Consider the following 230,686-nt stretch of genomic DNA (forward strand, 5'->3'; position numbering starts at 1 on the left):
CTCCTACAGTTGATTGGTGTCTGGCGCGAAACCAGCGATCACCCTCAATCCCTTGTAGGAGCTGGCTTGCCAGCGAAAGCGGTCTGTCAGGCAACGTCGATGTTGAATGGGCCGGCCTCTTCGCTGGCAAGCCAGCTCCTACAGTTGATTGGTGTCTGGCGCGAAACCAGCGATCACCCTCAATCCCTTGTAGGAGCTGGCTTGCCAGCGAAGGCGGTCTGTCAGGCAGCATCGATGTTGAATGGGCCGGCCTCTTCGCTGGCAAGCCAGCTCCTACAGAGGCTACATCGCCTAGCTGCGGGCAAACGCCACGGCCTTCTGGAATTGCTCGTCCGTCGGGCGTACACCGGTGTAGAGCACAAACTGCTCCAGTGCCTGGATCGCGATCACTTCCAGGCCGGTGATGACCCGCTTGCCTTCGGCACGAGCACGCACGATCAGCGGTGTTTCCGAGGGAATCGCCACCACATCGAACACAGTTTCCGCTTTTTCGATCACGTCCGCCTCAAAGGCCAGTTGATCGGCCTCCGGTCCTCCCGTCATGCCAATCGGGGTGACGTTGACCAGCATCTGCGGGCGACGATTCCCCAGCTCTGCCTGCCACTCATACCCCAACGACTGCGCCAGCGCCTGGCCGGCGCGCTCGTTGCGGGCCACGATCAGGCCGTTTTCATACCCGCCATCGCGCAAGGCGCTCGCCACGGCCTTGGCCATCCCGCCGCTGCCGCGCAAGGCAAAGGTCGAGTCCTTGGGCACCTGGTGTTTTTCCAGCAACTGGGCCACGGCGATGTAATCGGTGTTGTAGGCCTTGAGATGACCGTCGGTGTTGACGATGGTGTTGATCGATTGAATGGCGGCGGCCGACGCGTCGAGTTCATCCACCAGGGCAATACAGGCTTCCTTGAACGGCATCGACACGCCACAGCCACGAATCCGCAGGGCACGAATGCCGGCAACGGCACCCGGCAGGTCCTGGCTGGCAAAGGCCTTGTAGTAAAAATTCAGGCCCAGCTGTTCATACAGATGATTATGAAAACGCAGACCAAAGTTCCCGGGGCGTCCTGAAAGGGACATGCACAGCTGGGTGTCTTTGTTGGGGTTCATCTGCATGGGGAAGCTCCTTCAAGTGCACTTTTCGGATGGACGGGATTAGCCCCCCATCGGGTTCTGATCGATCATATAAGCCTGATTACATGGACTTACACAGACCGGTAAGAAAGTCGGTACCGACCTTACACAAAATTTACCTAACGGCCGTGCTGATTCTCGAAAAAAGCTGTCTTAGAAGTATCCCCGCGACAATCCCTGGGTCTATTGCAGACACAGGCGCCGGGCTGAAGAACCGAGGAACTATCATGATCCGTAAAGTCCCCACAGTAGCCTTGCTGATCGGCGCCCTCGCTATCGCAGGACAGGCGCAAGCCCATGGTGGTGGTAATTACTGGCAGGGCCCGGCGGTGTTTGGCGCGATCGTCGGTACTGCCATTGTCGGCTCGGCCCTGATCAACGCCAACCGCCCGGTTTATGTCGCACCGCAACCGGTCTACTACCAGCCCGCGCCGGTTTATTACGCACCACCGCCTCCGGTTTACTACCAGCCGGCCCCGGTCTACGTGCAGCAACCGATCTACTACCGCCCGGCTCCGGTGTACTACGGACCACCCCATGGTTACTACGGCCCGCCTCGCGGCTACTACGGCCATCACTACGGCCGCTGGTAACGGACTCATCAGGCCCCGCTGAAACAGCGGGGCTTTTTTATCCCTTTTTTCGGTGCAGGTCTGGATAAATCTCGCCAAGGTCGCTATCGGGACAATGCCCGTGGTGGAAACGGGCAAGATGGACTCGACCCGTTTTCTGCCGTGCGGCAAAAAACGGTCATATTTTTGTCATGACAGTTGCGCAAGCTCGGCTCTGTCCGTCGATAACAGGTTGATAACAACAAGGACGACCACATGCCAACGCAAAACCCGCACCGCATCGTCGGTCTGTGCACCTCCAGCAAGGTCTACAACGCACTGACCGAACTCAAGCACCTTGAAGGCCATCGCAGCGCCAAGTTTCTCTCGCTGCTGACGCAAAGCCTGGTGCGCAAGGGCCTGCTCAACGAGCAGGAAGTGGTTCATATGCTCGATCAGGTGGTCAGCTGACCGACCAACGGTCGTTTGCCCCCGCTGGCATCAATGACCACTATCGAAAGCGTTGATTACCCCTCATGGCACACGGACCTTAAAGTAGCTCCACAGATTGATGGAGGTACTTGTCATGTCCAAGGTTCAGATCATGTCCGTTATCGGCAGCGCGGTTCCCCCACAGCTCAGGGAGCTGGGCATGCTCGCCTGCTGGTACCTCGTGCAGGACGGCGTGCCAATCAGCGGCCCGCTCACTTCGCTGCCCGCCGCCCAGGCATTGTCGCAACGCATCGGCACCGGCCAGTCCGGCAGGCTCAGCGCCTAAGGCAGCTGCACCCGCGGTTTGGTTTCAATGAAAATGGCCCAGCTCGACATGAACAGGGCCGTGATCAACGGGCCGATGACAAAGCCGTTCAGGCCGAAAATCGCCAGGCCGCCGAGGGTCGAAATCAGGATCATGTAGTCCGGCATCCTGGTGTCCTTGCCCACCAGAATCGGTCGAAGCACGTTATCCACCAGGCCGATCACGAAGACCCCGAACAATCCCAGCACCACGCCCTGCCAGATCGCCCCGGTGAGCAGGAAAAACACCGCCACTGGCGCCCAGACTATTCCCGCCCCCACCGCCGGCAGCAGGGACAGAAACGCCATCAACACCGCCCAGAGCAATACGCTGGGGATGTCCAGAAACCAGAAAATCAGACCGCCCAGTGCGCCTTGCGTGATAGCCACCAGCAGGTTGCCCTTCACCGTGGCCCGCACCACACGATTGAACTTGAGCTGCAAACGACGTTTCTGCTGTTCCTGCAACGGCACCGCCAGACGCACCTTGCGTGCCAGTTCTGCACCGTCGCGCAGGAAGAAAAACAGCAGGTACAGCATGATGAAAAAACTGACGACGAACTCGAAGGTACCCTGGCCAAAAATGAAGGCCTGCGCCGCCAGCTCCTGACCGCCGGTCATCGCGCTTTTGACGATTTTCTCTCGCAGCCCGTTCAACTCGCCCATGCCGAAGCGATCCAGCAGATGCTGGAAATACGGCGGCAGGCTGTGCTTGAACTGCGACACGTACCCGGCAATATCGAGTTCGCCGCTCTCGACGCTTTTGTAGAGTGCCGCGCCCTCCTGAACCAGCAAGGCGCTGATGATGATCACCGGCAGAATCGCAATCACCAGGCAAATGCTCAATGTGCACAGCGACGTGAGGTTGCGTTGCCAGCCGAACTTCTCTTGCAGCCGGCGCTGCAGTGGCGCAAAGACGATGCCGAGGATCACCGCCCAGAACACCGCGCCGTAAAACGGCAGCAAGATCCAGATGAACGCAGCGCTCACCAGCACCAGCAAAACCGTCAGTGATTTGTCTTGTAGGGGCGTTTCGTTCATGACCGATCCGTGCCAGAGAGGACGAAAAACTTCCGCCCTGATATTTAGTCCACTACGGCTCGCGCGAGTGCCATCGGTTTGTTGAACAAGCATAGATCCAGGTCAATAAACCCTCGCCACCGAACGTTTACCCTGCGCGGCTTTTGCGACCGACTCCGCCATGAACCTCTCCGCGCCAGAACTGCTCGCCCCCGCCGGCACCCTGAAAAACATGCGTTACGCCTTCGCCTACGGCGCCGATGCCGTGTACGCCGGTCAGCCGCGCTACAGCCTGCGGGTGCGCAACAACGAATTCGACCACACCAACCTGGCCCTCGGCATTCGCGAGGCTCAGGCTCAGGGCAAGCGCTTTTACGTGGTGGTGAACATCGCGCCGCACAACGCCAAGCTCAAGACCTTCCTCAAGGACCTTGAACCGGTGATCGCCATGGCCCCGGATGCGCTGATCATGTCCGACCCCGGCCTGATCATGCTGGTGCGTCGACACTACCCGCAGATGCCGGTCCACCTTTCGGTGCAGGCCAATACGGTGAACTGGGCGAGCGTCGAGTTCTGGCAGCAGCAAGGCCTGAGCCGGATCATCCTGTCGCGGGAGCTGTCGCTGGAAGAAATCGCCGAGATCCGCGAACAGGTGCCGGCCATGGAGCTAGAGGTGTTCGTGCACGGCGCGTTGTGCATGGCCTATTCCGGGCGCTGCCTGCTGTCGGGCTACATGAACCGGCGCGATGCCAATCAGGGCAGTTGCACCAATGCCTGTCGCTGGAAATATTCAGCGCAACCGGCCACCGAAAATCAGCTCGGCGAGATCGTCCAGACATTCGATCCCGAACCGACCCTGGGCATCGGCGCGCCTACCAACCAGGTGTTCCTGTTGCAGGAAGCCGATCGTCCCGGCGAACAGATGCCCGCCTTCGAAGACGAGCACGGCACTTACATCATGAACGCCAAGGACCTGCGCGCCGTGCAGCACGTCGAACGCCTGACGCACATGGGCGTGCACTCCCTGAAAATCGAAGGCCGGACCAAATCGCACTTTTATTGCGCGCGCACCACCCAAGTGTATCGCCGGGCCATCGACGACGCGGTGGCGGGCCGGGCCTTCGACCGCGGCCTGATGACCGACCTGGAATCCCTCGCCCAGCGCGGCTACACCGAAGGTTTTCTGCGCCGGCATGTGCATGACGAGTACCAGAACTACCAGAACGGCAGCTCGGTGTCGGAGCGCCAGCGGTTTGTCGGTGAACTGACGGGCCAGCGCCGGGATCGACTGGCCGAGGTCAAGGTGAAGAACCGCTTCGGCCTGGGCGACCACATGGAACTGATGACGCCCAAGGGCAACTTCCACTTCGATCTGCATCAGTTGCAAAACGCTAAAGGTGAAGCGATCGACGAAGCGCCGGGCGATGGGCATACGGTGTATTTGCCGATACCGGATGCGGTGGATCTGGAGTTTGGGTTGTTGATGCGGGATGTGGGTGCGGCCTGAACTTCAAATCCGCACAAAACACCTGTACAAGCGAGCCTGCTCGCGAAAGCGGTGTAACAGACGACATTGATATTGAATGTCATGGCCTCTTCGCGAACAAGCTCGCTCCCACAAGGGACCGAGTCACCTTGCAGAATCTCATGCACAAGGACTCAACATGCTTGCCCTGCCATGGATCGACCTGGCCCTCCTCTCCCTCGGCTACGGCCTCGCTTTAATCTACGGCCAACTCGGTTGGCTGGCCGCGATCTCCGTCGCGTTGTTGCTGTTCGCCGGTTTCGCAGTCCGCCAGCAAAAACTCCCCGTCGCTCGCTACCTCGGTCACGGCTTGTTCATCTTCATGGCCCTGGCGCTGGCAATGCATTGGCTCCCCGGTTTCTACAATGGTCGCGGCATCGATCCTCAGCGACTCACCGACGATGGCGTGCCATTTTCCATGTACCTGAATCAGGACAAACCCCTGATTGGCTTCTGGCTATTACTGGTCTGCCCGTGGATTGTCGGCCGGCGTTCGTTGCGCCTTTCCATCTATGCCACCGCTATCGCGCTGCCCCTGAGCGCCGCGCTGGCCCTGGGTGGCGCGCTCTTGCTGGGTGTCATCAGTTGGGCACCGAAATGGCCGGACCACGCATGGCTGTGGGTGCTTAATAATCTGCTGCTGGTGACGCTGGTGGAGGAAGCGCTGTTTCGCGGCTACATCCAGGGCAGTCTGAGCCGGTGCTTCAAAGACCTGCCCTACGGCGAAAACCTGGCCCTTCTACTGGCATCGCTATTGTTCGGCCTGGCGCATGTGGGCGCAGGCTGGCAGTGGGTGTTGCTGGCGAGCCTGGCGGGGATCGGTTATGGCTTGGCCTACCGTTTCGGCGGGTTGGGTGCAGCCATTGCCACCCACTTCGGTTTGAATCTGCTGCACTTCGGATTGTTCACTTATCCAATGTTGGCCGGGTAGCAACCCATCGACTAAAAACACTAACCGGACCAGGTGCCATCAACTGCTTCGGGCGCTGATTTTCGCATCTGCAATCGCCCTCCCGATAACTGCGCGTCGACGTTATAAATCATTCAAATGCCGACGAGATTTTGGCACCACCATTGACAACACCCAATAAACACTGAACGAAACCGTTTTTTTTACGCTTGACCAGTCCGCTTTTACAGTTATATTTCGTCAGGCACTGCTCGGGAACCAATCGCCTTGACTACTGTCTTGCGCTGCGTTTAACCTCCCGCCCCACGAATGGAAGCGAACCGTTCTACACGACGGCGTCCTCTGAAAATGAATTCTGGCAACGCGTTTATCGCGCCGTTGTACTGTGCGGTAAATCATGCTGAAGCCTCGCTCTTCCCTCCAAATCAAAAAATCCGTCATTTTTGCCCTGGTGCTGCGTGAAGCGCGTTCGCGTTTTGGCGACCGGCGCATGGGCGCGAGCTGGACACTGATTGAACCGATTGCCCACCTGTTGATTCTGAGCGTAGCGTTCACCCTGATTCGCGGCAGCACCGTCGCCGGCATCGATTTCCCGGTGTTCGTCCTTGTCGGACTTGCACCATTCCTGCTGTTTCGCAACACCGCTTTGCGCTTGATGAACAGCCCCAAGGAAAACCGCTCACTGTTTGCCTACAAACAGATCAAGCCGCTGGATACCTACATCGCCCGGGTTCTGGTGGAGTTCAGCATTTCCGCGAGCGCATACGCCATCCTGGTCTTCGGTTTTGCATGGTACGGCTTCGACATGTCCATCAAATCCCCCATCGAGTGGATGCTGACCATCCTTCTGGGCGTCCTGTTCTCCTTTGGCCTGGGCATGTTGCTGTCACTGATTGCCCACGCCATGCCCAGCAGCACCCTCTTTCTGCGGATGATGTTCTTCCCGCTGTACTTCCTCTCGGGCGTACTGATTCCCGCCGCCTACCTGCCTCACGCCATGCTGCCACTGCTGCTGCTCAATCCATTCCTGCACCTGCTGGAACTGATCCGTGCCGAAATCTTCCCGCACTACGTTCCGGTCGATGGTGTGTCGGCGCACTACGTCATCGCGTTCACCCTGGTCTTGCTGTTCGTCTCCCTTGGTACTTACCGGGTTCGTCGACTGCATTTGATCTCTACCAAGAACGGCTAACCGCAGGCTTCCCGTGTTCGAGCTCAGAAATATCACCAAGTCTTACCTGACCCCCAAAGGTCGCCGGCACGTTTTCCGCGACCTGTCACTGCAGATTCCGCCAGGCAAAAACATCGGCCTGATCGGTCGTAACGGCTCGGGCAAATCGACCCTGATGCGCCTGTTGGGCGGTGCCGACGTACCGGACTCCGGCACGGTGGTCACCAACAAGAGCATTTCCTGGCCAGTGGGTTTGTCCGGTGGCCTCCACGGCACCATGACCGGGCGCGAAAACATCAAGTTCGTCAGCCGGGTATACGGCGCGGAAGGCGACGCCATGCGCCAGAAAGTCCGCTACGTCGAAGACTTCGCGGAAATCGGCAGCTGGATCGACGAGCCCGTCAAAACCTACTCCTCCGGCATGCGCTCGCGCCTGGCCTTCGGCCTGAGCATGGCCTTCGACTTCGACTACTACCTGATCGACGAAGTGATGTCGGTAGGTGACGCGCACTTCAAGCGCAAGTGCGCGGACGTGTTCGAAACTCGCCTGCAGAAATCCAAGGTGGTGCTGGTATCCCACAGCATGCCCGAAATCAAAAAGCTCTGTGACGTCGTGCTGCTGGTGCGCGATGGCGGGGTGCAGATCTATGACGATGTCGATGAAGGCATCAAGGCCTACAACACCTGATCGCCTGACCGTGGCGTGACAGTTTCATTTCAAGGATGCGTGAGCATATGAGCAGTACGGGTAAATTCAAGGGCTGGCGCCTGACTCTGGGGCTGATCGTGCTGCCAATGGTACTGGCCGCCGTTTACTACAGCTTTTTCGCCGTGGATCGCTATGTCAGCTCCGCGCAAGTGGTTGTACGCCAGGACGGCAACAACCCGGCGGCGCAAATGCCTGGCCTGAGCATGCTGCTCAGCGGTGCCAACCCGGCTTCCCGCGAAGAAACCCTTTACCTGCGCGAATACATTGTGTCGATGGACATGATGCAACTGCTGGAAGATCGCCTGCACTGGGTCGAGCAATACAGCAAGCAACGCAGCGACCCGTTCTTCTGGCTGGCCAGCGACACCGAACGCGAAGACCTGCTCGAGTACTACCAGCGCATGGTCTCGGCTCATTACGACGAAACCACCGGCCTGCTGAAAGTTGAAGTGCAAGCCTTCAGCCCGGAGCTGGCCGAACAAATGGTCAAGACCATTCTGGAAGCCAGCGAACACTTCGTGAACGAAGTTTCCCACAGCATCGCCCGCGAGCAGATGCGCTTCGCCCAGGGCGAGCTGGAAGGCGCGAAAAAGAACTACACCAAACGCAAGGAAGAGCTGCTGAGCTTCCAGAACCGCAACAAGGTACTGGACGGTAAAAGCTCGGCTCAAGGCCGCGCAAGCATCATCGACACCCTCGAAGGCGAGCACTCCAAAGAGCGCGCCGTACTCACGCAAATGAGCTACAAGCTTCGCCCGGACTCACCTCAGGTCAAGCAACAGCAGCAACGCGTCAGTGCCATTCGTGAACAACTGGCTGCCGAGAAACGCTTGTTGGTTTCCGCTCCCGATGGCGACCAATTGAACGTCGTCGCTTCGCGCTTCCAGCAATTGACCCTGGACGCCGGCATCGCCGAAGAGACCTACAAGACCGCCGTTGCCGCGCTGGACAACGCCCGTATCGAAGCCAGCAAGAAGATTCGCACTCTGGTCACCGTGGTCAGCCCGAACACACCACAAATGGCCCTGTATCCGGAGCGCTGGTACAACCTGGCAACCATCTTACTGGCCCTGCTTCTGCTCTACGGCATTACCCGCTTCCTAATTGCATCGATCGAGGATCATCGTGATTAAATCCATTTCCGGCCTGCCCCTTCGCCCCCTGAACTTGAACATGCGAAACAGCGCTGTTGCGGGTTTGATGCTGGTGACCCTCACTTTGTCTGGTTGCAGCGGCGTCATGTCCGGCGCCGGCCCTTACAAAGGCGATATCGAAAGCAAAAACCAAAATACTGCGTATGACCTGGTGGACATCAACGCCAACACCATCGCACCGTTTATGCGTCCAGCCGCCAAACCGGTCAAAGCCACAATCACCACTCCCCTGGCGCAAAGCGTGCGCCTGATGAGCGGTGACGTGATCAACGTGCTGATCACCGACAACGCTCCAGAAGGCAGTGGCCTGTTCGCCCCGCTTTCTACGGGCGGTACCCAACTCAAAGTGCGCATCGACGACAAGGGAATGATCTCCCTGCCGTACGTTGGCCATCAGTTCGTTGCCGGCATGACCCTGATCCAGGTCGAAGACATGATTCGCCAGAAGCTCAAAGGCGTGACCACTGACGTTCAGGCACACGTTGATCTGGTTGGTGATCTGTCTGGCTCGGTGCTGGTGGCGGGTGCGGTAAAAGCGCCTGGACGCTTCTCCACCCTGCAAGGTCCGCTGACACTGCTTGATGCCGTCAACCAGGCTGGCGGTCCGGTGATGGAACCGCATTTGGTTAATGTCACTGTTCGCAATGGTGCTCAAGCCAATACCTTCAACTACGAAGATATCCTTGCCGGTAACAACTTCGTGCTGAAGCCAAATTCCGAAGTGGTTCTGGACCGCGCACGCCAACGCTTTGTGGCGATGGGTGCCGTGGGCGAGCCAGGCTTGCACGACCTGCCCTCTCAAAACGCCAGCTTGCTGGATGCTCTGGGTTCCGTGGGCGGCTTGAAAGAGGCAAATGCGAATCCACAGGGTGTATTCGTGTTCCGGATGGGTGAGGCCACTCCTGCACAAGCCGCCAAACCGATCGTCATGCGCATTGACATGCGTGACCCGGCCGCCATTTTTTATGCCCGGCAAGTCATGCTCAAGCCAGACGATACGATCTATGTAACCAACGCCGCTGTGTACGAATGGCAAAAAATTATTGGGCCAATCGTTCAGACCCTTGTATTGGGTCGGGCCGCGGGTGTGAGCCCAAACTAAACAAAAGCGCCTGAACGGCCTCATGACCGCCGCCTTAGACCCTGTCATGACGGCGTGCCAAATCGATATTTATCAAGCGTGGAGTGTTTGTTGGGCCAGTGAGTTTTGTACAGCGCTAACAAGTTGAAAGACAGGGGCGTTACATACTGATCTTTATATACGCTGACTCAAGGATTGCCCGGTAAGAAACACTCCAGCAGATTTCAAGGAAATTGAATGAACGTCCTTTTCTACCTGGAGCCCGCCATCGAGCTGGGTAACCCTGAGTTTCGCTACGCCACGCTTCGCAGCTCCATCGTTGCGCAGGTCACGGCGCTTCGCGGCGCTGGCGTGAACACACACTGCATCGTTAGCCAAGTCATTGCTGAACGAGCGCTACGCGATGGCCATGTCGAAGCGCTTGGCTCGCTGTCAACGATTGACCCGCTTACCTGGACCGAGGGCGAAAATACGCTTGAGCGCTCGCTCCGCCATCAAGCCAAAGCCTACAAAGAGGGTGAGCACACTCGCCTCGCAAATTTGCTGAAAGCAGATCTGCCGGCCGGATTCGAGCCGGACATCATTCTTGTTTGGGAAGCCCCCATGTCCTGCCTCGGGGAAATCTTCCCAAAGGCACGCATCATTTATCAGATGCCTGGCTTCTTCTCGCGCGCCCCGTTTGCCAACCTTGTCGCGTTTGACACCGGCCTGCTGGGCGACAGCACAGTCCCTGCCAACCCATCTGTCAGCGCAGCAGAAATATCCGCTCTCGAAGCCTTGAGGGACCATGAAGCTCGTTTTCTGAGCTCGATTGCTCCGACTCAAGTTTCAATCAACGACTTGAAACAACGCTTTCGCAGCGTGGTGCTGTTGCCGTTGCAGATCGACGGTTACTTCATGATCGACTCTGTATTGGGGCGACGTAGCCAGTTCGATGTACTGGTAGACATCATGAGCCGCATGCCAGCCAATCAGGCCCTGGTAGTGACAAATTACTGGTCCGGCCAGACGCGAAGCGCGGTCCTGACTGCACAGAACATCAGTTACCTGCGCTCACGCTTCCCAAACTTCGCTTACTTCGAAAACTTCGACAAAATCCCGTCGGTTTCGCAGTTACTGGTTCCGGAAATGGACGGGGTTATTACGATCTCGTCCTCTCTCGGCTATCAGGCAGCGTTCTGGCAAAAACCTTTGCTGACACTTGGCGCCAGTCACATATCCCCATTCGCCACCACCAACGACTGGGATGAATTCTTCGCCCAGGTCACCGCGGGTGAGCCGATAGTTCGTGACGACCTGATCGTCTCAGCAATTGGCACCAAGCACCTGCCGGCACAAATGCTTGCCGAAGATGGCAAAGGTTATGCTGGCTGGCTGGCAGAAGTCGCCTCTCGCCCCGTCGGTGACTTCCCGCACTGGACCGATAAAGAGCCTGTCGCAGAAGCACTGATGGAACTGCGGCGCGAGTCCGAATACCTCAAGCAGCTTGGCTACTTCAATTTGGTACGTGAAGAGTCGTCGATGGATCACTGCCGAGAGCTTTCACAGCAGATTCTTCGGCACCCGATTATTTCATTCGACGTATTCGACACACTGCTGTACCGCCCCTTCAAGTCTCCTTCCGACATGTTTGAATTCATGTCCGAAGAAGTTCGACAGATTTGCAATCTTCCGTCGCTTGATTTCCGTGCCGCAAGACGCGCAGCGGAAAAAGCCGCTTTCGAAGAAGCGATCGCACGTGGAGATGGCGAAACCCATATCGATGAGATCTATCAGGCATTCGCAGAACAAACCGGTGTAGGTCAAGAACTGGCCGAGCGCGTTAAACAGCTGGAAATGCAGATGGAAATGGACATCCTTTATCCAAGGTTGTCAGGGTTCAAGGCATTCAATGAAGCCCGCAGCCTGGGCAAACGCATCATCATCATTTCCGACATGTATCTGCCCCGTGACTTCCTCGAAGCCATCCTCAAAAAGAATGGTTACGAAGGTTATGACCGCTTTTACGTATCGTCTGAAGCCCGCGTAAAGAAACACAATGGACGACTGTTCGACCACGTCCTTGAAGATCTGAATGTTGATCCGAAAACGATTCTCCACGTTGGGGATAACGTCGCGGCTGACGTAGTGCGCGCCAAAGAGCGCGGCATCAAACCGTTTCATTTGGTCAAAGCTTCGGAGGTGTTCGCAGAATGCGACAGCTTCAAAAATCCTTGGTCCCGTGACGAAGAACGCCATTCTCTCGACTGGAAAATGATACTGGCTGTCGCGGGCAACCGATTCCATGACAACCCTTACTTGCCACATCGACGCGGCACCCTGTTCTGCGGCGACCCTTGGCGCCTGGGTTACTACGGTCAAGGCTCGATGCTTTTGGGTTATACAAAGTGGCTGATGGAAAAAGCCATTCGTGACGGAGTCAAACGTCTCTACTTCCTGTCTCGCGACGGCTTGATCATGAAGGAAGCCTATGACCGTATCGCCCAGAACTATCCCGATGCGCCAAGCAGCCACTACCTGCTCTGCTCGCGCAGAGCCGTGAATCTGGCCAAGGTACGTGATGAACATGGCGTCATGGATCTGCTACAAGTAGATTTTGCACGCACTAGCATCCAGCACCTGCTCTCGTCTCGCTTTGGTGTATACCCAGCCAACGTCCCGATGGACATTCTCTCAAAACACAACCTTACACTTGAGACGATTGTCACTAACAAGCATCAGGAAATGCTCAAGCCGTTTTTCCTGGATCTGCTTCCACTAATCGTCAGTGCAGCAAAAAAGGAACGGACAAACTACCTTGAGTACCTTGAAGGCACAGGCCTGCTGGATGACGGTGAGGTTGCCCTGGTTGACATCGGGTATGCCGGCACCATGCAGGAATCCCTGTACCTGCTGACTGATCGCCAAAAGCTGTTTGGCGGTTACTACTTGATGACCTTCCGTCAGGCGCTGAAACGCGTAGATGCCTATGGAATGCCGATCAGAGGCTATCTGGGTGAATTCGTGGACCGCCACGACACCCACCATCCGTTCTGCCGTAACATCCCGCTCTACGAGACACTGTTCAGCAGCGTGGATACCTCATTTGTTCGCATGGATCGTGACTGGAAAGGTCGACTGACCCCCATCTTCATGGAACGCTTTGCGGCAGAAGCAAAACGCGAAGAAGTGGTTCATAGAATCCACAAGGGCGCCCTGAGCTTTATTGAGGAAGCAGCCAGCATTTTTGGCAGCCACTTGAAGAATCTGGATATCGAACCTGTCAAATCACTTCGGGTGCTCGAGAAATTCTTCAGTGAACCGCATCCAGTTGACGCCCAGATGTTCGCAGGCCTGGTTTTTGAAGATGCTTACGGCGGTGCCGGCCTGAAAACGATATTGCCAATAGACGGCAACCCGGAAGCGAACTGCGTCTGGAAAGTGGGTGCTGCGGTTTTGCAACGTGCCAATAGTGATCAAAAGGCAACCGGCACGACAGCGCCCCCCAAAGCTACGTCGCCAAAATCTGCCGTGCAAACCAAGAGGTTCAACCGCATTGAACAACGACTGGTTCGCTGGGTAGTTAGAAAAACCTCGAACGATAGAAAGTTCCAAAAGTTCGAACTGACCCCGGCAAAATTCTTCAGCGACTCTAAAAGCCCACATGTTCGATTGCTGGGGCGCCTGTATCTGATCAGGGCCGCCAACCAGTAAAAAAAGCCCGGTACGTCGGTCACTGCAAGCAACCATGCAATGACTGACGTGCCGAGCCCATTCAATCGCAGGAAAGCAAACCGCGATCAATTTTTCGGAATTACTCCCTCAGAAAACTCATCAGTCAAATCACGAAAAATATAACCGGGTTATTTTCCCTGTAACAACAACCACAATTAAGGTTCGAGTGGCGTCTTTTTCAAGCGACGATCCCAAACGACACTTTCCCTCATAAGGCGTGCAGGCGCGCCGGCGTAAATCGAGTTTGTTCTTGTAAGGCGCTTACTGACGTAGGACCTTGCTCCAATCACGCAACCTTCCGGAATGTTAGCGCCCTTGCCAAGAGTCGCGCCCTCACCAATCCACACATGGCGTCCCAGTACAACGTCTTGTGCCTCATTCAAACGCTCCCCCCCATGCAGATCGTAAATAGGGTGTTCATCAGAGGTGCGGACGAATATTCCGCTTGAGAACATACAATCCTCCCCGATCAATATACTTTTACCTTCCATGGCAAACAGATGTGCGCCAACGAACGTCGTCCCCGCCCCAATCACCAGTTTTGACTCGGCTTGGCGCATATGTATAGCGCCTCGCAAATTGCATCCCTTGCCTATTTCAACAACGTTATGGGCACCAGAAAAAAGAATATTCATATTGCGAACCACTGTATTTTCAGCTATTCGCAGAACGTGATTATTGCCTTCAATCTGGATTCTGGCTGTAGGCTCAATTCGCACAGAGGGGTGAATTTCAATGACGTTGTTCTCGCCATTATTGATAACGCTTGGATGTTCGGGTAGCACTTAGACCTCGCAATAGGTAAAAATGGCGTAATTTCTATTTTTCACAATTCTTTGCGGCTCTAGCACCAAGGCATTTTTAAAAACGCCGTTTATCAGCACTACCCATCAGTAACAGGCACTCCATTGCTACCACTTGCAGCCACCTGAAACGATCGATCAATCAAAAATCTCCACAACCCCCACCACCTCATCACTCCCCTCTGCCGTCACCGGCAACGCCCGAATCTTGTGATCCTGCATATAGGCTTCTGCCTCACACAACTGCGCCGTGGCTTTCACGGTATGCGGTTTGGCGGTCATGAAGCTGGCGACGCTTTCGTTGATCACGCCCGGGTTATTCAGCAGCGCCCGGCGCAGGTCGCCGTCGGTGACGATGCCGACCAGTTTGTCGCTGTCCATGACCAGGGCGAGGCCCAGGCGGCTGGAGGTCATGACCAGCAGGCAGTCGTGGAACGAAGTGTCGCGACTGACTTTGGGGATGTTGGTGTGCATCACGTCACTGACGCGGGTGAGCAGTTTGCGGCCGAGGCTGCCGCCGGGATGGTAGCGGGCGAAGTCCATTGGTTTGAAGTCGAGTGCGGCAATCAGGGCCACCGCGAGGGCATCGCCCATTGCCATGGTGGCCAGGGTGGAGGTGGTTGGCGCCAGGTTGTTCGGGCACACCTCGCGCTCGACCGAGATGTCGAGCCAGATATCGGCGTGCTTGGCCAGCGTGGATTGACCATTGCCGGTCATGGCGATGATCTTGTTGCCGAAGGACTTCAGGCTCGGAATCAGCTTGATGACTTCTTCGGTTTCGCCGCTGTAGGAAATCAGGATCAACACGTCGATTGGCTTGAGCATGCCCAGGTCGCCGTGGAAGGCTTCAGCCGGGTGCAGGAACAGGCTCGGGGTGCCGGTGGAGGCGAAGGTAGCGACCATTTTCTGACCGATCAAGCCCGATTTCCCCATACCGCAGACCGCTGCGCGGCCTTTGCAACCGAGAATCAGTTCAACGGCACGCTGGAATTCGCCGTCCAGGCGTTCTGCCAGTTGGCTGATGGCTTGCGCCTGGGCGCTGAGCGCTTCTTTGGCAATTGGAAGGTGATTCATGGGAAATCGATCGATCCTTGATTTAAGTGGCGCGTATGTTAACGACTCAATAGCCTGACGGAAACTAACGTTCTATCAACCCAGGAAAAATAGTCACTTTTCTGTGTCACCGAGACCTCGAACATGGCAGTTGCCGGTTGGAAATTTTTAATGTCGCCCCCTTTTGATCGACTGTCACAGAGGATACGCAAGGACTCCTCGCCTTTCAGGTGCCAATAGTCATACCGCACTACTCAGCGCCGGCAGTGCCCCCTCCCCTGAGCAACACCCAATGTTTGTAGGCAATCTCCCACTTTTATCGTTATAAATTGTCGGCTTTGTATTATCATCCGCCCCCACTTATCGAAGAGCGTTGCCTGAGACGCTTTGGATTTTTTGCGCGTCTCGCAAGCGAGTGCGTCACCTACGGACATCTGCTGTTTTTTATGGACAAAAACCTCCTGAATCGACCGTGCTTGCTGGTGCTTTCTAAAGGCGCCCAGCAAGTTGCCACGCTTCCCGCCCTGTTGCCCGACTATCGATTACTGCCTGGTTCGACTCGTGACGTCACTCAGGCCGATGTGTTGCTGGCGTGGGGTCGCAAGCCAAGCGCCCTGTTTGCCCAACGGGAAGCACAAAAAGCCGGTCTGCCTGTGCTGTCGGTAGAGGATGGTTTTTTGCGTTCGGTGGGCCTTGGCGCGGATGAGCCGCCGCTGTCGCTGATCGTCGATGACCTGGGCATTTATTACGATGCCGATAATCCGTCGCGCCTGGAAGTATTGATCCCGACATCCTTGAGTGAATCTCAGACTCTCCGCGCCCGGGCTTTGCAGGCGAGCTGGCGGGAAGAGCGCGTTTCCAAGTACAACAGCGCCCGCATCGAACAATGCCATTTACCGCAACCTTGCGTTTTGGTCGCTGACCAGACCAAGGGCGATGCCTCACTTCAGGGCGCCGGCGAGGCTGATTTTGAGCGCATGCTCCAGGCTGCACTCGATGAGCATCCTCAGAGCATTGTCGTGGTGAAGGTCCACCCCGATGTCGCGGCAGGCCGCAAGCAAGGCCACTTTGATCTTGAAGCGCTGAGCAAACGGCCGCGCGTCCATGTGATCAGCCGTAATGTTCATCCTGCCGAGTTACTGAGCGAAGTTCAGGCCGTGTATGTGATGACCTCGCAACTGGGCTTCGATGCACTGTTGTGGGACGTGCCGGTGCGCACCTTTGGCATGCCGTTCTATGCCGGCTGGGATTTGACCGTGGATGCCCTGCCCGCCCCCGAGCGGCGCCAGCCGGTCAGTCTTGAGCAATTGGTGCATGCGGCGCTGGTGGAGTACCCGCGTTATGTCGACCCGGAGACGGGCGCGCCGTGCCAACCCGAGACCGTGCTGGCGTGGCTGGGGTTGCAGCGACGGATGCGCAGTCGCTTGCCGCAGGACTTGCAGATGGTTGGTTTCAGCAAGTGGAAACGGCCGTTGGTGCTGGACTTTTTCAATGGTTCATCCACCCGATTTTCCGCACCTTCCAGACGTTCGAAGCCCCCTGCAATGGTGGTGAGTTGGGGTTGCCAGCACGACTCGGCGTTGGCGCAACAGAACACTGCCAACCACCTGGGCCGCGTCGAAGATGGCTTCCTCCGTTCTGTCGGCCTGGGCGCGAAGAAAACCCGGCCGCTGTCCTGGGTGTTCGACGACCTGGGCATCTACTACGACGCCACGCGTCCTTCGCGTCTGGAACAGCTCTTGCAGAACCAGTCGTGCCCGCCTGAGTTGTTGCGGCGGGCCGCGGCGCTGCGCGAAGCGATCTGCGCCGCCGGAGTGACCAAATACAACTTGCCCGGTGCCGCGTGGAAACGTCCGCCGGGTGTCGAGCAAGTGATTCTGGTGCCGGGGCAAGTGGAGTCCGACGCCTCGATCCGTTACGGCGCACACCGCATGCGGCGCAATCTTGATTTGCTCAAGGCAGTGCGCGCCCGCCACCCGATGGCATGGCTGTTGTACAAGCCGCACCCTGAAGTGCTGGCCGGCACACGCGAGGCTGGCGAGGACGAAGAACACACCCGTCAATGGTGCAACCAGGTGGTGGGCGATGTGCCCTTCCACGAGCTGTTGTCCGAGGTCGATGAGGTGCATGTGCTGACCTCGCAATCGGGCTTCGAAGCCTTGTTGCGCGGCGTGCCGGTGACCACTTACGGCCAGCCGTTTTATGCCGGCTGGGGCTTGACCCACGATCAGGACCTCAGCCCGCAGGTCCAGGCGCGTCGCACCCGGCGCCTGAGCCTGGACGAACTGGTGGCCGCGACCCTGATTCGCTACCCGACTTATGTCAGCCGCATTACCCGAAGATTCACCACCCCCGAACGTACGTTGATCGAGATTCAGAACTGGGATGAAGTACCTGCGCAAGGAAGAACGCCAACATGGCGAGAGATGATTCAGCGTTTGCTCCTTACCGTCTTGAGACCGTCGCCAAGGAAATTTTAGTTCCCATGCAGCGCTCCAGACGCCTGGTATCGGTGAAACCACGCAACTCGTTCCTGTTTTTGCAGGGCGTCAGTTCGCCGTTTTTCGCGCGCCTGGTGCGAGCGCTGCGGGCCGAGGGACAACGGGTCAAGTCCATCAACTTCAATATGGGCGACACCCTGTACGGCAGCGGCGCGCGCGTGTTTTGTTCGGCGCGCCCCGAGCAGTTGAAAGACTTCTACAGCCAGTGTTTCAGCGCCGACCAGATTACCGATGTGGTGCTCTTCGGTGACTGCCGCCCCGTGCATCAACCGGCGGTGGAACTGGCCAGGTCTCTGGGGATTCGCGTACACGTGTTCGAAGAGGGTTACTTCCGCCCGTACTGGATCACCCTTGAGCGCAATGGCGTGAACAATCACTCGCTACTGCCCCGCGATCCGCAGTGGTATCGGGAAGTGGGCAAGTACATCCCGCGCTATCACAACGGCAATTCATTCCGCCTGTCCTTTGCCTCCAGGGCCTTCCATGATGTGATGTATCACGTCGGCGGTGCACTGAACAAAGTGGTGTTCCCCCACTATAAAACCCACGCCCCGTTCAACGCGGCCGTGGAGTATGCCGGCTACATTCGCCAGGGCCTGCGCCTGGTCAGTGCCAGGGGCCGTGACTCCGAAGTCATCAGTGAAGTGGCGCGCAACCGTCACCGAACCTTCCTGTTGCCGCTGCAACTCGACAGTGATGCGCAGATCCGCGACCACTCGCCCTTCAAGCATATGAAGGATGTGTTGAAACACGTATTGGGCTCGTTTGCCCGCCATGCCGGCAGCGATGCGCGGCTGGTGGTCAAGAACCACCCGCTGACGCCGGGCATCGTCAACTACCACCGCATCACCCGGCGGATTGCCGACAAATTCGGCATTGCCGATCGCGTGGATTTCCTCGAAAGCGGCCACATGCCGACACTGCTGTCGCATGTCGCTGGCGTAGTCACGGTCAATAGCACCGTGGGTGGTTCGTCACTGATGCACAGCGTGCCGACCATTGCCCTCAGCGACCCGATCTACAACCTCAAGGGCCTGACCCACCAGGGCGGTCTCGATGAGTTCTGGGACAACCCGGAGCCTCCCGACTCCACCCTGTTTCAGCGCTTTCGCAGCACGGTCATTCACACCACGCAAGTCAACGGCGGCTTTTACACCCGCTGCGGCATCGACATGGCGGTGAACAATTCCCTGGAAGTGCTGATGGCCAAAACCTCGAAAATCGAACAGTACCTATGACCTCGCAACAGTCTCCACGCTGCATTCTCATCACCGGTGCCACAGGCGGCATCGGTGGCGCGCTGGCACCCGCCTACGCGAAACCGGGGGTTACGCTGATCCTGCAGGGCCGACGCCTGGACCGCCTGGAAGAAATGGCCGCCCAGTGCCGCGCCGCTGGCGCTCGCGTACTGCTGCAACCGCTGGATGTTCAGGATCTGCAGGCCTTGCGCAGCTGGATCGGCGAGATCAGTGTCACCGAGCAACCGGACCTGATCATTGTCGGTGCCGGGGTCAATACGTCCACCGGCGACAACGGCGAAGACGAAGTCTGGGAGCTGTCCCAGGCGCTGATCGAAATCAACGTGCTGGCCGCCCTTGCCACGGTGCAGGCCGCATTGCCGGCCATGCGTGCCCGCAAGTCCGGGCAGATCGCCCTGTTCAGCTCGCTGGCCGGTTGGCGCGGATTGCCGGCCACACCGAGTTACAGCGCCAGCAAGGCAGCGATCAAGGCTTATGGCGAAGCCATGCGCGACCTGGTGGCAACCGATGGTGTGAAGATCAACGTGATCATGCCGGGCTACGTCGAATCGAAAATGTGCTTTGAAATGCCTGGGCCAAAACCGCTGCTCTGGACCCCGGACAAGGCCGCGCGACGGATTCAGCGCGGGCTGGCGGCGAACCAGGCGCGCATCAGCTTTCCGTTCCCGCTGAACCTTGGGTGCTGGGCTCTGGGGGTCATCCCGCCACGACTGTCGTCGATCATTTTGCGGTGGCTGGATTACGGTGCCTGATTTTTTGAATAACGTTTTTTGCTCGGTTGTAGTGCCTGGTTTTCTCCTGTCTTGCGCAATCGAAATGCTCCTGGTGCCGCGTACCGGCTGGTCCCGTCCGCTTCGCAGCTGGCTGTTGCATGGCGGTGCCTGGGCATTCGCCGTTGGCTTGCTGTACCTGATCAGCGGTCGCGCGTATTTCAGTGCGGTCAACGTGCTGGCGCTGTGGCTGCTGATCGTGCTGGTGAGCAACGCCAAATACCATTCGCTGCGCGAGCCATTTGTCTGCGCCGATTTCGAATACTTCAGCGACGCCGTACGCTTTCCACGCCTGTATTTGCCGTTCTTCGGCATTGGCAAAGCCATCGGCCTGGCCCTTCTGTTTATCGCCTACCTGGCGTGCGGGTTATATTTCGAACCGGTGGGCAGCAATGCTCGCGTCGTGGCTGCGAGCACGTTGCTGGGCAGTTTGGTACTGCTGATGCTCGGCAGCTTGAAGCCTCTGCGCCCGACGTTCGACGCCAGCCTCGACCTCGGTCGCTGGGGTTTGGCGGCCAGTTTGTGGACGTACTTTTTCGCGGCCCGGCGCCCGGTGGACCTCAATCGACTGAACTCGGCGTTTACCGATGAGCTGCCACGCCCGGCGTCCGACACCGTGCTGCCGGACCTGGTATCGGTACAAAGCGAATCGTTCTTCGATGCGCGCAGACTATGGCCCGGCATCCGTGCGCAGGTGCTCAGCCACTTCGACACCTTGCGGGCCGAGGCGCTGGCCCAGGGTCGTCTGCAAGTCGCCGCGTGGGGCGCCAACACGGTCCGCAGCGAGTTTGCCTTCCTCACCGGGATCAAGGTCGACCAACTGGGCGTCCATCGATTCAACCCTTATCGCCACCTGGCGCGACAAGGCGTTGCGAGCATCGCCAAGGCGCTCAAACGCCAGGGTTATCGTACGGTCTGCGTGCATCCCTATGTCGGCAGTTTTTATGGTCGGGACAAGGTGTTGCCTGCACTGGGCTTCGACGAATTCATCGACGTTCGCAGTTTCACCGAACAGCAAAAGGCCGGCCCGTTCATCGGTGACTGCGCGGTGGCGGACAAGATCAGCGCGTTGCTTGATGATCCGTCCCGTACCCAGCCGTTGTTTATTCATGCCATCACCATGGAAAACCACGGCCCGCTGCACCTGGAAAATGTCGAAGCCGGCGACCTGCCGCAGTGGTTCGACCGGCCGCTACCAGAAAGCCTGCGTGATCTGGCCCCGTACGTGCGCCACTTGAGCAATGCCGATCGCATGCTCGGTCAGCTGCGCGAACATTTTCTGACCCGCAGCACACCAACCGGGCTGTGCTTTTTCGGTGACCATGTGCCGATCCTGCCTGACGTCTATGGCGCCCTGGAGGCACCGAATGGCGATACCGAGTACTTCATCTGGTCCAATACTTCGCCGCGTGCCAATACCTGCGCAGACCTCGGAGTCGAGCATCTGGCCAAGGCCTTTATCGACCATCTGGCCCCTACTGCCGATGACTGAAACCCGGGGTGAACCGGTGCAGGTGGTTCTCGCGTCCAGCCTTGCGCAGCGCGACCCTGCGGTTGCGCGCTGGATCACCGCGGGGCGCGGCTCGTTGGCGTTCATCCTCGGCGATGAAGACTGCCGCCATCGCCTGCTCGCGCAGTCGATCAACTGGGACCGCGTCCTGCTGGCCTATCACGACAGCGCACCGGTGGGCTACGCCTCGTTCAAACACCAACGCCGCGGACCATTTTCACCGGGCATCCGGCCATTCGTTCGCGAGTTCGGGCGACTGGGCGGCTCGCTGCGTTATGGCCTGTTCGTGATCAGCGAGTGTCGCGAGTGGTACTACGGTTTTTATCTGTACGGCTTGCATGTGCGCAAAACCGCACGGCGCCAGGGGGTGGCCAGTGCCTTGCTGCAGGTCGCCTTTGATCAGGCACTCAGCCTTGGCCATACCAAAATCGAGCTGGAAGTGCAGGTGAAGAACCTTGCGGCCAGGGCGTTCTATGCCCGCCACGCCTTCATGCCGATACACACCTTTCCAACGAACTGGCTGAGCCGCGTGATGCCCTTCCCGACGGTCATCAACCTGCGCCGCAGACTATCGCCCCATCCATGAGCAGCCCGCAAATGAATCGATCCGTACCCCTTGAATCGCTGGTGGATGGTCCCGGTCGGGTGGGCATCATGTCGCAGTGGGTGATGTGGAAAGTCCATCATCTGGAGGAGTTTCTCGACCCCGAAGGTCAGCCTCATTGGCTGTGGCGACGCAGCCGGCAGCGCCCCGCAGGCTTGAAGGCGATTGCCGGAATTGGCTACAAAAGTTCCTCTGACCATGCCCGGGTCTTGTGCAAGCGCTGGGGCATTCCCTACGTCGCACTGGAGGATGGCTTCCTGCGTTCATCTTCGCTGGGCGTCGAAGGCGATACGCCGATGTCGATGGTGGTCGACCCCATTGGCATTCACTACCTGGCCGATCGCCCGTCACGGCTGGAGAACATCCTGCAAACCCCGCAGACCCTGAGCTCTTCGGAGCAGGCGACCGCACGGGAGCTGATTGCCCTGATGCGCAGCAGTGGCATCGGCAAATACAACAACGCACCGGACCTGAGCGACGACGACCCGCTGGGCCGTGACAAGTCGCTGATTCTGGTGGTCGACCAGACTTATGGCGACTTCTCCATCCCCGGCGGCGGGCTGTGCGAAGCCGACTTTATCCGCATGCTCGACGAAGCCCTGGCGCAACACCCCGAGGCGGACGTGCGGGTGCGGATTCACCCGGACTGCATCAACGGCCACAAAAAAAGTTGCCTGCTTGACGCCGCTCTTGCCCGGGGCGTGACGCTGGAAAGTCGCCATGTGTCCTGGGCCTCGCTGGCGCGCCGGGCGCAGCGGGTCTATGTAGGTACCAGTCAGGCCGGGCTCGAGGCCTTGATTCAAGGCATCCCGGTCACCTGCTTCGGCTTGCCGTTCTACGCCGGCTGGGGCCTGACCGATGATCGCCAGGCAATCCCCCGTCGCCAGGCCCGACCGAACCTTGAGCAGTTGGTGGCGGCGGCGTACATCCGCTATTGCCGCTACGTCGACCCGCTGACCGATCAGCGTTGCGATGTCATGACTGTGGCCCGTCAACTGGCCCGGCAAAAACACCAGGACAGCCAGTTCGCGGGGACATTGACCTTGCTGGGTGTGCCACACCGACAGCGGCCGGCGATCCGGACCCTGCTCAAAAGCCGATGGGGCCGGTTGACGTTCGTCAGCGATAGTGCCGAGCTGATGCAATCCGTAGTCGGCGAAACCGGCAAGCTGTTGGTGTGGCGAGCCAGCGAACCCGGCGATCTGCAATCCCGTGCCGAGGCCCACAGCGTGCCGCTATGGCGCATCAGCCCGGGCATGCTGCAATCACCGGGTGGCGATGAGCAACCACTGGTTCAGATTCGCGGCCTGCCGTGCAGCCCCCATCAAGCCCGGGAGTACAACTCCCATCCTGAAGCCGGCCTGTTCGACAGCTGCGCACGTTATCGACAAATTCACCGCTACCTCAGACGCATGTTCTGATCCCTTGCCGGCGAAGGCGTTTTTGATGGCGCTGCATGCCCCACGGCCGTTTTCGCTGGCAAGCCAGCTCCTACAAAAACGCGTACACACCGTCATTTTTTGTGTCCACACATTTCCTGTAGGAGCCGGCTTGCCGGCGAAGGCGGTAGTCCTGTCACATCCGGCCCCAAACCTATACGACGTAAATTCATCTGCGCACTAGCCTTACCCTTTCCGACCGACAAAGGAGGGCAACGGATTGCCCACTCGTCTACACGCCAGCCACCTGCGCACAGGGCGCCACTCTCAATCCGGGCAGATCTACCTGCTCACCACAGTCACCCATCTGCGTGAGCCGCTCTTCAGTGACTGGCGTGTGGGGCGTTTGGTGGTGGATCAATTTCGTCAGGCCCAGACAGAGGAACGGGCCAACTCCCTTGCCTGGGTAGTGATGCCCGACCACTTTCACTGGTTGCTCGAGCTCAGGAACAGCACGTTGCCAGGGTTGATGCTCGCCACCAAATCCCGCAGCGCGAGAGCAGTGAATGCCTGTCTGGCACGCAAGGGGCAGCTGTGGCAGAAAGGTTTCCACGACCGAGCGATTCGTCGCGAAGAAGATTTGCAGGCAGTAGCCCGCTACATCGTTGCCAACCCATTACGCGCAGGGTTGGTCAAACGGGTGCATGACTACTCACTGTGGGATGCCATCTGGCTGTAGGAGCCGGCTTACTGGCGCAGGTGCTTTCGGCCGTTGCATCGATCTTTCGGCTGCTCGGCTTATAGCTTTTGAAGTTCCTGCGCAACAATGGCAACGGTTTCGGCGATTTGCTCCCGGGTGTGCAGGCACGACACGAAAAAGCGTACACGAGCCGATTTTTCGGGCACCGCCGGATGAAGAATGGGTTGGGCGTTGATACCTCGACGGGACAGCGCGCTGGACAACTGGGTAGCCTTGAGCGAACTGCCGGTGATGATCGGCACCACTGCCAGACCGGTGCTTGTGCCGGTATCCAGGCCGGCGTCCCTGGCCAACTCGAGGAATTGCCTGCCGCGCGCCTGCAAGGTTGTGACGCGCTCGCCATCCTCAGGTAGACAACGCAATGCCGCCAACGCTGCCGCAGCCACCGGTGCCGGCATGCCGACGCTGTAGAGAAAACCCGGCGCCAGGAACTTGAGATGCTCTACCAGCGCTGACTCACCGGCGATATAGCCACCACAACTGGCCAGGCTTTTGCTCAAGGTGCCCATCCAGATATCCACGTCACTGCCGGCCAGACCGAAATGTTCACGGATGCCCTTGCCGGTCTGTCCCATTACGCCCAGTGAATGCGCTTCATCGACCATCAGCAACACTTGGTGTTTCTTCCTGAGTTCGACGAAGCGCGGCAAATCCGGGAAGTCGCCATCCATACTGTAGATGCCTTCGAGCACCACCAACACGCGCTCGAAATGCTGACGCTGATCGCTCAACACCCGGTCAACCGCTTCCCAGTCGTTGTGGGCAAAGACGAGACGCCGGGCGCCGGACAATTGAATCCCCTGGAGAACGCTGTTATGGATCAGTTCGTCATGCAGGATCAAATCCCGCGGACCGAATAGATAACCAATGGTGGTCACGTTCGTCGCATGGCCGCTGACGAAAGTAATAGCGTCGTCCACCTCATAGAGCCGGGCCAGTTCCTGCTCCAGCTCGCGATGGATCGGACGATCACCCGACACCGGACGGCTGGCGGAAACTGACGTTCCATAGCGATCAATGGCCGCTTTGGCGGCTTCAGCGACCACCGGATGCCCCGAGTAGCCCAGGTAGTTGTAGCTGGCGAAGTTCACGTAGCGGTTACCGCCCATGACAGTTTCCGCACCCGCCAAACCTTCGTGCAACTTGAAAAACGGATTGGCCAGGCCGAAGCGCGCAGCCCCGTCGAGCATGATGCGCAAATGCTGATAGCCAGGGTGCTGATCAAATCGGCAAAACTGCTCAAAGCCCTCGCGCGGGGCGCCTTTGACGCCCTCTAGTGAAGGGCTTGGAGCGCAATCGCCGATCTTGCGCAGTCGCCGTTCCAGGGCCTGTTGAATCAACTTGTCCTTCATCGAAGTGGCAAGCCCGGGCGTGGTTTTATTGGTCATGGTCCGGATCAATTAATCAAACGTGAAGGTTTCAAATCCTGGGTGCTCAACGGCGCAATGTCGTCGCGGGAAATGTCGACCCCGTGACGGGCGAGCGTATCGCTCGTCAGCGTCTGCCCGTTATGTTCGGTATCCGGTTGCACATCGCAATCCTGATTGCCTCGCAGGAGTTCAAGGATTCGAACAGTGATTTTGCCGATGCTTGACGCTTCGCTCAGCTCCATTACCGGCAGACGCACCCCGAATCGCTCCTCGACTGCCACCACCAGTTCGACACTCATCAGCGAGTCCAGCCCCAACTCTTGAAGCGGTCGCGTGGCGTCCAGTTTGCTGGTTGGTAACCGCAGGATTTCGCTGATTTCCTGTTTAAGCATTTCACCGAACAGTTCGATCAGCTCGCAGTCGTCCATTTCGGTCAACAGCCGCTGGATATCGTCGACATCGCTTTCTTCGTCCTGCTCACCACCGTGCAATCTGGCCAGCTCATTGAATTTGGGCGAGCCGGCTGCCGGCAGGAATCGCGACAGTGCTTTCCAGTCCAGCTCAAGTACGCCCAGCCCCGAACGCCGCTGCAACAGCAACCGCTCCAGAGTTTCCAGTGCCGCTTGCGACTGCAGGGCAGCACCGCCCATGCGGCTTTGCAGGGCATCTTTGATGTCCTGGTTGCGCGCCAGGAAACCCGCATCATCGATGGCTCCCCAGAGTACGCTGGTTGCCGGCAGCCCCTGCGCCAGGCGATGACGCGCCAACGCTTCGAGCCAATGGTTGGCGGCGACGTAGTTGGCCTGCCCCGGGTTGCCGAACAAGGTCGTTGCCGAGGAAAACAGCACGAAGAAGTCCAACGGCAAATGGGCCGTCAATTCATGCAGGTATTGCGCGCCTTTGGCCTTGGGTTCAAGCACCCGTTGCAACTGCTCCTGGCTGAGGTTGCGGATCAGCCCATCATCAAACACGGTGGCCGCATGCACGATGCCCCGCAACGGTGCCTTGGAGGCTTCGATGCTCGCCAGCACGCTGCGCAATTGAGCGCTATCGGTGATATCGCAAGCCAGCGCCTGCACCTCGATACCTTGCTCGCGCCACGCCGCCAGCGCCGGCTGCGCTTCTTCGGTAGCAGCACCGCGACGACCGAGCAGCACCAGGTGACGCGCGCCCTTCTCCACCAGCCATTGCGCAGTACGCAGACCGAAACCGCTGAGCCCGCCCGTCACCAGGTAGGTGCCGTCGGCGGCCAGTTGCAAGGCCTGAACCTGCGCCACCGGCGCGTGGAAAACCTGCTGGATCGGTGTGCGGTAGGTGACGACGATCTTGCCGATCTGCCTGGCCTGCTGCATGTAGCGGAATGCTTCGACGACTTCATTGGCATCGAAGGCGCGATAAGGCAGCGGACTCAAAATGCCGTCGCGGAACAATGCCATCATTTCGCCAAACAGCCGACGGGTCAGCTGCGGACGTTCGCTCATGAGCTGGTCGGCATCGATGCCAAAGTAGCTGATGTTGTTGCGGAACGGCCGCAGGCCGATCTTGGTGTTCTGGTAAAAGTCGCGCTTGCCCAGTTCGAGGAAGCGACCAAACGGCTTGAGTACTCGCAGGTTGCGATTGATGGCCTCACCCGCCAGGGAGTTGAGTACTACGTCCACGCCGCGGCCATCGGTAATGGCCAGGATGTCATCGGCAAACGCCAGCGAACGCGAGTCGAAGATATGCTCGACGCCCAACAGGCGCAGGAAATCGCGCTTCTCGTCGCTACCCGCCGTGGCGTAGATTTCGGCGCCGCACCATTTTGCAATCTGGATCGCGGCAATGCCGACGCCGCCCGCTGCACCGTGAATCAGGATTTTCTCTCCCGGTTCAAGCCGCGCCAGGTGATGCACGGCGTAATACACGGTGAAGAAAGTACTCGGAATGGTCGCCGCCGCTTCAAACGACATGCCTTCAGGAATGCGCGCCACAGCATTGGCGTTGGTGATCAGGCGATTGGCGAAGCTCGACGGACCAAAACCGACGACACGGTCGCCCGGCTGGAAATCACCCTCGACCATCGCCCCTTTACCGCGCACCACACCGGCAAACTCGAAGCCCAGCGTCGGGCCCGAGAAGCCATTTTCGATCGCTTCATCAGACAGCAGACCCAACGCGAACATAACATCGCGGAAGTTCAAACCCGTGGCCTGAACCTCGATATCCAGTTCATCGTCTGCCGGCACCAGCGGCGCTCGTGCTTCCCAGCGCAAATTGCGCAGCTGCCCCGGCAAATCGAAGCCGAGCCTGATCTGCGTCGGCGCATCCAGCAGCGCACTGCCTGGCAACTCATCGGGCTGGATTCGCAGCCGTGCGACATACCGATCGCCCGCCGCGCTGATCGCCAGTTCGGTTTCTTCATCCGCATTGAGCAGTGCCGGCACCAGGGCCTCGACGCCAGCGCCAATCGCCAGATCGAGCAGACGAACTCGACAACCGACTGCTTCGTTCGTCAACGTCCGACCGAAGCCCCACAAGGCAGCATCGGCAATGCCTTGCACAGTCGTATCCAGGCGGGTGCCTTGCGGTAACAAATGGATGGCGGCGCCGGAGGTCAGCAACCAGCAATCCGCAGCGACGCCGGCCGATTCACAGGCTTGCGTGATGGCAGCGGCGTGCATGCAGCGGTCAGCCTGGGCATCAAGCCCTTGGGGTGCGAACAGGCCGGCCAGCATTACCACGTGTTGAGGCACCGCTGGACGTTCACGTAACTGTTGCGCCAGATCCGATGCCGAGCCAGGCGCGAGCAGCGCGGCCTCTTGACCTTGCTCGCGCAACATCGAGGCGAGTGCCCGGGCAAACGGTGCTTCAGGACCTTGCCCATCGGCTACCAGCAACCAGCTCTGGCGCGGATACTCACGTGCAACCGCGAGGGTCTTCGCGGAATTTTCGGCGGCTACCAACAGATAGCAGCCAGACGCCGAGTCCGGAATGAACTCCAGCGGCTCGGACACCTTCAGGCCATGACGCCGCAATTCCTGTTGCCAGAATCCCGGGGGCTGTTGCACCGCTAACGCCTGTTGCCCCTGTCGGGCCAGCCACCAGGAAGGTTCGGCGCCAAATGTGAAGTCCGCCCAACGCGCAGGGTGTTGCGCCAACAGAAGCACTTCACCGTTGGCACACAGCCTTGCAGCGCCATGGTGCAAGCCTTGACTGACGGCTTCCAGCGGTGCCAGGTCGGTGGCGACAAGGACCAGATCGAAGTCGTTCGCCGGCACCCGAGCGATTTTTTCCGACGCCTCCAGACTCAGTATCTGAAGCTCCGGGAGCTCAGCCTGGAGCATCGACGCGATTTCAATGTTCTGCGCAGAGTACTGATAATCGACCCGGTCAAAATCCAGGCCGACACACAAGTCTGCCGCCAGTGGTACCCCCTCGAAACCGAGTTCGAGAATACGCAGGCGCTGCCCGTCAGGCAGAGCGCTCAACCGTTGGGTGATATGTTCTCGCAGACCGCCCAGCAACGCTTGGTGACCGGACGCGCCGAGCACCAGGCGGGTCAATGCGGCGGGCGTGGTTTCCCGTGGCAGCAGTTGCGCAATCTTCACCTGACCGCTGATCAGCTCCAGCAGATGCATGCCGATCCGGCCGACCGAATGAATGATCTGGAAGTGTTCGGGATAGCTGCTGAACAGTTCCTGCCAGATGTCTTGCGCACTCGCTCGCTCGCCTTGATCGGCAAGCTGCCAGCCGCCATTGCCCGCCGCAACCAGGCTGCCATCCTCCAGCGCTTGCTCAAGAAGATGGTCAAGATAACCTCCAGCTTCCCAAGTGGAGCGCTGCTGCAGCGTCAGCTCACCGCCCAGCTTCTCGATGGCTTCCAGCACGAAACTGCCACACAGACCGTCGAGCAAAGGGTCGATTTCATCGGCATAACGGAGCAATCCGGGATCATCCGCGATAGCGCAAAGGTGCTGCTGCAGCTGCGCCTCCAACCGTGAGTCCGCCAATGGCAATGCGCGTTCATTCGCAGGATAGGGTTTGGCAACCCCGACAAAGTCCACCAGTTTGATGTCGCCACTGCGATCCTTGTGCAGCCGAACCCCACGAAAACGGGCGTCCTTGATGCAGATGACCGCGCGACCATGGACGTCGTACAACGTGAAGTCCGCCAACAGGGAATGCGCTGAACGTCGTACCAGAGTGACCTGGGCCAGACAAGGCGGCAGGCTGCCAGCAGCGAAGGCGATACGCCCGAGTTTCACCGGGATAAAGGCCAGGTCTTTGCGGCTGTCGGCCTCCTGGTCCAACAGTTGGGTGATCAACTGGAAGGCACTGTCCAGCAGTGCCGGGTGCACATTCAACGTTGCGAGTTCATCCTCGATCGGGGCCGGGACCGTCAACCGCGCCAACACCTGGTTGCCGTCGATCCAGCCTGCCTCGACGGCTTGATAAGCCGGGCCATAATTGAGACCAACCGCACGGGTCAGCGCCAGGTGCCCGGACGAGGTGAAATCAGGAGCGCGCGCTGGAACGACTGGAGCGGTGCTGGCCAGCAACCCGCCGCGCGCTTCACCCACAAGCCTGGCAACCACATGCTGCACCCACGGCTCAGCCTGGGCAGTGCTGCGCGACACGATGGAAAGGGCACCGTCGGTAGTGTCGATCATCACACGGACCTTTTTGCTGAAATCCGAGTGAAGCAAGAGCGGGCTGTGAATTTCCAGCTCTTCGATTTCCACATACTCACCGGGTTGATACTGCAATGCTGCAGCGAGTGCGACTTCGGTGAAACCCGCGCCCGGGAACAACACCGAGTCGCCCACCATGTGGTCGCCCAGTGACGGGAACAGTTGCGTATCCAGGCGATTGTCCCAGGTGAACTCATGCTCCGGCAGCAGATAACCCAACAGCGGATGGACGCGCTCTCGGCTCAGGTGGCCGGAAGACTCGGGCGTGTCTGCGTGCCAGTGACGTTCGCGCTGCCAGGCGTAATTGGGTAATTGCACGAAACGGCCGGAGTGAGGAAACAGGCATTGCAGATCGATGTCGACACCGGCAATCAGTACCTTCGCCAGCGTACGATCAATCATCTGCGGGTTTTCTTCACCACGCAGCACCGTCGGGATCACAACCCCTTCCAGTTCCTGGCTGGCCATCGCATCGGCCACATAGGCACGCAGGATCGGGTGCGGGCCGACCTCCACGAATACGTTGTAGCCCTGCTCGGCGAGCGCCTCACTGGCGGACTTGAACAGCACCGGATAACGAATGTTTTTCCACCAGTACCCGGCGTCCAGATGTTCACCGGCCAGCACGTCGCCGGTCACGGTCGAATACATTGGAATACTGGCGTGACCCGGGACGATGTCGCTCAACACGTCGATGACTTGATCGGCGATCACATCCATGGCCGGCGAGTGGAACGCATAATCGAGACCCAGGCGGCGAACGAATACCTGACGCTCGGTCAGCGCGTGTTCCAGGGTTTCTAGCGCAGCCACCTGGCCGGCGACGGTCGCCCCCTTGAAACTGTTCTCGCCGGCGACGACCAACTCGCTGTCCAGGTCGAGCGTCTTCAACAGGCTCGCAGTGTCCGCCCCCGACAACCCTACCGCCGACATGTTGCCGCAGCCCTTGGTCAAGCCTTGCAGGCGACTGCGATGGTAGATCACACGGGTGGCGTCGTTCAGCGTCAGTGCTCCGCATGCCCAGGCGGCAGCGACTTCACCCACGCTGTGGCCGATGACGGCCACCGGTACTACGCCTTTTTCGGCCAGCATGCGGGTGACACCCACTTGCAATGCAAACAACGCCGGTTGCGCAAATTCAGTCAACTGATAGCGGTCATCACCCAGCTCGACCGCCAGTTCGGCGATCAACGAATAGCCGGATAGCGCATGGAAAATCGCGTCTACCTCGGCAACCGCCTGATGGAAAACCGGATCGGCCAGCAACGACTTGCCCATGCCCTGCCACTGCGATCCATTACCGGAGAAGACGAACACGGGCCCTTTTGCCTGATCCAGGACACGGCCACTTTCCAGTACCGCCGACAACGCCGGAACGCCCGGTTCCGTGACGAAATCCAGTAGGGTCTGAGCGCTGCGTTGAGCATCCGCACCGAACACCACCACCCGTTGCGGGAGCAACTCGCGGCGAAACATCGACTGGTAGGCCACGTCGTAAAGGTTTGCCGCGTCCGGCCCGGACAAAAATTGCGCCAGCTGTTCGGACTGGGCCGCCAAGGCTGCGTTGTCCTTGGCAGAAACAATCAACGGCACTGACTGCCCCATCTGGCGCGGGGCCTGCGGCGCCTGTGGCGGACTTTCCAGGATGACGTGGGCGTTGGCCCCGCCGAAACCGAAAGAGTTGACACCGACCACCAGTTTTCCGCTGGGTTTGAGCGCTTGGGTTTCAGTGACCACACTCAGGTTGAGGTCAGCGAAAGGAATGTTCGGATTGAGCTTCTTGATGCCGATGGTGGCGGGCACCTTGCGTTCGATCACGCAGTACAGCGCCTTCATCAAACCGGCGACACCCGAGGCTGCCTCAAGGTGCCCGATATTGCTTTTGATCGAACCGATCAGCAGTGGCTGATCCGCCGGGCGCTGCTGCCCCAGCGCCTCACCGATAGCCCGGCTCTCGATAGGATCGCCGACTGGCGTGCCCGTACCGTGAGCTTCCAGGTAATCAATGTCTGTCGCACTGATGCCAGCACTGTCGTAGGCCTGCTTCATCAGGGCTATCTGCGCATCCGCGCTCGGGACGGTCAAACTCGACTTTCGCCCATCGGTATTAGCCGCACTGCCGGCAACGACCGCGAGGATCTGGTTTGCGTCCTCGATCGCCTTGTCGTAATCCTTCAGATAGAAAAGCCCCGCGCCTTCAGAACGGACATAGCCATCTGCAGACTCATCGAACACGTGACATTGCCCAGTGCGCGACAACATTGAAGCCTTGGAAAAGATCAAGAAGCCAAAAGGGTGAAGATGCAGGCTGACACCACCGGTAATCGCCTGTTCGATATCGCCGTTCTGAATGGCCTGGCAAGCCTGGTGAAAGGCCATCAGGGAAGAAGAGCACGCCGTGTCGATGGCCATGCTCGGGCCTTGAAGGTCATAAAAAAAAGATAGCCGGTTGGCCGCGATACTGAAGGTATTACCGGTGGCGGTTGCCGCATCAATCGTCGACATGTCATGCGTCAGACGATAGCCGTAGTCGACACTGGCGATCCCCAGGTAGACACCGCAATCGCTGCCACGCAGGCTCGACGGTTTGACACCGGCGTTCTCGAACACTTCCCAGCCAAGCTCCAGCAATAATCGCTGCTGAGGGTCCATGACCGCCGCTTCACGAGGAGAAATATTGAAGAATCCAGCATCGAAAGTAGAAATATCGCCCAGGGAACCGGAAGCAAACGTGTACGACGTTGCTGGGTTTGCCTTGTCCGGGTGCAGGAACTCGTCCTTGGACCAGCGAGAAAAATCCGCTTGGGTAATAAAGCTCTGCCGGTCCAGTAGGTGCGGCCAAAAAGTTGCAGAAGTAGAGCCTGGAAAACGGAACGACGTCCCTATGATTGCAACTTTCTTACGCATTGCTACTTGCCCTATTCATCCCCAGCCCTTTTCCAAAAGCTGAACAACAATCAAATTCCATTAATGTAAATGCAGGAAACCCGGCGACACCCTGGATGTTATGTACCGCTTGCTACCTGACCAAAAATAACGTCACGCGCAAAATAGCCGCGAATCATACGCGCCGGGTCCATTAAGGGAAACCTGAAAAGTTCAACCGCTGGGCAGGTCAATCCTTTCAACGCAGGGCGAATTTGAGACACACGTCAGGCTATTAAAAAAACATTCAATAAACCCGCGACGCAGCCGACAACTCTTGAAAGCCTTGCGGATTGAAAAAGCCATGCGTAACAACCAACCCACTACACAACGCGAACGGACCTTTCCGGCTCAGCAACGGTTGATTTCCACCACCGATGCCAAGGGCATGATCACCTACTGTAACGACGCTTTCGTCGAAATCAGCGGGTTTTCCCGAGAGGAGCTGATCCGTGCACCGCACAACCTGGTCCGTCACCCCGACGTCCCGGCCGCGGTGTTCGCGCACATGTGGGGCACACTGAAACAAGGCTTGCCATGGATGGGCATTGTCAAGAATCGCTGCAAGAGCGGTGATCATTACTGGGTGAACGCCTATGTGACACCGATCTTCGAAGGCAATCAGGTGATCGGTTACGAGTCGGTGCGGGTCAAGCCCTCTGCCGAACAGATCCGACGCGCCGAAGCGCTCTACCAACGCATCAACCAGGGCAAGCCGGCCGTTCCCTCCTCGGATAAATGGTTGCCGATCCTGCAGGACTGGCTGCCGTTCATTCTGGTCAGCCAATTGAGCTTCATGATCGGTGCATCGCTGAACTCCCATTGGGGGTTTGCCCTGGCAGCAGGACTCTCGGTACCACTGGGCCTGATGGGCCTTCAGTGGCAGCAGCGTGGCCTCAAGCGCTTGCTGCGCCTGGCCGAGCAGACCACCTCCGATCCGTTGATCGCACAGATGTACACCGACAGTCGCGGCGCCCAGGCGCGTCTGGAAATGTCCATACTCAGTCAGGAAGCACGCCTGAAAACCTGCCTGACGCGTTTGCAGGACACGGCCGAACACCTGACCGATCAGGCCAGGCAATCCGATGCCCTGGCGCACAACAGCTCCAGCGGCCTGGAACGTCAACGGGTCGAGACCGAACAGGTGGCCACCGCGGTCAACCAGATGGCCGCTACCACCCAGGAAGTCGCCAGCCACGTACAACGCACCGCGGATGCCACCCAGGAAGCCAATCGCCTGACCGGTCGTGGTCGTGACATCGCCGGGGAGACCCGCGAAGCCATCCAGCGCCTGTCGGTGGTGGTCGGTGAAACCGGCGTGACCGTGACCCAACTGGCCAAGGACAGCAACGAAATCGGAGGTGTGGTCGACGTGATCAAAGGCATCGCCGACCAGACCAACCTGCTGGCCCTGAACGCTGCCATCGAAGCGGCCCGTGCCGGCGAGATGGGTCGCGGTTTTGCGGTGGTGGCCGACGAAGTCCGTCAACTGGCGCAACGCACCAGCGAATCCACCGGGCAGATTCATGCGCTGATCGCCAAGCTCCAGCAAACCGCCAGTACTGCCGTGCAGACCATGGAAGCCGGGCATCGTCAGGCGGAAGAAGGCGTGGCGCGGGTACTGGAAGCGGACCAGGCACTGGTGGGGATCAGCGAAGCGGTGGCCAACATCACCGACATGACCACCCAGATCGCTGCCGCGACCGAAGAGCAAAGTGCCGTGGCCGAAGAAATCAGCCGCAACATCAGCAACATTTCGGAACTGGCGGACCAGACTTCGGAACAAGCGCAGAACTCGGCGTTGCTGAGTGAAGAGCTGACCAAGACCGCCAATACTCAATATTCGTTGGTGGAGCGGTTTAACCGGTAACCTCAAAATCAAAAGATCGCAGGCTGCGCCAGCTCCTACATTCGAACGGCGTACACCCCGTAGGAGCTGCCGAAGGCTGCGATCTTTTGATCTTGCTTCTCACAAAAACTCAGCAACCTTTCTGGCTGTCTCGTCCAGATGTTGCTCATGCGTAAACCCCGAAGCCTTCAACGGCTTTAGATCATGATCCCCCGCCACCAGCCAGAACACCTCGATACTCGGCGATAGCGCATAACCCTCGACCACCTCACGATTGCCCAGCGCATCGCGCTCGCCCTGGACGATCAAGGTCCGTGTCTTCAGCCCCGCCAGATGCTCAACCCGTGGTTTCTCCGGCTTACCCACCGCATAGAACGGATAGCCCAGGCACACCAGCGCATCCACCCCCAACTCATCGGCCAGCAGACTGGCCATCCGCCCGCCCATGGACTTGCCGCCGATGGCCAGCGGCCCAGTGACATGGCGTCGCACCTGGGCATACACCTCGCGCCAGCATTCCAGCAGTTTCGGCGCCGGGTTCGGCGGGCGTTTACCGCCGTCGATGCGCCGCTGCGCCATGTACGGAAACTCGAAGCGCAACACGTTGACGCCTTGAGCGGCGAGGCGTGCAGCCATGTCGCTCATCCAGTCGCTGTCCATCGGTGCGCCGGCGCCATGGGCAAGGATCAGCGTCGCCGCAGCCTTGCCAGCGGCGGCATTCCACAACCATCCATGATCCCGCACGCACTGCGCCCATTGATCCCCGTCAATACCGGCCTTGTGCCCTTTGTCCATGCTTGCCTCGCTTTTAGTCTGCCTATAACTCCGGCCGAAGGGTGCGCAGCCAAGCGCTGCGTGCTCTCACTTCGGCTGAACCGTGGATGGGGAACCATGAACACTTCTATCAGTACCGCCTACAACTACAAGGTGGTCCGCCAATTCGCCATTATGACGGTGGTGTGGGGCATCGTCGGCATGGGGCTCGGGGTTTTTCTCGCTGCCCAGTTGGTCTGGCCCGAACTCAACTTCAATCTGCCGTGGACCAGCTTCGGCCGCTTGCGCCCCCTGCACACCAACGCGGTGATCTTCGCCTTTGGCGGCTGCGCCTTGTTCGCCAGTTCGTTGTACTCCGTACAACGGACGTGCCAAACACGCTTATTTGCTCCCGCAGTTGCCGCATTCTGTTTCTGGGGCTGGCAGCTTGTGATCCTGCTGGCGGCCATCAGCCTGCCGATGGGCTACACCAGCTCCAAGGAATACGCCGAGCTGGAATGGCCGATCGACATCCTGATCACCATCGTCTGGGTCGCCTACGCCATCGTGTTCTTCGGCACGATCATGCAGCGCAAGACCAAACACATTTATGTCGGTAACTGGTTCTTCGGTGCGTTCATCATCACCGTGGCGATTCTGCACATCGTCAACAACATGGAATTGCCGGTCAGCTTCACCAAGTCCTACTCGCTGTACTCCGGCGCTACCGATGCGATGGTGCAATGGTGGTATGGACACAACGCCGTAGGCTTTTTCCTCACCGCCGGTTTCCTCGGGATGATGTACTACTTTGTGCCGAAACAGGCCGAGCGTCCGGTGTATTCCTATCGCTTGTCGATCGTGCACTTCTGGGCGCTGATCACCTTGTACATCTGGGCGGGCCCACACCACCTGCACTACACCGCGCTGCCGGACTGGGCGCAGTCGCTGGGCATGGTGATGTCGCTGATCCTGCTAGCGCCGAGCTGGGGCGGGATGATCAACGGCATGATGACCCTGTCGGGCGCTTGGCATAAGTTGCGCAGCGACCCGATCCTGCGCTTCCTTGTGGTGTCGCTGGCGTTCTACGGTATGTCGACCTTCGAAGGGCCGATGATGGCGATCAAGACGGTCAACGCCCTCTCCCACTACACCGACTGGACCATCGGCCACGTACACGCAGGCGCCTTGGGCTGGGTGGCGATGATCTCCATCGGCGCGCTGTACCACATGATCCCGAAAGTCTTCGGCCGCGAGCAGATGCACAGCATCGGCCTGATCAACGCGCACTTCTGGCTCGCCACCATCGGCACCGTTCTGTACATCGCCTCGATGTGGGTCAACGGCATCGCCCAGGGCCTGATGTGGCGTGCGGTGAACGAGGATGGCACGCTGACTTACTCCTTCGTCGAAACCCTGGTGGCCAGCCACCCTGGCTTCGTCGTGCGGCTGGTGGGTGGCGCGATCTTCCTCAGCGGCATGTTCCTGATGGCCTACAACACCTGGCGCACCGTGCGGGCCTCTCAGCCTGCCGCCGTCGCCGCTGCCGCGCAGATGGCCTGAGGAGTCCGCCATGAAACACGAAACTATCGAGAAAAACGTCGGCCTGTTGCTGCTGCTGATGATCCTGGCCGTGAGCATCGGTGGCCTGACCCAGATCGTCCCGCTGTTCTTCCAGGACGTGACCAACAAACCGGTGGAAGGCATGAAGCCCTACACCGCGCTGCAACTGGAAGGTCGCGACATCTATATCCGTGAAGGCTGCGTCGGCTGCCACTCGCAGATGATCCGTCCGTTCCGCGCCGAGACCGAACGCTACGGCCACTATTCGGTGGCCGGTGAAAGCGTCTGGGACCACCCGTTCCTGTGGGGCTCGAAACGCACCGGCCCGGACCTGGCCCGGGTCGGTGCGCGCTACTCGGATGACTGGCACCGCGCGCACTTGTACAACCCGCGCAACGTCGTGCCGGAGTCGAAGATGCCAGCCTACCCGTGGCTGGTGGCCAATCAGCTCGACAGCAGCCACACCGAAACCAAGATCAAGGCCATGCGCACCCTGGGCGTGCCGTACACCGACGAAGACATTACCGGCGCCGTCGCTTCGCTCAAGGGCAAGAGCGAAATGGATGCGCTGGTCGCCTACCTGCAAGTGCTCGGCACTGCGATCAAGAGCAAGAGGTGAGCCATGCCCATGTCTTTTATAGAGATCGAATTGAGCACTGGAATGATCCGCGGCCTTGGCACCGTCGTGGTGTTCGTGGCCTTTGTCGGCCTGACGCTGTGGGTATTCAACGGCAAGCGCGGCCCGGAATTCGCCGAAGCGCGCCTGCTGCCGTTCGCCGACGAACCACAACCCGACATCACTGAAGAACCTGTCACAAGGAGTACCCGGCCATGACCACCTTCTGGAGTACGTGGATCTGCGTACTGACCATCGGCAGCCTGATCGGCCTGACCTGGCTGTTGATCGGCACCCGCAAGGGTGAAACCAAGGGCAGTGTCGACCAGACCATGGGCCACAGCTTCGACGGCATCGAGGAGTACGACAACCCGTTGCCGCAATGGTGGTTCATGCTGTTCGCCGGCACCTTGGTATTCGCCGTCGGCTACCTGATCCTCTATCCGGGCCTGGGCAACTGGAAAGGCGTCCTCCCCGGCTACGAAAACGGCTGGACCGGGGTGCACGAATGGGAAAAGGAGATGGCCAAGGCTGACGGGAAGTTCGGGCCGATCTTCGCGAAGTTTGCGGCAATGCCCGTGGAAGAAGTGGCCAAGGACCCACAGGCATTGAAAATGGGCGGCCGCCTGTTTGCCTCCAACTGCTCGGTGTGCCACGGCTCGGATGCCAAGGGTGCGTTCGGCTTCCCCAACCTGACCGACAGCGACTGGCGCTGGGGCGGCAATGCAGAAACCATCAAGACCACCATCATGGGTGGCCGGATGGCGATGATGCCGGCCTGGGGTGAAGTCCTGGGTGAGGAAGGTGTGAAAAACGTCGCCGCGTATGTGCGCCATGGCCTGGCCAAGCTGCCATTGCCTGCCGACAGCAAAGCCGACCTGCAGGCCGGACAGCAAGCGTTCAGCACCACCTGCGTGGCTTGCCATGGGGCAAACGGCCAGGGCACTGAAGCCATGGGCGCGCCGAACCTGACGCACCCGGCCGGCTTCATTTACGGGACGAGCCTGACACAACTTGAGCAGACGATTCGGCATGGCCGCCAGGGCCATATGCCGGCGCAGAACGAACTGCTGGGCAGCGATAAGGTGCAATTGCTGGCCGCGTATGTGTACAGCCTGTCCCACAGTTTGAATACCGAGCGCTTACAGGCTGAAGACAACCGCGAATAAATCCCGACCGCTCTGCTGCCGCATTCTCGCGGATGCGGCAGTTCCCTGCCCCTTTGCGACGCATTGTCGCACCCTCTGTGACTCTTTCTTTCGGATCCCAGGATTCGGGTCTAAGCTTCCCCCGATGCGGACTGGCCGGTGCCGGTTCCAGGTCGACCCTGAACGATGTGTTCGACGAATCTGCCCGATGACAGGCCGCAAAGGCTGGTAGATACCGGCTGTCGCACCAATTGCCTTCGGTCAGCCAAACGTTGCGTTTGAACACACCCCGTTACATCCGACCTGACCCCCTCGCCTGATCAGTCCGCCGGGATGTTTTGCCCGCGGGCAATTTTGTCCTTACGCGGCGCATGGAAAGGCCGCAGAATCAGCTTTTGAAAGCATTGACCCAGGTCATGGCGCGTTGCAATGACCCCTTGCTTTCTCCATACTTGCGGCCGATTTTTAATCCTAATAAAACACCCAAACCGTGGAACCTTAGAATGAGCACAGCAATCAGTCCGACTGCTTATAACTATAAGGTAGTCCGCCAGTTCGCCATCATGACGGTGGTCTGGGGGATCCTTGGCATGGGGCTCGGTGTCTTCATTGCCTCGCAACTGGTCTGGCCGGAGTTGAACTTCGGTCTGCCATGGACGAGCTTTGGACGCCTGCGCCCATTGCACACCAACCTGGTGATTTTCGCCTTCGGTGGATGTGCACTGTTTGCCACTTCTTATTACGTCGTGCAGCGAACCTGCCAAACGCGACTGATTTCCGACAGCCTCGCCGCCTTCACCTTCTGGGGATGGCAAGCGGTGATCGTCGGCGCGATCATTACCTTGCCGATGGGTTTCACCACCACCAAGGAATATGCGGAGCTGGAATGGCCCCTGGCTATTCTGCTGGCCATTGTCTGGGTCACCTACGGTCTGGTGTTCTTCGGCACCATCGTCAAGCGCAAGACCAAGCACATCTATGTGGGTAACTGGTTCTACGGCGCGTTCATCGTCGTGACAGCGATGCTGCATATCGTCAACCACATGTCGCTGCCGGTCAGCCTGTTCAAGTCCTACTCGGCCTACTCGGGCGCGACGGACGCGATGATCCAGTGGTGGTACGGCCACAACGCCGTGGGCTTCTTCCTGACCACCGGCTTCCTGGGCATGATGTACTACTTCGTGCCGAAACAGGCCGAGCGTCCGATCTACTCCTATCGTTTGTCGATCGTGCACTTCTGGGCACTGATCACCCTGTACATCTGGGCCGGTCCCCACCACCTGCACTACACCGCGCTGCCGGACTGGGCTCAGTCCCTGGGCATGGCGATGTCGATCATCCTGCTCGCGCCGAGCTGGGGCGGCATGATCAACGGCATGATGACCCTGTCGGGCGCCTGGCATAAGCTGCGCACCGACCCGATCCTGCGCTTCCTGGTCGTCTCCCTGGCGTTCTACGGCATGTCGACCTTCGAAGGCCCGATGATGGCCATCAAGACCGTCAACTCGCTGTCGCACTACACCGACTGGACCATCGGCCACGTACACGCAGGCGCCTTGGGCTGGGTTGCGATGATCTCGATCGGCGCCATCTACCACATGATCCCGAAACTGTTCGGTCGTGCGCAGATGCACAGCACCGGCCTGATCAACACCCACTTCTGGCTCGCGACCATCGGTACCGTGCTCTACATCGCCTCGATGTGGGTCAACGGCATCACCCAGGGCCTAATGTGGCGTGCAATCAACGACGACGGCACCCTTACCTACTCGTTCGTCGAAGCGCTGCAAGCCAGCCACCCGGGCTTCATCGTCCGTGCCCTGGGCGGTGCGTTCTTCGCCACCGGCATGTTGTTCATGGCCTACAACGTATTCCGTACCGTACGCGCCTCGAACCCGGCTGAAGCCAAAGCCGCCGAACAGATTGCCGTAGTTGGAGCTCACTGATGAAGCATGAAGCAGTCGAGAAGAATATTGGCCTGCTGGCCTTCTTCATGGTCATCGCCGTCAGCATCGGCGGCCTGACCCAGATCGTTCCGCTGTTTTTCCAGGATGTCACCAACAAGCCGGTCGAGGGCATGAAGCCCCGCACCGCCCTGGAACTGGAAGGCCGGGACGTTTATATCGCCAACGGTTGTGTCGGCTGCCACTCGCAGATGATCCGTCCGTTCCGTGCCGAAACCGAACGCTACGGCCACTACTCGGTCGCCGGTGAAAGCGTCTGGGACCACCCGTTCCTGTGGGGTTCCAAGCGTACCGGTCCGGACCTGGCCCGTGTCGGCGGCCGTTACTCCGATGACTGGCAGCGTGCGCACTTGTACAACCCGCGCAACGTAGTGCCCGAGTCGAAAATGCCGGCCTACCCGTTCCTCGTGGAAAACAAGCTCGACGGCAAAGATACCGCAAAAAAAATGGAAGTCTTGCGCACGCTCGGCGTCCCTTACACCGACGAAGACATCGCCGGCGCCAAGGATGCTGTGAAGGGCAAAACCGAAATGGACGCGCTGGTGGCCTATCTGCAAGGCCTGGGCACCATCATCAAAAGCAAACGGTGAATTAGATGGATATCGGGATGATTCGTGGCCTGGGCACCGTTGTCGTGATGGTGGCCTTCATCGGACTGGCACTGTGGGTGTTCAGTCCCAAGCGCAAGTCGGAGTTTGAAGACGCGACCTTGCTGCCTTTCGCGGATGATCCCGAAGCCATCAAGCACGTCGAGCAAGCTTCTAGGAGTAACAAAGAATGACTACATTCTGGAGTCTGTACGTCACAGTCCTCAGTCTCGGTACGATCTTTTCCCTGACCTGGCTGCTGCTGTCGACCCGCAAGGGCCAGCGCGCAGAGCAGACGGACGAGACAGTCGGGCACTCCTTCGACGGGATCGAGGAGTACGACAACCCGCTGCCGAAATGGTGGTTCATGCTGTTCGTGGGCACCATCATCTTCGCACTGGGCTACCTGGCGCTGTATCCGGGCCTGGGTAACTGGAAAGGCCTGCTGCCGGGTTACGGCTACCTCGACAACGAGAAGCAGACCCCGTTCGCCAACGGCCAGACCGGCTGGACCGGCGTTCACGAGTGGGAAAAGGAAATGGCCAAGTCGGACGCCAGGTTCGGTCCGATCTTCGCCAAGTTCGCTGCCATGCCAATCGAAGAAGTGGCCAAGGACCCGCAAGCCCTGAAGATGGGTGGCCGCCTGTTCGCCTCCAACTGCTCGGTTTGCCACGGTTCCGACGCCAAGGGCGCCTATGGTTTCCCGAACCTGACCGACGCCGACTGGCGCTGGGGCGGCGAGCCGCAAACCATCAAGACCACCATCATGGGCGGTCGTCACGCCGTGATGCCTGCATGGGCTGAAGTGATCGGCGAGCAAGGCGTGGCCGACGTGGCCGCGTTTGTCCTGACCAACCTCGATGGCCGCAAGCTGCCGGAAGGCACCAAGGCCGACCCGGTTGCCGGGCAGAAACTGTTCGCCACCAACTGCGTGGCGTGCCACGGTCCGGAAGGCAAAGGCACGCCAGCGATGGGCGCACCCAACCTGACTCACCCGGCAGCGTTCATCTACGGTTCGAGCTTCGCTCAACTGCAACAGACCATCCGTTACGGCCGTCAGGGCCAGATGCCTGCGCAAGAACAGCTGCAAGGCAACGACAAGGTTCACCTGCTGGCCGCTTACGTCTACAGCCTGTCTCACGGTGAGAAGGCAGCGGACGCCGAGTAAGGCAAACGCTTGAAGCAACAAAAAAAAAACGGCCCCGCCAATGTGAATTGGCGGGGCCGTTTTGTTTTTTCAGCGCTGATCTCTAGCGTACGGCGACCAATGGTAATGCCCTATGCCCTCTCTGAGGTTGTGGGGCGACACGCATAGTAGTAACGTTTCTACAAAGCAGCTTCAGGAGGGCCAACCATGATGGTCATCACCACAATTTCCAGCCGCGAATTCAACCAGGACACAAGTGGTGCCAAAAAAGCCACTCGCCAGGGGCCTGTTTTCATCACCGACCGAGGCAAACCGGCCCATGTACTGCTAAGCATTGAGGACTACCAAAAACTGACCGGCACCCACGCCGACATCGCCGAACTGCTGGTCATGCCAGAAGCAGCCGATATCGAATTCGAAACCGAGCGTGCCGTGATCAAACATCGCCCTGTGGATCTGTCCTGATGTTTCTACTCGACACCAACGTAATTTCCGAACTACGCAAACCCCAGGCTGATGCGAACGTCGTTGCGTGGGCCAAAAGTGTCATCGCTCCACGCATGTTCATTTCGGCTATTACCTTGAAGGAGCTGGAAACAGGCGTTCTACGAATGGAGCGTCGGAATCCCGCCCAAGGGAAAGTCTTGCGCACTTGGTTGAAGCATCACGTTATGCCAGCCTTCGACGCCCGAATCCTTCCGGTCGATGCCGCCGTAGCGATTCGCTGCGCCAGTCTGCATATCCCCGACAGAGCCAATGAAAGCGATGCCTTGATTGCGGCCACGGCGCTGGTTCATGGTTTGACGGTGGTCACACGCAATGTCGCAGACTTTCAGTCCAGCGGTGTACAACTGATCAACCCATGGGTCGAATGACCGGCGACATGCGTAAAACCGCCCATAATTCCCAAGTCAATTGATTCAAGTCATTACACCATCAAATGAATTTACCAAACGTGACCAAAGGTCGCACCCGCAGGCTAGAGCGACAGGCGTATCATTGAGCCACTGCAACACCCCTTTTTGACCGCGGTCGGCACGTACTGACCGAGGCACTCTTCCACTGCCGTGGGATGCAATGATGAGCAACCAGATTCCGGTACACGACGTCACTCCACCTGCCAAGAACGCGAACAACAGCGTCGACCTCTACGCCTCCAGAGAAAAAATCTACACCCGCGCCTTCACCGGCTTGTTCCGCAATCTGCGGATGACCGGCGGTGCCATGTTGTTTTTGCTGTATTTCGGCACGGTGTGGCTGAACTGGGGCGGTCATCAGGCCGTCTGGTGGAACCTGCCGGAGCGCAAGTTCTTCATTTTCGGCGCCACCTTCTGGCCCCAGGACTTCATTCTGCTGTCCGGCATGTTGATCATCGCCGCGTTCGGCCTGTTTTTCATCACCGTGTACGCCGGCCGGGTCTGGTGCGGCTATACCTGCCCGCAAAGCGTCTGGACCTGGATTTTCATGTGGTGCGAAAAAGTCACCGAAGGTGACCGCAACCAACGCATCAAGCTCGACAAGGCGCCGATGAGCACCAACAAGTTCCTGCGCAAACTCAGCAAGCACACCCTGTGGCTGCTGATCGGCTTCGTCACCGGCATGACCTTCGTCGGCTACTTCTCGCCGATCCGCGAACTGGTGTTCGACTTCTTCACCGGCCAGGCGGATGGCTGGTCGTACTTCTGGGTCGGCTTCTTCACCCTCGCCACTTACGGCAACGCTGGCTGGCTGCGTGAACAGGTGTGCATCTACATGTGCCCGTACGCGCGCTTCCAGAGCGTGATGTTCGACAAGGACACCCTGATCGTTTCCTACGATCCGCGCCGTGGCGAAAGCCGTGGCCCGCGTAAAAAAGGCATCGACTACAAGGCTCAGGGCCTGGGTGACTGCATCGACTGCACCATGTGCGTCCAGGTCTGTCCGACCGGTATCGACATCCGTGACGGCCTGCAAATCGAATGCATCGGTTGCGCCGCCTGCATCGATGCCTGCGACGCCATCATGGACAAGATGGAATACCCGCGCGGGCTGATCAGCTACACCACCGAGCACAACCTGTCCGGGCAGAAAACCCATAAACTGCGCCCGCGCCTGATCGGCTATGCCGTGGTGCTGCTGGCGATGATCAGCTTGCTGGCGACGGCATTCTTCATGCGTGCGCTGGTGGGTTTCGATGTCAGCAAGGACCGCGTGCTGTACCGCGAGAACGCCGAAGGCCGGATCGAAAACGTCTACAGCCTGAAAATCATGAACAAGGACCAGCGCGACCATATCTACGTGCTCGAAGCCTCTGGCCTGCCGGATCTCAAATTGCAGGGCCGGCGCGAGATCAAGGTCGCGGCCGGCGAGATCGTCAGCCAGCCTGCCGAGCTGTCCGTCGCGCCGGAAAAACTGCCGTCGAGCACCAACGAGGTGAAATTCATCCTCAAGGATGCCGATGACGACAGCGTCCACATCGAAGCCAAGAGCCGGTTCATCGGCCCACAAAATCGTTGAGAGAACTGAACATGCCCGCAGCAACTGCCGCAAGCCCCTGGTACAAGCACCTCTGGCCGTGGATCATCATCGGGATCCTGGCCTGCTCGGTGGCCCTGACCTTGTCCATGGTGACCATCGCGGTGAACAACCCGGACAACCTGGTCAACGACAACTACTACGAGGCTGGCAAAGGCATCAACCGCTCCCTCGACCGTGAGCTGCTGGCCCAGACCCTGAAAATGCGCGCCAGCGTTCATCTCGATGGCGTGACCGGCGAGGTTGACCTGCGCCTGAGCGGCGAGAGCCAGCCCAAGACCCTGGAGCTGAACCTGATCTCGCCGACCCAGCCGGAAAAGGATCGCAAGATCATCCTGACCCGCAGCGAAACCGAACAGGGCCGCTACATCGGCCAGTTGAGCGACAAGATCGAAGGCCGGCGCTTTATCGAGTTGCTCGGCACCCAGGACGACCACATCTGGCGCATGTTCGAAGAGGAACCGGTCAGCCATGACAAGGATCTGCTGCTAGGCGACGAACCCCTGCAAGGTGCCGAAGACCTGAAGAAATAATGTTTGCGCTTCGCGCTTCGCTGGCAAGCCAGCTCCTACAGGATCACACGAATCTGCGTAGGAGCTGGCTTGCCAGCGAAGAGGCCCATCCAGACACCATAGATTGCCCATGACCACCCCACTCCCCTGCTACCACTGCGCCCTGCCCGTCCCGGCCGGCAGCCGCTTCATCGCCGTCGTGCTCGGGGAGTCCCGCGAATTCTGCTGCCCGGGTTGCCTGGCCGTGGCCGAAGCCATCGTCGCCGGCGGTCTGGAAAGCTATTACCAACACCGCAGCGAAGCCTCGGCCAACCCCGAAGCCCTGCCGGTGCAACTGGTGGATGAACTGGCGCTGTACGACCGCGCCGATGTGCAGCAGCCCTTCGTTCGCCACGACGGCGACCTCGCCGAAACCACACTATTGATGGAAGGCATCAGTTGCGCCGCCTGCGGCTGGCTGATCGAAAAACACCTGCGCACTTTGCCTGCCGTAGCCGAGGCGCGCCTGAACCTGTCCAACCATCGCCTGCACGTACGCTGGGCCGATGGGCAATTACCCCTGAGCCAGGTCCTCGGTGAACTGCGTCAGATCGGTTACGCCGCACACCCGTATCAGGCCGACCGCGCCAGCGAACAACTGGCCAGCGAAAACCGCCTGGCCCTGCGCCAGCTCGGGGTGGCCGGGCTGCTGTGGTTCCAGGCGATGATGGCAACCATGGCCACCTGGCCTGAATTCAACATCGATCTCAGCCCCGAACTGCACACCATCCTGCGCTGGGTCGCACTGTTCCTTACCACCCCGATCGTGTTCTACAGCTGCGCGCCGTTCTTCAAAGGCGCCATGCGCGATCTGCGTACCCGCCACCTGACCATGGACGTTTCGGTGTCGCTGGCCATCGGCAGCGCCTACATTGCCGGGGTCTGGACGTCCATCACCGGGGTCGGCGAACTGTATTTCGATGCCGTCGGCATGTTTGCCCTGTTCCTGCTGGCCGGGCGTTATCTGGAACGACGCGCCCGCGAACGCACCGCCGCCGCCACCGCGCAGCTGGTGAATCTATTGCCCGCCTCGTGCCTGCGATTGACACCTGACGGCCAGAGCGAACGCATTCTGCTCAGTGAACTGCGTATTGGCGATCAGGTGCTGGTTCATCCGGGCGCCATTCTTCCGGCTGACGGCAAGATCCTCGACGGCCAGTCGAGTGTCGACGAGTCGTTGCTGACCGGCGAGTACCTGCCGCAACCCCGCACCCTCGGCGACGCGGTCACCGCCGGCACAATGAACGTCGAAGGCGCACTGACCGTCGAGGTCCAGGCCCTGGGCCAGGACACTCGCCTCTCAGCCATCGTTCGCCTGCTCGATCGTGCCCAGGCCGAAAAACCGCGCCTGGCGGAAATCGCCGACCGCGCCGCGCAATGGTTCCTGCTGTTGTCGCTGATCGCCGCCGCCGCGATTGGCCTGCTGTGGTGGGAGCTGGACTCATCGCGGGCCTTCTGGATCGTGCTGGCGATGCTCGTGGCGACCTGCCCGTGCGCCTTGTCACTGGCGACGCCCACCGCTCTCACCGCCGCCACCGGCACCTTGCACAAACTTGGCCTGCTATTGACGCGTGGCCATGTGCTCGAAGGCCTGAACCAGATCGACACGGTGATTTTCGACAAGACCGGCACCCTCACCGAAGGGCGCCTGGCGCTGCGCTCAATCCGCCCTCTCGGCACGCTCGACAGCGATCGATGCCTGAGCCTCGCCGCCGCCCTGGAAAATCGCTCCGAACACCCGATCGCCCGTGCTTTCGGACGCGCGCCGATGGCTGCCGAAGAAGTCCACAGCACACCGGGCCTCGGCCTGGAGGGGCTGGTTGAAGAGCGACGCCTGCGCATCGGCCAACCTCGCTTCGTCTGCGAACTCAGCGGCGCCATGGTGCCGTCGATGCCCGAAGAGGCTGGCCAATGGCTGCTACTCGGCGACAGCCAGGGGCCGCTGGCCTGGCTCGTCCTCGATGATCGCTTGCGTGCCGATGCGCCCGCGCTGTTGGCCGCGTGCAAGGCGCGTGGCTGGCGCACGCTGTTGTTGTCCGGCGATAGCTCACCGATGGTCGCCAGCGTGGCGGCGGAACTGGGTATCGACGAAGCCCGTGGCGGCTTGCGTCCGGACGATAAACTGCAAGTCCTGCAACAACTGCACAAAGAAGGACGCAAGGTGTTGATGCTGGGTGACGGGGTCAATGACGTGCCGGTGCTGGCGGCTGCGGATATCAGCGTCGCCATGGGCTCGGCCACCGATCTGGCAAAAACCAGTGCCGATGCCGTGCTGCTGTCCAACCGCCTCGACGCGCTGGTGCAAGCCTTCAGCCTGGCGCGGCGCACCCGTCGGGTCATTATCGAGAACCTGTTGTGGGCCGGGCTGTACAATGGCCTCATGTTGCCCTTCGCCGCCCTCGGCTGGATCACTCCGGTCTGGGCGGCGGTGGGCATGTCGATCAGTTCGTTGACCGTGGTGTTGAACGCGCTGCGCCTGACTCGCATGCCGAGCGCGCCCGCCCACTGCGCCACGCCAGAAACCCGCCCGCTGCCGGCCTGAGCCGTGTGGGCATGGAGTCCAGATGCCAGCTCTTTACGTGATGATTCCCGCTGCGCTGCTGATCGTGGCCATCGCCGTCTATATCTTCTTCTGGGCAGTGGACAGCGGTCAGTACGACGACCTCGACAGCCCGGCCCACAGCATCCTGTTCGACGACCAGGACCCGAACCACACTGCTGCCGTGGATGAGGCCAGCGGCCAACCGGCCAAGCCGCAAGACAAGGCCCCGCCCCATGCTTGAATTGGCGCCACTGCTGGTGTCTGCGGTGATCCTCGGTTTGCTCGGCGGCGGCCATTGCCTGGGCATGTGCGGCGGCTTGATGGGCGCGCTGACCCTGGCAATTCCCAAGGAACAACGCAGCCGCCGCTTTCGCCTGCTGCTGGCCTACAACCTGGGACGGATTCTGAGCTATGCCTGCGCCGGACTGCTGATCGGCCTGGCCGGATGGGCCGTGGCCAGCAGCCCGGCTGCGATGTTCCTGCGTATCCTCGCCGGCTTGCTGCTGATTGCCATGGGCCTGTACCTGGCCGGCTGGTGGAGCGGCCTGACCCGTATCGAAAGCCTCGGTCGCGGCTTGTGGCGGCATATCCAGCCAGTCGCCAACCGGTTGCTGCCTGTGTCGAGCGTTCCGCGTGCGCTGCTGTTGGGCGCGCTCTGGGGCTGGCTGCCGTGCGGTCTGGTCTACAGCACCTTGCTATGGTCGGCCAGCCAGGGCAACGCGCTGGACAGCGCATTGTTGATGCTCGCGTTCGGGCTCGGCACCTGGCCGGTGCTGCTGGCGACAGGCCTCGCCGCCGAAAGGGTGACAGCACTGTTGCGCAAGCGTAGCGTGCGCATGGCGGGTGGATTGCTGGTGATGTTGTTCGGCATCTGGACGCTGCCGGGGCCGCATCAGCATTGGTTGATGGGGCATTAAAAGCAAAAGATCGCAGCCTTCGGCAGCTCCTACAGGGATCGCGTACATCTGTATGAGCTGCCGAAGGCTCGGGCCGCGTTCGGACGATCTTTTGATCTTGATGTAAATCAAGATGCCCCACCCCGCCCTCGCATAAAGTGGCTGACACTGCCAGCCTATCCGGGGGAATGCCCGCATGATGCTCGACGCCATTCGTTGGGACACCGATCTGATCCGCCGTTATGACCTGGCGGGACCACGCTATACCTCGTACCCGACCGCCGTGCAATTCAACAGCCAGGTCGGCACCTTTGACCTGCTTCATGCTCTGCGCGACAGCCGCAAGGCTCAACGCCCCTTGTCGCTGTACGTGCACGTGCCGTTCTGCGCGAACATTTGCTATTACTGCGCCTGCAACAAGGTCATCACCAAGGATCGCGGCCGGGCGCAGCCGTATTTGCAGCGCCTGGAACAGGAAATCCAGTTGATCGCCTGCCACCTCGACCCCACGCAGAAAGTCGAGCAACTGCACTTCGGCGGCGGCACGCCCACCTTTCTCAGCCACGACGAACTGCGCCAGTTGATGGCGCATTTGCGCAAACACTTCCATTTGCTGGACGACGACTCCGGCGACTACGGCATCGAGATCGACCCCCGTGAAGCCGACTGGTCGACCATGGGCCTGCTGCGCGAACTGGGTTTCAATCGGGTCAGCATCGGCCTGCAAGACCTCGACCCGGCGGTTCAGCGAGCGGTCAATCGCCTGCAAAGCCTGGAAGAAACCCGCGCGGTGATCGATGCGGCCCGCACCTTGCAGTTTCGTTCGATCAATATCGACCTGATCTACGGCCTGCCGAGACAGACGCCGGAGAATTTCGCCCGCACCGTCGAAGAGGTCATCCACCTGCAACCGGACCGGTTATCGGTGTTCAACTACGCCCACCTGCCGGAACGCTTCATGCCGCAGCGGCGCATCAACAGCAATGAGCTGCCGACACCCGCGCAGAAACTGGAAATGCTGCAGCGCACCATCGAGCAACTGATCACGGCCGGCTACCGCTACATCGGCATGGACCACTTCGCCCTGCCCGACGATGAGCTGGCGATTGCCCAGGAAGAATCGACCCTGCAACGCAATTTCCAGGGCTACACCACCCACGGTCATTGTGACTTGATCGGCCTCGGCGTGTCGGCAATCAGCCAGATCGGTGACCTGTACTGCCAGAACAGCAGCGACCTGACCGAGTATCAGAACGTTCTTGCCACATCGCAACTGGCCACCAGCCGCGGCCTGCTGTGCAATGCCGATGACCGGCTGCGGCGCGCGGTGATTCAGCAATTGATCTGCAATTTCAGTCTCGAATTCACTGACATCGAACAGGCCTTCAACATCGACTTTCAAGGCTATTTCGGCGATCTCTGGCCCCAGTTGCAAGACATGGCCAAAGACGGGTTGATCGAACTCGATCGCGACAGGATCACCATCCTGCCCGCCGGGCGACTGTTGGTGCGCTCGGTGTGCATGGTCTTTGACGCATACCTGGAACAACACGGCCGGCAACGGTTCTCACGGGTGATCTAGAGCGCTGCGACAAAAGTGCCACAGGCTGGCCCCAATGTCCTCGGGTGAGTTACCCTTACGTCTTATGTGTGAATTCCCACAAGGATTGAAGAAATGTCCGAGCCAGTAAAACTGCGCGCTCATAATCAAGCCCATTGCAAGGATTGCAGCCTGGCCCCTCTTTGCCTGCCACTTTCGCTGAATCTGGAAGACATGGATGCGCTGGACGAAATCGTCAAACGTGGCCGGCCGCTGAAAAAAGGCGAATTTCTGTTCCGTCAGGGCGATACCTTCGATTCTGTCTACGCAGTCCGTTCCGGCGCCCTCAAGACCTTCAGCCTGAGTGACACCGGTGAAGAACAGCTCACCGGTTTCCACCTGCCCAGCGAACTGGTCGGCTTGTCGGGCATGGACACCGAAAAGCACCCGGTGTCGGCACAAGCCCTGGAAACCACCTCGGTGTGTGAAATTCCTTTCGAACGCCTCGACGAACTGGCCCTGCAATTGCCGCAGTTGCGCCGTCAGTTGATGCGGGTGATGAGTCGCGAAATCCGTGACGACCAGCAGATGATGCTGCTGTTGTCGAAAAAGACCGCCGACGAACGCATCGCCACCTTCCTGGTCAACCTCTCGGCACGTTTCCGCGCCCGGGGTTTTTCCGCCAATCAATTCCGCCTGAGCATGTCGCGCAACGAGATCGGCAACTACCTGGGCCTGGCGGTGGAAACCGTGTCCCGGGTCTTTACCCGCTTCCAGCAAAACGAACTGATTGCGGCAGAAGGCAAGGAAATCCGGATTATCGACCCGATCCAGCTTTGCGCCCTGGCCGGTGGCTCGCTGGAAGGCTGAAACAAAACGTTGCGGCTGCGCGAAACGGTTCAGCCGCCGTTATACTGCGTCGTTTGCAGCCCTGCCAGGATTCTTCGACTATGGCCTTCGACTCCTTCGACATCAAATCCCTCATCCGCCCTGTCATCGACTTCCCGAAACCGGGTGTGATCTTTCGCGACATCACCCCGCTGTTCCAGTCGCCCACGGCCCTGCGCCTGGTGATGGACAGCTTCGCCCACCGTTACGTCGAGGCTGACTTCACCCACGTCGGCGCAATGGACGCCCGTGGCTTCCTGATCGGTTCGGTACTGGCCTATCAGTTGAACAAGCCGCTGGTGCTGTTCCGCAAGCAAGGCAAACTGCCGGCCGATGTGCTGGCCGAGGGCTATGCGACCGAATACGGCGAAGCCTTCCTGGAAGTGCACGCCGACAGCCTGTGCGAGGGGGATTCGGTGGTGATGTTCGATGACCTGATCGCGACCGGCGGCACCCTGATTGCCGCCGCCAACCTGATCCGCCGCATGGGCGCCCGGGTGCATGAAGCAGCGGCGATTATCGATCTGCCGGAACTGGGTGGCTCGCAACGCCTGGAAGACATGGGCATTCCTACGTTCTGCCTGACGCAGTTTGCGTTGACTGATAAGTAACAAAGGCCAAAAGATCGCAGCCTTCGGCAGCTCCTACATTGGGATGGCTTTGATCCTGTAGGAGCTGCCGAAGGCTGCGATCTTTTGCATTACAGCCCCATCTGCTTGCTGATGATCTCGTTCATCACTTCCCGCGTCCCGCCGCCAATCGACAGAATCCGGTTGTCGCGATACAGCCGCTCCACCAGACTCTCACGCATATAACCCAGCCCACCGAGTATCTGCACCGCATCGGAGACGATCCGGTCTGCCGTATCCGTCGCAAAGTTCTTGGCCATGGAAACCTCCTTGATCACGCTCTGCCCTGCCGCCATTTTCGCGGCTTGGCGATAAGTGAACTCACGGGACACCTCCAGCGCGGTCGCCATCTCGGCGAGGCGATGCTTGATCACCTGAAACTTGCCGATCGGTTTGCCAAAGGCTTCGCGCTGGCGCGCCCATTTCAGGCTCTCCTCCAGCGCCAGTTGTGCGGTCATGTTGGCCATCAATGCCAGGGCCAGACGCTCGCTCTGGAAATTGCCCATGATGCAGGCAAAGCCCATGTTCTGGGTGCCGATCAGATTTCCTGCGGGCACCTGGCAATCATCGAAGAACAGTTCGGCCGTGTCTGACGCCCACCAGCCCATTTTCTTCAGCTGCCGCCCTACGGTGAAACCGGGCGTGCCCTTCTCGATCAGTAACAGGCTGATGCCGGCGAAACCTGGCTCGCCCGTTCGCACCGCGACGGTATAGAAGTCCGCGCGCACACCGCTGGTGATAAAGGTCTTGCTGCCACTGACCCGGTAGAAATCGCCGTCGCGCACGGCACGGGTTTGCAGGTTGGCGACGTCGGAGCCGCCGCCGGGCTCGGTAATGGCCAGGGCGCTGATCTTCTCTCCCGACAGCACCTGCGGCAGCACACGATCACGCACTTCGGGCCGGGCCCACTTGAGAATGGGCGGCAAGCCGATATCCAGCGAGCCCAGGCCGGCAACCAGCCCGCCTGAGCCGCAGCGCATCAACTCTTCGCTGGCGGCCACCTTGGCGAACAGATCCCCTTCGTGGCTGCCTCCGTAAGCTTCGGGGTAACCGATGCCGAGAATCCCCGCTGCGCCGGCCTTGAGGTAGAGCTCACGAGGAAAGCTTTCGGCTTCTTCCCACTGCTCGATATCGGGAAGAATCTCGCGCTCGACGAAACGTCTGACGCTGTCACGGACCAATTGGTGGCTGGGGTCGAAGTATTCCTGAAAGGCAGACGTCGGCGAGCTCCACTGAAGGGGTCAGTGAAGTTAACCGAGCGCTTGCTTGGTTTACAAGAGACAGATAGAAGATCAAAAGATCGCAGCCTGCGGCAGCTCCTACAGGGGATCGGTGTCTTTCTGTAGGAGCTGCCGCAGGCTGCGATCTTTTCGGCTTGATGCGATTACAACGAAATCGGCTTACGCCCCGCAAACGAATGCGCCAGCGTGCCGCCATCCACCAGCTCCAGTTCGCCACCCAGCGGCACGCCATGGGCGATGCGCGAGGCGATCAGGCCTTTGTTGCTGAGCAATTGGGCGATGTAGTGCGCGGTGGCTTCACCTTCCACGGTCGGGTTGGTGGCCAGGATGACTTCGGTGAACGTGCCGGCCTCTTCGATCCGCGCCATCAATTGCGGAATGCCGATGGCTTCCGGCCCCAGGCCGTCGAGCGGCGACAGATGCCCCTTGAGCACGAAATAGCGCCCGCGGAAACCGGTCTGCTCCACGGCATAGACGTCCATCGGGCCTTCCACCACGCAGAGCAAGGTGTCGTCGCGACGGGTATCGGCGCATTGCGGGCAGAGATCATCTTCGGTCAGCGTACGGCACAAGCGGCAGTGACCGACCCCTTCCATGGCCTGGCTCAGGGCCAGCGCCAGTCGTGAGCCGCCGCTGCGGTCACGCTCGAGCAACTGCAATGCCATGCGCTGGGCGGTTTTCTGACCCACGCCGGGCAGAATTCGCAGGGCGTCGATCAGTTGGCGAATCAAAGGGCTGAAGCTCATGGTGGAAAAGTCCGACAAAACAACGAGACGCGGTTTATACCCGCGCCTCGGTTGAGCGTCAAATTGCAGCGTCAATTACTCAGTCACGGGCAACCCGAACCACCAACTTGCCGAAGTTGCGCCCTTCCAGCATGCCGATGAACGCGTCGGGAGCCTGCTCCAGGCCATCGACCACGTCTTCGCGGAACTTCACCTTGCCATCGCGTACCCACGGCGCCATGGCACTGAGGAATTCCGGCTGGCGATCACCATAGTCATCGAACACGATGAAGCCCTGGATACGCACCCGCTTGGTCAACAGGGTGCGTTGCAACAGTGGCAGGCGATCCGGCCCGCTCGGCGCTTCATAGGCGTTATAGGAGGCAATCAGGCCGCAGAGTGGAATCCGCGCCTTGGGATTGAGCAATGGCACCACGGCGTCGAATACCTTGCCGCCGACGTTTTCATAATAAATGTCGATGCCCTTGGGACAGGCCTGAGCCAGCTCGTCAGCAAAATCCGGACTCCTGTGGTCGATGCAGGCGTCGAAGCCCAACTCGTCGACCACATAACGGCACTTGTCCGCGCCACCCGCCACGCCGACCACGCGCAAGCCCTTGATCTTCGCCACCTGGCCGACCACCGAACCCACTGCCCCGGATGCCGCTGCAACCACCAGGGTCTCGCCGGCCTTGGGCTGGCCGATATCCATCAGCCCCATATACGCAGTCATGCCCGGCATCCCCAGCACCCCGAGGGCCATCGAAGGACTGGGCAGGCCGTTGGGCACCGGGATGATGCTGCGCCCGTCATTGATGCTGTGGCTTTGCCAACCGGTGGCACCGACCACCAGATCACCCTCCTGAAACTTCGGATTGAGCGAGCGCTCGACCCGGCTGACAGCGCCGCCGGTCATGACTTCGCCAATTTCCACCGGTGCGGCGTAGGAAGGTGCGTCACTCATGCGTCCGCGCATGTAGGGATCGAGCGACAGGAAAACGGTCTTGAGCAGCACCTGGCCGTCGGCCAGGTCCGGCAGCGCCACCCGCTCCATGCGGAAGTTTTCCGGCGTTGGCGCGCCTATCGGGCGTGAAGCCAGGACAATGCGCTGATTGAGGGTCATGGGGTCGGACATGGCAGCGTCTCCTGTGATCGATGGGGTTCAGTGATATAGGGAGCAGACCTTTGTGGCGGTATGGCGTTCGATGTTTATTCAGTTGCACCGAGGCGACTTCTTCGCGGGCAAGTCGGATCGCGATGGCGGCATGCCTGTCACCACAGACCCAATGGCCAGAAACAAAAATGCCAGGCGCGATGCCTGGCATTTTTGTAACTCATCTGTCGCCTGAAGGCGAATCAGAATGGCAGTTTCATGCCCGGTGGCAGTTGCATGCCGGCAGTCATGCTGCCCATTTTGTCCTGGCTGTTGGCTTCGATCTTGCGCACGGCATCGTTGACTGCGGATGCGATGACCGCTTCCAGCATTTCCTTGTCGTCTTCGCTCATGCCTTCAACCAGGCTTGGATCGATGGTCACGCTCTTGACGTCATGACGACCGGTCATCACCACGGTGACCATATCGCCACCGGCCTTACCGGTGACTTCGGCGTTGGCCAGTTCTTCCTGCATCTTGGCCATTTTTTCCTGCATCTGCTGCGCCTGCTTCATCAGGCCGGCCATGCCACCTTTCATCATGGTAATCACCTCAAAAGTACTTGGATTAAAACAGCGCCCGGCCCATGCGGCCGGGCGCCTTCAGTTATTAGCCCTGAGTGACCAAGGCGTCGACAGGTTCAATAGTATCGTTACGGACGACCGCACCGAACTGCTGCATCATTTGCTGGATGAACGGATCACCGTGGATCGATTCCTCTGCCTCGCGCTGACGGTTGGCGCGGCGGCGCGAAGCCGCTTGTGCCGGGGTTTCCTGCTCGGGCTTGATCAGCTCGATGCTCAGGGTCAGCGTGCGCTGGTGATACTGGTTAAGCGCATCGTTCAAGCGCCGCTGCTGAGTGGCGTTGAACAAGGCACTGTGGGCCGGGTCCAGGTGCATCAGCCAATTGTCGCCATCCACCGCGATCAGCGTGCAGTTGGCGGCGATGCTGCCGGTCATGCCGGAGATCGGCAATTTCGGAAACAGCTGCAGCCATTGCAGGGCCAGACCGGTGGCAGGCATTGCCGCGGGCTCAGGCTCGGGCTCCGGAGCCGGGTCGGCGGCATGCTCGCTGGCCAGCTCGTCGAGGTAACTGTAGGCCGAATCCATGTCCGGCTCGATGTAATCCTCGTCCAGCGGCGGCTCGTCATCCAGGTCCATGCCTGGCGTCGCGGCATCGACGTCGGCCACCGAAGGTTCCGGGATCGGCGCGGCGGCCCACTCCGGGGCGTCCGGCACCACGCTGTCCGGCGCCGGCAACGGCATCGGCGGTAATTCGGGTTGTTCGCTGGCGGTTTCCAGCACCGGCTCCACCGCCGGCTGCTGAACGGGCACGGGCTCGACCGGGTCGTTCCACGGCAGGTCGACAACTTCTTCGACCACGACCGCTTCAACCATAGGCACAGGCGCAGGTTCTGGCACAACGACCGGCGCTACCGGTTCCGGTGCAGGCGCTGGAGCCGCCACTGACGCAGCCGCTATCGGTGCAACGGCCGCAGCAACTACCGGCGCAACTACCGGCGCGGCAGCCACTGAGTTTGCGGAATCAACTGTGGCCTGGCTGATCCCCACTGGCTTTAGCGGTTGCCTCGGGGCATCCGCGGTGTCTGCGGGCCGGAACGCCAGCATCCGCAGCAGCACCATTTCAAAACCGCCCCGGGGATCCGGCGCCAGCGGCAGGTCGCGGCGGCCGATCAGGCCCATCTGGTAGTAGAACTGCACGTCTTCAGCCGGCAACGCCTGGGCCAGCGCCAGCACGCGATCACGGTCGCCGTGACCGTTATCGACGCCTTCCGGCAAGGCCTGGGCGATGGCAACGCGGTGCAGCACATTGAGAATTTCCGAAAGCACGCCGTTCCAGTCCGGGCCTTGCTCGGCCAGGTGGCGGACAGCTTCGAGCAACGCCTTGGCATCACCTTCGATCAGCGCATGCAGGACGTCGTAGACCTGCCCGTGATCGAGGGTCCCGAGCATCGCCCGCACGTCGGCGGCCATGACCTTGCCCTCACCGAAGGCAATCGCCTGGTCGGTCAGGCTCATGGCATCACGCATCGACCCATCGGCGGCGCGGCCCAGCAGCCACAGCGCATCGTCTTCGAACGGCACGTTCTCGACACCCAGCACGTGGGTCAAGTGCTCGACCACGCGTTCCGGCGTCATGTTCTTCAGGGAGAACTGCAGGCACCGCGACAGAATCGTTGCAGGAAGTTTCTGCGGGTCGGTGGTGGCCAGGATGAACTTGACGTAGGGTGGTGGCTCCTCGAGGGTTTTGAGCAGCGCGTTAAAGGAATGACTGGAGAGCATGTGCACTTCGTCGATCAGGTAGACCTTGAAGCGCCCACGGCTCGGGGCGTACTGCACGTTGTCGAGCAACTCGCGGGTGTCTTCGACCTTGGTACGGCTCGCGGCGTCGATCTCGATCAGGTCGACAAAGCGGCCTTCGTCGATCTCGCGGCACACCGAGCATTCGCCACAGGGGGTCGAAGTGATACCTGTTTCGCAGTTAAGGCATTTGGCAATGATCCGCGCGATGGTGGTCTTGCCGACCCCCCGGGTACCGGTAAACAGGTACGCGTGGTGCAGCCGCTGGCTGTCCAAGGCATTGATCAGAGCCTTGAGCACATGGGTCTGGCCGACCATTTCGCGGAACGAGCGCGGACGCCATTTACGTGCAAGAACCTGATAACTCATCGAAAACCGTCGCAGCGAAGGAAGCAGAAGCGGCTAATGCTAGCGGAGCAAGGCACAAATTGCATCCGGTGCGCTCGTGTATTCTGGCCAAGCTGCCCATCGGGGACATTTAACGGAGTGTTTATGCGGCTGGCCTTGGGGGTATTGCTGTTGATCAGTCTGGACGGCATGGCCGCGCAAACGCCACTACGCTTCGTGATACCCGACAGCTGGACCATGCCCATGGTGCAACTTGAACAGGACAAACCGACCCAGGGCATCCTGTATGACATGATGCTCAGCCTCGCGACCCAGGTCGGCGTACCGGCCGAATTCCATGTATTGCCCCGCGGGCGGGTGCAAAACGCCATGGAGCAAGGCGAGATCGATGTCCGCTGTTATGCCGCGCAATCATGGCTGCCTCATCAGTCCGGCGACTACCTCTGGAGCATCCCGCTCTTTACCCAGCCCGACCTGTTGATCACACAGAATGCGCGCCCCACCGCTGTGAACCCGGCGGATTTACCAGATCAGTCCATCGGCACCGTGCTGGCCTACAGCTACCCGACCCTGCAACCGCTGTTCGACACCGATCAGCTGCATCGCGACGACGCACGCAATCAGGAACTGGTGCTGGAAAAACTCCTCGCCGGCCGCAACCGCTATGCCGTCAGCAATCAATGGAGCCTTGACTGGTTCAATCAGCGCCTGCTGCCGGACCAACAACTGCACAGCGTGGCAGTACTGCAGGAGCAGAATCTCGGCTGCTACGTGCGCAACGACCCGCAAGTGCCGGTGCAGCGCATTTTACGCACCCTGGTGCGGATGAAGATGTCCGGGGAGATCGATGCGATAGTTCGGCTGTATATCGGTGGCGAGCCTGCAGCTGACGATAAATCGGAAACGACAAAAAACTGCCCCGGACAAGATCCTGGCAGCTAGCAAAAGTCTGTTTTCAGATAAATAACGCGAGAGAACACTCGCGTGGCGTTAAGGTGGTAACCCTACCAGCCACACCCCGGCACACAATGTCACCGCTGCGGCTGCTCCCTTCCAGGCCTGACCGGGTTCACGGCTGATCGTTGCGGGGGGACCGATAGGGTCACCATAACGACGCTCACCTGTCGGCGAGCCGCGCCATTGTACCTATCTGAGACGAAGTTACAACCGTTCGGGGATATTAAAAAACATGAGCTGCTTCAAGGACATGCGCTGGCCTTAAAAGATCGCAGCCTGCGGCAGCTCCTACATGGATCGGCGTACACCTGTAGGAGCTGCCGCAGGCTGCGATCTTTTGATCCTATTGCGCCAACACCTCATCCGCCCGGCCGCCCTCCTGCTGAATCACCAGATGAATAAAGTGCAGCTTGGCAATGACGGCGGGCGGCAGGACAAACGGGTAGAAATCCGGCTGCCCCATGCTGCGCGATAGCTCGTTGAGCATGCCGGCCAGTTCGATCCACGCATTGACGAACGACAGAAATGCCGCGCCATCGGGATGCTGCGGATCATAGAGGGTATCCAACGGAAACGGCTGATAGTCGAAGTCCATGTCCCGGGCGCTCATGCCCAAGCCCAGCGCGGTGTCCACCGCATCCATCATGTGCAGGTAATGCGCCCAGGTTTCGGCCCAGTCTTCCCACGGGTGCATGGTGGCGTAGGCGCTGACGTAGTGCTGCTGCCAGTCAAGCGGCGCGCTCTGCTGATAATGTCGCTCAAGGGCTTCGGCATAGCTGGCGCGCTCATCGCCGAACAATCCGCGAAAAGACTCAAGCCACTGGCTATTGGCGATCAATCGACCCCAGTAGTAATGCCCGACTTCATGACGAAAATGCCCGAGCAAGGTGCGATAGGGTTCGTGCATTTGCACCCGCACCTGCTCGCGGTGCGCGTCGTCGGCTTCCTTGATATCGAGGGTGATCAGGCCATTGGCGTGTCCGGTGGTCGGCGGTTTGCCTTCGAGGTCCACGCCGATGAAATCGAAGGCGAGGCCAGTCTCTTCATCGACGGTTTTGGGAATCACCTGCAACCCCAGGCTGAGCAGTTGCGCGACCAGACGCCGCTTGGCGGTTTCCACCTTGCGCCAGCGCTCGTGGTTGTCGGCTATCGACAGATCAGGAATGGTGCGATTGAGGCTGCAGGCAATGCACAAGACGTCATGGTCATTGGCTGGCAGCAACCAATTGCAGGCTGCCGGGGAGTCGAGGTTGGCGCAGCGTCGAAACAGGCCCGCCTCGGGATCGACATCAAGCTGCCAGGTGTCCGTTTGTACACCCGGTTGCAGCGCAGACAGGCGACTCTGCTCCGGCTGATAACCCAACGCCGCCGAACAGGCCAGGCACTGGCTGTTGCGAAAGAACAGCGACTGCCCGCAACGACAGGACCAGACCTTGCTGTTGCGCGAATTTTCGGCCATGAACGGCGCGGCGATGCGCGAGCTGAGCTGCTCGAAGAAAGGGTACATGGTGATCTCTCCCTGGGGCTTGCAGAGACTAGATCATTCCCGAGAGATGATCGTTCCCATGCTTTTTGTTGGAAAAATCAAAAGATCGCAGCCTGCGGCAGCTCCTACAGAGAAATGCGTTCTCCTGTAGGAGCTGCCGCAGGCTGCGATCTTGGGCGTCAAACCTGAATACCGTGACCTTTCAAGAATGCCACAAACGCCTCTTCATCCAGCACCTTCAGCCCCAACTCATTAGCCTTGGCCAACTTCGACCCGGCGCCAGGACCTGCGACCACGCAATGGGTCTTGGCCGACACCGAGCCCGCTACCTTGGCGCCCAGGCTTTCAAGTTTGTCCTTGGCCACATCGCGACTCATCAGCTCAAGCGAACCGGTCAGCACCCAGGTCTGACCGGCCAGCGGCAAGCCTTCGACGACCTTCTTCTCGCTCTGCCAGTGCATGCCGAAATCGGCCAGTTGCTTCTCGGCCGCTTCGGCCAATTGGCGATTTTCTTCGACCGCAAAAAACTCGCGTACCGAATTGGCCTGCTTCTCCGGCAGAGCCTGGCGCATATCCAGCCAATCTGCACCGATCACCGCCTGCAGCGAGCCGAATTTGTCCGCCAGTTTCTGCGCCCCGCCCGGCCCTACTGACGGAATATGCAGCTTGTCGAGGAAACCGCCCAGCGTGGTGCTCGCCGAAAACTCGGCGCCCAACTCGCCCTGATCCTGAATCTGCAAACCGTGCTTGAGCAGTTCAGCGATCACCTGCTGGTTATGCGCGTCCTCGAAGAAGCTGTGGATCTCGTACGCGACTTCCAGCCCGACATCCGGCAAGTACGTCAGCACCTGCGGCAAGGCCTGTTGCACCCGCTCCAGCGAACCCAGGGAGCGGGCCAGAACCTTGGCCGTCTCTTCGCCGACATCGGGAATCCCGAGGGCGTAGATGAACCGCGCCAGGCCGGGTTTCTTGCTGTCTTCGATGGCGCCGAGCAGGTTCTTGCTCGACAGCTCGGCAAAGCCTTCCAGGTCTACGATCTGCTCGAAGGCCAGGGCGTACAGATCGGCCGGCGAACTCACCAGGCCTTCGTCGACCAGTTGCTCGACGCTCTTCTCACCCAGGCCTTCGATGTCCATGGCACGACGGGAAACGAAGTGAATGATGGCCTGCTTGAGTTGCGCGCCGCAGGCCAGACGACCGACGCAGCGATACACCGCGCCTTCGCTGACCGTCTCGCGGCCCTTGCTGCGCTTGATCAATTGCGTGCGTTCGACATGGGAGCCGCACACCGGGCACTGCTCGGGAATCTGCACCGGCCGGGCGTTTTCCGGACGACGCTCCATGACCACTTGCACCACCTGCGGAATCACGTCACCGGCGCGACGGATGATCACCGTGTCGCCGATCATCAGGCCCAGACGCGCGACTTCGTCCATGTTGTGCAACGTGGCGTTGGCCACCGTGACACCCGCGACCTTGACCGGTTTCAAGCGCGCCACCGGCGTCACCGCCCCGGTGCGACCGACCTGGAATTCCACATCGAGCAGCTCAGTGAGTTCTTCCATTGCCGGGAATTTGTGAGCGATGGCCCAACGCGGCTCACGGGCGCGAAAACCCAGTTCGCGCTGGGAGGCAATGCTGTTGACCTTGAACACCACGCCGTCGATTTCATACGGCAGTGCGCTGCGTCGCTCACCGATATCGCGGTAGTAATCCAGGCATTCAGCGATGCCGTTGGCCAGCTTCAGTTCGTGGCTGACCGGCATACCCCAGGCTTGCAATTGCTTGAGGTTGCCGATGTGGGAATCGGCGATATCGGCAGACACCTGGCCGATACCGTAGCAGCAGAATTCCAATGGGCGATTGGCGGTAATCTTCGAATCCAGCTGGCGCAAACTGCCCGCCGCTGCGTTGCGCGGGTTGGCGAAGGTCTTGCCGTCGACTTCCAGTTGCGTGGCGTTGAGCCGTTCGAAACCGGCCTTGGACATGAACACTTCGCCGCGCACTTCCAGGGTCGCCGGCCAACCGGTGCCGTGCAGCTTGAGCGGGATATTGCGCACGGTGCGCACGTTGACGCTGATGTCTTCGCCAGTGGTGCCATCGCCGCGGGTGGCGCCGCGCACCAGTACGCCGTCCTGATACAGCAGGCTGACGGCCAGGCCATCGAGCTTGGGTTCGCAACTGTACTCGACTGTCGCGCCGCCACCGAACAGGTCGCCCGCTGGCAAATCCAGGCCCTCGGTCACGCGGCGATCGAACTCGCGCATGTCGGTTTCTTCGAAGGCGTTGCCGAGGCTGAGCATCGGCACTTCATGTCGCACCTGGGTAAACGCCGACAGCGCCGCGCTGCCCACTCGCTGGGTTGGCGAATCGCTGGTGATCAGTTCGGGATTGGCCGCTTCCAGCGCCTTGAGCTCGTTGAACAAGCGGTCGTATTCGGCGTCCGGAATGCTCGGCTCGTCGAGCACGTGGTAGCGATAGTTGTGCTGATCCAGCTCAGCGCGCAGCTCTAAAATGCGGTTCTTGGCGGCGGTCATGGGTGTTCTCTCATAAAGCAAAAGAGCAGCCGAGGCTGCTCCTATTTAATCTAATCAGGTTCAAGAGATCGCAGCCTCGTTTCACTCGACAGCTCCTACACAGCTCCTACGGCAAATCGCAATCCTGTAGGAGCTGTCGAGTGAAACGAGGCTGCGATCTGTTGCTTTTATCGTTTCTGGGTCAGGGCACGGCGCTCGAATTCGACGATGCGCTGACGGTAGTGTTCGATCGTCTGGGCGGTCAGTACGCTGCGCTGGTCGTCCTTCAGTTCGCCGTTGAGCTCCTGGGACAATTTGCGCGCCGCTGCCACCATCACATCGAAGGCTTGCTTCGGATGACGCGGGCCTGGCAGACCCAGGAAGAAGCTCACCGCCGGGGTGCTGAAGTGGTCGATGTCGTCCAGGTCGAATACGCCCGGTTTGACCGCGTTAGCCATGGAAAACAGCACCTCGCCGTTGCCCGCCATGCTTTCGTGACGATGGAAAATATCCATCTCGCCGAAACGCAGGCCACTCTCCAGAATGTTCTGCAACAGCGCCGGGCCCTTGAAGCCGGCAGCGTCGCGGCAGATCACGCTGATCACCAGCACTTCTTCAGCTTGCGGTTGTTCTTTGCCGTTGACCGAAGGCGAAGCCTTGGTGTCATCCGGGAAGTCGTCGTCACGGCTGCTGAAGCTCGGGCCGCCGTCCAGATCCAGGCTGAGGTTCATGTCGCCCTGGGAAGGCTCGCTGTGGCCACGCTTGCCGCGCTTGGAGCCCGACTCGCGAGGCTCGCGGGCCGGCATGCTCACCGACGGCAGATCCTGCTCGTCCAGTTGCGGCTCTTTATGCGTGTCCAGCACGCGCGGCGGGCCCAGCAGCTCGGCGCTGGCGCTGCTGTCCTCGTCCGGCAGATTGGACAGACTTCGATCAAGACGGAACTTCAGTTTTCCCTTGCCGCCGCGCATACGGCGCCAGCCATCGAAAAGAATACCGGCAATGACAATAATGCCGATGACGATCAGCCACTCGCGCAGACCGATTTCCATGTAATCCCGTGCCTCTATGAAAAATGCTGAAAAATAAGGGGTTTACAACCTGCAAACCGCTTTAAAACGTGGCGCCAACTCTATGTTCTGACAGGCGTTTTGCCCACGTATACGAAAAATTGACATTAAACTAGCACGACCAAAGGTAACTTTACACCGTCTACCACGTTGGCTAGCGCGAATATGTCGATTGGCCAGCAAGTCGAAGCCAGCAAAAGAGTCCTACAAACCGTAAACACCCTTTCCTGAAACCCCGACTCAGGCATCCACCATTGCCATCGCCTCCTCGACATCCACGGCCACCAGACGTGAACAACCGGGTTCGTGCATCGTCACACCCATCAGTTGTTCGGCCATTTCCATGGCGATCTTGTTGTGGGTGATATAGATGAACTGCACTGTCTGTGACATCTCTTTTACCAACCGCGCGTAGCGTCCAACGTTAGCGTCATCCAGTGGCGCGTCAACCTCATCGAGCATGCAGAACGGCGCCGGGTTCAACTTGAAGATCGCAAAAACCAGGGCCAATGCGGTCAGGGCTTTTTCGCCGCCGGAGAGCAAATGGATGGTGCTGTTCTTCTTTCCTGGCGGCTGCGCCATGATTGTTACCCCTGTATCGAGTAGATCTTCGCCCGTCAGTTCCAAATACGCGCGGCCTCCACCGAAAACTTTTGGGAAAAGCGCCTGTAAACCGCCATTGATCTGATCAAAGGTATCCTTGAAACGGTTACGGGTTTCCTTGTCGATCTTGCGAATCACGTTCTCAAGGGTATCGAGCGCTTCCACCAGATCGTCGTTCTGGGCATCCAGATAACGTTTACGTTCCGATTGCTGCTGGTACTCATCGATGGCCGCCAGGTTGATCGCGCCCAGACGCTGGATCCTCGCAGCGATGCGCTCGAGTTCTTCCTCGGCATCCTTCTCGCTGGCCTCGGCAGTCAAAGTCGCGAGTACGCCGTGGAGATCGTAGCCGTCTTCCAGCAATTGGTCCTGCAAGGTCTTGCGGCGCACGCTCAGGGCTTGCCATTCCATGCGCTGGGTTTCGAGCTGACTGCGAATCAACTGGGATTGTTGTTCGGCCTGGCTGCGGCGTTTCTCGGCGTCGCGCAGTTCGCGGTCGGCGTCTTCGAGGGCGATCTGCGCGGTCTTGAGTTCTTCGTCGACGGTCATGCGCTTGTCGAGCAACTCCTCGAGTTTCAGGCGCAGTTCTTCCAGTGGCGCTTCGCCCTCCTCCAGATTGAGGCTCAGTTGCTCGCGTTTTTCGGTCAGCCGCTCGGACTGCATCTCCAGACGCTCCAGCGCCTGGCGCGTGGAATCGTGCTGGGCCTTGAGCGAGCCCAGACGCACCGCCAACTGATGGGCGTGATCCTTGTGCTGCCGGGCTTCCTGGCGCACCCGGTCCAGGCGTTCGCGCAGGCTGTCGCGCTGGGCCAGCAGCAACTCACGCTGCTCGGTGTCCAGCGCCATGCTGTCGAGGGCTTCCTGCAATTGCAGGCGCGCTTCACCGATGTTCTCGTGTTCCAGGGCCCGCTGCTCGTCCAGCTCGGTGAGCTCTTCGTCGAGGCGGGTACGCCGCAGGGTCAACTGTTCGGCCTTGGCCTTGCCGGCGGAAAGTTGAGCCTTCAATTCACCTTGCTGACGGGCTTCGTCCTGCAGCAAACGGCGCAAATGTTCGCGACCGTTTTCCTGCTGACGCTGCTGCGCCCTGAGATTTTGCAGTTGGGTTTCCAAGGTTTCGACCGCGGCTTCGCGCTCCTCACGCTCAAGACCCAATTGCTGGATTTCCTGACCGCGAGCGAGCACGCCGCTTTCGGCTTCACTGGCCCGACGCACCCGCAGAAAATGCCGACCGACCCAGTAACCGTCACGGCTGATCAGGCTCTGCCCGGCGGCCAGTTGACCGCGCAAGGCCAAGGCCTGTTCGAGGCTGTCGACCGGCTTGACCTGCCCCAGCCACGGCGACAGATCGATCTGCGCCTCGACCTTGTCCAGCAAGCTGCCCGGAACTCGCATGCCATCGCTGGCCGGGCTGAGCAAACGCAAATCGCCTTGGGCGAACCCGGACAGATCGAAATCGTTGAAATCGTCCACCAGCACCGCTTGCAGGTCGGCACCAAGCACGGTTTCCACCGCCAGCTCCCAACCGGCTTCAACTTTCAGGCCCTCGGCCAGGCGCGGGCGATCGGCCAGATGTTGGTCGCGAAGCCATTCGGCGGTGCCGGTGCCCGGATCGAGCGCGGCTTGCTGCAAGGCTTCGAGTGAAGCCAGTCGACCGTTGAGCCGCTGCAAATCGCCCTGGGCCTGCTGTTGCGCCGTCAGAGCCAGCTGCAGCTCCTGACGCAATTGTTCAAGCTTTTCGACCTGAGCTTCTTCGCTGGTCTGCAAATCCTCAAGGGTCGCTTCGGATTCGGCGAGCTGCTCGCTGAGTTCCATGATCGCCGCGTCTTCCGGGTCCGCCGAGAGCAAGGCGCGTTCTTCGCCAAGACGCTTCTGGCGATCGGCCAGGCGCTCCAGGCTGGTTTCCAGCTGCTGGATCCGCGACTGCTGCACTTCGGCCTGACGACGCGGCTCGGCGGCGGTGAGATTGAACGTATCCCACTGCTCCTGCCAGCCATGCATGGTGGTCTCGGATTCTTCCAGCGCGGCAGCGGCCTCTTCGGCGGCGGCGCTGGTGACTTCCTGCTCCGGGGTGAGCATGTCCAGCTCTTCGCCGAGGGTCAGCAGCAGCGTGCGGTCGTGGCCCAGGTGAGATTCGGTTTCCAGGCGCGCGCGCTCGGCTTCTTTCAGGTCGTCCTGCAACTGGCGCAAACGCTGCTGACCGTGCTGGATGCTCTGCTCGACCCGGGCGATGTCGCCACCGACCGAGTAGAAGCGCCCCTGCACCAGGTTGAAGCGTTCCGACAGGTCGTGGTGGCCGTCACGCAGGCGCTCGATGCTTGCGTCGGCATTGCGCTGTTCGGCCACCAGGGCTTCGAAAGAAACTTCCTGGTTGCCGATGATCGCTTCACGCTGGCCGACCTGATCGTTCAGCGCCTGCCAGCGCAGGGCCGATAATTGGGCCTTGAGCTGACGTTCCTCGCCCTTGTATTCCTGATACTTCTTCGCCGCCTCGGCCTGGCGGTGCAAGCGTTCGAGTTGACGCTCAAGCTCTTCGCGCAGGTCGGTCAGGCGCTCCAGGTTTTCGTGGGTGCGGCGAATGCGGTTTTCCGTCTCGCGCCGGCGCTCCTTGTACTTGGAGATGCCCGCGGCTTCTTCGATGAAGTTACGCAGGTCTTCGGGCTTGGACTCGATCAGCTTGGAGATCATCCCCTGCTCGATGATCGAGTAGCTGCGCGGGCCAAGACCGGTGCCGAGGAAGATGTCGGTGATGTCGCGGCGCCGGCATTTGGTGCCGTTGAGGTAATAGGTGGTCTGGCTGTCGCGGGTCACTTTGCGGCGAATGGAAATTTCCGCATAGGCGGCGTACTCACCGAGCAATGTGCCGTCGGAGTTATCGAACACCAGTTCGATGCTCGCCTGGCTCACCGGTTTGCGGCTGGTCGAGCCGTTGAAGATGACGTCGGTCATCGACTCGCCGCGCAGGTTCTTCGCCGAACTCTCGCCCATCACCCAGCGCACGGCGTCGATGATGTTCGATTTGCCGCAGCCATTGGGCCCGACCACCGCCGCCATGTTACTGGGGAAGTTCACCGTGGTCGGGTCGACGAAGGACTTGAACCCCGCCAGTTTGATGCACTTGAGCCGCACGCTCAGGCGTCCGTCAGGGCAGAAACCACCAGATCGCAACTGCGCTGGGCGTAAGCCGTCAGCACTTCGCGGATCTGCGGAAAGTCACGGGCCAGCACGGCAGCGAGCAAGCGTTCGAACAGCTCGAGGAATTCGCTCATCGACGCTTTGCGCTGGTCCAGCGCGAGGAAATACGCACGGCTCATGGCCGGCTGCAGATTCTCGACTGTCTCCTGCAAGTACGGGTTGTTGGCGAACGGATACGCGGCGCGCATCACATTGAAGCTGTCGTCGACGAAGGTGCGGATGTCCTGACGCTCGTAGCTGGCAGTCAGGCGCTGCTGGATCTGCACGAACGGCGCCATGTCGGCCTGGATTTTCCAGCCACTGGCCACCGAGTTACCGAGCAGGATGTAGAGCTCGCTCATCAATGTGCACAGGCTCTGCACCTTGTGCGGCGTGAGTTCGGTAACGTGGGCGCCACGTCGCGGCAGGATCGCGATCAGGTGCCGACGTTCGAGGATCAGCAAGGCCTCGCGAACCGAACCACGGCTGACATTGAGGGCCAGCGTGACTTTCTGTTCCTGGATGCGCTCCCCGGGCTTCATTTCGCCGCGAATGATACGTTCGGCGAGGTGGTGAGCGATTTGCTCGGCGAGGCTGTCCGGCGCCTTGAACGTCATGGTTGTCCTTCAAACTCTTCGATCTGTACAAGCGGCGCAGTGTAGCGCAATTGCTGCATCAGGGCGGAGTGCCCGCCCGGTGGTTTTTGGCACGATTCAAGCAAAAAAGCAGGCTATCGAACCAACGACAATAATTAAGGAACAGGTGGTTAATCGACAAATTGCAATTTCCTGACCTTTAAGTCAGAAATTCATTGACCGAAAAGTCAGACCTGCTAAATTCAGTTCCTATCGGTTAACAACAATAATGAGTCTGCGAGGCCTTCCGTGATCCAGTTTTTACTAAACCAGGAACTCCGTAGCGAGCACGCCCTGGACCCGAACCTGACCGTGCTCAATTATCTGCGCGACCATGTGGGCAAACCCGGCACCAAAGAAGGCTGCGCCAGCGGTGACTGCGGCGCCTGCACCGTAGTAGTCGGCGAATTGCAGACGGATGACAACGGCCGCGAACACATTCGCTATCGCAGCCTCAACTCGTGCCTGACGTTCGTTTCGTCCCTGCACGGCAAACAGCTCATCAGCGTTGAAGACCTCAAGCACAAAGGTGAACTGCACAGCGTGCAGAAAGCCATGGTCGAGTGCCACGGCTCGCAATGCGGCTTCTGCACCCCAGGCTTCGTGATGTCGCTGTTTGCCCTGCAAAAGAACAGCGATGCGCCGGATCATGCCAAGGCCCACGAAGCACTGGCCGGCAATCTGTGCCGCTGCACCGGCTACCGGCCGATCCTGGAAGCCGCCGAGCAGTCCTGCTGCGGCAAGCAGCCGGACCAGTTCGACATCCGTGAGGCCGACACCATCGCACGCCTGAAAGCCATTGCCCCGACCGATATCGGCGAACTCAACAGCGGCGACAAACGCTGCCTGGTGCCGCTGACCGTGGCCGACCTGGCCGACCTCTACGACGCTTATCCACAGGCCCGCCTGCTGGCCGGCGGTACCGACCTGGCGCTGGAAGTCACGCAGTTCCACCGCACCCTGCCGGTGATGATCTACGTTGGCAACGTCGCCGAGATGAAGCGCATCGAACGTTTTGACGATCGCCTGGAAATCGGCGCCGCCACCGCCCTTTCCGATTGCTACGAGGCCTTGAACGCCGAGTACCCGGACTTCGGTGAATTGCTGCACCGCTTCGCGTCGTTGCAGATTCGCAACCAGGGCACCCTGGGCGGCAACATCGGCAACGCTTCGCCGATTGGTGACTCGCCGCCCCTGCTGATCGCCCTCGGCGCGCAAATCGTGCTGTGCAAAGGCGAAACCCGCCGCACCCTGGCGCTGGAAGATTACTTCATCGATTACCGCGTCACTGCGCGTCAGGAAAGCGAGTTCATCGAGAAGATCATCGTGCCGCGTGCCAGCGCCGAAAAACTGTTCCGTGCCTACAAGATCTCCAAGCGTCTGGACGATGACATTTCGGCAGTGTGCGCCGCCTTCAACATTCGCCTGGAAAACGGCGTGGTGGCCGAAGCCCGCGTCGCCTTTGGTGGCATGGCGGCTATCCCGAAACGCGCCGCCGCCTGCGAAGCCGCGCTGCTCGGTGCGCCATTCAACAACGCTACAGTTGAACGCGCCTGCGCCGCCCTGGGCGAAGATTTCACGCCGCTCTCGGACTTCCGCGCCAGCAAGGAATATCGCCTGCTCAGCGCGCAGAACCTGCTGCGCAAATACTTCATCGAACTGCAAACACCGCACATCGAGACTCGGGTGACCGCTTATGTCTAATCATCACGCCGTAGAGAAGACCCAAGCCGAATTGGCTGAACTGTTCGCCAAGGACCTGACCACCGGTGTCGGCCGCAGCGTCAAGCACGACAGCGCCGCCAAGCATGTGGCTGGCGAAGCGCAGTACATCGACGATCGCCTGGAGTTTCCGAACCAGTTGCACGTTTATGCGCGCATGTCGGACCGCGCCCACGCCCGGATCATCAGTATCGACACCGCCCCCTGCTACGCCTTCGAAGGCGTGCGCATCGCCATCACCCACGAAGACGTGCCAGGCCTGAAGGACATCGGTCCGTTGCTGCCGGGCGATCCTCTGCTGGCCATCGACACCGTGCAATTCGTCGGTCAACCGGTGATCGCCGTGGCAGCGAAAGACCTGGAAACCGCGCGCAAGGCGGCCATGGCCGCGATCATCGAATACGAAGACCTGGAACCTGTGCTGGACGTGGTCGAAGCCCTGCGCAAACGCCACTTCGTACTCGACAGCCATACCCACAAACGCGGCGATTCAGCCACGGCGCTGGCCACCGCCGAGCACCGCATCCAGGGCACCTTGCACATCGGCGGCCAGGAACACTTCTACCTGGAAACCCAGATCTCTTCGGTGATGCCCACCGAAGACGGTGGCATGATCGTCTACTGCTCCACGCAAAACCCCACCGAAGTGCAGAAACTGGTGGCCGAAGTGCTGGACGTGTCGATGAACAAGATCGTCGTCGACATGCGCCGCATGGGTGGTGGTTTCGGCGGCAAGGAAACCCAGGCGGCGAGCCCGGCGTGCCTGTGCGCGGTGATTGCTCACCTCACCGGCCAGCCGACCAAGATGCGCCTGCCGCGCGTCGAAGACATGCTGATGACCGGCAAGCGTCACCCGTTCTATGTCGAGTACGACGTCGGCTTCGACAGCACCGGTCGCCTGCACGGCATCAACCTGGAACTGGCCGGCAACTGCGGTTGCTCGCCTGACCTGTCGGCGTCGATCGTCGACCGGGCGATGTTCCACTCGGACAACTCGTATTACCTGGGCGATGCGACCATCAACGGTCACCGTTGCAAGACCAACACCGCGTCGAACACCGCCTACCGTGGCTTCGGCGGCCCGCAAGGCATGGTCGCCATCGAAGAAGTGATGGACGCCATCGCCCGGCACCTGGCCCTTGATCCGTTGGCAGTGCGCAAGGCCAACTACTACGGCAAGACCGAGCGCAACGTCACCCATTACTACCAGACCGTCGAGCACAACATGCTCGAAGAGATGACCGCGGAACTTGAAGAAAGCAGCCAGTACGCGGAGCGTCGCGAAGCGATCCGTCGCTACAACGCCAACAGCCCGATCCTGAAAAAAGGCCTGGCGCTGACCCCGGTGAAATTCGGTATTTCCTTCACCGCGAGTTTCCTCAACCAGGCAGGTGCCTTGGTGCACGTCTACACCGACGGCAGCATCCACCTCAACCATGGCGGCACCGAAATGGGCCAGGGCCTGAACACCAAGGTCGCGCAGGTCGTGGCCGAAGTGTTCCAGGTGGAAATGGACCGCGTACAGATCACCGCGACCAACACCGACAAGGTGCCGAACACCTCGCCGACCGCCGCTTCCAGTGGTGCCGACCTGAACGGCAAGGCTGCACAGAACGCGGCTGAAACCATCAAGAAACGCCTGGTGGAATTCGCCGCGCGCCAATACAAGGTCAGCGAAGAAGACGTGGTATTCCACAACGGCCACGTGCGGGTCCGCGATCACATCCTGACCTTCGAAGCACTGATTCAGCAGGCGTATTTCGCCCAGGTGTCGCTGTCGAGCACCGGTTTCTACAAGACCCCGAAAATCTACTACGACCGCAGCCAGGCCCGTGGCCGTCCGTTCTACTACTTCGCCTTCGGCGCGGCGTGCTGCGAGGTGCTGGTCGATACCTTGACCGGCGAATACAAGATGCTGCGCACCGATATCCTCCACGACGTCGGCGCCTCGCTTAACCCGGCCATCGACATTGGTCAGGTCGAGGGCGGTTTCATCCAGGGCATGGGCTGGCTGACCATGGAAGAGCTGGTGTGGAACAACAAGGGCAAGCTGATGACCAACGGCCCGGCCAGCTACAAGATCCCGGCCGTGGCGGACATGCCGCTGGACCTGCGCGTCAAGCTGGTGGAAAACCGCAAGAACCCGGAAGACACAGTGTTCCATTCCAAGGCCGTGGGCGAGCCGCCGTTCATGCTCGGCATTGCCTCCTGGTGTGCGATCAAGGACGCCGTGGCGAGCCTGGGCGATTACACGCATCAACCGAAAATCGACGCACCGGCGACTCCGGAGCGGGTGTTGTGGGGTTGTGAGCAGATGCGCCAGCTGAAGTCGGCGAAGGCTGTCGAGGCTGAGACCGAGTTGGCTTCGCTCTAAGGACCGCGTCGCCTGCTTCGCTGGCAAGCCAGCTCCTACAAGGATCGCATATCACCTGTAGGAGCTGGCTTGCCAGCGAAGAGGCCCGAACAGACAACAGAGATGTTGAGGTGTTTATGTATAACTGGATCGACGCCCTCGCCGACCTGCAAAACCGGGGTGAGCCCTGCGTGCTGGTGACCATCATCGAAGAGCTCGGCTCGACGCCGCGCAACGCTGGCTCGAAGATGGTCATCAGCGCGAACCAGAGCTTCGACACCATCGGTGGCGGGCACCTGGAATACAAGGCCATGAAGATCGCCCGCGAGATGCTCGCCAGTGGCAAGCAGGACACGCATCTGGAGCGCTTCAGCCTCGGTGCCAGCCTCGGCCAGTGCTGCGGTGGTGCAACCGTTTTGCTGTTCGAACCGATGGGGCAGGTTCAAGCGCAGATCGCCGTGTTCGGTGCTGGCCACGTCGGCCGCGCCCTCGTTCCGCTGCTGGCCAGTCTGCCTTGCCGGGTGCGCTGGATCGACTCGCGGGAGGAGGAATTCCCCGAGCATATCCCCCACGGTGTGCGCAAGATCGTCAGCGAAGAACCGGTGGATGAAATCGATGACCTGCCCGCCGGCAGCTACTGCATCGTGATGACCCACAACCATCAACTCGACCTCGAACTGACCGCTGCGATCCTCAAGCGCAACGACTTCGCCTACTTCGGCCTGATCGGTTCGAAGACCAAACGGGTGAAGTTCGAACATCGCCTGCGCGACCGCGGTTTCGACAACAGCGTCGTGCAACGCATGCGCTGCCCGATGGGCATCGGCGAAGTCAAAGGCAAGTTGCCTGTGGAAATCGCCATCTCCATCGCCGGTGAAATCATCGCCACCTATAACGCGAACTTCGGGCAGCACACCGCCAGCGCCGGATCGATTGCCAAACTGCTGCCTGCGTCACGCCGCAGCCAAGCCTCCAATTGAGAATCCCCATGCCACTGACTCGCAAAGCTTACCGCGCCGCCATCCTGCACAGCATCGCCGACCCCGCCATCGTTGGTATCGAAGCCTCCTACGAGTATTTCGAAGACGGCTTGCTGGTTGTGGATAACGGGCAGATCAGCGCCCTCGGCCACGCCAGCGAATTGCTGCCGACCCTGCCGGCTGACGTCGAAATCACCCACTATCAGGACGCACTGATCACTCCCGGCTTCATCGACACCCATATCCACCTGCCGCAAACCGGCATGGTCGGCGCCTACGGCGAGCAATTGCTGGACTGGCTCAACACCTACACCTTCCCGTGCGAAAGCCAGTTCGCCAACAAGGCCCATGCCGATGAAGTCGCGGACATTTTCATCAAGGAACTGCTGCGCAACGGCACCACCACTGCGCTGGTATTCGGAAGCGTGCACCCGCAATCGGTGAACTCGTTCTTCGAAGCCGCCGAGCAACTGGACCTGCGGATGATCGCCGGCAAGGTGATGATGGACCGCAACGCCCCGGACTACCTGACCGACACCGCCGAATCCAGCTACGTCGAAAGCAAGGCGCTGATCGAGCGCTGGCACGGCAAGGGTCGCCTGCACTATGCAGTGACGCCACGCTTCGCACCGACCAGCACCCCGGAACAGCTGACCCTGGCCGGCCAGTTGCTGACCGAGTACCCGGATCTGTACATGCAGACCCACATCAGCGAAAACCTCAAGGAAATCGAGTGGGTCAAGGCGCTGTTCCCGGAGCGCAAGGGTTACCTGGACGTCTACGACCACTACCGGTTGCTCGGCGAGCGCTCGGTGTTCGCCCACGGCGTGCACCTGTGCGATGACGAATGCGCGCGACTGGCGGAGACCGGTTCGGCCATCTCGTTCTGCCCGACCTCGAACTTCTTCCTCGGCAGCGGCCTGTTCAACCTGCCGATGGCCGAGAAGCACAACCTCAATGTCGGCATCGGCACCGATGTCGGCGGCGGCACCAGTTTCTCGCTGCTGCAAACCCTCAACGAAGCCTACAAGGTCATGCAACTGCAAGGTGCACGCCTGAGTCCGTTCAAGTCGCTGTACCTGGCCACCCTCGGCGGCGCTCGTGCGCTGCGCCTGGAAGACAAGATCGGCAACCTGCAACCGGGCACCGACGCCGACTTCCTCGTGCTGGACTACAACGCCACACCGCTGCTGGGCTATCGCCTGAAGCAGGCCAATAACATCGCCGAGACGTTGTTTGTGTTGATGACTCTGGGGGATGACCGGACTGTTCAGCAGACCTATGCGGCGGGGAACCTGGTGCATCAGCGCTAAGGTTTTTCCGGGCATAAAAAATCCCCTGCACTCTACGGTCCGGGGGATTTTTGTTGCCGGGCAGAAAGATCAAAAGATCGCAGCCTGCGGCAGCTCCTACAGGGAACGCGCCCCTCTGTAGGAGCTGCCGCAGGCTGCGATCTTTTAAAGCTTGGCGGTCGACCGCCCAGGCTTCTTGGTCTGCAGCAAATGCGAGAACACCGCATGCAGATCATCCGAAGCACTTTCTTCGTCGAGGTTGAGCTTGCTGTCGATGTGATCCATGTGATGCATCATCAGGTTGACCGCCAGTTCAGCGTCGCGCTTTTCGATGGCGTCGATCAGCTGGGTGTGCTCGTCGTAGGAGCAGTGAGAACGGTTGCCGCTTTCGTACTGGGCGATGATCAGCGACGTCTGGGACACCAGGCTGCGCTGGAAACTGATCAGCGGCGCGTTTTTCGCCGCTTCTGCCAGTTTCAGGTGGAATTCGCCCGACAGGCGGATGCCGGCACCACGGTCGCCACGGGAAAAGCTGTCGCGTTCGTCATTGACCATCTGGCGCAATTCGGCAATCTGCTCGGCGGTGGCGTGTTGCACCGCCAGCTCAGTGATCGCGCGCTCGACCAGACGCCGGGCCATGAACACCTGGCGCGCCTCTTCGACACTCGGACTGGCGACCACGGCGCCGCGATTCGGACGCAGCAGCACCACGCCCTCATGGGCCAGGCGCGACAAAGCGCGGCGAATGATGGTGCGGCTGACCCCGAAAATTTCCCCCAGCGCTTCTTCGCTCAACTTGGTGCCGGGCGCCAGGCGCTGTTCGAGGATGGCCTCGAAGATATGCGCGTAGACAATATCGTCCTGGGTACCGCTACGGCCGGCTTTGCCTGCTCGCGGTTGTTTCTTTAGGGGTTGCAACTGTTCGTTCATGGGCACTCGAGTCGGAAGAACTGCGGCGAATTGACGGTGACTGTATTACGGCACGGTGGGTCGCTGGCAAGTATCGCGTAAATAACATAGCGATTGTACACAATGGACGGTGGCAACACGACTGTACGGCTGAATGTTGCTTCGGCTGTATCGCAACGCCTGGTTACTTTTGAGTTTAGGCTTAAACCCGAAATCCGTGGGTTGAACAGATCCATTGTAGGAGCCGGCTTGCCGACGAAGGCGTCCTCGGGCTTTGTGCAAACCTTGAGGACGCCTTCGCTGGCAAGCCAGCTCCTACAGGGGCGAGCAGGATTTCGGATATTTTCATCCTTATAAGGAACACCACCGTCATGAACGACGCCACGCACGCGCAGCTCCGCCCTTTGGCCGACACCTCGCCCTCGGCCATCGTCGCTGGCTTCATCGCCATGATGACCGGTTACACCAGTTCCCTGGTGCTGATGTTCCAGGCCGGGCAAGCCGCAGGGCTAAGCAGCGGGCAGATTTCTTCGTGGATCTGGGCCATCTCGATCGGCATGGCGGTGTGCTCGATTGGCCTGTCCCTGCGCTATCGCACGCCGATCACCATTGCCTGGTCGACCCCCGGCGCCGCGCTGCTGATCACCAGCCTGGGCGGCGTGAGCTACGGCGAAGCCATCGGCGCCTACATCACCTGCGCGGTGCTGGTGACAATTTGCGGGCTGACCGGCAGCTTCGAACGGCTGATGAAAAAGATTCCCGCATCCCTGGCCGCCGCCCTGCTGGCGGGGATCCTGTTCAAGATCGGCAGCGAGATTTTCGTCGCAGCGCAAAACCGCACCGCCCTGGTACTGGGGATGTTTGTCACTTATCTGGTGGTCAAGCGCCTGTCGCCACGCTATGCGGTGTTGGCTGCATTGCTGATCGGCACGGCATTGTCGGGCTTCATGGGGCTGCTGGACTTCAGCGGTTTCCACCTGGAAGTGGCCACGCCGGTCTGGACCACGCCGCACTTCTCCCTGGCCGCGACCATCAGCATCGGCATCCCGCTGTTTGTCGTCGCCATGACCTCACAAAACATGCCCGGCATCGCCGTATTGCGCGCCGATGGTTACACGGTGCCCGCTTCGCCGCTGATCACCACCACCGGCATCGCCAGTTTGCTGCTGGCACCGTTCGGTTCCCACGGGATCAATCTGGCGGCGATCAGCGCGGCGATCTGCACCGGACCGCACGCCCATGAGGATCGCCACAAACGCTACACCGCAGCAGTCTGGTGCGGGGTTTTCTACGGGATCGCCGGGGTGTTCGGCGCGACGCTCGCAGCATTGTTTGCCGCGCTGCCCAAGGAACTGGTGCTGTCGATTGCGGCGCTGGCGTTGTTCGGCTCGATCATCAACGGCTTGAGCATCGCCATGAGCGAAGTGAAGGAACGTGAAGCAGCGCTGATCACCTTCATGGTCACGGCATCGGGGCTGACGCTGTTTTCCATCGGTTCGGCGTTCTGGGGGATTGTCGCGGGGGGTTTGACGTTGGTTATTCTGAATTGGCGCAAGGCCTGAAAAAGCAAAAGATCGCAGCCTTCGGCAGCTCCTACACAAGCATATGCGTACATCTGTAGGAGCTGTCGAGTGAAACGAGGCTGCGACCTTTCAATCTTCGCAAAAAAAACGGCGACCCTTGGGTCGCCGTTTTTTTAGAACATCAAGCTACCGGATTGATCGGCTTTTCCGGGTACCAGACGTCCAGCAGCGGGCTGACTTCAACGCTGGTCAGCTCGGTGCGGCCTTTGAGCCAGGCTTCAACGGCAGCGCGCTGTTCAGCGCTGACCGAGCCACGCTTCTGCAGGCAAACCAGACCGTAGTCGTCGCCGCCAACATAACCCAGACCGTTGGCTTCCATGGCTTCTTTGAGGAACGCATCGAGGAAAGCATCAATGGCTTCATCAGCCAAATCTTCTTTGAAATCCAGGTTCAGTTCGAAACCCAGCTCTTGAAATTCATCGACGCACAGTTTTTTGCGCAGACGCTGGGAACGGTTAGTCGCCATTGGAACAATCCTCTTAAGTAATAACGGGCGGCACTTTAGCAGTTTAAGCCGCCGATTGCCTGACTCTCTGGGCCACCACGCCTACCGTCGGTAAAAAAATAGCCGATCCAAATGCCCACGCACGGCCCAAGTGGTGACACCTTGGGGCATAATGCCGACACTTTCATGACCATTGAGGGAATTTATCTCCATGCCCTCACCTTATTTCCCCTCGGCTGTAGGGTTTTATTTCAGATGATCAAATCTTTGCGTCCATTGCTGTTGGCCGGTTTTCTTCTCCCACTGGCCCTCTCCGTTTCCGCCGCTCCAATCAATACCGCGTTGTCGCCCAACGTTGAAAAAGCCCTGAAAGCCAGCAAGTTGCAGGACAACGCCCTGTCGCTGGTGATGATCCCGCTCACCGGTCCCGGCACCCCGACGGTGTTCAATGCCGACGTGTCGGTCAACCCGGCGTCGACCATGAAACTTGTCACCACCTACGCGGCCCTGGAAATGCTCGGCCCGAACCACCAGTGGAAAACCGAGTTCTACACCGACGGCACCTTGAGTGGCGGCATTCTCAACGGCAACCTCTACCTCAAGGGTGGCGGCGATCCGAAGTTGAACATGGAAAAACTCTGGCTGCTGATGCGCGACCTGCGTGCCAACGGCGTGACCCAGGTCACCGGCGACCTGGTGCTGGATAAAACCTTCTTCGTACAACCGCAACTGCCGGAGTTCAATGACGACGGTAACGACGAGAACAAGCCGTTCCTGGTCAAACCTGACTCGCTGCTGGTCAACCTCAAGGCGCTGCGCTTTGTCGCACGCAATGATTCGGGCAAGGTGCTGGTCTCGGTTGAACCGCCGATTGCAACCATCCGCATCGACAACCAGGTCAAGGCCCTCAATTCCAAGCAATGCACTGGTGGCGTGCGTTACAACCCGGTGGCACAGACCGATGGCAGCGTGACCGTGACGGTCGGTGGCCAACTGGGTGAAGGCTGCAGCTCGCAGACCTACCTGTCGCTGCTCGACCACGCGACCTACACCGCTGGCGCCGTCCGCGCAATCTGGAAGGAACTGGGTGGCAGTATTCAGGGCAAGGATGTGCTGGCGCCTACACCGAAAGACGCCAAGGTCCTGGCCCGGGCGTTCTCGCCGGACCTGGCGGAAATCATCCGCGACATCAACAAGTACAGTAACAACACCATGGCCCAGCAGTTGTTCCTGAGCCTCGGTCAACGCTTCCGTACCGATGCCGATGGTGACGACGCCAAGGCCGCCCAGCGTGTCGTGCGTCAGTGGCTGGCGAAAAAGGGCATCACCGCGCCGCACCTGGTGATGGAGAACGGCTCCGGCCTGTCCCGTGCCGAGCGCGTCAGCGCCCGGGAAATGGCCTCGATGCTCGAAGCTGCGTGGCACAGCCCGTATGCCGCCGAGTACATCAGTTCGATGCCGATTGCCGGCACCGACGGCACCATGCGCAAACGCCTGAAGACCACTGCCATGCGCGGTGAAGCCCACGTCAAGACCGGCACCCTGAACACTGTGCGGGCGATTGCCGGTTTCAGTCGCGACGTCAACGGCAACACCTGGGCGGTGGTGGCGATCCTCAACGACAAGGCCCCGTTCGGCGCCTCTTCGGTGCTAGATCAGGTGCTGCTGGACCTGTACCGCCAACCGAAAATGCCGCAGACGGCTTCGGTGTTGTAGAGCATCACGAACCTGTAGGAGCTGCGATGCGGCGTTCCGACTTGCCAGCGAATGCGGCCGTTCAGTCAACATGAATGTTGAATGACAAATCGTCTTCGCTGGCAAGCCAGCTCCTACAGGGATTGCGTGCACCCTCTAGTTCATTTCCTCTTCTACTCGATCCCTTCCCGCCTGCTTCGCCGCATACACCCCCGAATCCGCGCGCAACAGCAAGGCATCGGCGCCCTCCCCGACCCGCCAACTGGCAATCCCGAAACTGGCGGTGACCGTACCGACACCTTCAATGGGTGAACTGCGCAAGCCTTGCCACAATTGCAGGGCCAACACGTAGGCATGTTCGCCGCTGATATCCGGGCACAGCACCATGAACTCCTCACCGCCCAGGCGGCAGAACACATCGGTGCGACGCAGCCGGTGACCGATCCGCTCGCACACTGCCTGCAACACCCGATCACCGATGGCATGGCCATGCAGGTCATTGATGCGCTTGAAATGGTCGATATCGAGCATGATCACCGACAGATCCCCACCGCCGCGCTCCACCCGGGCCATTTCGGTGGTCAAGCGCTCCTGGAAATAGCGCCGGTTGTGGATACCGGTCAGCGAATCGGTGACCGACAACGCGCGCAACTCTTCCTCCACCCGCTTCATATCGGAAATGTCCGAGACGTAGCCGTGCCACAGCACGCCGCCACCGGGCAGCTCCTCCGGCGTGGCCTCGCCACGCACCCAACGCAGACCCCGTTGCGGCAATTGCACGCGGTATTCCTCGCGCCACGGGCTGAGGGTGTCGGCCGAGGCGCGAATCGAGGCGCGGACCCGTGTGGTGTCCTGGGGGTGAATCCGGGTGAAAATCGCCTCGGCATTTTGCAGCAGCACGTCAGGTTCCAGCTCGTAGATCTCGCGAATGCCGTCGCTGGCGTAGATCACGCTGAATCGCCCGTCGAACTCCATCTTGAACTGGTAGATGCCACCGGGCACGTGGGCGCTGAGTTTCTTCAACAACAGGTCCCGCGCCGCGAGTGCCTCGTGGACCCGTTTGCGTTCGGTGATGTCGATGCACACCGCCAGGTGCCCGACCCACAGGCCTTGTTCGTCGAGCACTGGCGTGGCGAGCATGTTGACCATCAAATGGCTGCCATCGCCGCGCACCAGCGTCCACTCTCGCGCCTCGTGGTTGCCCTCCACCTCGCCTTCGACCAGCATCGCGTGGCAGGTTGGAACCGGCTTGCCATAGCGTGCGCTCAACTCCGCCGAACGAGCGACCAGTTCCCGGGGCAGGTGCAGGTTTTCCAGGGTCATGTGCCCCACCACCTCGGCGCTGGTATAGCCGAGCATCTGCTCGGCACCGGCGTTGAAGGTGCTAATGACGCCACGCAGGTCGGTGGCGATGATCGCAACCTGGGTAGCGGCATCCAGCACGCCACGCAACTGACCATGGGTACGACGCAGCTCCTGTTCTCGATCCCGCAGCTCCCGGGTGCGTTGCTCGACCAGTTTCAGCGCCCGTTGCCGCTGACTGACCAGCACATACAGCAAGGCACTGAGCAACACGCTGAGCAAACCACCTAACACCACCAGACTGGTCACGGAGGAATGGTTGGCCTGCAAGAACGCGTCGCTGGGCTGGATATCGACTTGATAGTCATGGTCGGCCATGCGCAACAGGCGCGTGGCGGACAACTCGCTGATAGCCGGCGGGTTGGCCGACTCGAACAGCACCTCGTGCTGCTCGTCGGTCGACAAATCGAGGATGCGCACCGAGAGATAGTCACGGCTCGCTTCCGGCAGTCCGTCCGCCAGCAACTGGCGCATGCTGATCACTGCCATGACATAACCGTAGGGTTTCGTGGCTTTGTGTTCCTGACTGTTATGTTGCGTGACCGGCGCGACCAGCAGCACGCCTCGCGCATAAGCCGGCTCGATACTCACCAGTTGCATCGGTTGCGACACCGCCATGCCACCACGCTGATCGGCCCGATCGAGCGTGGCACGCCGCAACGGCTGGGCCAGCAAGTCGTAACCGAGGGGAGAACCGAGTCTGCTTTGCGTCTGGCTATACAGGACCGCTACGTACTCATCTCGCTCGCCGGCCAGTTGCAATTGGCCGTCGGCGTTGAGCTCTCTCAGAGTGAAGCTGCTCAAGCCTTCGTCACGCACTCGCCCCTCAAACGCCGACCGCTCGTCACGAGTGATCCGTTCGGCATAGGAATAAGCCTGGGTTCGCAGGAGCAAAGGTTGGGTGTAGCCGTCGAATTCCGCTCGGGACACCGAATCGGAATTGGCGAAAAACCGGCGCAGGCCGTCGAGGCGCTGCTCCTGATCTTCGAAACGCTCTTCGATACGGCTGTAACGTTCACTGGCCAGCAGTTGGAAACGTTGCCGCAATTGATGGTGAAACAGATTAAGTGTCGACCACGCCAGCAACCCGGTGAGCACCCCGCCGACCAGCAATACCAGCAGCGCGACCAACCAGGCCGACGCATCTTCGCTGATAAAACCCAGGATCTTGGGGCGCACGGCGTGCAACGACATAAAACACAACTCAAAACGCCAGGTGCGGGAAAGCCCTTTGGCCTAGAGTTGAGTTATAGCTATTAGCCACTAATTTGACCAGCACTGATGGGATCCTGTAGGAGCAGCCGGTCGACGCTCGAGTGCTCGCGATGGTAGCAAGAGTACCGCGTGACTCCAGAAGGCACGCGTTATCGTCATCGACCATCGCGAGCAGAGCTCGCTCCTACAGTGAATCAACACAGCTATTTAGCGAGCCATGATTTTCCAGGCGCGATGGATCTTGGCATTGCGGGAAAAATCCGGATCGATGGTCTGGGCAGTGATTTCCTCGACCGCATAACGCTCGCCGAGATTGGCTTCCAGTTCAAACTTGCGGAAGTTGTTGGAGAAGTACAACACGCCGCCGGGCGCCAGTCGCGCCATGGCCAGGTCGATCAGTTGCACCTGGTCGCGCTGCACGTCGAAGACACCTTCCATGCGCTTGGAGTTGGAGAACGTCGGCGGATCGATGAAGATCAGGTCGTACTCGTCACGACTGGCTTCGAGCCACGCCATCACATCGCCCTGCTCCAGGCGGTTCTTGTCGGAAAAACCGTTCAGCGACAGGTTGCGCCGCGCCCAGTCCAGATAGGTTTTCGACAGGTCGACACTGGTGGTGCTGCGCGCGCCGCCCTTGGCCGCATGCACACTGGCCGTCGCGGTGTAGCAGAACAGATTGAGGAAGCGTTTGCCCGCCGCCTCTTTCTGGATACGCATGCGCATCGGCCGATGGTCGAGGAACAGACCGGTGTCGAGGTAGTCGGTGAGGTTCACCAGCAGCTTCACGCCGCCTTCATTGACCTCGACGAACTTGCCCTGCGCCGCCTGGCGCTCGTACTGCCTGGTGCCGCTCTGACGCTCGCGGCGTTTTACCACCACGCGGCTCTTGTCGATGTTCAACGCCTGCGGGATGGCTGCCAGGGCATCGAACATGCGCCCCGAGGCCTTTTCCGGATCGATGGATTTCGGCGCGGCGTACTCCTGGACGTGGACCCAATCCTGATACAGGTCGATGGCCATGGAGTATTCCGGCATGTCGGCATCGTACACGCGGTAGCAGTCGATGCCTTCACGCTTGACCCACTTGCCCAGGGTCTTGAGGTTCTTTTGCAGGCGGTTGGCGAACATCTGCCCGCCTTCGCTCAGGCGCGGCTGCTCGATCACCGGAGCCGGTGCCGGCGTCGGTTTGATCGGGTTGCCGTTTTTGTTGAACTTGCGTTCTTGCGGTTCGTTCGGCGCCTGATCGTAAGCAGCTTGCTCACGCTCGACCTGGCGCTGTTCCGGAGTACGACGCTCGCCGGTGACGAACTGATCCGGCAGCACCTTGATCAGCAGCAGCTTGCACGGCAAGGCGCCGTTCCAGAACGAATACTGCTTGTGGCTGCGGATCCCCATGCGCTTGCCCAGGTCCGGCGCACCGGTGAACACCGCCGCCTCCCAGTTCAGGCAGGCCTGACGCAGGCGCTCGCCGAGGTTCTGGTAGAGGTAGAGCAGGCTCGCTTCGTCACCCAGACGCTCGCCGTATGGAGGGTTGCAGATCACCAGGCCTTTCTGGTTCTGGTCCGGGCGCGGCTCGAAAGTCGCGACCTCACCCTGGTAGATTTTGATCCACTCGCTCAGGCCGGCACGCTCGACGTTGTTACGACCCGGTTGGATCAGCCGTGGATCGGCTTCATAGCCGCGAATCCACAATGGTGTTTTGGCCAGGCCGGCCGCTGCACGTTCGGAAGCTTCTTCGTGCAGTTTTTTCCACAGCGCCGGGACGTGACCGAGCCAGGCGGTGAAGCCCCACTGCTCGCGACGCAGGTTCGGCGCGATGTCGGCGGCGATCATCGCCGCTTCCACCAGGAAGGTACCGACACCGCACATCGGGTCGGCCAGCGCGCCGCCTTCGGCCGCGATACGTGGCCAGCCGGAACGAATCAGGATGGCGGCCGCGAGGTTTTCCTTCAGCGGTGCCGCGCCTTGCTGCAGGCGATAGCCGCGCTGGTGCAGGCTGTGACCGGACAGGTCAAGGGACAGAATGGCTTCGCCACGGTCCAGGCGCAGGTGAATGCGCAGGTCCGGGTTGAGCTTGTCGATGGACGGACGGTCGCCTTGCGGAGTACGCAGCTTGTCGACGATGGCGTCCTTGACCTTCAACGCACCGAAGTGAGTGTTGTCGATGCCCGAGCCATGACCGCTGAATTCGACGGCCAGGGTGCCGTCATTGAGCATGTGGTCTTGCCACTCGATGTCCAGCACGCCGTGGTACAGGTCTTCGGCGTCCTTCATCGGAAAACGCTTGAGCACCAGCAGCACGCGGTTGGCCAGGCGCGACCACAGGCACAGGCGATAAGCGGTTTCCATGGTGGCCATGCCGCGCACGGCAGAGGTGTGCTCCCGCGCTTCCTCAAGGCCAAGCCCGACGGCTTCCTCGATGAGCAGGCCTTCAAGGCCTTTTGGGCAAGTGAGGAAGAGTTCGAAACGATCGGACATGGGAATTCCAGAACCTTTAGCTGAGTGACCGGGCAACGCATTGCCGGTCCGGTTTTCAATCAGGCGCTTTTCTCGAAGAGCGCCCGCGTGGCACGAAGGTGTGCCGTTCCACCCCTGCTGCCCGGGTTAAATGAGCTTAGATGCAAGGACAGATAAAAAAGTTGATGCAACAAAATGTCATAAATCGACCCTTCGTCGAATAGTGCTTCCCGGCAACGGGAGCCATTCTCACTAAAGGATTAAGCCCATCATCCAGCGCAGGGCCGATCATACCGGGGTTTGGCCAATAAATACGCTACAAACGCTCTGTTACTTATGGCGTTAGCACATGAACAGTTACGTCCTTATGACAAAACGATCATTCCCTCGATGTGACGCATTGGTTAGAACTCAATACAGGTTGGCGCTGCAATGACGCCAACACCTTGGCTCGTCACGCCGGCAACGAGCCCCCAACGGCAGAGTTTTCTGCCAGACCTCAATTGAGGTCGACGCGATAAATACAGTCAACAAGTGAGGGCAACACCCTATGAGAAGACTTAAGCGTGATCCGTTGGAAAGAGCATTTTTGCGCGGATATCAATATGGCGTTGGTGGTAAATCCCGTGAGCTTTGCCCCTTTACTCTACCGTCGGTACGTCAAGCCTGGATCAACGGCTGGCGAGAAGGACGCGGCGACAACTGGGACGGTATGACCGGCACTGCGGGAATCCACAAACTCAACGAACTTCACGCCGTCGGCTAATTACAGGGCACAACACTCCGACACGACAATCTGATTTTGTACCGAGTTAACCATGCGCGTCCCATCCGGACGGCGGGCTCCGGCCCAAGGGCTCCTTTAAAGGAGCCCTTTTTTATGCCTGCCAGAAACACCGCCACAAAAAAGCCCTTCAAGTAGCCCTCAGCGCAGGGCCGCGATGGCGTCTACCGACTCACGAATCAGCGCCGGGCCTTTGTAGATGAAGCCCGAGTAGATCTGCACCAGGCTCGCGCCTGCGGTGATTTTTTCTGCGGCGTGCTTGCCTTCGGTAATGCCGCCGGCAGCGATGATCGGCAGCCGACCACCCAGTTCCGATGCCAGCACTGTCACGGTGTGGGTGCTCTTGTCGCGAACCGGTGCGCCGGACAAACCACCGCCTTCGTCACCATGCTCCAAGCCTTCGACGCCTACGCGGCTCAGGGTGGTGTTAGTCGCAATGACGGCATCCATTCCGGTTTCGATCAGCGCTTGCGCAACCTGTGCGGTTTCTTCGTCGCTCATGTCCGGCGCGATCTTGATCGCCAGCGGTACATGTTTGCCATGACGCAATGCCAGTTCCGCGCGGCGCTCGGCCAGATCGGCCAGCAACTGCTTGAGCGAGTCGCCGAATTGCAGGCTGCGCAGGCCCGGCGTGTTCGGCGAACTGACGTTGACCGTCACATAGCTGGCGTGGGCGTAAACCTTGTCCAGGCAGATCAGGTAGTCGTCCACGGCACGCTCGACCGGCGTATCGAAGTTCTTGCCAATGTTGATGCCCAGCACGCCCTTGTACTTGGCCGCTGCCACGCGAGCCAGCAAGTGATCGACGCCGAGGTTGTTGAAACCCATGCGATTGATGATCGCCTCGGCTTCCGGCAAACGGAACAGGCGTGGCTTCGGGTTGCCCGGCTGCGGACGCGGCGTGATGGTGCCGATTTCGACAAAACCGAAACCCAGTTGGGCGAAACCATCGATGGCCGCACCGTTCTTGTCCAGACCGGCGGCCAGTCCCACCGGATTCGGGAAGTCCAGGCCCATGACATTCACCGGCATCTTCGCCGGGGCCTTGCACAGCAAGCCGTTGAGCCCAAGACGCCCGCCCGCGCCGATCAGGTCCAGGGACAGATCGTGGGAGGTTTCCGGGGAGAGTTTGAACAACAGCTGACGGGCCAGGGTGTACATGGGCGGATTTGACTCGATTGGCGGCGAATTGAGGCGGCGATTATAGCCGGGCAACGGGGTGGCAAGCGAGGCGCGTAATCAAATCAACAGATAATGGCATATGCCTTGCACCACTCTGGGCACCAGCACCCATGCCAACGACCGAATGTGTGCAAAGACAATGGCGTCGTCCCCGGCCTGCTCACGCAAGAACTCGGGACGACGTTTTTTTTGCAAGGTGAACACGCGATGAACGAAACGTCAGCCGACCCTCTGGCCTGGGTCAATGGCAGCGATGCCCCGGAAAAAACCGAAATCAATCTCGGCTTCATGGCCCTGAGCGACTGCGCCTCGGTGGTGGTCGCCGCCACCCAGGGCTTCGCCCAACCCCACGGCTTGACCCTGAACCTCAAGCGTCAGTCGTCCTGGGCCAACCTGCGGGACAAACTGGTCAGCGGTGAACTCGATGCCGCCCACAGCCTCTACGGTCTGATTTATGCCGTACACCTGGGCATCGGTGGCGTGGCCGCGACCGACATGGCTGTGTTGATGGGCCTGAATCAGAACGGCCAGAGCATCAACCTGTCCCGCGGCTTGCAGGCGCTTGGAGTGACCAGTCCTGAAGCACTGGATCGGCACGTGCACCAAACTCGCTCAAAACTCACCTTCGCCCAGACGTTTCCAACCGGCACCCACGCCATGTGGTTGTATTACTGGCTCGCCAGCCAGGGCATTCACCCATTGCAGGATGTCGACAGCGTGGTGGTGCCGCCACCGCAAATGGTCGCGCACCTGCGAGCCGGGCGTATCGACGGGTTCTGCGTCGGCGAACCCTGGTCCGCCAGCGCCGTGCAACAGGACCTCGGCTTCACCCTGGCCACGACCCAGACCCTCTGGCCCGATCATCCGGAAAAAGTCCTCGGCTGCACCCGCGCGTTCGTCGAGCAATACCCCAATACTGCCCGGGCGTTGGTGATGGCGGTTCTGGAGGCCAGCCGTTTCATCGAAGAAAGCACCGAGAATCGCCGCAGTACCGCACAATTGCTCAGTGCCGATCAGTACCTTGACGCGCCACTGGACTGTATCGAACCGCGCCTGCTGGGCGAATACGCCGACGGCCTTGGCCATCGCTGGCAAGACCCGCACGCACTGCGCTTGCACGGGGATGGCGAGGTCAACCTGCCGTACCTGTCCGACGGCATGTGGTTCATGACCCAGTTCCGCCGCTGGGGCTTGTTGCGCGATGACCCGGACTATCTCGCTGTGGCCCGGCAGGTCCAGCAACTGGACCTCTACCGTGAGGCCGCCAGTGCCGTCGGCGTCGCCTCACCAGCTGAGGAAATGCGCAGCAGCCAGTTGATCGACGGCAAGATCTGGGACGGCTCGGACCCGGCCGGTTATGCCCGCAGTTTCAAACTGCACGCCATGAGCGACAGCTCCCATCGATCCGCCAGCCGCTGACAGGAGACCACGAACATGCTGCGTATCCTGCTGATCAACGACACCGCCAAGAAAGTCGGACGCCTGAAGGCCGCCTTGACCGAAGCCGGATTTGAAGTGATCGATGAATCCGGCCTGACCATCGACCTGCCCGAACGCGTCGAAACGGTGCGTCCGGATGTGATTCTGATCGATACCGAGTCACCGGGTCGCGATGTCATGGAACAAGTGGTGCTGGTGACTCGCGACCAGCCACGACCGATAGTGATGTTCACCGACGAACACGACCCCGGTGTGATGCGACAGGCGATCAAGTCCGGAGTCAGTGCCTACATCGTCGAAGGCATTCACGCACAACGCCTGCAGCCGATTCTCGATGTGGCCATGGCACGCTTCGAAAGCGATCAGGCCTTGCGTGCCCAGTTGCAAGCCCGCGACCAGCAACTGGCCGAGCGCAAGCGCATCGAACTGGCCAAGGGGCTGCTGATGAAAATGAAGGACTGCAACGAGGAAGAAGCCTACACGCTGATGCGCCGCCAGGCGATGAGCCGACAGCAGAAGCTGATTCAAGTGGCGGAGCAGATTATTGCCATGAGCGAATTATTGGGTTGAACAACAAAAGATCGCAGCCTTCGGCAGCTCCTACAGGGGAATGTGTGCACCCCGTAGGAGCTGCCGAAGGCTCGGGCCGCGTTCGGACGATCTTTTTTGCTTTACGCACATTTCCGATATGGCACAGATCTGGCTAGGTAATCACCACAGGTAACCAACGGCGGTTGCCCCACCTACGACAAAGACGTCGCGCACCTCATTTGCCCCTGGCGAATCGGGTGGCGGCGTTTTTTCGTTTTGGCCCCACAGCACGGGGCCGGTGGTGCGGCCGTATCGGCGCCCCACCTGCAAGCTCATGACTCCTTTCGAGACTCTTCACAGCTGAGGTGCGCAATGAATTCAAGCTTCTGGAAATCCGGCCATACACCCACATTGTTCGCAGCCTTCCTCTATTTCGACCTGAGTTTCATGGTCTGGTACCTGCTCGGTCCTTTGGCGGTACAGATCGCTGCCGACCTGCACCTGACGACGCAGCAACGGGGACTGGTGGTTGCCACGCCGATTCTGGCCGGGGCTGTATTGCGCTTTGCGATGGGCCTGCTGGCTGATCGCCTGTCGCCAAAAACCGCCGGGATAATCGGCCAGGTGATCGTCATCTGCGCCCTGTTCGTCGCCTGGAAAGTCGGCATTCACAGTTACGAGCAAGCGCTGTTGCTGGGCCTGTTCCTCGGCATGGCCGGTGCGTCCTTCGCCGTCGCCCTGCCGCTGGCCTCGCAATGGTATCCGCCCCAGCACCAAGGCAAAGCCATGGGCATCGCCGGTGCCGGCAACTCGGGCACTGTGCTCGCCGCACTGATTGCCCCGGTACTGGCCGCCATGTTTGGCTGGAGCAACGTGTTCGGCTTCGCCCTGATCCCGCTGATCCTGACCTTGATCGTCTTCGCCTGGCTGGCCAAAAATGCACCCGAGCGCCCGAAAGCCAAGTCTGTGTCTGACTATTTCAAGGCCCTGGGTGACCGCGACAGCTGGTGGTTCATGTTTTTCTACAGCGTGACCTTCGGTGGTTTTATCGGTCTGGCCAGTGCCCTGCCCGGCTACTTCAACGACCAATACGGCCTGAGCCCGGTGACCGCCGGCTACTACACTGCTGCATGTGTGTTCGGTGGCAGCCTGATGCGTCCTCTGGGCGGCGCGCTGGCGGATCGCTTTGGCGGGATTCGTACCTTGCTGGCGATGTACACCGTGGCGGCGATCTGCATTGCGACAGTGGGTTTCAATCTGCCGAGCTCCTACGCCGCACTGGCGCTTTTCGTCTGCACCATGCTCGGTCTGGGCGCAGGCAATGGCGCGGTATTCCAGTTGGTGCCCCAGCGTTTTCGCCGGGAAATCGGCGTGATGACCGGCCTGATCGGCATGGCCGGCGGCATCGGTGGCTTCGCACTGGCCGCCGGCATGGGCGCAATCAAACAAAGCACCGGCAGCTATCAACTGGCCTTGTGGTTGTTCGCAAGCCTCGGTGTACTTGCCTGGTTCGGTCTGCACGGTGTGAAACGTCGCTGGAGAACCACTTGGGGTTCGGCCGCCGTCACCGCAGCACGGGTGTGAGGACTGAATGAGCCTGCAACTGAGCTTCGCCGAACACAGCGCCATCGGCCCCCGCGAGGAGAACCAGGACGCTCTGCGCCTGGTCACTCCGGCCCCGGCGCTGGCGGCGAGCAAGGGTTACCTGTTCGCCATCGCCGACGGCGTCAGCCAATGCGCCGATGGCGGTCTCGCGGCCCGTTCGACCTTGCAGGCCCTGGCGCTGGACTACTACGCCACCCCGGAAACCTGGGGCGTCGCCCAGGCATTGGACCGTCTGTTACTGGCGCAAAATCGCTGGTTGCAGGCGAACGGTGGCGGGCAACCGCTGCTGACCACTGTCAGTGCCTTGGTGATGCGTGGCCGGCGTTTCACCCTGGCGCATGTCGGCGATTGCCGGGTTTATCGCTGGCACGCCGACACGCTGCAACGGGTGAGTGAGGATCACGTCTGGGACCAGCCGGGCATGCAGCATGTGCTCAAACGGGCCTTGGGACTGGATCAACACCTGGTGCTGGACTTTCTCGATGGCGAACTACGGCTGAATGAGAGTTTCGTGCTGCTCAGCGACGGCATCTGGGCCGTGCTGGGCGACACCGCCATTGCGGGCATTTTGCGCGATCAACCTGACCTGAACAGTGCCGCGCAGACCCTGGTCAGCGCTGCGCATCTGGCCGGCAGCCAGGACAACGCCAGCGCCCTGCTGGTGCGGGTCGATGCCCTCGGTGAAACCAGCATTGGCGATGCACTGATTCATCTGCAGCAATGGCCACTCCCGCCCGCGCTGAAGCCAGGCCAGCCTTTCGAAGGCTGGCAGGTCGAAGGGATCCTCGGCCAGAGCCAGCAATCGCTGCTCTACCGGGTGCGCGACGCACAACAACAGCCCTGGCTGCTGAAAACCTTGCCCAGTGCGCTACGTGACGATCACCAGGCCGGGCAGGCGTTGTTGTCGGAGGAATGGTTTCTCAAGCGTGTGGCCGGGCGGCATTTTCCTGAAGTCCATGCCGCCAGTCAGCGTCAGCATTTGTACTACGTGATGCGGGAATATTCCGGGTCGACCTTGGCTGAGCTGCATGAGCGTGTCGCAACGCTGCCATTGGCTCAATGGCTGGACCTGGCCGAACGCCTGCTGCGAGCTATCGGCATCTTGCATCGACGGCAAATTCTGCATCGCGATATCAAACCGGAGAACCTGCTGCTAGGGGACGACGGCGAGTTGCGCCTGCTGGATTTCGGCCTCGCCTATTGTCCCGGGCTGTCCGAAGATCAAGCTTGCGCCCTGCCCGGAACGCCCAGCTATATCGCGCCGGAAGCCTTTCGAGGTGACCCTCCTACACCACAACAGGATTTGTATGCAGTCGGCGTGACCTTGTATTACCTGCTGACCGGGCATTATCCCTACGGCGAAATCGAAGCGTTTCAACGCCCTCGATTTGGTGTGCCTGTCAGCGCCAGTCGCTACCGGCCCGACCTGCCGGAATGGATCGCGCAAAGCCTGGAGCGCGCAGTGGCGGCGGCTCCGGATCAGCGCTTTGAAACAGCGGAAGAATGGTTGTTGCTACTGGAACAGGGAGAACGACGCAGTTTGAGCGTGCGCCCCAGACCGTTGCTGGAGCGCGAACCGCTGAAAGTCTGGCGGACGTTGGCGCTGGTGTCGTTGCTGGTGAATCTGGTGCTGTTGTTTTTGCTGTTTCATGGTTGAGCTGTTTATTGACCCCAAAAGATCAAAAGATCGCAGCCTGCACCAGCTCTTACGGGTGGCCCACGATCCCCTGTAGGAGCTGGCGCAGCCTGCGATCTTTTGATCTTTCTGCTTCAAAACCGGGCATAGCGCATTGAACCGGTGCACGCAAACACCCTCCTTCCACGGTGAGAGCCCATAAATTCGGCATTTGGGCGACTTGGCACAACCGCTGCATTACCTTTTCCAACATACATAAAGCCCAGCCTTCAACGTAGAAAGCTGCGCTGCCCGAGAGAACGGGACAAGGACAAAGGCGTCCTCGCTAGTTAACTGGCGAGACGCCTTTTTTTGTTTGCGCAAAATTTTGTCGAGCAAGGCCTGAATGCCCTGATGAGGCAGGCCCGAGCTCCCCGGAGAACCTGATGAAAAAACTAAAACTGGTGATGATCGGCAACGGCATGGCCGGGGTTCGCACCCTGGAAGAACTGCTCAAGCTGAGTAATGAGCTGTACGACATCACGGTCTTCGGCGCCGAACCCCATACCAACTACAACCGCATCCTGCTGTCGCCCGTACTGGCCGGCGAACAGACCTTCGAAGAGATCGTGCTCAACGACCTGGACTGGTACCTGGAAAACAACATCAAGCTGCTGCTCAACCGCAAGGTGGTGGAGATCGACCGGGTCAAGCGCCGGGTCATTGCCGAAGACGGCAGCGAAGCCGAATACGATCGCCTGCTCATCGCCACCGGCTCGACACCTTTCATCCTGCCCATTCCCGGCAACACCCTTGAGGGCGTGATCGGCTACCGCGACATCGCCGACACCCAGGCCATGATCGACACCGCGAAAACCCACCGCCACGCCGTAGTGATCGGTGGCGGCCTGCTCGGCCTGGAGGCTGCCAACGGCCTGATGCTGCGGGGCATGCACGTGACCGTGGTGCATATCGGTGAGTGGTTGCTGGAGCGGCAGCTGGACAAGACCAGCGGCCAACTGCTGCAAACCGCCCTGGAGTCTCGCGGCCTGCATTTCCGTCTGTGCGAGCAGACCCAGGCCCTGCACGACGCGGGCAATGGCCGGGTCGGTTCGGTGCAATTCAAGAACGGCGACATCATCCCCGCTGACCTGGTAGTGATGGCCGCCGGCATTCGCCCCAATACCGAACTGGCGGAGAAATCCGGCATTCCGTGCAGCCGCGGGATTCTGGTCAACGACACCCTGCAAACCTACGACCCACGGATCTATGCCATCGGCGAGTGTGCCAGCCACCGCGGCATCGCCTATGGTTTGGTGGCGCCGCTGTTCGAACAGGCCAAAGTCTGCGCCAACCACCTGGCCCAACTGGGTTTTGCCACCTACAAGGGTTCGGTGACCTCGACCAAATTGAAGGTTACCGGTATCGACCTGTTCTCCGCCGGCGACTTCATGGGCGGTGAAGGCACCGAGACCATCACCCTCTCGGACCCGATTGGCGGCGTCTACAAGAAACTGGTGATCAAGGATGACGTGCTGGTCGGCGCCTGTCTGTACGGCGATACGGCGGATGGCGGCTGGTATTTCCGGCAGATCCGCGAGAATCACGCCATCGACGAGATCCGCGATCACTTGATGTTCGGTGAAAATGCACTGGGCGACGTAGGACATCAGGGCCAGGACAAAGCCATGAGCATGGCCGACACGGCCGAAGTCTGCGGCTGCAACGGTGTGTGCAAAGGCACCATCGTCAAGGCCATTCAGGAACATGGGCTATTCAGTGTCGACGACGTCAAGAAACACACCAAGGCTGCCAGCTCCTGCGGTTCCTGCGCCGGCCTCGTCGAACAGATCCTGATCAACACCGTGGGCGGCGCCGCGGACGTCAAACCAAAAAGCGAAAAGGCCATCTGCGGCTGCAGCGACCTCAATCACGGGCAAATCCGCCAGGCCATCCGCGAGCAGCACCTGCTGACCATCGCCGGCACCATGAGCTACCTGAACTGGCGCACACCCAACGGCTGCGCCACCTGCCGGCCGGCGCTCAACTACTACCTGATTTCCACCTGGCCAGGGGAAGCCAGGGACGACCCGCAATCGCGCCTGATCAACGAAAGGGCTCACGCCAACATTCAGAAAGACGGCACTTACTCTGTAGTCCCGAGGATGTGGGGCGGTGTGACCAATCCTTCGGAACTGCGGCGCATTGCCGATGTTGCCGACAAGTACAACGTGCCGATGGTCAAAGTCACCGGTGGTCAGCGCATCGACTTGCTAGGCATCCGCAAGCAAGACCTGCCGGGGGTATGGAAAGACCTGGACATGCCGTCCGGCCACGCCTACGGCAAATCCATCCGCACGGTGAAAACCTGCGTCGGCAGCGAGTTCTGCCGCTTTGGCACCCAGAACTCAACACAGTTGGGTATCGAACTGGAACATGACCTGTTCAACATGTGGTCACCGCACAAGGTGAAACTGGCTGTCTCCGGTTGCCCGCGCAACTGCTCGGAAGCCGGCATCAAGGATGTGGGAATTATCGGCGTGGACTCCGGCTGGGAGATGTACATCGGTGGCAACGGCGGGATCAAGACCGAAGTCGCGGAATTCTTCGTCAAACTGAAAACCGCTGAAGAAGTCCGCGAATACAACGGTGCGTTCCTGCAGCTCTATCGCGAAGAAGCCTTCTACCTCGAACGCACCGTGCACTACCTGCAACGGGTCGGCATGGAACACATCAAGAAAGCCGTGCTGGAAGATCCGGAGCGTCGCAAAGCGCTCAACGATCGCCTGCAATTCTCCCTGTCGTTCGAACAGGACCCGTGGAAGGAGCGCCTGGAACAGCCCCTGCTGAAAAAAGAATTCGACGTCATCCCCGTGAAAAACCTGGAGGTGCTGGCATGAACTGGCTGGATATCTGCGCACTGGAAGAGATCAATGCCCTGGGCTCGCGGATCATCGCCGGGCCAAAGGGAGACATCGCAATTTTTCGTACCAGCGACGACGAAGTGTTCGCCCTCGACGACCGCTGCCCGCACAAGGGCGGCCCGTTGTCCCAAGGTCTGGTCTACGGCAAGCGGGTGGCCTGCCCGTTGCACAACTGGCAAATCGACCTGGAAAGCGGCGAAGCCCTGGCCCCGGACATCGGCTGTACCCATCACCATCTCGCCCGGGTGGAAAACGGCCGGGTGATGCTGGCCCTGCGGGATGCAGGCTGATGGACCGCCAGATCACTGCATCCACCTGCTGTTACTGCGGGGTCGGCTGTGGCGTGCTGATCGAACACGACGGCGAGCGCATCCTCGGCGTCAGCGGCGACCCGGCGCACCCGGCCAATTTCGGCAAACTGTGCAGCAAGGGCTCGACCCTGCACCTGACCGGCGACGAGACCGCGCGGGCGCTGTACCCCGAACTGCGCCTCGGCAAAGGCCTGGCCCGCCACCGCACCGACTGGGATACCGCCCTCGATCACGCCGCCAGCGTTTTTGCCGCGACCATTGCCGAACATGGCCCGGACAGCGTGGCGTTTTACATTTCCGGGCAACTGTTGACCGAGGACTACTACGCCTTCAACAAGCTGGCACGTGCCCTGGTGGGTACCAACAACATCGACAGCAATTCGCGGCTGTGCATGTCCTCGGCGGTGGTCGGCTACAAGCGCAGCCTGGGTGCCGACGCCCCGCCCTGCAGCTACGAAGACCTGGAGCTGAGCGATTGCGTGATGATCGTCGGCAGCAACATGGCCTACGCCCATCCGGTGCTGTTCCGTCGGCTGGAAGAGGCCAAAGTCCGCCGGCCGCAGATGAAGGTCATCGTCATTGACCCACGTCGTACAGACACCTGCGATCTGGCTGATCTGCACCTGCCGATCTTGCCGGGCACCGATGTCGCTTTATTCCATGGGATTTTGCATTTGCTGCTGTGGGAAGACTGGATCGATCGTGACTTCATCAAGGACCATACCGAAGGCTTGCCCGAGCTGAAGAAACTGGTGCGCGATTACACACCGCAGATGGTGTCGCAGCTGTGCGGAATCAGCGTTGAGCAACTGCAGCAATGCACTGAATGGGTCGGTACTTCACCGTCTTTCCTGTCGTTGTGGTGCATGGGGTTGAACCAGTCCACCGCTGGCAGCGCGAAAAACAGTGCACTGATCAATCTGCACCTGGCCACCGGGCAAATTGGTCGCCCGGGTGCAGGACCTTTCTCGTTGACCGGTCAGCCGAATGCCATGGGTGGGCGGGAAACCGGTAGCCTGTCTAACCTGCTGCCGGGTCATCGTGACGCAGCCAACCCTGAGCACCGTGCCGACGTGGCCGCTTACTGGGGCGTTGATCAACTGCCCGAAAACCCGGGGCTGACTGCCATCGAGTTGTTTGAGCAGGTGGGCAACGGAAAGATCAAAGCCTTGTGGATCGCCTGCACCAACCCCGCGCAATCTCTACCCGATCAGACTGCCGTGCGCGCGGCACTGCAAGCCTGCCCATTCGTGGTCTTGCAGGAGGCCTTTCGCACCACTGAAACCGCCAGGTTTGCCGACCTGTTGTTGCCCGCCGCCAGTTGGGGCGAAAAGGACGGTACGGTGACCAACTCCGAACGGCGTATTTCCCACGTCCGCCGCGCGATCGCCGCACCAGGTGAAGCGCGTCCGGACTGGGCGATCACGGTGGATTTCGCACAGCGCCTGGAGAAACATCTGCGTCCGGAAGCGACCAGCCTGTTTGCCTTTGAAACCCCGGCACAGGTCTTCGACGAATACAAACAGCTGACGCGTGGCCGGGATCTGGATTTGTCCGGGATCAGCCACGGGTTGATCGACAAAATCGGCCCGCAACAATGGCCCTTTCCTACGGGGTCCAGCGCAGGCACCGCCCGCCTCTATCTCGACGGCACTTTCCCGACTTCCAGCGGACGCGCGCAGTTCGTGGCCGATCCCTATCGCGCCGCCAAGGAACAACGTGAGGCGCGTTTCCCGCTAACGCTGATCACCGGTCGTCTGCGCGATCAATGGCACGGCATGAGCCGCACCGGCACCGCCGCGCAGTTGTTCGGTCATGTCAGTGAAGCCGTATTGAGCCTGCACCCGGATGAGCTGCGCCGGCATCGCCTGCAAACCGGCGATTTGATCAGCCTGAAAAGCCGCCGCGGCGCGGTGATCTTGCCGGTCGCCAGTGACGATAGCGTGCGTCCGGGCCAAGCCTTCTTGCCGATGCATTTTGGTGACCGTTTCCTCAAGGGGGGCGTGAACAGCCTCACCCTGCCCGCCTTCGACCCGTTGTCGAAACAACCGGAACTCAAACACAGCGGCGTGCGCCTGGAACCGGTGCATTTACCTTGGCACCTTTTTGCGCTGATAGAGGGCGATGTCCAACAACACTTTGAGACTCTGCGCCCCCTCTGCGAGGCGTTTTCCTACGTCAGCCTCAGTTTGACCGGTCGTGAGCGCCCTGCGCTGCTTATACGCGCTGCCAGCGCCACGGCGCCAGATCCGCAACTGCTGCGCGATATCGATCAATGCCTGGGGCTAAACGATGGACCGGTCCTGGCCTACGACGATCCACGACGCTCCATCGGTAAGCGGGTGCGGATCGAGAACGGCCGGATCACAGCGATCCGCTTGGCGGGTGAAACCCTCGCCCGGCACTGGCTGCAAAACCTCTGGCTCGAAGGTCGCTCCGATGAACAACTACGGCGCTGGCTGCTCGCGCCACTGAGTGCCCCACCGGGCCAGGTTGACGCCGAAGCGATCGGCAACAAAACCCTGTGCAACTGCAAAAACGTCAGCCAAAACGCGGTCTGCGCTGGCATCCGCCGCGGCCTGGACTTGCCGGGTTTGAAACAAGAATTGGGTTGCGGCACGCAATGCGGCTCCTGCGTCCCGGAAATCAAGCGTTTGCTGGCCGCCACCGCGCAGCCGCAAGCCGCCATCTCGTGAGGAAAACACTATGAGCGCAAAAGTCTGGCTGGTGGGTGCAGGTCCCGGTGATCCTGAATTACTGACCCTCAAAGCTGTTCGGGCGTTGAGAGAAGCGGATGTAGTGCTGATCGACGATCTGGTCAACGACGTGGTGCTGGAGCACTGTCCCGGCGCGCGGATAATTCCGGTGGGCAAGCGCGGCGGCTGTCGTTCAACGCCGCAAGCCTTTATCCATCGCCTGATGTTGCGTTATGCCCGTCAGGGCAAATGCGTGGTGCGCCTCAAGGGTGGCGACCCGTGCATCTTCGGGCGTGGCGGTGAAGAAGCGCAGTGGTTGCGTGAGCGTGGTGTCGAGGTTGAACTGGTCAATGGCATCACCGCCGGCCTGGCGGGCGCGACGCAATGCGATATTCCATTGACCCTGCGCGGCGTGGCACGAGGGGTGACTCTGGTGACCGCCCACACTCAGGATGACAGCAGCCTGAACTGGCAAGCGCTGGCCCAAGGCGGCACGACACTGGTGATCTACATGGGGGTGGCGAAGCTCAGCGAGATCCGTGAGCAACTGCTGGCCGGGGCAATGGCGGCAGATACGCCGGTGGCAATGATTGAAAATGCATCGTTGCCGCATCAACGGGAATGTCGAAGCAGCCTGATGGCAATGGAGGAAGATGCCTGTGCTTTCGAGTTGAAAAGCCCGGCAATCCTGGTGATTGGCGCAGTCGCAGCCAACGCCATCTCCTCCTGTGGGAGCGAGCCTGCTCGCGAAGAGGTTCTGTCCGTCGACATCAATGTTGGATATCAACGCGCCTGACGCGTCCCTCCTCACTAAATCGCAGACAAAGAAAAGCCCGGCCTAAGCCGGGCTTTTCTCAGAGCTGCGAGCTAATTACTTAGCGTGAGCTTCAACCTGCGCTTCTACGCGACGGTTAACAGCGCGACCAGCTTCAGTTTTGTTGTCAGCAACCGGGCGGGATTCGCCGTAGCCAACGGACTGAATGCGGGACGACTCAACACCGTACTGGTTGGTCAGAACTTGCTTAACGGCGTTTGCACGACGCTCGGACAGTTTCTGGTTGTAAGCGTCAGGACCGACGTTATCGGTGTGACCTTCAACAGTAGTGGTGGTGGATGGGTACTGCTTCATGAAGTCAGCCAGGTTCTTGATGTCGCCGTAGCTGTTTGGCTTGACTGCCGACTTGTTGAAGTCGAACTTCACGTCCAGCTCTACACGAACGACTTCAGCAACAGCTGGGCAGCCATCAGCGTCAACAGTAACGTTGGCTGGGGTGTCCGGGCACTTGTCAACGTTGTCGCAAACGCCATCGTTGTCGCTGTCGGAGCAGACTTCTGGAGCTGGAACCGGAGCAGCAGCAGGCTTGTTGCCGCCACCGAAGTTCACGCCCAGACCTACGGACGGGATGTAGTCCCAACGGCCGTTGTCCAGCTTGTAGTCAGCTTCTACGCCAGCACGAGCGTAAACGTTTTCAACGAAGTAGTACTTAACGCCAGCGCCAGCAGTCAGGAAAGTCGACTGGTCACGACCGGTGTGGCCGTCAGCGGCTACGTTGGTCATGCTGCCGTGCTTGACACCACCTTGAACGTAAGGACGCAGAGCGTCGCCAGCGTTGTTGAAGTGGTATTGAGCGTTCAGACCAAACTGGTCGCCTTCGATTTTCTGGTTGCCGGTGTTGTTGTTCGAACGGGTGTAGTCATCGTTGTTGTAGGTGAAGTTCAACGATACGTCGTCGGTCAAGAAGTAACCGATGGAGGCGCCAGGAGTGTAGCCGTCTTCAACGTTGTTAACGCTGTCGTTGTACTTCTTCCCGTAGTTGAGCTCGCCTTCAACTGCGCCTTGGCCTTGTGCCAGTGCGCCGAACGAAGTAGCGGCAATAAGAGTACCAATGGCCAAGCCCAAGGTGTTTTTCAGTTTCATCCGTTAAATCCCCATCTGGTGATTGTGAAGCAGTCCCGCAAACTGGGGGACAACTCGGCGGCAAGTCTAACAGAACTTGCCTACACGTAAGAGATATTTGCGCTGAACTAAGTTTCAGCAATGCCTGCAAATTTCTCACGCAATTTATCTAGAGCGCGCTTGTACCGCATTTTTGTTGCACTCAAACCCATGTGCATGATGTCTGCGATCTCCTGAAACTCCAGCTCTGCGACAAATCGTAGCACCAGAATTTCGCGGTCAATCGGGTTCACATACACCAACCAGCGATCGAGTCCACCCTTTTCCTCAGGTTTCGGCGCCTTTTCTTCGGACGCTTCCTCAAGGGGGTCAAGACTCAATGCGTCCATCAAGCGACGCTTTCGCCGTTCCTTTCGATACTGTGTGATGCACTCGTTGTACGTGATGCTATATAGCCACGTCTTGAACTTCGATTTACCTTCGAAGTTCTTCAGGCCATACAGCACCTTCAACATGACCTCCTGACAGACATCGTCTGCGTCGCGATCGTTCCCGAGATATCGTGCACACACGTTAAATAATGTTCGTTGGTAACGCCGCATCAGCTCTTCATAGGCGCGTGTTACGTGAAACAGTTCGGTATGCGAGCGCGCGACCAACTCCTCATCAGAGAGCTCGCGGGGGTCGTAGCGCATGGATAACGATTGGGTTTTATTCAAAACAAGTCGGGCCGACAGTCAGGTCAATGTCCGCCGCAGCCAGCATCAGCAGGCATTTTGCGGCGGCATACATTAGCAGGGTTTGCCGGGTTAGTGGCTACTCACATGCTGCTCAAGGAGGATCCGATTGGAAAGAGAGACTAGCTCACCCTCATCGGTCAGCAATGTGGTTTTAACCGTGCCGATCTCTTCGATCTGGCCTTCGACCTCGCCAACACGTACTTGTTGCCCAACCTGGTACAGCTCGCGCACGTAGATTCCCGCAAGAATCTGGCCGGCAATTTCCCGGCTTCCCAACCCCATGGCCAGCGCTACCGCCAGACCAACGGTTATCAACACGATCACGATCACATGGTTCAGCAGGTCAGTCTTGACCTCCAGCTGGCTGATCGCAACCGAAATACTGATGATGATCACCAGGCCCTGGGCAATTCGACCAAGCCCTGAAGCATAGTCCAGGCCCACGCCTTCTGCCGCTCCACGCACCAACCCGTTGGCCAGTTGCGCCAGCAAAACACCTACCAGCAACACCAGCGCCGCGCCGAAAACCTTCGGCAGATACAACGCTAGCATATCCAGCGTAGCTGAAACCCGCTCAAGCCCAAGTGATTCTGCGGCAGAAACCAGAAAAATAAGCAGAATGAACCAATAGACGATCTTGCCGATCAGGGTCGAGATAGGAACTTGCAGTCCAGCGCGGGACAGCAGCTTGGTCAGGCCAGTGCCGCCCATCAAGCGGTCAAGGCCCAGTTTGGCGAGCAACTTGGAGAGCAGGGTGTCCAGCAGTTTGGCCACGACAAAACCCAACAGCAGCACAACCAGTGCGCCGAACAGGTTCGGAATGAAGTTCGCAACCTTGGTCCACAACGCAGTCATTGCAGTGACGAGGCTCTGAGTCCAGAGATCAAGTTCCATATTCAATCAGCCTTATCAGCAGTGCGAGCAGCAGGTTTACGAAGACGGGATACCGGCGCGACATGGGCCGATCCGTTATTCAGGGCGATCATCAGTGCGGGCAACCAGCGCCCCAGCAGACTGAACAAATCACCGGCGCCAACCTGGCGGTTGGCGGTTTTCAGCACACGCCCCAGGCACGCATCGTCGTCCCGCGTGGACGGTGAGGCCTTGAGCATGTCGCGTAAAGACTGTTCAAACGGATCGTGCATACGCACCTCTCGTGATGTCTGTGGGAGACGCGGTCAGTTTTGCTCGGGTCACATGGTTTCCCTCAGACCCAGCACAAACGTCGGAATAACCACCACTGCCCCAGCGCCACCGAGACCATCATCAGGCAGGCGATCAGAAAGCCATAAGGGCTGGCAGAGAATGGAATGCCACCGACGTTGATCCCCAAAAGCCCGGTCAGAAAACTCATTGGCAAAAAGATCCCGGTGATGACGCCAAAGCGATACATCGTGCGATTCATGCGCACGCTCAACCGACGGTCTTCAGCTTCCAGGACCAGCCCCACCCGCTCCCGGGTCAATTCCAGCTCTTCGAGGTAGCGGGTCAGGCTGTTGTTCAATTCGTTCCAGTAATCACCATCGTCCTCGACGAACCAGGGCAACTTGATCCGCGTCAATTGCCCGAAAATATCCCGCTGCGGAGCGAGAAAACGCTTCAACGCGGCGGCCCGGCGACGGATCTGCAATACAGCACCGTGCTCCGGCGCATACCGTTCGTCGGAATCTAGCTTTTCTTCTTCCTCATCGACCACCTCCGAGAGGTCACTGACCAGATCCTGCACCTTGTTGGTGAGGTACTGCGCCATGTACAGGATGAGTTCGGAGGCTGTTTTCGGCCCTTTGCCGTCGGCCAGTTGCACCAACAGTTCTTCAGTGGCGCGCAACGGACGCAAACGCAGGGAAATGACGCGCTGTGCAGAACCGAAGATCCGCACCGACACCATGTCTTCGGGCTCGGCACCGGGGTTCAGATTGACCCCGCGCAAAAATAGCAGCAGTTCGCTGTCTGAAAGCTGTAAAAGTCGCGGACGGGTGTTTTCTTCGAGTAACAGGTCACAGCTGAATTCGCTTAGACCGCTGGATTTGCGCAACCAGGTCCGGGTTTGCGGATGACTGCGATCCCAATGCAGCCACAGGCTTTCATGGGCCTGCAGCTGCAAGTCATCGAGTTCAGTCCGGGCAATCGAACGCGCGCCGCCTCTACCGTCCAGCACCAGGGCATGCACCAGCCCCCATTGCGCGTTTTCTTCCTCGAACATCCGCACTCCTTTGGTTGGCTCAACGTTTTATTCAGGCATCTTCAGCGGGCTTGGCGAGACGATCACGCCATTGTTGTCCGCATAAATGTATTCGCCTGGACGGAACGTCACACCGGCAAACGTCACCACAACGTTGAGATCGCCGAGCCCGCGCCTGTCGGATTTCCTCGGGTGGCTGGCGAGGGCCTGAACGCCCAGATCGGTCTGCGCGACGATATCGACGTCGCGGATGCAACCGTAGATTACCAGCCCTTCCCAACCGTTTTTCGCGGCTTTCTCGGCCAGCATGTCCCCCAGCAACGCATGACGCAGGGAACCGCCACCGTCTACCACCAGCACTTTGCCATTCCCCTTGAGCTCGACCTGCTCCTTGACCCGCGAGTTGTCTTCGAAGCACTTGATGGTCACGATTTCGCCACCGAAGGAATCACGGCCGCCGAAATTGCTGAACATCGGTTCCAGCACCTGCACCAGTTCCGGATAGGCGTCGCACAGGTCAGGCGTGAGGTAATGGATCATCGAGAAACTCCTGTAAAGAGGAAGACAGCACGAACATCAGTGATGACTCAGCCACGGAAAGTGACCGGAACAGCTCAATGCGTCATATCTTAGCCGCAAGCCGATCAGAGCGAAATGCCCTTGTTAGAGCGTCAGGCTCAAACCGCCGCGGCCAAATCCCGTTGATCTCCCAACAACGGTGCCTGCTGATCCGCCAGCCAGCGGGTCACCAACGGCCAGACTTCGGCCTGGGCGGGTTTGCTGACGAGCATTTCAACATGGCCGAAATTGTCGGCGAAACCTTGGTCTCGACCCAGGTTGATAAATTGCTTGTGCTCCGAACCGAATTGCTCGAACAGTTTGCGGCACGCCCACGCAGGATCCTGATGATCACCCGCTGCGCTCACGGCGAGCACCGGCAACTTGACCTCGGCCAAACCCGCCCACCAGTTTTTCTCGGCATCGCCAAAACGCCCGAACAGGCCAAACCAACGCATGCTTTCCAGGGCCAGGCCGATCGGCTCGTCCTCCGGGCCGCGCTTGAGCCTTGAGCCGGACAACTGGGCGAAACGCTTGAGAATGAAGCGGCTGCCCCACTCCACCGGTGGAATCTTCAAGGGCCAGTAAGTGCGGCTGACCTGGGTGCCAAAAAACGCCGCCGAGGCCACGACCGACTCACCGATGTACTCGCCACCCAGCGCCGCCGCCAGGGTAATACCGCCCAGTGAGTGACCGATCCAGTGCGGGGCCTGCCCGCTCTGCTCGCGCACGAACGCGCCGATGGCCGGCAGATCATAGCGAGCGTAGTCGGCGACTCGGTTCTTGCGGTAGTCGTGGTTACGTTGGGACAGGCCGTGACCGCGCATTTCCGGAATCCACACGTCGAACCCCAATCGAGCCAGATAAGCGCCCAACCCCAGGCCCTTGGGAGAAAACCAGAACCGGCGATTGGAAAAGCTGCCGTGCAGCAGGATCACCGGCACGCCACGGGAGGACGATTCATCGGCCATGCCAAGACGCGTCACAGCCAGTTCGACGGTGAAGTCGGGGCTGTTACCGGGTTTCAAACGATAGACATCTTCGCTCAAATCGCCGCGCCGTTCGGCGCTGATCAGAGCGACAGGAAATAGGTTGCTGCTGCTTTGCATAATCTCTTGCACAAAAAAGGGCGGCATCCAGATGGAGCCCGCCCTGCTTGAATCTCAAAAAGACCGCTCCCTGTAGGAGCGAGCCTTGCTCGCGAAGAACTTCAGGACACCACGTTTATCCAGGATAAACGCGTTATCGTTGACGTCCATCGTCGGAACGCCGCCCGAAGCAAGCTCGCTCCTACAGAGAGAGCGGCCCGTTTACACCGGATCAAGCCTGCGCCTGACCCTCAGCCAGGAAGAACCAGGTTTCCAGTACGGAGTCCGGGTTCAACGAAACGCTTTCAATGCCCTGTTCCATCAGCCACTTGGCCAGGTCCGGGTGGTCCGAAGGGCCCTGACCGCAGATGCCGATGTACTTGCCGGCCTTGTTGCACGCGGCAATGGCGTTGGCCAGCAACTTCTTGACTGCCGGATTACGCTCATCGAACAGATGCGCAATGATCCCGGAGTCACGGTCCAGGCCCAGGGTCAACTGGGTCAGGTCGTTGGAGCCGATGGAGAAACCGTCGAAGAACTCGAGGAATTCTTCCGCCAGGATGGCGTTGGACGGCAGTTCGCACATCATGATCACGCGCAGGCCGTTTTCGCCACGGGCCAGGCCGTTTTCCGCCAGCAGATCGACCACCTGGCTCGCTTCGCCCAAGGTACGGACGAATGGCACCATGATTTCGACGTTGGTCAGGCCCATCTCGTTGCGCACACGCTTCAGAGCGCGGCACTCGAGCTCGAAGCAGTCGCGGAACGATTCGCTGATGTAACGCGAAGCGCCGCGGAAGCCCAGCATCGGGTTCTCTTCTTCCGGCTCGTAGAGTTTGCCGCCGATCAGGTTGGCGTATTCGTTGGACTTGAAGTCCGACAGGCGCACGATGACTTTCTTCGGCCAGAACGCAGCTGCCAGGGTGCTGATGCCTTCGACCAGTTTTTCGACGTAGAAGCCGACCGGGTCGTTGTAGCCGGCAATGCGCTTGTCGACGCTTTCCTTGATGTCCAGCGGCAGGCCGTCGTAGTTCAGCAGTGCTTTAGGGTGCACGCCGATCATGCGGTTGATGATGAACTCCAGGCGGGCCAGACCCACACCGGCGTTCGGCAGCTGCGCGAAGTCGAAGGCGCGGTCCGGGTTGCCGACGTTCATCATGATCTTGAACGGCAGCTCCGGCATGGCGTCCACGGAGTTCTTCTTGATGTCGAAGCCCAGTTCGCCTTCGAAGATGAAACCGGTGTCGCCTTCAGCACAGGAAACGGTCACGCCCTGGCCGTCTTTCAACAGCTGGGTAGCGTTGCCGCAACCCACTACTGCCGGGATACCCAGCTCACGGGCGATGATCGCCGCGTGGCAAGTACGGCCGCCACGGTTGGTGACGATGGCGCTGGCGCGTTTCATGACCGGCTCCCAGTCCGGGTCGGTCATGTCGGAAACCAGTACGTCGCCTGGCTGGACCTTGTCCATCTCGGACACGTCCTTGATGATGCGGACCTTGCCGGCGCCGATGCGCTGGCCGATGGCGCGGCCTTCCACCAGCACGGTGCCGGTCTCTTTCAACAGGTAACGTTCCATGACGTTGGCCTGGGTGCGGCTCTTCACGGTTTCCGGACGGGCCTGCACGATGTACAGCTTGCCGTCGTCACCGTCCTTGGCCCACTCGATGTCCATCGGGCACTTGTAGTGCTTCTCGATGATCATCGCCTGCTTGGCCAACTCGCTGACTTCGGCGTCGGTCAGGCAGAAGCGGGCGCGATCGGCCTTGTCCACGTCGACGGTCTTCACCGAACGACCGGCCTTGGCCTCGTCGCCGTAGATCATCTTGATGGCCTTGCTGCCCAGGTTGCGGCGCAGGATGGCCGGACGACCAGCCGCCAGTGTGCCCTTGTGGACGTAGAACTCATCCGGGTTCACCGCGCCTTGTACGACGGTTTCACCCAGGCCGTAGGCGCCGGTGATGAACACCACGTCACGGAAGCCCGATTCGGTATCGAGGGTGAACATCACGCCGGCGGTGCCGGTTTCGGAACGGACCATGCGCTGCACGCCAGCGGACAGGGCAACCAGCTTGTGGTCGAAGCCTTGGTGCACGCGATAGGAAATGGCGCGGTCGTTGAACAGCGAAGCGAACACCTCTTTGGCGGCGCGGATGACGTTTTCCACACCACGGATGTTCAGGAAGGTTTCCTGCTGGCCGGCGAAGGAAGCGTCCGGCAAGTCTTCGGCGGTGGCTGAAGAACGCACGGCCACGGCCATGTCAGGGTTGCCGGCGGACAGCGTAGCGAACGCGGTACGAATTTCGGCATTCAGTTTTTCAGGGAATTCGGCTTCCATGATCCACTGGCGGATCTGGGCACCGGTTTTGGCCAGGGCATTCACGTCATCGACGTCCAGGGCATCGAGGGCGTCGTGAATCTGCTGGTTCAGGCCGCTCAGCTCCAGAAAATCACGATAAGCCTGAGCGGTCGTGGCGAAGCCACCGGGCACCGATACACCGGCGCCTGCCAGATTGCTGATCATCTCGCCGAGGGATGCGTTCTTGCCCCCCACATGCTCTACATCATGGACGCCGAGCTTATCGAGGGAAACTACGTACTCTACCAAGGTGATCTCTCCACTAACTGTGTTGGAAAAGCTCAGAAACCGGCTGCTTAAATGAGCATTTACCGGCTATATGGCCTGGACCTGGAAAATAAGTGAGAATGCGGGCCATTGGCGGCCGGCAAATCGCGCCTATCATATCCAAGATTCGTCACTAGCTTAAGGCCCAAGGTGCAAATGAAACGATCTGCTTTCTTTATCTCCGATGGTACCGGCATTACCGCCGAAGCCCTCGGCCAAAGCCTTCTGGCGCAGTTCGAAAACATTACCTTCAGCAAAGTCACGCGTCCGTACATCGACAACGTGGACAAAGCGCGGGCCATGGTACAACAAATCAACAAAGCCGCCGAAACAGACGGCTTCCGTCCGATTATCTTCGACACCATCGTCAATCAGGACATTCGTGAGATTCTCGCAACCTCGAATGGTTTCATGATCGACATTTTCTCGACGTTCCTGGCACCGCTTGAACAGGAACTGACCGAGCATTCTTCCTACACCGTGGGCAAATCCCATTCCATCGGCTCGAACACCAATTATATGGAACGCATCGAGGCGGTGAATTTCGCCCTCGACAACGACGACGGCGCCCGCACGCACTATTACGACAAGGCCGACCTGATACTAGTGGGCGTGTCGCGATGTGGTAAGACGCCGACGTGCCTGTACATGGCCATGCAATTCGGTATCCGCGCAGCCAACTACCCGCTGACCGAAGACGACATGGAACGCCTGCAACTGCCAAACGCCCTGCGCGCCCACCAGCACAAGCTGTTCGGCCTGACCATCGACCCAGACCGCCTCACCGCGATCCGCAACGAGCGCAAGCCCAACAGCCGCTATTCGAGCTACGCCCAGTGCGAGTTCGAAGTGCGCGAGGTCGAGAACCTGTTCCGCCGCGCAAACATCCCGCACATCAACTCCACGCATTTTTCGGTGGAAGAAATATCTGCGAAAATTCTGGTGGAGAAAGGTGTGGAGCGGCGGTTCAAGTAAACCTTTATTGCCTGTTCCGGCCTCATCGCGAGCAGGCTCACTCCTACAGGGGATCTGCGGTGAACACAAATCAACTGTAGGAGCGAGCCGGCTCCGGGCGGCGTTCCGACGATTGAACGATAACGCGGTCTTTCAGGTAACAAACAAATCCACGAACCGGTTCACCGCTGTCGCCTCAAGTTTCTGCTGATCCTTGCACAGCGCAAAAATCTCTTCGCTGCGCTGAGCGGTGAATCGTGTCAGCAAGTTCGCCCTGAATTTCTCCTCCAGCAACGGGATACCTTCAACCCGGCGCCGACGATGCCCGATCGGGTATTCCACCACCACATTCTCAGTGTTCGAACCATCCTTGAAGAACACCTGCACCGCATTGGCAATCGAGCGTTTATCCGCCTCCAGGTATTCACGGGTGTAACGCGGCTCTTCGACGATGACCATTTTCTCGCGAAGCACATCGATGATTGGATGCGCCTTGTGGAAATCGTCCTCGTAGTGCTCCGCCACCAGATTGCCGAAGGCCAGCGGCACGGCGGTCATGTACTGGATGCAGTGATCGCGGTCGGCGGCGTTTGCCAATGGACCGACTTTGGAAATGATGCGAATCGCCGATTCATGGGTGGTGATGACGATCCTGTCGATTTCGTGCAGGCGATTACGCACTTGCGGATGCAAGGTCACCGCCGCTTCGCAGGCCGTTTGCGCATGGAACTCGGCGGGAAAACTGATCTTGAACAGCACGTGTTCCATTACATAACTGCCGTACGGCCGCGAGAAACTGAACCCGCGCCTGTCTTCTGGCTTGAGTGCCAGATCGCTATTGGTGTGGCTGAACAGTACGTCGTAAAAACCCCACTGCTTGGCACTCAATACGCCGGGGATGCCCATCTCGCCGCGCATCGCAATGTCCGCCAGGCGCACGCCACGACTGGACGCATCGCCCGCAGCCCAGGACTTGCGCGAGCCGGCATTCGGCGCATGCCGGTACGTGCGCAAGGCCTGACCGTCGGCAAAGGCGTGGGACAACGCCGACAACAACTGTTCGCGATTGGCGCCCATCAGCTTGGCCGCAACCGCGGTCGAGGCGACTTTCACCAGAATCACGTGATCGAGGCCGACGCGGTTGAACGAATTCTCAAGGGCGATCACCCCTTGAATCTCGTGGGCCATGATCATCGATTCAAGCACCGTGCGAACGGTCAGCGGCGCCTCGCCATTGGCCAGGCGCTTTTGCGACAGGTGGTCGGCCACCGCGAGAATACCGCCGAGGTTATCCGACGGATGTCCCCACTCGGCGGCGAGCCAGGTGTCGTTGTAGTCGAGCCAGCGCACGATGCAGCCGATGTCCCACGCCGCCTTCACCGGATCGAGCCGGTAACTGGTGCCCGGCACGCGGGCGCCGAACGGCACGACGGTGCCTTCGACCACAGGCCCCAGGTGCTTGGTGCACTCCGGGAAACGCAGGGCCAGCAAGCCGCACCCCAAGGTATCGATCAGGCAGTTACGCGCGGTATCCAGCGCCTCTTCAGACTCGATCTTGAAGTTGAGAATGTAATCGGCAATGTCCTGCAGGACCTTGTCGTAGTCCGGACGGTTGTTCAGGTCGACGTTGGCACTCATGTTCGATTCACTCTATGAAGTGGGTCGTTGATGGGACCTCGGTTCAGGGCAGCTCCTACGGGGTTTGTGTCAGAACGAGTCGCCTGGCACGCGAACGAAACCTTCCATCAACACCCGCGCACTGCGGCTCATGATTGCCTTGTTCACGGTCCATTCGCCATTGACCTGACTGGCCTCGGCGCCGACACGCAGGGTGCCGGACGGATGGCCGAAGCGCACCGCATTGCGTTCGATACCGCCTGCAGCGAGGTTCACCAAAGTGCCGGAAATCGCTGCAGCCGTACCGATCGCCACTGCCGCCGTGCCCATCATCGCGTGGTGCAACTTGCCCATGGACAATGCACGCACCAGCAGGTCGACATCCCCCGCCGCTATCGCCTTGCCGCTTGATGCCACGTAGTCCGCAGGCTTGGCCACGAAGGCCACCTTCGGCGTGTGCTGCCGCTTGGCCGCTTCGTCGATGTTCGAAATCAGACCCATGCGTAGCGCGCCGTAGGCACGGATGGTTTCGAACATCAGCAAGGCTTTCGGATCGCCATTGATCGCGCCCTGCAACTCGGTGCCTTTGTAGCCGATGTCTTCGGCATTGATAAAAATTGTCGGGATGCCGGCGTTGATCATGGTCGCCTTGAAGGTACCGACACCGGGTACTTCCAGGTCATCCACGAGGTTGCCGGTAGGGAACATCGAACCGCCGCCACCCTCTTCGTCCGCCGCAGGATCGAGGAACTCGATCTGCACTTCGGCTGCCGGGAAGGTCACGCCGTCGAGCTCGAAATCACCGGTTTCCTGCACTTCACCATTGGTGATCGGTACGTGAGCGATGATGGTCTTGCCGATGTTGGCCTGCCACACGCGAACCACCACCACGCCGTTGTGCGGGATGCGGCTGGCGTCCACCAGGCCATTGCTGACGGCAAACGAACCGACCGCCGCCGACAGGTTGCCGCAGTTGCCGCTCCAGTCCACGAACGGCTTGTCGATCGACACCTGACCGAACAGGTAGTCGACATCGTGATCGGCTTTGATGCTTTTCGACAGGATCACGGTTTTGCTGGTGCTGGAAGTCGCGCCGCCCATACCGTCGATTTGCTTGTCGTACGGGTCGGGGCTGCCGATTATGCGCAGCAGCAAAGCGTCGCGGGCCGGGCCTGGGACCTGTGCCGCTTCAGGCAAATCCTTCAGGCTGAAAAACACGCCTTTGCTGGTGCCGCCGCGCATGTAGGTGGCGGGAATTTTGATCTGCGGTGCATGAGCCATGGTGCTCGTTACTCCTAATCTGAAAGCAGACACGGGACTTGAAGTCCCGTGTCGGTACAGCCTGTTTTAGACGGCGACCGCCGATTCTTCGAGGAAGTCCTGGGCGAAGCGTTGCAACACACCGCCAGCCTCGTAGATCGACACTTCTTCGGCGGTATCGAGGCGGCAGGTCACCGGCACATCGACGCGTTCGCCGTTCTTGCGATGGATCACCAGCGTCAGCTCGGCACGTGGCGTGCGCTCGCCAATCACGTCGTAGGTTTCGCTGCCGTCGATGCCCAGGGTATGACGGTTGGTGCCCGCTTTGAATTCCAGCGGCAACACGCCCATGCCCACCAGGTTGGTGCGGTGAATGCGTTCGAAACCTTCGGCGGCAATCGCTTCCACACCCGCCAGGCGCACGCCCTTGGCCGCCCAGTCGCGGGACGAACCCTGGCCGTAATCTTGACCTGCGATGATGATCAGCGGCTGCTTGCGATCCATGTAGGTTTCGATGGCTTCCCACATGCGCATCACTTTGCCTTCCGGCTCGACACGGGCCAGCGAACCCTGCTTGACCTTGCCGTTTTCCTGAACCATTTCGTTGAACAGTTTCGGGTTGGCGAAGGTTGCGCGCTGCGCAGTCAGGTGGTCACCACGGTGAGTCGCGTAAGAGTTGAAGTCCTCTTCCGGCAGGCCCATTTTCGCCAGGTATTCGCCGGCGGCGCTGTCGAGCATGATGGCGTTGGACGGCGAAAGGTGATCGGTGGTGATGTTGTCCGGCAGCACCGCCAGCGGACGCATGCCCTTGAGCGGACGTGCCCCGGCCAATGCACCTTCCCAGTACGGCGGACGGCGAATGTAGGTGCTCATCTCGCGCCAGTCGTACAGCGGTGCGACTTTCGGACCGGTGTCTTCGTGGATGGCGAACATCGGGATGTAGACCTGACGGAACTGCTCAGGTTTCACCGAGGCCTTCACCACCGAGTCGATTTCTTCGTCGCTCGGCCAGATGTCTTTCAGGCGGATTTCCTTGCCATCCACCACGCCCAGCACATCTTTTTCGATGTCGAAACGGATGGTACCGGCGATGGCGTAAGCAACGACCAATGGCGGCGACGCGAGGAACGCCTGCTTGGCGTACGGGTGAATCCGGCCGTCAAAGTTGCGGTTACCGGACAACACGGCAGTGGCGTACAGGTCGCGGTCGATGATCTCTTGCTGGATCACCGGATCCAGCGCGCCGGACATGCCGTTGCAGGTGGTGCAGGCGAAGGCCACGACGCCGAATCCGAGCTGCTCCAGCTCATCGGTCAAACCGGCCTCGTCGAGGTACAGCGCGACGGTTTTCGAACCCGGTGCCAAGGACGATTTGACCCACGGCTTGCGGGTCAGGCCGAGCTTGTTGGCGTTGCGCGCCAGCAGGCCGGCGGCGATCACGTTGCGCGGGTTGCTGGTGTTGGTGCAACTGGTGATGGCGGCAATGATCACCGCGCCATCCGGCATCTGGCCAGGTACGTCTTCCCACTGACCGGCGATGCCTTTGGCTGCCAGATCCGAAACCGCGACACGGGCGTGCGGGTTGCTCGGGCCAGCCATGTTGCGCACAACCGAAGACAGGTCGAACGTCAGGCCGCGCTCGTACTGCGCGCCTTTCAGGCTGTCAGCCCACAGGCCGGTCTGCTTGGCGTAGTTCTCGACCAACTGCACCTGCTCGTCTTCACGGCCCGTGAGCTTTAGGTAGTCGATGGTCTGCTGGTCGATGTAGAACATCGCCGCGGTGGCGCCGTATTCCGGGGCCATGTTGGAGATGGTCGCGCGGTCGCCGAGGGTCAGCTTTGACGCGCCTTCGCCGAAGAACTCCAGCCACGCACCGACCACTTTTTGCTGGCGCAGGAACTCGGTCAACGCCAGCACCATGTCGGTGGCGGTGATGCCCGGTTGCAGCTTGCCGGTCAGTTCGACGCCGACGCTTTCCGGCAGGCGCATCCAGGAGGCGCGGCCGAGCATCACGCTCTCTGCTTCCAGGCCGCCAACGCCGATGGCGATCACACCCAGCGCATCGACGTGCGGGGTGTGGCTGTCGGTGCCGACACAGGTGTCGGGGAAGGCCACACCGTCGCGCACCTGGATCACCGGGGACATTTTCTCCAGGTTGATCTGGTGCATGATGCCGTTGCCCGGCGGGATCACGTCGACGTTCTTGAACGCCTTTTTGGTCCAGTTGATGAAGTGGAAACGGTCTTCGTTGCGACGGTCTTCGATGGCGCGGTTCTTCTCGAACGCCTGCGGATCGAAGCCACCACGCTCGACGGCCAGGGAGTGGTCGACGATCAGTTGCGTCGGCACCACCGGGTTGACTTGCGCAGGGTCGCCGCCTTGCAGGGCGATGGCATCACGCAGGCCGGCGAGGTCGACCAAAGCGGTCTGGCCGAGGATGTCGTGGCACACCACGCGGGCCGGGAACCACGGGAAGTCGAGATCGCGCTTGCGTTCGATGAATTGCTTCAGGGATTCGGTGAGCATGGCCGGGTCGCAGCGACGCACAAGGTTTTCCGCCAGCACACGGGAGGTGTACGGCAGGGTGTCGTAGGCGCCAGGCTGGATCGCCTCGACCGCTGCGCGGACATCGAAGTAATCCAGTTTGCTGCCGGGCAGCGGTTTACGGAATTGAGTGTTCATCGTCAGGACTCGGTCACGGTAGTTACAAAAGGTGGGCCTGGCACCGGTACTCAAGTGGTACCGAACCTCTGTAGGAGCTGGCTTGCCAGCGAATGCGGTGGATCAGTCAACGAACATGTTGAATGACAGATCGTCTTCGCTGGCAAGCCAGCTCCTACAGGGTTACCGGTTCATTCAATACCGGTGCCTGCTCTCACCATTCAGCGTTGTTCGATTGGTACGAACTTGCGCTGTTCAACGCCGGTGTACTCGGCGCTTGGACGGATGATGCGGTTGTTGGCACGTTGTTCGTACACGTGGGCAGCCCAGCCGGTCAGGCGCGAGCAGACGAAGATCGGTGTGAACAACTTGGTCGGAATGCCCATGAAGTGGTACGCCGAGGCATGGTAGAAGTCGGCGTTCGGGAACAGTTTCTTCTGCTCCCACATGGTCTTGTCGATGGCTTCGGAAACCGGGAACAACACTTTGTCATCCACTTCGTCAGCGAGTTTTTTCGACCAGCCCTTGATCACCTCGTTGCGCGGATCGTTGTCCTTATAGATCGCGTGGCCGAAGCCCATGATCTTGTCCTTGCGCTCGAGCATGCCAAGGGTGCCCTTGATCGCGTCTTCCGGCGACGAGAAGCGCTCGATCATTTCCATCGCCGCTTCGTTGGCGCCACCGTGCAGCGGGCCGCGCAGCGAGCCGATGGCCGCGGTGATGCACGAATACAGGTCGGACAGGGTCGACGCGCAAACACGTGCGGTGAAGGTCGAGGCGTTGAACTCGTGCTCCGCGTAAAGGATCAGCGAAACGTTCATCACCTTGACGTGCAGCTCGCTCGGCTTCTTGCCGTGCAGCAGGTGCAGGAAGTGGCCGCCGATGGACTGTTCGTCGCTCACGCAATCGATGCGCTTGCCTTCGTGGCTGAAGCGATACCAGTAGGTCATGATCGCCGGGAACGCGGCCAGCAGGCGGTCGGTCTTGTCGTGCTGCTCGGAGAAGTTGTTCTCCGGCTCCAGGTTGCCCAGGAACGAGCAGCCAGTGCGCATCACGTCCATCGGGTGGGCGTCGGCGGGGATGCGTTCCAGCACTTCTTTCAGCGCTTGCGGCAAGTCACGCAGCTTGCTCAGCTTGGTGACGTAGGCTGCAAGTTGCGCTTTGCTCGGCAGTTCGCCGTACAGCAGCAGATAGGCAACTTCTTCGAACTGTGCGTCAGCCGCCAGTTCACGTACGTCATAACCACGATAGGTCAGACCGGCACCCGACTGGCCCACGGTGGACAGTGCGGTTTGCCCGGCTACCTGGCCACGGAGCCCGGCGCCACTGAGTACTTTTGCTTCGGCCATTGCTGTCTCCAATTTTTCTTGAATTTGTCAGGGAGTTCTTCGACTTACTTTTTCGCGGCGAACAACGCATCGAGCTTCTGCTCGAAGGTGTGGTAGTCGATGCGATCGTAAAGCTCCATGCGGGTCTGCATGGTGTCGATGACGTTTTGTTGAGTGCCGTCGCGACGGATCGCGGTGTAGACGTTTTCTGCAGCCTTGTTCATGGCGCGGAACGCCGACAGCGGGTACAGCACCAGCGATACGTCGGCAGCGGCCAGTTGCTCGGTGGTGTACAGCGGCGTCGCGCCGAATTCGGTGATGTTGGCCAGGATCGGCGCTTTCACGCGGTTGGCGAACAGCTTGTACATGTCCAGCTCGGTGATGGCTTCCGGGAACACCATGTCGGCGCCGGCCTCGATGCACGCAGCAGCGCGATCCAGGGCAGACTCCAGACCTTCCACCGCCAGGGCGTCGGTACGGGCCATGATCACGAAGCTGTCATCGGTACGCGCATCGACGGCGGCCTTGATGCGGTCGACCATTTCCTGTTGGGTCACAATCTCTTTATTCGGACGGTGACCACAGCGCTTGGCGCCAACCTGGTCTTCGATGTGAATCGCCGCCGCGCCGAACTTGATCATCGACTTGACGGTGCGAGCGACGTTGAACGCCGAGGAACCGAAACCGGTGTCCACATCCACCAGCAATGGCAGGTCGCAAACATCGGTGATACGGCGCACGTCGGTCAGCACGTCATCCAGACCGGTGATGCCCAGGTCAGGCACGCCGAGGGAGCCGGCAGCCACCCCGCCACCCGACAGGTAGATCGCCTTGAAACCGGCGCGTTTGGCCAGCAGCGCGTGGTTGGCGTTGATCGCGCCGACCACTTGCAATGGATGCTCGCTGGCGACCGCATCGCGGAAACGCTGGCCTGGAGTGCTCTTGTTCAAACTCATGACTCACCTCGTTTGGCTGTCGGGTTAGCGCCGTCCTGGTAATGACGGGCGATGTTGCGTTTGGAGGCGCCGATGTGACGGCGCATCAACAACTCGGCCAGTTCACCGTCACGGTCGGCAATGGCATCGAGAATTCGGTGGTGCTCGGCAAACGCCTGGTGCGGGCGATTGGGCGTGGTGGAAAACTGGATGCGGTACATGCGCACCAGTTGATACAGCTCGCCGCAGAGCATTTGGGTCAGCGTGCGGTTGCCGCTGCCCTGGATGATTCGGTAGTGGAAGTCGAAATCGCCTTCCTGCTGGTAGTAGCCTCTCCCTGCCTGAAACGCCTCATCGCGCTCGTGGGTTTCCAGGACCCGACGCAGTTCGTCGATTTCCTCGAGGCTCATGCGCTCGGCGGCCAGGCGACAGGCCATGCCTTCCAGGGATTCGCGGATTTCGTATAGCTCAATCAGTTCGGCGTGGTTGAGCGACACCACCCGGGCGCCGACATGCGGCACGCGAACCAGCAGGCGCTGGCCTTCCAGACGGTGGATGGCCTCGCGCAACGGGCCACGGCTGATGCCGTAGGTGCGCGCCAACTCCGGCTCGGAGATTTTGCTGCCCGGCGCAATCTCGCCTTTGACGATAGCCGCCTGAATGCGTCGGAAGACGTTCTCGGACAGGGTCTCCGTATCGTCTTGCGTTGAAACGGGGGGATCGAGTTGATCCAGCATATTGTCGACACCTTGTGAGCCAATGCCGCAAAAACTAACGAATACAGGCGACACAGTCAAAGGTTAAATCGATATTGTCGACAATCTTCTGATAACCGGCTGCACCATAACGAAGCAATCCCTCTGTTTATAGCCACCGGCCAGCGCTGGCGCCATCAAACTACCGTGCTAGAATGCCGCCCGCATTTGTTTGTCACATCTGCACTGCCTGTCATAAAAACCTGACAGGCATACGAGGGAGCTTGCGCAGCGATGCCAGGGCCTTGAATCAAGTCGGACCGCTGCGCACCAGGATTTATGAGACTCAAGCCCTTCCCTGCCTTCCTTTATTTCCTTTGTCTGCCTGGTTTCGCAATGGCCGGGGAAAAGACCGTGTATGGCCTTAATGAGTACGCATCGCTCAATGGCATTGACCTGGAAGTGGCGGCCAAACTCGACACCGGGGCAAAAACCGCTTCCCTGAGCGCGCGGGATATCAAACGTTTCAAACGCAACGGCGAGTCATGGGTGCGCTTTTACCTGGCCATCGACGCCGCCCATTCGCACCCGATCGAACGCCCGCTGGCCCGTGTCAGCAAGATCAAGCGCCGGGCCGGCGACTACGACCCCGAAGAGGGCAAGAAGTACACCGCCCGCCCGGTGATCGAACTGGACATCTGCATGGGCTCGGCCCTGCGTAGCATCGAAGTGAACCTGACCGACCGCAGCGCTTTCCAATATCCGCTACTGATTGGCTCCGAAGCCCTCAAACGCTTCGATGCACTGGTTGACCCCAGCCTTAAATATGCTGCCGGCAAACCTGCCTGCACCACCGACGCTCATACCGCCGAGTAATTTCAATGCGCTCTCTTACCCTTCATCTGAAACTGCTGATCGCCATCCTGGTGGCGCTGGGCATTTCAGTTACGGCCTATCAGATCTTCGTGCTGGGCATCCCGGTGACCGAAGACGCCACCGACGACCTGTGGAACATCGACGCCAAGGTCGAGTTCGTCGCCAGTGCCAAGGATCCGGTCAAGATCCAGATGTTCGTGCCACCGCTGAGCCGCGACTTCGTCAGCCTCAACGAGAGTTTCATCTCCAATAACTACGGCGTGGCCGTGAACCGGGTCGACGGCAACCGCAAGGTCACCTGGTCGGCGCGCCGGGCCAAAGGCAATCAGACGCTGTATTACCGCCTGGTGCTGACCAAGCGTTATTCCGGTGAGAAAGCCAAGATCAAAGGCCCGACCTTTCGCGACAGCATGACCATCGAAGGCCCGGAAAAAATCGCCGCCGAAGCCCTGCTTGCTCCGATTCGCCAGCACTCGGCCGACGTCGAAACCTTCGTCGGCGAAGCCATCAAGCGGGTCAACAACCTCAACGACGACAACGTGAAGCTGTTACTGGCCGGTGATCCGTCCACCGCGCACAAGGCGAAAATCGTCGAGTTGCTGCTGTCCGTCGCCCACGTGCCGATCGAGAAGGTCCACACCATCCGCCTGGTGGCCGATCAGCCGCAAATCCCGGAACTGTGGCTGCGCAGTTTCAACGGCACCGACTGGCTGTACTTCAACCCGGAAACCGGTGAACAGGGCCTGCCGACCGACCGCCTGCTGTGGTGGACCGGCGACGAAAACCTGATCACCGTCGATGGTGGCAAGAAAGCCAACGTGACCTTCAGCCTGAACAACAGCGAAATGAATGCCATTCGCCTGGCCAAGCTGACCGACGAAAACACCGACGCCAACTTCCTCGAATACTCGTTGTACGGCCTGCCGCTGCAAACCCAGCAGACCTTCATGATCATGGTGATGATCCCGATTGGCGTGCTGGTAATCCTGATCCTGCGCAACCTGGTCGGCATCCAGACCCTGGGCACCTTCACCCCGGTGCTGATCGCCCTGGCCTTCCGCGAAACCCAGCTCGGCTTCGGCATCATGCTGTTTACCATCATCACGGCGCTGGGGCTTTCGCTACGGTCCTACCTCGAACACCTGAAGCTGCAAATGCTGCCGAGGCTGTCGGTGGTGCTGACCTTTGTGGTGGTGTTGATCGCGGCCATCAGCCTGTTCAGCCATAAACTCGGCCTGGAGCGCGGCTTGTCGGTGGCGCTGTTCCCGATGGTGATCCTGACCATGACCATCGAACGCCTGTCGATCACCTGGGAAGAACGCGGCGGCGGCCATGCCATGAAAGTGGCCATCGGCACGCTGTTCGCCGCGTCCCTGGCGCACCTGATCATGACCGTGCCGGAACTGGTGTACTTCGTGTTCACCTTCCCGGCGATCCTGCTGATCCTGGTGGGCTTCATGCTGGCCATGGGGCGTTATCGCGGTTATCGCCTCACCGAACTGGTGCGTTTCAAGGCCTTCCTGAAAAAGGCTGACGCCTGATGTTTGGCTTCTGGAAGACCTGGAAGGCCCTGGAAGCCCAGGGCATCATGGGGATCAATCGGCGCAACGCAGACTACGTGCTCAAGTACAACAAGCGCAGCCTGTACCCGATCGTCGATGACAAGATCATCACCAAGGAGCGCGCCATCGCCGCTGGCATCCATGTGCCCGAGCTGTATGGCGTAATCTCCACCGAGAAGGAAATCGACAATCTCGAAGAGATCATCGGCGCACGCAGCGACTTCGTGATCAAACCGGCCCAGGGCGCTGGCGGCGACGGCATCCTGGTCATCGCCGACCGCTTTGAAGGCCGCTATCGCTCGGTGTCCGGCCGGATCATCAGCCATGAAGAAATCGAGCATCAGATTTCCAGCATCCTGACCGGCCTGTACTCCCTGGGCGGTCACCGCGACCGGGCCCTGATCGAATACCGCGTGATTCCGGACCAGATCTTCAAGAGCATCAGTTACGAAGGCGTGCCGGACATTCGCATCATTGTTTTGATGGGTTACCCGGTGATGGCCATGTTGCGCTTGCCGACCCGCCAGTCCAACGGCAAGGCCAACCTGCACCAGGGCGCCATCGGCGTCGGTGTGGATCTGGCCACCGGCCTGACCCTGCGCGGCACCTGGCTGAACAACATCATCAACAAACACCCGGACACCACCAATGCAGTGGATGGCGTGCAACTGCCCTACTGGGACGGTTTCATGAAACTCGCCGCCGGCTGTTATGAATTGTGCGGGTTGGGCTACATCGGAGTCGACATGGTCCTGGACCAGGAAAAAGGCCCGTTGATTCTTGAACTCAACGCCCGGCCTGGGCTGAATATTCAGATTGCCAATGACTGCGGGCTGACGTTGCGTACTCATGCGGTGGAAGCACGAATGGAAGACCTCAAGGCTCGTGGCGTGACCGAATCGGTCAAAGAGCGTGTGGCGTTTGTACAGGAGATGTTTGGGCACATTCCTGCGGTCGAGGGTTGATCTTTTGTGGCGAAGGAGCAAGCTCCCTCGCCACAGAATGTAATTTCAGTCGCTTCCGATGTGCCTCTTTCCGACATCCCTCTAGGACCAAATCCTACAGAGGTCTACAATCGCCACCCCGCCTCAATGGCTGATCTTCCCCGCCCATGCTGACCTGTTCCGTACACCCGCTGCCCTATCGCGCCAACCCCGCCCAATACTTCGCGGCGATTCGCCATGCCCCCGGCGCCGTGCTGCTCGACAGCGGCCGCCCCAGTGCTGACCGCGGTCGCTATGACCTGCTCAGCGCCTGGCCACTGGAACAACTGACGGTATCGCCCGACGAAAGTGGCGATGCCTTCCTGCAACGCCTGCGCGATAACCTGACACGCCTGGGCGAAGCGACTCTGCCGGTACCTTATGAGTTGCCGTTTGCCGGTGGATTGATCGGCTACCTGAGTTACGACTTCGGCCGGCATCTGGAGCGCCTGCCGAGCCAGGCACAGGACGACCTGCAACTGCCTGACGCGCGTTTCGGCCTGTACGGCTGGGCATTGGTCAGCGATCACCTTTCGCTGACCAGTCAATTGGTGTTCCACCCGACACTGCCCACCGGCGAACGCCAGCGCCTGATCGATCTGTTCAGCCAGCCTGCACCGGAAGTGGTCGCGCCCTTCAAACTGCTCACCCCGATGACTGCCGACTTGAGCGCTGACCAGTATCAACAGGCAATCGAGCGCATCCAGCAATACATTCAGGCCGGCGACTGTTATCAGGTCAACTTCGCCCAGCGTTTTCGTGCGCCCTGCCAAGGTGATCCCTGGACCGCTTACTGCGCTCTGCGCGCAGCGTGCCCGACGCCTTTTTCCGGTTTCCAGAGCTTGCCTGACGGCGATGCCGTACTCAGCCTGTCGCCGGAACGCTTCGTCAAAGTCAGCCAGCGCCATGTGGAAACCCGCCCGATCAAGGGCACTCGACCTCGGGGCCTGACGCCTGAGCAAGACGCCGCGAACGCCACCGAACTGCTGGCCAGCCCCAAGGATCGCGCGGAAAACCTGATGATCGTCGACCTGCTGCGCAATGACCTCGGCCGGACCTGCCGCACCGGTTCGGTTCGGGTACCGGAACTGTTCAGCCTGGAAAGCTATCCGAACGTGCATCACCTGGTCAGCAGTGTCACCGGTGAACTGGCGGATGACCGCGATGCCCTGAACCTGATTGCTGGCAGCTTCCCGGGGGGCTCGATTACCGGCGCGCCAAAGATTCGCGCCATGCAGATCATCGATGAGCTGGAACCGACCCGACGCGGACTGTATTGCGGCTCATTGGTCTACCTGGACGTGCGTGGCGAAATGGACAGCTCCATCGCCATCCGCAGCTTGCTGGTCAAGGACGGGCAGGTGTGTTGCTGGGGCGGCGGCGGGATTGTCGCGGATTCGGAGTGGCAGGCTGAGTATCAGGAATCGATTACCAAGGTGAAGGTGTTGCTCGAAACCTTGCAAAACCTCTGACACCCTCCGCAGTAGGAGCTGTCGAGTGAAACGAGGCTGCGATCTTTTGATCTTGTTTTTTAAGATCAAGATCAAAAGATCGCAGCCTGCGGCAGCTCCTACAGGGATCGGGTTTACAGGCTCAACGTCCGGTTCGAAGCCTTGATGAACTCCTGCTTCAGCTCTTCAAACGTGTGCACCGCCGGGAACTGCGGGAACTGCGCAATCACGTTTTCCGGCGCATGGAACAGAATCCCGGCATCGGCCTCGCCCAGCATCGTGGTGTCGTTGTAGGAATCCCCCGCTGCGATCACCCGGTAGTAGAGGCTCTTGAAGGCCAGGACCGACTGACGCTTGGGATCTTTCTGACGCAACTGGTAGCCAGTGACGCGCCCGCTGTCGTCGGTAATCAGACGATGGCAGAGCAAGGTCGGGAAGCCCAGTTGGCGCATCAGTGGCTGGGAGAACTCATAGAAGGTGTCCGACAGGATCACTACCTGGAAGCGCTCGCGCAGCCAGTCGACGAACTCGATGGCGCCATCCAGTGGCTTGAGCGTGGCGATCACTTCCTGAATGTCGGAAAGTTTCAGGCCGTGCTCGTCGAGAATCCGCAGGCGCTGCTTCATCAGCACGTCGTAGTCGGGAATGTCCCGGGTGGTGGCCCTGAGGGACTCGATCCCGGTTTTTTCGGCGAAGGCGATCCAGATTTCCGGGACCAGCACACCTTCAAGATCCAGACAGGCAATTTCCACAAGACACTCCCATTTGTATTGATTATTGAGTCGAGCGAGCATAAAGCCTGCCGAACTCTAGCGACTCGGGCCTGCCTGCGCAACGCAGAGGATACCCCGGCCCGTGCAGCTTTTTGTTACCATCGATCCCATATAGAGCGCCCAGCGCCACCGACCTGTAGGAAGCCGCCCTGATGAGCCCAACGTTCGACGTCGTGGAACTCGCCACGACCTATGCCAACAAATCCGCCCAGGACATCCTGAAGCTCGCTTTTGCCGAGTTCGGCGATGACCTGTGGATATCTTTCAGCGGTGCCGAGGACGTGGTGCTGGTGGACATGGCCTGGAAGCTGAACAAGAACGTCAAAGTGTTCAGTCTCGACACCGGCCGCCTGCACCCCGAGACCTACCGCTTCATCGATCAGGTGCGCGAGCACTACAAGATCGACATCGAGCTGGTGTCGCCGGACCACACCAAACTCGAACCCTTCGTGAAGGAAAAAGGCCTGTTCAGCTTCTACAAGGACGGCCATGGCGAATGCTGCGGTATCCGCAAGATCGAACCGCTGCGCCGCAAGCTGTCCGGCGTGAAAGCCTGGGCCACCGGCCAGCGCCGGGACCAGAGCCCCGGCACCCGCAGCGCCGTCGCAGTGATGGAAATCGACACCGCGTTCTCCACCCCGGAACGCACCTTGTACAAGTTCAACCCGCTGGCGCAAATGACCAGTGAAGAGATCTGGGGCTACATCCGCATGCTGGAACTGCCGTACAACAGCCTGCACGAACGCGGTTTCATCAGCATCGGCTGCGAACCCTGCACCCGCCCGGTACTGCCGAACCAGCATGAGCGTGAAGGCCGCTGGTGGTGGGAAGAAGCGACGCAGAAGGAATGCGGGTTGCATGCGGGGAATATCATCAGCAAGGGGTAGGAGCGAGCTTGCTCGCGATGGTCGTCAACGAAAACGCTGTAAACCTGATTCCCCCGCGACGCTCTCGAGTTTTTCGCGAGCAAGCTCGCTCCTACAGAGTCAATGTGCCACAACACACAATGTGTACACACGAATGTCACCATAAGTGCCATTTGTGTGTGCACTTTTAGTTTCAGCGCCCCAAAAAGTTACATCTCCTTTCTCATCATCTCGCCCACATCCTCCCTCTCCAAAAATAAATACCTGTTCAATCGGTCAATTTAAATTTTCTATTTTTCAGTCAGTTATTCGTTTTCGATAACAAAACGAAATGAGCACTGGTTTTTATAGAATCGCAACTGGCACAAATCTGGCTTAAGTGCATACATGTTTTGTATACAATCAAATCAAAACATACACACACTTTAGATCCGCAAGCCTGAAGCGCCCTATCCCGTACAGGCTGCAGATGCCCCGTAACCAATGATATTCGCCACCCGCGACGAAGATTTGTCGAGCCAACGCTCATGCACAGTCATCGCGGCGTCGAGCATCAGGAGCCTGCCGGAATGCGTACTAGTCTCTCCAATAACAACATCGCGCTGGATCTACCCTCTTCCCATTCCACCCACACCGCCGACAACCAGGCGCATCACGCCCCCGTGGTGCTCAGCCCCCGACTGCACAACAAGGACCTGGCACCGACCAAGTCCGAAGGCCGGCGCTGGGGCCGCTACAGCATCTTTGCCCTATGGACCAACGACGTTCACAACATTGCCAACTACTCGTTTGCCATCGGTCTGTACGCTTTGGGTCTGGGTGGCTGGCAGATCCTGCTGTCCCTGGGTATCGGCGCGGCGCTGGTTTACTTCTTCATGAACCTGTCTGGCTACATGGGCCAGAAAACCGGGGTGCCGTTTCCGGTCATCAGCCGGATCAGTTTCGGCATTCATGGTGCGCAGATTCCTGCATTGATCCGCGCCGTGATCGCCATCGCCTGGTTCGGTATTCAGACGTACCTTGCGTCCGTGGTGTTTCGCGTGCTGTTGACGGCGGTCCATCCAGGGTTCGCCGACTACGACCACGACTCGATCCTCGGCCTGTCGACCCTGGGCTGGGTGTGTTTCGTCGCGATCTGGTTCGTGCAACTGGCGATCCTTGCTTATGGCATGGAGATGGTGCGGCGCTACGAGGCGTTTGCCGGTCCGGTGATTCTGCTGACCGTCGCCGCACTCGCCGCGTGGATGTACACCCAGGCCGATGCGACGATTGCCTGGTCGATCCGCGAGCCGCTGACTGGCGGTGAGATGTGGCGCAACATCTTTGCCGGTGGCGCACTGTGGCTGGCGATCTACGGCACCTTGATCCTCAACTTCTGCGACTTCGCCCGCTCTTCGCCGTGCCGCAAGACCATCAAGGTCGGAAATTTCTGGGGCTTGCCGGTGAATATCCTGGTGTTCGCCAGCATCACGGTCCTGCTGTGCGGCGCGCAATTTCAGATCAATGGCCGGATTATCGAAAGCCCGACCGAAATCATCGCCTCGATCCCCAACACCTTCTTCCTGGTGCTCGGCTGCCTGGCGTTCCTGATCGTCACCGTGGCGGTGAACATCATGGCCAACTTCGTCGCCCCGGCGTTCGTACTCAGCAACCTGGCGCCCAAGTACCTGACCTTCCGCCGCGCCGGGCTGATCAGCGCGACCATCGCCGTGCTGATCCTGCCGTGGAACCTCTACAACAGTCCGCTGGTGATCGTGTATTTCCTGTCCGGCCTCGGTGCCCTGCTCGGCCCGTTGTACGGGGTGATCATGGTCGACTACTGGCTGGTACGCAAAGGCCAGGTCAACGTGCCGCAGTTGTACAGCGAAGACCCGAACGGCGCGTATTACTACAGCCGCGGGGTCAATTTGCGCGCCGTGGCGGCGTTCATTCCCGCTGCCCTGATCGCCATCGTCCTGGCCCTGGTGCCAGGGTTCCACAGCGTATCGCCGTTCTCCTGGCTGATTGGTGCCGGCATCGCCGGGATGCTCTACCTGATCATCGCCAAGCGCCAACCGCACTACGCCGATGTCAGCGGCGAAGCCATCGCCGTCGACAACGTCAGCCACTGATCCTGTCGCGGCCCGGCGTGGTCGGGCCGCAGAACCAACTGCAATAAGGACTTTCAATGCGCATTCTCGTGGTCAACGTCAACACCACCGAATCCATCACCCAGGCCATCGCCCGTTCGGCGCAAGCCGTCGCGTCGCCCGGCACGGAAATCGTCGGCCTCACCCCGCACTTCGGCGCCGACTCCATCGAAGGCAATTTCGAAAGCTACCTGGCGGCCATCGCGGTCATGGATCGGGTGATGTCCTACGACCAGCCATTCGACGCCGTGATCCAGGCCGGCTATGGCGAGCACGGCCGTGAAGGCTTGCAGGAACTGCTCAATGTGCCGGTGGTGGACATCACTGATGCCGCCGCCAGCACGGCGATGTTTCTCGGACACGCCTATTCCGTGGTCACCACCCTCGATCGCACCGTGCCGCTGATCGAAGATCGCCTCAAGCTCTCCGGCCTCTGGGACCGTTGCGCCTCGGTACGGGCCAGTGGTTTGGCAGTGCTGGAACTGGAACACGAACCGCAACGCGCACTGGAGGCCATCGTGCATCAGGCCGAACTGGCGGTGACCCAGGACAAGGCCGAAGTGATTTGCCTGGGCTGCGGCGGCATGGCCGGGCTGGACGAGCAGATTCGCCGGCGTACCGGGGTACCGGTGGTGGATGGCGTGACGGCGGCGGTGACCATTGCCGAATCGTTGGTGCGCCTGGGGCTGTCGACATCGAAGGTGCGGACGTATGCGACGCCGCGGCCGAAAAACATCATTGGCTGGCCGGGGCGGTTTGCCCGGTAGACCGCGTTATCGTTCTTCGCGAGCAGGCTCGCTCCTACACTGGATCTGCGGCGCTCATGGATCCCCTGTGGGAGCGAGCCTGCTCGCGAATGCAGCACCTCGGTCCTGAGCCTGACTCAAACAGCACTAAACCTCTGTCCCAACCCCCGTTCGGCAAATTGCTCAATGATGAAATCGACAAACGCCCGGGTTTTGCCGGGCAGCAGCTTGTGTTCGGCGTAATAGATGGAGGTGTAACCGTCATCGATGTACCAGTCCGGCAACACCCGCTGCAACCTGCCCGACTCCAGATAACCCGAGGCAAACGGCATGCTCACCAGCGCAATGCCCAAACCCTGCGCAGCCGTGGCGCAGGCGGCCTCGGAATCGCTCATGGTCATCCGCGCCTTGAGCGTCAACGGGCTGTGTTGCTGATTGCGATGGGTCAACTGCCAGGAGCGTACCCGTCCGGTCTGCGGCGAGCGGATAAGAATCCCGTCATGGTGCTTGAGGTCATCCGGCTCGCTGATCGCCGCATGTGTCTCCAGGTAGTCCATCGTAGCCACCAACACCCGATGCGCGGGACTCAGCCGGCGTGCCACCACGCCCTGGGGCAATTCGAAGCCACCGCCGATTGCCGCGTCGAAACCTTGCCCGATCAGATCGACCTGGCGGTTGTCGAAGTGCCAGTCCGGGTTGATCGCCGGGAATCGCCGCAGAAACTCACCGAGCATCGGCACAATGTACAGGCAGCCAAATACCGTCCCCATGCTGACTTTCAAGGTGCCGGCCGGCTGCCCTCCGGCACTGGCGAGATTGGCCACGGCATTCTGGATGGTGTGCAGGCTGCCGCTGACTTCGCCGAGAAACAACTGGCCGGCCTCCGTCAGCGTCAGGCTGCGAGTGCTGCGCTGAAACAATCTGACGCCCAGCCGCGCTTCGAGCTTGGCGACGCTCTTGCCTACCGCCGCCGGTGTCAGGCTCAGACGCCGCGCGGCCTCGGCGAAGCTGCCGACCTCAGCGCTGCGCACAAAGCATTCGATACTGCTGAAGGTTTCCATAGGCGCCACTATAAACTTTTGGTTTACACAGACTATCGCGATTATGGTCTACACAGCATGGAATCCTGAATCGATACTAGCCTCCATCAACCGGGACATCTCGCCTCGGGACTTGGAGATCGACATGACTACTCAGAACCTCAGCGGCAAAGTGGCATTGATTCAAGGTGGTTCCCGCGGCATTGGCGCAGCCATCGTCAAGCGCCTGGCTGCTGAAGGCGCAACCGTTGCCTTCACCTATGTCAGCTCCACGGCAAAAGCTGAAGAACTGCAAGACAGCATCACCGCCAAAGGCGGCAAGGCCCTGGCCATCAAGGCCGACAGCGCCGACGCCGACGCCATTCGCGGCGCCGTGTCCGCCACGGTAGACGCTTTCGGTCGCCTGGATATCCTGGTCAACAATGCCGGCGTACTGGCCGTCGCACCGCTGGCCGAGTTCAAACTCGAAGACTTCGACCAGACCCTGGCCATCAACGTGCGCAGCGTGTTCATCGCCACCCAGGCCGCCGCCAAATACATGACCGAAGGCGGACGCATCATCAACATCGGCAGCACCAACGCCGACCGCATGCCCTTCGCCGGTGGCGGCCCATACGCCATGAGCAAGTCGGCACTGGTCGGCCTGACCAAAGGCCTGGCCCGTGATCTCGGCCCGCAAGGCATCACCATCAATAACGTGCAACCGGGTCCGGTCGACACCGACATGAACCCGGCCCACGGTGACTTTGCGCAAAGCCTGATCCCGCTGATGGCCGTGGGCCGTTACGGCAAGGCCGAAGAGATCGCCAGTTTCGTCGCCTATCTTGTCAGCCCTGAAGCCGGCTACATCACAGGGGCCAGCCTGACCATCGACGGTGGCTTTGGCGCCTGACATTTGTCAGTCCTGGGGGAGCGAGCCTGCTCGCTCCCAGATTTTCAGTCGTCAGGTCCACTCAAGCGCCGGTAAACCACAAGCGCCCGGCTCGAACGCCTTCAACGTACGAAGAATGCCATCGGCGTGTGCATACCTGGCGTCGGCCATTGCCGCATCCGGAATTGCAATCGCCGTCATCCCCGCTGCTTTCGCCGCCGTAACACCAAAGGGCGAATCCTCGAACACCAGGCAATCTTCGGGTGCAACGCCCAGACGCCGCGCCGCCGTCAGGAAAATATCCGGTGCCGGTTTGGCGGCACCCACCTCGGGGTCATCGGCGGTGACGATGAAGTCGAACAAGGCGAACCAGTCGCGGTGCAGGGTGGTTTTCTGGCCGAACGACTGGCTCGAAGAACTGGTGCCCACGGCAATGGGTATGTTGTTGGCCTTCAGATGCCGTACCAGCTCCTGTGCGCCAGGCATTGCCTGCGCTGTAGGAAAACGCTCGCGCATCAGCGGTTCGCGAATTATCAGGAACTCTTCGGCGGTAATCGGCAGGTCCAGCGCTTCAACCACATAGCACGCCAGATCACCTGCACCGCGGCCGATAATGTTCTGTTTGATGCTCCAGTCGAACGTCCGCCCGTAACGCGCGGCAATGATGGACGTGACTTCGGTGTAGATGCCCTCTGTATCCAGCAACAAGCCGTCCATATCGAAAATCACGGCCTTGATCGGGCCGAATGTTTTCAGTGGTGCATTCATCGCATCTGATCCGTTTTCCAGGGCATCCCGGGCGGCGCAGGTGAAGCCCGCCCACGAATGGATTAAAGGATTCAGCAGCATAGCGAGCGCTGCTGTCTCAGAGCAACGATGAAATCCCGATCCACGCCGAATGGCTCTCGTGATTTAGCGATTCGCCCTACATCAAACGCCAACTTTCCCGACTTCTTTCCTTGAAGATCCTCCGCAGAGTCTCACGTCCTACATTCCGCCAAGCGAAAGTCTGCAGATGTTCGATCCCCAAAAGGTATTGGCATGTCCCGCCAGCGGTCCACTGACACAGGTGCACAGGTTCGCCACCAGTATCGACACAATCGAGTGCATCGCCACCCACAACTGCCCGGTGTCGATGGTCACCGGCGAAGTATTGCTGACCTTCACGGACAGCACCCTCGACGGGATCTTGCCGTTCGACTTCAACCGCATCTATCGCACCAGTGCCGTCGAACTCGACACCGGCCTCGGTTTTGGCTGGAGCCATTCGCTGTCCCAGCACCTGGAACTCCACGACGAGCGGGTGCTGTGGATCGACCCCGAAAACCACCGTACGCCATTTCCACGGCCAACGGCGACGCGCCCGGTGATCCACAACAGCCTGTCGCGGGCGGCGATTTACCTCGGCGAGGAGCCGGACGAACTGATCCTCGCCCTGGCCGGCGACCGCGCGCGGTTCTACCACTTTCATGGCGGCCGGCTCAGCGCGATCAGCGACGCCTACGGCAACCACGTGACGGTGCAGCGGGACCGCTTTGACCGGATCCAACGCCTGGACAACGGCGCCGATCGCGCCTTGTTGCTGCGTTACGATGTCAAGCACCTGGTGGCCGTCGACTATCAGGTGTTTCAGCGCAGCGGCCCCAAGGCGTCCATCTGGCGCACCGAACAGACACTGGTCAGCTACCGCTACGACGCCCGCCAGCGTCTGATCGAGGCGACCAACGCCGCGAGTGAAAGCGAGCGCTATGACTACGACGATCAGCACGTCATCCTGCAACGGCAACTGGCTGGCGGCGCGAGTTTCTTCTGGGCGTGGGAACGCTCCGGCAAGGCGGCCCGCTGCATTCATCACTGGGCCTCGTTTGCGCAGATGGAGGCGCGTTACGTCTGGGACGATCAAGGCGGCGTGACGGTGAACAACGCCGACGGTAGCGAAGAGGTTTACGTTCATGACGACCGTGCACGGTTGCTACACCACGTCGGGCTGGATGGCGGTGAGCAGCACAAGGCCTACGACGATCAGGGCCGTCTGATCGCCGAACAGGACGCCCTCGGCGCTGTCACCGAATACCATTATGACGAGGTCGGCCGGCTGATCGCGCTGCTTGCGCCGGATGAGGCGCTCACGTCCTACGAGTATCGCAACGGTTTCCTGCATACCCGCACCTGCGGTCAGGCGGCTTGGAGCTACCAGCGCAATGCCCAGGGCGACATCACTGCCGTCACCGATCCCGACGGGCAGATCACCCGCTATTTCTACGACTCGCAGGGGCGCTTGCTGACGATCCGTTTCCCCGATCAGAGCGGTCACCGGTTTGTCTGGAACGCCTTGGGACAATTGCTGGAAGAGACCCTGCCGGACGGTGCTCAGCGCACTTTTTCCTACAATGCGTTGGGGCGGCGGATTACCCGACAGGACGAACACGGTGCCGTCACCGGTTACGAATGGGACGCCGTGGGTCGACTGACCCGGACCACGCGGCCCTCCGGTGCCCGCCGTGCCTATCGCTACAACGCCTATGGCCAGGTCACCGCCGACACCGACGAACTGGGACGGGTAACCCGTTACGAATACGCCGACGACCTGCGCCTGGTCAGCCGTCGAATCAACGCCGACGGCAGAGCGCTGAAATACCGCTACGACCATGCGCAATTGTTGCTCACCGAGATCGAAAACGAGGTTGGCGACACTTACCGGCTGGATTACACCCCAGGCGGATTGATCCGACAGGAAACCGGCTTTGATGGCCGTCGTACCGCCTACAGCTACGACCTCAATGGCCAATTGCTGAAGAAAACCGAGTTTGGCGACGACAGTTCGCTGCTGGTTACCGGTTATCAACGTGACAGCGCTGGGCGGTTACTGGTCAAAACCTTGCCCGATGGGGTCAAGGTCGAGTACCGCTATGACAACCTCGGGCGACTGGTCCGCGTCGATGACGGCCAGGACCATCCGCTGGCGTTCGAATACGACCGCCAGGACCGGCTGATCTCCGAGCGTCAGGGCTGGGGCACCCTGAGTTACGGCTATGATGCCTGCGGTCGGCTCAAGCGCCTGCGCCTGCCGGACGCCTGTGTCCTCGTCTACCACCACGCCAAGGGGGGCGACCTCACGGCCATTGACCTCAACGGCACGCGCCTGACCAACCATCGCTTTGTCGGCGGGCGCGAACAACAACGCCAACAGGGCCTGCTCCTCAGCGATTACGCCTACGACGAGCAAGGCCGTTTGCAGGCCCATGCCGTCGGCCAAAAGCACCGACCGCTATTTCGCCGCAAGTATGCCTACAGCATCAAAGGCAACCTCCTGCAGATTACCGACAGCCGCCACGGTTCACGCCGCTACCAATACGATGCGCTCGACCGCCTGACCGGCGTACACCACACCCGCGACCAGTTCGCGGAGAATTTCACCCATGACCCGGCCGGCAACCTGCTGATCCACGACCGCCCCGGCCCGTGTGTGCTTCAGGGCAACTGTTTGCGTCGCCGTTTCGACAGCCACTACGACTACGACGCCTTCGGCAACCTGATCCGCGAACGCCGCGGTATGCCGACCCAGGTCACCGAATACACCTACGACAGCCAGCACCGCCTGATCGGCGTCAGCTCCCCGGACGGTAAACGTGTCAGCTACTGCTACGACGCGTTCGGCCGGCGCATCGGCAAAACCGTCGACGGCCAGACCACGCAATTCTTCTGGCAAGGCGACCAACTCATCGCCGAAAGCGGTCCCCGACACTACCGCAGCTACGTCTACGAGCCCGGCAGCTTCCGCCCGCTGGCGCTGCTCGACGGCAAAGGCCGGGTAGACGCCTGCCCGCTCTACTACCAACTCGACCACCTCGGCACCCCGCAGGAACTGACCAGCTACGGCGGCGTCATCGTCTGGTCGGCCAAATACACCGCCCACGGCAAACTGCGCGAACTGAGTCACGGCGACGGCGAGCGACTCGAACAGCCGCTACGGTTTCAGGGGCAATACTTCGATGCTGAGAGTGGCCTGCACTACAACCGGCATCGCTACTACCATCCGGACATCGGTCGTTATATGACGCCGAATCCGCTCAAGTTGGCCGCAGGGTTGAACCCGTATCGGTACACCCGGAACCCGACTGGGTGGGTTGATCCGTTGGGGTCGAAGGGGAACTGTCCACTGGCGAACAAGGCCGGGGGCTCGGCGACAAATGGGGTGGGTGGGGCAAAGGTTGATGAGGGTGGACCCAATGCGCCCCCTCCAAAACCTCCAAACCGATACTTGCATCACGCAGACTCAGGCCACGACATATCGAGGACTGGGCGATGGGCGCATTCGATCAGCTAGACAACCGGTCAATCCGGCAACACGACTCGATCAATCTTCGTCCTCTTCCTCATCTTCCAACTCAATATTCCCCACATCGCCCAAATCATCAGCATCGTTAAGCGGCACCGTCGCATCATCCATCAGCGATCCCGGATCTTCATTGCCGGGATCGTTGATGGATGGCAGTCCGCTCGGACCCTCTTCTTCCTTGCCTTCGTTTTTCGCAGTCATGGGATGCCTCGCTCAACTAGTGATGCTTTTTGTGGTGCTTGTTCGCGTGTTTATAACCGTTACCGGAATGGGAGTGACCGCTGTCACTCCCCAGATTATTGCCAACCGCACCGCCAGCTGCACCGCCCAGGCCTGCACCGATGGCCGATCCGGTCGAACCGCCAAGACTGTTGCCGACCACCGATCCACCCGCCGCTCCCAAACCACCGCCTACCGCCGCCTCGGTGCGACTGTGCTTGGGCGCGGCAATGGCACTGCCAGCCGCTCCGCCGACACCTGCACCAATCGCTGCGCCCGTACTGCCTCCCACCTGGCCACCGACCACATTGCCCAGCACCCCACCAAGACCACCGCCCACCGCGGCATCTCCATTACCTCCCGCCAGCGCCACCTGAGAGACCAGCAATCCGAAAACAATCGCAGGCACCATCAATAGTCGAGCACTCAGGCTTCCGTTTTTTTTGCCGTTGGTTTTCGGGTTCATGGCACGCCTCGCATTCATCCAGGGTATGGAAGATTTGAGCTGCTGCGGCGTGAAACGTTCATAAATGAAAAAGCCCGGCATCAAGCCGGGCTCTTTTCAAACCTGAATCAGGATCAGTGGCGCTTGTGACCATTGGCCAGGTTGCTGCCTACGCCGCCGCCCAATGCACCGCCCAGGCCCGCACCGATGGTGGCACCGGACTTGCCGCCAAGGCTGTTACCGATCACCGAACCACCGGCCGCGCCGACACCGCCGCCGATTGCAGCGCTGGTGCGATGACCTTTTTTGGCGGCAACTGCGCTGCCCGCCGCGCCAGCGACGCCCGCACCAATCGCTGCACCAGTGCTGCCGCCCATCTTCTGGCCGACCACGTTACCCAACGCGCCGCCCAAGCCACCGCCCAGCGCGGCAGTGCCGTCACCAGCCATTGCACCTTGAGCAACCAGAAGCCCCAGAACCAGAGCAGGCAGTGTTAAACGCATGACAAAAACCTCAAAAAATAGGGGTAAACAAAAAGGGGGCGAGATTGAATGCTTTTGCGCGGATAAAGTCCAGCACGCCGGTCCAACTTCGCGATTGGCGACGGTTGGACAGCATTTCTGGAAAAGGTTTTATGACGGACAAAAAAAAGCCCGCTGGGGAAACGGGCCAGGTGTTGCTTTCTAACGGATGAGTCGAGACTACGGAGACTGCTGTGAAAAGTTTGTGAAAGATCACCACTTTAAAATACTTGTCATAAAACCCTTTCAGACATTAAAAACCCCGTTCAATGACGGGGTCTGCCTAACATTCGGTTACTTCCTGACCGGTGCTGTCACCTTGGGTAAGAATTTGCCCTTCAGTACCCGGCACGCCCTGGTCTTGATCTTGTCGACCTCTGTCTGGTCCTCGCCGAAGCTGGCCACATACTGGGTCTGGCCACACCGCACGGAATTGTTGATCGGAAACTCTGCGCCATCGTCCTCGATATACGGATCAGCCATCTCTTCACCCCTTGTCAAAAAGCGGGATCGACACCGGCAAGCCCTTTTGCCGAAAAATATCGACCGCCAAGGTTTTTGAGACTAGCCGGTCACTAATGGACCTGCCGTTCTTATTTCCCCGTGAGCGACGAATGGCTTCTCACCTTTCACCCCAACTTGACCGCAGTCCCGGTCACGAACACCACGACCATCCCGCCTTTGCCGGCCGGCATACTGATCTCATAATCAAGCCCGACCACCGCGTCCGCCTGAAGCGCCTGCGCCCGCTCCTTGATTTCATCGGTGGCCTGAATGCGTGCTTCTTTCAACGCTCGCTCCAGTGTCTGGGAGCGTCCGCCGAAAAAGTCGCGCATCCCGGCAAATACGTCTCGAACAACGTTGATCCCTTGCACCGACTCGGCGCTGACGATGTCCAGGTAGGCGGTAATTTGTCGGCCTTCAATGGAGTGGGTTGTGGTGGTGATCATGGGTGTTCCTTGCTGTTCAGAAATTCAGCCAGCGCATCAAACGCCGAAATAGCGCTCGTAGACAACTTTCCCGCGAGGGATTGCTCCCAGGTCATGGGTGCCCTGGCGCCAAGCGGGACGAAACTGATCCCGTCGATATCTTTGCGTAGTGCTATCTCCAGAGGAACCGGAGCCCCCAGGCCGCGTGAAACGTTGATCGTCGGCATCAGTTGCCGAAAGTTCGAAACACTCCAGCGCATTGCCGGGAACTGGAAATAGCTGCCGTCTTCAAAACGCACAGTGCGATCAGCGGGGGGTGGCGAACCGACCATCCAACCGAGTTTGGCAGGGTCACTGGCTTCAGCGTCGGGAAAAGTTGCAGGGGCGGATGCGAGGGCCATTGATGACATGGCAACAATCGACACAGCCGCGATGAGCTTGGCTGCGTCGCGAAAACTGGCGTGAGGATGGAGCATGATATCGATTCCGTTCGAAGAGTTTGAGCAGTCTACAGCCGGATCGGCTTATTCACTGCTTAAGCATGCGCCTCGCGATCAAGAACATCAGCAACCCACTGATTGATACTTTTGTGGGCTAACTGAGCTTTCACAGCAACCGTCGCGTGAAGGGCTGGGGCCAGGCGCAGACTGAGATGGCCTGAATAGGGTTTCTGTGGGGTGCGGCCGAGTTTGGCGCAAGTCTCCAGATAATCGGTGACGGCCGCTTCAAATGCGGTGCGAAGTTCTTTGACTGACTCGCCGTGAAACCCGACAACATCCTTGATGCCCGCAATGTGGCCGACAAACAGACCGTCTTCATCGCTGTATTCGATCCGGGCTGAGTAGCCGTTGTAGTTCATTACGTTCACGGGGTAACTCCTGCTTGTTCAAGAAAAGCCCGGGTGTCACGCACCTGATAGGGCTTGGCTTCTTTGTCGGGGTGCGGCCGGTGGAAGGTGGCAACCACTGCGTTCAGTTCAAAACGTACCCGCGATCCATTACCTTCGATGGTTATGGCCCCTGCAGCGCTGAACAAGGATTCGATGCGGGACCACTCCATGGTGGCCGGGGGTGGGTCTTGAAAATATGTCTTTGAGGGTGCTGAGTTGTTTATTATTCATGGTATTAAATCATGATACCGCACGAGATTTAGCAACCGCGAATGACATCGCTGATGCGTGGGAGCAGCCTCTAACACGTGCGTAAAAAAACGCCGCTTATCCAGATCAGGAAAGCGGCGTTTTTGTGTGGAAGGGTTTGTTTTGCACGGCAAGCAGGATATCGGGGTGACTCTCGCCGGGCTTGTAGGCAATTTCCGAGAGTTGCGTAAAGCGTTACGCTTGCTGCGTTTTTAGCTGGTCCCTCCCCCCCACGCTAACCTATGTGGCGATCACAGAAGCGCACCCTGTTTGCTCAGCGTTGCTTAGCCAACTTAGGAGCAGGTGCACAGAGTGTTGGATTAACGCCCAGAGACATCAGCAATCAGCCCAGACCCCAGAACCTGTGGTGTTCAAATGACGAAAACGCTATCCGCAGGCGGGTCTTGAGGAATTGAACGCCCCTGCCTCGAAGTGGCCAGCCTCGCAAGCTCAGCACTCAAAAGATGAAGAAAGTTCGTACGCTGACCACCCAGCGCGTGCCGCGTGAGGCGACGCATTGGAGTGGCAGTGGTCAGAGTAGGATAAGATGCCTGCAAATCAGGCTCGCTGTGAGTAGCCCCACATGACAGATAACAGTCGGAACACCACCCGTCTGATCAAGAAGTACCCGAATCGCCGTCTGTATGACACGCACACCAGCAGTCATTTGACCCTTGCGGATATTCGTCAATTGGTCATCGATAAAATCCCCTTCGAGGTGGTCGACGCCAAGACTGGCGAGGATCTGACCCGAAGTATTTTGCTGCAGGTCATTCTGGAAGCCGAAAGTGGTGGTGAGCCGATCTTCTCCATTGAGATGCTCATGGGGATTATCCAGTTCTACGGTCCTTACCAGGGCGTCCTCGGCAGCTACCTGGACAAAAGCATCCAGACGGTCATCGACATCCAGACCCAGACCGGCGCTCAGTCCTCTGAAGCCTGGGGTGAGTTCATGCATCAGCAAGCACCGGTCATGCAGGATTTGATGCGCCAGTACGTCGACCAGTCAAAAGCCCTCTACCTGAACACTCAGAACCTCTTTGGCCTGTTCGGCGGCACACCGTCAGGCAAGCCAGGCGCGGGTGGCGGGTCGAAAAAAAATGGCGATGGGGAATAAACCCATCGCCATCGGTGTAACCGTTCTAACTTGACTTACTTGTTACCGCTTGTTGCCTTGCCAGTCTCTGGCGCGGTTTTCCCGGCTGCGGCAGTCGCTGCTGTTGCTGCAGTCGCTGCCTCGAAACCGCTCTGGGCAACGTCAGTAGCCTGTTTTACGGCTTTCTGTGCGCTTTCAAAAACGGTGCCAGCATTGGCCAGCGACGACTTGAACGCTGCCACAACAGGCTCGGAGCCAGCCGGTGCATTCTTGCTGATCACTTCAACGAACTCTTGCACCTGCTTGGTGCCCGCCTCGACCTGACGCGTGGTCAGTTGGGCGATTTCCGACTGGGTGCCAACAATCAGCGCGTGTACTTGACGATTGAACTCAGCCAGGCGTTCGGCTTGCACATTTGGCTGGGTGAAAGAAGCCTGGAGCTCAGCGAACCCTTGTGGATCACGGACTGCCAGCAGTTTGCGCAAACCGTCGAACTGCTCCTCGGTGGAGGCCTGCAGAGTCTTGATCTGCAATTGGGTGAGCTGTTCAACGCTGGCGAAGATTTTGCCGCTGATTTGCTGCAGGAGGTCTAGGTTGGCTTTCTGAGCGTCTTGCAATTTTTCCGAGTTAAAAAAAGTCATGCTTGAATCTCCTGATTCTGAAAGGCCGACATGAGCCTGAGGACGCGATAGCGATCCTGCCGATCATCGCGTTAGCCTTGATATTGCAGTGCACAAATTCGTTTGGCAATGTTTTTTTGTGCACCGCACAATAATCTTTCACCTCCCGCCACTATTCGCTATAGACTCCTGAAAGGCGAACGGCCAGCCAAGCTCTTTAATGATGAGATGCAGGCGAGCTGCTTCTCATGCATAAAGCCAGGAGATCACCATGGGCCAGGAAGATATTATTGCATCGCAATATGACAGACTCTCCTCTCAACGCGGTCTGTTCGAACACCTGAGTCATCTGCAGCGCCTCAATACCCTGAACGTCCTTGATGCTTTGCGCCAGCGCCAGGAAAAAACCCTCATGCCTCTGAAGCGGGGCCAACTCAGACAACCCACGCCCGCTGACTGGCAGGAATACTTCACCGACCTCGCTCAACGCAGCCTGCTGTTCTGGGACACCCTGCGCCAGCGCGGCGACAATACACTGGCCCATGAACGCGCCGGGTATCCGCTGCTGCTCAAGTTCGATCATGAAACCCTGATCGCAGGCGCCGATCTCCCGCGCCCGGTCAACTATTCACTGCTGCAAATCCTCCCCGGGCCAGAGCAAAAAATCGACAGCAACGGCCAGCCGGTGATCATCATTGACCCACGCGGCGGCCACGGCTCGGGAATCGGCGGTTTCAAACAGGATTCGGTATTAGGCGAAAGCCTCAGAGCCGGCCACCCCACCTATTTCATTTCTTTCAGTCACTCGCCACAGCCTGGGCAAACCCTGGCCGATATTGTCGAAGCCCAGGCCCGGTTCATCGAAGTCGTCAGTGCCCTTCACCCGGCCAACAGCAAGCCGATCATCATCGGCAACTGCCAGGCCGGTTGGGCCTTGATGGGATTGGCGGCAACACGGCCGGAACTGCCAGGGTTGATCATTATCAATGGTGCCCCCTTGTCGTACTGGGCCGGTGTCAATGGACGCAATCCGATGCGCTATACCGGTGGCCTGCTGGGTGGCGGCTGGATGGCTCGCCTGGGCAGCGACTTGGGCAATGGCCGTTTTGACGGTACCTGGCTGGTCAGCAATTTCGAAAACCTGGACCCGGCCAACACCTATTGGGGCAAGTACTACCAGTTGTTCAGCCAGGTCGACAGCGAGGCTGCACGCTTCCTCGACTTCGAACGCTGGTGGGGCAGCCCGACCCTGCTCAATGGCGAAGAAATCGAGATGATTGTCGATGACCTTTTCATCGGCAACCAGTTGTCCGGCGGTCTCGGCCGCAAGAGCTCCGGCATTGACCTGAAACGGATCGAAGTACCGGTGGTGGTGTTCTGCTCCTACGGAGACAACATCACCCCTCCACAGCAGGCATTGAACTGGATCGCCGATGTCTATCCCAGCGATCTCGCTTTGCATGACGCAGGACGTACCATCGTCTACCTGCGGCACGCCAGCATCGGCCATTTGGGCATTTTTGTTTCCGGCAAGGTGGCGCAACGTGAACACCGTGGGTTGCTCGGTGCGGTCGAAGCCATCAATGCGCTGCCGGCAGGGCTATACGAAATGCTGATCGACGATCTGCCGGCCGCCTCAGGCAGCGGTGACGTGCAATACCGAGTGCGTTTCGAATCAAGGCGAATCGCCGATATCCATGATGACGTCGAGCCGACTCGTGATGACGATCGCGAATTCTCTCTGGTGGAGCGTGCGTCTGAAATCAACAGCACGCTTTACGACGGGTTCATACGCCCGTGGCTACGTCAGATAGTCAACGAGCCGGTTGCCGAACTGATGCGCAGGACGCATCCCTTCCACCAACAGCAAGTGCTATGGAGCAGCCTGAATCCGGCGCTGTGGTGGTTGGCCGGGACCGCCTCCCAAGTCAGCAGTGATCGTCGTCCTGCACGCAAAGATAACCCGTTGCTGGCCTGGCAGGAGCTGCTCTCCAACCAGACGCAAGACGCCCTGAATGCTTATCGCGATATCCGCGATGCCACCCAGGAGCTGTGTTTCTATGGCATTTACGGCGCACTGAGTGTCCTCACCAGCAACAAGCCTGTGCGAAATCTCCAGGCACATGCTGATCAGCAAGACCAAGCCCTGATCGAACGCCTGCAGGATGCACTGCCCCATGGGGGCCCGCTGGAAGCGTTGGTGCGGATTCTGTTTTTGCTGGGCCGCGACAGCGACAAGGCGGGCAAGGAAAGCATTGAAAAACTGATCCAGCAGGTGCATCTGCTGGTCCAGGACTACAGCAATGAGCCTGCAGCCCTGCGCGAAGCCATCCGGTTGCAGAACCTGCTGGTTTTTGCCCACCCACAAGAAAGCTTACGCAGCCTGCCCTTGCTACTCCCGGACACCAAGGCACGCCAACAGGTCCTCGCAGCCGTTGGGCAATTGATGCCCGAACTGCTGACAATTACTGGAGCTGAACGGGAATTCTGGCGTGAACTGCACGCGCTACTCGAAGTCCCCCTGCCGGGCTTCAGCCTGACCCAACCGCCCAGTGAAACAGATGTCATTCAGCAGGCGCCCCCTCTGGAGCCATCCCCGTTTGTGGCAGTGCTGCCGTCGGAGATCACACCGGCGCCCGCCCCCGTCATCGTAGCTAAAGCCCCAAAACGCAAAGCGAGCAAAAGGACAAAAGGTCCAAAGCCTCAATGAACGCCTCAATGCGCCTTCACAAGGGACTAGCGGTGCATCCGTTTGGCGAAGCCTGCGATCTTTTGATCTCTGCGAAAACCGACGGGGTTCATGAGTCTAACCGGCGCGAGTTCCTCGAGCATAAGCAACGACTCGTCGGTTCGATACTGACCGGGGGTCATACCGAACCAGCGGGTGCATGCCTTATGGAAGCTGCTGTGATCATGAAAGCCGAGCAGGTAAGTCACATGCTTCATGTTGAAATGAGAATGGCGCAAATAGAAGTCGGCCAACTGCCGGCGCACATCGTTCAGGACATCCTTGAATTGTGTGCCGTCCTTCTCAAGGCCTCGTTGGAGCGTTCGCTTGCTGATGCTCAGTGCCGCAGCAATCGATTCCATATCACATTGGCCTTGCCCCTGGCTCAAGCGCTCGTTAATCAGCGCGCGAACCCTGCCAACAATAGAGTAGCCGGACAACAGGTCCAATTGAGCCTCGGCAAAACTGTCATGGAGTATGGCCAACGCCTCGTTGGCCATACTCAAAGGACTCAGAAGCTCCTGGCCATCGAACAAGATGCTGTCATAAGCCGCCCCGAAACGCAGCGGACAGCCAAACAACCGTCGATGCTCGGAGGTATCTTCAGGTTCGGGATAAGTGAACTCCACACTCAACGGTTGCAGCGACTTGCCACCCGCCAGCCAACGGCAGAAACCCAGCAGCGACGCCAAACCTGCATCCGTATATTGCCGGGGTTTGACCGAGCCAGGTTGTTGATGCTCGAGGCTGGCCAGTCGGTAATGCTGCTGCTCCGGGACAAAGAAAAGGCTTAATCCGGTGCCAATCAGCGGGCTGAAACGAACCAGACGTTCAAGCGCCCTTTTCAGATTCGAACTGGACATCATCGTGTAGCCCACGATCTGAAAACTGCTGGGATGGAATTCCCCGTAGGCTTTCAAACCGATATTCAGATCATCCGAAGCCTGAGCAGCCAGGTCCCAAAGACGATAGATAACGCTTCGCTCGCAGAATGCTCCTGGTTTATTCACGAACTCGACATCCAGTCCCGCCTCTTGGCACAGACCGGCAAGGTCCAGTCCTTGGGCCAAAAACGTATTTGCCAGCATGCTGGCATAACCTGAACTCATTCTATACATGGCGTCCTCAGTGACCAATGGAACCGAACGTCCTGTCCAGAGCCGATACTGACATGCGTTGAACATATTTCAACTACGTTGCAGGAATATTAACCATCCATTCAGTTTCAAACATTGACCCCAGTATAGGTACTCCTCACTTTTTGCCAGCGAGCACCTCCCCGCGTGGCACCAATGGACATGAAAACGTCACCTTCAAACACTTCCGCACGGCCCGTCGATATCGAACAATCCTCTCTCCTGCAGCGCAAAAAAAAAGGAAGTAGAAATATGGAGTCGCGTAGTCGTATTGCTGTGGTAACGGGTGGTATGGGCGGCATTGGTACGGCAATTTGCCAGCGTCTGTACAAGGAAGGATTCAAGGTAATCGTCGGCTGCAGCTCTGATTCCAGCCGCAAGGACGACTGGATTGCCAGTCAGCTGGCGGCGGGTTATCAGTTTGAGTGCATCTATGGCGACGTCACCGATTGGGAGACGACCCGCAAGTCTTTCGAGATGGCTCGTGAACAATTCGGCCCGATCGATGTGCTGGTCAACAATGCCGGCATCACTCGCGACGCCTCTTTTCGCAAGCTCACCCCGGAAGACTGGAACAGCGTGATCGGGACCAACCTGACGGGCATGTTCAACACCACCAAGCAGGTCATTGAAGGCATGCTGGCCAACGGGTGGGGGCGGATCATCAATATCTCCTCGATCAACGGTCAGCGTGGCCAGTTCGGTCAGACCAACTACTCCGCCGCCAAGGCTGGCATCCATGGTTTCACCATGGCACTGGCCCGGGAAGTCTCCGGCAAGGGCGTGACCGTCAATACCGTATCCCCAGGCTACATCCAGACCTCCATGACTGCGGCAATTCGTCCGGACATTCTCGAAGGCATGATCGCAGCAACTCCGGTTGGTCGCCTTGGCCAACCCGAAGAGATCGCCTCAATCGTAGCCTGGCTGGCTTCCGATGAGTCCGCCTACAGCACCGGTGCCGATTTCTCGGTAAACGGCGGCATGAACATGCAGTAACCCCGATCAGGGCAGGAATGCCCTGGTTTGTTCGACGAATTTTGTCTTTTCGATGAGGTCACGCATGAACGAAGTCGTAATCGTTGCCGCTACTCGTACCGCCATTGGCAGCTTCCAGGGTGCTCTGTCTGCAATTCCCGCGACCGAACTGGGTGCCGCAGTGATTCGCCGCCTGCTTGAGCAGACCGGTATCGATGCTGCTCAAATTGATGAAGTGATACTCGGCCAGGTACTCACTGCCGGCGCTGGGCAAAACCCGGCACGCCAGACAGCGATCAAGGCTGGTTTGCCACACACCACGCCTGCCCTGACCCTGAACAAGGTCTGCGGCTCCGGTCTCAAGGCGGTCCATCTCGCCGTCCAGGCAATCCGTTGCGGCGACGCGGAACTGGTCATCGCTGGCGGCCAGGAAAATATGAGTCTGGCCCCCTATGTTCTGCCCAAGGCACGCACCGGCCTGCGTATGGGCCATGCGCAACTGCAAGACAGCATGATCCAGGATGGCCTGTGGGACGCCTTCAACGACTATCACATGGGTATCACCGCTGAGAATCTGGCGCAGAAGTACGAGATCTCTCGTGAAGCACAGGATACCTTCGCTGCCGCCTCGCAACAGAAAGCCGCCGCAGCCATTGAGGGAGGGCGTTTCCAGAGCGAAATCACCCCGATCCTGATTCCTCAGCGCAAGGGCGAACCGCTGGTCTTCGACACCGACGAACAGCCGCGTATCGACAGCACTGCGCAAGCGTTGGCGAAACTCAAACCGGCATTCCAGAAAGACGGCAGCGTGACCGCCGGCAACGCTTCGACCCTCAACGATGGTGCGGCCGTGCTGTTGCTGGCCAGCGCCGCTAAAGCACAAGCGCTCGGCCTTCCGGTACTGGCACGGATCAAAGCCTATGCCAGCGCCGGTGTGGACCCGTCGATCATGGGCATTGGCCCAGTCCCGGCTACACGCCTGACCCTGCAAAAGGCCGGCTGGAGTGTCGAGGACCTGGACCTGATCGAAGCCAACGAAGCCTTCGCCGCCCAGGCGCTGGCGGTTGGCAAAGAGTTGGGTTGGGACACCAGCAAAGTCAACGTCAACGGCGGCGCGATCGCCCTTGGCCATCCGATCGGCGCGTCGGGGGCACGGATTCTGGTGTCGCTGGTGCACGAACTGATCCGTCGCGACGGCAAGAAAGGGCTGGCCACTTTGTGCATCGGCGGCGGACAAGGCGTCGGCCTGGCTATCGAGCGCTAACCAACGGCATCTGAGTAGCCCATGCGCGGACTTGGGACCCTTGTTCCGCGCATCAGGTTGGCGTCAGTCAACGCTGCCCGCATTCCTGCCGTCGCTATGCCGGAGTCCGGCAAAGCGCGGCTTTTTTCTGCCCGGCTCATCTGTATGGGCAAGGAACTTTATGGACAACAACGCACATACATTCAAAACCTATTGGTCAGGCCAGGTTCCGTTCATCGCTTCCTTTGCAGTGCAACAATTACGCCTATGGGTCAGCACTAATCCGTGGTTTTCCGGGCATGAGCACGGCGCCTGGTTCGAGCTGCCTCGCGAAACCCTGGACAGCCTTCAAGCGGACTACCAGGTTCAATGGGGCCAACTCGGCCAAAAACTGCTGACCGGCCAACCCTTCAGCTTCGATGATCGACGCTTCTCCAGCGGCAACTGGAGCGAGCCACTGTTCGGCTCCCTCGCTGCGTTTTACCTGCTCAACGCAAGCTTTCTCCTGAAACTGCTCGACAAGCTGCTGATAGACGAAAAAAAACCGCGCCAACGCCTGCGCTATCTGGTGGAGCAAGCCATTGCCGCCAGTGCGCCAAGCAATTTCCTGGTCAGTAACCCTGATGCGCTCCAGCGTGTGGTTGAGACTCAAGGTGCCAGCCTGCTCACAGGTATGCAGCATCTGGCCAGCGACATGAACGAAGGCAAAATGCGCCAGTGTGATAGCGACGCCTTCAAGGTTGGCGTCGATCTGGCGAACACCCCCGGCGAAATCGTCTTCGAGAATCACCTATTCCAGCTGATTCAGTACTACCCGCAAAGCGAAACCCAGTACCGACACCCGGTATTCGTCGTACCTCCGTCGATCAACAAGTACTACATCCTTGATCTGCGCCCGGACAACTCGATGGTCCGCCACCTGCTGGAACAGGGACATCCCGTATTCCTGATGTCCTGGCGCAACTTTGACGAGGAACACGCTGGCACCACCTGGGATGACCTGATTGAGCACGGGGTAATCGACGCCTTGCAGGTGGCCCGCGACATCAGTGGCGAGCAGCGACTCAATTGCGTGGGCTTCTGCATCGGCGGCACCCTGCTGAGCACGGCGCTGGCAGTACTTGCTGCACGCGGCGACAGGGAGATCGCCAGCGTGAGCCTGTTCACCACGTTCCTTGACTACCTGGATACCGGTCCCATCGACATATTCGTCGACGAAGAACTGGTGGCCTATCGAGAGCGCACCATCGGCGGCATGAATGGTCCCATCGGTCTGTTTCGTGGTGAGGACATGGGCAATACCTTTTCCCTACTGCGCCCCAACGAGCTGTGGTGGAACTACAACGTCGACAAATACCTCAAGGGGCAGAAGCCGATCCCGCTTGATCTGCTGTACTGGAACAACGACAGCACCAACCTTCCGGGGCCGATGTACTGCTGGTATCTGCGCCACACCTATCTGCAGAACGATTTGAAATCAGGCGAGCTGGAGTGCTGTGGGGTCAAGCTTGATTTGCGTGCAATTGACGCTCCCGCTTACATCCTCGCCACCCATGACGATCACATCGTGCCTTGGAAAAGCGCCTACGCCAGCACCAACCTGCTCTCCGGGGCCAAGCGTTTTGTATTAGGAGCTTCAGGGCATATCGCCGGCGTCATCAATCCACCGGCCAAGCAGAAGCGCCATTACTGGACCAATAATCGGGTCACGAAAAACCCGGAGACCTGGTTCAAGAATGCTGAGCAGCAACCCGGTAGCTGGTGGAATGACTGGTTCAACTGGCTGGCGGGACACTCCGGCGAGCGCCAACCAGCGGTTGCGCACATAGGGAATGACAAATTCCCGCCTCTGGAGCCGGCGCCAGGCAGTTATGTAAAGCAATGAAAGACTGAAATGCCCTGCTGCATGACTTCATGCAGCAGGTCAACTGCGGATCATTTGTTTCGGTACAAGGAGAGAGGCCCCATGAGCACCGCGTTGCGCATCAACGAAGCACTTTTGATTGCGGGCCACGCATTCGAACCTTTTCAATGCGTCGCCTGGGCCGCGCAAGGCGGTAATGGCGAACTGAGCCTGAGCATCATCGACCGGGCCAACACTCGTATTTGTCGCAAACAGATTCCAACCAGTACCTATTCCGACCCGGCACAGCTGGAAATTCTGCTGGAAGAGGTGCGCGCCGAGTTGAGCCAGGAAGGCTACAAGCTACAGTCCTGGACAATGCCAGAGTAAGCATTCTCGCGGACCGCGACCGGTGATCCGCCGGATACTCCACTCTCAAGATCATCGAAGGCAGCCTCATGCACCTGGTGTTGGAATCAGCCAGTCGTGCAGAGGGCCATGCCTTGGGCTTTCGCGATGCGGGGATCATCACTGAAATACAATGCGTCGAATGATGCGCACCGCTTGGAAACTGTCGAAAAATCAGCCTTTGGTCGCAAAGCACTGAGCCGTCCAGGGTATGGGCCAAAGCATGGGCTGAACTTTTCAGAACCGCAGAAACGAAAAAGCCCCGAATAATCGGGGCTCTAACGTTTAAATGTGGCGGTGAAGGAGAGATTCGAACTCTCGATACAGTTTCCTGTATACACACTTTCCAGGCGTGCTCCTTAAGCCACTCGGACACTTCACCGTATCTCTTCAAACAAGTTCTGTCTGTCGAGGCGCGCTAATGTAGTCGAAAGCTTTTCCGATGGCAAACATTTTTTTCAGAATTTTCATGCGGTTAACGCGATTCAGCGTTTCCGGTCGCTCGGGGCCATGGCAAACCGGCCAATCTCCGGCTTCGTGCCCTCTTCTATATAGAGGGGAATGCGCGGCAGGCACGGCGGACCAGACCTGGCGGGCAGGCAAAGGGTGACTGGCGGGTCAGTCACGGCGCTTTACCTGGCCTGCGGCGGTGGGTAACGTCTGCCCAACTTTATTGAAAGGAATAGCGTCATGAGTGAGTTGATTTCCTACCATCTCGAAGACGGTATCGCGACCCTGACCTTGAGCAATGGCAAGGTCAATGCCATTTCCCCGGATGTGATTGCCGAGCTCAACGCTGCGCTGGATCAGGCCGTGACTGATCGTGCGGTGGTGATCATTACTGGCCAGCCGGGCATTCTCTCCGGTGGTTATGACTTGAAGGTGATGACGGCCAGCCCTAAAGAAGCCGTGGCACTGGTGACCTCCGGCTCGACCCTGGCCCGCCGCCTGCTGTCGCACCCCTTCCCGGTGATCGTGGCGTGCCCGGGGCATGCGGTGGCCAAGGGCGCGTTTCTGCTGTTGTCGGCCGACTATCGCATTGGCGTAGACGGTGCGTTCAGCATTGGCCTGAACGAAGTGCAGATCGGCATGACCATGCACCACGCAGGCATTGAGATCGCACGTGATCGCCTGAACAAAGTGGCGCTTCAGCGTTCGGTGGTCAACGGCGAGATGTTCAGTCCACAAGGCGCCGTGGCTGCCGGTTTCCTTGATGTCGTGGTCTCGGCTGAAGAACTGCAAGGTGCAGCACTGGCGGCGGCTCGCCAGTTGAAGAAGATCAACATGACCGCGCACAAGAACACCAAATTGAAAGTGCGCAAGGCGCTGCTGGAGGCCCTGGACAACGCGATCATCCAGGATCAGAAACATTTGGGTTAAGCCTGGATCTGCTACAACGAAAGCCCGACCGTCGTGTCGGGCTTTTTCATACATGTCTGTGTTAAACCTCTGTAACCGCTCTAGACTGCTTCTGACCGACTGGTCGGAAACATCAGCACAAACATCGGCTATCTCCCACTTCCCTGGCAGTAATTGCCGAAAACAGTGCACATCCGTACACTGCGCCACCTTTTGTCCCGGTGGGGCCTGTAGATGCTGTTTTTGTTTCGTATGTCATTGATGGGCCTGCACTTTATCGTGGCGGGTGTGCTGGGGGTGATTCTCGGCCTGTGCCGGCCATTCAACCCGGACAACAGCCGTCTGTGTGCACGCCTGTACGCATGGCCGGCCATGTGTATTTTGCGTTTGCGGGTGAAGGCCGACGTCGGGCCGTTGATGGATAAACCGGACAGTTGCGTGATCATCGCCAATCACCAGTCCAACTACGACCTGTTTGTGTTTGGTAACGTGGTGCCCCGCCGTACCGTGTGCATCGGTAAAAAGAGCCTGAAATGGGTGCCGCTGTTCGGGCAGTTGTTCTGGCTGGCCGGCAATGTGCTGATCGACCGTGGCAATGCGCAAAAGGCGCGAAAGTCGATGTTGACCACCACGCACACCCTGCAAAACAAAGACACCTCGATCTGGGTTTTCCCGGAAGGCACACGCAACCTGGGTGAGGACTTGCTGCCCTTCAAGAAAGGCGCCTTTCAGATGGCCATTGCCGCCGGGGTGCCGATCGTGCCGGTGTGTGTCAGCAGTTACGTCAAACACATGCGATTGAACCGCTGGCGCAGCGGGAAAATTCTGATTCGTTCGTTGCCAGCGATTCCCACCGCCGGATTGAGCCTGGACGACATGCCCCTGCTGATTGCCCGGTGCCGCGAGCAGATGCGTGAATGCATCGAGTCGATGGACCGGCAACTGCAAGCCGCCTGAACAAGAAAACCCGCCTGGTGCGGGTTTTCTTTTACCTGCGAGTCTTTCCCCCAGAACTCGGCAGATTTAACTGACTCTCAAACATTGCGAGGCTAAGCTGATCCACACTGCCATTGCATTTGTTGCCACTTAAAAGCTGCCAAAAGAAGTGAATCACCATCATGGGTAGAGTTGTTGCTTCAGCGGTTTATAGCGCCGGTAAGAGAGTCACCAATATCACCCTCGACGAAGGCGCAGCCTGGGCTGCCAAGCCCGGACACTTTGTCTGGATCGGTCTCGAGGAGCCGAACGCCGAGGAGCTCTACAATCTGCAACGCCAGTTCAACCTGCACGAACTGGCGATCGAAGACGCCCTGGAAAAGCACAGCCGGCCGAAGCTGGAAACCTTCGGCGATGCGCTGTTCATCGTGACGTATTCGCCCATCCGCCATGAAGGCAAACTCGAGTTCATCGAGACACATATCTTTGCCGGCAATGGCTACATCATTACTGCGCGCAACGGCCACTCAGCGTCCTACGCCCATGTCCGACAACGCTGTGAGGCGCGTCCGCTGTTGCTTGAGCACGGGGAAGATTTCGTACTCTATGCCATCCTCGATTTTGTGATCGAGAACTACCAGCCGATGGGCGAAGCCATTCACGGGGAAATCGATGAACTGGAGCGCAATGTGTTGTGTGGCTCGCTGAATGATTACGACATCCAGAAGCTACATGGCCTGCGTCGTGATGTGTTGCGCTTGCGTCGTTATGTGGCCCCGATGATTGAGATAGGAGAGGAATTGCAGAGGCTGAGCTTCCCGTTCATCGACAAGAACATGCGGCCGTACTTTCGCGATGTGCAGATTCATGTAACGCGGCAGATGGAAGACCTGACGACGCTGGCGGATATTGCCAGCCAGACGATTGAGGTCGGGGTGCTGTTGGAGGCCTCTCGCCAGAGCGTGGTGCAACGCAAGTTTGCGGCCTGGGCGGCGATTCTGGCTTTCCCGACGGCAGTAGCGGGGATTTATGGAATGAATTTCCAGAACATACCGGAGTTGAGCTGGCACTACGGGTATTTCGGAGTGCTGGGGTTTATTACGGCGGGTTGTCTGGGGTTGTGGGCTAGTTTCAAGAAGTCGGGGTGGTTGTAGTCGAGACCGAGGTGATTGGGAAATTCGCTGGCAAGCCAGCTCCTACAATGGGTACGCAATCCCCCGTAGGAGCTGGCTTGCCAGCGAAGCTTTTGCTTCAGGTCGTTTGAGGCTTGTGCGCCACAAACCGCATCATCCACTCGGCCACCGTGGCGCCGTGGTGTTCCTGTTCCAGGCTCGCGATACCCTTGGAGTAGACCTGCTCACCCAGTGCCTGCTGGCGAATCTCCAACAAGGCGCGGGAGTAGTCGTGGATGAACTCCGGATGCCCCTGGAAGCACAGCACCTGATCGTTGATGTGGTAGGCGGCATACGGGCAGAAATCGCTGGAAGCGATGACAGTGGCGTTCTCCGGCAGTGACGTAACCTGGTCCTGGTGGCTGATCAGCAGCGTCAGTTCTTCGCGCACCGGGCTCATCCAGGGCGCCTTGGCGGCCAATTTGTAGTTGTGGGTGCCGACGCCCCAGCCTTGGGTTGCACGTTCGCTCTTGCCACCAAGCAGCAGTGCCAGCAACTGATGACCGAAGCAGATGCCCAGCAATTTGTCGCCGTGCTCGTAGCGGGTCAACAGATACTTCTTGAGGGTTTCGATCCACGGGTCGGTGCCGAAGGAGTCGGCCTTGCTGCCCGTCACCAGGTAGGCGTCGAACGTCAGGTCGTCGCTTGGGTATTCACCCTGCACCACGTTGTAGACGGTGAACTCGGCGGCAATCGGCTGCTGCGAAAACAGGTGTTTGAACATCTGCCCGTAGCCCTGATATTGGTCAACCAATTCCGGACGCAGGTGGTCGGTTTCCAGAATGCAGATGCGTAACGACATAAAAAATACCTGACACGTGATGGGAATAATGCACACCTCAGAGCCTGCCTTGAAACGCTGTGACAAGGCAAGCCCCGAAATGCAACATCTCCCCCTTAGAACGCCTCCCCTTTGGCCGCCTTCTCCAGCAGCAAGGCGGGCGGCGCGAACCGCTCGCCATATTGCTTCGCCAGATACTGGGCGCGGGCAATAAAGTCCTGCACGCCGTACTGGTTGATGAACTGCAGTGCACCGCCGGTCCAGGCGGCGAACCCGATGCCGAAGATCGAGCCAACGTTGGCATCCGCCGTGGAGGCCAACACGCCCTCCTCCACACAGCGCACGGTTTCGATGGCTTGCACGAACAGCAAGCGATCACGCACATCCTTCGGCGAAATCTGCCCATCGGTTTTCTCGAAGCGCGCCTTCAACTCCGGCCACAAGTGTTTCTGGCCGCCCACCGGATACTCGTAGAAACCTCCACCGGCAGCCTTGCCCGGACGCTTGAACTCATTGAGCAGCACGTCAATCACGGCAAATGCCGGGTGTTCTATCAGCGGTTTCCCTTCTGCTTGCAAGTCCTTGGCGGTTTGCAGGCGGATATGGCTCATCAGGCTGAGGGAAACTTCGTCAGAGATCGCCAGCGGTCCTACCGGCATGCCGGCTTTGCGCGCTTCAGTCTCGATCATCGCCGCGCTCACGCCCTCGCCCAGCATAGCGATGCCTTCGTTGGTGAAGGTGCCGAACACCCGTGAGGTGAAGAAACCGCGGCTGTCATTGACCACAATCGGGGTTTTCCTGATTTGCAGGACGTAATCGAAGCCGCGGGCCAGGGTTTCGTCGCTGGTATTGGCGCCCCTGATGATTTCCACCAGCGGCATTTTTTCCACGGGGCTGAAAAAATGCAGGCCGATGAACTTGCTCTGGTCGGGCACGGCGCACGCCAGGCCGCTGATCGGCAAGGTCGAGGTATTGGAGGCGATCACCGCGTCCGCGCCGACGACCTTCTGCGCCGCCAACGAAACCTTGGCTTTCAAATCTCGATCCTCGAATACGGCCTCGATGATCAGGTCGCAACCGGCCAGGTCGGCATCGCTTTCGCTGGTTTGAATGCGTGACAGAACGGTGTCGCGTTGCTCGAGGCTCATTTGTCCGCGAGCGACTTTCTTGTCCAGCAGCGCCGCCGAATGCGCCTTGCCCTTCTCAGCCACCGCGAGGTTGATGTCCTTGAGCACCACCTCGATACCCGCCGACGCGCTGACAAACGCGATACCGGCGCCCATCATCCCGGCACCGAGCACACCGACCTTGCGGGTGACATAAGGCGCAAAACCTTGAGGCCGCGAGCCGCCGGCATTGATTTCGTTGAGCTGGAACCAGAACGTGCCAATCAGGTTTTTCGAGACCTGGCCGGTGGTCAATTCGGTGAAATAGCGGGTTTCGATCAGGTGTGCCGTATCGAAATCCACCTGGGCGCCCTCGACCGCCGCGCAGAGGATTTTCTCCGGCGCTGGCATCGTGCCCTGGGTTTTGCTGCGCAGGATCGACGGTGCAATCGCCAGCATCTGCGCGACTTTCGGGTTTGACGGTGTGCCGCCCGGTATCTGGTAGCCCTTCACGTCCCAGCGCTGTACCGCCGTCGGGTTGGCGAGAATCCACGCCCGCGCCTTGGCCAACAGGTCTTCTTGATCGGTCGCCAGCGCGTCGATCAATCCTGCCTGCAACGCTTGTTGCGGTCGCAGTCTCTTGCCTTCAAGCAGATAAGGCAGGGCTTTTTCCAGGCCGAGCATACGTACCATGCGCACCACGCCACCACCGCCCGGCAGCAGACCGAGGGTGACTTCCGGCAGGCCGAGTTGCACTGATGGATTGTCCAGCGCCACGCGGTGATGGCAGGCCAGGCAGATTTCCCAACCGCCGCCCAATGCGGCGCCGTTGATCGCGGCGACCACCGGCTTACCGAGGGTTTCCAGGGTACGCAACTGGCCCTTGAGGGTCAGCACCATGTCGTAGAACGCTTTGGCTTGGGGCTTGCCGACCTTGATCAGTTCGTTGAGGTCGCCGCCAGCGAAAAACGTCTTCTTGGCCGAGGTGATGATCACACCGGCGATGCTGTCCTTGTCGGCCACCAGGCGCGCAACGCAGTCAGCCATGGCTTCGCGGTACACCGCGTTCATGGTGTTGGCGCTCTGACCGGGCATGTCGATGGTCAGGACAACGATCTGGTCCTGGTCTTTTTCGTAACGAATGGCTTCGTTCATAACTGGGTTCCTTGAAGTCCGGGCTCAGAGGCGTTCGATGATGGTGGCAATGCCCATGCCGCCGCCGACACACAGGGTCGCGAGGCCATAACGCAGGCGTCGGGCTTCCAGTTCATCGAGCAGCGTGCCGAGAATGGCGCAACCGGTGGCGCCCAGCGGGTGGCCCATGGCGATTGAGCCGCCATTGACATTGACCTTGTCCGGATCGACGGCCATGTCCTTGATGAATTTCAACACCACGGAGGCAAAGGCCTCGTTGACCTCGAACAGATCGATGTCTTCAACCCGCAGCCCGGCCTTGGCCAGCGCCTTGCGGGTCGCCGGCGCAGGGCCGGTGAGCATGATGGTCGGGTCGGTGCTGGTGACCGCAGTGGCGACAATCCGCGCCCGGGGCTGCAAGCCCAGCGCCCGGCCCTTGGCTTCGGAGCCGATGAGCATCAGCGCCGCGCCGTCGACGATTCCGGAACTGTTGCCTGGGGTGTGGACGTGGTTGATCCGCTCGACGCGGCTGTAGACCCGCAGTGCGGTGGCATCGAAGCCCATCTGCCCCATCATCTCGAAACTTGGCTTGAGCTTGCCCAGGCCTTCCAGGGTCGATTCGGCGCGGATGAACTCATCGTGATCGAGCAGGACGATGCCGTTCTGGTCCTGCACCGGCACCAGCGACTTGTTGAACGAACCGTCGGCCCGCGCCCGCGCAGCCTTTTGCTGCGACTGCAGCGCATAGGCATCGACGTCCTGACGGCTGAAGCCTTCAAGGGTGGCGATCAGGTCGGCGCCCACACCCTGTGGCGTGAAGTGGCTGTGCAGGTTAGTTGCCGGGTCCAGCGCCCAAGCCCCGCCATCGCTGCCCATCGGCACCCGCGACATCGACTCGACACCACCGACCACCACAAGGTCTTCGAAGCCGGAACGCACTTTCATCGCGCCGAGGTTCACTGCCTCCAGCCCCGAAGCGCAGAAACGGTTGATCTGTACTCCCGCCACACTGACATCCCAATCGGCCACCTGAGCGGCGGTCTTGGCGATGTCGGAACCTTGATCACCAATCGGTGTCACGCAGCCGAGCACCACGTCATCGACCTGACTGGTATCCAGAGCCGTGCGCCGTTGCAGCGCGGTGAGCAAACCGGCAACCAGGTTCACCGGCTTGACGCTGTGCAAGGCGCCATCGGCCTTGCCTTTGCCACGGGGCGTGCGTAACGCGTCGAAAATCAATGCTTGGGTCATGACGTCCTCGAACCGCAGTGCAGATGGGTAAATACCGAGTGCCCACTCTTGGCCCGAGCCACGTTTGATTCAATGACCGCAGCGCTCACAGACGTTGACGCTCACGCTCAGACGGACGGTAGTCAGCTACCGGATTAACCGATTCAAGACACCAAGCTGTCTAGCCAACGGGCGCCAAAGAAGCTGGCAATAGGCCTCATACCTTTTTTAAAGCGAATCGTAACGACTCCATATGAAATGGATCTAAACCAAGCGCAGCGCGGGCTCTAAGGTGAACTTGTACGAAGTTGTCGTCGGGTTTTGCCGAGGCGCTCGTCACTACAGGAAGTGCAACGCTCTGCCACCATGGAGCTATGCGGGCAGGCATCAGGAAATAACAAAAAAGGCGGTCAAGCCATGTTCAAACAATCGAAAGTACGTCAAGCCGGGCTCATCCTTTTCGCCACCACGCTGTTGTTGATATTGCCGAACCTGACCAAGGTGATCGGCTAGTCGCGTCTAAAAGATACGGCGTCACAGTTTTTGAATTGCCACTCTCAAAATGTGACTGGCCCGCTACCCGGGCCAGCGTGGCTGTGCCAATCTTGCGGCACTTGCACGACATGGACGGCGATCACTTGAAAATGCTCATTCTGCTCGGGGCCATGCTGTTCGGCTCGCCCCTGTATGCCGCACAGCTGAACCTGGAGCTGGGCGCGAACAGTCGCACCTGGCAGACCGAGCAATTGCTCAAGCATCCTCAGGTTCAAACCATCAACATCAGCAACGACGTTTCCTACAAGCGGGACATGAGTTACCGCGCGGTGCCGCTGTCCGCATTACTGACCGGCATCAAGCCTGACGACCACCTGCAAGCCGTGGCCCTGGATGGCTTTGCCGCCGAAATGGCCGCGGCGCCGTTGCTCAATACCCAGGGGGCACAGGCGTGGCTGGCGATTGAAGACCCGGCCAAACCCTGGCCACCGCTGTCGGAAGGCAAGCCAGGCGCCGGGCCGTTCTATCTGGTCTGGAGCAATCCGCAGGCCGGCAACATCAGCCCCGAACAATGGCCGTTCCAGGTGGCGAGCATCAAACGCCTGGCGCCCGTGGCCGAGCGCTTCCCTGCCCTGCTGCCCGATCCGGCGTTGAAGGCGGATGATCCGGTGAACAAGGGATTTGCGTTGTTCCAGAAGAATTGCCTGGCCTGCCATCGACTCAACGGCGCCGGGGACGCGCAATTCGGGCCGGACCTGAATATTCCGTACAACCCGACCGAGTACTTCGGCGCGGACTTCCTCCTGCGCTACATTCGCGATCCACAGAGTTTGCGCCAGTGGCCGCAGGCGAAGATGCCCGGGTTCTCGACCGAGGTGTTGCCGGATGGGGATCTGCAGATGCTTGTTGGGTATTTGCAGCATATGGGTGGGCGCAAGGTGAAGCCCTGACTCGCATGCCCTCCGTAGGAGCTGCCGGAGGCTGCGATCTTTTGACGTTGTCTTATTAAAAGCAAAATCAAAAGATCGCAGCCTCCGGCAGCTCCTACAAAGGGCGATCCACGGTATTACTGCTGCTGCACGGCAATCACCGGCGCCGGCGTCGGTGAAACCAGCACCTTGGCGTGCATCTGCTCACACCCGCCGCCCCGGCGCATCCCGCGCACCGGACAGGCATCCAGGTAGTCCAGGCCCACCGCCAGCTTCAGGTGACGTTCCGGCCGGGCCAGTTCATTGGTCACGTCGAAGCTGTACCAGGCATCATCCAGCCAGGCTTCGGCCCAGGCGTGGCTGGCCAGGTGTTCGCTGTTTTCGCTGTACAGATAGCCCGACACATAACGCGCAGGAATGCCCAGGCTGCGGGTACAGGCGAGAAACGCGTGGGTGTGGTCCTGACACACACCGGAGCGTCCGGCAAAGGCCTGGGCCGCGCTGGTGTCCACTTCCGTGGAGCCCGGCGTGTAGGTCATATGCTGGTTAAGGCCATGCATCAGATCGATCAGCGCCGTGCGATCGCGGCGCTGCCTGCATTCCTTCTCGGCGAACGCACGCAGGGCGGCATCGGCTTCGGTCAAACGGGTGAAGCGCAGAAACGGCAGCGCCGACTGGCTCTCGTGTTCGGCCTCACGCCATTCGTCGATATCGACCTGGCCACGGGCGCCGATGATGATCGCCTCGTGCGGTTCGTCCAAGGTCAGCACATGCAGGATGTTGCCGAACGGATCGAGTTGCGCGCGCACCGGACGCGGCAGGTCGAGCTGCCAGCTGAGCACGTGCTGACGCTCGCTGTCGTGGGGAGTCAGGCGCAGATACTGGATGCTCGCCCGCACCTTGTCTTCGTAGTGGTAGGTGGTCTCGTGGCTAATGGAAAGTCTCATGCGGCCTCCAGATAAGAACTGTGAATCGCGTTACCCAACTGGCGCACCAGCGGGATGAACTCGGTCAGCCAGGCGTGCAGGCCTTCGTCAAGAATTTCGGTGATGCCGGTATAGCGCAGGCGTGCGTCCATTTCTGCCGCCAGGCGTTGTGCTGGACGACCATTGGCCCCCGGTAATTGCGCGAGGATCAGGTCGATTTCTTCGGTGCAGGCGCGCAGGGATCGCGGCACATCGGCCCGCAACAACAGCAATTCCGCCACATGCCGGGCACCGGGGGCATCGCGGTAGATTTCCGTGTAGGCCTCGAACGACGACAACGCCCGCAACAACGCGCTCCATTGGTAATAGGCGTGAGCGGTGCCATCGCTGACCGCTTCGGCTTGGTCGCCGGCCATTTCGTAGCGGGCATCGAGCAGGCGCAAGGTGTTGTCCGCCCGCTCGATAAAGGTCCCCAGACGAATAAAGCGAAACGCATCGTTACGCATGATGGTGCCGTAGGACGCGCCCCGGAACAGGTGGGAACGTTCCTTGATCCACTCGCAGAAACGGCTCATGCCGTAGCGACTGAGGCCCTGTTCGGCGATGCCGCGAATTTCCAGCCACGTGGCGTTGATGTTTTCCCACATGTCGGCGGTGATGCGCCCACGCACCGCATGGGCGCTGGCCCGTGCGGCACCGAGGCAGCTGTAGATGCTCGCCGGGTTGGCCGCATCCAGGGCGAAGAAATGCAGCAGCCGTTCGGCATGCAATTCACCATGGCGCTCCAGGTAATCGTCCAGGGTGCCAGTGATCAACAGTGGCATGGCCAGTTCGTGCAAACCGTCGCCACGACCGTCTTGCGGCATCAGCGACAGCGAATAGCTGATGTCGAGCATCCGGGCGAGGTTTTCCGCCCGCTCCAGGTAACGCGACATCCAATACAAATCCGAGGCAGTTCTACTTAACATGACAGGCTTCCTTTAATCCTCGACCACCCAGGTGTCCTTGGTTCCGCCGCCCTGGGAGGAATTGACCACCAGGGAGCCTTCGCGCAGGGCGACGCGGGTCAAGCCGCCGGGCACGACCCGGGTTTCACGACCCGACAGGACAAACGGCCGCAAGTCGATGTGGCGTGGCGCAATGCCGTTTTCGACAAAGGTCGGACAGGTCGACAGCGACAGCGTCGGTTGCGCGATATACGCATGGGGCTTGGCGATGATCCGCGCGCGGAAGGCTTCGATTTCCGCCGCCGTCGCCGCCGGCCCCACCAGCATTCCGTAGCCGCCGGAGCCCTGGGTTTCCTTGACCACCAGTTCTGGAAGATTGGCCAGCACGTGGGAAAGCTCAGACGGATTACGACACTGCCAGGTCGGCACGTTCTTCAGGATCGGTTCTTCGTCCAGATAGAAACGGATCATGTCGGTAACGAACGGATACACCGACTTGTCGTCCGCCACCCCCGTGCCGATGGCATTGGCCAGCACCACGTTGCCGGAACGGTAGGACGACAACAGCCCCGGCACGCCAAGCATCGATTCCGGGTTGAAGGCCAGGGGATCGAGGAAGGCGTCGTCAAGGCGACGATAAATCACGTCAACCGCTTTCGGCCCGTCGGTGGTGCGCATGTAGACCTTGTCGTCACGCACGAACAGGTCAGCGCCCTCCACCAGTTCCACGCCCATTTCCCGGGCCAGGAACGCATGTTCGAAGAACGCACTGTTGAAGCGCCCCGGCGTCAGCACCACCACGCTCGGGTTATCGATCGGGCTTGAGCTTTTCAGTGTGTCGAGCAGCAGGTTCGGGTAATGGTCGATAGGAGCGATGCGTTGCGCCGCGAACAGCTCGGGGAACAGGCGCATCATCATCTTGCGGTCTTCTAGCATGTAGCTGACGCCGCTCGGTGTGCGCAGATTGTCTTCGAGCACGTAGTAGGTGCCATCGCCGTCACGCACCAGGTCGACGCCGGAGATGTGCGAGTAGATATCGCGGTGCAGATCCAGGCCCTGCATCGCCAACTGGTACTGCTCGTTGGCCAGCACCTGCTCGGCCGGAATGATGCCCGCCTTGATGATGCGCTGTTCGTGGTAGAGGTCGGCGAGGAACATGTTCAACGCCTTGACCCGCTGGATGCAGCCGCGCTCGACGACGCGCCACTCGCTGGCGGGGATGCTGCGGGGAATGGTGTCGAAGGGAATCAGGCGCTCTGTCCCTTGCTCATCACCGTAGAGCGTGAAAGTAATCCCGGCGCGATGAAACAGCAGATCGGCCTCGCGTCGCCGTTGTGCCAGAAGCTCGTCAGGCGTCTCGGCCAGCCAACGGGCAAACTCCCGATAATGCGGGCGGACCTGGCCGCCGGCATCGTACATCTCATCAAAATAGTTGCGGATCATGCCGTACTCCTTGTCACTCGGACGTCCAGACCTTCGCAAGGCCCGTGCCATCGGCATAAACGCTTAAATTTCAATCGGTTGGATAATCAAGACGCACGCGCCGCACCAATCCTGTGCGACAAATGCCCCATCCTGATTGCCCCCGCTTCATTGCAAGGCGCTGTGATCGCCTATCACCAGCATAGTCAGAGTTGATTTCACTGCCCGGCAGTCGCTGGGGATAATTCATGCATTCGCTGGAAAACCTGCCGATCTCCCCTTATAGCCGCCTGCCCAGGCGGTTTTTTTTCCTTTCTGCAACGTGCTGAAACGAAAACGGCCAACCCGAAGGTCAGCCGTCATTGCTGGTTGTCACTGTTCATAAGGTTATGCGAGTCGCCCTCGTACCTCCTGTTTCACACCCCAGCCTTCGATGATGCCACCCAACGGCTCGACCACTGCTTCGAAACCTTGTTCGAAGTCGCCGATGTCGTCATAGGTGGCATACATGACCTTGCACAACTCCAGCGCCCAGGCGCCATCGTCGCGCACACTGATTTGCGCATCCAGGGATTCACCACGGTGGAAATGACCTGCCGCCCTGCGTGCCCGCTCCTCGTCCGGGAAAATGGCGTAGAACTCGATGGGATGAAACCGCGAAAAGTCAAAACCGCCTTCTTTCATGCGGCGCAACACGCTGCTGCTGATGTCTTCTTGATAGGCTGTGCTCATGAAACGTCCTCCTCAATACGATGGATAGACTTTCCGTACTCCCTCACCCGCAACCGAACAGCGCGAGCGACGGCAACCGATGTGCCGGCGGGAAACAAGCATGGAGCTGACAAGACCAGACCTTAGCGATTCATTCGCTGATCTCGCTTGCAGAGTAGCCTCAAGATAGAGCCTCTGCCAAGGCCTGGATGTGAATGCGACAGGTGCCGTTCAGATTGGAGTAATGCCGAGGATTTGAATGCTGTTCTGGGTCTTGAGGTTCTTGACGCTGGCGTCAGCGGTTCGCCCTTCCAGATCGTTCAGATCCAGTTCGGCGGCAATAGGAAGGAGCCGGGCCTTGATGAGTTTGGCAGCGCGTTCGTTATCCGGGCACTCGTCGCACTCAAAGACTTCGTCGACAGTTTCACCGTGATCATCCACGAAAGTGATTTTCCACTTTTGCATCAGAGCCTCCTAGAACAAACCCGCAAATGGGCTTACATCTATCTGGACTTTTGCCCTGAGTGATCGTTCAAACGGTTTATGGGGTGTTGGCATGAAATCATGGAACTGTGGGAGCGAGCCTGCTCGCTCCCACAAGGGTTGCGTCCTACTTTCAGTCGTTGCTTGGCTTGCCCACAGCCTGCAGAACGTACTGCGGCAAGGCGAAGGCGCCGATGTGGATTTCCGGGTTGTAGTAGCGGGTGACGATGCCGCTGCCGGCGAAACGCTGTTGCAGGGTTTCACGAGACAGTTGGCGATAAGCGGTATTGGTGGCGCCCCAGGCGAAGGTCATCGAGCCACCGATGTAGGTCGGCACGGCGGCCTGGTAGAAGTGCCAGTCCGGGAACAGGCTGCGCAGGCGACCGGCGGTGGTCTTCACTTCTTCGATCTGCATGAACGGCGTGCCGTTCTGCGTCACCAGAATGCCGCCTTCGTTCAGGCAGCGGTGGCAGGCCTGGTAGAAGTTTTCCGAGAACAGCACTTCCCCCGGTCCGATCGGGTCGGTGGAGTCGGAAATGATCACGTCGAATTTTTCAGTGGTGGTGGCGACGAAACGCATGCCGTCGTCGATCACCAGGTTCAGGCGTGGATCTTCGAATGCACCTTTGGAGTGGTTCGGCAGGAATTCCTTGCACATGTCGACCACGGTGCCGTCGATCTCGACCATGGTGATGTGCTCGACACTGCGGTGCTTGGCCACTTCACGCAACATGCCGCCGTCGCCGCCGCCGATGATCAGCACGCGCTTGGCGGTGCCATGGGCGAGGATCGGCACGTGAGTCAGCATTTCGTGATAGATGAATTCGTCGGCTTCGGTGGTCTGGATCACGCCGTCCAGCGCCATCACCCGGCCCATGCGCGGGTTCTCGAAGATCACCAGGTGCTGGTGCTCGGTGCGCACTTCGTGCAGCAGTTTTTCCATGCGAAAACGCTGGCCGTAGCCTTCGTAAAGGGTTTCCAGGTAGTCGCTGGTCGGGGTGTTGCTCATGGGAAGTGCTCCGATGAATGCGGGTGGCAACGGACGGTTACCCGCCCATGATGGTCATTCGATCGTATCGATTGACCGGGAAAGGCGCGCATTCTACGTCGCGGAACATGACAGGTCGAACCTTCGTCATCGAAGTACCCACAGAACATTGTGGGAGCGAGCCTGCTCGCGAAGCGGCCGATGCGGTGTCAGTGGCTCCGCGTTATCGTTCTTCGCGAGCAGGCTCGCACACAGGTTCAGTGTCGCCTGTTCAGAATTTGACGTTGCCCCGCGGTCCGGCGATGGCCCAGATGATCAGTCCCAGCACTGGCAATAGCGCAATCAGCAGCACCCAGAGGATTTTCATCCCGGTCTCGGCGCTACTTTTGAAGACGTTGATGATGGCCCAGATGTCCAGGGCAAAAATGATCAAGGCAACCAGGCTGTTGAACGTGGAACCCATGGTGACGCTCCTGAAGAGTGATTTGCCCTCTCAGGATAGACGGTCGCCGCGAGGGTTCCTTTTTATTGACAGTGTTTGGCTATCAGACGTGGATCGCCACTTTCAAGGCTTCCAGGGATGGCGCGGCCACGATGCCGACTTCGGCGCACAATTCCAGCACGCGTGGCACGTCATTGCCGTAGACCAGCACCACCTGCAACTCGTCATCGAGCAACTGGCTGAAATTCATCAGCGTGTAGCCACCGTTTTCCTTGTTCATGCTGCTCATCTGCACCTGGATTCGGTTGAGCGCGGTCAGGGCTTCGGTCTTCGCCAGTTGCTTAGGCTTGAGATTGAATTCCACGCCCGGACCGAACGACGCGACGATTTGCGCGAACAGATCCATGTAGGTGTCCGCCTGGAACAGCACCGTTTCCGGCAGGCTGCCGACCACCACCCACTCACCCAGCGGGATCGGGAAGCTGTCGTCGTAGTTGATGTCCGGATTGGCGGCCAGGAAAGCATCCTGATCGGCGTAGGCCTGGGCCGCTTCGTCCGCGACCTTGAGGATTTCGTCTTCGCCCATGCACCCGGAGCTGATTTTGCTGATGAGTTCGACGAGTGCGGCTTTCATGGGGCGGATCCTGTAGCGAGGGGAATGTTGAGGGCGCGAAGGATAGCGCAAGCCAAAAAAGATCGCAGCCTTCGGCAGCTCCTACAGGTGTACGCCACTCAATGTAGGAGCTGCCGAAGGCTGCGATCTTTTAAAGCAATCAGCCAATCAGCTTCTCAAGCTGAGCAACCGTATCGGTAGCGCCCATGGTTTTAGCCGCTTCCAGCGCAGTGATGCCATTGGCGTCCTTGGCTTTCGGGTCGGCGCCCTCGCCGATCAGGTAATCGACCACTTCAACGCGGTTGAACATCGCCGCCATCATCAGCGCCGTGCGGCCATCGAAGGACGAGCCTTCAACCTGCGCGCCACCCTCGACCAATGCCTTGATCACCGCCAGGTCGCCCTTGAAGGCGGCGCCGGCAATCGGGCTCTGGCCGTTGTCGTTGCGGATCTCCGGGTCGGCCTTGTGCTCCAGCAGGACTTTTACCGTGTCCACATGGCCGTGGTACGCGGCCAGCATCAGCAAGGTATCGCCCTTGTGGTTACGCAGGTTCGGCGGCAAACCCTTGGTCAGCAGCGCGGCCATCATTGCCGCATCGCCCTCCCGTGCCTTGTTGAATACCTGTTCGGTGAATTCGGCGGCTTCTTCGGGGGTCATCTGGCGGCTTTTGTCTGACATTGGGCACTCCCTTTTCTGTCATTCGTAAAAGCCGACAGTTTCCCGAGCGGCCCCGGCACTGTCACTTGTTTTTTCTCATGGGCCGCCATAGCCAGATTCAATAGCGGTACTTGCCGCCGTGGATGTCAGACAACAACTGCTGCGTGACCTGTACGTAAGTCTGGGTCCCCGGCAGCCAGGCATAGATCGGGTCATCTCCGGTTTTACTCGGGTCGAAGGCCTCGTCCTTGAGTCGGGTCTTCTGATATTTGAACGTTCCGGTGGTTTCCATTTTCACTTTCACCCGCAGGAACAACGGCACCGCATAGGCCGGCATTTGCTCACGGGCGAAGGCCAGCAGTTCGCTGAAGTCCAGGGTTGCCAGGGATTCGGCAGGCGTGATCGCCGCCATCCCGGCGCGGCCATTGGTGTTGCGGATTTCCACGCCATAGGCCACGGCTTCGGAAATATGCGGGTGTTGCAGGAGTATGTTTTCAACCTCCGTGGTCGAGACGTTTTCGCCCTTCCAGCGGTAGGTATCGCCCAGGCGGTCGACAAACTGCGCATGACCGAAACCGATGTTGCGCAACAGGTCGCCGGTGTTGAAGTAGCGGTCACCCTTCTCGAACACATCCTGGAACACGACCTTGGCGGTTTTCTGCGGATCGGTGTAGCCGTCCAACGGTGCCTTGTCGTCGATTTTCGCCAGCAGCAACCCCTGCTCGCCCTTGGCGACCTTGCGCATCAAGCCGTTGGCCTGACGAATCGGCGCGCCGCTGTCGTGGTCGTACGCGACCAGCTCCCAGGACATCAGGGAAAAACCGATGGTGTTGTCGAAATTGAGAATGTTGGTGAAACCGATATTGCCATCGCTGGCGGCGTACAGCTCACAGATGTGATTCACCGCAAAGCGGGTCTTGAACTCGCTCCAGGCGCCGGGACGCAAACCGTTGCCGATCATTTTCTTCACATCGTGCCGGCTGTCGTCGGCGCTGGGCGGTTGATCGACCAGGTAGCGGCACAGTTCGCCGACATAACCGATGGTGGTCGCCCGGTACTTGCGCGCATCGTTCCAGAACTGACTGGCGCTGAATTTGCGGCGGATGGCGAACCCGCTGGCACCACTGACGGCCGCCCCCCAGCACACGCAAAGGCCCGTGGCGTGGTACAGCGGCAAGGTGCAATAGACGACATCGTCGGGGCGCATGTCCAGGGCGATCATGCCGAAGCTCGCAGAGCTGCGCATCCAGCGTCCGTGCTTGAACACGCCAGCCTTGGGCAGGCCAGTGGTACCCGAGGTGTAGATATAAAAACAGGGATCGTCGAAGAAAATCTGCTGGCTGCCGGGTGGGTTTTCGCTGGCATCGTCGAGACTGGCGGTCATCAGGTTGATGAAACCTTCAGGCGCGATACCCGGTTGGCGAGAGGTGTCCTGATCAGCGACGAACCAGGTTCGGTCAGCCTTGATCGACACCCGATCACGCACCGTCAGGTACGCCGGGACCAACTCTTCACCGACAACGATCGCCACCGGCGCCACCAGATTCACACTGTGCACCAGGGTGTCGCGGGTCTGCGAGGTATTGAGCAGCGCACTGATCGCGCCGACCTTGGCCACCGCGAGAATCGTCACCAGCAGTTCCGGACGGTTCTCGATAAAGACCGCCACCACATCACCCTTGCCGATGCCTTGGCCGATCAGGTGATGGGCGATGCGATTGGCCCATTGGTTGACCTCGGAGTAACTGAGCGTTACGTCGCCTTGCAACAGCGCCGGGCCATCCGGGTTGCGCAACGCAGCTTGCTCGACACTCCAGCCCAAACCACACGCCTGGGTCGGGTCCTTGACGTTGGCGGCCTTCATGCCCTTCACCACCCGGGGGATGGCCTTGGCGATGGAAGGCAACTTGCGGAGCATCATGCCCCAGGTAATCGTGTCGTTCGACGTACGGCTCATGATTGCTCCCGTTCGATCTTTTTTTATTGTCGGGTGGCTATGACTGAGCCCGAAAATACGTCAACGGTTCTTGAGCTGTACACGCGGTTTTTGAAATGTTTTGTATCCGCGATCTTGATCTGCGATAGCGCTGCGCGAAGATGATCCCGTGCGCGCCAATTGGTTCCATCGAGTCGCCGACGTACCTGCAAAATGCAGGATGCACGATGGCCATTCATGCAGATTGCACGAAAGCAAAAATCACCAAAAACAATAAGCTATTGATTTTATTAACACTTAACCACTGAAAATACTGGCACAAAGGCTGCAACAGTCTCCCCATGCTTACCATTCAAGTCATCACGGAGCTGAACGACATGAGCCTTATCCAGGAAAAATTTTCGTCCTTGTTCTCCAACTTCGCAGTCACTACCCAGGACCGCCCTGATGGCGGGATTCTGCTGACCTTGCGCAGCGCCGACGGCAGAGAATTCATGCGCTCGATCTCCTACCAGCAATTGCACAATGGCGATCAACTGTCCTGGGTCATCAGCGCGATTCGCCGTGACCTCGCTGAACAGGCCAGCGAATTGCCGCAGATTTCCATGCTGCAGAGCCAGCAACGGTTTGCCCTGCCGACCTATCACTCGCTGTAAAAAACATTGTGGAAAAACACTGTAGGAGCGAGCCTGCTCCGGGCGGCGTTCCGACGATAGCGATCTGTCATTCAACATTGATGTTGACTGACACTCTACAATCGTCGGAACGCCGCCCGGAGCAGGCTCGCTCCTACAAGTTGTGTAGTGCTTAGAAGGCGGCAGGATCGATCCGCGCAAAGCTGTCGACCGTGACATGCCCTGCCAGTTCACCGCCCTCACGGGCCAACCCGCAAGTGGCCATCCCCGCCGCACGCGCCGCCTCGAGTTCTTCGACGATGTCCGACAAAAACAGAATCTGTGCCGCCTCGACCTCAATCGCCTGCGTAATGTTGGCGTAGGACTGCGCCTCGCGCTTGGGCCCTGAAGTGGTGTCGAAGTAACCACTGAACAACGGTGTCAAATCCCCCGCCTCCGAGCAGCCGAAGATCAACCGCTGGGCCTGGATCGAACCGGACGAATAAACAAAAAGTTGATAACCGGCCTGATGCCAGTGCTTGAGCGCGTCAACGGCGTCCGGGTACACGTGCCCCTTCAACTGCCCGGCCAGATAGCCCTGCTCCCAGACCATTCCCTGCAACGCTTTCAACGGAGTGGCCTTGCGGTCTTCGGCAATCCAGCCCAGCAGGATCTCGACAACGCGCTCGACATCGGCGTCCGGCTCATTGCTGTCGCGGCGCACGGCAGCCAGTTGCTCCGCCACATCGACGCGTTCGGCGTGCTGACGGACAAACGCCGGCAAGTGTTTGGCGGCATAGGGGAACAGCACGTCGAACACAAAACTCACCGCGCTGGTGGTGCCTTCGATGTCGGTGAGAATCGCTTTGATCGGCATCGACTCAGTCCTCCAGGCCTGGGAATTGGCTGGCGATGTCTTCGCCGGTGAAGTTGGCCACCCAGCCTTCCGGGTTGTTGAACAGGCGGATCGCAATGAAATGCGGGTGCTCGCCCATGTCGAACCAGTGTTTGGTGCCCGCCGGCACCGAGATCAGGTCGTTTTTCTCGCAGAGCACCGCGTAGACGTAATCGTCGATGTGCAGGGTAAACAGGCCACGACCGGCGACAAAAAATCGTACTTCGTCTTCGCCATGGCGGTGTTCGTTGAGGAACTTTGCACGCAATTCGGCTTTTTGCGGGTGGTCGCTGTTGAGGCTGATCACGTCAACGGTGATGTAACCGCGTTCGGTCATCAGCTTGTCGATTTGCTCTTGATAGGCGGCGATCACTTCATCCTGGCTGGCGCCCGGCTGGAGTTTTATGGCGGCCTGCCAGCGGTCGAAACGCACGCCCTGCTCGGCCAGGGTCGAGGCGATGTCTTCGAAATGGGTCAGCACCTTGTTGGGGATCTCAGGGCTGGAGACGTGATAAACGGACAGGCTGCTCATCAGGGCAACTCCTTAACGGTTCATGCTTTAAAGAGCGAGCGCATCTTCAACTCGCACTCGAACAAAAATTCAAAGGCCTCGATCTGCCGCAGGGCATCGCTCATGCGCGCGCCCCAGGTGTAGAGGCCATGACCACGGATCAGGTAGCCGACGCAATCGGGATGGGCGTCCAGCCAAGGCTGCACCTTGGCGGCCAGGCGCGCAATGTCCTGATCGTTGTCGAAAATCGGCACGCGCACCCGGGATTCGTGGGTGGTCACACCACTGAAGGCTTTTTGCAGTTCGTAGTCTTCGAACTCGATGAAGTCTTGCGGCGTCAGGCGCGACAGCACGGTGGCATTCACCGAATGGGTGTGCAACACCGCACCGATCTCAGGGCGCCAGCTGTAGAGCTGGGTGTGCAACAGGGTTTCGGCGGACGGTTTCTTGCCCAGTTCCAGGCTGTTGCCTGACAGGTCGGTGGCCAGCACATCGTCCATGCCGAGTTGCCCCTTGTGCTTGCCGGACACGGTCAGCAAGGCTTCGGTCGGCGACAGGCGGGTCGAATAGTTGCTGCTGGTGGCCGGCGACCAGCCGCGGCCGTACAGAAAACGCCCGGCGTCGATGATTTCCTGGGCGAGGTGTTCACGGGTAAGGCTCATGGCCTGTCCTCTTGCATACGTGTGGCAATGATAACGGCAGCCGCGACGGCTGCGAGACTGGCAATACTAAAGGTCCATGCCGCACCGAGGGCATTCCAGCTGTAGCCGGAATACAACGCGCCCAATGCACCACCGGTGCCGGCCAGGGCGGCGTACAACGCCTGACCCTGGCCTTGCTGGCGCGCACCGAAGCTACGTTGCACGAATGAAATGGCAGCGGCGTGAAAGCTGCCGAAGGTCGCCGCGTGCAATACCTGGGCAAACAACAGCACCCAAAGAAACTCCGCGAGCGAGCCCAGCAACAGCCAGCGCAACGCCGCCAGCAGAAAGCTGGCCATCAGCACCCGGCGCAGCGAAAAGCGCGCGAGAATCCGGCTCATGGCCAGAAACATCAGCACTTCGGCGACCACGCCGACCGCCCAGAGCATGCCGATCACGCCACGGCTGTAACCCAGACGCTCAAGGTGCAAGGTCAAGAACGTGTAATACGGCCCGTGACTCATCTGCATCAGCGCCACGCAGCCGTAAAACGCCAACACGCCGGGGCTGCGCAATTGCTTGAGGAATCCTTCCCCCGTCACCCGGTTGCCCGGCGCCGGTTGGGCATTGGGCACCCACAGGCTGCTCAGGACGATACCGGACAGGATCAACACCAGCGCCGCCGGGTAGATGTCCAGGCTCAACCATTCGAACAAGCGCCCGAGCGCGACCACGGTGATGATGAAACCGATCGAGCCCCACAGGCGAATCTGGCTGTAGCGCGAGGTCTGGCCCTGCAAGTGCGCCAGGGTGATGACTTCGAACTGCGGCAAGACCGCATGCCAGAAGAACGCATGCAAGGCCATGACCATCGCCAGCCAGGCGTAGGTCTTGCTGACGAAAATCAGCGAAAAGGTCAGCAGCGTGCACACCGCGCCGAAGCGCACGATGGCCAGCCGCCTACCGGTGTAGTCGCCCAGCCAGCCCCAGATATTCGGCGCCACGCAGCGCATCAGCATCGGGATCGCCACCAGCTCGCCGATGCGCGCGGCACTGAATCCGAGATGATCGAAGTACAGCGCCAGGAACGGTGCTGTCGAACCGAGCAAGGCGAAATAGAACAGATAGAAACTGGAAAGCCGCCAGTACGGGAGCGCCGCCACGCCTGTCAAACCGCAGCGGCTGCGAGGTCAGCCATTAAAGCTGACCCAGCACCGGTGTGCTCACGCGCACATCGGCGTTTTGCCCACGGTGACGCAGCAGGTGGTCCATCAACACGATGGCCATCATCGCCTCGGCAATCGGCGTGGCGCGGATGCCGACGCACGGATCGTGACGGCCCTTGGTGACGACTTCCACCGGGTTGCCGTGAATGTCGATGGAACGGCCCGGTGTGGTGATGCTCGACGTCGGCTTCAGCGCCAGGTGCGCAACGATGGGCTGACCGGAGGAAATACCGCCGAGAATGCCGCCCGCGTTGTTGCTGAGGAAACCTTGCGGGGTCATTTCATCGCGGTGCTCGGTGCCACGCTGGGCGACGCTGGCGAAACCGGCGCCGATTTCCACGCCCTTGACCGCATTGATACTCATCAGCGCATGGGCCAGTTCGGCGTCGAGACGGTCGAAGATCGGCTCGCCCAGGCCCGGCATCACGCCTTCGGCGACCACAGTGATTTTCGCGCCGACTGAATCCTGGTCGCGGCGCAACTGGTCCATGTAGGCCTCCAGTTCCGGCACCTTGTCCGGGTCCGGGCTGAAGAAGGCGTTCTGCTCCACCGAATCCCAGGTCTTGAACGGAATTTCGATCGGCCCGAGTTGGCTCATGTAGCCGCGAATGACGATGCCCTGGCTGGCCAGGTATTTTTTTGCAATCGCACCGGCCGCGACGCGCATCGCGGTTTCGCGGGCCGAGCTACGGCCGCCGCCGCGGTAGTCGCGCTCACCGTATTTGTGGTGGTAGGTGTAGTCGGCGTGGGCCGGGCGGAACAGATCCTTGATCGCCGAGTAGTCCTTGGACTTCTGGTCGGTGTTGCGGATCAGCAGGCCGATCGAGCAGCCAGTGGTGCGACCTTCGAACACGCCAGAGAGGATCTCGACTTCGTCGGCTTCCTGGCGCTGGGTGGTGTGGCGGCTGGTGCCGGGTTTGCGGCGGTCCAGGTCGCGCTGCAGATCCTCCAGGGATATCTCCAGGCCCGGCGGGCAGCCGTCGACAATGGCGACCAACGCCGGACCATGGCTTTCGCCCGCGGTGGTGACTGTGAACAGCTTGCCGTAGGTATTGCCGGACATGCAGGACGCTCCGTGAAATGAACCTGAATACGTAATGCGCGCCAGTATACGCAGGCTACCCAAGTAGTTCATCCTCGAACCTTATGGGTGCCTGTGAGTCCAACTGGCATCTTCTGGATGATGGCGCGATGATGCTGCGAGTTCTTGCCTTGAGCCTTACCCTGATTTCCGGCTTCGCCCAGGCGACTGTCCTGCAACGACCGATCACATTGGATACAGGCACCGGCGAGCTTTTCGGCTCGCTGTTACTGCCAAAATCCGACAATCCTGTGCCGGTTGTCCTGATCATTTCCGGCTCCGGCCCTACGGATCGCGACGGAAACAACGCCGACGGCGGGCGCAATGACAGCCTCAAGCGCCTGGCCTGGGTGCTGGCCAAACACAACATCGCCAGCGTGCGTTACGACAAGCGCGGCGTGGCCGCAAGCCTGGCCGCCACGCCGGACGAGCGCAATCTGACGGTAGAGGCCTATGTGTCCGATGCCGAAGCCTGGGGCCAGAAGCTCAAGTCCGATCCGCGTTTCGGCAAATTGATTGTGCTGGGTCACAGCGAAGGTGCCTTGATCGCCAGCCTCGCTGCGCCGGGCATCGATGCCGACGCGGTGATTTCCGTCTCCGGCAGCGCCAGGCCGGTTGATCAGGTCATCCGCCAGCAACTGGGCAATCGCCTGCCTCCACCGCTGATGCTGCGCAGCAATGAATTGCTCGACAGCCTCAAGGCCGGGAAACCCGACGACAATGTGCCGCCACCGTTGCAGGCGATTTTCCGTCCGAGCGTGCAGCCGTACCTGATTTCCCTGTTCCGCCAGGACCCGTCCGCGGCGTTTGCCAAGCTGAAAATGCCGGCGCTGATCATCCAGGGCAGCAACGACATCCAGGTCGGCGTCAATGACGCAAGGCTGCTCAAGGCCGCCAAACCGGACGCCGAACTGGCGCTGATCGAGGGCATGAACCACGTCATGCGCATCGTGCCCAACGACGTCAAACGCCAACTGGCCTCTTATAAAGATCCGCAATTACCCCTGGCGGCGGAACTGGGCACACGAATCCTCGGGTTTATTGACGGACTTCGTACCAGCTAAACGCCCCCAGGCCCTCCAGTCTTGAAAAAAACGGCCGATAAGCCTTTGTCGCCGCCACATTGGTTGGCGACACGCTGAGCTTGGACAGGATCTCGCCGTTATGACTGATACCCAGACTTCACCCGACACCAGCGCTGAAACTGACGCACCGCCAGCGGTCGAGCTGCCCTGGGCGGACGTCCACGTCGAGCACCACAAGATGCTCCGTCTGGCGCCGCTGCAGACTGACCGCAACACGGGCGGGCGCCCATTGCGCTTTGTCGAATCAGGTTATGCCGAGCGCAACGACAAGGCGCGCAGCCTGATGCGCATGAGCATCACCCTGCCCGGCCAGCGTGTGCGCAAGGAACAGAATCATCTGGACGTGTGGGTCGATCACGCCGAAAAGCGCGTGCATTTCGGCCCGGACAGCGGTTTGCAGGTTGAACCGCTGAACCGTGGCATTGGCCGCTACCTGGCGGCCCAGGGCATCAACTGGGCGAAGAAACGCTGGCCGACCTACACCGTCGACGGCTTTGACCTGAACAACAAGGATGCGCTGAACGAAGACACCCGCCTGCGCCGCGATCACTTTTTGCGTGTGCACGGTTTCGACGTGGTGTATGCCGATGCCCAACATTTGAAAGGCAGCGTCAAGCCGGTCAAGGTCGGCGACCTTTCTGGCGACTGGAACAGCGAAAAACTGCAGGTCGTGGAGATCCTCGAGGCGGCGCAGATGCTCCAGCAAGCCGAACAGAACCTGGCCGAGCAGGAAGTCAAACTCAAGAAACACGAAGAGAAAGTCAGCAAGTACAAACGCGAAGACGCCGGGCTGCGTTTCACCATCACCTGTCTGGTGGCGTTCGCGGTGTTTCAGGCGGGATTGCTGATCTGGATTGCCACGCACCGGTAATCGGCGTCGGACTTGAAAAGATCGCAGCCTGCGGCAGCTCCTACAGGGGTGTTCACATAAACCTGTAGGAGCTGCCGCAGGCTGCGATCTTTTGCTTTAACGGTTAAACGCGGGAAGCGAACAACGCCTGATGCTCCCGGCACTGCTGCGCACTCAGCATGAACACACCATGGCCGCCACGCTCGAACTCCAGCCAGGCGAAGTCGACTTCCGGGTACAACGCCTCGACGTGCACCTGGCTGTTGCCCACTTCAACAATCAGCAAGCCCTTCTCGGTCAAATGATCCGCCGCTTCGGCGAGCATGCGCCGTACCAGGTTCAAACCGTCGTCACCGCAGGCCAGGCCCAGCTCCGGTTCGTGCTGGTATTCGTCCGGCATGTCAGCGAAATCTTCCGCATCGACGTAGGGCGGGTTCGACACGATCAGGTCGAAACGTTGTCCCGGCAAGCCCTCGAAACCATCGCCCTGCACCGTGTACACACGCTCATCGACACCGTGGCGCTCGATGTTCTGGTTAGCTACTTCCAGCGCTTCGAACGACAGGTCCGCCAACACCACCTCGGCACGCTGGAACTCGTAGGCGCAGGCGATACCGATGCAACCGGAACCGGTGCACAGGTCGAGAATTCGCGCCGGCTCGTTAGCCAGCCATGGGGTAAAACGGTTTTCGATCAACTCGCCAATGGGTGAACGCGGGATCAGCACGCGCTCATCGACGATGAACGACATGCCGCAGAACCAGGCCTCGCCCAACAGATACGCCGTAGGCACCCGCTCTTCGATGCGGCGCTTGAGCAAAAGCTGCAGGTGGACCACTTCGTCTTCTTCCAGATTGCAGTCGAGGTAGCTGTCGGCGATTTCCCACGGCAGGTGCAGCGCACCCAACACCAATTGCCGGGCTTCGTCCCAGGCATTGTCGGTGCCATGGCCGAAAAACAGATCCTCCCCATGGAAGCGGCTGACGGCCCAACGGATATGGTCACGCAGGGTGCGAAGGCGGGAAGTGATCACGACGGCAAACTCCAGAAAAATCGACGGGCGATTCTACCAGTCAAACGACGTTACGACGACGCGGGAAACTACCGATTCAAATGTAGGAGTTATCCGTTTTTTCGCCAGGCTATTGAACAAAATGCGACTATTGACAAGGCTACAGGCCAGCAACGACGGCACCTACGATCGTAGCGATTCACAGAACCGCTCAGCCAGAGGACAATGTCGCAAAAGCCCCACTCCAAGGAGCCCCAGAATGTCTGTTCCAAAAACGATGTTTCAACTCAGCGGTCGCGGTTATCCGGCAGCCAAACTGAGTCAAGCGACCCTTATCATCATTGATGCCCAGAAAGAGTATTTGAGCGGGCCCCTGGGGCTCAGCGGCATGGATGAGGCCGTCGCGAACATCAAGCAGTTACTCGCCGCAGCCCGTGCCGCCGGCCGGCCGATCGTGCATGTCCGCCACCTCGGAACGCTCGGTGGGATGTTCAACCCGCAAGGCGTCGGTGGTGAATTCATTCCTGGCCTGGAGCCACAGAGCGACGAAACCGTCATCGGTAAATTGCTGCCGAGCGCGTTCCATGGCACCGAACTGGCCAAACGCCTGGAAGACCTCGGCGCCCTCGACCTGATCGTCTGCGGCTTCATGAGTCACTCGAGCGTCAGCACCACCGTGCGCGCAGCGAAGAACCTGGGTTTCCGATGCACACTTATTGAAGACGCCTGCGCCACACGCGACCTACCCTACAAGGGCGGTGTCCTGAGCGCCGCGCACGTTCATCAGACCGAAATGGCGATCATGGGCGACAACTTCGCCACCCTCGCGCTGACCTGTGAACTGATCTGATCGACGCTCAATGAGCGGCCTGAAATGCCGCTCATCCGCAAAAACCTCGCATTTGCCGTAATTGTCTTAGCCTCAGGAACATCCCGGTCAACTCCCGGTCGAAGGGCCGATACCCATTGAGGAAGGTCGGAATGAAGTTATCCGATGGTTTTGACGCTCGCCGCTTGCGGTCCAAAGGCCAACGCAACTGGCGTTTTCGAATCGGCGCGACGTTCGCGGCATTGCTGGCGATGTGCGGCGTGTTGCTCGCCATGGCCGGTACCGCCAGCCTGCTCGGCCACGCACCCGCCCTGGGTGAATTGAACACAAGCCGCACCGGTGCTGCCGTGATCCTGGTCATCGGCCTGTTCGTGCTGTACCTCGGCGTGTGGCTATGGCGCCGTTGCCGTCGTCGCTCGCGCCAGTCGCGGGAACTGGCCATGTCGCCGCACCTGATGAAAAAACACGACTGAGCCAAGCGTCGCGCGCGTTTTTGTCGCGCCCGATTCGCTTCGAGTTGGGTAAACTGGCCGCCCTTCGCGGAGGCTGACATGCAAGACGACGATTTTTCCCTGTTCAAAAGCGCGATCCAAGGCGTCAAGCCAATCAGGCACGATCGCGCCGAAACCGGCAAACCCAAGGCTGACCGCGCGCAGATTGCCATGCTGCGCCAAGCGGCCACAGTGCGCACCGAATCCACCACCGTAGACGGGCTGTCCGATCAGTTCGTCATCGACGTCGGCCCTGAAGACGAGCTGATGTGGGCGCGTGACGGCGTGCAGGAAAGCCAGATGCGCAAGCTCAAAGTCGGACAGATTCCGTTCGAAGGCAGCCTCGACCTGCACGGCATGAGCGTGGAAAAGGCCCGGGAAACCCTTTGGGCGTTCCTCGCCGAAGCCACCCGATTCGAAATCCGCTGTGTACGCGTCACCCATGGCAAGGCGGTACGCCTGGATGGCAAGCGGCCGATGATCAAAAGCCACGTCAACACCTGGCTGCGCCAGCATCCACAGGTGCTCGGCTTCACCTCGTGCCAGGCGAAACACGGCGGTGCCGGCGCGGTTTATGTGATGCTCAAACGCACCATGATGGAAGGTCGTGACGAGTAAAGCTGACGCGCTACGCTTGCAGCGTCGTGTCCGCCACCGTACCCTTGACCTTTGCGTAAAATCCCACAGGTAGTTTCATGTCCCTGGAACAGAATTACACCGCGATCCTTGGCCAACTGGGCGAGGACGTCTCCCGCGAGGGCCTGCTCGACACGCCCAAGCGTGCCGCCAAAGCCATGCAGTACCTCTGCCGCGGCTATGAACAGACACTGGAAGAGGTCACCAACGGTGCCCTGTTCAGCTCCGACAACAGCGAAATGGTGCTGGTCAAGGACATCGAGCTGTACTCGTTGTGCGAACACCACCTGCTACCGTTCATCGGCAAGGCTCACGTCGCCTACATCCCGAGCGGCAAGGTCCTGGGCCTGTCGAAGGTGGCGCGGATCGTCGACATGTACGCCCGTCGCCTGCAGATCCAGGAAAACCTCAGCCGCCAGATCGCCGACGCGGTCCAGCAAGTCACCGGCGCCCTGGGCGTTGCAGTGGTGATCGAGGCCAAGCACATGTGCATGATGATGCGCGGTGTGGAAAAGCAGAACTCGACGATGATCACCTCGGTGATGCTCGGCGAGTTCCGCGAGAACGCCGCGACCCGCAGCGAATTCCTCAGCCTCATCAAGTAATTCGCGGCACGAAGAAAACCGGCGTTCATCGCCGGTTTTTTTTCGTCTGCAAAAAATCAGGTAAGCTGCGCGCCCTTATTCATTAGCACCGTGAGGCTTTCAACGTGTTCGTAAAAGCGCTTCGTGTCGGCCTTGGCCAACTGATCATTTTCATCGACTTCATTACTCGTCCAAGCAAGAAAAAGCGCCCCGCCGCCGCTCAGGCCCAGGTCGAATCCGCCGCCAAGGGCCTGACCCTGTATCAATTCCACGCCTGTCCGTTCTGCGTGAAGACCCGCCGCACCCTGCGCCGCCTGAATGTGCCGGTGGCCCTTCGCGATGCGAAGAACAACGAACAGGATCGCCAGACCTTGCTGGAGCAAGGCGGCAAGATCAAGGTGCCATGCCTGCGCATTGAAGAGAATGGCCAGACCACCTGGATGTACGAGTCCAAGGTGATCATTGATTATCTGGACAAGCGTTTCGCGGCAGCTTGATTTTTTGGGGTGCCCGAAAGGACGCCTTCGCGGGCAAGTCGGATCGCCGCACCGCCGCTCCTACAGTGATTTACGGCGTACACAACCCTGTAGGAGCGGGCTTGCCCGCGAAGAGGCCACTACAGTCACCACAAGTCTCCAGGCAAAAATAAACCGGCCCTTACGCCGGTTTATTTGTTTTCAGGCCGCTTGCGCCGCCTGAGCTTGGCGCACCACCGCCGCCAACCGCTTGAGCCCTTCATCCAGCCGCGCCGGATCAATGTGGCTGAAGTTCAACCGCAAATACCCCGGATGGTTATCCGGCTCGGGAAAGAACGGTTCCCCCGGCATGAACGCTACGTCATTGGCCAACGCGGCGTCGAGCAAGGTGCGGGTGTCCTGCGGCTGCTTGAGTTTCAGCCAGAAAAACAACCCACCCTGCGGCACGTTCCAGTCCGCCAGATCCGAAAAATGAGTGTTCAGCGCCAACTGAAACGCATCCCGACGCCCACGGTAAAAGTCACGCAATTCACTGCGGTGTTGCCGGTACTTTTCGCTGCCGATCCATTGCAGTGCCTGCCACTGGCCAACCCGATTGGTGTGTAGATCCGCCGATTGCTTGAGTTTCAACAGATGTGGAAACAGGTCCGGGCTGGCGATCAAGTAGCCGACGCGCAATCCCGGCAACAGTGTTTTCGACACGGTGCCGGTGTAGATCCAGCTGGCCTTCTTCAAGCGGCTGACAATCGGCGTGGCGCTGCCACCGTCAAAGGTCAGCTCGCGGTAAGGCTCGTCTTCAATCAGCGTCACGCCAAATTCATCGAGCAACGCCGCCACCGCATCGCGCTTGGCTTCGCTGTACCGCACGGCCGATGGGTTCTGGAAAGTCGGGATCAGGTAGATGAAAGCCGGGCGGTGTTGTTCCAGGCGAGCGCGTAGCTCCGTCAAGTTCGGCCCGTCAGCCTCCAGCGGCACGGTCAGGCAATCGGCGCCGAACAGCTTGAATATTTGCAGTGCCGCCAGATAAGTCGGCGCTTCGAGCAGGATCTCGGTGCCCTTGTCGATGTACAGCTTGGCCGCCAGATCCAGGGTTTGTTGGGAGCCGCTGACCACTAGCACCTGGCTCGCCTCGCAGCCCACTCCCAACGCTCGCGCCTCGGCAGCCAACGCTTCGCGCAGCGCCGGCTCGCCTTCGCTCATGCCGTATTGGCCCATGGCTACCGGCATGTCGTTCCAATCGACTTTTGGCAGCATGGCTTCGGCCGGCAGACCGCCGGCAAACGACATCATCTGCGGACGCTGTGCCGCGGCGAGGATTTCACGGATCAAAGAACTTTTAAGGCGCGAGACACGTTCGGAAAAAGCCATGGGGATCACCGGTAGCGAGGCATGTGAAAAATGAGTCAAACTTGTTGACCGAAATTACGCCTCCCCGAACGGATACGTCAATATGCTTGACCTTAAAAACCCGCTTTCCCAGCAGCAGGCCATGGAAGCGTTTTTCTTCGGCTACCAGGCCTTCACCGCCAAGGCCGATGAAATGCTCGAACGTCGCGGCCTGAGTCGGGTGCATCAGCGCATCGTGTTTTTCATCGCCCGCTATCCGAACCTGAGCGTCAAGGAGCTGTTGGCGTTGCTCGGCGTGAGCAAGCAGGCGCTGAACATGCCGTTGCGGCAATTGTTGGAGATGCATCTGGTCGAGAGCGTTGCGTCCGAGGCTGACAAGCGTAAGCGTTTGCTGGAGTTGACGGCGGAAGGTGCGCGGTTTGAACAGGCGCTGCGGCGCGAGCAAGTGAAATTGCTGGAGCGGGTGTTTGCCGAGGCCGGGGAGACGGCGGTGAATGGGTGGCTGGCGGTGAATCTGGAGTTGGGGAGGAGTCATTCGTCGGTTGAATGAGTGTTTGCCTGCTGGATAATCATTAACCGATCCGGCCCCTTCGCGAGCAGGCTCGCTCCTACAGGGGTATGCGATCAACTGTAGGAGCGAGCCTGCTCGCGATAGCGTCCGAACAGGCGATATATCCCGATCGCCAAACTTTTCGTCTACAAAATCAAAAACATTATTTGCTTTCTTTGTATACAAAAGCATAATCCACTTCGTGCGAGTTCCTGACCAAGCGGTCAACAAATTCGCAAGCACCTCAAAGGGCCGCTGCCACCCCTCTCGGATCCGGCCCTGGAAATAACAATAAAACTCTTGAGGAGTATTCGCTGTGGAAAGCCGCAAATCCGAAGCATCGACGCTGGAACTCTCGCCGCCATTACGCAATGGCTTGCTGGAACGTCTGTTCAAACTCAGCTTGCACGGCACCACGGTGAAGACCGAGCTGATTGCCGGTCTGACAACCTTCATCACTATGGCCTACATCATTTTCGTTAACCCCAACATCATGGCCGACGCCGGGATCGACCACGGTGCCGCGTTCGTCGCCACCTGCATCGCCGCGGCACTCGGTTGCCTGTTGATGGGCCTGTACGCCAACTGGCCGGTCGGCCTGGCACCGGGCATGGGCCTGAACGCCTTCTTCACCTACACCGTGGTCGGCACCATGGGCTACAACTGGGAAACCGCCCTCGGTGCGGTGTTTGTTTCCGGTGTGTTGTTCATGATCCTGACCTTCTCGCGGATCCGCGAATGGTTGCTCAACAGCATCCCGGTCAGCCTGCGCTTCGCCATGGGCGCCGGCGTGGGGCTGTTCCTGGGGCTGATCGGTCTAAAAACCGCGGGTATCGTCGTCGATAGCCCGGCTACCCTGATCAAGCTCGGCTCCCTGCGCGAACCCGGCCCGCTGCTCGCCGCCGTGTGCTTCCTGATGATCGCCATCCTCAGCTACCATAAAGTGTTCGGCGCGATCCTCATCAGCATCATCACCGTGACCCTCGCCGGTTGGGGCCTCGGGCTGGTGCACTACGAGGGCATCATGTCCGCTCCACCAAGCCTGGCTCCGACCTGGATGGCCATGAACGTCGCCGGCGTATTCAACGTCAGCATGATCAGCGTGGTCCTGGCGTTCCTCTTCGTGCACATGTTCGACACCGCCGGCACACTGATGGGCGTTGCCCAGCGCGCCAACCTGGTCGGCGCTGACGGCAAGATCGAAAACCTCTCCCGCGCGATGAAAGCCGACAGTGCGTCCAGCGTATTCGGTGCAGTGGTCGGTGTTCCGCCGGTCACAAGCTACGTAGAAAGTGCTGCTGGCGTGGCCGCTGGTGGTCGGACAGGTCTTACCGCAGTCACCGTTGGTGTGCTATTTATAGCCGCAATGTTTTTCGCACCACTGGCCGGCATGATTCCCGCCTATGCCACCGCTGGCGCACTGATTTATGTAGCGATGCTGATGATGGGCGGCATGGCCCACATTGAATGGGACGAAGCGACCGACAGCATTCCGGCGATCGTTACCGCCATCATGATGCCGCTGACCTTCTCGGTCGCCGACGGTATCGCCCTGGGCTTCATCACCTACGTGGCGCTGAAGGCCGGTACCGGCAAGTACAAGGAAATTTCCGTGAGTTTGTGGGTGCTCTGCGCGATCTTCATCGCCAAGTTCATCTTCCTGTAAACCTTACGCGGGACCCGCTTGAAAACAGCCTCACCCCGTCGGGTGGGGCTTTTGTGCAAATGGAGGAAAGTGATGAGTCTGGAAACCTGGCTGCTGTTCAGCGGCGCTGCGCTGATAGTAATCCTGATCCCGGGGCCGTTGTCTTTGCTGATGATCAGCAACAGCCTGAATTACGGTTTGGTCCGCTCCTACCCGGCGTTTCTGGGTGGCGTGATTGCCTCGATCTGCCTGCTGAGCGCCTCGGCGCTGGGCCTGGGCGCGTTGCTGCTGGCGTCGGAACAGTTGTTCCGCGCCTTGAAAATCGTCGGTGCGTTGTACTTGTTCTATCTCGCCTGGCAGAGCTGGCAGCAATCGCGCCAGCCTTCCCATGGCGCCGAAGTGCCTCAAGCTGCAGCAGTGCCGCGCTTTCGCGCACTTTTCGGCCGCGCGTTCATGCTGGGCGCGAGCAACCCGAAAGACATTCTGTTCTTCGCCGCTTTCCTGCCGCAGTTCTTGAGTGCCGAACAAGCGTTCCTGCCGCAGTTGCTGGTGATGATTGCGACCTGGACCGTACTCGACCTGCTGTGCAAACTGGCCTACGGCCTTGGTGCCCATGGTGCGGCGCGGTATCTGCGCAGCGGCAAGGGGCAGAGCTGGTTTAACCGGATCAGTGCGGGGTTGTTCAGTGGTGCGGGTGCAGCGTCCCTGCTGAGCCGCTAAACAGCAAGATCTTTTGACTTTTACACAGACGAAAAAAAGCCCGCAGTGTGAGCGGGCGAAAGACCAAAGAAGCTATATGCGCAATCGCTTCCAGGGTGCAGCAGCTGCCTGGGGGATCAGCTGCCGCGATAGGTGGAGTAGCTGTAAGGCGAAATCAACAACGGCACATGGTAGTGATCCTGCTCGGCGGAGATGCCAAAACGCAGCACCACGACATCCAGGAAGGCAGGCTCCGGCAGCTTGACGCCACGGGCGCGGTAGTAATCGCCGGCATGAAACTGAACCTGATAGACCCCGGTGCGGTAGTCATCGCCTTGCAGCAGCGGTGCATCGACACGACCATCGCTGTTGGTTATCGCGCTGGCGACCAATTCCAGGTGCGATCCTTCAACGCGGTACAACTCGACCTTGATCGAGCTGCCCGGGCAACCGTGTGCTGCGTCCAAAACGTGTGTAGTCAAACGTCCCATTGATTCTGCGCGCCTGCCTGCGTGGAGCAGTCAGACTTCGCGCCTCCCGAAGTCAGTTGAAAAGGAGACCGCACCGATTCGGAGCACGAAAAGCTGCGGCGAGCGACTGATTAAGACACTTTTCAAAAAAATTGTACACAATAAAAACGACATTTTTCGCTTTACCCTCGCCATCTGCCTATTTACTGTCGATTTCCCGCCAAACCGCACAGCCTATGACCCCTTCATCAAATTACTGACCATTCAGGCAGATTTCTTGCAGGCTCACGCCAATAGCAGTAAAAGATGACAGTCGGTGAAAAATGCGAAAATTCAGGCTTACAAAGTGAATATAAAGTTGTATACAATCAGCCCATCGCTGTGACGCCAGCCTGCCATCCAGTTTTCAGCTACGTCACACCAACCGTCATCATCGAATAAGAAGGAAGCCTGCAGTGAGCGCTGACTACCCACGCGACCTGGTCGGTTACGGCAGTAACCCTCCGCACCCACACTGGCCGGGCAATGCCCGTATTGCCCTGTCGTTCGTACTCAATTACGAAGAAGGCGGCGAGCGCAACATCCTGCACGGCGACAAAGAGTCCGAAGCGTTCCTCTCGGAAATGGTTTCTGCCCAGCCGCTGCAAGGCGCGCGCAACATGAGCATGGAATCACTTTACGAGTATGGCAGCCGTGCCGGCGTGTGGCGGATCCTGAAACTGTTCAAGGAATTCGACATTCCGCTGACCATCTTCGCCGTGGCCATGGCCGCCCAGCGTCACCCGGACGTGATCCGCGCCATGGTCGATGCCGGCCACGAGATCTGCAGCCATGGCTATCGCTGGATCGACTACCAGTACATGGACGAAGCCCAGGAACGTGAGCACATGCTCGAAGCGATCCGCATCCTCACCGAAATCACAGGCATTCGCCCGCTGGGCTGGTACACCGGCCGCACCGGCCCGAACACCCGTCGCCTGGTGATGGAAGAAGGCGGTTTCCTCTACGACTGCGACACCTACGACGACGACCTGCCCTACTGGGAACCGAACAACCCGACCGGCAAGCCGCACCTGGTGATCCCGTACACCCTGGACACCAACGACATGCGCTTCACCCAAGTCCAGGGCTTCAACAAGGGCGACGACTTCTTCGAATACCTCAAGGATGCGTTCGATGTGCTCTACGCAGAAGGCGCCGAGGCACCGAAAATGCTCTCGATCGGCCTGCACTGCCGCCTGATCGGCCGTCCGGCGCGTCTGGCTTCGCTCAAGCGCTTTATCGAATACGCTAAAAGTCATGAACAGGTGTGGTTCAGCCGTCGCGTCGACATCGCGCGCCACTGGCAAGAAACCCACCCGTACACAGGGGCTGCCAAATGAGCACCTTCCAAACCGTCAAACCTTCGACCCTGAGCCGCGACGCCTTCGTCGCCGCTTTCGCCGACATCTACGAACATTCGCCATGGGTGGCCGAGAAGGCCTACGACCTGGGCCAGGATGCCTCGATCGACCAGATCGAAACCCTGCACCAGCGCATGAGCGACATCCTGTTGAGTGCTGATCACGCAAGCCAGCTTGATCTGATCAATGCTCACCCGGACCTGGCCGGCAAAGCTGCCGTCCAGGGCCAGCTTACCGCAGCCAGCACTGAAGAACAGTCTGGCGCCGGTATTCACCAATGCACGGCCGAAGAGTTTTCTCGCTTCACCGAGCTGAACGACGCCTACAAAGCCAAGTTCAAGTTTCCCTTCATCATGGCGGTAAAAGGCAGCAACCGGCATCAGATCCTCGCAGCGTTCGAAACGCGCATCCACAACCCGGTCGACACCGAGTTCAAATGCGCGCTGGCGCAGATCAACAAGATCGCCCTGTTCCGATTACTGACCCTATAGCAAGCCTGGCCTGAGTGTTCTTAAACGCAGAAAACACCCAGAGCCTCGCAAGCATCCCAAGCCACTTATTTAAAGGCAGACAAGAAGAATGAAAGCTTACGCCGTACCTTTCGAGAAGTTCGTCAACCTGGCCGACGCCCGCCTGGGCACCAAAATCATCTCGGTCACCGATGACTGGTTCGCAGACGCCAACCGTCTGTTCCAACCGACCCCGGCCGTATGGAAGGAGGGCGTGTTCGATGACAACGGCAAGTGGATGGATGGCTGGGAGTCGCGCCGCAAGCGCTTCGAAGGCTTCGACAGCGCCGTGATCCGCCTGGGCGTACCGGGTTCGATCAAGGGCGTCGACATCGACACTTCATTCTTCACCGGCAACTTCCCGCCATCGGCGTCCCTGGAAGCCTGCTTCCTGGCCGAAGGCGAGCCGAACGAAAACACCCAGTGGGTTGAAGTGCTGTCTGCCGTCGAGCTGCAAGGCAACAGCCACCACTACCACGAAATCAACAACGACCAGGCCTTCAGCCACCTGCGCTTCAACATCTACCCGGATGGTGGCGTGGCCCGTCTGCGCGTGTACGGCGTGCCGTTCCGTGACTGGTCCGCTACCGGCGACAACGAGCAGGTCGACCTGGCTGCAGCTCTGAACGGTGGCCGCGCCCTCGCCTGCTCCGATGAACACTTCGGTCGCATGAGCAACATCCTCAACCCGGGCCGCGGCATCAACATGGGCGATGGCTGGGAAACCGCGCGTCGTCGTACCCCGGGCAATGACTGGGTCATCGTCGCGCTGGGCCATGCCGGCGAAGTCGAGAAAGTCATCGTCGACACCCTGCACTTCAAGGGCAACTACCCGGACAGCTGCTCGATCCAGGGCGCGTTCGTGAAGGGCGGTACCGACAGCCAGATCGAAACCCAGTCGTTGTTCTGGCGCGAACTGCTGCCAAGCCAGAAGCTGGAAATGCACGCCGAACACACCTTCGCCGAGCAGATCAAGGCACTGGGCCCGATCACCCACATCCGCCTGAACGTGTTCCCGGATGGTGGTGTGAGCCGCCTGCGCGTATTGGGCAAGGTAGCGAAGTAATGCTGAGACCGTAGGAGCTGCCGCAGGCTGCGATCTTTTGATCTTGATCTTGATCTTGATCTTGATCTTGATCTTGATCTTGATCTTGATCTTAAAAAGCAAAGTCAAAAGATCGCAGGCTTCGCCAGCTCCTACAGGGTATGCAGTGAACTGAAAACACATTTCAAAGATAAGAAGACCAGCATGCGCACACTGACGATTGAACCGCTGACCAAAGAAGCCTTCGCCCCTTTCGGTGACGTGATCGAAACCGACGGCAGCGATCACTTCATGATCAACAACGGTTCGACCATGCGCTTCCATAAACTGGCGGCGGTGCAAACCGCTACGCCTGAGGACAACGCGATCATCAGCATCTTCCGCGCCGACGCGCAGGACATGCCGCTGACCGTCAGCATGCTGGAGCGCCATCCGCTGGGCAGCCAGGCTTTCATTCCGCTGCTCGGCAACCCCTTTCTGATCGTGGTCGCGCCACTTGGCGATGAACCTGTATCAGGCTTGGTCCGCGCCTTCGTCACCAACGGCAGGCAGGGCATTAATTACCATCGCGGCGTCTGGCACCACCCGGTGCTGACGATCGAAAAGCGGGATGACTTCCTGGTGGTTGATCGCAGTGGCACAGGCAATAACTGCGATGAGCATTTTTTCAAAGAGGATGAGCGTTTGATCCTCGCCCCCCACCAATAAGAGAAGGCCTGATCACTCGACAACAGAGTGACAGGCGAGAGGTAAAGACTGTGGAAGCACATCTGTTGGAATGGCTGAACCTGAGCGTGCGCTGGGTTCACATGATTACTGGCGTGGCCTGGATCGGTGCGTCGTTCTATTTCGTATGGCTGGAAAACAACCTCAACCGGGTCAACCCGAAAAGCGGTCTGGCTGGCGATTTGTGGGCAATCCACGGTGGCGGTATCTACCACCTGGAAAAATACAAACTGGCCCCACCGACCATGCCGGACAACCTGCACTGGTTCAAATGGGAAGCCTACTTCACCTGGATGTCGGGGATCGCGCTGCTGTGCGTGGTGTTCTACTCCAACCCGACGCTCTACCTGCTGGCTCCGGGCAGCACCCTGAGCGGTCCTGAAGGCGTGGCCATCGGTCTCGGCTCGTTGTTCGTCGGCTGGTTCATCTACTCCTTCCTGTGCGACTCGGCCCTGGGCAAACGCCCTGCCCTGCTCGGCGGCATCCTGTTCGTCCTGATCATCGGCGCGGCCTACGGCTTCAGCAAAGTGTTCAGCGGTCGGGGTGCGTACCTGCACGTCGGCGCGATCATCGGCACCATCATGGTCGGCAACGTGTTCCGCATCATCATGCCGGCGCAACGTGCACTGGTAGCGGCGATCGCCGAGAACCGCACGCCGGATCCGGCGCTGCCGGCCAAAGGCCTGCTGCGTTCGCGTCACAACAACTACTTCACCTTGCCGGTGCTGTTCATCATGATCAGCAACCACTTCCCGAGCACCTACGGCAGCCAGTACAACTGGTTGATCCTGGCCGGGATCGCGGTACTGGCGGTGTTGGTGCGTCACTACTTCAACACCCGTCACGACAGCCACAAGTTTGCCTGGACCCTGCCGGTGGCAGCCGTCGGCATGATCAGCCTGGCTTACGTCACCGGCCCCGCGCCGCTGAACAGCCCGGAAGTGGCCAAGGCGCCAGCGAAGATCGAATACCAGCCACTGCCGGAAACAGCAGTGGGCGGTGGTTTGAAACCGGCTGAAGCCAAACCTGCAGAAACGCCGGCTGCCGCACCGGCGCAAGCGTCCAACACAGGCCCAGGCTTTGACAAAGTGCACAGCGTGATTCAGGAACGTTGTGCGGTTTGCCATTCGGCCAAGCCAACCAGCCCGCTGTTCAGTGCGGCCCCTGCCGGTGTGATGTTCGACACCCCCGAACAGATCCGCCAGAACGCACCGCGGATTCAGGCGCAAGCCGTCACCAGCCAGATCATGCCACTGGGCAACATCACCCAGATGACCCAGCAGGAACGTGACCTGATCGGTGCCTGGATTGTGCAGGGCGCCCAGACCAACTGATTCATCGCTGAAAAGCTTCGCTGGCAAGCCAGCTCCTACAGGTTCCATGTCGTGCGCCTAACCGGTGAACAACACAAATCTGTAGGAGCTGGCTTGCCAGCGATCAACCGCGCAGCGGTTGCCTGATACGAAAAATCACAAGAATAAAAAGATCCGAGGTGTTGCATGTCCGAGCTATCCACAGCGCGCATCCCCGACGCACCCGCCATTCAGCGTTTGCCCCTCTTGCAACTGATCCTGGTCGGTTTGCAACATGTTCTGCTGATGTACGGTGGTGCCATCGCGGTACCGCTGATCATCGGACAGGCCGCTGGCCTGAGTCGTGAAGAAATTGCCTTCCTGATCAACGCCGACCTGCTGGTGGCGGGTATTGCCACCATCGTCCAGTCCCTCGGCATAGGCCCCATGGGCATTCGCATGCCGGTGATGATGGGCGCCAGTTTCGCCGCCGTCGGCAGCATGGTCGCCATGGCCGGCATGCCCGGCATCGGCTTGCAGGGGATCTTCGGCGCTACCATCGCCGCCGGGTTCTTCGGCATGCTCATCGCCCCGTTCATGTCCAAGGTTGTGCGCTTCTTCCCGCCACTGGTGACCGGTACGGTCATCACCTCGATCGGTTTGTCGCTGTTCCCCGTGGCCGTGAACTGGGCCGGCGGCGGTGCTGGCGCCAGCCAATTCGGTTCGCCGATCTACCTGACCATCGCCGCACTGGTACTGGGCACCATCTTGCTGGTGCACCGCTTCATGCGCGGCTTCTGGGTCAATATTTCCGTGCTGATCGGCATGTGCCTGGGCTATGTGCTCTGCGGCCTGCTCGGCATGGTCGACCTCAGTGGCATGGCTCAGGCGCCATGGCTGCAATTCGTCACTCCGCTGCACTTCGGCATGCCGAAATTCGAACTCGCGCCGATCCTGTCGATGTGCCTGGTGGTGGTGATCATTTTCGTCGAGTCCACCGGGATGTTTCTGGCGCTGGGCAAGATCACCGGCCAGGAAGTCTGCCCACGGATGCTGCGTCGCGGCTTGCTGTGCGATGCCGGCGCCTCGTTCTTCGCCGGCTTCTTCAACACCTTCACCCACTCCTCCTTCGCCCAGAACATCGGCCTGGTGCAAATGACCGGCGTACGCTGTCGCTCGGTGACCATCGTCGCTGGCGGGTTGCTGATCGTTCTGAGCCTGCTGCCCAAAGCCGCGTTCCTGGTGGCCTCGATTCCTCCGGCAGTACTGGGTGGCGCAGCGATAGCGATGTTCGGCATGGTCGCCGCTACCGGAATCAAGATTCTCCAGGAAGCCGACATCGGTGACCGTCGCAACCAGTTGCTGGTGGCGGTGAGCATCGGCATGGGTCTGATCCCGGTGGTGCGCCCGGAGTTTTTCGCCCACCTGCCCGTGTGGATGAGCCCGATCACCCACAGCGGCATCGCCATGGCCACCCTCAGCGCGCTGACGCTGAATCTGCTGTTCAACATCCTGGGTGGCGCCGAACGCGCGGCCATCAACGACTGCCACGCTCACACCCATTGATCTGACGGATAACCAAGGGGGCCTGCCTGTGGCCAGCCCCCTGACCACAACCTGCGCCTCGAACAATAAAAACAAGAGGGAGCAACAGATGATTCGGACACAAACCAACGTGCTGTTGAGTGCTGGCCTGCTGGCCGCGAGTCAGGCCATGGCCGGCGATTTACTGCTGTGGCAGACCAACAGCCTGAGCTACCTGTACGGCAAGGATTTCGTGGTCAACCCGTCGATCCAGCAGACGATAACCTTCGAACACGCCGACCGCTGGAAGTACGGCGACAACTTCCTGTTCGTCGACAGCACCTGGTACAACGGCGAGAAAGACCGCAACAAAGGCGCCCACGCCTACTACGGCGAGTTCAGCCCGCGCCTCTCCTTCGGCAAGATCCTCGACCGCCGTTTCGAATTCGGCCCGATCAAGGACGTGCTGTTAGCCATGACCTACGAGAACGGCGAAGACGACACCGAGGCCTACCTGATCGGCCCCGGTTTCGACCTCGCGGTACCGGGCTTCAATTTTTTCACTTTGAATTTCTATTACCGCCAGACCGAAGGCTCGCGCCCCGGCGACGATGTCTGGCAGATCACACCGGCCTGGTCCTACACCCTGCCATTGGGCAACTCGAATCTGTTGATCGACGGCTACATGGACTGGGTGGTGGATAACGACCAGAACTCCCATGGCACTTATCACGCCAACCTGCACTTCAACCCGCAGATCAAGTACGACCTGGGCAAGTCCCTCGGCTGGCGGGAGAAACAGGTGTACGTCGGCGTCGAATACAGCTATTGGAAAGACAAGTACGGCATCGAAAACAGTTCCAGCTTCGACACCAATGAAAACACCACCAGCCTGCTGGTGAAGGTGCATTTCTGATGCTGCCCCGCAACCGTGCCCCAAACCTGTCGTCGGTGCGCCGTTGCGGAGCACTTGAGACCTGGCCGAGGAGTCAGTATTCTCCGCGCCCGCCCGAATCCGGTTTAAAAAAAAGCCCGGATGTAAAACCTGACCAGCAGGCCAACTTACCCCGGCTCTGGCAGGCACCAAGGCACTCCAAAACCCCTCTCAATCGACCGCTCTTGAGCCGCCGAACGGGAGTTTTTTGCTTTTTGAAAGCCTTGGCTCAGCTCTTGCTAACAGCACCAAAGCTGACCGAATGGATGATTTTTTACCGCTACGGAAACAGGCGCCACACCAGAGCGCCGACCTTAAAAAAATAACGTGGAACCACCTACTTTTTGGGAGCAACCGAATGAAACGTACGTGCACTAGCCTGATGCTGGCGGGATCATTGCTGGCGGGGGGTCAGGCCATGGCCGGCGACTTGCTGCAGTGGCAGAACAACAGCCTGTCCTACCTTTACGGTAAGGACTTCCAGGTCAACCCGCGCATTCAGCAGACGGTGACCTTTGAACACGCCGACGGCTGGAAATACGGCGACAACTTCTTCTTCATCGACAAGATCTTCTACAACGGCAAGGAGGACGCCTTCGCGGGCAAGAACAGCCACTACGGCGAGCTCAGCCCGCGCCTGTCGTTCAACAAGATCTTCGACCAGAAGTTCGAGCTCGGCCCGATCAAGGACGTCCTGCTGGCCATGACCTACGAGTTCGGTGAAGACGATACCGAGTCCTACCTGATCGGCCCTGGTTTCGACCTGGCCATCCCGGGCTTCGATTACTTCCAGTTGAACTTCTACAACCGCCACACCGAAGGCGACCGCCCGGGCGACAACATCTGGCAGGTCACGCCGGTCTGGTCCTACACCATCCCGGTGGGTGGCTCGGATGTGCTGATCGACGGCTTCATGGACTGGGTCGTCGACAACGACGTGAACAAAAAAGGCGAATACCACGCCAACCTGCACTTCAATCCGCAGGTCAAATATGACCTGGGCAAGGCGCTGAACCTGGGTGCCAAGCAGCTGTACGTCGGTGTCGAGTACGACTACTGGAAAAACAAGTACGGTATTGAAGACAGCCAGGGCTTCAAGACTGATCAGAGTGTGACCAGTTTCCTGGTTAAGGTTCACTTCTGATTTAAGAAGCTTCGCGAGCAGGCTCGCTCCCACAGTGGAACCTTGTCGAACACAAACGTTGTATACGACGAAAGTCCCTGTGGGAGCGAGCCTGCTCGCGAAAGCCTCACCACAAGTCTCAAACCGAAAGTACAGGCTCTGCCAACCCCAGAAACCGGCACAACTCCCCGCGCTTTGCCAACGCATCCCGCCGCCCTAGCTCGATCAACTCGCTGCAATACCCCGCCTCGAACAACAGATAGCTCAGCACCCCGGCCCCGCTGGTCTTGGTCGCGCCCGGCCCGCGCAGAAACAGGCGCAGTGCCGCCGGCAATTCCTGACGATGTCGCGCGGCAATTTCATCGATCGGCTGGCTCGGTGAAATCACCAATACGTCCACCGGCGCCACGCCCAATGCGCGGGTCGGCGTGCCGTCGGGCATCAGGTGACTGAACTGGTTCAGGCGCTGCAACAGCTCGATGTCACTTTCCAGGCTGTCAATGAACGTACTGTTGAGCATGTGCCCGCCAATCTGCGCCAGGGTCGGCTGCTGACCGGTGTAGCTGCGCTGCAAGGGTTGTTGCGGGTCGACGCCGCGTGGGTTGCCGCTGACGCCCACCACCAGCACCCGACTGGCGCCCAGATGCAGCGCCGGACTGATCGGCGCCGACTGACGCACCGCGCCATCACCGAAATACTCTGCACCGATTTTCACCGGGGCGAACAGCAGCGGAATGGCCGAACTGGCGAGTAGATGTTCAACCGACAGTTGGGTGGGAACGCCGACGCGTCGATGGCGCAACCAGGCATCGATCTTGCCGCCGCCTTGATAGAAGGTGACGGCCTGGCCGGACTCATAGCCGAACGCCGTGACTGCCACTGCATGCAATTGTTGCTGTGCGATCGCTTCGGCGATGCCGCCCATATGCAGCTTGTCGCTGAGCAAGTCCCGCAGCGGAGAACTATTGAGCAGCGCCACCGGCATGTGCCTGCCGATGCCGAGCAAACTGTGGCTGACAAAGCGGCTGGCCTGGCGGATCACCCCGGGCCAGTCGCTGCGCAACACCAGGTGACTGCGAAAGCCCTGCCAGAAAGCTGTCAGGCGTTCGATGGCGTTACGAAAATCCATCGCCCCGCTGGCGAGGCTGACGGCGTTGATCGCGCCCGCCGATGTGCCGACGATCACCGGAAACGGATTGCGGGCCCCCGGTGGCAGCAATTCGGCAATCGCCGCCAGCACCCCGACCTGATAGGCCGCCCGAGCCCCGCCACCGGAAAGAATCAACCCTGTAACCGGCTCAACTGGACTCATCGCAACACTCCATGGTGCTTGGGAAAACGGTTACTCAACCGCGCTTGGCGTACAACTTCGGCTCGCCCGGTGGACGACTCTTGAAGCGGCGATGAGCCCACAGGTATTGCTCGGGATGCTCGCGCAAAACGCTTTCGATCCATTGATTGATGCGAATGCAGTCCTCTTCTTCGGTTTCGCCGGGGAAGCCTTCGAGCGGCGCATGGATCACCAGCCGATAACCGCTGCCGTCCACCAGACGCTCCTGGGTGAACGGCACCACCAGCGCCTTGCCCAGCCGCGCAAACTTGCTCGTGGCGGTGACGGTCGCAGCCTGAATGCCGAACAACGGCACGAAGAGGCTTTGCTTGGCGCCATAGTCCTGATCCGGTGCGTACCAGATCGCGCGGCCCGAGCGCAGCAATTTGAGCATGCCGCGCACGTCTTCGCGCTCCACCGCCAGCGAGTCGAGATTGTGCCGCTCGCGGCCCTGGCGCTGGATGTAGTCGAACAGCGGATTCTTGTGCTCGCGGTACATGCCGTCGATGGTGTGCTGTTGGCCGAGCAGCGCGGCACCGATTTCCAGCGTCGTGAAGTGCAGCGCCATCAGGATCACGCCCTTGCCTTCGCGCTGAGCCTTTTGCAAATGCTCCAGCCCTTCGACATGAGCCAGGTTCGCCAGGCGCTTGCGCGACCACCACCAGCTCATCGCCATCTCAAAAAAAGCGATGCCGGTGGAGGCGAAGTTCTCCTTGAGCAGGCGTTTGCGTTCGGCGGCGGTTTTTTCCGGAAAACACAGTTCCAGATTGCGCTTGGCAATGCGCCGTCTGTCGCCGGCCACCCGATACATCAAAGATCCCAGTACACGACCGATCCACAACAGTGCCGGATACGGCAATTGGACGATCAGCCACAACAGCCCCAGGCCACACCACAGCGGCCAGAAACGTGGAGATAGAAATGCTTTTCGAAAACGCGGGCGGTCCATTAATGCTTCCGGAATGACAATGGCCGCGCATTCTACATCGTTCGACCCGGCTTGCGGCCTGCGGGCGTTCTCGTTATAAGTCTCGGCACTTTTAGTGACAAGTCGTTGTATGCCGACCATGAGCCAAACCGAACCGCTAGACCAAGATCCCGTGTTCCAGTTGAAGGGCAGCATGCTGGCCATTACGGTGCTGGAACTGGCCCGTAACGACCTCGAAAGCCTTGATCGGCAACTGGCCGCCAAGGTCGCCCAAGCGCCCAACTTCTTCAGCAACGCGCCGCTGGTACTGGCCCTGGACAAACTCCCGGCCAACGAAGGCGCGGTCGATCTGCCCGGCCTGATGCGCGTGTGCCGCCAGCATGGCCTGCGCACCCTGGCGATCCGTGCCAGCCGCATCGAAGACATCGCCGCCGCCATCGCGGTCGACCTGCCGGTGCTGCCACCGTCCGGTGCCCGCGAGCGTCCATTGGACCTGACCGAAGGCGAACCGAAGAAAAAACCGGAAAAACCGCCCGAGCCGACCATCAAACCGACGAAAATCATCACTTCGCCAGTACGCGGCGGCCAGCAGATTTATGCCCAGGGCTGCGATCTGGTGGTGATCTCCTCGGTCAGCCCGGGGGCGGAACTTCTCGCCGATGGCAACATCCATGTATACGGCCCGATGCGGGGTCGCGTGTTGGCCGGCGTCAAGGGCGACACCAAGGCGCGGATTTTCTGTCAGCAAATGAGTGCTGAACTGATTTCCATCGCCGGGCATTACAAGGTTTCCGAAGACCTGCGCCGCGACCCGCTATGGGGTTCGGGTGTGCAGGTCAGCCTGTCCGGCGACGTGTTGAACATCATTCGGCTTTAACGGATACTGCCGCATTTTCCAAGCATCTCTAAAACGTAGCGAAAACGGCTCAAACGAAGTAGGAAAAAGGCCGAAAGCAGTGTTTACCGGGGGTAAACGCCGCTCAAAACCGGATTCCAGCCAAGGCTGTCCGACTGCAGTAGTTTTTCAGGAGATGTTTTTCAAGGGCTGAAAAGTCCTCTTTCCTTAGGGGTGAAACACCTTGGCCAAGATTCTCGTGGTTACATCCGGCAAGGGTGGTGTGGGTAAGACCACCACCAGCGCCGCTATCGGTACCGGCCTCGCTCTGCGCGGCCACAAAACAGTGATCGTCGACTTCGACGTGGGCTTGCGTAACCTCGACCTGATCATGGGTTGCGAGCGCCGCGTGGTGTATGACTTCGTCAACGTGGTCAACGGCGAAGCCAACCTGCAACAGGCCCTGATCAAAGACAAGCGCCTGGAAAACCTCTACGTGCTGGCCGCCAGCCAGACCCGAGACAAAGACGCGCTGACCGTCGAAGGCGTGGAAAAAGTCCTGATGGCCCTGAAGGAAGACTTCGAATTCGTGGTCTGCGACTCTCCGGCAGGTATCGAGAAAGGCGCCCACCTGGCTATGTACTTCGCGGATGAAGCGATTGTCGTGACCAACCCGGAAGTGTCCTCGGTACGTGACTCGGACCGCATGCTGGGCTTGCTGGCCAGCAAGTCCCGTCGTGCCGAACGTGGCGAAGAGCAGATCAAGGAACACCTGCTGATTACCCGCTACCACCCGGAGCGAGTCGAAAAAGGCGAAATGCTCAGCGTCGAAGACGTCAAGGAAATCCTCTCGATCAAACTGCTCGGTGTGATCCCGGAATCCCAAGCGGTGCTCAAGGCTTCCAACCAGGGTGTGCCAGTGATTCTTGATGATCAGAGCGACGCAGGTCAGGCCTATAGCGACACGGTTGATCGCCTCTTGGGCAAAGAAAAGGAACATCGTTTTCTCGATGTAACGAAGAAGGGATTCTTCGAGCGCCTGTTTGGAGGTAGGTAATGAACCTTTTTGACTTCTTTCGTGCCAACAAAAAGCAAAGCACCGCGTCGGTAGCGAAAGAGCGTCTACAGATCATCGTGGCGCACGAACGCGGCCAACGCAGCACCCCGGACTACCTGCCGGCCTTGCAGAAGGAACTGGTCGAGGTGATCCGCAAGTACGTCAATATCGGGTCCGATGACGTGCATGTCGCACTGGAAAGCCAGGGCAGCTGCTCGATTCTGGAACTCAATATCACCCTGCCTGATCGCTGAGTCGATTCGCCAGGAGCCACGGCGGCTCGGGTTTCCAACCTTGGCGTAGGAGCTGCCGCAGGCTGCGATCTTTTGATCTTGTTCTTAAAAACAAAGTCAAAAGATCGCAGCCTGCGGCAGCTCCTACACGGGGATCAGGGAAGCCCGAGCCGCCGTTGGCGTTTGTTACGAGGCTGTTTTAATGCCGTTGTCCAACATCCACATCATCCATCAGGATGCCGCCGTACTGGTGGTGAACAAACCGACCCTGTTGCTCTCCGTCCCCGGCCGGGCCGATGACAACAAGGACTGCCTGATTACCCGTCTGCAGGAAAACGGCTACCCGGAAGCGCGAATCGTCCACCGGCTGGACTGGGAGACGTCCGGCATCATCCTGCTGGCCCGTGACCCGGACACCCATCGCGAGCTGTCCCGGCAATTTCACGACCGCGAAACCGAAAAGGCCTACACAGCCCTGTGCTGGGGCCAGCCGGAACTGGACAGCGGCAGCATCGACCTGCCCTTGCGCTACGACCCGCCGACCAAGCCACGGCACGTGGTCGATCACGAATTCGGCAAACATGCGCTGACCTTCTGGCGCGTGCTCGAACGTTGCGGCGACTGGTGCCGCGTTGAGCTGACACCGATCACCGGCCGTTCCCACCAGTTGCGCGTGCATATGCTCTCGATTGGTCATCCGCTGCTGGGTGACGGCCTCTACGCCCATGAACAGGCATTGGCGGCCTGGCCGCGCCTGTGCCTGCACGCGAGCATGCTCAGCTTCACTCACCCGCAAAGTGGCGAGCGCCTTCGCTTCGAGTGTCCTGCGCCGTTCTGAAGCTACAACTGCAGTCAATGTGGGAGCGACGGTGCGGCGATCCGACCTGCTCGCGAAAACGGAGTGTCAGTCGACATTTGTATTGTCTGATACTCCGCTATCGCGAGCAGGCTCACTCCCACAGGGTCCGCCTTCACATTCATCTTCGGTGTCCACCCCAACATCAGCCCACCGCCAATTCCATGGCCAATACGTTAAACTGGCGCCACTGCTGTCTGGAGCTACTTTATGCGCGAAGAGTTGAACCAAGGCCTGATCGATTTCCTCAAGGCCTCCCCTACCCCGTTCCATGCCACCGCCAGCCTTGTTCAGCGCCTGGAAGCGGCGGGCTATCAACGCCTCGACGAGCGCGAGCCGTGGAATACCGAAGCCAACGGTCGCTACTACGTCACCCGCAACGACTCTTCGATTGTCGCGATCAAGATGGGCCGTCACTCACCGCTGCACGGTGGCATTCGACTGGTCGGCGCCCACACCGACAGCCCGTGCCTGCGGGTCAAGCCGCAACCGGAACTGCAACGCCAGGGCTTCTGGCAATTGGGCGTCGAAGTGTATGGCGGCGCGCTGCTGGCGCCGTGGTTCGACCGTGACCTGTCTCTGGCGGGCCGCGTAACCTTCCGTCGTGATGGCAAGGTCGAGAGCCAGTTGATCGACTTCAAGACTCCGGTCGCGATCATTCCGAACCTGGCGATTCACCTCAACCGTGAAGCCAACATGGGCTGGGCCATCAACGCCCAGACCGAATTGCCGCCGATCCTTGCGCAATTTGCCGGTGACGAGCGCGTGGACTTCCGCGCGGTGCTCACCGATCAACTCGCCCGCGAACACGGCCTGAACGCTGATGTGGTGCTCGATTACGAGTTGAGTTTCTACGACACCCAAAGCGCGGCGGTCATTGGTTTGCATGGCGACTTCATCGCCGGCGCGCGCCTGGACAACCTGCTGTCGTGCTACGCCGGCCTGCAAGCGCTGCTGACAGCCGACACCGACGAAACCTGCGTGCTGGTCTGCAACGACCACGAAGAAGTCGGCTCCTGCTCGGCGTGCGGTGCCGACGGTCCGATGCTCGAGCAAACCTTGCGTCGCCTGCTGCCTGAAGGTGATGAATTCGTACGCACTATTCAGAAATCCCTGCTGGTTTCGGCTGACAACGCCCACGGCGTGCACCCGAACTACGCCGACAAACACGATGCCAACCACGGCCCGAAACTCAACGCCGGCCCGGTGATCAAGGTCAACAGCAACCAGCGCTACGCCACCAACAGCGAAACCGCCGGGTTCTTCCGTCATCTGTGCATGGCTGAAGAAGTGCCGGTGCAGAGTTTCGTGGTGCGCAGCGACATGGGCTGTGGCTCGACCATCGGCCCGATCACCGCCAGCCACCTGGGCGTGCGCACCGTGGACATCGGCCTGCCGACGTTCGCCATGCACTCGATCCGCGAATTGTGCGGCAGCCAAGATCTGGCGCATCTGGTCAAGGTGCTGAGCGCGTTCTACGCCTGCCGCGAATTGCCTTAACACCGGTAGGAGCTGCCGCAGGCTGCGATCTCTTGATCCTGATTTTGACGCCAGGTTAATCGCCGAAGATCAGATCAAAAGATCGCAGCCTTCGGCAGCTCCTACACACATCACACCGGCCCCGTCAAAAGCCGCCTAGACTTCAAGTATCCCTTCGACAAGGCCGTCTCCATGATCTCGATGTCTAGCTTTCACGCCATGCTGATCCCGATTCTTGCCGGGATGCTCCTGCTGGCCGTCGGCTTCAACTTCCGCGATAAAAACGCCGGCGTGTTCGGCATGTGGATCGGCATGCTGACCATTCTCGCAACCGTGGTGATCAAGATCCTCGCCAAACTCAACGAATAATTCATCGCCCTTGGCTCGCATTGATTTTGACGGGCTCGTACACTCGGCCGATCCGCTCCCTGCGAGGTTGACCGCCTAGTGTTCGCTCGTCTTTTTGCCCTGCCGTGTATTTTCCTTGTCTGCCTGATGACGCTGCTGTCAGTGGCGCCTGCCCAGGCGGCCGGCCTGCCAGGCCTGCTCAGCAGCCAGGCCAAGGCCCAGCCCGAAGCACAGGAACCGCTGGGGCAATCCCTGGACGAAGTGATCAAGTCTCTGGAGAACGATCAGCAACGCACCAAGCTGCTGACCGATCTGAAAAAGCTCCGTGACACCACCAAAAAGGCTCAACCAACGACCGAGGAAGGCGTGCTGGGCCTGATTGGCGGAACCCTGTCCAACATCGAGAAGAAATTTTCCGGCGACGACAGTCCGCTCACGCGTTGGTCCAGTGAGTTCGATCAGGCCAGGGAAGAACTGGTGGCGCTGGCGTTGCCGGCCAATGAATGGCTGCCCATGCTGTTCGCCTTTGCCATGATCCTGATGGTCTGGAGCCTGCTGGCCGCCGCCCTGATCTGGATCAGCCACCGCGTGCGGATGCGTTTCGGCCTGACCGAAGAACTGCCGCAGCACCCCCGGGCCCTCGACATGTTGCGCTTCGCCTTGCGCAAACTCGGGCCATGGCTGATCGCCCTGGTGATCACGGTCTACATGAGCTACGCCTTGCCCTCGTCCCTGGGCAAAAGCCTGGCCATGGTACTGGCCTATGCACTGGTAGTCGGCACCTGCTTCTCGGCCATCTGCGTGATTGCCTTTTCCCTGCTCGACGGCCCGCACCGCCACCGCGCCTTGTACATCCTGCGGCACCAGGCGTTTCGGCCGCTGTGGCTGATCGGCAGCTTCGCCGCGTTTGGCGAAGCGCTGAGCGACCCGCAACTGGTCGACAGCCTCGGCAGCCATCTGGCCCATACCGCTGCGACTGTCGCCAATGTCCTGGCAGCGCTGTCCACAGGGCGATTCATCCTGCGCTTCCGCCGACCGATCGCTCACTTGATCCGCAACCAGCCGCTGTCCCGGCGCCTGACCCGTCGCGCCCTCAACGACACCCTGTCGATCCTCGGCACCTTCTGGTACGTGCCGGCGTTGGTGCTGGTGGCCATCTCCCTGTTCGCCACCTTTATTTCCGCTGGCGACACCAGTACCGCCCTGCGCCAGTCGCTGATCTGCACCGTTTTACTGGTGTTGTGCATGGTCATCAACGGCCTGGTACGCCGCTACGCCCTCAAACCCAAGCATGGCATCCGGCGTTACGCCGTGTATTCGGAACGGCTGAAAAACTTTTTCTACACCATCGTTCATCTGCTGGTGTGGCTGGCCTTCATCGAGCTGGGCCTGCGGGTCTGGGGCATGTCGTTGATCCGCTTCACCGAAGGCGACGGCCACGAAGTCAGCGTCAAACTGTTTAGCCTCGCCGGCACGCTGCTGTTCGCCTGGCTGATCTGGATTCTCAGCGACACCGCCGTACATCACGCGCTGACCCGCTCGCGCAAAGGCCTGGCCAATGCCCGCGCACAGACGATGATGCCGCTGATCCGCAACGTGCTGTTCGTGGCGATTTTCATCATCGCGCTGATCGTTGCCCTGGCGAACATGGGCATGAACGTCACGCCACTGCTGGCCGGTGCCGGTGTGATCGGTCTGGCCATCGGTTTTGGTGCGCAGTCGCTGGTAGCCGACCTGATTACCGGGTTGTTCATCATCATCGAAGACTCCCTGGCCATCGACGACTACGTGGATGTCGGCGGCCACCTCGGCACAGTCGAAGGCCTGACCATCCGCACCGTGCGCCTGCGGGACATCGACGGCATTGTCCACACCATTCCATTCAGCGAAATCAAAAGCATCAAGAACTACTCTCGGGAATTCGGCTATGCGATCTTCCGGGTCGCGGTGCCGGCCAGCATGGACATCGACAACGCAATCAAACTGATGCGCGAAGTTGGTCAGAAAATGCGCACCGATCCGTTGCAGCGGCGCAATATCTGGTCGCCACTGGAGTTTCAGGGGGTGGAAAGTTTTGAGTCGGGCAATGCGATCCTCCGCGCCCGTTTCAAGACCGCGCCAATCAAGCAGTGGGAAGTGTCGCGAGCGTTCAATCTGTCACTCAAGCGGCACATGGATGAAGCCGGACTGGATCTGGCGACACCGCGGATGAGTATTCAGGTGATGACCGCTGGCGGTGACCCGCAGAATGAATAACCTCCTACAAAAGCAGTATCAGACAACATCCACCCCGACATGAATCGCATCATGCCGCCAGAACTCCAGGTCGCAGTCGATCAACCGTTCATGCTGGTCATAGTTGACCCGGGCAATCCGCAGGCCCGGGCTGCCCACCGACACTTTCAAAGCCGCCGCCGCATCCACCGACAACGCCGTGGGCACAATCTCGAAGCGCACCCGCCCGTAGTGCAATTCGTAATGCCGTGCATACAACTCGGTGATCGACTGATTCAAATCGAAATCGAGGATCCCGGGAAAGTACTGCGGGTTCAGATAGTGCTCCACATACAGCACCAGTCGCCCGTCGATCCGTCGCGAGCGGCAGATCTGGATAACGCTCGACAGCGCTGGCAATTGTAGCCAGGCACAGACCGCCGCCGATGCCGGTTGCAATCGCGCTGAAATCACCTCGGTGGACGGGATCCGCCCCTGGGCGCTGACCATTGCGTGAAAGTGGCTGCGCTGCATGAGGTTGTACGCCAGGCGTGGTGGCGAGACGAACCAGCCGCGACGCTCCTCGCGATAGATCTGCCCCTGTGACTCCAACTGCAACAACGCTTCACGCAAAGTGATCCGCGTGGTGCCGAACAATTCACTGAGTTTGCGCTCGGCCGGCAATTTGCTGCCGGGGGTCAACAGTCCATGGTCGATCTGCTCCTGAAGCACCTGGCCGATGGCTGTTACCGCTTTTGTTGCCTCTTCACGCATCAGCGTTTCCTTTCTGGACTAGACCAGCACCAATTCAGGGCAGAACCGCAGCGCAAACCGGCTCATTCAATAGTCTGCAAGCGTAGGCAGCGCAGATGACCGAGATATGACAAAACTGCCCAACGGTCGCCATTCCCTGACTTCCTCTTCTTTCAACAACGTGCAATTCATCGGCCAAGTCCCTTGCCTGCCGGAGCTTTGGCCATGGTCTACGCTTAGCAGGCCAGTCGCGATACCGCTGAACTAAAGGTCATCCCGGGCGACGAACGACATCAAAGTGTCATCCAGCCCCCTTAAATTGGCTCAGGTATTGCTGACCTAGACCAACACAACCGCAATCGCAGCGTTGAACACGCCCCAAGGAGCTTTGGAATGAAACAGTTTTTCCTGGCATCACTGTTAGGCTCGACCATTGCAATGTGCACCGCCGCCATGGCGGCCGACACCGATCTGAAAACCCTGGAAGCCGCTGCGAAAGCGGAAGGCGCCGTCAACAGCGTCGGCATGCCCAATGACTGGGCCAACTGGGCCGGCACCTGGAAAGACCTGAGCGACAAATACGGCCTCAAGCACATCGACACCGACATGAGCTCGGCCCAGGAGATCGCCAAGTTCGCCGCGGAAAAAGACAACGCCAGCGCCGACATCGGCGACGTCGGTGCAGCGTTCGGCCCGATCGCGGTCAAGCAAGGCGTGGTCCAGCCTTACAAGCCTTCCACCTGGGATCAGGTGCCAGCCTGGGCCAAGGACAAGGACGGCAATTGGGCACTGGCCTACACCGGCACCATAGCGTTCATCGTCAACAAGAAGTTGCTGCACGGCTCCGAAGCCCCAACCAAGTGGGCTGACCTCAAGGGCGGTAAATACAAGGTCTCCATCGGCGACGTGAGCACCGCAGCCCAGGCCGCCAACGGCGTACTGGCAGCGGCACTGGCCAATGGTGGCGACGAGAAAAACCTCAAGCCTGCCCTGGACCTGTTCGCCGACATTGCCAAGCAAGGTCGCCTGTCGATGTCCAACCCGACCATCGCCACCATGGAAAAGGGCGAGATCGAAGTCGGCGTGGTCTGGGATTTCAACGGCCTGAGCTACAAGGCCAAGATGGCCAACCCGGATGATTACGTGGTGCTGATCCCGTCCGACGGTTCGGTGATTTCCGGCTACACCACCATCATCAACAAGTACGCGAAAAACCCGAACGCCGCCAAGCTGACCCGCGAATACATCTTCAGCGACGCCGGCCAGATCAACCTGGCCAAGGGCAACGCCCGTCCGATCCGTGCCGAGCACCTGACCCTGCCAGCCGAGGTGCAGTCCAAGCTGCTGCCTAACGAGCAGTACAAAAAGGTCACGCCGATCAAGGACGCGGACGCCTGGGAAAAGACCTCCAAGGCCCTTCCTCAGAAGTGGCAGGAAGAAGTCATCATCAATATGCAGTAATGCTGCATCCGTAGGAGCTGCCGCAGGCTGCGATCTTTTGATTTGGTTTTACAAGATCAAAAGATCGCAGCCTGCGGCAGCTCCTACGCCATCCGGTTTTGATTGCGGAGTCCCATCCCCTATGAAGCACAACGTCATCCTTGTCGTGCTCGACGGCCTCAACCATGAGGTCGCCCGCCACGCCATGGGGCACCTGCAGGCTTACGTCGGCGCCGGACGCGCCGCACTCTACCAACTGGAGTGCGAGTTGCCGGCCCTGTCCCGCCCGCTGTACGAATGCATCCTGACCGGCGTTGCGCCCATCGACAGCGGGATTGTCCACAACAACGTCTCGCGCCTGTCCAACCAGCGCAGCATCTATCACTACGCCACTGACGCAGGTCTTGTAACCGCGGCGGCGGCCTACCACTGGGTCAGCGAGCTGTACAACCGTTCGCCCTTCGTGGCGGCCCGGGATCGCCACACCGATGATCCGCAACTGCCGATCCAGCATGGGCATTTCTACTGGAACGATCACTACCCGGACTCGCACCTGTTCGCCGACGCTGAAAGCCTGCGCCTGCGCCATGCGCCGAACTTCCTGTTGATCCACCCGATGAACATCGACGACGCCGGGCACAAGCATGGCCTCGACACCCCGCAGTACCGCAACAGCGCCCGCTCGGCGGACATCATCCTGGCCGACTACCTGCAAGGCTGGCTCGATGCCGGCTATCAGGTGCTGGTCACCGCCGACCATGGCATGAACAACGACCGCTCCCACAACGGCCTGCTGCCGGAAGAACGTGAAGTGCCGCTGTTCGTTCTCGGTGACGCGTTCAGCTTCGACGCCGACGCCGCGCCGAAACAGACCGAGATCTGCGGCACCGTCTGCGAATTGCTGGGCGTGCCCCACGACAAACCGGTCTGCCGGGAGCTGTTGAAGTGAATGCCATGACCCGCAGTAAATGGCTCGCTGCCCTGTGCCTGCTCCCGTTCACGCTGTTCTTCATCGTATTCGAGATCGCACCGCTGACCTGGGTGATGATCAACAGCCTGCAATCGGAAGAATTCGGCTGGGGCCTGGCCAACTTCAGCAAGATCTTCAGCTCGAAGTTTTACCTGCAGGCCATCCAGTACAGCCTTGAGATCAGCTTCTGGTCCAGCGTGTTCGGGATCATCATTGCGATACTGGGCGCCTACTCCCTGCGACGGGTCGATTCGAAACTGCGCAACTTCGTCAACGCCTTCGCCAACATGACCAGCAATTTCGCCGGTGTGCCCCTGGCCTTCGCGTTCATCATTTTGCTCGGCTTCAACGGCAGTTTCACCATCATGCTCAAGCAGGCTGGCATCATTCAGGATTTCAACCTGTACTCGAAAACCGGGCTGATCATTCTCTACACCTACTTCCAGATTCCCCTCGGCGTACTGTTGCTGTACCCGGCCTTCGATGCACTGCGCGAAGACTGGCGTGAGTCCGCCGAACTGCTCGGCGCCAGCGGCTGGCAATTCTGGCGACACATCGGTTTACCGGTGTTGACGCCTGCGCTGCTCGGCACTTTCGTGATCCTGCTGGCCAACGCCCTCGGCGCCTACGCCACGGTGTACGCCCTGACCACCGGCAACTTCAACGTGCTGACGATCCGTATTGCGGCGATGGTCTCCGGCGACATTTCCCTGGACCCGAACCTGGCCAGCGCCCTGGCCGTGGTGCTGGTGGCCTTGATGACCCTGGTGACCATCGTGCATCAGCTGCTGTTGAAGAGGAGCTACCATGTCTCGCGCTGAATTGGGGCCCGCCGGTGTCTACCACCGCGTCGTGGTGTACTTGCTGTTTGCCATCCTGCTGTTGCCGCTGGCCGGCACGCTGATCTACTCGATCGCCAGCAGTTGGTCGGCGACCATTCTGCCCAGCGGTTTCACCCTCAAGTGGTACATCCAGCTGTGGAGCGATCCGCGCTTCCTGCAAGCGTTCGGGCAATCATTGCTGGTCTGCGTCGGTTCGTTGATTCTTTCAGTAGTACTGATTCTGCCGCTGCTGTTCGTGGTGCATTACCACTTCCCGAAACTCGACGCGCTGATGAACATCCTGATCCTGCTGCCCTTCGCCGTACCGCCGGTGGTGTCGTCGGTGGGGCTGTTGCAGCTCTATGGTTCCGGACCGTTCGCCATGGTCGGGACGCCGTGGATCCTGATCGGTTGCTACTTCACCGTGGCGCTGCCGTTCATGTACCGGGCGATCACCAACAACCTGCAAGCGATCAACCTGCGCGACCTGATGGACGCCGCCCAGTTGCTCGGCGCCAGCACCTTTCAAGCCGCATTCCTGGTGGTGCTGCCGAACCTGCGCAAGGGCCTGATGGTGGCGTTGCTGCTGTCGTTCTCGTTCCTGTTCGGTGAGTTCGTGTTCGCCAACATCCTTGTCGGCACCCGCTACGAAACCCTGCAGGTCTACCTCAACAACATGCGCAACAGCAGCGGTCATTTCACCAGTGCGCTGGTGATTTCCTACTTCTTCTTTGTGCTGGTTCTGACCTGGATTGCCAATATCTTGAACAGGGACAAAAGCGAATGAGCTATGTCAGCGTCCAACATCTTCAGAAAAGCTTCGCAGGCACCACGGTGTTCAGCGACATCAACTGCGAAGTCCAGAAAGGTGAGTTCGTCACCCTGCTCGGCCCCTCCGGTTGCGGCAAATCCACCCTGCTGCGCTGCATCGCCGGCCTGACCTCGGTGGATGGCGGCAAAATCCTGCTCGATGGCGTCGATATCGTGCCGGTGAGCCCGCAGAAACGCGGGATCGGCATGGTGTTCCAGAGCTATGCGTTGTTCCCCAACATGACCGTGGAGCAAAACGTCGCCTTTGGCCTGCGCATGCAAAAGGTCAATGCCGATGACAGCCGCAAACGCGTCGCGGAAGTGCTCAGACTGGTGGAGCTCAATGACTTTGCCGCGCGTTACCCGCATCAGCTCTCGGGGGGCCAGTGCCAGCGCGTCGCCCTCGCCCGCTCCCTGGTGACCCGGCCACGCCTGTTGCTGCTCGACGAACCGTTGTCAGCCCTGGACGCGCGGATTCGCAAGCACCTGCGCGAACAGATCCGTCAGATCCAGCGCGAGCTGGGCTTGACCACGATTTTCGTCACACACGATCAGGAAGAAGCCCTGACCATGTCTGACCGGATTTTCCTGATGAATCAGGGAAAAATCGTACAAAGCGGCGACGCCGAAACCCTCTACACCGCGCCCGTAGATGTATTCGCGGCAGGCTTCATCGGCAACTACAACCTGCTGGACGCCGACAGTGCCTCCAAACTGCTGCAGCGACCGATCAGCAAGCGCATCGCCATCCGCCCGGAAGCCATCGAACTGAGCCTCAATGGCGAACTGGACGCGCAGGTGCGTAGCCACAGCCTGCTGGGCAACGTGATTCGCTACCGGGTCGAAGCCCGGGGCGTGGAATTGGTGGTGGACGTTCTGAACCGCTCGGCGGCCGACCTGCATCCCGATGGTCAGCGCCTGGCGCTTTCCATCGATCCGACGGCCCTGTGTGAGGTAGCCTGATGACTTTGCTGACGCTGAAGAGAGAACTGCACTGATGGCCCTGGCAATTTTTGATCTGGACGAAACCCTGATCCACGGCGACTGCGCCTCACTGTGGAGCGAGCAAATGGTCCGCCTCGGTTGGGTCGATGGCGAATCGTTCCTGCGTCGCGACAAGGAACTGATGGATGCCTACGGCCGCGGCCACCTGGCGATGGAGGACTACATGGCCTTCAGCCTGGAACCGTTGATCGGTCGCACGCCCGCAGAGGTCGAGCATCTGGTTGGCCCATGGGTGGAAGACTTCATCGAACCGATCATCTTCAGCGACGCCACCAAAACCATCGCGGCGCATCGCAAGGCCGGTGACCGGATTCTGGTGATCTCCGCTTCGGGCACCCACCTGGTCGGCCCCATCGCCGAACGCCTGGGCATCGACGAGATTCTGGGCATCGAACTGGAAGTCGCCCACGGCGCTTACAGCGGCCATACCATCGGCACCCTGACCTACCGCGAAGGCAAAATCACCCGCTTGCTGGAATGGCTGGATGCAGAGGAGGAAAACCTCGAAGGCGCGAGTTTCTATTCCGACTCACGCAACGATCTGCCGTTGTTACTGAAGGTGGATTTTCCCCACGTGGTCAACCCCGATCCAGTGCTGCGCGAGCAGGCTGAAAAGGCTGGCTGGCCGATACATCTCTGGAAGTAACCGAAAAGATCGCAGCCTGCGGCAGCTCCTACATGGGAATACAATCTCCTGTAGGAGCTGCCGCAGGCTGCGATCTTTTCAAAGCCAACCCGATATCAGCTCAAGCTTTCATCAATCACCAACACCACCTTCCCCGCCACGGTATTACTCGCCAGCTCGGCAAACGCCGCCTCGGCATCCTTGACCAGAAAAGCTTTGGCCAGTTGCGGGCTCAACCGCCCTTCGGCGAACAACGGCCACACATGCTGACCGAGATCACTGAATAGATCCGCCTTGAACTGATCACCACGGCTGCGCAGGGTCGAGCCCAGTAACTGCACACGCTTGGCCAGCACCTGGGCCAGATCCAGCTTGGCCTCGCGCCCGCCCATCAGACCGATCAACACCCAACGGCCATCCTGCGCGAGCAACTTGAGGTTCAATGCCGCATAATTGCCGCCCACCGGGTCGAGAATCACGTCGAACGGCCCCAGATCCCGCAGGCTCTCCAGATCACCATCGCGCACCACGCCGCCCTGGGCGCCCAGCGCTTCGCAGTACGCCAGTCGTTCGGCGGAGCCGACGCTGACCCAGCACGGGTTACCGAAGGCCTTGCACAGCTGAATAGCCGCTGAACCAATTCCACTTGCTCCGGCGTGCAGCAGAACTTTCTGACCCGGCTTGAGCGCAGCCAGTTGAAACAAATTCAGCCAGACCGTTGCATAGACTTCGGGCAGTGCTGCCGCTTCGACCAGTGACACTCCGTCGGGAACCGGCAATACATGCCGCCCGTCGACAACCACTTCTTCGGCCATGCCGCCCCCGGCCAGCAAGGCGCAAACCCGATCACCAATCTGCCAGGAGGACCCGGCGCCCACCTCGCTGATCACGCCCGAGCACTCTAGACCAAGCACCTGGCTGGCCCCTGGCGGCGGCGGATAAAGGCCGGCTTTCTGTAACAAATCGGCGCGATTGAGGCCCGCTGCGGCCACTCGAATACGAACTTGTCCTACATCGCACGCAGGACTCGCCTCATCAACCCACACCACTCGACCGTCAACGCCTTGCAATGCTTTCACAGTGCCTCCATAGTGAGTCTGGACTGAGCCCGAAGCTATAGCGTCGGGCTTTTTGCATTATGCGACCGGTTCCCAAAGATCCGGCGACTTCAAAGACGGCCTAATATGCGTTATCAATTGTCCCCGCGTCGAATCAGCATGAAGCATCTGTTCCCCAGCACTGCCCTCGCCTTATTCATCGGTATCGGCTTGCTGCCGATGTCGAGCAATACATTCGCAGCCAATAGCTGGGACAATCTTCAACCCGATCGTGACGAAGTGATCGCCAGCCTGAACGTCGTGGAGTTGCTCAAACGCCACCACTACAGCAAGCCGCCACTCGATGACGCGCGCTCGGTGATCATCTACGACAGCTACCTCAAGCTGCTGGATCCGTCGCGCAGCTACTTCATGGCCAGCGACATTGCCGAATTCGACAAGTGGAAGACGCAGTTCGACGATTTCCTCAAGAGTGGCGACCTGAACGCCGGGTTCACCATCTACAAGCGCTACCTGGACCGCGTAAAGGCGCGTCTGGACTTCGCCCTTGCCGAGCTGGGCAAAGGCGTCGACAAGATGGACTTCACCACCAAGGAAACCTTGCTGATCGACCGCAAGGACGCTCCTTGGCTCAAATCCACCGCAGAACTCGACGACCTGTGGCACAAACGCGTCAAGGACGAAGTGCTGCGGATGAAGATCGCCGGCAAAGAGCCCAAGCAGATCCAGGAAACCCTGACCAAGCGCTACAAGAACCAGTTGGCACGCCTGGACCAGACCCGCGCGGAAGACATCTTCCAGGCGTACATCAATACCTTCGCCATGTCCTACGACCCGCACACCAACTATCTGTCGCCGGATAATGCGGAGAACTTCGACATCAACATGAGCCTGTCCCTCGAGGGCATCGGCGCCGTGTTGCAGAGCGATAACGACCAGGTGAAAGTCGTACGCCTGGTGCCGGCAGGTCCGGCGGACAAGACCAAGCAGGTTGCACCGGCCGACAAGATCATCGGCGTTGCCCAGGGCAACAAGGAAATGGTCGATGTGGTGGGCTGGCGCCTGGACGAAGTGGTCAAGCTGATTCGTGGTCCGAAGGGCACCGTAGTGCGTCTGGAAGTCATCCCGGCCAGCAATGCGCCGAACGACCAGACCACCAAGATCGTGCCGATCACCCGTGAAGCGGTGAAGCTCGAAGATCAGGCCGTGAAGAAATCGGTCTTGAACCTGAAGCAGGACGGCAAGGACTACAAGCTCGGCATTATCGAAATCCCGGCGTTCTATCTGGACTTCAAGGCCTTCCGTGCCGGCGACCCGGATTACAAGAGCACCACCCGCGACGTCAAGAAACTGCTGACCGAGTTGCAGAAAGAGAAAGTCGACGGCGTGGTCATCGACCTGCGTAACAACGGCGGCGGTTCCTTGCAAGAGGCCACCGAGCTGACCAGCCTGTTCATCGACAAAGGCCCGACCGTGCTCGTGCGTAACGCCGATGGCCGCGTCGATGTCCTGGAAGATGAAAACCCGGGCGCATTCTACAAAGGCCCGATGGCGTTGCTGGTCAACCGCTTGTCCGCCTCGGCATCAGAGATTTTTGCCGGCGCCATGCAGGACTACCACCGCGCACTGATCATCGGTGGCCAGACCTTCGGCAAAGGCACCGTGCAGACCATTCAGCCGCTCAATCATGGCGAACTGAAACTGACCCTGGCCAAGTTCTACCGGGTTTCCGGGCAGAGCACCCAGCATCAGGGCGTCTTGCCGGACATCGATTACCCGTCGATCATCGACACCAAGGAAATCGGTGAAAGCGCCCTGCCGGAAGCCATGCCATGGGACACCATCAAGGCCGCCATCAAGCCTGCGCTGGATCCGTTCAAGCCGTACATTTCGCAGCTCAAGTCCGAGCATGACGTGCGTACGGCCAAGGATGCAGAGTTCGTATTCATCCGCGACAAGCTGGCCCTGGCGCAGAAACTGATGTTGGAAAAAACCGTCAGCCTCAATGAAGCCGAGCGTCGTGCGCAGCACGCCGACATCGAAGCCAAACAGCTGACCATGGAAAACATCCGTCGCAAAGCCAAGGGCGAAGAACCACTCAAAGAGCTGAAGAAAGAAGACGAGGACGTTATTGCGGCCGAAGATGATAAAACCAAACCGGAAGACGACGCCTACCTGAGCGAAACCGGGCGGATTCTGCTGGACTACCTGAAACTCAACACGGCAGTGGCCAAGCACTGAGTTTCTACACACAACTGATGGCAATTTAATACTGATGCTCCCCGGAGCGTCATCAAACAGTCATCACTCTGTCGTGAAATAAAGGACCGGCCGTGCTCTTTACCAAGGGCACGCCCGGTCCTTTTTTTATCGCCAGAGATCGCCATGACCACAACCGAACAGCTGAGTGCATTGAGCTCGATCCTGACTCAAGGCGGTTTGCACAGCCTGTTCCAGCCGATCATCAGCCTCTCTGAACGGCGTATTCTCGGCTACGAAGCCCTCAGTCGCGGCCCGTCCAACAGCCCTCTGCACTCCCCTGTCGCCCTGTTCGCCGTCGCCCGCCAGGCCGGACGTCTGAGCGAGCTGGAAATTGCCTGCCGCGAGAGCGCTTGCCGACGCTTCAATGAACAGCAATTGCCTGGCCTGTTGTTCCTTAACGTATCCCCGGAATCCCTGCTTGAAGCGGCCCATCAACCGGGGCGCACCTTGCAACTGCTGCAAGACTTCGGCATCCCTCCGAACCAGGTGGTCATCGAGTTGACCGAACAAACGCCAACGGATGATTTCCAGCTGCTGCAAACCGCCCTGCATCACTATCGGGCGATGGGGTTTTCGATTGCGCTGGATGATCTGGGGGCGGGCTATTCGAGTTTGCGGTTGTGGTCTGAACTGCGGCCGGACTACGTGAAAATTGACCGGCACTTCATTGATGGCATTCATCAGGATGCGCTCAAGCGCGAGTTCGTCGGCTCGATCCTGCAAATCGCCAAGGCCTCGCGGGCGCAAGTCATCGCCGAAGGTATCGAACTACCGGAAGAGCTCACGGTGCTGACCGAAATGGGTGTGGACCTGGTGCAGGGCTACCTGCTCTGCCGCCCCCAGGAACACCCACCGCGGGATGCCCGGGCAATGATACCCCGACAGGACAGCATCGCCGTTGTACTGAGCGAAGACGGCAGCGACCTCAGCGCCCTGCTCAACGAGCAACCCGCAGTGAACCGCGACACCCCGACCGCCACTGTGCTCGAAGCCTTTCGCCGCCAGGCCAACCTGAACTCGCTGGCGGTCCTGGATGAACAGGGTCAGCCCTGCGGCATTGTTCATCGTCATTCGCTCTCCGACGTCCTGCTCAAGCCCTTTGCCACCGACTTGTTCGCCCGCAAGCCCATCAGCCGCTTGATGAACGATGACTTCCTCGCCGTCGAGCTGAGCCAGTCCCTGCAACAGGTCAGCCGCTTGATCACCAGCCGTGCCCGCCAGCGTATCGAGGAGGATTTCATCATCACGCTCAATGGCGGCTATCTCGGGCTTGGCCGGGTGATTGACGTGCTCAAGTTGATCACGGAACTGAAGATCCAGCAGGCCCGATACGCCAACCCGTTGACCTTGCTGCCGGGCAACGTGCCGATCCAGCAATGCCTGACACGACTGCTGCAACAGCAACGGGAATCGGTGATCTGCTACGTGGACATCGACAGTTTCAAGCCTTTCAACGATATCTACGGCTACGGCAGCGGCGACGAAGTCCTGCTGTGCCTGGCGCAATGCCTGAACGACCGCGTCGACCCGGCCCGCGACTTTGTCGGCCACATCGGTGGTGATGACTTCCTGCTGGTGCTCGGCCCGGAAGACTGGCGCAAACGTTTGAACCAGTTGCTCGACGACTTCCAGAGCCAGTGCCGACGTTTCTACCGTAGCGAGCACCTGGAAGCCGGCTGCTTTGTCGCACCGAACCGCCAGGGCGTGCGTCAGGAGTTTGCGCTGTTGTCACTGTCGATCGGGGTGGTGCATCTGCATCCACAGGCCTGTGAACAACTCGATGCGAGCCAGTTGGCCGAGATAGCATCACAGGCCAAGCACCATGCGAAGAATGTGCAAGGGTCTAGCGTGCATGTGATTGATAGCCTGGTGGTTTCGACTGTAGATGAGGTGCTCGTTTCCGGGTATCGATAAGGGAGCTTTTCGGCATCTGTCCAATCAACGAGGCGCCGAGGAAGACTTCAGCTCTTCGAGCTTGATCGGCGCCAACGGATGCCCGGCCTTCGCCGCGATCGCCCAGAATCGCGCCGCTTCGACCGGGTCCGGAGCCTTGCTCGTCGTTCCGGCCAGACTGATCACGCCCACTTGATACGCCGCCTTTCCATCGCCCGCCAACGCCGCCAGGCGCAACAAACGCACGCCCTCCTCACGAGCCCCGAGGCCGACGCCGCGAAACGTCAGGATGTGCCCATAGAAGCTCTGGGCGCCGACATCGCCCAGGTTGGCCATGCGGGCGAACTGGCCTTCGAGCCAGCGCCAGCCACGTGGCTGACGGACAAACCACGACCAGTGAAACAACCGGCGCGCGAGCCAGTATCCGGCCCGCGCCTTGAGTCGCAAAAACACTCAGGCCTCGGCCGATTCCGGGTATTCGTACTCGAACACCCGCACCACTTCCGAAGCATGCCAGGACGCGGCGGCAACGCCGTCTGACGGCCCGGAAAAACGCCCGAGACGCTCGACACATTCAAAGAATCCGGTGCGCGGCAAGCGGCTGGCGCCCTGACTGATCACCAGTGAACTGCGCAATGGCTGCTCCGCCCTGGCGTCCAGGGCCGCCAAATGCTCAAGGGCCGCTGTCAGGGTTTGCATGGCCGGTGTCGGCAACTGCAAACGTTCCAGTAATGCCCGATAAGTCAGGAGATGGCGCTGACGACGCGCCTGATCCAGTTCGCCCAGCAATCCGTCCCAATGTTGACGACTGATGCGTACGCTCACGATTCATCCCTCCACCCCGGCACCGTCAATTCCCAGGCCAGGCTGCGACGAATCGCGGCGTCGGGCAGACGTTCGCCACTTTCGATCATGGCCAGGTAAGACGGGCTGATGCCTACCGTGCGGGCCAGCGCCTCGATGGCGATGCCCTTTCCTTCGCGCAAACTGCGTAGTTGATCCAGACCCGGAAGAATCGCGTCTGGTGTTGCCGTCTGAAGCTTCGTGGCTTCAGGTAACGCTTGCTCCTTGATGCCTGCTGCTTTCAGTAACGCCTGATACTGAGCCCATGGCAGAACCGCATATTCGGGCTCGCCTTCGCGTGTAATTATCTGAATATCCATGACTACCCCGTAGGACAACAACACTTAGCGAGTCGGCACTTTTCCCTAGAAGTGTAATCCTAACAGCGGCCAAGGTCGCGGGGGGTATCAATCTGTGAACAGGTCGAAATCGGCTCAGTGTTTTTTCGGGCCTTGAAGTTGCAGTTGCTCGGGGGTATCAGGCAGGCGCTCAACCACCGCGAGCTTCTCCGGCACCTGGCGTTTGCGCCAGACGCGGAAGGCATTGAGTTCGTTGTCGAGCACTTTCATAAGCCACGCCAATACCGCGATGTCATCGAGCATGCCGAACACTGGAATGAAATCCGGGATCGCATCCACCGGGCTGAGGAAGTACATCAGGCCCGCGACGACCGAAACCAGCGCCTTGGGGCTGATGGCGCGATATTCACCACGCCAGTAGGCCAGGCAGAGTGCCTGCAACAGCTTCAAGTCATCCTTGAGTTTGCCCAGTCGGTTGCCCTGGCTCGCGCCCTTGCTGGCGACTGCGAACAACAGGGTCGGCAATCGGCCGCGTGCCAGCAGGCGTCCGGCCATCGGCAGGAAACGAGCGAAATTCCAGGGTGCTTTCATGACTCCTCCCGTTAAAATGTTATCCACACAAATTGTGGATAACCTTGTGAACAGAGCTGCTTTTCATCGCTGCAAGCCCCGTTTTACAAGGCCTCCGTTCAGATCGGGCGTTTTTTACCCATCAAAAAAAACCTATAATTTCATTGACTTGGCGGACTTGTACGTCTAACGCCAACGCCTACTATGCCTGAGACTCCGGCCTGGAGCGTCTGTTCGTTTTGTTTACCCGTGCCAAACGCCAGATGCAACAACGCCCCGCAAAAGCGAGGCGTTGTTATCGAAGCAGGCGCCGATTACTTGGCTGCGTCGTCTTCTTTTGCCGGATCCTTGATGGCCAGCAGTTCCAGGTCGAATACCAGCACCGAGTTGGCCGGAATCGCCGGGCTCGGGCTTTGAGCGCCGTAAGCCAGATCAGCAGGGATGTACAGTTTGTACTTCTCGCCAACGTGCATCAGTTGCAGGCCTTCGACCCAACCCGGGATCACACCGCTGACCGGCAGATCGATCGGGCTGCCGCGCTCGACGGAACTGTCGAATACGGTGCCATTGGTCAGCTTGCCGGTGTAGTGAACGGTCACTACGTCAGTCGGCTTTGGCTGAGGGCCATCGGCTTTCTGCACGACTTCGTACTGCAAGCCCGAAGCGGTGGTGGTCACGCCGGCTTTCTTGGCGTTTTCTTCGAGGAATTTCTTGCCGGCAGCGGCCGACTCTTCGCTCATCTTGGCCATGCGTTCTTCGGCACGCTTTTGCAGCGCGGCGAACGCCTCAACCAGTTCTTCGTCCTTGAGCTTCTGCTCTTTCTTGCCGACCGCGTCTTCGATGCCCTGGGCTACAGCTTTGGAATCCAGGTCATCCATGCCTTCCTGAGCCAGGCTCTTGCCCATATTCAGGCCAATGCCGTAGGAAGCTTTTTGCGCCGGAGTTTTCAGCTCTACGCTGGTCTGCGAATCACAACCCGCGAGTACCAGGCCAACCAGGGCCACCGCCGCCGCCAACCGATGCTGTTTCATGCTATTTCCTTGTTCATGCGCCTAAAGGGCAATCGAGTAAAGCCGCGAGCTTATCAGGCCGCCACGACCAATGGCTACCGGCATGAGAGCCGGAAACAATTGATAAGTTCAGGTGTTTAAAACGCAATTCACAATTCGGCTGATGAAGCTTCTTTCATCTTGTTCCGACGCAGACTGATTCCTGAACCTACAACATCTGGTGTAATGGCCTCTTGCCGCACCTCGGGTACTCGGGCATAACGGCATGATCATTCGACAAGGACGTTTATCTTGCGCCTCTTCTTTCGCTTGCTGGTTCTCATCGCAGTACTGCTCGGGCTGGTCATGTCCGTGGTTCTTTACTACGTCGCCAACCCGAAATTGCCGGCCTGGTCGCCTCCACAACAGGTGCATTACCTGGAGCAATGGAGCGCCACGGATCGCGAGACCTATTACTTCACACCCCAGGGCACACAGGTCAAAGGCTTGCGCTATGACTGGTTCACCGCCCTCGAACTGCCCTTCTCGCAGCAACGCTTCGCCGCCCCCGAGTACCTCGCCCGCTTCGGTTTCCTGGTGGACCCCGACCAGAAACCGACACCGAATAACCCCGGCAACCTCCCGGCAGGCTTTACCCGGCACCAGAATACGGGGAGCCCGGATGTGTTTCTGGATGTCACCTGCGCGGCCTGCCACACCGGTGAACTGCGTTTCAAGGGTCAAGCCGTGCGTATCGACGGCGGCTCGGCGCAGCACGTCCTGCCGTCCAGTGTTCCTACACTCAAAGGGGGCAGTTTCGGACAAGCACTGGTGGCCAGCCTGACCTCGACTTACTACAACCCGTGGAAGTTCGAACGTTTCGCACGCAATGTGCTGGGCCAGGACTACGACGCCCGCCACCAACAGTTGCGCAAAGAATTCAAATCCTCACTCGATACGTTCCTCAAGGTGGCCTGGAACGACACCCATCGCGGGCTCTATCCGACCGAGGAAGGCCCCGGGCGCACAGACGCCTTCGGTCGCATTGCCAACGCCAGCTTCGGTGATGCGATTTCCCCCGACAACTACCGCGTGGCCAATGCCCCCGTTGACTATCCGCAGTTGTGGGACATGTGGACGTTCGAATGGGTGCAGTGGAACGGTTCGGCGAAACAACCGATGGCGCGCAACATCGGCGAAGCGTTGGGTGTCGGCGCCACGCTGAACTTCTTCGACAAGAACGACCAGCCACTGATGGGCGATGCCCGCTATCCCTCCAGTGTCCGTGTGCGCGACCTGCACCTGATCGAAGAAACCCTGCAACGACTCAAGCCTCCAGCCTGGCCGGAAGATCTGTTGGGCGCGGTCGACAAACCTCTGGCAGCAAGGGGGCGCGCCTTGTTCGCCGAAAACTGCGCGGGTTGTCATGTACCGCACAACACCCAGGGCGACGGGCGATACGTTCAGCATCTGAAAATGCTCCCGGTGGATTACATTGGCACAGACCCCGGCGCGGCCAACAACATCGCCGACCACCGCTTCGACCTGACTGCGCTGCAATGGAAGCAGGCGGAGCTGGAAAACCTTGACGTGGAGCCAAAACCCACCGAACCGCTGGACCTGAGCAAGATGTCCGTGGCCAAGGGGCTGGCCTATGTCACCGCCTATGTCCAGGACCGTGCATATCAAGACGCCAATATCACCCCTGCCGAGCGTGCTGAAATGGACGGTTTCGGCCTGCCAATCGGCGTGCGCGAATTGCGTTCGTACAAGGCCAGGCCACTGGCGGGTGTATGGGCGACAGCGCCGTTTCTGCACAACGGTTCGGTACCGAACATTTATCAATTGCTGTCGCCTCAGGATGAGCGTGCGACCACGTTCTACAAAGGCACTTTCGAATTCGACCCACAGCATCTGGGATATCGCACCGAAGCCTTCAACAACGCTTTTCTGTTCGACACGCAAATCACCGGCAACCACAACAGCGGTCATGAATTCCGTGCCGGCAAACTCGGCAATGGCGTGATTGGCCGCGGGTTGCAGCCGCAAGAACGCCGGGCACTGCTGGAATATCTGAAAGTGCTGGGCGGCCCGCTGGAAGCGCAATTGCCATGACCACAGTCTCAGCCAAAAGGACTTTCCCATGCTGATAACTCTCTGGCTGCGCCTGGGCGCCTTTCTCGGCAAGCTGTTGCTGTGGCTGCTGGGTCTCGGTGTGCTTGGCTGGGCCCTGGCCAGCGCCTGGTTTGCCTGGCAGCATCGCGGGCCTGTCTCGGCGCAGGAGCTGATTGCGGATGGTGAGGCAGCGATGACCCAGGACATCATCCAGACTGCCGTACGCATCGTCGATCAGCACCGCGAAAGCACCCGCTACCTGCGAGATGCCCATGCCAAGGCCCACGGTTGTGTGAAGGCTGAGGTCCAAGTGCTGCCGGAACTGCCAGGCGAACTGCGCCAGGGCGTGTTCAGCGAGCCGGGCAAAACCTGGCAAGCGACGATGCGCCTGTCCAACGGCAATGCCTACCCGCAGTTCGATAGCATTCGCGATGCCCGGGGCATGGCGATCAAACTGTTCGATGTTCCAGGCAAACAACTGTTGAGCGATCAGCAGGGGCGAGGCGAACAGGACTTTGTAATGTTCAGCCACCCGAACTTCTTTGTCAGTAATGTCGCCGAATACCGTCAGAACGTCGCCGCCCAGGCCGACGGTAAAAAGATGATGGCTTTCTTCCCCGGCCGGGATCCACGCACCTGGCAGGTTCGCCACCTGTTTATCGCCCTGGCGACGCTGTCCCCTGCCCCGCCAAGCCCAACCCGGACGACGTACTTTTCGGTTTCACCCTACAAATTCGGTGAAGCCAATGCGAAGTTCCGGGTTGCACCCGATCCGGACAGTTGCCCGGCCTACAGCCTGCCGGAACAAAATCGCAAGCTGCCGAACTTCCTGCGCAATGCGCTGAATCAACAGCTGTCAACCGATCGGGTACCCGCGTGTTTCGTCTTGCAAATCCAGCGACAGGACGCCAACAAGTACATGCCGATTGAAGACACCAGCATTGAGTGGCGCGAAAGCGATGCGCCCTTCGAGACGGTGGCGCGGATCAACGTGCCGGCGCAGGACTTCGATACACCGGCGCTGAACCTGCAATGCGACAACCAGTCGTTCAATCCCTGGTTCGGCGTGGAAGCACACCGCCCCATCGGCGGTATCAATCGCTTGCGCAAGGCCGTGTATGAAGCCGTCAGCGACTACCGCCACAGGCGCAATGCCGGACTGTAGGAGCGAGCTTGCTCGCGAAGAAGCCATGGGCGCCGCTGGGCATCTGAATTTACGCGTTATCGTTCACGACCTTCGCGAGCTAGCTCGCTCCTACAGAGAGCGAGGAAAGCCAAATCCCGGACAGCAAAAAGCCCGCACAAGGCGGGCTTTCTGTGGTGACCTGGCGTTCAGCGTTCCAGGTTACCGAATATGGCGCAGCGGACGGGACTCGAACCCGCGACCCCCGGCGTGACAGGCCGGTATTCTAACCGACTGAACTACCGCTGCGCGTAGCGTTGAAAGTGGTGGGTGATGACGGGATCGAACCGCCGACATTCTGCTTGTAAGGCAGACGCTCTCCCAGCTGAGCTAATCACCCTTTACCTTCGTTGCGGGGCACATTATGCCACAGGTTTTTATAAAGTGTTGATTTATTTGAAGTTTTTTCAAAAAAATCTAAAAACCGGTGAAACGATGCAACCCGCAGGAACAACATACAAACTTGGAACAGAAAAAAACCCGCGTTAGCGGGTTTTTCCGTGGTGACCTGGCGTTCAGTGTTCCAGGTTACCGAATATGGCGCAGCGGACGGGACTCGAACCCGCGACCCCCGGCGTGACAGGCCGGTATTCTAACCGACTGAACTACCGCTGCGCGTAACACTTGAAACGAATGGTGGGTGATGACGGGATCGAACCGCCGACATTCTGCTTGTAAGGCAGACGCTCTCCCAGCTGAGCTAATCACCCTTCGCTTCGGTGTGGCGCGCATTCTACGGAGCGACCCAACCTCTGGCAAGCACTTTTTAAAATAATTTTCCGAGGCCTTCCAAAGGCTTAGAGAAAGGTTGGCCTATGGCACGGCGAAGACAATAATGCCCCCCTTTGTATAAAGGAGAGACTCACCCCATGTGGTTCAAAAACCTGCTTATCTATCGCCTGACCCAAGATCTGCCTGTTGATGCCGAGGCGTTGGAAACTGCACTGGCCACCAAACTGGCGCGCCCATGTGCAAGCCAGGAGTTGACCACCTACGGTTTCGTCGCGCCGTTCGGCAAAGGCGAAGATGCGCCACTGGTACACGTCAGCGGTGACTTCCTGCTGGTGTCCGCCCGCAAGGAAGAACGTATTTTGCCGGGCAGCGTCGTGCGTGACGCGGTCAAAGAAAAGGTCGAAGAGATCGAAGCCGAGCAAATGCGCAAGGTCTATAAGAAGGAGCGCGATCAGATCAAGGATGAAATCATCCAGGCCTTCCTGCCCCGCGCCTTTATCCGCCGCTCGTCGACCTTCGCCGCCATCGCGCCGAAACAGGGCCTGATCCTGGTCAACTCGGCCAGCCCGAAACGCGCCGAAGACTTGCTGTCGACCCTGCGCGAAGTGATCGGCACCCTGCCGGTGCGTCCACTGACCGTGAAGATGTCCCCGACCGCGACCATGACCGAGTGGGTCACCACCCAGAAAGCCGCGGACGATTTCTTCGTGCTGGACGAGTGCGAACTGCGCGACACCCACGAAGACGGCGGCATTGTGCGTTGCAAGCGCCAGGACCTGACCAGCGAAGAAATCCAGCTGCACCTGAGCACGGGCAAAGTGGTCACTCAACTGTCCCTGGCCTGGCAGGACAAACTGTCGTTCGTCCTCGACGACAAAATGGTGGTCAAGCGCCTGAAATTCGAAGACCTGCTGCAAGACCAGGCGGAACAGGACGGCGGCGACGAAGCCCTGGGCCAACTGGACGCCAGCTTCACCCTGATGATGCTGACTTTCGGCGACTTCCTGCCGGCGCTGGTTGAAGCGCTGGGTGGCGAAGAGACTCCGCAAGGCATCTGATCGCCTGAATCGTTAGACTCTGTAAAAAGATCGCAGCCTGTGGCAGCTCCTACATCTGGAATGCGTTTCCTTGTAGGAGCTGCCGCAGGCTGCGATCTTTTTTTGCGAGCAGCGTATGCTTAGCTCCCTAACGCTTTCACATAACAAGGATCAAGCCATGCGCGCACTGGCTGCATTGAGTCGTTTTGTCGGCAACACCTTCGCCTACTGGGTACTGATTTTCGCTGTCGTGGCGTTTCTGCAACCGGCGTGGTTCCTCGGTCTCAAAGGCGCCATCGTGCCCTTGCTGGGGCTGGTGATGTTCGGCATGGGCCTGACCCTCAAACTCGAAGACTTCGCCGAAGTCGCTCGCCATCCATGGCGCGTGGCCCTGGGCGTGGTTGCACATTTCGTGATCATGCCCGGCGTGGCGTGGTTGCTCTGCCAAGTGTTCCACTTGCCGCCGGAAATCGCCGTCGGCGTGATTCTGGTCGGCTGCTGCCCAAGCGGCACCTCGTCGAACGTGATGACCTGGCTGGCCCGTGGCGACCTGGCGCTGTCGGTGGCCATCGCCGCCGTCACCACCCTCCTCGCCCCGCTGCTGACCCCAGCCCTGATCTGGCTGCTGGCCTCGGCCTGGTTGCCGGTGTCATTCATGGAGTTGTTCTGGTCGATCCTGCAAGTGGTGCTGCTGCCGATTGTGCTGGGCGTGGTTGCCCAACGGGTGCTCGCCGACAAGGTTCGCCACGCCGTGGACGTTTTGCCGCTGGTGTCGGTGATCAGCATCGTGATCATCGTCACCGCAGTCGTCGCCGCCAGCCAGGCCAAGATTGCCGAGTCCGGCCTGTTGATCATGGCCGTGGTCATGCTGCACAACAGCTTTGGCTACCTGCTGGGTTACTTCACCGGGCGCCTGTTCAAGCTGCCTCTGGCCCAGCGCAAGTCCCTGGCCCTGGAAGTCGGCATGCAGAATTCCGGATTGGGCGCGGCCCTGGCCAGTGCGCACTTCTCACCACTGGCGGCAGTGCCCAGCGCATTGTTCAGCGTCTGGCACAACATTTCCGGGGCATTGCTCTCCACGTATTTCCGCCGCATGAGCGAGAAACAGGATCGGGAAATGGCGGCGCAACAGATCAGTGATTGACTCGAAAACTTGATCACCCGGTCAATGTTGGGCACCATATTGCGCATCGCGAGGACGACCTCGCGGCTCGATCGAGTCATTAATCAGGGGACGACCCCGTCAGACGATGGAGGTCTTCATGTCCTGGATCATTCTGTTTTTCGCCGGCCTGTTCGAAGTCGGCTGGGCCGTCGGCCTCAAGTACACCGACGGCTTCACCCGCCCGCTCCCCACTGTGTTGACCGTTGCGGCCATGGCTATCAGCCTTGGCTTGCTCGGCCTTGCAATGAAGGAATTGCCGCTGGGTACGGCCTATGCGATCTGGACCGGGGTCGGCGCCGTTGGCACGGTGATCGCCGGGATCATTCTGTTTGGCGAATCCATGGCGCTGGTGCGGTTGGCGAGTGTGGCGTTGATCATTTCCGGGCTGGTTGGGCTCAAGGTTAGCGCTTAAGCGACTACCGCCAATCGCGAGCAGGCTCACTCCTACAAGGTTTTATGGTGTGTCGGAGACTTTCACCACTCCCGCGATCCCTGTAGGAGCGGGCTTGCCCGCGAAGAGGCCTTCAATGACTACAACTATTTAACGGCCCCACGCAGTTCCCCCACCAATCGCTGCAATTCCACCGGCTCCGCTGCCTCAACCGCCACCGCCGACCCTGCCACCAACGTCACCCGCGACCACAGGCGATGAAACAGTCCCTTGCCCGGATCGCGGCTGAAGAAACTCCCCCACAACCCCTGCAAGGCCAGCGGAATCACCGGCACCGGCGTCTCCTCGAGAATTCGCGTCAACCCGCCCTTGAACTCATTGATCTCGCCATCGGCGGTCAATTTACCCTCGGGGAAGATGCAAACCAGCTCACCGTCCTTCAGATACCGGGCAATGCGCGTGAAGGCTTTTTCGTAGATCTGGATGTCTTCCTGACGCCCCGCGATAGGAATCGTCCCCGCGGTACGGAAGATGAAGTTCAGCACCGGCAGGTTGTAGATCTTGTAATACATCACAAAGCGAATCGGCCGGCGTACCGCGCCGCCAATCAGCAAGGCGTCGACGAATGACACGTGATTGCACACCAGCAACGCCGCGCCTTCATCGGGGATCAAATCCAGATTGCGGTGCTCGACGCGGTACATGGAATGGCTGAGCAGCCAGATCATGAAACGCATGGTGAACTCGGGGACGATCTTGAAGATGTAGGCGTTGACGCCGATGTTCAGCAACGACACCACCAGGAACAGCTGCGGGATCGACAGCTTGGCCACACTCAGCAAGACGATCGAGACAATCGCCGACACCACCATGAACAACGCATTGAGGATGTTGTTGGCGGCAATCACCCGCGCCCGTTCGTTTTCCGCAGTACGTGACTGGATCAGCGCGTACAGCGGCACGATGTAGAAACCGCCGAAGACGCCCAGGCCGAGGATGTCGAGCAACACCAGCCAGGCGTGGCCGAAACCGAGGATATCGATCCAGCCATGACCGGCGGCGCTGTCCGGTATTGAGCCGGAATGCCACCACAACAGCAGGCCGAAAACAGTCAGGCCGAACGATCCGAACGGCACCAGCCCAATTTCGACTTTACGCCCGGACAATTTCTCACACAGCATCGACCCCAACGCGATGCCGATCGAGAACACCGTCAGAATCAGCGTCACCACGGTTTCGTCGCCGTGCATCCATTCCTTGGCATAGGCCGGGATCTGCGTCAGATAAATCGCCCCGACAAACCAGAACCACGAGTTGCCGACAATCGAGCGTGATACCGCCGGCGTTTGCCCAAGGCCCAGTTTCAACGTGGCCCAGGACTGGCTGAAAATGTTCCAGTTCAGGCGCATTTGTGGCGTCGCGGCCGCCGCCCGGGGAATGCTGCGACTGGCCAGGTAACCGAGCACGGCAGTGCCGATGATCGCCATGGACACCACCGGCGCGTAATGCGCCGAAGACATCATGATCCCGGCGCCAATGGTGCCGGCGAGGATCGCCAGGAATGTGCCCATTTCCACCAGGCCGTTGCCGCCTACCAGTTCATCTTCCCGCAGGGCCTGTGGCAGGATCGAGTACTTCACCGGCCCGAACAGCGCCGAATGGGTGCCCATGGCGAACAGCGCCACCAGCATCAACGACAGGTGATCGAACAGGAAGCCGACCGCTCCGACCGCCATGATGGCGATTTCTCCCAGCTTGATCAGGCGGATCAACGCATCCTTGGCGAACTTTTCCCCGAATTGCCCGGCCAGGGCCGAGAACAGGAAAAACGGCAGGATAAACAGCAGCGCACACAGGTTGACCCAGATCGAGCGGTCACCTTCGATGGTCAGCTTGTACAAAATGGCGAGGATCAACGACTGCTTGAACACGTTGTCATTGAACGCCCCGAGGGACTGGGTGATGAAGAACGGCAGGAAGCGCCGGGTGCGCAGCAAGGTGAACTGTGAGGGGTGACTCATCTTCCATGTGTCCCTGATGATAGGTAACGAGTGGCCTGGATTCTTATTGGATTATCAAAAGTCGATCCAGGCCACACCTTACCTAAACTTTGCCGGTTATTTCTTCAATCCGGCAATGCACGGCGAGACAAACAGCTCGCCGCGCCAGGCGCCCAGCACCGTGCGCTTGCCGACGATCAGCCACATCATCGCCAGCAATGCCACCAGCACACAGCCAAACACACTGAAGAACATCAGGTTCAAGGTACTGGCCAGCTTCAACGTCGCCAGAGAATAGACGCCCAACGGGAAAGTGAAACCCCACCAGCCGAGATTGAAAGGAATGCCGGCACGCAGGTAGCGCACAGTGATCAGCAACGCCATCAGCATCCACCACAGACCGAAGCCCCACAGGGTGATGCCGGCCACCAGACCCAATCCTGCAGCAGTCTCACCGACGCCTGGCAAACCGTTGGCCGCGAAAATCAGCGGTGCATCGCCGCCCAGTACCAGCATGCCCAACGCACCGGTGCCGATCGGACCAAGGGCCAGCCAGCTCGAGGCGGCCATGTTTTCGTGGGGCAGTTTATGCAGAGCCATGCGCAGCAACAGAATGGTCAGGATGCTGAAGGCCACCGGCAGGGAAAAAGCCCAGAGCACGTAGCTGGTCACCAGCACCACCAGTTGCGATTGAGCGTCGGCCAGATGCGGCGCCAACAGGCCCCCGCTGGCGGCCGCCACTTCTGCCGCGACCACCGGCAACAGCCAGACCGCGGTCATCTGGTCGATGCTGTGCTCCTGACGGGTGAACATCATGTAGGGAATCAGCACACCGCAGGCCAGCGACATGGCCACATCCAGCCACCACAGCACCTCGACGACGTGAATCACACCGTCGCCCCAGCGCGGCAGGCCAAACACCAGGAAGCCATTGATGATGGTCGCCAGGCCCATCGGGATGGTGCCGAAAAACATCGAAACCGTGGAGTGGCCGAAAATCCGCCGCGCTTCGTCGAAAAACAGCACCCAACGCGCCGTGTATAGCGCCGTAAACAGCAGAAACAGCGCGATGTTGAACAGCCAGAGGGCTTCGGCGAAGGCGTGCAAGGCAGGTATGGCGAGCGGCAATTGCGCCAGTGCCAACGCCAGCACACCGGTGCCCATGGTGGCCGCGAACCAGTTGGGGGTGAACTGGCGGACCACCTCGCGGGGATGCTGCAAGTGACTGAAAGGTTTGATTCCGGGCTTGATGCTATTGGCGCATGTCATGGCGAACTCCTGTCCTCTTGTGAGGTAGAGCCCATGTTAGATCCGAATAGAATATCTATATAACGGGTAATATCTATATATATTATCTATTATGCAAATATAGACTCAAACAGGCCCAACGGCCAACCCACTTTCATGGGTTAGCCGCACAGGCGTTGGCAGAACGCTGACGCAGCAAGCCGACCAGCGCGCCGAGGGCCAGGACGATCAGCACCACGCCATAGCCATCGGTGGTGGTGACCAGGCCGAACGTCCGCGTCAGGATTCCGGCCAGCAACGACGGCAAGCAGAACGCCAGGTAACTGAGCACGTAATACGCCGACATCAAACCCGCGCGCTCATGGGGCATGGCCAGCGGCACCAGACTGCGTACTGCCCCCAGGAAACCCGCACCGAATCCACAACCGGCAACGAGGGTGCCAAGGAAAAACAGCGACAGGCTGGCGCCATGCACACCCAGTAAAACCAGGACAAGGCCCGTCGGCAGCAAACTGGCACCCAACTGCAGCGCCAGGGTGGCAGGTCGGTTGCGCAGGGTAAAAATCATCAACGCGCCCGTCACCGTCAATGCGGCGACGGTCGCCCCGCCAATCAGGTTCGACGTTGAACCGGTCGCCGTGCGCACCAGTGAAGGTGCCAGCGACGCGTAAAAACCGCCCAGCGCCCAGGTCGCCGTGTTGAGCGGCAACACCCGCCATAACGTCGCGCGCGCCTGGACCGGCACATGCAGGGTGGGTCGCAATGATGCCCAAGCCCCAGACTGGCGCGTGACACTCTCCGGCAAACGCCAGACAACTACAGCCTGCATCGCGAACAGAACAAGTAACAGCCAATAGGTCAGGTGCAACGGCGCCGGCGCAAACTCGGCCAGCAAGCCGCAGCCCATTCCACCCAGAGCCATGCCGAGCAAGGGTGCGACGCTATTGACCAACGGGCCTTGCTGGCGATCGGTGTCCAGCAACGTTGCACTCAACACGGCAGTCGCCATGCCGGTGGCAAACCCTTGCAGCACCCGGGCACTGATCAGCCACGCAACGCTGTCGGCGTTGATAAACAGCAACATCGCCAGGATGTTCAGCATCACCGCCGTAAAGATTACCGGTTTGCGCCCCAGGTAATCCGACAGCGAGCCGACCGTCAGCAACGCCGCCAACAGGCTGAGGGCGTAGACGGCAAAAATCAGGGTCAGCATCGCGGCCGAAAACCGCATCTGCTCCTGATACAGGTGATACAGCGGCGTCGGCGCAGTGGAAGCCGCCAGGAAACTGAGCAAGGTAACAGCCAGAAACCACAGGCTGGCACGATTTGAATGAGAACCGGGCATGGATACACTCCGCAAAAGCTAATTTTTTGCTTTTGCGGAGTGTGCTACTGGATCCCTCTTAAAGCAAATTCTTTGTGTTAAGGTCCGATGCATGGCTTTCAGGACCGGATGCCAGCCACAAGATCCGGTGCAATACAGGAAACACAAGATGGCAGCTCCCACATTACGCCCCGGCGGCCGCAGCGCCCGGGTACAAGAGTCGATTCATTCGGCCGTGCGTCAACTCCTCGAGGAACAGGACCGCGCCAGCGTAACCGTGCCGCAAATTGCGGCGCGTGCGGGTGTCACGCCGTCCACCATCTATCGACGCTGGGGCGATGTGTCGGCGCTGCTGGCCGACGTCGCCCTCGCCCGCATGCAACCCGACAACGAGCCGGCCAACACCGGCAGCCTTCACGGCGACGTGCGGGCCTGGGCCGAGCAGTACCTGGACGAGATGAGCTCCGAGCCCGGCCGCAACATGCTGTGCGACGTGCAGGCGGCGCTGAAGCCGAGTTATTGCGCGACGATCATTGGCGGGCAACTGCAGACGATTCTGGATCGCTATCCGGATGAGCCCACGCCCAGTGTCGATCGGCTGATCAATCTGATCGCCGCGCCGACGGTGTTTCGCATCCTGTTTGCCGAGGCGCCGCTGGAGGTCGAAGAGTTGCATCGGTTGATCGAGATTGCGCTGGATCAGTAAAAACCATTCGCGAGCAGGCTCGCTCCCACATTTGCCCGGTGTTCGCAGGCCCCTGTGGGAGCGAGCCTGCTCGCGATGGGGCCAGTCCAGACACTGAAAATCCCCCTGCGACACCCCGCCACGCCACGACCTTGGTCGACACTGACTAACGCTGGCGGTCGTGCGAGACTGTCTGTCCGGGCGGGAGCCCGGGAGTCTTTTGTCTGGAGTCCCCATGTCGCTGTCCACCGGGCTGATTGCCGTCGTCGCCCTGGCCTATATGGCCATCATGTTCGCCATCGCCTTCTATGGCGATCGTCGCAGCGCGCCCTTGCCGCCGCGTGTGCGTGCCTGGGTGTACAGCCTGTCGCTGGCGGTCTATTGCACCAGTTGGACTTTCTTCGGCGCCGTGGGCCAGGCCGCCGAACAGCTCTGGTCGTTCCTGCCGATCTACCTCGGGCCGATCCTGTTGCTGCTCGGCGCGCCCTGGGTCCTGCAAAAAATGGTGATGATCAGCAAACAGGAGAACATCACCTCCATCGCCGACTTCATCGCCGCACGCTATGGCAAATCCCAGTCATTGGCGGTGGTGGTGGCGTTGATTTGCATGGTCGGCGTGTTGCCCTACATCGCGCTGCAACTCAAAGGCATTGTGCTCGGCGTGAACCTGCTGATCGGCGCCGGTGCCGATGCCATGGGCACCCGCGCCCAGGACACTGCGCTGATCGTATCGCTAGTGCTGGCGCTGTTCACCATCGTCTTCGGTACCCGCAACCTCGACGCCACGGAGCACCACCGCGGCATGGTGATGGCCATCGCCTTCGAATCATTGGTGAAGCTGTTCGCGTTTCTCGCCGTCGGCGCCTTCGTGACCTACGGCCTGTACGACGGTTTCGACGACCTGTTCGACCAGGCCATGTTGGCGCCGCGACTCGAACAGTACTGGAAGGAAACCATCAACTGGCCGTCGATGGTGGTGCAGACCGGCGTGGCGATGATGGCGATCATTTGCTTGCCGCGGCAGTTCCACGTGACCGTTGTCGAGAACATCGACCCTCAGGATCTGCGCCTGGCCAAGTGGGTATTCCCGGCCTACCTCGCCCTCGCGGCATTGTTTGTCGTGCCGATCGCACTGGCCGGGCAGATGATGCTGCCCAGCTCGGTGTTGCCAGACTCGTTCGTCATCAGCCTGCCCCTGGCCCAGGCGCACCCGGCGCTGGCCCTGTTGGCATTTATCGGTGGCGCATCGGCGGCCACCGGCATGGTGATCGTGGCCAGCGTGGCGCTGTCGACCATGGTGTCCAACGACATGCTGTTGCCGTGGCTGCTGCGGCGCAACAACGCCGAGCGCCCGTTCGAAGTGTTCCGCCAGTGGATGTTGTCGGTGCGCCGCGTCAGCATCGTGGTCATTCTGCTGCTGGCCTACGTCAGTTACCGCCTGCTGGGCTCGACCGCCAGTCTGGCGACAATCGGCCAGATCGCCTTCGCTGCCGTGACCCAGCTGGCCCCCGCCATGCTCGGTGCGCTGTACTGGAAACAGGCCAACCGCCGCGGCGTTTTCGCTGGCCTCGCGGCGGGCACGTTCCTGTGGTTCTACACCCTGATCCTGCCGATTGCCGCTAATAGCCTCGGTCTGTCCCTGAGCACGTTCCCGGGCCTGGCCTGGCTGCACAGCAATCCACTGAATCTGCCGATCACCCCGCTGACCCAGGGCGTGGTGCTGTCACTGGCAGGCAACTTCACGCTGTTCGCCTGGGTCTCGGTGCTGTCCCGCACCCGGGTTTCCGAGCACTGGCAGGCGGGCCGCTTCATCGGCCAGGAAATCAGTGCCCGCCCCAGCTCACGCTCGATGCTTTCAGTGCAGATCGACGACCTGCTGCAACTGGCGGCGCGCTTCGTCGGCGAAGAACGTGCCCGTCAAAGCTTCATCCGCTTTGCCTATCGCCAGGGCAAAGGCTTCAACCCGAACCAGAACGCCGACAGTGAATGGATCGCCCATACCGAACGCTTGCTGGCCGGTGTGCTCGGCGCCTCTTCGACCCGCGCGGTGGTAAAAGCCGCCATTGAAGGCCGGGAGATGCAATTGGAAGACGTCGTGCGCATCGCCGACGAAGCCTCGGAGGTGCTGCAATTCAACCGTGCGTTGCTGCAAGGCGCCATCGAGAACATCACCCAGGGCATCAGCGTGGTCGACCAGTCGCTGAAACTGGTGGCCTGGAACCGTCGCTATCTGGATTTGTTCAACTACCCGGATGGCCTGATCAGAGTCGGCCGGCCGATTGCCGACATCATCCGTCACAATGCCGAGCGTGGACTGTGCGGCCCCGGCGAGGCCGAAGTTCACGTCGCGCGCCGCCTACACTGGATGCGCCAGGGCCGCGCGCACACCTCCGAGCGCTTGTTCCCCAACGGTCGGGTAATCGAGCTGATCGGCAATCCGATGCCAGGCGGTGGCTTCGTCATGAGTTTCACCGACATCACCGCGTTCCGCGAAGCCGAGCAGGCGCTGACCGAAGCCAACGAAGGCCTGGAGCAACGGGTCACCGAACGCACCCACGAATTGTCACAGCTCAACGTCGCCCTGACCGAAGCCAAGGGCACCGCCGAGGCGGCCAACCAGTCCAAGACCCGTTTCCTCGCGGCTGTCAGCCATGACCTGATGCAGCCGCTGAATGCGGCGCGGCTGTTCTCCGCCGCCCTCTCCCACCAGAACGATGGTTTGTCCGGCGAAGCGCAGAAACTGGTCGAGCACCTGGACAGCTCACTGCGCTCGGCCGAGGACTTGATCAGCGACCTGCTGGACATTTCCCGCCTGGAGAACGGCAAGATCAACCCGAATCGCCAGCCATTCGCTCTCAACGAACTGTTCGACACCCTTGGTACCGAGTTCAAGGTGATGGCGCGAGAACAAAAACTGGAGTTCCGCGTTCGCGGCAGCGCGCTACGGGTCGACAGCGACATCAAACTGCTGCGGCGGATTTTGCAAAACTTCCTGACCAACGCTTTCCGCTACGGCAAAGGGCCGGTGCTGCTGGGGGTTCGCCGGCACAGGGAAGCATTGAGCCTGGAAGTCTGGGACCGTGGGCCAGGTATTCCGGAAGACAAGCAGCAGGTGATTTTCGAAGAGTTCAAGCGCCTCGACAGCCACCAGACACGGGCCGAAAAAGGCCTCGGCCTGGGGCTGGCGATTGCCGACGGGCTATGTCGCGTGCTCGGTCATACCTTGCGCGTACGCTCCTGGCCGGGACGCGGTAGCGTGTTCAGCGTCAGCGTGCCCCTGGCCCGGGCGCAAACCGCAGCGCCGGTCAAAGTCGCCGAGCTCAATGGCAAATTGCTCAATGGGGCGCAGGTGCTGTGCATCGACAACGAGGACAGCATCCTGATCGGCATGAACAGCCTGCTCAGCCGCTGGGGTTGCCAGGTCTGGACCGCGCGCAATCGCGAAGAATGCGCAGCGTTGCTGGGCGAAGGCGTGCGCCCGCAATTGGCGCTGGTGGATTACCACCTCGATCATGGCGAGACCGGCACCGATTTGATGGCCTGGTTGCGCACGCAAATGGGCGAGCCGGTTCCCGGGGTGGTGATCAGCGCCGATGGCCGGCCGGAGACGGTCGACCTGGTGCATGCCGCGGGACTGGACTATCTGGCAAAACCGGTGAAACCGGCGGCGTTGCGGGCGTTGTTGAGTCGGTATTTGCCGTTGTAGCGCGGCAAGCTAACACTTTACCCACTGTGGCGAGGGGGCTTATTCCGGCAACTCGACCAACCCATCGACATCCGTCATCGCCCGCTCCAGCAAGTCCGCCGGCAGGCTCTTGCTCGCCCGTGCGCCCAGCAGCTTGAGCTGTTCACTGCGACTGACCAGGTTGCCACGCCCCTCTGTCAGCTTGTTGCGTGCCGAACTGTAGGCCTTGTCCAGTTGCTGCAGGCGATTGCCAACTTCGTCCAGATCCTGAATGAACAGTACGAACTTGTCGTACAGCCACCCGGCCCGCTCGGCGATCTCCCGGGCATTCTGGCTCTGGCGCTCCTGTTTCCACAGGCTGTCGATGACACGCAGGGTCGCCAGCAAAGTGGTGGGGCTGACGATCACGATGTTACGGTCGAATGCCTCCTGAAACAGCGTCGGCTCAGCCTGCAACGCGGCAGAAAACGCCGCCTCGATCGGTACGAAGAGCAACACGAAATCCAGGCTGTGCAAGCCATCGAGACGCTTGTAATCCTTGCCGGCCAGGCCTTTGACGTGATTACGCAATGACAGCACGTGCTGCTTGATGGCGATCTGGCCGATGGCCTCGTCCTCAGCCGCCACGTATTGCTGATAGGCCGTCAGGCTGACCTTGGAGTCGACCACGACCTGCTTGTCGCCCGGCAGATAAATGATCACGTCCGGCTGAAAACGCTCGCCGTCCGGTCCCTTGAGATTGACCTGCGTCTGGTACTCGCGGCCCTTCTCCAGTCCCGCATGCTCGAGCACGCGCTCCAGAATCAGTTCACCCCAATTGCCCTGGGTCTTCTGCCCTTTCAAGGCGCGGGTCAGGTTGGTGGCTTCATCGCTCAAGCGCAAGTTCAGCTGTTGCAGTCGTTCCAGCTCCTTGGCCAGGGAGAAACGCTCACGCGCCTCGTTCTGATAGCTTTCCTCGACACGTTTTTCGAAGGACTGGATGCGTTCCTTGAGTGGATCGAGCAACTGCCCCAGGCGCTGCTGGCTGGTTTCGGCAAAACGCTGCTCGCGCTCATCGAAAATTTTCCCCGCCAGCTCGGCGAACTGCGCGCGCAACTCGTCCCGCGAACCTTGCAGGTCGTTGAGGCGTTGCTGATGACTGTCCTGTTGCTCGCGCAATTCGGCGTTGAGCGACGCGGCCTGGGCATCCAGACGGCGCAATTCGGCTTCCTTGCCGGCGCGTTCGATATTCCACGCATGGGCGGCGTCCCGGGCGTCGTCGCGCTCGATCTGCAGCAGTTCGACTTCACGACGAAGCGCCGCCAGATCCGCCTGTTTGGCGGCGTTGGCCTGGGTCAGATCAGCCGCTTCATCGCGACTGGACTCGAGCTGAGCATTCAATCCGTCCTGCGCCAGTTGCGCCATGGCCAGGCGTTCTTGCAGCAGCGCGACATCGGCTTGCGTGGTGCTGGCCCGACGCTGAAGTTGCCAGGCCAATACCAGCAACGGCAACGCAGCCGCTGCCAGACCCAGCAATACGCTGGTCAAGTCCATTGCCATAGCCACTCCTGCCATTCGAATAAAGCCTGAAGGTTAACCAAGGCGCCAGATCTTGGACAGCTCAGTCTTCGATCAGCCCCAGTTCCTGTTGAGCGCGGCGATCGCCTGCCCGAGCGGCCTGACGCAGCAGGTCCTGGCCGATCCGGCGGTCCCGGGCATTCCCGCATTCCCGGCACATCAATTGGCCAAGGCGACTTTGCGCAGCCACCACGCCTTCACGGGCCGGTTGCTTGAGCAGACGTCCGGCAATGTGTTTGACGTTACGGTTTTCGCCCAGATGCGGACTGTCCAACAGCCACTCTGCCACGCGCATGGAAAAGCGCTTGGTAGGGGCAGCAGAGGGTGGTGTAGAGGAAGAGGAAACGGAGGCTGAGCGAAACTTCATAAAGCACTGTGGGGCAGATCGGAAGGCGCGCAACTTTACTCTCTTTTTCTTACAGGTAAAGCTGAAAATATCCCGGCACGCCCGTCCTAGAGCAAGCGCTCGGGACAATCCACAGAAGCTGTGGATAACTCAGTGGACAACCGCTCCTGAACCCGCTCAAAGCCCTGTGGAATGGGGCTCGCAGTCAAACTGACGATTTTTTCACCAGTAAAAAAAAGCGATGTTTTTCATTGACTTAAATTTTGGATACAGGCAGCCACTACGCTTGAACGTGAGATGACAGCGGGGTGACAGAGTGCGCAACTAATGTGCACAAGTGCCTTCGCGACGGTTATATCGATGCACTTTTTCGGCGCGCTTTTTGGTCATGCCTGGGGATAAGCCTTGGCAAACCCGGTGTTTAGACGGCTGCGTTGCTACCAAGGTCGATGACCGATGGTCGGATTTTGTTCTGCTACAGGGCGTAGCAATCGCAGGTACAGCAACTTCATACGCTTGGCTACAAGACAAAACAGCCCGCTTGAGCACCTGCCGGGAAATTCTTTTCGCTAACACACTTCCCTTGGCCGGTTCAATCCGTTAGTATCCGCGGCGTTAGTACCAAGCTGAAAGTCAATTCTGGTCGAACAAATCCCCCCGGTCAGCCTTCCCAACGGAAGCCTCCACCGAACTAGCGGGATCGACCACCTCGATGGTTTCCAGGTAAATCTTGCGCCAACACAACCTTTGAATCGAAAGCAAAGGGTGTTGCTCCGCCTGCTTACTCTGCTCGAACCAACCTGCAAATTGATCAGGATCTTCACCCCGGGCCCAGAACCTTTGCCCTCGATGTGTTGCCTGCCCTCCTAAGTACCTACCTGCCAGCCCAAGCGCGCCAACTTGTCAGCGCTTCAAACTGGCTGCTTTGTTCCAGTCGGGTTCTTCGTTCGACCAATGGTGGTCGTCGTCACTGGAACGTTTTAACTTTGCACGGTTCTTATCCGTGTCGCTTGTAGGAACACCAATTATGTCCACTCAAATCCACACTCAGGATGCCATTCGCACCCTAACCAACGCTTTTGCTCCAATGAACTGCCTGATCATGGCCGCTCGCAAAGGCTGCTTCAGCTTCACTCTGGTCAATGAACATGGCATCGCCCGTCACAGCGAACGCCTGTACCCCGATCAATACTCCAGCGCCGAGCCGCTGCAGGCCGTGATCGAGCGTACCCGTCAGGCACTGGTTGCCTGAAACACCAGAAAGGCTGAAAAACCGAAAGCCCTGCCCCGAAAAGCAGGGCTTTTTATTGCTCGATATTTCCCTTTCCTCGAATCACGACTAAGCACGATCCGATATAACGGTTATAACTGGTCGCTGGAAATATTTTAAAAACAGGCCTTTACAACGCAAATATGACACTACACTTCAACTCAAGCGGCTTGACCCGCTTGCGGCGAGCCTGATTCGATTCACTGCTGCCAAGCCCCCCCTTCAGGTATCGCCGTCCAACTCAGGTTTCGAGGGTTTTATGGGTATCGCTGCCAGCGAACTGTGCCGTTATGTGATTCGTCCGACATTGATCTACCTCGGACGCCATAGCGCTACTGCCGAATCCCTGCTGCTGGGCATTGCCGCCAGCCAGTCCGCCCTTGGTTCCGCCCTGCATGACCGCCGTGGGCACGGCCTGTACCGCATCGCCGAGCCCCGCCACCAGGCCCTTTGGGACCATTACCTGGCCCTTGATCCGGAGCGTGCAAGCCTGGTCCGTGGCCTGGCCA

Annotated in this window: 198 protein-coding genes, 5 tRNA genes, 1 other RNA gene and 2 pseudogenes (1 of these 206 cut by a window edge); 116 read left to right on the forward strand and 90 right to left on the reverse strand. The window is 59.7% G+C overall.

Annotated features, from left to right (window positions below; all coding sequences use genetic code 11):
• Positions 1 to 291: 291 nt before the first annotated feature.
• Positions 292 to 1,110 carry a shikimate 5-dehydrogenase gene (locus tag AC1D19_RS02980; RefSeq protein WP_477756004.1) on the reverse strand — a complete coding sequence of 273 codons (819 nt, stop codon included), beginning with the start codon at positions 1,108 to 1,110 and terminating at the stop codon, positions 292 to 294.
• Positions 1,111 to 1,355: 245 nt separating this feature from the next.
• Here AC1D19_RS02980 and AC1D19_RS02985 point away from each other — a divergent pair, with 245 nt between their 5' ends.
• The 3 genes from AC1D19_RS02985 (at position 1,356) to AC1D19_RS02995 (ending at position 2,457) form a co-directional block, all read left to right on the forward strand.
• The gene (locus tag AC1D19_RS02985) at positions 1,356 to 1,721 is read left to right on the forward strand and encodes a hypothetical protein (RefSeq protein WP_477756003.1); all 366 of its coding nucleotides are present in this window, start codon (positions 1,356 to 1,358) and stop codon (positions 1,719 to 1,721) included.
• Positions 1,722 to 1,955: 234 nt separating this feature from the next.
• The gene (locus AC1D19_RS02990; protein WP_008052996.1) at positions 1,956 to 2,150 is read left to right on the forward strand and encodes a hypothetical protein; all 195 of its coding nucleotides are present in this window, start codon (positions 1,956 to 1,958) and stop codon (positions 2,148 to 2,150) included.
• Positions 2,151 to 2,265: 115 nt separating this feature from the next.
• On the forward strand, positions 2,266 to 2,457 hold the full coding sequence (locus AC1D19_RS02995) for a hypothetical protein (RefSeq protein ID WP_477756105.1): 192 nt from the start codon (positions 2,266 to 2,268) through the stop codon (positions 2,455 to 2,457).
• Here the strand turns inward: AC1D19_RS02995 and AC1D19_RS03000 are convergent.
• Positions 2,454 to 3,515: an AI-2E family transporter gene (locus AC1D19_RS03000; protein ID WP_477756104.1), complete on the reverse strand. Its 1,062-nt coding sequence runs from the start codon at positions 3,513 to 3,515 to the stop codon at positions 2,454 to 2,456. The two genes, AC1D19_RS02995 and AC1D19_RS03000, sit on opposite strands and share 4 nt — an antisense overlap.
• 160 nt (positions 3,516 to 3,675) lie before the next feature.
• Between AC1D19_RS03000 and trhP the strand changes: the two genes are divergently transcribed.
• The 7 genes from trhP to AC1D19_RS03035 all read left to right on the forward strand — a co-directional run bounded on the left by trhP (position 3,676) and on the right by AC1D19_RS03035 (position 13,737).
• Entirely contained in the window at positions 3,676 to 5,001 is a 1,326-nt protein-coding gene (gene trhP, locus AC1D19_RS03005; RefSeq protein ID WP_477762349.1) for a prephenate-dependent tRNA uridine(34) hydroxylase TrhP, read from the forward strand.
• 157 nt (positions 5,002 to 5,158) lie between these two features.
• A complete protein-coding gene (locus tag AC1D19_RS03010; protein ID WP_477762350.1) occupies positions 5,159 to 5,950 on the forward strand; it encodes a CPBP family glutamic-type intramembrane protease in 792 nt (263 codons plus the stop codon).
• A gap of 376 nt (positions 5,951 to 6,326) precedes the next feature.
• Positions 6,327 to 7,121: an ABC transporter permease gene (locus AC1D19_RS03015; RefSeq protein WP_477756101.1), complete on the forward strand. Its 795-nt coding sequence runs from the start codon at positions 6,327 to 6,329 to the stop codon at positions 7,119 to 7,121.
• 13 nt (positions 7,122 to 7,134) lie between these two features.
• Entirely contained in the window at positions 7,135 to 7,788 is a 654-nt protein-coding gene (locus tag AC1D19_RS03020) for an ABC transporter ATP-binding protein (RefSeq protein ID WP_115948400.1), read from the forward strand.
• A gap of 47 nt (positions 7,789 to 7,835) precedes the next feature.
• A complete protein-coding gene (locus AC1D19_RS03025; RefSeq protein WP_477762351.1) occupies positions 7,836 to 8,942 on the forward strand; it encodes a KpsE/RkpR family capsule polysaccharide export protein in 1,107 nt (368 codons plus the stop codon).
• A gap of 40 nt (positions 8,943 to 8,982) precedes the next feature.
• The gene (locus tag AC1D19_RS03030; protein WP_477762352.1) at positions 8,983 to 10,065 is read left to right on the forward strand and encodes a polysaccharide biosynthesis/export family protein; all 1,083 of its coding nucleotides are present in this window, start codon (positions 8,983 to 8,985) and stop codon (positions 10,063 to 10,065) included.
• A gap of 216 nt (positions 10,066 to 10,281) precedes the next feature.
• Positions 10,282 to 13,737: an HAD family hydrolase gene (locus AC1D19_RS03035; protein ID WP_477762353.1), complete on the forward strand. Its 3,456-nt coding sequence runs from the start codon at positions 10,282 to 10,284 to the stop codon at positions 13,735 to 13,737.
• A 176-nt stretch (positions 13,738 to 13,913) separates the two neighbouring features.
• On the opposite strand, the gene AC1D19_RS03040 is transcribed toward AC1D19_RS03035, so the two are convergent.
• Both AC1D19_RS03040 and AC1D19_RS03045 read right to left on the reverse strand, forming a co-directional pair.
• Positions 13,914 to 14,543: an acyltransferase gene (locus AC1D19_RS03040; protein ID WP_477762354.1), complete on the reverse strand. Its 630-nt coding sequence runs from the start codon at positions 14,541 to 14,543 to the stop codon at positions 13,914 to 13,916.
• A 156-nt stretch (positions 14,544 to 14,699) separates the two neighbouring features.
• Positions 14,700 to 15,635 (reverse strand): KpsF/GutQ family sugar-phosphate isomerase, encoded by a 936-nt coding sequence (locus AC1D19_RS03045; RefSeq protein ID WP_477762355.1) that lies wholly within the window; start codon positions 15,633 to 15,635, stop codon positions 14,700 to 14,702.
• A 425-nt stretch (positions 15,636 to 16,060) separates the two neighbouring features.
• Between AC1D19_RS03045 and AC1D19_RS03050 the strand changes: the two genes are divergently transcribed.
• The 7 genes from AC1D19_RS03050 (at position 16,061) to AC1D19_RS03080 (ending at position 24,376) form a co-directional block, all read left to right on the forward strand.
• The gene (locus tag AC1D19_RS03050) at positions 16,061 to 18,094 is read left to right on the forward strand and encodes a capsular polysaccharide biosynthesis protein (RefSeq protein ID WP_477762356.1); all 2,034 of its coding nucleotides are present in this window, start codon (positions 16,061 to 16,063) and stop codon (positions 18,092 to 18,094) included.
• A gap of 5 nt (positions 18,095 to 18,099) precedes the next feature.
• A complete protein-coding gene (locus AC1D19_RS03055) occupies positions 18,100 to 19,353 on the forward strand; it encodes a capsule biosynthesis protein (protein ID WP_477762357.1) in 1,254 nt (417 codons plus the stop codon).
• Entirely contained in the window at positions 19,350 to 20,126 is a 777-nt protein-coding gene (locus AC1D19_RS03060; protein ID WP_477762358.1) for an SDR family NAD(P)-dependent oxidoreductase, read from the forward strand. Before AC1D19_RS03055 ends, AC1D19_RS03060 begins: the two co-directional genes overlap by 4 nt.
• A gap of 64 nt (positions 20,127 to 20,190) precedes the next feature.
• Positions 20,191 to 21,636, forward strand: a complete 1,446-nt coding sequence (locus tag AC1D19_RS03065; protein WP_477762359.1) for an LTA synthase family protein — start codon at positions 20,191 to 20,193, stop codon at positions 21,634 to 21,636.
• Positions 21,629 to 22,240: a GNAT family N-acetyltransferase gene (locus AC1D19_RS03070; protein WP_477762360.1), complete on the forward strand. Its 612-nt coding sequence runs from the start codon at positions 21,629 to 21,631 to the stop codon at positions 22,238 to 22,240. The genes AC1D19_RS03065 and AC1D19_RS03070 overlap by 8 nt, the downstream gene beginning before the upstream one ends.
• Before the next feature lie 11 nt (positions 22,241 to 22,251).
• Positions 22,252 to 23,679, forward strand: a complete 1,428-nt coding sequence (locus tag AC1D19_RS03075; RefSeq protein WP_477762361.1) for a capsular polysaccharide export protein, LipB/KpsS family — start codon at positions 22,252 to 22,254, stop codon at positions 23,677 to 23,679.
• A 238-nt stretch (positions 23,680 to 23,917) separates the two neighbouring features.
• On the forward strand, positions 23,918 to 24,376 hold the full coding sequence (locus tag AC1D19_RS03080) for an REP-associated tyrosine transposase (RefSeq protein ID WP_477762362.1): 459 nt from the start codon (positions 23,918 to 23,920) through the stop codon (positions 24,374 to 24,376).
• Between the two features lie 59 nt (positions 24,377 to 24,435).
• Here the strand turns inward: AC1D19_RS03080 and AC1D19_RS03085 are convergent, their stop codons facing one another.
• Together AC1D19_RS03085 and AC1D19_RS03090 are read right to left on the reverse strand one after the other, a co-directional pair.
• The gene (locus AC1D19_RS03085; RefSeq protein WP_477762363.1) at positions 24,436 to 25,785 is read right to left on the reverse strand and encodes an aminotransferase class I/II-fold pyridoxal phosphate-dependent enzyme; all 1,350 of its coding nucleotides are present in this window, start codon (positions 25,783 to 25,785) and stop codon (positions 24,436 to 24,438) included.
• 8 nt (positions 25,786 to 25,793) lie between these two features.
• Positions 25,794 to 33,344 (reverse strand): SDR family NAD(P)-dependent oxidoreductase, encoded by a 7,551-nt coding sequence (locus AC1D19_RS03090; RefSeq protein WP_477762364.1) that lies wholly within the window; start codon positions 33,342 to 33,344, stop codon positions 25,794 to 25,796.
• A 322-nt stretch (positions 33,345 to 33,666) separates the two neighbouring features.
• On the opposite strand from AC1D19_RS03090, the gene AC1D19_RS03095 reads away from it, so the two are divergent.
• On the forward strand, positions 33,667 to 35,232 hold the full coding sequence (locus AC1D19_RS03095; RefSeq protein ID WP_477762365.1) for a methyl-accepting chemotaxis protein: 1,566 nt from the start codon (positions 33,667 to 33,669) through the stop codon (positions 35,230 to 35,232).
• Positions 35,233 to 35,331: 99 nt separating this feature from the next.
• Here AC1D19_RS03095 and AC1D19_RS03100 read toward each other — a convergent pair whose 3' ends face one another.
• Positions 35,332 to 36,006, reverse strand: a complete 675-nt coding sequence (locus AC1D19_RS03100; RefSeq protein ID WP_477762366.1) for an alpha/beta family hydrolase — start codon at positions 36,004 to 36,006, stop codon at positions 35,332 to 35,334.
• A 96-nt stretch (positions 36,007 to 36,102) separates the two neighbouring features.
• Here AC1D19_RS03100 and ccoN (AC1D19_RS03105) point away from each other — a divergent pair, with 96 nt between their 5' ends.
• The 18 genes from ccoN (AC1D19_RS03105) (at position 36,103) to AC1D19_RS03190 (ending at position 52,531) form a co-directional block, all read left to right on the forward strand.
• The gene (ccoN, locus tag AC1D19_RS03105; RefSeq protein ID WP_477762367.1) at positions 36,103 to 37,527 is read left to right on the forward strand and encodes a cytochrome-c oxidase, cbb3-type subunit I; all 1,425 of its coding nucleotides are present in this window, start codon (positions 36,103 to 36,105) and stop codon (positions 37,525 to 37,527) included.
• Between the two features lie 10 nt (positions 37,528 to 37,537).
• Positions 37,538 to 38,146, forward strand: a complete 609-nt coding sequence (gene ccoO / locus AC1D19_RS03110; protein WP_008020035.1) for a cytochrome-c oxidase, cbb3-type subunit II — start codon at positions 37,538 to 37,540, stop codon at positions 38,144 to 38,146.
• A 3-nt stretch (positions 38,147 to 38,149) separates the two neighbouring features.
• Positions 38,150 to 38,362, forward strand: coding sequence for a cbb3-type cytochrome oxidase subunit 3 (locus AC1D19_RS03115; RefSeq protein WP_477753674.1), 213 nt, complete (start codon positions 38,150 to 38,152; stop codon positions 38,360 to 38,362).
• Positions 38,359 to 39,312 (forward strand): cytochrome-c oxidase, cbb3-type subunit III, encoded by a 954-nt coding sequence (ccoP, locus tag AC1D19_RS03120; protein ID WP_477762368.1) that lies wholly within the window; start codon positions 38,359 to 38,361, stop codon positions 39,310 to 39,312. Before AC1D19_RS03115 ends, ccoP (AC1D19_RS03120) begins: the two co-directional genes overlap by 4 nt.
• A 482-nt stretch (positions 39,313 to 39,794) precedes the next feature.
• Positions 39,795 to 41,237, forward strand: coding sequence for a cytochrome-c oxidase, cbb3-type subunit I (ccoN, locus tag AC1D19_RS03125; RefSeq protein ID WP_046041350.1), 1,443 nt, complete (start codon positions 39,795 to 39,797; stop codon positions 41,235 to 41,237).
• Positions 41,237 to 41,845: a cytochrome-c oxidase, cbb3-type subunit II gene (ccoO, locus tag AC1D19_RS03130; protein ID WP_009042961.1), complete on the forward strand. Its 609-nt coding sequence runs from the start codon at positions 41,237 to 41,239 to the stop codon at positions 41,843 to 41,845. Before ccoN (AC1D19_RS03125) ends, ccoO (AC1D19_RS03130) begins: the two co-directional genes overlap by 1 nt.
• 5 nt (positions 41,846 to 41,850) lie before the next feature.
• Positions 41,851 to 42,036: a CcoQ/FixQ family Cbb3-type cytochrome c oxidase assembly chaperone gene (locus AC1D19_RS03135; RefSeq protein WP_003175465.1), complete on the forward strand. Its 186-nt coding sequence runs from the start codon at positions 41,851 to 41,853 to the stop codon at positions 42,034 to 42,036.
• On the forward strand, positions 42,033 to 43,010 hold the full coding sequence (gene ccoP, locus AC1D19_RS03140) for a cytochrome-c oxidase, cbb3-type subunit III (protein ID WP_477753676.1): 978 nt from the start codon (positions 42,033 to 42,035) through the stop codon (positions 43,008 to 43,010). The genes AC1D19_RS03135 and ccoP (AC1D19_RS03140) overlap by 4 nt, the downstream gene beginning before the upstream one ends.
• A 189-nt stretch (positions 43,011 to 43,199) precedes the next feature.
• Positions 43,200 to 43,454, forward strand: coding sequence for a type II toxin-antitoxin system Phd/YefM family antitoxin (locus tag AC1D19_RS03145; RefSeq protein ID WP_477762607.1), 255 nt, complete (start codon positions 43,200 to 43,202; stop codon positions 43,452 to 43,454).
• Positions 43,454 to 43,864: a PIN domain-containing protein gene (locus tag AC1D19_RS03150; RefSeq protein ID WP_477762369.1), complete on the forward strand. Its 411-nt coding sequence runs from the start codon at positions 43,454 to 43,456 to the stop codon at positions 43,862 to 43,864. Before AC1D19_RS03145 ends, AC1D19_RS03150 begins: the two co-directional genes overlap by 1 nt.
• A gap of 205 nt (positions 43,865 to 44,069) precedes the next feature.
• A complete protein-coding gene (gene ccoG, locus AC1D19_RS03155) occupies positions 44,070 to 45,485 on the forward strand; it encodes a cytochrome c oxidase accessory protein CcoG (protein WP_477762370.1) in 1,416 nt (471 codons plus the stop codon).
• An 11-nt stretch (positions 45,486 to 45,496) separates the two neighbouring features.
• Complete coding sequence (locus AC1D19_RS03160) at positions 45,497 to 46,036, forward strand: FixH family protein (protein WP_477762371.1); 540 nt, start codon at positions 45,497 to 45,499, stop codon at positions 46,034 to 46,036.
• A 109-nt stretch (positions 46,037 to 46,145) separates the two neighbouring features.
• Entirely contained in the window at positions 46,146 to 48,596 is a 2,451-nt protein-coding gene (locus AC1D19_RS03165; protein ID WP_477762372.1) for a heavy metal translocating P-type ATPase, read from the forward strand.
• A 22-nt stretch (positions 48,597 to 48,618) separates the two neighbouring features.
• Complete coding sequence (gene ccoS, locus AC1D19_RS03170) at positions 48,619 to 48,837, forward strand: cbb3-type cytochrome oxidase assembly protein CcoS (protein WP_477753681.1); 219 nt, start codon at positions 48,619 to 48,621, stop codon at positions 48,835 to 48,837.
• Positions 48,830 to 49,513, forward strand: a complete 684-nt coding sequence (locus AC1D19_RS03175; RefSeq protein ID WP_477762373.1) for a sulfite exporter TauE/SafE family protein — start codon at positions 48,830 to 48,832, stop codon at positions 49,511 to 49,513. Before ccoS ends, AC1D19_RS03175 begins: the two co-directional genes overlap by 8 nt.
• Positions 49,514 to 49,691: 178 nt before the next feature.
• On the forward strand, positions 49,692 to 51,074 hold the full coding sequence (gene hemN, locus AC1D19_RS03180; RefSeq protein WP_477762608.1) for an oxygen-independent coproporphyrinogen III oxidase: 1,383 nt from the start codon (positions 49,692 to 49,694) through the stop codon (positions 51,072 to 51,074).
• Between the two features lie 93 nt (positions 51,075 to 51,167).
• Complete coding sequence (fnr, locus tag AC1D19_RS03185) at positions 51,168 to 51,902, forward strand: fumarate/nitrate reduction transcriptional regulator Fnr (protein WP_046041331.1); 735 nt, start codon at positions 51,168 to 51,170, stop codon at positions 51,900 to 51,902.
• 80 nt (positions 51,903 to 51,982) lie between these two features.
• A complete protein-coding gene (locus AC1D19_RS03190; protein ID WP_477753684.1) occupies positions 51,983 to 52,531 on the forward strand; it encodes an adenine phosphoribosyltransferase in 549 nt (182 codons plus the stop codon).
• An 89-nt stretch (positions 52,532 to 52,620) separates the two neighbouring features.
• On the opposite strand, the gene AC1D19_RS03195 is transcribed toward AC1D19_RS03190, so the two are convergent.
• The 5 genes from AC1D19_RS03195 to dnaX form a co-directional block, all read right to left on the reverse strand.
• Positions 52,621 to 53,730, reverse strand: a complete 1,110-nt coding sequence (locus tag AC1D19_RS03195) for an acyl-CoA dehydrogenase family protein (RefSeq protein WP_477762374.1) — start codon at positions 53,728 to 53,730, stop codon at positions 52,621 to 52,623.
• A 203-nt stretch (positions 53,731 to 53,933) separates the two neighbouring features.
• Positions 53,934 to 54,536: a recombination mediator RecR gene (recR, locus tag AC1D19_RS03200; protein ID WP_007995809.1), complete on the reverse strand. Its 603-nt coding sequence runs from the start codon at positions 54,534 to 54,536 to the stop codon at positions 53,934 to 53,936.
• A gap of 79 nt (positions 54,537 to 54,615) precedes the next feature.
• The gene (locus AC1D19_RS03205; RefSeq protein WP_477762375.1) at positions 54,616 to 55,650 is read right to left on the reverse strand and encodes an NADP-dependent oxidoreductase; all 1,035 of its coding nucleotides are present in this window, start codon (positions 55,648 to 55,650) and stop codon (positions 54,616 to 54,618) included.
• A gap of 221 nt (positions 55,651 to 55,871) precedes the next feature.
• Entirely contained in the window at positions 55,872 to 56,210 is a 339-nt protein-coding gene (locus AC1D19_RS03210) for a YbaB/EbfC family nucleoid-associated protein (protein WP_007971455.1), read from the reverse strand.
• 67 nt (positions 56,211 to 56,277) lie between these two features.
• Complete coding sequence (gene dnaX, locus AC1D19_RS03215) at positions 56,278 to 58,359, reverse strand: DNA polymerase III subunit gamma/tau (RefSeq protein ID WP_477753687.1); 2,082 nt, start codon at positions 58,357 to 58,359, stop codon at positions 56,278 to 56,280.
• Positions 58,360 to 58,482: 123 nt separating this feature from the next.
• On the opposite strand from dnaX, the gene AC1D19_RS03220 reads away from it, so the two are divergent.
• A complete protein-coding gene (locus AC1D19_RS03220; protein WP_477762376.1) occupies positions 58,483 to 59,280 on the forward strand; it encodes a substrate-binding periplasmic protein in 798 nt (265 codons plus the stop codon).
• Positions 59,281 to 59,340: 60 nt separating this feature from the next.
• Here AC1D19_RS03220 and ffs read toward each other — a convergent pair.
• The 6 genes from ffs to AC1D19_RS03250 form a co-directional block, all read right to left on the reverse strand.
• Positions 59,341 to 59,437, reverse strand: an RNA gene (gene ffs, locus AC1D19_RS03225) — signal recognition particle sRNA small type.
• 201 nt (positions 59,438 to 59,638) lie between these two features.
• Positions 59,639 to 60,802: a zinc-binding metallopeptidase family protein gene (locus AC1D19_RS03230; protein ID WP_477762377.1), complete on the reverse strand. Its 1,164-nt coding sequence runs from the start codon at positions 60,800 to 60,802 to the stop codon at positions 59,639 to 59,641.
• A 158-nt stretch (positions 60,803 to 60,960) separates the two neighbouring features.
• Positions 60,961 to 63,318 (reverse strand): NAD-dependent DNA ligase LigA, encoded by a 2,358-nt coding sequence (gene ligA / locus AC1D19_RS03235; RefSeq protein WP_477762378.1) that lies wholly within the window; start codon positions 63,316 to 63,318, stop codon positions 60,961 to 60,963.
• A 167-nt stretch (positions 63,319 to 63,485) separates the two neighbouring features.
• On the reverse strand, positions 63,486 to 64,346 hold the full coding sequence (gene zipA / locus AC1D19_RS03240) for a cell division protein ZipA (protein WP_477762379.1): 861 nt from the start codon (positions 64,344 to 64,346) through the stop codon (positions 63,486 to 63,488).
• Positions 64,347 to 64,604: 258 nt separating this feature from the next.
• Complete coding sequence (smc, locus tag AC1D19_RS03245; RefSeq protein ID WP_477762380.1) at positions 64,605 to 68,093, reverse strand: chromosome segregation protein SMC; 3,489 nt, start codon at positions 68,091 to 68,093, stop codon at positions 64,605 to 64,607.
• 2 nt (positions 68,094 to 68,095) lie between these two features.
• Complete coding sequence (locus AC1D19_RS03250) at positions 68,096 to 68,755, reverse strand: GntR family transcriptional regulator (protein ID WP_477762381.1); 660 nt, start codon at positions 68,753 to 68,755, stop codon at positions 68,096 to 68,098.
• 267 nt (positions 68,756 to 69,022) lie between these two features.
• Here AC1D19_RS03250 and xdhA point away from each other — a divergent pair, with 267 nt between their 5' ends.
• From xdhA to guaD, 4 genes are all read left to right on the forward strand, one after another.
• Positions 69,023 to 70,477 carry a xanthine dehydrogenase small subunit gene (xdhA, locus tag AC1D19_RS03255; RefSeq protein ID WP_477762382.1) on the forward strand — a complete coding sequence of 485 codons (1,455 nt, stop codon included), beginning with the start codon at positions 69,023 to 69,025 and terminating at the stop codon, positions 70,475 to 70,477.
• Positions 70,470 to 72,869, forward strand: a complete 2,400-nt coding sequence (gene xdhB / locus AC1D19_RS03260) for a xanthine dehydrogenase molybdopterin binding subunit (protein WP_477762383.1) — start codon at positions 70,470 to 70,472, stop codon at positions 72,867 to 72,869. The genes xdhA and xdhB overlap by 8 nt, the downstream gene beginning before the upstream one ends.
• Before the next feature lie 116 nt (positions 72,870 to 72,985).
• Entirely contained in the window at positions 72,986 to 73,828 is an 843-nt protein-coding gene (gene xdhC / locus AC1D19_RS03265; protein WP_477755851.1) for a xanthine dehydrogenase accessory protein XdhC, read from the forward strand.
• An 8-nt stretch (positions 73,829 to 73,836) separates the two neighbouring features.
• Positions 73,837 to 75,141 (forward strand): guanine deaminase, encoded by a 1,305-nt coding sequence (gene guaD, locus AC1D19_RS03270; protein WP_477762384.1) that lies wholly within the window; start codon positions 73,837 to 73,839, stop codon positions 75,139 to 75,141.
• Positions 75,142 to 75,285: 144 nt separating this feature from the next.
• Here the strand turns inward: guaD and AC1D19_RS03275 are convergent, their stop codons facing one another.
• A complete protein-coding gene (locus AC1D19_RS03275; protein ID WP_008050187.1) occupies positions 75,286 to 76,050 on the reverse strand; it encodes a GntR family transcriptional regulator in 765 nt (254 codons plus the stop codon).
• 350 nt (positions 76,051 to 76,400) lie between these two features.
• On the opposite strand from AC1D19_RS03275, the gene AC1D19_RS03280 reads away from it, so the two are divergent.
• Positions 76,401 to 77,591: a benzoate/H(+) symporter BenE family transporter gene (locus AC1D19_RS03280; RefSeq protein WP_477762385.1), complete on the forward strand. Its 1,191-nt coding sequence runs from the start codon at positions 76,401 to 76,403 to the stop codon at positions 77,589 to 77,591.
• A gap of 142 nt (positions 77,592 to 77,733) precedes the next feature.
• Here AC1D19_RS03280 and AC1D19_RS03285 read toward each other — a convergent pair whose 3' ends face one another.
• Positions 77,734 to 78,078 (reverse strand): YggL family protein, encoded by a 345-nt coding sequence (locus tag AC1D19_RS03285; protein ID WP_007971486.1) that lies wholly within the window; start codon positions 78,076 to 78,078, stop codon positions 77,734 to 77,736.
• 234 nt (positions 78,079 to 78,312) lie between these two features.
• On the opposite strand from AC1D19_RS03285, the gene dacB reads away from it, so the two are divergent.
• On the forward strand, positions 78,313 to 79,773 hold the full coding sequence (gene dacB, locus AC1D19_RS03290; protein WP_477752616.1) for a D-alanyl-D-alanine carboxypeptidase/D-alanyl-D-alanine endopeptidase: 1,461 nt from the start codon (positions 78,313 to 78,315) through the stop codon (positions 79,771 to 79,773).
• A 135-nt stretch (positions 79,774 to 79,908) separates the two neighbouring features.
• Here the strand turns inward: dacB and AC1D19_RS03295 are convergent, their stop codons facing one another.
• Complete coding sequence (locus AC1D19_RS03295; protein WP_477762386.1) at positions 79,909 to 82,308, reverse strand: sensor domain-containing diguanylate cyclase; 2,400 nt, start codon at positions 82,306 to 82,308, stop codon at positions 79,909 to 79,911.
• 228 nt (positions 82,309 to 82,536) lie between these two features.
• Positions 82,537 to 84,807, reverse strand: a complete 2,271-nt coding sequence (gene rlmKL, locus AC1D19_RS03300; protein WP_477762387.1) for a bifunctional 23S rRNA (guanine(2069)-N(7))-methyltransferase RlmK/23S rRNA (guanine(2445)-N(2))-methyltransferase RlmL — start codon at positions 84,805 to 84,807, stop codon at positions 82,537 to 82,539.
• A 529-nt stretch (positions 84,808 to 85,336) separates the two neighbouring features.
• Between rlmKL and rmf the strand changes: the two genes are divergently transcribed.
• Complete coding sequence (rmf, locus tag AC1D19_RS03305; RefSeq protein ID WP_150745412.1) at positions 85,337 to 85,552, forward strand: ribosome modulation factor; 216 nt, start codon at positions 85,337 to 85,339, stop codon at positions 85,550 to 85,552.
• Between the two features lie 159 nt (positions 85,553 to 85,711).
• Here the strand turns inward: rmf and AC1D19_RS03310 are convergent, their stop codons facing one another.
• Entirely contained in the window at positions 85,712 to 86,731 is a 1,020-nt protein-coding gene (locus tag AC1D19_RS03310) for a quinone-dependent dihydroorotate dehydrogenase (protein ID WP_477752612.1), read from the reverse strand.
• Between the two features lie 228 nt (positions 86,732 to 86,959).
• Between AC1D19_RS03310 and AC1D19_RS03315 the strand changes: the two genes are divergently transcribed.
• The 8 genes from AC1D19_RS03315 to cobA all read left to right on the forward strand — a co-directional run bounded on the left by AC1D19_RS03315 (position 86,960) and on the right by cobA (position 98,670).
• The gene (locus tag AC1D19_RS03315) at positions 86,960 to 88,171 is read left to right on the forward strand and encodes a CmpA/NrtA family ABC transporter substrate-binding protein (RefSeq protein WP_477752611.1); all 1,212 of its coding nucleotides are present in this window, start codon (positions 86,960 to 86,962) and stop codon (positions 88,169 to 88,171) included.
• A gap of 15 nt (positions 88,172 to 88,186) precedes the next feature.
• Positions 88,187 to 88,762, forward strand: coding sequence for an ANTAR domain-containing response regulator (locus AC1D19_RS03320; protein ID WP_108218906.1), 576 nt, complete (start codon positions 88,187 to 88,189; stop codon positions 88,760 to 88,762).
• 333 nt (positions 88,763 to 89,095) lie between these two features.
• Positions 89,096 to 90,307, forward strand: coding sequence for a nitrate/nitrite transporter (locus AC1D19_RS03325; RefSeq protein WP_477752610.1), 1,212 nt, complete (start codon positions 89,096 to 89,098; stop codon positions 90,305 to 90,307).
• A gap of 7 nt (positions 90,308 to 90,314) precedes the next feature.
• Complete coding sequence (locus AC1D19_RS03330) at positions 90,315 to 91,985, forward strand: bifunctional protein-serine/threonine kinase/phosphatase (RefSeq protein ID WP_477762388.1); 1,671 nt, start codon at positions 90,315 to 90,317, stop codon at positions 91,983 to 91,985.
• A 404-nt stretch (positions 91,986 to 92,389) separates the two neighbouring features.
• Positions 92,390 to 94,843 carry a nitrite reductase large subunit NirB gene (gene nirB / locus AC1D19_RS03335; RefSeq protein WP_477752608.1) on the forward strand — a complete coding sequence of 818 codons (2,454 nt, stop codon included), beginning with the start codon at positions 92,390 to 92,392 and terminating at the stop codon, positions 94,841 to 94,843.
• The gene (gene nirD, locus AC1D19_RS03340) at positions 94,840 to 95,157 is read left to right on the forward strand and encodes a nitrite reductase small subunit NirD (RefSeq protein ID WP_477762389.1); all 318 of its coding nucleotides are present in this window, start codon (positions 94,840 to 94,842) and stop codon (positions 95,155 to 95,157) included. The genes nirB and nirD overlap by 4 nt, the downstream gene beginning before the upstream one ends.
• Positions 95,157 to 97,874 (forward strand): nitrate reductase, encoded by a 2,718-nt coding sequence (locus AC1D19_RS03345; protein ID WP_477762390.1) that lies wholly within the window; start codon positions 95,157 to 95,159, stop codon positions 97,872 to 97,874. The genes nirD and AC1D19_RS03345 overlap by 1 nt, the downstream gene beginning before the upstream one ends.
• 10 nt (positions 97,875 to 97,884) lie before the next feature.
• Positions 97,885 to 98,670, forward strand: coding sequence for a uroporphyrinogen-III C-methyltransferase (gene cobA, locus AC1D19_RS03350; RefSeq protein WP_477762391.1), 786 nt, complete (start codon positions 97,885 to 97,887; stop codon positions 98,668 to 98,670).
• Positions 98,671 to 98,745: 75 nt separating this feature from the next.
• Here the strand turns inward: cobA and AC1D19_RS03355 are convergent, their stop codons facing one another.
• The 8 genes from AC1D19_RS03355 to ppsA all read right to left on the reverse strand — a co-directional run bounded on the left by AC1D19_RS03355 (position 98,746) and on the right by ppsA (position 106,947).
• Positions 98,746 to 99,792 (reverse strand): OmpA family protein, encoded by a 1,047-nt coding sequence (locus AC1D19_RS03355; RefSeq protein ID WP_477752605.1) that lies wholly within the window; start codon positions 99,790 to 99,792, stop codon positions 98,746 to 98,748.
• A 107-nt stretch (positions 99,793 to 99,899) separates the two neighbouring features.
• Positions 99,900 to 100,490 (reverse strand): RNA polymerase sigma factor SigX, encoded by a 591-nt coding sequence (gene sigX / locus AC1D19_RS03360; protein WP_081501652.1) that lies wholly within the window; start codon positions 100,488 to 100,490, stop codon positions 99,900 to 99,902.
• A gap of 90 nt (positions 100,491 to 100,580) precedes the next feature.
• Positions 100,581 to 101,405, reverse strand: coding sequence for a mechanosensitive ion channel family protein (locus tag AC1D19_RS03365; protein ID WP_223544160.1), 825 nt, complete (start codon positions 101,403 to 101,405; stop codon positions 100,581 to 100,583).
• A 2-nt stretch (positions 101,406 to 101,407) separates the two neighbouring features.
• Positions 101,408 to 101,656 carry a hypothetical protein gene (locus AC1D19_RS03370; RefSeq protein ID WP_007996720.1) on the reverse strand — a complete coding sequence of 83 codons (249 nt, stop codon included), beginning with the start codon at positions 101,654 to 101,656 and terminating at the stop codon, positions 101,408 to 101,410.
• 62 nt (positions 101,657 to 101,718) lie between these two features.
• The gene (locus AC1D19_RS03375) at positions 101,719 to 102,714 is read right to left on the reverse strand and encodes a zinc transporter ZntB (protein ID WP_477752602.1); all 996 of its coding nucleotides are present in this window, start codon (positions 102,712 to 102,714) and stop codon (positions 101,719 to 101,721) included.
• Between the two features lie 27 nt (positions 102,715 to 102,741).
• A complete protein-coding gene (gene rraA, locus AC1D19_RS03380) occupies positions 102,742 to 103,230 on the reverse strand; it encodes a ribonuclease E activity regulator RraA (protein WP_477752622.1) in 489 nt (162 codons plus the stop codon).
• A gap of 140 nt (positions 103,231 to 103,370) precedes the next feature.
• Entirely contained in the window at positions 103,371 to 104,360 is a 990-nt protein-coding gene (locus tag AC1D19_RS03385; protein ID WP_477762392.1) for an alpha/beta fold hydrolase, read from the reverse strand.
• 211 nt (positions 104,361 to 104,571) lie between these two features.
• On the reverse strand, positions 104,572 to 106,947 hold the full coding sequence (ppsA, locus tag AC1D19_RS03390; RefSeq protein WP_477762393.1) for a phosphoenolpyruvate synthase: 2,376 nt from the start codon (positions 106,945 to 106,947) through the stop codon (positions 104,572 to 104,574).
• A 174-nt stretch (positions 106,948 to 107,121) separates the two neighbouring features.
• On the opposite strand from ppsA, the gene ppsR reads away from it, so the two are divergent.
• Positions 107,122 to 107,940: a posphoenolpyruvate synthetase regulatory kinase/phosphorylase PpsR gene (gene ppsR / locus AC1D19_RS03395; protein ID WP_477752599.1), complete on the forward strand. Its 819-nt coding sequence runs from the start codon at positions 107,122 to 107,124 to the stop codon at positions 107,938 to 107,940.
• 132 nt (positions 107,941 to 108,072) lie between these two features.
• Here ppsR and prpD read toward each other — a convergent pair whose 3' ends face one another.
• The 6 genes from prpD to AC1D19_RS03425 all read right to left on the reverse strand — a co-directional run bounded on the left by prpD (position 108,073) and on the right by AC1D19_RS03425 (position 116,457).
• Positions 108,073 to 109,557 carry a 2-methylcitrate dehydratase gene (prpD, locus tag AC1D19_RS03400; RefSeq protein ID WP_477752598.1) on the reverse strand — a complete coding sequence of 495 codons (1,485 nt, stop codon included), beginning with the start codon at positions 109,555 to 109,557 and terminating at the stop codon, positions 108,073 to 108,075.
• Between the two features lie 69 nt (positions 109,558 to 109,626).
• Complete coding sequence (prpF, locus tag AC1D19_RS03405) at positions 109,627 to 110,817, reverse strand: 2-methylaconitate cis-trans isomerase PrpF (RefSeq protein ID WP_477762394.1); 1,191 nt, start codon at positions 110,815 to 110,817, stop codon at positions 109,627 to 109,629.
• Positions 110,818 to 110,883: 66 nt separating this feature from the next.
• The gene (acnD, locus tag AC1D19_RS03410; protein ID WP_477762395.1) at positions 110,884 to 113,478 is read right to left on the reverse strand and encodes a Fe/S-dependent 2-methylisocitrate dehydratase AcnD; all 2,595 of its coding nucleotides are present in this window, start codon (positions 113,476 to 113,478) and stop codon (positions 110,884 to 110,886) included.
• 200 nt (positions 113,479 to 113,678) lie between these two features.
• Positions 113,679 to 114,806 (reverse strand): bifunctional 2-methylcitrate synthase/citrate synthase, encoded by a 1,128-nt coding sequence (gene prpC / locus AC1D19_RS03415; RefSeq protein WP_477762396.1) that lies wholly within the window; start codon positions 114,804 to 114,806, stop codon positions 113,679 to 113,681.
• Between the two features lie 44 nt (positions 114,807 to 114,850).
• A complete protein-coding gene (gene prpB, locus AC1D19_RS03420; protein WP_108218923.1) occupies positions 114,851 to 115,741 on the reverse strand; it encodes a methylisocitrate lyase in 891 nt (296 codons plus the stop codon).
• Positions 115,738 to 116,457 carry a GntR family transcriptional regulator gene (locus AC1D19_RS03425; RefSeq protein ID WP_218431358.1) on the reverse strand — a complete coding sequence of 240 codons (720 nt, stop codon included), beginning with the start codon at positions 116,455 to 116,457 and terminating at the stop codon, positions 115,738 to 115,740. The genes prpB and AC1D19_RS03425 overlap by 4 nt, the downstream gene beginning before the upstream one ends.
• A gap of 297 nt (positions 116,458 to 116,754) precedes the next feature.
• Here AC1D19_RS03425 and rloA point away from each other — a divergent pair, with 297 nt between their 5' ends.
• From rloA to pabB, 4 genes are all read left to right on the forward strand, one after another.
• Positions 116,755 to 117,291, forward strand: a complete 537-nt coding sequence (gene rloA, locus AC1D19_RS03430) for a retropepsin-like aspartic peptidase RloA (protein WP_217837642.1) — start codon at positions 116,755 to 116,757, stop codon at positions 117,289 to 117,291.
• Between the two features lie 5 nt (positions 117,292 to 117,296).
• On the forward strand, positions 117,297 to 118,832 hold the full coding sequence (gene rloB, locus AC1D19_RS03435; protein ID WP_477762397.1) for an osmotic stress tolerance membrane protein RloB: 1,536 nt from the start codon (positions 117,297 to 117,299) through the stop codon (positions 118,830 to 118,832).
• Positions 118,832 to 119,818 carry an alpha-L-glutamate ligase-like protein gene (locus AC1D19_RS03440; RefSeq protein ID WP_477752592.1) on the forward strand — a complete coding sequence of 329 codons (987 nt, stop codon included), beginning with the start codon at positions 118,832 to 118,834 and terminating at the stop codon, positions 119,816 to 119,818. The genes rloB and AC1D19_RS03440 overlap by 1 nt, the downstream gene beginning before the upstream one ends.
• 146 nt (positions 119,819 to 119,964) lie before the next feature.
• Entirely contained in the window at positions 119,965 to 121,308 is a 1,344-nt protein-coding gene (gene pabB / locus AC1D19_RS03445; RefSeq protein WP_477762398.1) for an aminodeoxychorismate synthase component I, read from the forward strand.
• Between the two features lie 113 nt (positions 121,309 to 121,421).
• On the opposite strand, the gene thrH is transcribed toward pabB, so the two are convergent.
• On the reverse strand, positions 121,422 to 122,039 hold the full coding sequence (gene thrH / locus AC1D19_RS03450; RefSeq protein WP_108218929.1) for a bifunctional phosphoserine phosphatase/homoserine phosphotransferase ThrH: 618 nt from the start codon (positions 122,037 to 122,039) through the stop codon (positions 121,422 to 121,424).
• 173 nt (positions 122,040 to 122,212) lie between these two features.
• On the opposite strand from thrH, the gene AC1D19_RS03455 reads away from it, so the two are divergent.
• The 3 genes from AC1D19_RS03455 to AC1D19_RS03465 all read left to right on the forward strand — a co-directional run bounded on the left by AC1D19_RS03455 (position 122,213) and on the right by AC1D19_RS03465 (position 125,822).
• Positions 122,213 to 122,947 carry a phosphoadenylyl-sulfate reductase gene (locus AC1D19_RS03455; protein WP_477752589.1) on the forward strand — a complete coding sequence of 245 codons (735 nt, stop codon included), beginning with the start codon at positions 122,213 to 122,215 and terminating at the stop codon, positions 122,945 to 122,947.
• Positions 122,948 to 123,495: 548 nt separating this feature from the next.
• Entirely contained in the window at positions 123,496 to 125,037 is a 1,542-nt protein-coding gene (locus tag AC1D19_RS03460) for an NCS1 family nucleobase:cation symporter-1 (RefSeq protein ID WP_477762399.1), read from the forward strand.
• Positions 125,038 to 125,093: 56 nt separating this feature from the next.
• Entirely contained in the window at positions 125,094 to 125,822 is a 729-nt protein-coding gene (locus AC1D19_RS03465; protein ID WP_007988885.1) for an aspartate/glutamate racemase family protein, read from the forward strand.
• Between the two features lie 116 nt (positions 125,823 to 125,938).
• Here the strand turns inward: AC1D19_RS03465 and AC1D19_RS03470 are convergent, their stop codons facing one another.
• A complete protein-coding gene (locus AC1D19_RS03470) occupies positions 125,939 to 126,862 on the reverse strand; it encodes a LysR family transcriptional regulator (protein WP_477762400.1) in 924 nt (307 codons plus the stop codon).
• Positions 126,863 to 126,986: 124 nt separating this feature from the next.
• Here AC1D19_RS03470 and AC1D19_RS03475 point away from each other — a divergent pair, with 124 nt between their 5' ends.
• The gene (locus tag AC1D19_RS03475) at positions 126,987 to 127,733 is read left to right on the forward strand and encodes a 3-oxoacyl-ACP reductase family protein (protein ID WP_477752585.1); all 747 of its coding nucleotides are present in this window, start codon (positions 126,987 to 126,989) and stop codon (positions 127,731 to 127,733) included.
• Positions 127,734 to 127,784: 51 nt separating this feature from the next.
• Here AC1D19_RS03475 and AC1D19_RS03480 read toward each other — a convergent pair whose 3' ends face one another.
• Positions 127,785 to 128,480 (reverse strand): HAD-IA family hydrolase, encoded by a 696-nt coding sequence (locus AC1D19_RS03480; RefSeq protein WP_477752584.1) that lies wholly within the window; start codon positions 128,478 to 128,480, stop codon positions 127,785 to 127,787.
• A gap of 247 nt (positions 128,481 to 128,727) precedes the next feature.
• On the opposite strand from AC1D19_RS03480, the gene AC1D19_RS03485 reads away from it, so the two are divergent.
• A complete protein-coding gene (locus tag AC1D19_RS03485) occupies positions 128,728 to 132,039 on the forward strand; it encodes an RHS repeat-associated core domain-containing protein (RefSeq protein ID WP_477762401.1) in 3,312 nt (1,103 codons plus the stop codon).
• 30 nt (positions 132,040 to 132,069) lie between these two features.
• Here the strand turns inward: AC1D19_RS03485 and AC1D19_RS03490 are convergent, their stop codons facing one another.
• From AC1D19_RS03490 to AC1D19_RS03525, 8 genes and pseudogenes are all read right to left on the reverse strand, one after another.
• Positions 132,070 to 132,252 carry a hypothetical protein gene (locus AC1D19_RS03490; RefSeq protein ID WP_477762402.1) on the reverse strand — a complete coding sequence of 61 codons (183 nt, stop codon included), beginning with the start codon at positions 132,250 to 132,252 and terminating at the stop codon, positions 132,070 to 132,072.
• A gap of 16 nt (positions 132,253 to 132,268) precedes the next feature.
• Positions 132,269 to 132,736 (reverse strand): glycine zipper domain-containing protein, encoded by a 468-nt coding sequence (locus tag AC1D19_RS03495; RefSeq protein ID WP_477752621.1) that lies wholly within the window; start codon positions 132,734 to 132,736, stop codon positions 132,269 to 132,271.
• A gap of 113 nt (positions 132,737 to 132,849) precedes the next feature.
• Positions 132,850 to 133,218 carry a hypothetical protein gene (locus AC1D19_RS03500; protein ID WP_007988063.1) on the reverse strand — a complete coding sequence of 123 codons (369 nt, stop codon included), beginning with the start codon at positions 133,216 to 133,218 and terminating at the stop codon, positions 132,850 to 132,852.
• 312 nt (positions 133,219 to 133,530) lie between these two features.
• Positions 133,531 to 133,719 (reverse strand): hypothetical protein, encoded by a 189-nt coding sequence (locus AC1D19_RS03505; RefSeq protein WP_032829518.1) that lies wholly within the window; start codon positions 133,717 to 133,719, stop codon positions 133,531 to 133,533.
• Between the two features lie 146 nt (positions 133,720 to 133,865).
• On the reverse strand, positions 133,866 to 134,186 hold the full coding sequence (locus AC1D19_RS03510) for a YbjQ family protein (RefSeq protein WP_477762403.1): 321 nt from the start codon (positions 134,184 to 134,186) through the stop codon (positions 133,866 to 133,868).
• A 39-nt stretch (positions 134,187 to 134,225) separates the two neighbouring features.
• Positions 134,226 to 134,641, reverse strand: a pseudogene (locus AC1D19_RS03515) (6-aminohexanoate hydrolase); the annotation flags it as partial.
• 59 nt (positions 134,642 to 134,700) lie between these two features.
• Positions 134,701 to 135,033, reverse strand: coding sequence for a type II toxin-antitoxin system HicB family antitoxin (locus tag AC1D19_RS03520; protein WP_477752580.1), 333 nt, complete (start codon positions 135,031 to 135,033; stop codon positions 134,701 to 134,703).
• The gene (locus AC1D19_RS03525) at positions 135,030 to 135,224 is read right to left on the reverse strand and encodes a type II toxin-antitoxin system HicA family toxin (RefSeq protein ID WP_477762404.1); all 195 of its coding nucleotides are present in this window, start codon (positions 135,222 to 135,224) and stop codon (positions 135,030 to 135,032) included. Before AC1D19_RS03525 ends, AC1D19_RS03520 begins: the two co-directional genes overlap by 4 nt.
• Positions 135,225 to 135,593: 369 nt before the next feature.
• Between AC1D19_RS03525 and AC1D19_RS03530 the strand changes: the two are divergent.
• Together AC1D19_RS03530 and phaR are read left to right on the forward strand one after the other, a co-directional pair.
• A pseudogene (locus AC1D19_RS03530) lies at positions 135,594 to 135,827 on the forward strand (IS630 family transposase); the annotation flags it as partial.
• Between the two features lie 59 nt (positions 135,828 to 135,886).
• Positions 135,887 to 136,420, forward strand: coding sequence for a polyhydroxyalkanoate synthesis repressor PhaR (gene phaR / locus AC1D19_RS03535; RefSeq protein ID WP_477752578.1), 534 nt, complete (start codon positions 135,887 to 135,889; stop codon positions 136,418 to 136,420).
• Between the two features lie 35 nt (positions 136,421 to 136,455).
• Here the strand turns inward: phaR and phaP are convergent, their stop codons facing one another.
• Complete coding sequence (phaP, locus tag AC1D19_RS03540) at positions 136,456 to 137,040, reverse strand: TIGR01841 family phasin (protein WP_477752577.1); 585 nt, start codon at positions 137,038 to 137,040, stop codon at positions 136,456 to 136,458.
• Between the two features lie 250 nt (positions 137,041 to 137,290).
• Between phaP and AC1D19_RS03545 the strand changes: the two genes are divergently transcribed.
• Positions 137,291 to 139,729, forward strand: coding sequence for a DUF3141 domain-containing protein (locus AC1D19_RS03545; RefSeq protein WP_477762405.1), 2,439 nt, complete (start codon positions 137,291 to 137,293; stop codon positions 139,727 to 139,729).
• Positions 139,730 to 139,755: 26 nt separating this feature from the next.
• Here the strand turns inward: AC1D19_RS03545 and AC1D19_RS03550 are convergent, their stop codons facing one another.
• A complete protein-coding gene (locus AC1D19_RS03550) occupies positions 139,756 to 140,865 on the reverse strand; it encodes an AraC family transcriptional regulator (protein ID WP_477762406.1) in 1,110 nt (369 codons plus the stop codon).
• A gap of 270 nt (positions 140,866 to 141,135) precedes the next feature.
• On the opposite strand from AC1D19_RS03550, the gene phbB reads away from it, so the two are divergent.
• From phbB to AC1D19_RS03570, 4 genes are all read left to right on the forward strand, one after another.
• On the forward strand, positions 141,136 to 141,882 hold the full coding sequence (gene phbB, locus AC1D19_RS03555; protein ID WP_477752574.1) for an acetoacetyl-CoA reductase: 747 nt from the start codon (positions 141,136 to 141,138) through the stop codon (positions 141,880 to 141,882).
• 64 nt (positions 141,883 to 141,946) lie between these two features.
• Positions 141,947 to 143,125 carry an acetyl-CoA C-acetyltransferase gene (locus AC1D19_RS03560; RefSeq protein WP_477752573.1) on the forward strand — a complete coding sequence of 393 codons (1,179 nt, stop codon included), beginning with the start codon at positions 141,947 to 141,949 and terminating at the stop codon, positions 143,123 to 143,125.
• Between the two features lie 160 nt (positions 143,126 to 143,285).
• Positions 143,286 to 144,989, forward strand: coding sequence for a class I poly(R)-hydroxyalkanoic acid synthase (phaC, locus tag AC1D19_RS03565; protein WP_477762407.1), 1,704 nt, complete (start codon positions 143,286 to 143,288; stop codon positions 144,987 to 144,989).
• A gap of 81 nt (positions 144,990 to 145,070) precedes the next feature.
• Positions 145,071 to 145,337 carry a hypothetical protein gene (locus AC1D19_RS03570; protein ID WP_477752571.1) on the forward strand — a complete coding sequence of 89 codons (267 nt, stop codon included), beginning with the start codon at positions 145,071 to 145,073 and terminating at the stop codon, positions 145,335 to 145,337.
• Positions 145,338 to 145,647: 310 nt separating this feature from the next.
• Here AC1D19_RS03570 and AC1D19_RS03575 read toward each other — a convergent pair.
• Positions 145,648 to 145,737, reverse strand: a tRNA-Ser gene (locus AC1D19_RS03575).
• A gap of 308 nt (positions 145,738 to 146,045) precedes the next feature.
• Here AC1D19_RS03575 and AC1D19_RS03580 point away from each other — a divergent pair.
• The 3 genes from AC1D19_RS03580 to AC1D19_RS03590 all read left to right on the forward strand — a co-directional run bounded on the left by AC1D19_RS03580 (position 146,046) and on the right by AC1D19_RS03590 (position 148,804).
• Positions 146,046 to 146,735, forward strand: a complete 690-nt coding sequence (locus AC1D19_RS03580; protein ID WP_477762408.1) for a crotonase/enoyl-CoA hydratase family protein — start codon at positions 146,046 to 146,048, stop codon at positions 146,733 to 146,735.
• Positions 146,736 to 146,948: 213 nt separating this feature from the next.
• On the forward strand, positions 146,949 to 147,671 hold the full coding sequence (locus AC1D19_RS03585; RefSeq protein ID WP_477762409.1) for a lysophospholipid acyltransferase family protein: 723 nt from the start codon (positions 146,949 to 146,951) through the stop codon (positions 147,669 to 147,671).
• A 161-nt stretch (positions 147,672 to 147,832) separates the two neighbouring features.
• Positions 147,833 to 148,804: a magnesium and cobalt transport protein CorA gene (locus AC1D19_RS03590; RefSeq protein ID WP_477762410.1), complete on the forward strand. Its 972-nt coding sequence runs from the start codon at positions 147,833 to 147,835 to the stop codon at positions 148,802 to 148,804.
• 97 nt (positions 148,805 to 148,901) lie between these two features.
• Here the strand turns inward: AC1D19_RS03590 and AC1D19_RS03595 are convergent, their stop codons facing one another.
• The 3 genes from AC1D19_RS03595 to AC1D19_RS03605 all read right to left on the reverse strand — a co-directional run bounded on the left by AC1D19_RS03595 (position 148,902) and on the right by AC1D19_RS03605 (position 153,094).
• The gene (locus AC1D19_RS03595; RefSeq protein ID WP_477762411.1) at positions 148,902 to 149,624 is read right to left on the reverse strand and encodes an amidotransferase; all 723 of its coding nucleotides are present in this window, start codon (positions 149,622 to 149,624) and stop codon (positions 148,902 to 148,904) included.
• A 95-nt stretch (positions 149,625 to 149,719) separates the two neighbouring features.
• A complete protein-coding gene (locus AC1D19_RS03600) occupies positions 149,720 to 151,864 on the reverse strand; it encodes a 3-hydroxyacyl-CoA dehydrogenase NAD-binding domain-containing protein (protein ID WP_477762412.1) in 2,145 nt (714 codons plus the stop codon).
• 24 nt (positions 151,865 to 151,888) lie between these two features.
• Positions 151,889 to 153,094: an acetyl-CoA C-acetyltransferase gene (locus AC1D19_RS03605; protein WP_477762413.1), complete on the reverse strand. Its 1,206-nt coding sequence runs from the start codon at positions 153,092 to 153,094 to the stop codon at positions 151,889 to 151,891.
• A 602-nt stretch (positions 153,095 to 153,696) separates the two neighbouring features.
• Between AC1D19_RS03605 and AC1D19_RS03610 the strand changes: the two genes are divergently transcribed.
• Positions 153,697 to 154,518 carry a c-type cytochrome gene (locus AC1D19_RS03610; RefSeq protein WP_477762609.1) on the forward strand — a complete coding sequence of 274 codons (822 nt, stop codon included), beginning with the start codon at positions 153,697 to 153,699 and terminating at the stop codon, positions 154,516 to 154,518.
• Between the two features lie 116 nt (positions 154,519 to 154,634).
• Here AC1D19_RS03610 and AC1D19_RS03615 read toward each other — a convergent pair whose 3' ends face one another.
• The 10 genes from AC1D19_RS03615 to AC1D19_RS03660 form a co-directional block, all read right to left on the reverse strand.
• A complete protein-coding gene (locus AC1D19_RS03615) occupies positions 154,635 to 155,444 on the reverse strand; it encodes a transglutaminase family protein (protein WP_477762414.1) in 810 nt (269 codons plus the stop codon).
• Entirely contained in the window at positions 155,441 to 156,391 is a 951-nt protein-coding gene (locus AC1D19_RS03620; RefSeq protein ID WP_477754166.1) for an alpha-E domain-containing protein, read from the reverse strand. The genes AC1D19_RS03615 and AC1D19_RS03620 overlap by 4 nt, the downstream gene beginning before the upstream one ends.
• A 12-nt stretch (positions 156,392 to 156,403) precedes the next feature.
• On the reverse strand, positions 156,404 to 157,813 hold the full coding sequence (locus AC1D19_RS03625; protein WP_477754167.1) for a circularly permuted type 2 ATP-grasp protein: 1,410 nt from the start codon (positions 157,811 to 157,813) through the stop codon (positions 156,404 to 156,406).
• A gap of 366 nt (positions 157,814 to 158,179) precedes the next feature.
• Positions 158,180 to 158,524: a ribonuclease E inhibitor RraB gene (locus AC1D19_RS03630; RefSeq protein WP_020796118.1), complete on the reverse strand. Its 345-nt coding sequence runs from the start codon at positions 158,522 to 158,524 to the stop codon at positions 158,180 to 158,182.
• A gap of 210 nt (positions 158,525 to 158,734) precedes the next feature.
• Positions 158,735 to 158,968 (reverse strand): hypothetical protein, encoded by a 234-nt coding sequence (locus AC1D19_RS03635; RefSeq protein WP_477754169.1) that lies wholly within the window; start codon positions 158,966 to 158,968, stop codon positions 158,735 to 158,737.
• Positions 158,969 to 159,119: 151 nt separating this feature from the next.
• Positions 159,120 to 159,995 carry a polyamine aminopropyltransferase gene (gene speE / locus AC1D19_RS03640; protein ID WP_477754170.1) on the reverse strand — a complete coding sequence of 292 codons (876 nt, stop codon included), beginning with the start codon at positions 159,993 to 159,995 and terminating at the stop codon, positions 159,120 to 159,122.
• A 250-nt stretch (positions 159,996 to 160,245) separates the two neighbouring features.
• Complete coding sequence (locus AC1D19_RS03645; protein WP_007993066.1) at positions 160,246 to 160,437, reverse strand: PLD nuclease N-terminal domain-containing protein; 192 nt, start codon at positions 160,435 to 160,437, stop codon at positions 160,246 to 160,248.
• 82 nt (positions 160,438 to 160,519) lie between these two features.
• Positions 160,520 to 161,050, reverse strand: a complete 531-nt coding sequence (locus AC1D19_RS03650; RefSeq protein ID WP_477762415.1) for a hypothetical protein — start codon at positions 161,048 to 161,050, stop codon at positions 160,520 to 160,522.
• 139 nt (positions 161,051 to 161,189) lie between these two features.
• Positions 161,190 to 161,708, reverse strand: coding sequence for an ankyrin repeat domain-containing protein (locus AC1D19_RS03655; RefSeq protein WP_477754172.1), 519 nt, complete (start codon positions 161,706 to 161,708; stop codon positions 161,190 to 161,192).
• A 97-nt stretch (positions 161,709 to 161,805) separates the two neighbouring features.
• The gene (locus tag AC1D19_RS03660) at positions 161,806 to 163,644 is read right to left on the reverse strand and encodes a long-chain-acyl-CoA synthetase (RefSeq protein ID WP_477762416.1); all 1,839 of its coding nucleotides are present in this window, start codon (positions 163,642 to 163,644) and stop codon (positions 161,806 to 161,808) included.
• A 356-nt stretch (positions 163,645 to 164,000) separates the two neighbouring features.
• On the opposite strand from AC1D19_RS03660, the gene AC1D19_RS03665 reads away from it, so the two are divergent.
• Positions 164,001 to 164,279 carry a DUF3509 domain-containing protein gene (locus tag AC1D19_RS03665; protein ID WP_108219055.1) on the forward strand — a complete coding sequence of 93 codons (279 nt, stop codon included), beginning with the start codon at positions 164,001 to 164,003 and terminating at the stop codon, positions 164,277 to 164,279.
• Positions 164,280 to 164,430: 151 nt separating this feature from the next.
• On the opposite strand, the gene mtnC is transcribed toward AC1D19_RS03665, so the two are convergent.
• The 5 genes from mtnC to aroC are packed head-to-tail and all read right to left on the reverse strand — an operon-like array spanning position 164,431 to position 168,573.
• On the reverse strand, positions 164,431 to 165,114 hold the full coding sequence (mtnC, locus tag AC1D19_RS03670) for an acireductone synthase (RefSeq protein WP_477762417.1): 684 nt from the start codon (positions 165,112 to 165,114) through the stop codon (positions 164,431 to 164,433).
• Positions 165,115 to 165,118: 4 nt separating this feature from the next.
• Positions 165,119 to 165,664, reverse strand: a complete 546-nt coding sequence (locus AC1D19_RS03675) for a 1,2-dihydroxy-3-keto-5-methylthiopentene dioxygenase (RefSeq protein ID WP_477762418.1) — start codon at positions 165,662 to 165,664, stop codon at positions 165,119 to 165,121.
• 20 nt (positions 165,665 to 165,684) lie between these two features.
• Positions 165,685 to 166,305, reverse strand: a complete 621-nt coding sequence (locus AC1D19_RS03680) for a methylthioribulose 1-phosphate dehydratase (RefSeq protein WP_477762419.1) — start codon at positions 166,303 to 166,305, stop codon at positions 165,685 to 165,687.
• Positions 166,302 to 167,447: an MFS transporter gene (locus AC1D19_RS03685; protein ID WP_477762420.1), complete on the reverse strand. Its 1,146-nt coding sequence runs from the start codon at positions 167,445 to 167,447 to the stop codon at positions 166,302 to 166,304. The genes AC1D19_RS03680 and AC1D19_RS03685 overlap by 4 nt, the downstream gene beginning before the upstream one ends.
• Before the next feature lie 34 nt (positions 167,448 to 167,481).
• Positions 167,482 to 168,573: a chorismate synthase gene (gene aroC / locus AC1D19_RS03690; RefSeq protein ID WP_477762421.1), complete on the reverse strand. Its 1,092-nt coding sequence runs from the start codon at positions 168,571 to 168,573 to the stop codon at positions 167,482 to 167,484.
• Between the two features lie 83 nt (positions 168,574 to 168,656).
• Between aroC and AC1D19_RS03695 the strand changes: the two genes are divergently transcribed.
• Positions 168,657 to 169,655: an alpha/beta hydrolase gene (locus tag AC1D19_RS03695; RefSeq protein WP_477762422.1), complete on the forward strand. Its 999-nt coding sequence runs from the start codon at positions 168,657 to 168,659 to the stop codon at positions 169,653 to 169,655.
• 100 nt (positions 169,656 to 169,755) lie between these two features.
• On the forward strand, positions 169,756 to 170,547 hold the full coding sequence (locus tag AC1D19_RS03700; protein WP_477762423.1) for a hypothetical protein: 792 nt from the start codon (positions 169,756 to 169,758) through the stop codon (positions 170,545 to 170,547).
• Between the two features lie 103 nt (positions 170,548 to 170,650).
• On the opposite strand, the gene prmB is transcribed toward AC1D19_RS03700, so the two are convergent.
• On the reverse strand, positions 170,651 to 171,559 hold the full coding sequence (prmB, locus tag AC1D19_RS03705) for a 50S ribosomal protein L3 N(5)-glutamine methyltransferase (protein WP_477754180.1): 909 nt from the start codon (positions 171,557 to 171,559) through the stop codon (positions 170,651 to 170,653).
• 238 nt (positions 171,560 to 171,797) lie between these two features.
• Between prmB and AC1D19_RS03710 the strand changes: the two genes are divergently transcribed.
• From AC1D19_RS03710 to AC1D19_RS03730, 5 genes are all read left to right on the forward strand, one after another.
• Positions 171,798 to 172,388 (forward strand): cysteine hydrolase family protein, encoded by a 591-nt coding sequence (locus AC1D19_RS03710; RefSeq protein ID WP_477762424.1) that lies wholly within the window; start codon positions 171,798 to 171,800, stop codon positions 172,386 to 172,388.
• A 131-nt stretch (positions 172,389 to 172,519) separates the two neighbouring features.
• Positions 172,520 to 172,840, forward strand: a complete 321-nt coding sequence (locus AC1D19_RS03715) for a hypothetical protein (RefSeq protein ID WP_477762425.1) — start codon at positions 172,520 to 172,522, stop codon at positions 172,838 to 172,840.
• Positions 172,841 to 172,918: 78 nt separating this feature from the next.
• Positions 172,919 to 173,476: a Smr/MutS family protein gene (locus tag AC1D19_RS03720; protein ID WP_477754183.1), complete on the forward strand. Its 558-nt coding sequence runs from the start codon at positions 172,919 to 172,921 to the stop codon at positions 173,474 to 173,476.
• Positions 173,477 to 173,553: 77 nt separating this feature from the next.
• Complete coding sequence (gene folE / locus AC1D19_RS03725) at positions 173,554 to 174,099, forward strand: GTP cyclohydrolase I FolE (RefSeq protein ID WP_007988130.1); 546 nt, start codon at positions 173,554 to 173,556, stop codon at positions 174,097 to 174,099.
• A 104-nt stretch (positions 174,100 to 174,203) separates the two neighbouring features.
• On the forward strand, positions 174,204 to 174,575 hold the full coding sequence (locus tag AC1D19_RS03730) for a glutathione S-transferase N-terminal domain-containing protein (RefSeq protein ID WP_150724597.1): 372 nt from the start codon (positions 174,204 to 174,206) through the stop codon (positions 174,573 to 174,575).
• Positions 174,576 to 174,755: 180 nt separating this feature from the next.
• Here the strand turns inward: AC1D19_RS03730 and AC1D19_RS03735 are convergent, their stop codons facing one another.
• The gene (locus AC1D19_RS03735) at positions 174,756 to 175,922 is read right to left on the reverse strand and encodes an aminotransferase-like domain-containing protein (RefSeq protein WP_477762426.1); all 1,167 of its coding nucleotides are present in this window, start codon (positions 175,920 to 175,922) and stop codon (positions 174,756 to 174,758) included.
• A gap of 82 nt (positions 175,923 to 176,004) precedes the next feature.
• On the opposite strand from AC1D19_RS03735, the gene AC1D19_RS03740 reads away from it, so the two are divergent.
• From AC1D19_RS03740 to AC1D19_RS03750, 3 genes are all read left to right on the forward strand, one after another.
• Positions 176,005 to 176,451: a MarR family winged helix-turn-helix transcriptional regulator gene (locus AC1D19_RS03740; protein WP_477762427.1), complete on the forward strand. Its 447-nt coding sequence runs from the start codon at positions 176,005 to 176,007 to the stop codon at positions 176,449 to 176,451.
• 316 nt (positions 176,452 to 176,767) lie between these two features.
• On the forward strand, positions 176,768 to 178,117 hold the full coding sequence (locus tag AC1D19_RS03745; protein WP_477754846.1) for an NCS2 family permease: 1,350 nt from the start codon (positions 176,768 to 176,770) through the stop codon (positions 178,115 to 178,117).
• Positions 178,118 to 178,189: 72 nt separating this feature from the next.
• Positions 178,190 to 178,816 carry a LysE family translocator gene (locus tag AC1D19_RS03750; RefSeq protein ID WP_477754847.1) on the forward strand — a complete coding sequence of 209 codons (627 nt, stop codon included), beginning with the start codon at positions 178,190 to 178,192 and terminating at the stop codon, positions 178,814 to 178,816.
• A 116-nt stretch (positions 178,817 to 178,932) separates the two neighbouring features.
• Here AC1D19_RS03750 and uraH read toward each other — a convergent pair whose 3' ends face one another.
• Positions 178,933 to 179,286, reverse strand: coding sequence for a hydroxyisourate hydrolase (gene uraH, locus AC1D19_RS03755; RefSeq protein WP_007974925.1), 354 nt, complete (start codon positions 179,284 to 179,286; stop codon positions 178,933 to 178,935).
• Positions 179,287 to 179,720: 434 nt separating this feature from the next.
• On the opposite strand from uraH, the gene puuE reads away from it, so the two are divergent.
• From puuE to AC1D19_RS03795, 8 genes are all read left to right on the forward strand, one after another.
• Positions 179,721 to 180,647: an allantoinase PuuE gene (gene puuE / locus AC1D19_RS03760; protein WP_477762428.1), complete on the forward strand. Its 927-nt coding sequence runs from the start codon at positions 179,721 to 179,723 to the stop codon at positions 180,645 to 180,647.
• On the forward strand, positions 180,644 to 181,159 hold the full coding sequence (gene uraD, locus AC1D19_RS03765) for a 2-oxo-4-hydroxy-4-carboxy-5-ureidoimidazoline decarboxylase (RefSeq protein ID WP_477762429.1): 516 nt from the start codon (positions 180,644 to 180,646) through the stop codon (positions 181,157 to 181,159). The genes puuE and uraD overlap by 4 nt, the downstream gene beginning before the upstream one ends.
• A gap of 88 nt (positions 181,160 to 181,247) precedes the next feature.
• Complete coding sequence (gene alc, locus AC1D19_RS03770) at positions 181,248 to 182,243, forward strand: allantoicase (RefSeq protein ID WP_008048382.1); 996 nt, start codon at positions 181,248 to 181,250, stop codon at positions 182,241 to 182,243.
• A 183-nt stretch (positions 182,244 to 182,426) separates the two neighbouring features.
• Positions 182,427 to 182,930, forward strand: a complete 504-nt coding sequence (locus AC1D19_RS03775) for an ureidoglycolate lyase (protein WP_477762430.1) — start codon at positions 182,427 to 182,429, stop codon at positions 182,928 to 182,930.
• A 50-nt stretch (positions 182,931 to 182,980) separates the two neighbouring features.
• Positions 182,981 to 184,282: a urate hydroxylase PuuD gene (locus AC1D19_RS03780; RefSeq protein ID WP_477762431.1), complete on the forward strand. Its 1,302-nt coding sequence runs from the start codon at positions 182,981 to 182,983 to the stop codon at positions 184,280 to 184,282.
• A gap of 165 nt (positions 184,283 to 184,447) precedes the next feature.
• Complete coding sequence (locus AC1D19_RS03785) at positions 184,448 to 185,806, forward strand: nucleobase:cation symporter-2 family protein (RefSeq protein WP_477760044.1); 1,359 nt, start codon at positions 184,448 to 184,450, stop codon at positions 185,804 to 185,806.
• A gap of 88 nt (positions 185,807 to 185,894) precedes the next feature.
• Positions 185,895 to 186,680 carry an outer membrane protein OmpK gene (locus AC1D19_RS03790; RefSeq protein ID WP_477762432.1) on the forward strand — a complete coding sequence of 262 codons (786 nt, stop codon included), beginning with the start codon at positions 185,895 to 185,897 and terminating at the stop codon, positions 186,678 to 186,680.
• Positions 186,681 to 187,056: 376 nt separating this feature from the next.
• Positions 187,057 to 187,842, forward strand: a complete 786-nt coding sequence (locus AC1D19_RS03795; RefSeq protein WP_477754854.1) for an outer membrane protein OmpK — start codon at positions 187,057 to 187,059, stop codon at positions 187,840 to 187,842.
• A gap of 118 nt (positions 187,843 to 187,960) precedes the next feature.
• On the opposite strand, the gene AC1D19_RS03800 is transcribed toward AC1D19_RS03795, so the two are convergent.
• Positions 187,961 to 189,133 carry a patatin-like phospholipase family protein gene (locus AC1D19_RS03800; protein WP_477762433.1) on the reverse strand — a complete coding sequence of 391 codons (1,173 nt, stop codon included), beginning with the start codon at positions 189,131 to 189,133 and terminating at the stop codon, positions 187,961 to 187,963.
• A 34-nt stretch (positions 189,134 to 189,167) separates the two neighbouring features.
• Positions 189,168 to 190,100 (reverse strand): lipid A biosynthesis lauroyl acyltransferase, encoded by a 933-nt coding sequence (locus tag AC1D19_RS03805; RefSeq protein ID WP_477762434.1) that lies wholly within the window; start codon positions 190,098 to 190,100, stop codon positions 189,168 to 189,170.
• 118 nt (positions 190,101 to 190,218) lie between these two features.
• On the opposite strand from AC1D19_RS03805, the gene minC reads away from it, so the two are divergent.
• The 7 genes from minC to AC1D19_RS03840 all read left to right on the forward strand — a co-directional run bounded on the left by minC (position 190,219) and on the right by AC1D19_RS03840 (position 197,143).
• Positions 190,219 to 190,956: a septum site-determining protein MinC gene (minC, locus tag AC1D19_RS03810; protein ID WP_046037759.1), complete on the forward strand. Its 738-nt coding sequence runs from the start codon at positions 190,219 to 190,221 to the stop codon at positions 190,954 to 190,956.
• A gap of 202 nt (positions 190,957 to 191,158) precedes the next feature.
• On the forward strand, positions 191,159 to 191,971 hold the full coding sequence (gene minD, locus AC1D19_RS03815; protein WP_414876892.1) for a septum site-determining protein MinD: 813 nt from the start codon (positions 191,159 to 191,161) through the stop codon (positions 191,969 to 191,971).
• A complete protein-coding gene (gene minE, locus AC1D19_RS03820; RefSeq protein WP_007974947.1) occupies positions 191,971 to 192,225 on the forward strand; it encodes a cell division topological specificity factor MinE in 255 nt (84 codons plus the stop codon). Before minD ends, minE begins: the two co-directional genes overlap by 1 nt.
• Before the next feature lie 181 nt (positions 192,226 to 192,406).
• Positions 192,407 to 193,042 (forward strand): RluA family pseudouridine synthase, encoded by a 636-nt coding sequence (locus AC1D19_RS03825; RefSeq protein WP_046037585.1) that lies wholly within the window; start codon positions 192,407 to 192,409, stop codon positions 193,040 to 193,042.
• Positions 193,043 to 193,270: 228 nt separating this feature from the next.
• On the forward strand, positions 193,271 to 194,560 hold the full coding sequence (locus AC1D19_RS03830) for a M18 family aminopeptidase (RefSeq protein WP_477762435.1): 1,290 nt from the start codon (positions 193,271 to 193,273) through the stop codon (positions 194,558 to 194,560).
• 171 nt (positions 194,561 to 194,731) lie between these two features.
• Entirely contained in the window at positions 194,732 to 194,908 is a 177-nt protein-coding gene (locus AC1D19_RS03835; RefSeq protein ID WP_477762436.1) for a hypothetical protein, read from the forward strand.
• 126 nt (positions 194,909 to 195,034) lie between these two features.
• Complete coding sequence (locus AC1D19_RS03840) at positions 195,035 to 197,143, forward strand: mechanosensitive ion channel family protein (RefSeq protein ID WP_477762437.1); 2,109 nt, start codon at positions 195,035 to 195,037, stop codon at positions 197,141 to 197,143.
• An 18-nt stretch (positions 197,144 to 197,161) separates the two neighbouring features.
• Here the strand turns inward: AC1D19_RS03840 and AC1D19_RS03845 are convergent, their stop codons facing one another.
• The gene (locus AC1D19_RS03845; protein ID WP_477762438.1) at positions 197,162 to 197,875 is read right to left on the reverse strand and encodes a UTRA domain-containing protein; all 714 of its coding nucleotides are present in this window, start codon (positions 197,873 to 197,875) and stop codon (positions 197,162 to 197,164) included.
• Between the two features lie 372 nt (positions 197,876 to 198,247).
• Between AC1D19_RS03845 and AC1D19_RS03850 the strand changes: the two genes are divergently transcribed.
• From AC1D19_RS03850 to AC1D19_RS03875, 6 genes are all read left to right on the forward strand, one after another.
• Positions 198,248 to 199,315: an ABC transporter substrate-binding protein gene (locus AC1D19_RS03850; protein WP_477760042.1), complete on the forward strand. Its 1,068-nt coding sequence runs from the start codon at positions 198,248 to 198,250 to the stop codon at positions 199,313 to 199,315.
• A gap of 121 nt (positions 199,316 to 199,436) precedes the next feature.
• Positions 199,437 to 200,243 carry an alkaline phosphatase family protein gene (locus AC1D19_RS03855; protein ID WP_477762439.1) on the forward strand — a complete coding sequence of 269 codons (807 nt, stop codon included), beginning with the start codon at positions 199,437 to 199,439 and terminating at the stop codon, positions 200,241 to 200,243.
• 5 nt (positions 200,244 to 200,248) lie between these two features.
• Entirely contained in the window at positions 200,249 to 201,085 is an 837-nt protein-coding gene (locus AC1D19_RS03860) for an ABC transporter permease (RefSeq protein ID WP_477754109.1), read from the forward strand.
• On the forward strand, positions 201,072 to 201,872 hold the full coding sequence (locus tag AC1D19_RS03865; protein WP_477754102.1) for an ABC transporter permease: 801 nt from the start codon (positions 201,072 to 201,074) through the stop codon (positions 201,870 to 201,872). Before AC1D19_RS03860 ends, AC1D19_RS03865 begins: the two co-directional genes overlap by 14 nt.
• The gene (locus AC1D19_RS03870; RefSeq protein WP_477754101.1) at positions 201,869 to 202,858 is read left to right on the forward strand and encodes an ABC transporter ATP-binding protein; all 990 of its coding nucleotides are present in this window, start codon (positions 201,869 to 201,871) and stop codon (positions 202,856 to 202,858) included. The genes AC1D19_RS03865 and AC1D19_RS03870 overlap by 4 nt, the downstream gene beginning before the upstream one ends.
• A 34-nt stretch (positions 202,859 to 202,892) precedes the next feature.
• Positions 202,893 to 203,546 carry an HAD family hydrolase gene (locus AC1D19_RS03875; RefSeq protein WP_477762440.1) on the forward strand — a complete coding sequence of 218 codons (654 nt, stop codon included), beginning with the start codon at positions 202,893 to 202,895 and terminating at the stop codon, positions 203,544 to 203,546.
• A 95-nt stretch (positions 203,547 to 203,641) separates the two neighbouring features.
• On the opposite strand, the gene AC1D19_RS03880 is transcribed toward AC1D19_RS03875, so the two are convergent.
• Complete coding sequence (locus tag AC1D19_RS03880; protein WP_477762441.1) at positions 203,642 to 204,604, reverse strand: zinc-binding dehydrogenase; 963 nt, start codon at positions 204,602 to 204,604, stop codon at positions 203,642 to 203,644.
• 138 nt (positions 204,605 to 204,742) lie between these two features.
• Between AC1D19_RS03880 and AC1D19_RS03885 the strand changes: the two genes are divergently transcribed.
• Positions 204,743 to 206,824: a carboxy terminal-processing peptidase gene (locus tag AC1D19_RS03885; protein WP_477754098.1), complete on the forward strand. Its 2,082-nt coding sequence runs from the start codon at positions 204,743 to 204,745 to the stop codon at positions 206,822 to 206,824.
• 144 nt (positions 206,825 to 206,968) lie between these two features.
• Positions 206,969 to 208,759 (forward strand): bifunctional diguanylate cyclase/phosphodiesterase, encoded by a 1,791-nt coding sequence (locus AC1D19_RS03890; protein WP_477762442.1) that lies wholly within the window; start codon positions 206,969 to 206,971, stop codon positions 208,757 to 208,759.
• 24 nt (positions 208,760 to 208,783) lie between these two features.
• Here the strand turns inward: AC1D19_RS03890 and AC1D19_RS03895 are convergent, their stop codons facing one another.
• From AC1D19_RS03895 to AC1D19_RS03915, 5 genes are all read right to left on the reverse strand, one after another.
• On the reverse strand, positions 208,784 to 209,191 hold the full coding sequence (locus tag AC1D19_RS03895) for an SEL1-like repeat protein (RefSeq protein WP_477762443.1): 408 nt from the start codon (positions 209,189 to 209,191) through the stop codon (positions 208,784 to 208,786).
• The gene (locus tag AC1D19_RS03900; RefSeq protein WP_007898892.1) at positions 209,192 to 209,563 is read right to left on the reverse strand and encodes a hypothetical protein; all 372 of its coding nucleotides are present in this window, start codon (positions 209,561 to 209,563) and stop codon (positions 209,192 to 209,194) included.
• A complete protein-coding gene (locus tag AC1D19_RS03905; RefSeq protein WP_477762444.1) occupies positions 209,560 to 209,901 on the reverse strand; it encodes a helix-turn-helix domain-containing protein in 342 nt (113 codons plus the stop codon). Before AC1D19_RS03905 ends, AC1D19_RS03900 begins: the two co-directional genes overlap by 4 nt.
• Positions 209,902 to 210,015: 114 nt before the next feature.
• Positions 210,016 to 210,471, reverse strand: a complete 456-nt coding sequence (locus tag AC1D19_RS03910) for a YkvA family protein (RefSeq protein ID WP_477762445.1) — start codon at positions 210,469 to 210,471, stop codon at positions 210,016 to 210,018.
• Between the two features lie 293 nt (positions 210,472 to 210,764).
• The gene (locus AC1D19_RS03915) at positions 210,765 to 211,481 is read right to left on the reverse strand and encodes an FKBP-type peptidyl-prolyl cis-trans isomerase (protein WP_218431282.1); all 717 of its coding nucleotides are present in this window, start codon (positions 211,479 to 211,481) and stop codon (positions 210,765 to 210,767) included.
• A gap of 270 nt (positions 211,482 to 211,751) precedes the next feature.
• Here AC1D19_RS03915 and AC1D19_RS03920 point away from each other — a divergent pair, with 270 nt between their 5' ends.
• Positions 211,752 to 213,554 carry a di-heme-cytochrome C peroxidase gene (locus tag AC1D19_RS03920; protein ID WP_477762446.1) on the forward strand — a complete coding sequence of 601 codons (1,803 nt, stop codon included), beginning with the start codon at positions 211,752 to 211,754 and terminating at the stop codon, positions 213,552 to 213,554.
• Positions 213,555 to 213,582: 28 nt separating this feature from the next.
• On the forward strand, positions 213,583 to 214,719 hold the full coding sequence (locus AC1D19_RS03925) for a catalase family protein (RefSeq protein ID WP_477762447.1): 1,137 nt from the start codon (positions 213,583 to 213,585) through the stop codon (positions 214,717 to 214,719).
• Between the two features lie 190 nt (positions 214,720 to 214,909).
• Here AC1D19_RS03925 and AC1D19_RS03930 read toward each other — a convergent pair.
• The 4 genes from AC1D19_RS03930 to AC1D19_RS03945 form a co-directional block, all read right to left on the reverse strand.
• Positions 214,910 to 214,986 (reverse strand) — tRNA-Asp (locus AC1D19_RS03930).
• Between the two features lie 15 nt (positions 214,987 to 215,001).
• A tRNA-Val gene (locus tag AC1D19_RS03935) sits at positions 215,002 to 215,077 on the reverse strand.
• Between the two features lie 198 nt (positions 215,078 to 215,275).
• A tRNA-Asp gene (locus AC1D19_RS03940) sits at positions 215,276 to 215,352 on the reverse strand.
• A 19-nt stretch (positions 215,353 to 215,371) separates the two neighbouring features.
• Positions 215,372 to 215,447, reverse strand: a tRNA-Val gene (locus AC1D19_RS03945).
• Positions 215,448 to 215,606: 159 nt separating this feature from the next.
• On the opposite strand from AC1D19_RS03945, the gene rdgC reads away from it, so the two are divergent.
• The 3 genes from rdgC (at position 215,607) to sugE (ending at position 218,083) form a co-directional block, all read left to right on the forward strand.
• Positions 215,607 to 216,527: a recombination-associated protein RdgC gene (gene rdgC, locus AC1D19_RS03950; protein WP_007969735.1), complete on the forward strand. Its 921-nt coding sequence runs from the start codon at positions 215,607 to 215,609 to the stop codon at positions 216,525 to 216,527.
• Positions 216,528 to 216,684: 157 nt separating this feature from the next.
• Entirely contained in the window at positions 216,685 to 217,650 is a 966-nt protein-coding gene (locus tag AC1D19_RS03955; RefSeq protein WP_477754090.1) for a bile acid:sodium symporter family protein, read from the forward strand.
• A 118-nt stretch (positions 217,651 to 217,768) separates the two neighbouring features.
• Positions 217,769 to 218,083 carry a quaternary ammonium compound efflux SMR transporter SugE gene (sugE, locus tag AC1D19_RS03960; protein WP_007977599.1) on the forward strand — a complete coding sequence of 105 codons (315 nt, stop codon included), beginning with the start codon at positions 217,769 to 217,771 and terminating at the stop codon, positions 218,081 to 218,083.
• Between the two features lie 125 nt (positions 218,084 to 218,208).
• Here sugE and AC1D19_RS03965 read toward each other — a convergent pair whose 3' ends face one another.
• The 3 genes from AC1D19_RS03965 to AC1D19_RS03975 form a co-directional block, all read right to left on the reverse strand.
• Positions 218,209 to 220,083 carry an MFS transporter gene (locus AC1D19_RS03965; protein WP_477762448.1) on the reverse strand — a complete coding sequence of 625 codons (1,875 nt, stop codon included), beginning with the start codon at positions 220,081 to 220,083 and terminating at the stop codon, positions 218,209 to 218,211.
• 96 nt (positions 220,084 to 220,179) lie between these two features.
• Complete coding sequence (locus AC1D19_RS03970) at positions 220,180 to 221,331, reverse strand: TDT family transporter (protein ID WP_477762449.1); 1,152 nt, start codon at positions 221,329 to 221,331, stop codon at positions 220,180 to 220,182.
• 133 nt (positions 221,332 to 221,464) lie between these two features.
• A complete protein-coding gene (locus AC1D19_RS03975) occupies positions 221,465 to 222,655 on the reverse strand; it encodes an MFS transporter (protein WP_477762450.1) in 1,191 nt (396 codons plus the stop codon).
• Positions 222,656 to 222,803: 148 nt separating this feature from the next.
• Here AC1D19_RS03975 and AC1D19_RS03980 point away from each other — a divergent pair, with 148 nt between their 5' ends.
• Positions 222,804 to 223,340, forward strand: a complete 537-nt coding sequence (locus AC1D19_RS03980; protein WP_477762451.1) for a TetR/AcrR family transcriptional regulator — start codon at positions 222,804 to 222,806, stop codon at positions 223,338 to 223,340.
• Between the two features lie 214 nt (positions 223,341 to 223,554).
• Positions 223,555 to 227,025, forward strand: a complete 3,471-nt coding sequence (locus AC1D19_RS03985) for a hybrid sensor histidine kinase/response regulator (RefSeq protein WP_477762452.1) — start codon at positions 223,555 to 223,557, stop codon at positions 227,023 to 227,025.
• 39 nt (positions 227,026 to 227,064) lie between these two features.
• Here AC1D19_RS03985 and AC1D19_RS03990 read toward each other — a convergent pair whose 3' ends face one another.
• Together AC1D19_RS03990 and AC1D19_RS03995 are read right to left on the reverse strand one after the other, a co-directional pair.
• A complete protein-coding gene (locus tag AC1D19_RS03990; protein WP_162252406.1) occupies positions 227,065 to 228,429 on the reverse strand; it encodes a DNA recombination protein RmuC in 1,365 nt (454 codons plus the stop codon).
• Positions 228,430 to 228,604: 175 nt separating this feature from the next.
• Positions 228,605 to 228,928 carry a sel1 repeat family protein gene (locus AC1D19_RS03995; RefSeq protein WP_477753327.1) on the reverse strand — a complete coding sequence of 108 codons (324 nt, stop codon included), beginning with the start codon at positions 228,926 to 228,928 and terminating at the stop codon, positions 228,605 to 228,607.
• A 1,006-nt stretch (positions 228,929 to 229,934) separates the two neighbouring features.
• On the opposite strand from AC1D19_RS03995, the gene AC1D19_RS04000 reads away from it, so the two are divergent.
• On the forward strand, positions 229,935 to 230,159 hold the full coding sequence (locus tag AC1D19_RS04000) for a hypothetical protein (protein WP_007898912.1): 225 nt from the start codon (positions 229,935 to 229,937) through the stop codon (positions 230,157 to 230,159).
• A 277-nt stretch (positions 230,160 to 230,436) separates the two neighbouring features.
• Positions 230,437 to 230,686, forward strand: the 5' portion of a protein-coding gene (locus AC1D19_RS04005; RefSeq protein WP_007984504.1) for a hypothetical protein. Its footprint extends 233 nt past the window's final position; only the first 250 of its 483 coding nucleotides appear in the window; it begins with the start codon at positions 230,437 to 230,439; its stop codon lies beyond the right edge, outside the window.

Source organism: Pseudomonas sp. P1_C12, assembly GCF_056406435.1.

Bases quoted from the DNA above. Each gene is read 5' to 3' on its own strand.
- AC1D19_RS02980 (WP_477756004.1), bottom strand. From the start codon at position 1,110: ATGCAGATGAACCCCAACAAAGACACCCAGCTGTGCATGTCCCTTTCA.
- AC1D19_RS02985 (WP_477756003.1), top strand. From the start codon at position 1,356: ATGATCCGTAAAGTCCCCACAGTAGCCTTGCTGATCGGCGCCCTCGCT.
- AC1D19_RS02990 (WP_008052996.1), top strand. From the start codon at position 1,956: ATGCCAACGCAAAACCCGCACCGCATCGTCGGTCTGTGCACCTCCAGC.
- AC1D19_RS02995 (WP_477756105.1), top strand. From the start codon at position 2,266: ATGTCCAAGGTTCAGATCATGTCCGTTATCGGCAGCGCGGTTCCCCCA.
- AC1D19_RS03000 (WP_477756104.1), bottom strand. From the start codon at position 3,515: ATGAACGAAACGCCCCTACAAGACAAATCACTGACGGTTTTGCTGGTG.
- trhP (WP_477762349.1), top strand. From the start codon at position 3,676: ATGAACCTCTCCGCGCCAGAACTGCTCGCCCCCGCCGGCACCCTGAAA.
- AC1D19_RS03010 (WP_477762350.1), top strand. From the start codon at position 5,159: ATGCTTGCCCTGCCATGGATCGACCTGGCCCTCCTCTCCCTCGGCTAC.
- AC1D19_RS03015 (WP_477756101.1), top strand. From the start codon at position 6,327: ATGCTGAAGCCTCGCTCTTCCCTCCAAATCAAAAAATCCGTCATTTTT.
- AC1D19_RS03025 (WP_477762351.1), top strand. From the start codon at position 7,836: ATGAGCAGTACGGGTAAATTCAAGGGCTGGCGCCTGACTCTGGGGCTG.
- AC1D19_RS03030 (WP_477762352.1), top strand. From the start codon at position 8,983: ATGCGAAACAGCGCTGTTGCGGGTTTGATGCTGGTGACCCTCACTTTG.
- AC1D19_RS03035 (WP_477762353.1), top strand. From the start codon at position 10,282: ATGAACGTCCTTTTCTACCTGGAGCCCGCCATCGAGCTGGGTAACCCT.
- AC1D19_RS03045 (WP_477762355.1), bottom strand. From the start codon at position 15,635: ATGAATCACCTTCCAATTGCCAAAGAAGCGCTCAGCGCCCAGGCGCAA.
- AC1D19_RS03050 (WP_477762356.1), top strand. From the start codon at position 16,061: ATGGACAAAAACCTCCTGAATCGACCGTGCTTGCTGGTGCTTTCTAAA.
- AC1D19_RS03055 (WP_477762357.1), top strand. From the start codon at position 18,100: ATGCAGCGCTCCAGACGCCTGGTATCGGTGAAACCACGCAACTCGTTC.
- AC1D19_RS03060 (WP_477762358.1), top strand. From the start codon at position 19,350: ATGACCTCGCAACAGTCTCCACGCTGCATTCTCATCACCGGTGCCACA.
- AC1D19_RS03065 (WP_477762359.1), top strand. From the start codon at position 20,191: ATGCTCCTGGTGCCGCGTACCGGCTGGTCCCGTCCGCTTCGCAGCTGG.
- AC1D19_RS03070 (WP_477762360.1), top strand. From the start codon at position 21,629: ATGACTGAAACCCGGGGTGAACCGGTGCAGGTGGTTCTCGCGTCCAGC.
- AC1D19_RS03075 (WP_477762361.1), top strand. From the start codon at position 22,252: ATGAATCGATCCGTACCCCTTGAATCGCTGGTGGATGGTCCCGGTCGG.
- AC1D19_RS03085 (WP_477762363.1), bottom strand. From the start codon at position 25,785: ATGACCAATAAAACCACGCCCGGGCTTGCCACTTCGATGAAGGACAAG.
- AC1D19_RS03090 (WP_477762364.1), bottom strand. From the start codon at position 33,344: ATGCGTAAGAAAGTTGCAATCATAGGGACGTCGTTCCGTTTTCCAGGC.
- AC1D19_RS03095 (WP_477762365.1), top strand. From the start codon at position 33,667: ATGCGTAACAACCAACCCACTACACAACGCGAACGGACCTTTCCGGCT.
- AC1D19_RS03100 (WP_477762366.1), bottom strand. From the start codon at position 36,006: ATGGACAAAGGGCACAAGGCCGGTATTGACGGGGATCAATGGGCGCAG.
- ccoN (WP_477762367.1), top strand. From the start codon at position 36,103: ATGAACACTTCTATCAGTACCGCCTACAACTACAAGGTGGTCCGCCAA.
- ccoO (WP_008020035.1), top strand. From the start codon at position 37,538: ATGAAACACGAAACTATCGAGAAAAACGTCGGCCTGTTGCTGCTGCTG.
- AC1D19_RS03115 (WP_477753674.1), top strand. From the start codon at position 38,150: ATGCCCATGTCTTTTATAGAGATCGAATTGAGCACTGGAATGATCCGC.
- ccoP (WP_477762368.1), top strand. From the start codon at position 38,359: ATGACCACCTTCTGGAGTACGTGGATCTGCGTACTGACCATCGGCAGC.
- ccoN (WP_046041350.1), top strand. From the start codon at position 39,795: ATGAGCACAGCAATCAGTCCGACTGCTTATAACTATAAGGTAGTCCGC.
- ccoO (WP_009042961.1), top strand. From the start codon at position 41,237: ATGAAGCATGAAGCAGTCGAGAAGAATATTGGCCTGCTGGCCTTCTTC.
- AC1D19_RS03135 (WP_003175465.1), top strand. From the start codon at position 41,851: ATGGATATCGGGATGATTCGTGGCCTGGGCACCGTTGTCGTGATGGTG.
- ccoP (WP_477753676.1), top strand. From the start codon at position 42,033: ATGACTACATTCTGGAGTCTGTACGTCACAGTCCTCAGTCTCGGTACG.
- AC1D19_RS03145 (WP_477762607.1), top strand. From the start codon at position 43,200: ATGGTCATCACCACAATTTCCAGCCGCGAATTCAACCAGGACACAAGT.
- AC1D19_RS03150 (WP_477762369.1), top strand. From the start codon at position 43,454: ATGTTTCTACTCGACACCAACGTAATTTCCGAACTACGCAAACCCCAG.
- ccoG (WP_477762370.1), top strand. From the start codon at position 44,070: ATGAGCAACCAGATTCCGGTACACGACGTCACTCCACCTGCCAAGAAC.
- AC1D19_RS03160 (WP_477762371.1), top strand. From the start codon at position 45,497: ATGCCCGCAGCAACTGCCGCAAGCCCCTGGTACAAGCACCTCTGGCCG.
- AC1D19_RS03165 (WP_477762372.1), top strand. From the start codon at position 46,146: ATGACCACCCCACTCCCCTGCTACCACTGCGCCCTGCCCGTCCCGGCC.
- ccoS (WP_477753681.1), top strand. From the start codon at position 48,619: ATGCCAGCTCTTTACGTGATGATTCCCGCTGCGCTGCTGATCGTGGCC.
- AC1D19_RS03175 (WP_477762373.1), top strand. From the start codon at position 48,830: ATGCTTGAATTGGCGCCACTGCTGGTGTCTGCGGTGATCCTCGGTTTG.
- hemN (WP_477762608.1), top strand. From the start codon at position 49,692: ATGCTCGACGCCATTCGTTGGGACACCGATCTGATCCGCCGTTATGAC.
- fnr (WP_046041331.1), top strand. From the start codon at position 51,168: ATGTCCGAGCCAGTAAAACTGCGCGCTCATAATCAAGCCCATTGCAAG.
- AC1D19_RS03190 (WP_477753684.1), top strand. From the start codon at position 51,983: ATGGCCTTCGACTCCTTCGACATCAAATCCCTCATCCGCCCTGTCATC.
- recR (WP_007995809.1), bottom strand. From the start codon at position 54,536: ATGAGCTTCAGCCCTTTGATTCGCCAACTGATCGACGCCCTGCGAATT.
- AC1D19_RS03205 (WP_477762375.1), bottom strand. From the start codon at position 55,650: ATGTCCGACCCCATGACCCTCAATCAGCGCATTGTCCTGGCTTCACGC.
- AC1D19_RS03210 (WP_007971455.1), bottom strand. From the start codon at position 56,210: ATGATGAAAGGTGGCATGGCCGGCCTGATGAAGCAGGCGCAGCAGATG.
- dnaX (WP_477753687.1), bottom strand. From the start codon at position 58,359: ATGAGTTATCAGGTTCTTGCACGTAAATGGCGTCCGCGCTCGTTCCGC.
- AC1D19_RS03220 (WP_477762376.1), top strand. From the start codon at position 58,483: ATGCGGCTGGCCTTGGGGGTATTGCTGTTGATCAGTCTGGACGGCATG.
- AC1D19_RS03230 (WP_477762377.1), bottom strand. From the start codon at position 60,802: ATGTACCCTTTCTTCGAGCAGCTCAGCTCGCGCATCGCCGCGCCGTTC.
- ligA (WP_477762378.1), bottom strand. From the start codon at position 63,318: ATGACCGCCGCCAAGAACCGCATTTTAGAGCTGCGCGCTGAGCTGGAT.
- zipA (WP_477762379.1), bottom strand. From the start codon at position 64,346: ATGGAAATCGGTCTGCGCGAGTGGCTGATCGTCATCGGCATTATTGTC.
- AC1D19_RS03250 (WP_477762381.1), bottom strand. From the start codon at position 68,755: ATGACGTTCAAGGCGCCGGACAGCCTCGCCGAGCAAATCGCTCACCAC.
- xdhB (WP_477762383.1), top strand. From the start codon at position 70,470: ATGTCTAATCATCACGCCGTAGAGAAGACCCAAGCCGAATTGGCTGAA.
- xdhC (WP_477755851.1), top strand. From the start codon at position 72,986: ATGTATAACTGGATCGACGCCCTCGCCGACCTGCAAAACCGGGGTGAG.
- guaD (WP_477762384.1), top strand. From the start codon at position 73,837: ATGCCACTGACTCGCAAAGCTTACCGCGCCGCCATCCTGCACAGCATC.
- AC1D19_RS03275 (WP_008050187.1), bottom strand. From the start codon at position 76,050: ATGAACGAACAGTTGCAACCCCTAAAGAAACAACCGCGAGCAGGCAAA.
- AC1D19_RS03280 (WP_477762385.1), top strand. From the start codon at position 76,401: ATGAACGACGCCACGCACGCGCAGCTCCGCCCTTTGGCCGACACCTCG.
- AC1D19_RS03285 (WP_007971486.1), bottom strand. From the start codon at position 78,078: ATGGCGACTAACCGTTCCCAGCGTCTGCGCAAAAAACTGTGCGTCGAT.
- dacB (WP_477752616.1), top strand. From the start codon at position 78,313: ATGATCAAATCTTTGCGTCCATTGCTGTTGGCCGGTTTTCTTCTCCCA.
- AC1D19_RS03295 (WP_477762386.1), bottom strand. From the start codon at position 82,308: ATGTCGTTGCACGCCGTGCGCCCCAAGATCCTGGGTTTTATCAGCGAA.
- rlmKL (WP_477762387.1), bottom strand. From the start codon at position 84,807: ATGTCCGATCGTTTCGAACTCTTCCTCACTTGCCCAAAAGGCCTTGAA.
- rmf (WP_150745412.1), top strand. From the start codon at position 85,337: ATGAGAAGACTTAAGCGTGATCCGTTGGAAAGAGCATTTTTGCGCGGA.
- AC1D19_RS03310 (WP_477752612.1), bottom strand. From the start codon at position 86,731: ATGTACACCCTGGCCCGTCAGCTGTTGTTCAAACTCTCCCCGGAAACC.
- AC1D19_RS03315 (WP_477752611.1), top strand. From the start codon at position 86,960: ATGAACGAAACGTCAGCCGACCCTCTGGCCTGGGTCAATGGCAGCGAT.
- AC1D19_RS03320 (WP_108218906.1), top strand. From the start codon at position 88,187: ATGCTGCGTATCCTGCTGATCAACGACACCGCCAAGAAAGTCGGACGC.
- AC1D19_RS03325 (WP_477752610.1), top strand. From the start codon at position 89,096: ATGAATTCAAGCTTCTGGAAATCCGGCCATACACCCACATTGTTCGCA.
- AC1D19_RS03330 (WP_477762388.1), top strand. From the start codon at position 90,315: ATGAGCCTGCAACTGAGCTTCGCCGAACACAGCGCCATCGGCCCCCGC.
- nirB (WP_477752608.1), top strand. From the start codon at position 92,390: ATGAAAAAACTAAAACTGGTGATGATCGGCAACGGCATGGCCGGGGTT.
- nirD (WP_477762389.1), top strand. From the start codon at position 94,840: ATGAACTGGCTGGATATCTGCGCACTGGAAGAGATCAATGCCCTGGGC.
- AC1D19_RS03345 (WP_477762390.1), top strand. From the start codon at position 95,157: ATGGACCGCCAGATCACTGCATCCACCTGCTGTTACTGCGGGGTCGGC.
- cobA (WP_477762391.1), top strand. From the start codon at position 97,885: ATGAGCGCAAAAGTCTGGCTGGTGGGTGCAGGTCCCGGTGATCCTGAA.
- AC1D19_RS03355 (WP_477752605.1), bottom strand. From the start codon at position 99,792: ATGAAACTGAAAAACACCTTGGGCTTGGCCATTGGTACTCTTATTGCC.
- AC1D19_RS03365 (WP_223544160.1), bottom strand. From the start codon at position 101,405: ATGGAACTTGATCTCTGGACTCAGAGCCTCGTCACTGCAATGACTGCG.
- AC1D19_RS03370 (WP_007996720.1), bottom strand. From the start codon at position 101,656: ATGCACGATCCGTTTGAACAGTCTTTACGCGACATGCTCAAGGCCTCA.
- AC1D19_RS03375 (WP_477752602.1), bottom strand. From the start codon at position 102,714: ATGTTCGAGGAAGAAAACGCGCAATGGGGGCTGGTGCATGCCCTGGTG.
- AC1D19_RS03385 (WP_477762392.1), bottom strand. From the start codon at position 104,360: ATGCAAAGCAGCAGCAACCTATTTCCTGTCGCTCTGATCAGCGCCGAA.
- ppsR (WP_477752599.1), top strand. From the start codon at position 107,122: ATGAAACGATCTGCTTTCTTTATCTCCGATGGTACCGGCATTACCGCC.
- prpD (WP_477752598.1), bottom strand. From the start codon at position 109,557: ATGAGTGCCAACGTCGACCTGAACAACCGTCCGGACTACGACAAGGTC.
- prpF (WP_477762394.1), bottom strand. From the start codon at position 110,817: ATGGCTCATGCACCGCAGATCAAAATTCCCGCCACCTACATGCGCGGC.
- acnD (WP_477762395.1), bottom strand. From the start codon at position 113,478: ATGAACACTCAATTCCGTAAACCGCTGCCCGGCAGCAAACTGGATTAC.
- prpC (WP_477762396.1), bottom strand. From the start codon at position 114,806: ATGGCCGAAGCAAAAGTACTCAGTGGCGCCGGGCTCCGTGGCCAGGTA.
- prpB (WP_108218923.1), bottom strand. From the start codon at position 115,741: ATGAGTTTGAACAAGAGCACTCCAGGCCAGCGTTTCCGCGATGCGGTC.
- AC1D19_RS03425 (WP_218431358.1), bottom strand. From the start codon at position 116,457: ATGCTGGATCAACTCGATCCCCCCGTTTCAACGCAAGACGATACGGAG.
- rloA (WP_217837642.1), top strand. From the start codon at position 116,755: ATGAGACTCAAGCCCTTCCCTGCCTTCCTTTATTTCCTTTGTCTGCCT.
- rloB (WP_477762397.1), top strand. From the start codon at position 117,297: ATGCGCTCTCTTACCCTTCATCTGAAACTGCTGATCGCCATCCTGGTG.
- AC1D19_RS03440 (WP_477752592.1), top strand. From the start codon at position 118,832: ATGTTTGGCTTCTGGAAGACCTGGAAGGCCCTGGAAGCCCAGGGCATC.
- pabB (WP_477762398.1), top strand. From the start codon at position 119,965: ATGCTGACCTGTTCCGTACACCCGCTGCCCTATCGCGCCAACCCCGCC.
- AC1D19_RS03455 (WP_477752589.1), top strand. From the start codon at position 122,213: ATGAGCCCAACGTTCGACGTCGTGGAACTCGCCACGACCTATGCCAAC.
- AC1D19_RS03460 (WP_477762399.1), top strand. From the start codon at position 123,496: ATGCGTACTAGTCTCTCCAATAACAACATCGCGCTGGATCTACCCTCT.
- AC1D19_RS03465 (WP_007988885.1), top strand. From the start codon at position 125,094: ATGCGCATTCTCGTGGTCAACGTCAACACCACCGAATCCATCACCCAG.
- AC1D19_RS03470 (WP_477762400.1), bottom strand. From the start codon at position 126,862: ATGGAAACCTTCAGCAGTATCGAATGCTTTGTGCGCAGCGCTGAGGTC.
- AC1D19_RS03475 (WP_477752585.1), top strand. From the start codon at position 126,987: ATGACTACTCAGAACCTCAGCGGCAAAGTGGCATTGATTCAAGGTGGT.
- AC1D19_RS03480 (WP_477752584.1), bottom strand. From the start codon at position 128,480: ATGAATGCACCACTGAAAACATTCGGCCCGATCAAGGCCGTGATTTTC.
- AC1D19_RS03485 (WP_477762401.1), top strand. From the start codon at position 128,728: ATGTTCGATCCCCAAAAGGTATTGGCATGTCCCGCCAGCGGTCCACTG.
- AC1D19_RS03490 (WP_477762402.1), bottom strand. From the start codon at position 132,252: ATGACTGCGAAAAACGAAGGCAAGGAAGAAGAGGGTCCGAGCGGACTG.
- AC1D19_RS03495 (WP_477752621.1), bottom strand. From the start codon at position 132,736: ATGAACCCGAAAACCAACGGCAAAAAAAACGGAAGCCTGAGTGCTCGA.
- AC1D19_RS03500 (WP_007988063.1), bottom strand. From the start codon at position 133,218: ATGCGTTTAACACTGCCTGCTCTGGTTCTGGGGCTTCTGGTTGCTCAA.
- AC1D19_RS03505 (WP_032829518.1), bottom strand. From the start codon at position 133,719: ATGGCTGATCCGTATATCGAGGACGATGGCGCAGAGTTTCCGATCAAC.
- AC1D19_RS03510 (WP_477762403.1), bottom strand. From the start codon at position 134,186: ATGATCACCACCACAACCCACTCCATTGAAGGCCGACAAATTACCGCC.
- AC1D19_RS03525 (WP_477762404.1), bottom strand. From the start codon at position 135,224: ATGGAGTGGTCCCGCATCGAATCCTTGTTCAGCGCTGCAGGGGCCATA.
- phaR (WP_477752578.1), top strand. From the start codon at position 135,887: ATGACAGATAACAGTCGGAACACCACCCGTCTGATCAAGAAGTACCCG.
- phaP (WP_477752577.1), bottom strand. From the start codon at position 137,040: ATGACTTTTTTTAACTCGGAAAAATTGCAAGACGCTCAGAAAGCCAAC.
- AC1D19_RS03545 (WP_477762405.1), top strand. From the start codon at position 137,291: ATGGGCCAGGAAGATATTATTGCATCGCAATATGACAGACTCTCCTCT.
- AC1D19_RS03550 (WP_477762406.1), bottom strand. From the start codon at position 140,865: ATGTATAGAATGAGTTCAGGTTATGCCAGCATGCTGGCAAATACGTTT.
- phbB (WP_477752574.1), top strand. From the start codon at position 141,136: ATGGAGTCGCGTAGTCGTATTGCTGTGGTAACGGGTGGTATGGGCGGC.
- AC1D19_RS03560 (WP_477752573.1), top strand. From the start codon at position 141,947: ATGAACGAAGTCGTAATCGTTGCCGCTACTCGTACCGCCATTGGCAGC.
- phaC (WP_477762407.1), top strand. From the start codon at position 143,286: ATGGACAACAACGCACATACATTCAAAACCTATTGGTCAGGCCAGGTT.
- AC1D19_RS03570 (WP_477752571.1), top strand. From the start codon at position 145,071: ATGAGCACCGCGTTGCGCATCAACGAAGCACTTTTGATTGCGGGCCAC.
- AC1D19_RS03580 (WP_477762408.1), top strand. From the start codon at position 146,046: ATGAGTGAGTTGATTTCCTACCATCTCGAAGACGGTATCGCGACCCTG.
- AC1D19_RS03585 (WP_477762409.1), top strand. From the start codon at position 146,949: ATGCTGTTTTTGTTTCGTATGTCATTGATGGGCCTGCACTTTATCGTG.
- AC1D19_RS03590 (WP_477762410.1), top strand. From the start codon at position 147,833: ATGGGTAGAGTTGTTGCTTCAGCGGTTTATAGCGCCGGTAAGAGAGTC.
- AC1D19_RS03595 (WP_477762411.1), bottom strand. From the start codon at position 149,624: ATGTCGTTACGCATCTGCATTCTGGAAACCGACCACCTGCGTCCGGAA.
- AC1D19_RS03600 (WP_477762412.1), bottom strand. From the start codon at position 151,864: ATGAACGAAGCCATTCGTTACGAAAAAGACCAGGACCAGATCGTTGTC.
- AC1D19_RS03605 (WP_477762413.1), bottom strand. From the start codon at position 153,094: ATGACCCAAGCATTGATTTTCGACGCGTTACGCACGCCCCGTGGCAAA.
- AC1D19_RS03610 (WP_477762609.1), top strand. From the start codon at position 153,697: ATGGACGGCGATCACTTGAAAATGCTCATTCTGCTCGGGGCCATGCTG.
- AC1D19_RS03615 (WP_477762414.1), bottom strand. From the start codon at position 155,444: ATGAGACTTTCCATTAGCCACGAGACCACCTACCACTACGAAGACAAG.
- AC1D19_RS03620 (WP_477754166.1), bottom strand. From the start codon at position 156,391: ATGTTAAGTAGAACTGCCTCGGATTTGTATTGGATGTCGCGTTACCTG.
- AC1D19_RS03625 (WP_477754167.1), bottom strand. From the start codon at position 157,813: ATGATCCGCAACTATTTTGATGAGATGTACGATGCCGGCGGCCAGGTC.
- AC1D19_RS03630 (WP_020796118.1), bottom strand. From the start codon at position 158,524: ATGAGCACAGCCTATCAAGAAGACATCAGCAGCAGCGTGTTGCGCCGC.
- AC1D19_RS03635 (WP_477754169.1), bottom strand. From the start codon at position 158,968: ATGCAAAAGTGGAAAATCACTTTCGTGGATGATCACGGTGAAACTGTC.
- speE (WP_477754170.1), bottom strand. From the start codon at position 159,995: ATGAGCAACACCCCGACCAGCGACTACCTGGAAACCCTTTACGAAGGC.
- AC1D19_RS03645 (WP_007993066.1), bottom strand. From the start codon at position 160,437: ATGGGTTCCACGTTCAACAGCCTGGTTGCCTTGATCATTTTTGCCCTG.
- AC1D19_RS03650 (WP_477762415.1), bottom strand. From the start codon at position 161,050: ATGAAAGCCGCACTCGTCGAACTCATCAGCAAAATCAGCTCCGGGTGC.
- AC1D19_RS03655 (WP_477754172.1), bottom strand. From the start codon at position 161,708: ATGTCAGACAAAAGCCGCCAGATGACCCCCGAAGAAGCCGCCGAATTC.
- AC1D19_RS03660 (WP_477762416.1), bottom strand. From the start codon at position 163,644: ATGAGCCGTACGTCGAACGACACGATTACCTGGGGCATGATGCTCCGC.
- AC1D19_RS03665 (WP_108219055.1), top strand. From the start codon at position 164,001: ATGAGCCTTATCCAGGAAAAATTTTCGTCCTTGTTCTCCAACTTCGCA.
- mtnC (WP_477762417.1), bottom strand. From the start codon at position 165,114: ATGCCGATCAAAGCGATTCTCACCGACATCGAAGGCACCACCAGCGCG.
- AC1D19_RS03675 (WP_477762418.1), bottom strand. From the start codon at position 165,664: ATGAGCAGCCTGTCCGTTTATCACGTCTCCAGCCCTGAGATCCCCAAC.
- AC1D19_RS03680 (WP_477762419.1), bottom strand. From the start codon at position 166,305: ATGAGCCTTACCCGTGAACACCTCGCCCAGGAAATCATCGACGCCGGG.
- aroC (WP_477762421.1), bottom strand. From the start codon at position 168,573: ATGTCCGGCAATACCTACGGCAAGCTGTTCACAGTCACCACCGCGGGC.
- AC1D19_RS03695 (WP_477762422.1), top strand. From the start codon at position 168,657: ATGGGTGCCTGTGAGTCCAACTGGCATCTTCTGGATGATGGCGCGATG.
- AC1D19_RS03700 (WP_477762423.1), top strand. From the start codon at position 169,756: ATGACTGATACCCAGACTTCACCCGACACCAGCGCTGAAACTGACGCA.
- AC1D19_RS03710 (WP_477762424.1), top strand. From the start codon at position 171,798: ATGTCTGTTCCAAAAACGATGTTTCAACTCAGCGGTCGCGGTTATCCG.
- AC1D19_RS03715 (WP_477762425.1), top strand. From the start codon at position 172,520: ATGAAGTTATCCGATGGTTTTGACGCTCGCCGCTTGCGGTCCAAAGGC.
- AC1D19_RS03720 (WP_477754183.1), top strand. From the start codon at position 172,919: ATGCAAGACGACGATTTTTCCCTGTTCAAAAGCGCGATCCAAGGCGTC.
- folE (WP_007988130.1), top strand. From the start codon at position 173,554: ATGTCCCTGGAACAGAATTACACCGCGATCCTTGGCCAACTGGGCGAG.
- AC1D19_RS03735 (WP_477762426.1), bottom strand. From the start codon at position 175,922: ATGGCTTTTTCCGAACGTGTCTCGCGCCTTAAAAGTTCTTTGATCCGT.
- AC1D19_RS03740 (WP_477762427.1), top strand. From the start codon at position 176,005: ATGCTTGACCTTAAAAACCCGCTTTCCCAGCAGCAGGCCATGGAAGCG.
- AC1D19_RS03750 (WP_477754847.1), top strand. From the start codon at position 178,190: ATGAGTCTGGAAACCTGGCTGCTGTTCAGCGGCGCTGCGCTGATAGTA.
- uraH (WP_007974925.1), bottom strand. From the start codon at position 179,286: ATGGGACGTTTGACTACACACGTTTTGGACGCAGCACACGGTTGCCCG.
- uraD (WP_477762429.1), top strand. From the start codon at position 180,644: ATGAGCACCTTCCAAACCGTCAAACCTTCGACCCTGAGCCGCGACGCC.
- alc (WP_008048382.1), top strand. From the start codon at position 181,248: ATGAAAGCTTACGCCGTACCTTTCGAGAAGTTCGTCAACCTGGCCGAC.
- AC1D19_RS03775 (WP_477762430.1), top strand. From the start codon at position 182,427: ATGCGCACACTGACGATTGAACCGCTGACCAAAGAAGCCTTCGCCCCT.
- AC1D19_RS03785 (WP_477760044.1), top strand. From the start codon at position 184,448: ATGTCCGAGCTATCCACAGCGCGCATCCCCGACGCACCCGCCATTCAG.
- AC1D19_RS03790 (WP_477762432.1), top strand. From the start codon at position 185,895: ATGATTCGGACACAAACCAACGTGCTGTTGAGTGCTGGCCTGCTGGCC.
- AC1D19_RS03795 (WP_477754854.1), top strand. From the start codon at position 187,057: ATGAAACGTACGTGCACTAGCCTGATGCTGGCGGGATCATTGCTGGCG.
- AC1D19_RS03800 (WP_477762433.1), bottom strand. From the start codon at position 189,133: ATGAGTCCAGTTGAGCCGGTTACAGGGTTGATTCTTTCCGGTGGCGGG.
- AC1D19_RS03805 (WP_477762434.1), bottom strand. From the start codon at position 190,100: ATGGACCGCCCGCGTTTTCGAAAAGCATTTCTATCTCCACGTTTCTGG.
- minC (WP_046037759.1), top strand. From the start codon at position 190,219: ATGAGCCAAACCGAACCGCTAGACCAAGATCCCGTGTTCCAGTTGAAG.
- minE (WP_007974947.1), top strand. From the start codon at position 191,971: ATGAACCTTTTTGACTTCTTTCGTGCCAACAAAAAGCAAAGCACCGCG.
- AC1D19_RS03825 (WP_046037585.1), top strand. From the start codon at position 192,407: ATGCCGTTGTCCAACATCCACATCATCCATCAGGATGCCGCCGTACTG.
- AC1D19_RS03830 (WP_477762435.1), top strand. From the start codon at position 193,271: ATGCGCGAAGAGTTGAACCAAGGCCTGATCGATTTCCTCAAGGCCTCC.
- AC1D19_RS03835 (WP_477762436.1), top strand. From the start codon at position 194,732: ATGATCTCGATGTCTAGCTTTCACGCCATGCTGATCCCGATTCTTGCC.
- AC1D19_RS03840 (WP_477762437.1), top strand. From the start codon at position 195,035: ATGACGCTGCTGTCAGTGGCGCCTGCCCAGGCGGCCGGCCTGCCAGGC.
- AC1D19_RS03845 (WP_477762438.1), bottom strand. From the start codon at position 197,875: ATGCGTGAAGAGGCAACAAAAGCGGTAACAGCCATCGGCCAGGTGCTT.
- AC1D19_RS03850 (WP_477760042.1), top strand. From the start codon at position 198,248: ATGAAACAGTTTTTCCTGGCATCACTGTTAGGCTCGACCATTGCAATG.
- AC1D19_RS03855 (WP_477762439.1), top strand. From the start codon at position 199,437: ATGAAGCACAACGTCATCCTTGTCGTGCTCGACGGCCTCAACCATGAG.
- AC1D19_RS03860 (WP_477754109.1), top strand. From the start codon at position 200,249: ATGACCCGCAGTAAATGGCTCGCTGCCCTGTGCCTGCTCCCGTTCACG.
- AC1D19_RS03865 (WP_477754102.1), top strand. From the start codon at position 201,072: ATGTCTCGCGCTGAATTGGGGCCCGCCGGTGTCTACCACCGCGTCGTG.
- AC1D19_RS03870 (WP_477754101.1), top strand. From the start codon at position 201,869: ATGAGCTATGTCAGCGTCCAACATCTTCAGAAAAGCTTCGCAGGCACC.
- AC1D19_RS03875 (WP_477762440.1), top strand. From the start codon at position 202,893: ATGGCCCTGGCAATTTTTGATCTGGACGAAACCCTGATCCACGGCGAC.
- AC1D19_RS03885 (WP_477754098.1), top strand. From the start codon at position 204,743: ATGAAGCATCTGTTCCCCAGCACTGCCCTCGCCTTATTCATCGGTATC.
- AC1D19_RS03890 (WP_477762442.1), top strand. From the start codon at position 206,969: ATGACCACAACCGAACAGCTGAGTGCATTGAGCTCGATCCTGACTCAA.
- AC1D19_RS03905 (WP_477762444.1), bottom strand. From the start codon at position 209,901: ATGGATATTCAGATAATTACACGCGAAGGCGAGCCCGAATATGCGGTT.
- AC1D19_RS03910 (WP_477762445.1), bottom strand. From the start codon at position 210,471: ATGAAAGCACCCTGGAATTTCGCTCGTTTCCTGCCGATGGCCGGACGC.
- AC1D19_RS03915 (WP_218431282.1), bottom strand. From the start codon at position 211,481: ATGAAACAGCATCGGTTGGCGGCGGCGGTGGCCCTGGTTGGCCTGGTA.
- AC1D19_RS03925 (WP_477762447.1), top strand. From the start codon at position 213,583: ATGCTGATAACTCTCTGGCTGCGCCTGGGCGCCTTTCTCGGCAAGCTG.
- rdgC (WP_007969735.1), top strand. From the start codon at position 215,607: ATGTGGTTCAAAAACCTGCTTATCTATCGCCTGACCCAAGATCTGCCT.
- AC1D19_RS03955 (WP_477754090.1), top strand. From the start codon at position 216,685: ATGCGCGCACTGGCTGCATTGAGTCGTTTTGTCGGCAACACCTTCGCC.
- sugE (WP_007977599.1), top strand. From the start codon at position 217,769: ATGTCCTGGATCATTCTGTTTTTCGCCGGCCTGTTCGAAGTCGGCTGG.
- AC1D19_RS03965 (WP_477762448.1), bottom strand. From the start codon at position 220,083: ATGAGTCACCCCTCACAGTTCACCTTGCTGCGCACCCGGCGCTTCCTG.
- AC1D19_RS03970 (WP_477762449.1), bottom strand. From the start codon at position 221,331: ATGACATGCGCCAATAGCATCAAGCCCGGAATCAAACCTTTCAGTCAC.
- AC1D19_RS03975 (WP_477762450.1), bottom strand. From the start codon at position 222,655: ATGCCCGGTTCTCATTCAAATCGTGCCAGCCTGTGGTTTCTGGCTGTT.
- AC1D19_RS03980 (WP_477762451.1), top strand. From the start codon at position 222,804: ATGGCAGCTCCCACATTACGCCCCGGCGGCCGCAGCGCCCGGGTACAA.
- AC1D19_RS03985 (WP_477762452.1), top strand. From the start codon at position 223,555: ATGTCGCTGTCCACCGGGCTGATTGCCGTCGTCGCCCTGGCCTATATG.
- AC1D19_RS03995 (WP_477753327.1), bottom strand. From the start codon at position 228,928: ATGAAGTTTCGCTCAGCCTCCGTTTCCTCTTCCTCTACACCACCCTCT.
- AC1D19_RS04000 (WP_007898912.1), top strand. From the start codon at position 229,935: ATGTCCACTCAAATCCACACTCAGGATGCCATTCGCACCCTAACCAAC.